The organism is Pseudomonas sp. ChxA (genome assembly GCF_030263855.1).
GTDB classification, from domain to species: domain Bacteria; phylum Pseudomonadota; class Gammaproteobacteria; order Pseudomonadales; family Pseudomonadaceae; genus Aquipseudomonas; species Aquipseudomonas fluorescens_CB.
Map to the genome: position 1 here is coordinate 343,520 of NZ_JARPMK010000001.1, position 230,686 is coordinate 574,205.

Consider the following 230,686-nt stretch of genomic DNA (forward strand, 5'->3'; position numbering starts at 1 on the left):
CACGCCACGGGCTGATCGACCTGGATATCGTCAGCAAGGGCGACCTGCATATCGACGACCACCACACGGTGGAAGACGTAGGCATCACCCTAGGCCAGGCATTTGCCAAGGCCATCGGCGACAAGAAAGGTATCCGTCGCTACGGCCACGCCTATGTCCCGCTGGACGAAGCGCTGTCGCGTGTGGTCATCGACTTCTCCGGCCGCCCAGGCCTGCAGATGCATGTGCCGTACACCCGCGCTACCGTGGGCGGCTTCGATGTCGACCTGTTCCAGGAGTTTTTCCAGGGCTTCGTCAACCACGCACTCGTCAGCCTGCACATCGACAACCTGCGCGGCACTAACACCCACCACCAGATCGAAACCGTGTTCAAGGCTTTCGGCCGCGCACTGCGCATGGCCGTAGAGCTGGATGACCGCATGGCCGGGCAAATGCCCTCGACCAAGGGCGTTCTGTAATGCAGACGGTCGCGGTTATCGATTACGGCATGGGTAACCTGCACTCGGTGGCCAAGGCACTCGAGCACGTGGGTGCCGGCAAGGTGCTGATCACCAGCGACGCCAATGTGATTCGCGAAGCCGACCGGGTGGTGTTCCCCGGCGTCGGCGCGATTCGCGATTGCATGGCCGAGATCCGCCGCCTGGGCTTTGACAGCCTGGTGCGCGAAGTCAGCCAGGACCGCCCGTTCCTCGGCATCTGCGTGGGCATGCAAGCCTTGCTCGACAGCAGTGAAGAGAACGGCGGCGTCGACTGCATTGGCCTGTTTCCTGGCCAGGTGAAGTTCTTTGGTAAAGACCTGCACGAAGACGGCGCGCACTTGAAGGTGCCGCACATGGGTTGGAACGAAGTCAGCCAGACAGTCGATCACCCGCTGTGGCACGACATTCCGGACCTGGCGCGTTTCTACTTTGTGCACAGCTACTACATCAATGCCGGTAACCCGCGCCAAGTGGTGGGTGGCGGGCATTATGGCGTCGATTTTGCCGCAGCGCTGGCCGACGGTTCGCGCTTTGCCGTGCAGTTCCACCCGGAGAAAAGCCATACCCATGGCCTGCAATTGCTGCAGAACTTCGCCGGGTGGGATGGTCGCTGGTAATGGCCAAGAAGCCGAAGCCGCCGATCTTGAACCTCACGCCCGAACAGGAGCGTGAGGCTACCGACAAGATCAAGCGTTTCATGGAGGACCGTTTCGAGCTTAAGTTGGGCTCGTTCGAGGTCGCCGAGATTCTTGAGTTGTTCACCACCGAAGTGGCGCCGCACTATTACAACAGGGCGATTTTCGACACGCAGACGCTCCTTAAAGAAAGGTTCGAAAGCATCGAAAGCGACCTGTGGTCGCTTGAGAAACCCTGATTTCCCAAGCATTGCTGAATATCGAATAAGGTTTGCCAGATGCTGATTATCCCCGCTATCGATCTCAAGGACGGCGCTTGTGTACGCCTGCGCCAAGGCCGCATGGAAGACTCCACCGTGTTCTCCGATGACCCGGTGAGCATGGCTGCCAAATGGGTAGAAGGGGGCTGCCGTCGTCTGCATCTGGTGGACTTGAACGGCGCCTTCGAAGGCCAGCCAGTCAATGGCGAAGTGGTTACCGCCATCGCCAAGCGCTACCCGAACCTGCCGATCCAGATCGGCGGCGGCATCCGCTCCCTGGAAACCATCGAGCACTACGTCAAGGCTGGCGTGAGCTACGTGATCATCGGCACCAAAGCCGTGAAAGACCCGGCCTTTGTCGCCGAAGCCTGCCGTGCGTTCCCCGGCAAGGTGATTGTCGGCCTGGACGCCAAAGACGGTTTCGTCGCCACCGATGGCTGGGCTGAAATCAGCACCGTGCAGGTCATCGACCTGGCCAAGCAGTTCGAAGCCGACGGCGTGTCCGCCATCGTTTATACCGACATCGCCAAAGACGGCATGATGCAGGGCTGCAACGTGCCGTTCACCGCAGCGCTGGCCGCCGCGACCAGGATCCCGGTGATCGCATCCGGTGGTATTCACAACCTGGGTGACATCAAGTCGCTGCTGGACGCCAAGGCGCCCGGCATCATCGGCGCCATTACTGGCCGCGCGATCTACGAAGGTACTTTGGACGTCGCCGAAGCCCAGGCTTACTGCGACGCCTACAACGGCTGAGGACTGACCATGGCGCTGGCCAAACGCATCATCCCTTGCCTGGACGTCGACAACGGTCGCGTGGTCAAGGGCGTCAAGTTCGAGAACATCCGCGATGCCGGCGACCCGGTGGAAATCGCCCGTCGTTACGATGAGCAAGGTGCCGACGAGATTACCTTTCTCGACATCACCGCCAGCGTCGACGGCCGCGACACCACATTGCATACCGTCGAGCGCATGGCCAGCCAGGTGTTTATCCCGCTGACCGTGGGCGGTGGCGTGCGCACCGTGCAAGACATCCGCAACCTGCTCAATGCCGGTGCGGACAAGGTCTCGATCAACACCGCTGCCGTGTTCAACCCGGAGTTCGTCGGCGAAGCCGCGCAGCACTTCGGCTCGCAATGCATCGTGGTCGCCATCGACGCCAAGAAAGTCTCCGGGCCGGGCGAAACCCCGCGCTGGGAGATCTTCACCCACGGCGGTCGCAAGCCCACCGGCCTGGACGCGGTGGAATGGGCGATGAAGATGGAAGGTTTGGGCGCCGGTGAGATCCTGCTGACCAGCATGGACCAGGACGGCATGAAAAACGGTTTCGACCTGGGCGTGACCCGCGCCATCAGCGATGCGCTGGGCATCCCGGTGATCGCCTCCGGCGGCGTTGGCAACCTGCAGCACCTGGCCGACGGCGTGATCGAAGGCCACGCCAGTGCAGTGCTGGCGGCGAGCATTTTCCACTTTGGCGAATACACCGTGCCTGAGGCTAAAGCCTATATGGCCGCGCGCGGTATCGTCGTTCGCTAAACGCTGCTGGACACCCTGGCAGGCGCGGGGCACTCTCTGCGCTTGCCATGGATTCCGGTAGCCTTCATGTTCAAGACTCTTCTGCTTGCCCTCGCCAGTACGTCCATTCTGTTGACGGGTTCGGCTCACGCCGAGGAACCGTCCGACGCCTCCCTGGTGTTGCTGACGGAAAACTTCCCGCCCTACAACATGGCGAAAAACGGCAAGAACTTCGCCAAGGAAGAAAACATCGAGGGCATCGCCGTCGATATCGTGCGCGAGACGTTCAAGCGTGCCGGCATTTCCTACAACCTGACTTTGCGTTTTCCTTGGGAGCGAATCTACAAACTCGCCCTGGAAAAGCCCGGTTACGGCGTCTTTGTGATGGCGCGCCTGCCGGACCGCGAAGCGCTGTTCAAATGGGTCGGCCCTATCGGCCCGGATGACTGGGTGATGCTGGCCAAGGCCGACAGCAAGATCGAGCTGACAGACCTTGAACACGCTCATCGTTACAAGATCGGCGCCTACAAGGGTGACGCCATTGCGCAGACCCTGGAAAAACAGGGCCTTAACCCCATCGTTGCGCTGCGTGACCAGGACAACGCGCAAAAACTGGTGGATGGGCAGATCGACCTGTGGGCCACCGGTGATCCGGCGGGCCGTTATCTGGCCCGCCAGGTTGGGGTGACCCAGCTGAAAACCGTGCTGCGCTTCAACAGCGCCCAGTTGTACCTGGCGCTGAACAAAGACGTGCCGGATGAGGTGGTGGCCAAGCTTCAGGCAGCACTCGACCAGTTACGGGGTGAGGGTGGTGTCGATCAGATCATGGCCCGTTACCTCTAGTTCGGGCTCTGTTCGAGGCGCTTCTACCGGTGGAGGCTGCTCCTGAGGTAGTGCGTCGGGCAGTACCTCGGCGTTTGGATAATCGCTCATGTAGACGTTGTCACCGTTGGTATAACTGGCGGTGCTTGAAACCTGGCTGCCGTCCTGTCGCAGCAGGCGGTATTCGCTTTGGACAAGGTACGCCGCAACGGCTTTTTGCGGCGGAACATAAGTGATGATTTCCAGCGAAGAAGGCTGGTTCCAGCCTTTCGCCGAGCGCTGCGTGTGTGTGAAGTCGCGATCCAGGTGCGCCGAAAAACTCAACTCGAAGAGGTGTTCGCCCACCGGCCACTCTTTGCCCAGGCCGATGCTGGTGTTGGCCGTCAGTGCCTTGGCAGTCCCTTCTACTTCACCTTTTGCAGCCGTCCACATGAATGGCTGACTGGTAGCTTCAGTGTTGTGCCCAAAACCGACGCACAGGTGGCGGTCCGTGCGTTCCAAGAGGTAGGTGGGCGATGCCTGAAACTGTTCCATCACAGCCATCTCCGGGTCTTTGACACAGAACCATGGCAGCTCGCACACCTGAGGCGTGTAGGCGGGTTCATCACTGCCCGGGTTTTCGTACCCGCTGAGCGCGGGCGGTGGCGGCAAGTCGTGCAGCTGCGCTGTCAATGTCAGACGCAGTGAATAGGCCTCAAGGTTTGGCCTGGCATAGCTGCCATTGCCGATAAAGGTGCCGGGGGCGAGGTATATTTCGCCGGCGGGTGCATCGGGAGGTGTCACCGACCAGAGGCTCAGGTCGTTGGCGGCGCCGCTGCCTTTATCGTCCCAGATCAGTTCGCCCGTTTGAGCGGCCATCACCAAGTCTTCTCGCACGCATCGCACGGCATGGCGTGAGGGTTTGTCGTAGTCCACGCCGTACACCAGCCCCATTGCCACATAGCCCTCTGGCGGCAGCGGGCGCCAGATGGACGCATTGCTCAGCGCTCCGGAGCCTTCATCCTGCCACACCAGTTGATAATCGACGGGCGCACGCAGGGCTGTGCCATCGACGTTGTTCACGTCGCTGACCACGGCGACAACGTTGCCGTGGTTGATATTGCGATAGTGGTTGACCGCAATATCACCCAAGGTAAAAAACGGTCTCAGGGCATCGGAGGCGGTGCTCGGCCGCCAGAGGCCGACGGCTTTATGCGCGCCCGACCCCTTGTCGTTCCACAGCGGCAGAAACTCGCTGGTAAAGCTGATGAGCAGGTCATTGAATTGCAGAGGCTTCATGGAGGGCTCTCCAGTTGATGGGAGCGTCAACTATCGAGCAGGGCAGTCGGTACCGAGCGGTAACTATCTACGCGCTGGAAGATACGTACCGTTTTTGCCGTGTGCCGCCATGGCCTGGTTGCTGCGCACACTGATCATCAACTTGATATCAATCCAGTCGATGCCCTGGGCCTTGAGCTTGGGCAACTCACGCTCCAGTACCGCCAGGGTTTGCGGGTAAGGGTGGCCGATCATCACCACCGAGCCCTGTTTGTGCGCCAGCTTGATCGCAGTTTGCAGTTGCGTGCCAATCGCCGCCTCGGTGCGTTCGTCATCCAGGAACACATCCCGCGACACATGCGCCAGCCCGATCTTCTGCGCCTCGGCGGCGGCGACGGTCTGCGCGCTGGTGCGGCTGTCGACAAAGAACTTGTTGCGCCGTTGCAGCTCGGCCATCAGCCACGCCATCGCCTCTGGCTGGGCGGTCATGCGGCTGCCCATATGGTTGTTGATGCCAGCGGTATAGGGCACGGCCTTGAAGGCGGCGTCCAGGCGTTTGCCGAGTTCTTCGATGGGCAGCTCGGGGTGCCAGGCGAACGGGCCGGTGGCCGGGTCCATGGGCATATGCAGGATCACGATCTTGCCGGCCTTGTGCGCCTCACGGGCGAATTCGGCGGCGTGGGGCGTGTCGGGCATGATCGCCGTAGTCACCGGCCCAGGCAGGGCCAGCACGCGACGGTCCCGAGGCAGGTTTTGCCCCAGGTCGTCGATGATCAGGGTCAGGTAGGCTTTTTGCGGCTCGCCGGCCGGCGTCGCGTGGGCGACGCCGGCCAGGCTGCACAGCAGAGCGATGATCAGGGCAAAACGCATATCAACGGCTGCGCGTAATGCTCAGGCCTTTAAGCAGGCTCAGCGCCTGAGCCAGTTGGTAGTCGTCGTCCTGCGGCATCGGCTTGGCTTTGGTGGCGCTGCCGGTCGGCTGGTCGGCGCCGCCGTTGCCATTGCCCAAGTGACCTTGCAGGTCGGCCTCTTTGTAGTACTCGCTGTCGACCTCGTTGGTGATCTTGGCCCTGCGTACCTCGATATCCGGCACGATGCCCTGGGCCTGGATCGAGCGACCGTTCGGCGTGTAGTACAGCGCTGTGGTGATCTTCAGGGCGCGGTCGTTGTTCAGCGGCAATACGGTTTGCACCGAGCCTTTGCCGAAGCTGGTGGTGCCCATCAGCACGCCGCGTTTCTGGTCTTGCAGGGCACCGGCGACAATTTCCGACGCCGAAGCGCTGCCGCCGTTGATCAGCACGGCCAGTGGCACGCCTTCGCTCAGGTCATGGCCGGTGGCCGAGAAGCGCAACTCGGAGTTGGCGATACGGCCCTTGGTGTAGACGATCAGGCCTTTGCTGATGAAGTGGTCGACCACTTCCACCGCCGACTGCAGCACGCCGCCTGGGTTGTTACGCAGGTCGAGCACGATGCCGTTGAGCTTCTTGCCGTTGTCTTTGCGCAGCTTGGCCAAGGCCTTGGCCACTTCGTCGCCGGTCTTGACCTGGAACTGGGTGATACGGATGTAACCGTAGCCCGACTCCAACAACTGGCTCTTCACGCTCTTGACCGTGATGGTCGCGCGGGCCAGGGTCACGTCAAACGGGTTGCCGCCGTCGCGCACCAGGGTCAGGGTGATTTTCTGGCCGAGCTTGCCGCGCATCTTGTCGACGGCTTCGGTAATGGTCTGGCCACGGGTCGGCTGGCCGTTGATCTTCACGATCAAGTCGCCGGCCTGAATGCCCGCCTTGGACGCAGGCGTGTCATCAATCGGCGAGACCACTTTGATCTGGCCATCTTCGGAGCCGACTTCGATGCCCAGGCCGCCGAACTCACCGCTGGTGCTCTCCTGCAGCTCGGCAAAATCCTCCGGCCCCAGGTAAGCGGAGTGCGGGTCGAGGTTGCTGAGCATGCCCTTGATGGCATTTTCCAGCAGGGTCTTGTCGTCTACGGGTTCGACATAGGCTGCCTTGATCCGGTCCATGACCTCGGCAAAGGTGCGCAGCTCGTCCAGCGGCAGCGGCGCCTTGGTGGTCGCAGCGGTGGCGGCGGGTGCAGCCTGGTCGGCAAAAGCCAGAGGCGCGCCGATCACCAGGGCGATCGTCAGGGCCAGCGAAGTGAGGCGGGACAAATGCAGCATGTCGAACGAACTCCTAATGTAGGTGCAGCCCTATCCTTGGGAACGGCACCATTGTGCAGGGTCGCTCGGGCGGCCCTGCTGACGAATAGCGAAGTACAGCGCCGGGGTGTCCTGGCCACCACTGTTACCGACAGTGGAGATGGATTCACCGGCTTTTACAACATCACCTGCCGACTTGAGTAATGTCTGATTGTGGCCGTAAAGGCTCAAATAGCCATTGCCATGGTCAAGAATCACCAACAAACCGGCGCCGCGCAGCCAATCGGCAAAGACCACACGGCCACCGTGAACAGCGTGGACCTGGCTGCCGGCAGCGGCGCTGATCATCACCCCATCCCACTTGGCGCGGGTGTCATCGCCACGGGTTTCACCAAAGCGTGCCAGTAGTCGACCATCAACTGGCCATGGAAGTTTGCCGCGGGCTGAAGCAAAAGGGCCGCCGAAGTTCTCGCCGGAGCTGGAAACCAGCGGCCCAGGCGCTGCACGCGCCGGTTTACGCGGCGCCGGCGCGTCCGTGGTGGCGGCCAGCTCGGCTTCACGCTGGCGCTTTTTTTCTGCTTCCTGCTGGGCGATCAGCGCTTTTTGCCGCGCTTCTTCGGCCTCACGTGCCTGGCGCGCCAGGGTTTCTTCGATGGTTTTGAGCACTTTGCCCAGGTCAGCCTGGTCTTGCTCACGGGCTTGCAGCTTGGCGTCGCGGGCCTTCACGTCATCGTTGAGCTTGGCCAGGGCTTGCTGGCGCTCTTTGCGCACCTTGTCCAACTGGTCGCGCTGGGTGTCGAGGGCGGTTTTCTGGTCCATCAGTTGCGACTGCTGGTCGGCGATTTCCTGCTCGACATTGGCCAGCTGGCGCAGGGTTTCATTAAAACCCTTTAATTGCGCCAGGCGCGCCTTGCTCAAGTAGTCGTAGTAAGTAAGGGTGCGCGCAAATTTCTCGGGGTTCTGCTGGTTGAGCAACAGCTTGAGGTATTCCTGGCGGCCGCTCTGGTAGGCGGCGCGGGCCTGAATCGCGATCAGGCGTTGCTGTTCAACGCGTGCGCTCTGGAGTTTTTTTTTCTCAGCGTCGAGTCGCTCCAGTTCCGACTCGCTCTTCTTTAATTCTTTTTGTAGCTCCTGGACTTGCTTCTCAAGCTTGCCCATCTCGGTTTCCGTGCCGCGCAGGTCTTTCTGCACCCCGGATTTTTCTTCCTGGAGCTTGCCGAGCAGTTTTTTCAGCTCGGTAATGTCCTGACGCGTAGCGTCCAACTGTTGTTGGGTTTGTGCGCGCTCATCGGCAAACGCCGGTTGGAGCAAGCAGACTAGAGCGAGGGTAATCAAGGCGCGAAGCATAGAGGCGGGCGACACCAGGGAAAGGGACGGCCTAGTATGCCCGCCAAGCGCCGCAAAAAAAACGCCCAATTCGGACTGGAGAGCAAGATATCTCACGGACGCCACATGCAGATGTGGGAGCTGGCTTGCCTGCGATAGCGGTGTGTCAGTGAACTGTGTAGTCGACTGGCAGAATGCTATCGCGGGCAAGCCCGCTCCCACACTGGTTTTGTGGTGAGGCTGGGATCAGACCAGAATCGAAGTACCGGTCATCTCTTTCGGCTTCTCCAGCCCCATCAGCTTCAGCATGGTCGGCGCCACGTCCGCCAGCACGCCGCCTTCACGCACTTTAAGGTCGCGTTTGCCGACGTAGATGAACGGCACCGGCTCTGTGGTGTGCGCGGTATGGGCCTGGCCGGTGGATTCGTCGGACATCTGCTCGCAGTTGCCGTGGTCGGCGGTGATCAGCGCTTCGCCGCCGACTTTTTCCAGGGCATCGACGATGCGACCGACGCACAGGTCCAGGCATTCCACGGCTTTAACGGCCGCTTCCAGGTTGCCGCTGTGGCCGACCATGTCACCGTTGGCGTAGTTGACCACGATCACGTCGTAACGCTGGTGTTCGATGGCATCGACGATTTTGTCAGTGACTTCCGGCGCGCTCATCTCTGGCTGCAGGTCGTAGGTAGCGACTTTTGGCGACGGGATCAGGATGCGTTCTTCACCCGGGAACGGCTCTTCGCGGCCACCGGAGAAGAAAAAGGTCACGTGGGCGTATTTTTCGGTTTCGGCAATGCGCAGCTGGGTCTTGCCGTTTTTCGCCAAATAGTCGCCCAGCACGTTTTCCAGACTGCCCGGCGCGAATGCCGAAGGGGCCGGGATGTTAGCGGCGTATTGGGTGAGCATTACGAACTCGGCTTTCGGCTGGCGCGCACGCTCGAAATCCTTGAAACCGGCGTCAACGAATACGTGGCTCAGTTCACGCGCACGGTCGGCGCGGAAGTTCATGAACACCAGGGCGTCGCCGTCTTCGACTTTGACCGGCTCGCCGATGGTGGTGGCTTTGACGAATTCGTCGCTCTCGCCACGTGCATAGGCGGCTTCCAGGCCTTGCTGGGCAGTGGCGGCGTGAAACTCGCCCTGGCCTTCCGCGATCAGGTTGTAGGCCTGGGCGACACGGTCCCAACGGTTGTCACGGTCCATGGCGAAGTAGCGGCCAACCAGGCTGGCGATACGGCCCTTGCCGAGGGCGGCGAAGGTGGCGTCGAGCAGTTCGATGGACGATTGCGCGCTTTTTGGCGGCGTATCACGGCCATCGAGGAAGGCGTGCAGGTAAATCTTGTCGGCACCGCGCTTGAAGGCCAGCTCAGCCATGGCGACCAGGTGATCCTGGTGGCTATGAACGCCGCCGTCGGACAGCAAGCCCATAAAGTGCACGGCCTTGCCGGCGGCTACAGCTTTATCTACCGCCGCGCAGATGGCTGGGTTCTCGAAGAACTCGCCGTCGCGGATCGATTTGGTCACACGGGTGAAGTCTTGGTATACCACTCGTCCGGCGCCGAGGTTCATGTGGCCGACTTCCGAGTTGCCCATCTGGCCGTCCGGCAAGCCTACGTCCATGCCGGAACCGGAGATCAGGCCGTTGGGCACGGTGGCGGTCAGGCGGTCGAGTACCGGCTTCTTGGCCGAGTACACGGCGTTGTCGTGGTGGCTTTCACTGTGTCCGAAGCCATCGAGAATTATCAGGACCAAAGGTTTAGGCGTAGTAGTCATAGATCCTCTCGCGGCGGTAATAAAGGAAGACAATTGAAAAGGGAGTCGCAGTTTAAAGCGAAGTTCCGACCACGTCACCGCTTTACGGGGGTTGGCCGCCCCTGACGGCTGTGTATACTTACCGCCATTTTAACGCCCTGGAACCTCCTTGATGGTTGATCACCTGATTGCATTTGCCACTGCCCACTACCTGCTCGCGGGTGCCTTCGTCATCCTGCTGGCGCTGCTGATCGCTCATGAAATGAGCCGCGGTGGCCGCAGCCTGAGCACGTCGGAGCTGACCGCACTGGTCAACAAGGATGAGGCCGTTGTCGTGGATATTCGCCCGGCCAAGGATTTTGCCGCCGGCCACATCGTTGGCGCCCTGAACATCCCGCAAGACAAGCTGATCGCGCGCTTGCCTGAGCTGGAAAAACACAAGGCCAAGACCATTATTCTGGTCGACGCCCAAGGCCAGCACGCCGGCACCCACGCCCGCGAGATGCTCAAAGCCGGTTTCACCGCCGCCAAACTGTCCGGCGGTATCGGCAGCTGGAAGGCCGATAACCTGCCGCTGGTGAAGTGATATGAGCCAGGTTGTCGTTTACTCCAGCGATTATTGCCCTTACTGCATGCGGGCCAAGGCCCTGCTTGAGAAGAAGGGCATTGCTTTCGAAGAGATCAAGGTCGACGGCAAACCCCAAGTGCGCGCCGAAATGACCAAGAAAGCGGGGCGCACGTCCGTGCCGCAGATCTGGATCGGCGACAAGCATGTCGGTGGGTGCGATGACCTGTTCGCTCTGGAGCGCGCCGGTAAACTCGATGCGCTGCTGCTCGTCTGACTCCTAAACCCTAAAAGACCCCAAGATCAAGAAGGATCTGCGATGACTGACCAACAGAACACCGAAGCAGCAGAAGCTCAAGGCCCACAGTTTTCGCTGCAGCGGATCTACGTGCGTGACCTGTCGTTCGAAGCGCCGAAAAGCCCGGCCATCTTCCGTCAGGAATGGACCCCAAGCGTTGCGCTGGACCTGAACACCCGTCAAAAGGCTTTGGAAGGCGACTTCCACGAAGTCGTGCTGACCTTGTCCGTGACTGTTAAGAACGGTGAAGAAGTAGCCTTCATCGCTGAAGTGCAACAGGCTGGTATCTTCCTGATCCAGGGCCTGGACGAAGCGTCCATGAGCCACACCCTGGGCGCGTTCTGCCCGAACATCCTGTTCCCGTATGCCCGTGAGACCCTGGACAGCCTGGTCACCCGTGGCTCGTTCCCTGCGCTGATGCTGGCGCCGGTGAACTTCGATGCCCTGTACGCGCAAGAGCTGCAGCGCATGCAACAGGAAGGTTCGTCGACTGTTCAATAAGTCGATGCGGTAAAAAAATGTGGGAGCTGGCTTGTGTGGGAGCTGGCTTGCCTGCGATAGCATCACCTCGGTTTATCTGAATGACCGAGGTGTCTGCATCGCAGGCAAGCCAGCTCCCACAGAGGCCTCCTCCCACATTTCGTTTATGCGTTACTTGAAGCCGAGCTGGCGCCAGCCTTCGTAAACCGCGACGGCCACAGTGTTGGACAAGTTCAAGCTGCGGCAACCCTCGCGCATCGGCAAACGCAGACGATGGCCATCGGGCAAAGCATCAAGCACCTCCGCCGGCAGGCCACGGCTTTCCGGGCCGAACAGGAAGGCGTCGCCTTCGGCAAAGCTGGCATCATGAAACGGTCGCGAGCCCTTCGTGGTGAACGCGAACAGCCGTGGGTGGCCCAGGCTTTCCAGGCAGCTTGCGAGGTCGGCATGGCGCTTGAGCGTGGCGTACTCGTGGTAGTCCAGCCCGGCGCGGCGCAGGCGTTTGTCGTCCATGTCAAAGCCCAGCGGCTCGATCAAATGCAGGTGGCAGCCACTGTTGGCGCACAGCCTGATAACGTTGCCGGTATTCGGCGGAATTTCTGGTTGAAAAAGGATGACGTGAAACATGCACGGCTCCGAAGGCAAAGATGCGCTGCATTCTACCCCTGAAGACGACCCAAGGCCGAAGCTATTGCCACGGGTGATGGGCTCTTTGGCGATTGTTGGGCTGATGGTGGGCCTGATGATCGGCCGCCTGACCACGCCCGACCCGGTTGAGTTGCAGCAGGTAGAAATAGCCGCGGACGGCATAGTGGTGTGGTTCAACAGCGAACCCAAGCTGCACGGCGAACACGTCGATGGCACCGTTGCTGTGCTGTTCGACGCGCAAGGCAAGGCTGCCAGCGGGCAACTCAAGGTCAATGAGAGGGACGTGAATTGGCGCATCCGCAAGACCGATGGCGGCTTGCTGCTGAACCTGGTGGCGGCTCGGGCGTTGCACGGGGAGTGGAAAGGCGAGAAGGCCGATGGCCGCTGGCGGCTGCAGATCCATCTGCGCGAAGAATAAAAGAGGGAATCCCCGGCCTGCCTGTACCAAGGTTCCCAAAACGGGCTGGGGCTATGGGCGCTGTGCCGCATAAGCCCCGGGTGTAAAGAAGGGAGTTCCCGGCCTGCCTGTACCAGGGCTCCCAAAACGGGGTGAAGCCTTGCAAGGCTTCGGTGTTAAAGAGGGAATCCCCGGCCTGCCTGTACCGAGGTTCCCGAAACGGGTGTGGGGCGCGACGCGATCCGCATCAAGCACCCCGGGTGTAAAGAGGGGATTCTCGGCCTGCCTGTACCAAGGTCCCCGAAACTGGGTGATGTAAGGGTTATTGCAGGGCGCGTGCCAGAAGTTGCAATGTGTGCCAAAAAATTACGCTAGAAAGCGCAAAGCCCCGGAATACGGGGCTTTGGTGTTTTTGGGATTTAATCTTTTCTTAATTCAGCGAGTGTTTCAGGCCGGCTGGATGTGCGCGATGCTAGTTCATGGTGCATTGAAGCGGTGCACTCCACCTGATCATTCCCACGCTCTGCGTGGGAATGCACCGTGTGACGCTCCGCGTCACCAGTGCACAGAACTGAATTTGCGGTGAGGCTCGGACGCGGAGCGTCCGGGGAGGCGTTCCCACGCAGAGCGTGGGAACGATCAGCAGTTAGGCTTCATCACCCTCATCATCATCCCCACCATCGACCTTCATCCCCAGCTCCTTGATCTTGCGCGTCAGGGTATTGCGGCCCCAACCCAGCAATACCGCAGCATCGCGGCGGCGGCCGGCGGTGTGCTTCAGGGCGGTTTCGATCATGATGCGCTCGAACGCCGGCACGGCGCTGTCCAGCAGGTTCGACTGGCCGCGTGCCAGGGCCTGGTCGGCCCATTGGCGCAGCGCCTGTTCCCAGTTGGTCACCGGGGCCGAATCCTGCGGCAGGCTCAACAGCTCCGGCGGCAGGTCGCTGATGTGTACTTCGCGCCCGGACGCCATCACCGTTATCCAGCGGCAGGTGTTCTCCAGCTGACGCACGTTGCCCGGCCACGGCAGGTTCTTGAGGTATTCCTCGGTCTCGCTTTTGAGCAGCTTCGGCTCCACCGCCAGTTCTTGCGCGGCGCGGCTGAGGAAGTGGCGGGCGAGGGTCGGGATGTCTTCGCGGCGATCCGACATCCGAGGGATGTGGATACGAATCACGTTCAGCCGGTGAAACAAGTCCTCACGGAATTTGCCCGCGTGCACCAGGGTTTCGAGGTTCTGGTGCGTCGCCGCAATGATGCGCACATCGACCTTTACCGGCGTGTGCCCGCCGACGCGGTAGAACTCACCATCTGCCAATACGCGCAGCAAGCGTGTCTGGGTATCGGCCGGCATATCGCCGATTTCATCCAGGAACAGCGTGCCGCCGTCCGCCTGTTCAAAGCGCCCGCGACGCAGGTTGGCCGCGCCGGTGAACGCGCCTTTTTCATGGCCGAACAGTTCGGACTCCATCAAGTCCTTCGGAATCGCCGCCATGTTCAGCGCGATAAACGGCGAAGCCGCCCGTGGGCTGTGACGGTGCAGCGCGTGGGCCACCAACTCTTTACCGGTGCCCGACTCGCCGTTAATCAACACGGTGATGTTGGAGTGGCTCAAGCGCCCGATGGCGCGAAACACTTCCTGCATCGCCGGTGCTTCACCGATGATTTCCGGGGTGCGGGTCAGGGCCGGCGGGGCTTCCTGGCTTTGTTGTTCCTGGGCGTGCTGGTTGGCGCGCTTGACCAGCGCCACCGCCTCGTCCACATCGAACGGCTTGGGCAGGTATTCAAAGGCACCGCCCTGGTAGGACGCGACAGCGCTGTCCAGGTCCGAGTGCGCGGTCATGATGATCACCGGCAAACGCGGGTGCTGCTCGCGGATGCGCGCCAGCAAGTCCAGGCCACTGGCGCCGGGCATGCGGATATCGGAGATGATCACGTCCGGCTGCTGGCGAGCCAGGCGGCTCATCACCCCGTCGGCGCTGTCGAAGCTCTGGGTGGTCATGCCTTCCTGTTGCAAGGCTTTCTCGAGGACCCAGCGGATAGAACGGTCGTCATCGACGATCCAGACAGTTTCACTACGGCTCATGTCGTGGGGGCTCCTTGTTCCAATGGCAGGAAGATCGAGAACGTGGTGTGGCCGGGATGGCTCTCACATTCGATCAGGCCCTGGTGCTGGCTGATGATGTTCTGGGTAATGGCCAGGCCCAGCCCGGTACCGTCCGGGCGGCCGCTGACCATGGGAAAGAAGATGGTTTCCTGCAGTTCCGCAGGAATGCCTGGGCCGTTGTCGATGATCTCGACTTTGGTGACCAGCCGATGGCGCACATGGCCGATGGTGAACTGGCGCAGAGCGCGGGTGCGCAGGCTGATGCGGCCCAGGCGCAGTTCGTTCTGGCTGCTGATGGCCTGCATGGCGTTGCGCACGATATTGAGTACCGCCTGGATCATCTGTTCGCGGTCGATCAATACGTCGGGAATGCTTGGGTCGTAGTCGCGCACCAGAGTGATGCAGCCTTGGCTTTCGGCCTCGACCAGCTGGCAAACGCGCTCCAGCACTTCGTGCACGTTGGTCATCGCCAGCGACGGCAACTTGTTGGAGCCGAGCATGCGGTCCACCAGGTTACGCAGGCGGTCGGCTTCCTCGATGATGACGTTGGTGTAGTCCTTGAGGTGTTCCTCCGGCAGCTCACGGGCCAGCAATTGCGCCGCGCCACGAATGCCGCCGAGCGGGTTTTTGATCTCGTGGGCCAGGCCGCGCACCAGCATTTTGCTGGTTTCCTGTTTGGACAGCTGCGCTTCTTCTTTGGTGATGCGCAGCAGACGGTCGCGCGGGTGTACTTCGAGCAGCAGCAGGGTCGCGCCGTTGCTCAGGATCGGGGTCACGGCGTAGTCGACGGTCAGGGTCTGGCCGGTGAGGGCGGTGAGCATCGCTTCGCGCTTGGTAAACGGGTGCGCCTGCTCCACGGCCTGGCGCAAGGAACTCAAGGCCTCGGCCGACTCGGTGAACAATTCGCTGATGAACTGCCCATGGCTGCGCTGGCCGCTGATGGCCAGGAGCATCTCCGCCGCCGGGTTCATGTACTCAAGACGCAAGTCGTCGTTGAGCAGGATGGTCGCGGTGGTCAGGTTGTCGAGTAACAAACGGTGCAGTGCATCGCTGATGGTCATCGGGACCTCTTTTGGAGCAAGGCGCGGGCTTGAGGCACACGCTGATACAAGGAAAATGCAAAAACCAAACCAAGGCTCCGAAAAGAAGCGTTAAACCCCTGAAATAAGGGTTTTAGGCGCGAAACTGTGGCGTTCTGCCAGCTGGCTCGGGAAGAATCGAACCAAAATGGGCTGGATGGGTGGGAAGTGTGCAGGCTGTCGCACCAATATAGTGCGGTTTTGGAAAGTCTGTTCAGGAAGTGAGGGCTGTCGAGAAACTGTCTGGAGGAACTGGGTCAATGTGGGAGCTGGCTTGCCTGCGATAGCAATGTTGAATGTGCCGCCGCTATCGCAGCGATGCGGCGTCCCGACAAGCCAGCTCCCACAGTTTTGATTGGGTTGGCAGGCTTTAACCTTTGTAGATGCACAGCTCGGCAGTGGCGCGGATCATTGCCAGTTGGCGCAGCGGATCATTCAGCGGCTCATGCACGGCGGCAGCCAGCCACTGCGGGCACTGCGGGTCGGTGCGCTGCGGGGTGAAGTCGGCCAGTTGCTGCAGCAGGGTTTTTTGCAGTTGGTCCAGCTGCGGCCGAATCTGCTTCACCAGATCCGGGCGCGGGTCGTCCGGGGCTTTGCCCTGGAACTGCCAGTCGGACAGGTGGGTGTATTGCACCAGCTTATTGGCCTCTATCTGCGCAGAAAAAAACTGCTCAGCGGCGGCGGGGTCGAGTTTGTAGCCGGGCGCCTGGGCCGCCACGCTGGCGATCACCTCTTGTTCGCGCTTTTTGTCCTCTACGGGCTTGTGGCTGTCCCATTTGCTCAGGGCTACCTGATCGGCAATCTCCAGGCGCTCGGCGATGCTGTTGAGCAAAGGCTCCAGAGTGGGCGGCGCTGCGCTGGCACTGACGCTGACAAATAACAGAGCGAACACAAGTCGATGTTTCAAAGCGGATCTCCTGTGGGAGCTGGCTTGCCTGCGATGCGGGCAACTCGGTACAGCAGGTATACCCAGCGGATGCCATCGCAGGCAAGCCAGCTCCCACATTTTTAATCGGGTTGCAGGCCTGCAGTGGCGTCAGCCAGAGGCTACCTTAACTTGCGTGCTTGCCTACAGGTGCGCCAGAATCCGCCGGCTTGTACGGCTGGCTTGTCGTCTTTAAGGTTGCTCGGTCGCTGCTCATCAGCGATCAGGTTTAGTAGCCTGAGGGTTAAGTTAAGTCGTACCACTCCGACCTTTATGGCGGCTGTGCGTAGGGCACCTTCGGGTGCGCCGGCTTTTGCTTAACTTCCCCGGTCTACTAACCTGCGCATAGCTGCCACCCTATCGTTTAGTAGCGAGTCGATGGCGGCCTCATTCGAGGAAGTTAAGACATGTTCAAAGCAACCCCAAATCCGCCTCCATCCGTCTTCACTATCGACCCCGACAGCGACGACGAATCCCTGCTGATCAACAGCGTCGAAGCCTTTACCTCGGTCAGCACCTTGTTGCTTGATTTGTCCGAGGCGCTGGAAGGCAAACATCGCGATACCGTCCTGGCGATTCACCAGCTCAGTGCCCTCGGCACCTTGATGGTGGGCAAACTGCTCGACCGCCACGCCCCGGCTCGCTAAACGCCAGGCAAAAAAAAGACCTCCCGAAGGAGGTCTTTTTCGTTACGCCGCGTTAAGCGGCGCTACCGGATCAGCAGCTGTAGTACAGCTCGTATTCCAGTGGGTGTACGAAGGTGCGTACTTTGATTTCTTCTTCGCTTTTCAGCTCGATGTAGGCATCGATGAAGTCGTCGCTGAATACGCCGCCTTTGGTCAGGAACGCACGGCCCTTGTCCAGCTCTTCCAGGGCTTCTTTCAGGCTGCCGCACACTTGTGGGATCTCTTTGGCCTCTTCAGGCGGCAGGTCGTACAAGTTTTTGTCGGCGGCGTCGCCTGGGTGGATCTTGTTCTGGATACCGTCCAGGCCAGCCATTACCAGCGCAGCGAAGGCCAGGTATGGGTTGGCTGCCGGGTCCGGGAAGCGAGCTTCGATACGGCGAGCGCGAGGGCTGGACACGTAAGGAATACGGATCGAAGCGGAACGGTTACGTGCCGAGTAGGCCAGCATTACCGGTGCTTCGAAACCTGGGACCAGACGCTTGTAGGAGTTGGTCGACGGGTTGGTGAAGCCGTTCAGGGCCTTACCGTGCTTGATGATACCGCCGATGAAGTACAGGGCAGTGTCGGACAGGCCGGCATAACCTTCGCCAGCGAAGGTGTTCTTGCCATCTTTGGCGATGGACAGGTGAACGTGCATACCCGAACCGTTATCGCCGTACAGTGGCTTAGGCATGAAGGTAGCGGTACGGCCGTAGGCATCAGCCACGTTGTGTACGCAGTACTTCAGGGTCTGAACTTCGTCAGCCTTGGCTACCAGGGTGTTGAACTTCACGCCGATTTCGTTCTGGCCGGCAGTCGCCACTTCGTGGTGGTGAACTTCGATGACCAGGCCCATTTCTTCCATGGCGTTGCACATGGAGGTACGGATTTCGTGGTCGTGGTCGAACGGCGGAACTGGGAAGTAACCACCTTTGACGCCTGGACGGTGGCCTTTGTTGCCGCCTTCGATGTCCTGGTCGGACATCCACGAACCTTGTTCGGAGAAGATTTTGAACATGGAGCCGGAGATGTCGGACTTGAACTTGACCGAATCAAAGATGAAGAATTCTGGCTCCGGGCCTACGAATACGGTGTCGCCGATACCGGTCGACTTCAGGTATTCCTCGGCACGCTTGGCGATCGCACGTGGGTCGCGGTCGTAGCCTTGCATGGTCGAAGGCTCGATCACGTCGCAGACGATGATCAGAGTTGGGTCTTCGGTGAACGGGTCGAGTACGGCAGTGCTGTCGTCCGGCATCAGGATCATGTCGGAAGCTTCGATGCCTTTCCAACCGGCAATGGAGGAACCGTCGAACATTTTGCCTTCTTCGAAGAAAGCATCATCCAGCGCGTCGCGAGCCGGCATGGTCACGTGGTGCTGAGTACCTTTAGTGTCCGTGAAGCGCAGATCAATCCATTTAACGTCATGATCTTTGATGAGTTGAACCGACTTCGACATGGTGTCCTCCGGGTGGCTTCGGGCTGGGGTAGTGGAGTTAGCCCTTAGAATGTGGGTGATGCCGGCGCGAATACTCGACCAAGGCAACCTGCCTCACAAGAGAGCAAATTGCATGCCAGTGCGCCAACATGGCCTTTTTGCTTCAAAATGGCCCCTATAACGGTGCAATCCGCTGAAGCGGAATAAATAACGCACTGCAATGTAGCGTTAATTTGCGCAAATGACCCGTTTTGGTGCGTTGCGCCTGTGATGCATATTAACTGGTTAAACCTTGAGCGATTTCCGCTATAATCCGCGCCCCCCTTTTTCAGCAGGCCCGGCGCGCGCTGTTTCCATGAAATTAATCGTAAAAGTCTTCCCCGAGATCACCATCAAAAGCCGACCGGTACGGACGCGTTTCATCCGTCAGTTGGCCAAGAACATCCGTGCCGTGCTCCGCGACCTGGACCCGGCTGTGGTGGTGAATGGCGTGTGGGACAACCTCGAGCTGGAAACCCGCATTACCGACGCCAAAGCCTTGAAGGACATGACCGAGCGCCTGAGCTGCATGCCGGGCATCGCGCATTTCCTGCAGGTGGATGAATACCCGTTGGGCGACTTCGACGACATCACCGAAAAGTGCAAACAGCACTACGGCGAGTCGCTGGAAGGCAAGATCTTTTCGGTGCGCTGCAAGCGTGCCGGCAAGCACACCTTCAGCTCCATGGATGTAGAGAAATACGTCGGCAGCAAGCTGCGTCGCGAGTGCGGCGCCGCCGGAATTTCCCTTAAAGCGCCGCAAATTGAAGTGCGCATGGAAATTCGCGACCAACGGTTGTTTGTGATCCACAGCCAGCACAACAGCATCGGCGGCTACCCGCTGGGCGCACTGGAACAGACCCTGGTACTCATGTCCGGCGGTTTCGATTCCACGGTGGCGGCCTACCAGATCATGCGCCGCGGCCTGATGAGCCACTTCTGCTTCTTTAACCTGGGCGGGCGTGCACACGAATTGGGCGTGATGGAAGTCGCGCACTTTATCTGGAAGAAGTACGGCAGCTCCCAACGCGTGCTATTTGTAAGCGTGCCGTTCGAGGAAGTGCTGGGCGAAATTCTCGGCAAAGTCGATAACAGTCATATGGGCGTGGTATTGAAGCGTATGATGTTGCGCGCTGCGTCCCGAATCGCCGATCAGTTGCAGATCGACGCGTTGGTGACCGGTGAAGCGATCTCCCAGGTGTCCAGCCAGACGCTGCCCAACCTGTCGCTGATTGATTGCGTCACCGAGAAGCTGGTCTTGCGCCCGCTGATCGCCAGCCATAAGCAGGACATCATTGACCTGGCAGAAGAAATCGGCACGGCCGACTTTGCCAAGCACATGCCTGAATATTGCGGGGTCATTTCGGTGAACCCCAAGACCCACGCCAAGCGCAACCGCGTGGAGTATGAAGAACAACAGTTTGATATGGCGATTCTTGAGCGTGCGCTTGAGAACGCCAAACTGGTCCCGATCGATCGTGTCATCGATGAATTGGGCCAGGATGTGCAAATCGAAGAAGTCAGCGAAGCCCTGGCCGGCCAGATCGTCGTCGACATCCGTCACCCGGATGCCGCCGAGGATGAGCCGCTGGAAATCGCTGGCATCGACGTGCAAGCGCTGCCGTTCTACGCATTGAACGCGCGTTTCAAGGAACTGGATAACAGCCGTCAGTACCTGCTGTATTGCGACAAAGGCGTGATGAGTCGCCTGCATGCCCACCATTTGCTCAGTGAGGGGTATGCCAATGTGCGCGTTTATCGACCGAGCTAAGAGCCCGGGGCTGTTTGCCTGTGGCCTGCGTCACCGGCCCCCCGACTCTGCCGTCAAGCTGTAACGGCAAGGCCTGACTCTACTGTTAATCGCTGCCACGACCTGTCAGCACACCGAATCCTCTGATCGAGATACACAAGTGATCGAAAATCTACGTAACATCGCCATCATTGCTCACGTTGACCATGGTAAAACCACCCTGGTAGACAAACTCCTGCGTCAATCCGGCACCCTGGAGCGCAACGAGCTCAACGACGAGCGCGTGATGGACTCCAACGACCAGGAAAAAGAGCGCGGTATTACCATCCTGGCTAAAAACACCGCTATCAACTGGAACGGCTACCACATCAACATCGTGGATACCCCGGGCCACGCCGACTTCGGCGGCGAAGTAGAACGCGTAATGTCGATGGTTGACTCCGTTCTGCTGCTGGTTGACGCTCAAGACGGCCCTATGCCGCAAACCCGTTTCGTGACCAAGAAGGCTTTCGAAGCCGGCCTGCGTCCGATCGTGTGCATCAACAAGGTTGACCGTCCAGGCGCGCGTCCGGACTGGGTTCTGGACCAGATTTTCGACCTGTTCGACAACCTGGGTGCTACCGAAGAACAGCTGGACTTCCAAGTCATCTACGCTTCGGCCCTGAACGGTATTGCCGGTCTGGAACACACCGCCATGGCGGAAGACATGACCCCGCTGTACCAGGCAATCGTTGACCACGTTCCACCACCGAAGGTTGACCGTGAAGGCCCGTTCCAGATGCAAATCTCGGCACTGGACTACAACAGCTTCCTGGGTGTTATCGGCGTTGGCCGTATCGCTCGTGGTAGCGTCAAGCCGAACACCCCGGTTGTCGCCATCGGCGCCGACGGCAAGAAGCGTAACGGCCGTATCCTGAAGCTGATGGGTCACCACGGTCTGCACCGTATCGACGTTGAAGAAGCTTTCGCTGGCGACATCGTTTGCGTGAGCGGTATGGACTCGCTGTTCATCTCCGACACCCTGTGCCAGCCGGACACCGTCGAGGCGATGAAGCCTCTGACCGTTGACGAGCCAACCGTTTCCATGACCTTCCAGGTAAACGACTCGCCTTTCTGCGGTAAAGAAGGCAAGTTCGTGACTTCCCGTAACATCAAGGAACGTCTGGACAAAGAGCTGCTGTACAACGTTGCTCTGCGCGTTGAAGAAGGCGACTCGGCTGACAAGTTCAAGGTTTCCGGCCGTGGTGAGCTGCACCTCTCGGTACTGATCGAAACCATGCGTCGCGAAGGCTTCGAAATGGGCGTTGGTCGTCCAGAAGTGATCATCCGTACTGTTGACGGCGTGAAGCAGGAACCGTTCGAAAACGTCACCATCGACACCCCTGAAGAATCCCAGGGCAAGGTCATGGAAGAGATGGGCCTGCGTAAGGGCGACCTGACCAACATGGTGCCGGATGGCAAAGGCCGTGTACGTCTGGAATACAACATCCCTGCTCGTGGTCTGATCGGTTTCCGTAACCAGTTCCTGACCCTGACCAACGGTGCTGGCATCCTGACCTCGATCTTCGATCGCTACGACACCATGAAGTCCGGCGACATGTCCGGCCGTCAGAACGGTGTTCTGGTATCGGTAGAAACCGGCAAGGCGCTGACCTACTCCCTGGAAACTCTGCAGGCGCGTGGCAAGCTGTTCGTTGAACACGGTCAAGAGATCTACAACGGTCAGATCGTTGGTCTGAACAGCCGTGACAACGACATGGGCGTTAACCCAACCAAAGGCAAGAAGCTCGACAACATGCGTGCTTCGGGCAAAGACGAAACCATCGCTCTGGTCCCACCTGTTCGCTTCACCCTGGAACAGGCCCTGGAATTCATCCAGGACGACGAGCTGTGCGAAGTTACGCCTAAGTCGATCCGCCTGCGTAAGAAGATCCTGGACGAAGGCGAGCGTACCCGCGCTGCCAAGAAAGCCAAGAACTGAGTTAACTCAGGCTGAATGAAAACGCCCCCGGTCGAAAGGCCGGGGGCGTTTTTTTATGCCTGCAGTTTTTGTGGTGACTGTGCCGGCCTCATCGCGGGCAAGCCCGGCTCCCACATTTTGGATCTGTGAATACATTCAAATGTGGGAGCTGGCTTGCCTGCGATGAGGCCCTTGAGGGCACTACAAAATCCGGATCAGAACTTGTCGAGGGTCCGGAACTTGGTCTCGCGCACCACTTCTTTGGGCTTATACGCGCAATACCCCGGCCGCGGCCCGATTTTCGGGTGGTTGCGGCAAGTATCCGGGCGCTTGTCATAAATAGTGCAGAAGCGCGTCTTACGATCCAGGTACAGGCAGTCGTTGTTGCTCATGCGCTGCAGGGTAAAAATTTCCGACTTGGAATTGAAGCGCTCGACGATGCCTTCCTTCTGCAAACGCTTGGCGATGTTCTTCGGCGGGTCGCCGCGCTCGAACTCATCGACGATGCCAATGCGGATAAGGTCCTTGATCTTCACCTCGACCGGCAGCGTGCAGCAGCTGGACACGCAGCCGCCGCACATGTGGGCGGAATATTTCTGCCAGGTCTCGAGACGGTCGAGTTCCGCGGCGGCGATCAGTTGAGGCTTCATCAGGGTTCCAAGGTGGGGCTGTATCCGGGCGCGCGATCATACCGGGATTGGTGGTTTTTTGAACAATATTTTGCAGATTTCATCTCCAACGGTGCAGGAGGAGAAAGCAGGCACGGCCCCTGCATCAATTTCCCTCAATGGTGAATGAGTTAAAAAACTGCCGAACCAGCACGTCTACCGTCTGTCAGACCGACTAGGCTCTAGCAACTCCTTCAATCTCGCCCGAGGTCGCACCGATGTCTCAGGAACCGCTTGCACGAGAAGCAGAGGTAGCCGCATTCCGCGATGCTGTCTTGACCAAACTCACCTACGCGGTGGGCAAGGACCCGGATCACGCCTTCGACCACGACTGGTTCGAAGCCATTGCCCTGGCCGCCCGCGACCAGATGGTCGACCACTGGATGAACCACACGCGGCGCATCTACCGCAAAGGCCAGAAGCGGGTGTATTACCTCTCGCTGGAATTCCTGATCGGCCGTTTGCTTTACGACAGCCTGAGCAACCTGGGCGTGTTGGAGATTGCCCGCGAAGCCCTGTCCGAACTGGGCGTGGACCTGGAGCGCATCCGCCTGCTGGAGCCCGACGCGGCGCTCGGCAACGGTGGCCTGGGCCGCCTGGCGGCGTGCTTTATGGAAAGCATGTCGACCTTGGGCATTGCCGGCCACGGTTATGGCATTCGCTATGAGCACGGTCTATTCCGTCAGGCAATCGTCGACGGCTGGCAGCAAGAGCAGACCGAGCGCTGGCTGGACTTCGGCAACCCGTGGGAATTCGAGCGCGCCGAAGTGATCTACCCGATCGGCTTTGGCGGCAGCGTCGAAACCCTGGCGGATGCCTCCGGCAAGATGATTCAGGTGTGGACGCCTAATGAAACAGTCCGCGCAGTAGCTTACGACACCCCAGTGGTCGGCTGGCGCGGTGCCAGTGTGAACACCCTGCGCCTGTGGCGCGCCCGCGCCGTGGAAGACCTGCACCTGGAGCGCTTCAACGCCGGTGACCACTTGGGCGCCGTCGCCGAAGTGGCCCGCGCCGAAAGCATCTCCCGAGTGCTTTACCCGGCCGACAGCACCGAAGCAGGGCAGGAACTGCGTCTGCGCCAGGAATACTTCTTCGTTTCGGCCTCGCTGCAAGACTTGCTGCGCCGCCACAAAAACATGCACGGCTCGGTACTGAGCCTGGGCGAACACGCCGCGATTCAGCTCAACGACACCCACCCGTCCATCGCCGTGGCCGAGTTGATGCGCCAACTGGTCGACCTGCACGACATCCCGTGGGAAGCCGCGTGGGATGTAACGGTTGAAACCCTTTCCTACACCAACCACACCTTGTTGCCCGAGGCATTGGAAACTTGGCCTGTCGGCTTGATGGAACGCATGCTGCCTCGGCACATGCAGATCATCTACCTGATCAACGCCCAGCACATTGATTCGCTGCGCGCCAAGGGCATCCACGACTTTGACGTGTTGCGTGCTGTGTCGCTGATCGAAGAAGACAACGGCCGCCGTGTGCGCATGGGTAACCTGGCGTTCCTTGGCTCCCATAGCGTTAACGGCGTTTCCGGGCTGCACACCCAGTTGATGCGCAGCACGGTGTTCTCCGAGATGCACAAGCTGTACCCGGAGCGCATCAACAACAAAACCAACGGCATTACCTTCCGCCGTTGGTTGTACCAGGCCAACCCCAAGCTCACCGAGATGCTGGTGGAAGCGCTGGGCCCGGACATTCTCGACACCATGGAAACGCGCCTGACGGAGTTGGAAACCTTCGCCGAGAAACAGGCATTCCGCAAAGCCTTCGCCGAGCAGCGCCTGCACAGCAAGCGCGCGCTGGCCGAGATCATCCACGAGCGCCTGGGCATTTCGGTGAACCCGGCGGCGATGTTCGACGTGCAGGTCAAGCGCATCCACGAATACAAACGCCAGTTGCTCAACCTGCTGCACACCGTGGCGCTGTACCAGGCCATTCGTGCCGAGCCGGGCACAGACTGGGTGCCGCGCGTGAAGATCTTTGCGGGCAAGGCGGCTGCGAGTTATCACCAGGCCAAGTTGATCATCAAATTGACCAACGACATCGCCCGCACCGTGAACAACGACCCGACCGTGCGCGGTTTGCTCAAGGTGGTGTTCCTGCCCAACTACAACGTCAGCCTGGCGGAAAGCATCATCCCGGCGGCGGACTTGTCGGAGCAGATTTCCACCGCCGGTTTTGAAGCTTCAGGCACCAGCAACATGAAATTCGGCCTCAACGGCGCACTGACCATCGGCACCATGGACGGCGCCAACGTGGAGATGCACGAGCGTGTGGGCGCCGAGCATATGTTCATCTTCGGTCTCAGCGCCCAGCAGGTGGAAGCGCGTAAGCACGCCGGTGAGTTCAACGCCGGGCCGGATATTGCCGCCTCCCATCGCCTTAACGATGTGCTGCAAGCGATCCGTGGCGGGGTGTTCTCGCCGGATGATCCGGGCCGTTATGTAGGCTTGATCGACGGGTTGATCGACTACGACCGCTTTCTGGTGTGCGCTGACTTTGACGCTTACTGGGACGCCCAGGCGCGGGTTGAAGCGCATTGGCACGATTCCAAGGCCTGGTGGCGCTCGGCGGTGCTCAATACGGCGCGCATGGGCTGGTTCAGCTCGGACCGCACCATCCGCGAATACGCCACCGAGATCTGGAAAGCCCTCGACTAAACACCGCAAGACCCCATGTGGGAGCGGGCTTGTTGTGGCGAGGGAGCTTGCTCCCGCTCGGTTGCGTAGCAGCCGCGGCTATTGCGGGCGCTGCGCACCCAAGCGGGAGCAAGCTCCCTCGCCACATAAAGCATCTCCAACATTAGCTTGGCGTCGATATACTAAGGCTCGGTTCGCTTAGGGATATCGACCATGCAATGGATCTTCATGCTGATTGGCCTGGTGCTCGGCTGGGCGCTCGATGAGTCGTTCTCCGACGCCGGCATCGGTGCATTGCTGGGCTTGGGCATTGGCCAGGCGATTTGCCTGGCCAGGCTGTCGGCCCAGGCGGACCAGCAAGCGCGTCAGTTGGAAACCACGCAGAAGGCGTTGATTGCCCTGGGCGATCGCCTGCGGCAATTGGAAGTGCCTACGCCGACCAGCAGCGCGACCGTCGAACCGCCCATCCCCGAACCCACACCTGTCACCAAGCCGCCCGAGCTGGTCTGGGAGCTGCCTGCCGAACTGGCACCTGTCGCCATGGTTGCCGAACCGAGCCAGCCGCTGCCGGATGATGTGTGGGTTGCCACACCGCGCCCTCAACAACCCGTCACCCCGCCTGGCCCCAACCTGATCGAGCGCGCCATCCGCGGCGCCCGCGATTGGCTGTTCGGCGGCAATACCGTGCTGCGCGTTGGCGTGGTGCTGTTGTTTCTGGGGCTGGCGTTTTTGCTGCGCTATGCCACCGAAGGCGTGGTGGTGCCGATCGAACTGCGTTACGCCGGGGTTGCTGGCGCCGCCATCGCCTTGCTGGGCCTGGGCTGGTGGCTGCGGCTGCGCAACAGCAATTACGGGCTGATGCTGCAAGGCACCGGGATTGCCGTGTTGTACCTGACGGTGTTCGCCGCGATGCGCCTGCACCCACTGATTGACCCAGGCGCCGCGTTTGCCTTGTTGGTGGTGATCACGGTGTTCTCGGCGATCCTGGCAATCACCCAGGACGCTCTGGGCCTTGCCTGCGCGGCGGCGTTGGGTGGTTTTGCTGCGCCTATCCTTGCTTCCACCGGCGCCGGTAACCATGTGGCGCTGTTCAGTTATTTCGCCCTGCTCAATGCCGGCATTCTCGCCATCGCCTGGTTCAAGGCCTGGCGCGTGCTCAACCTGATCGGGTTTTTCGGCACCTTCGGCATTGGTTTCGCTTGGGGCATGCGCGCTTACACGCCGGAATTGTTGTGGAGTACCGAGCCGTTCCTGATCCTGTTTTTCCTGATGTACCTGGCCATCGGCCTGCTGTATGCCCGGCGTAAATTGCAGGCGTTGGGCGACGCACCTCAAGAGCGTGACGCGCTGCTGCGCTGGTCGGCGGCCAAGGGCGATTATGTCGACGGCAGCCTGCTGTTCGGTCCGCCGCTGGTGGGCTTCGGTTTGCAGTTTGCGCTGGTGCAGCATATGGAGTTCGCCGCCGCGTTCAGTGCACTGGGCCTGGGCATTATCTATATGGTTCTGGCGCGACTGCTGCAGGGTGGACGCACTTTGCTACTGGCCGAAACATGCCTGGCGCTAGGGGTGATCTTTGCCAGCCTGGCGATTCCGTTGGGCCTTGATGCGCGCTGGACGGCGGCTGCGTGGGCGGTTGAGGGCGCGGGGATCTTCTGGTTGGGCATGCGCCAGCATAAAACCCTGGCGCGGGCGTTCGCCCTGTTGCTTCAGCTGGGATCGACGCTGATCTTCCTCAGCGAGCTGCGCAGTGGCACGGGCACCTTGTTGCAAGGGCTGCCACTGGGGGCGTTGTTGCTCGGCGTTGCGCTGCTGTTTACCTTTTACCAAGTGCATAAATCGCTGCCGGAGCACAGCCGAAATTGGGAGCGCCAAGGTGCGCCGTGGCTCGCCGCCCTTGGCCTGGCGTGTGCGTACCTGCTGCCGGCGTTGTTGCTATCGACACAGGGCAGCGTTATCAGTTGGGCGCTGGCTGGCCTTGCGACGGTTTGGGCGGGGCGATTGATCGAGTCCAAAGCGGTTGTGCGCTGCGGTGTTGCGGTGCAACTGCTTGCCGGCATGCTGTTTGTGCTCGACCCGGTGGCCAATGTGTGGACGCCATTGATCATGGCCGTCGCCGCCCTGACCAGCGCCTGGCGCTTGCCACGTGGGCACCTGTCGCATGTGCTGTTGGCCTGGGGCGTGGCCTGGTGGGCGCTGGCCCTGGCCGATGAAGTGTTGCGCTCGGCGCCTGTGGCCTTGCACGCCACGCTGTTGCTGTTGGCGGCTGCGTTGAGCGTAGCGCTCTGGACCGTGCTGGCGCTGCGGCTGCGATGGGCGGCGTTGGGCGCGGCGTGCACGTTGCTGATGCCGGTTGCCGGTCTCGTGTTGGCGGGCGCATGGAATGAGTACTACCACCCCGCGGCAAATTTTGCCGCGTTGGCCTGGGTCGCGGTATTTGTCGTACATGGCGTGTCGCTGCGACGCTTGGCGCAACTCGTCGAGCCGCGTCCCTTGAGCATCGCCCATGTGTTGGGTTGCTGGCTGTTGATCGGCGTGCTGGCGCTGGAGCTGCGTTACGGCCTGCTGTTGCTCTCGGATCACTACAACGCCTGGCGCTGGTTGGGCTGGTCGATCTTGCCAAGCCTGTATCTGGTGCTGGCGGCTTCACCGCGCAGTTGGCCGTGGCCGGTGTCGGCATACCCGCGTGAATACCGCGTGCTGGCGGCGCTGCCGTTGGCGGTATTGATGCTCGCATGGTTCTGGCTGGCCAATACGTTCAGCGACGGTACGGCCGAGCCGTTGCCATATATACCGCTGCTCAACCCGTTGGACCTGGGGCTGCTGTTCGCGCTGCTGGGTATTTACGTGTGGTCGCGCACTGTGGCGCCGCAAGCTGAGCGGCTTGCCCAAGGGGTCGTGGGTGTTTCGCTGTTTACCTTTTTTACCGCCTTGGTGATGCGCACCGCCCATCATTGGGGCGGTGTGCCATTTGACCTGGATACGTTGCTGGAATCGATGTTGGTGCAAGCCAGCCTGTCGATTGTCTGGACCCTTATCGCCCTAAGCCTGATGATCGGCGGCCACCTGAGCAATAGACGCGAAGTGTGGCTGATCGGCGCAGCGCTGATCGCCGTGGTGGTCGCCAAGTTGTTCTTTGTCGAACTGAGCAACCGTGGCGGTCTGGCGCGGATCGTGTCGTTTATCGGCGTGGGCGGGTTGTTGCTGGTGGTGGGCTATTTTGCGCCGCTGCCGCCCAAGCGCGCCGAACCTGTGACTGCAACCGAGGGAGCGTCTTCTTGATGGGCAAGCTGAGTCTGAGCGGGTTGGCGGTATGGCTGGTGTGTTCGGCGGTGTACGCGCAGGAAGGTCCGGCCGACTTCACCACGCACGCACCGCTGGCCGTGAGCGGCAATGGCCCCTGGTATCGCCTGGAGCTGCCGCTGAGCGTGCAATTGGCTGCGCGCCAGGCTGACCTGAGTGATGTGCGGGTATTTAATGCCGCCGGTGAACCACAGGCGTATGCGCTGTCGCGCCAGTCTGCGCAGCGCACCGAAAGCCGCGACGTAACGGATGTGAAGTGGTTCCCGCTGTACGCTTCCGACACCCGTGACAGCGTGCCGGATGTGGTGATGAAGGCCACCGCCGAAGGCACCTTGCTGCAAGTGCTGCCGCCCAAGACCGGCGCGCAAGTGTTGCGTGGCTGGGTGCTGGACGCCAGTTCGATCAAGGCGCCGTTGCAGCAGTTGAGCCTGGACTGGAGCCGCGAGCAGGACGGTTTCCAGCGTTTCAGCATTGAAGCCAGCGATGACTTGCAGCACTGGCAGGCATGGGGCGACGGGCAAGTTGCGCGGTTGTCGTTTGCCGACGAGCGTGTCGAGCAGCATGACGTGAGCTTGCCCGGGCAATCGGCGCGTTATCTGCGCCTGGTGTGGCAAGGGCAGGCGGCGCCGCAGTTGACGTCGGCCAAACTGATCAGCGCGACCCGCAGCAGCTTGCCGCTGCCGTTGGTGTGGTCGCAACCGCTGTCGGGCACGCGGCTCAAGGCCGGTGAATACAGCTGGCAGCTGCCAACAGGGCTGCATGTGGAGCGCTTGCGCGTCGAGCTCAAGCAGCCCAACACGCTGGCGCCCGTGACGTTGGCGGGGCGGCGCGAAGCCAATCAGGCCTGGCAGCCGTTGAGCAATGGTGTGTTGTATCGCCTGGCCCAGAATGGCCAGGACGTGGTGCAGGATGAGTTGCAATTGCCAGGCGTGGCCGTAGGCGAACTCAAGTTGCAAGTGGACGAGCGCGGCGGCGGCTTGGGCGTGGACGCGCCGGCATTGCGTTTTGCTGTGCGCGCCACCCAGTTGGTGTTCCTGGCGCGCGGTGAGCCGCCGTTTACCCTGGCGTTGGGCAACCCATCGATAAAGGCCGCGAACTTGCCGCTGTCGACGCTGATTCCCGACTACAGCGCCGAGCGTATCAAGACCTTGGGGCAGGCCACGGTCGCAGGTGAGGTGATGGTCAAATCGCCTGCGATTGCCGCTTCGCCCCAAGCGAGTACGCACTGGAAGAAGCTTGGCCTGTGGGCGGTGCTGCTGCTCGGTGTGGCAGCGCTGGGGGCGATGGCCTACAGTCTGTTGCGCAAGCCCCAGGTCAAACCGTGAACTCTATTGGGGTTAAATCCTCTGATTAGAGGAAATAACCCTCGACTCGCGTTAAACTGCGCGGGTTTTTAAGCCCCCCATTTTCCGGAGCCTTCCATGTCCCGCGTTACCCTGAGTCGCTATTTGATCGAGCAGACCCGCAGCAACAACACGCCTGCCGATCTGCGCTTCCTTATCGAAGTGGTGGCGCGTGCTTGCAAGGAAATCAGCCACGCCGTGTCCAAAGGCGCACTGGGTGGTGTTCTGGGCAGCATGGGCACTGAAAACGTCCAAGGTGAAGTGCAGAAGAAGCTCGACGTGATTTCCAACGAGATCCTGCTCGAAGCCAACGAATGGGGCGGCCACCTGGCCGGCATGGCGTCCGAAGAAATGGACAACGCCTACCAGATCCCGGGCAAATACCCGAAAGGCGCGTACCTGCTGGTGTTCGACCCACTGGACGGCTCGTCCAACATCGACATCAACGCACCGGTCGGCACCATCTTCTCGGTACTGCGCTGCCCGAACGAATACCTGAGCCAGAACGAAGCCTTGAACGAAAAGGCCTTCCTGCAGCCAGGCACCGAGCAGGTTGCTGCCGGCTACGCCATCTACGGCCCGCAGACCATGCTGGTGCTGACCCTGGGCGATGGCGTTAAAGGCTTCACCCTGGATCGCGAAATGGGCAGTTTCGTATTGACCCACGAAGACATCACCATTCCTGCTTCCACCCAGGAATTTGCGATCAACATGTCCAACCAGCGCCACTGGGAAGAGCCTGTGACCCGCTACGTGGGCGAGTTGATGGCCGGCGAAGAAGGCCCGTTGAAGAAGAACTTCAACATGCGCTGGGTTGCTGCGATGGTGGCTGACGTACACCGCATCCTGACCCGTGGTGGCCTGTTCATGTACCCACGTGACAGCCGCGAACCTTCCAAGCCGGGCAAGCTGCGCTTGATGTACGAAGCCAACCCGATGTCGTTCCTGGTTGAGCAAGCAGGCGGCGCGTCCACCGACGGCCACCAGCGCATCCTCGACATCCAGCCGGAAGGCCTGCACCAGCGTGTGGCAGTGTTCCTGGGCTCGAAGGAAGAAGTTGAGCGTGTGACGGCTTATCACAAGAAGTAAAAATTTGTGGTGATCAAAAAGCCCCGAAATGCTTACAGCGTTTCGGGGCTTTTTTGTTTACTGGATAAGGTTTTTCAGCAGCAGTGCCTGCAAGTTTTTTCGAGTGTCGGCGATGATGTGGACATAGATGGTTTGTTCACGGATTTCGTAGATGATCCGGTTCATGCCACTCACCACTTGGCGATACTGGCTCATAGTCAGCCGCTCGATTTCTTCCGGTATCGAGCCTGCATAAGGCTGAGTTTCGAGGCGGCGCATAGCTTGTTTCAGCGCTTCAAAGGTCGTTTGCCAGGTTGAAGCAGAGAATTGTCGAATGAGGTATGACTTGATGTCTTTAAGGTCCTTCTTTGCTGAGTGAAGAATCACAACCCTGAACGTCATTGAGCGTCGTCCTTGTCCAGCTCTGCGAATACGTCCTCCATATCCTCAAACCGACCTGATTCAATCTGACGATTACCCAGAGCCAAGAGCTTTAATAAGGCCATGGTTTCCGCCTGTTCTTCAAAGCTCTTTACGTCCATCACCACCAGCTTGGCCTCACCGTTTTGAGTGATAACCAGCGGTTCACGGCTCTCTGTGAGGGTTTTGACAATCTCGGCCGTATGGCTTTTCAGGTAGCTGATCGGTTTTATCTGGGATGAGAATTTCACGGGTAAGCCCTTGCTCGAAGTTGGACCGATATTAGTCTTTATTTGGTCTTGTCGTAGCGCTGGACTGATGAAAGGTTGAGGTTTTACGTTCGAAAAGGCGCTGAAAAGGACCGCTGCGCAGAAAAAAGAAATACCACCCCCCATCGGGAACCAGACACCCCTTTTCCCTTCTAAGCTTCTGGCAGATACCCCAGCTGCTTTGTCTCTCCAGGAGCTTTTCCATGTCTTTACGCCGTCTCGCCTTGCTGGCTTTTTGTGTGCTGTTAGCCGCGTGCAGTAAGGTCAATCAAGAAAATTACGCGAAGCTGTCGGCTGGCATGGCCAAGGCCGAGGTGGAGTCGCTGCTGGGTAAGCCGACCGATTGTTCCGGTGCGTTGGGTATGTCCAGCTGCACGTGGGGCGATAAAAACAGCTTTATCAGCGTGCAGTACGCCGGTGACAAAGTTCTGATGTTTTCCGGGCAAGGCCTGAAGTAAACCGGGGCGCGAGCCTGCGGGAGAAGAAGAATGATGCGTTTTGTTTTGTTCCTTTGCGCCAGTCTGTTTTTGGCGGGCTGCGCCAGCCATTCTGGCGATGATCTGCAACCCAAGACCGCGAGCAACGTCAACCTCAAGCGTTACCAGGGCACCTGGTATGAGTTGGCCCGATTGCCGATGTACTTCCAGCGTAACTGCGCGCAGTCCGAAGCCCGTTACACCCTGTTGCCGGATGGCGACATGTCGGTGTTTAACCGCTGCTTGACCACAGAGTGGAAGTGGGAAGAAGCCAAGGGCACGGCCACGCCGCAAGTGCCGGGCAAGACCGACAAGCTTTGGGTGGAATTCAATAACTGGTTCACCGCGCTGTTGCCGGGCGTTGCCAAGGGTGATTACTGGGTGCTGTACGTGAGTGATGACTACAAGACCGCCATCGTCGGTAGCCCGAGCCGGCGTTATATGTGGATCTTGTCGCGCACGCCGACGGTGAGTGCCGACACCCGCGAAGACCTGCTGAGCAGGGCGCGCCAGCAAGGGTATGACACCACGCGATTGATCTTCCGCACGTCGGACAAGCAGATGGCGAAGACTTCGCAGTAACCTGAGGTCACCCTCAACCCAATGTGGGGGCTGGCTTGAATGGGGAGCTGGCTTGTGTGGGAGCTGGCTTGCCTGCGATGCAGACACCTCGGTGTATCCGTTACACCCAGGTGATGCTATCGCAGGCAAGCCAGCTCCCACATTTGTTTTGCATTGTTTTTTAGCCGAGTAGATTCCTCAGAACGTGGGTGAACGCCCGGCTGCTTTCTTCTTCGCCGGCATGATGCCCATCGCGCACCACCCACTTGCCGTTGACCAGCACATCGCGCACTTGGCGATCACCTCCGGCGAACAGCCAGCGATTGAGAATGCCATCCTCGGTCGCCGTCGCCAGGTACGGGTCATTGCCATCCAGCACAATCCAATCTGCCCGCTTGCCAACTTCCAGCCGACCAATCGGCTGCCCCAACGCTTGGGCGCCGCCGTCGAGCGCGGCATCAAACAGGGTGCGGCCAACCATTGGCTGATCACTGCGATACAGACGGTTGCGCCGCTGGTCGCGCAGGCGCTGGCCATATTCGAGCCAACGCAATTCCTCCACCACGCTCAGTGACACATGGCTGTCGGAACCGATACCCATGCGCCCGCCTTGAGCGAGGAAATCCACCGCCGGGAAAATTCCGTCACCCAGGTTGGCTTCGGTGGTCAGGCACAAACCGGCGATTGCCCGGCTCTTGGCCATGCGCGTGACTTCATCGGCGTCAGCATGGGTGGCGTGTACCAGGCACCAACGCTCATCCACTTCAACATTGTCATACAGCCATTGCAGCGGGCGCTTGCCGCTCCAGGCCAGGCAGTCGTCGACTTCCTTTTGCTGCTCGGCGATGTGGATATGCACCGGGCATGCTTTATCGCTGGCGGCCAACACAGCGTTGATCTGTTCGGGTGTGACGGCACGCAACGAGTGGAAGCACAGGCCCAGTTGCTGCGCTGGCTGCGCGGCCAGAATGGGCTTCAGGCGCGCTTGCAGGTCCAGGTAATGCTCGGTGCTGTTGATAAAGCGCCGCTGGCCTTCATTCGGCGCCTGGCCACCAAAGCCTGAATGGGTGTAGAGCACCGGTAGCAGCGTCAGGCCGATACCGCTGCTGGCGGCCGCCTGGCTGATCTGCCGCGACAGCTCCGTGCGATCGGCATACGCCTGGCCGCTGACGTCGTGGTGCACGTAATGAAACTCGGCCACCGAGGTGTAACCGGCCTTGAGCATTTCTATATACAGCTGGCGGGCGATGACCTGCAGTTGTTCCGGGTTGATCTTGCCGACCATGCGGTACATCAGGTCGCGCCAGGTCCAGAAACTGTCATTCGGGTTGCCGGCCACTTCGGCCAAACCGGCCATCGCACGTTGGAACGCATGGGAATGCAGGTTGGGCATGCCCGCCAGAACCGGGCCTCTGAGCCGTTCGGCGTGGTCTGCGCTGGCATTGGGCTCAACGTGGGTCAGCACACCATCGGCGCTGACTTCAAAGCGTACATCGTTGGCCCATCCATTAGGCAGCAGCGCGCGTTCGGCAAAGAAAGCGGACATGATCAAGGCACCCCGGTCGTGTGTTTATTTGTATATACATATACAGACGTTTGCCTGCTCGGTAAACTCCGGCAATCTATGCATCTTTTCCCCCTGCAAGGATTCCCTGTGCCGACTCCGCCTGCCAAGTCTTCGCTGGCTGCCCACATGGACGAAAGTCCGGCGCCCTTGTATGCCCGCGTCAAACAGATGATCAGCCAGCAGATCCTCAACGGCAACTGGCCGCCGCATTACCGTGTGCCGTCGGAGAGTGAACTGGTCAACCAGCTTGGTTTCAGTCGCATGACCATCAACCGCGCCTTGCGTGAACTGACCGCCGAAGGTTTGCTGGTGCGCATGCAAGGCGTCGGTACCTTCGTTGCCGAGCCCAAGAGCCAGTCGGCGCTGTTTGAAGTACACAACATTGCCGATGAGATCGCCTCTCGCGGTCATCGGCATACCTGCCAGGTTATTCACTTGGGCGAAGAGGCCGCCGGCTCCGAGCGCGCCGTGGCCCTGGAAATGCGTGAAGGCGGGCGGGTGTTCCACTCGTTGATCGTGCATTTCGAAAACGACATACCTGTGCAAATCGAAGACCGCTTCGTCAACGCCCTGGTTGCGCCGGAATACTTGCAGCAGGATTTCACCCAGCAAACGCCGTACGCCTACCTCAACCAGGTCGCGCCACTGACCGAGGGCGAGCATGTGGTTGAAGCCATCCTCGCCGACGCCGCCGAGTGCAAGCTGTTGCAGATCGAGCCGAGCGAGCCGTGCCTGTTGATTCGCCGCCGCACCTGGTCCGGCCGCCAGCCGGTCACCGCCGCGCGTTTGATCCACCCCGGTTCCCGTCATAGCCTGGAAGGACGTTTCAGTAAATGAGTGCAGTGAAAGTCTGGCGCGCCAGCGATTACATTCGCATGCCGTGGAAAAACGGCGGTGGCAGCACCGAAGAAATTACCCGTGACGCAGGCACTGGTCTGGATGGCTTTGGCTGGCGCTTGTCGATTGCCGATATTGCCGAGTCAGGCGGGTTTTCTACCTTTGCCGGCTACCAGCGCGTGATCACCGTGATCAAAGGCGCGGGTATGGTGCTGACCGTAGACGGCGAGGAACAACGCGGGTTGTTACCGCTGCAGCCGTTCGCCTTCAAGGGTGACAGCCAAGTGTCCTGCCGCCTGATCACCGGGCCGATCCGCGATTTCAACCTGATTTATTCGCCTGAGCGTTACCACGCACGGTTGCAGTGGGTGGATGGCGTGCAGCGGTTTTTCAGCACGGCGCACACGGTGTTGGTGTTCAGCGTGGCGGATGAGGTGAAGGTGCTGGGTGAAAAGCTCGGCCATCACGATTGCCTGCAAATCGACGGTAACACTGGCTTGCTGGATATTTCCGTCACCGGCCGCAGCTGCATTATCGAACTGACCGCACGCGGTTAAAAAACTGTGGGAGCTGGCTTGCCTGCGATGGCGGTGAGTCAGTCAGCTCATCTGATGTTGACACACCGCTATCGCAGGCAAGCCAGCTCCCACATTTGCTTTTCATTGTTCATAAGAGCTGTTTCCAGCCGCGCACCAATTTGTTACCGAACGCCCCAGCTTGGCGCAATGCCAGGTGGTGAAGAACAATTCCCCCGTCCGCAAACTCCCTCTGTAAGAAATTTAACCAGGCCTGCAAGCCTTAATTTCCGAGGCTTTCACACGCCTCCCAAAAAAATCTCACCCGCTCCCTCACCAAGTTGGCCGCTTGATTGCATATGCTTGTACATACAAGTAAAGATGTGTGCGTAAGACTCTCCTTCGCACCATCAATGTTCGCGCACCATGCCGAGGAGTCCAGCTGTGACCGATTTTTCGAAAGCTAAGCCTACAAAATACCGTGACGTCGAAATCCGTGCCGCCCGCGGTAACAAGCTCACCGCCAAAAGCTGGCTGACTGAAGCACCGCTGCGCATGCTGATGAACAACCTCGACCCGCAAGTGGCCGAGAACCCGAAAGAATTGGTGGTGTACGGCGGTATCGGCCGTGCGGCGCGCAACTGGGAGTGCTACGACCAGATCGTTGAGAGCCTCACCAACCTGAATGACGACGAGACCCTGCTGGTGCAATCCGGCAAGCCGGTCGGCGTGTTCAAGACCCACAGCAACGCCCCGCGCGTGCTGATCGCCAACTCCAACCTGGTGCCGCACTGGGCCAGTTGGGAGCACTTCAACGAACTGGATGCCAAGGGCCTGGCCATGTACGGCCAGATGACCGCCGGCAGCTGGATCTACATCGGCAGCCAGGGCATCGTGCAGGGCACCTACGAAACCTTCGTCGAAGCCGGCCGCCAGCATTACAACAGCGACCTCACCGGCCGCTGGGTCCTCACCGCCGGCCTCGGCGGCATGGGCGGCGCTCAGCCGTTGGCTGCAACCCTGGCTGGCGCCTGCTCGCTGAACATTGAGTGCCAGCAGGTCAGCATCGATTTCCGCCTGGCCAGCCGCTATGTCGACGAGCAAGCTACCGACCTCGATGACGCCCTGGCCCGCATCGCCAAATACACCAAAGAAGGCAAGGCCATCTCCATCGCCTTGCTGGGCAACGCGGCCGAAATCCTGCCGGAACTGATCAAGCGCGGCGTGCGCCCGGACATGGTCACCGACCAGACCAGCGCCCACGACCCACTCAACGGCTACCTGCCGGCCGGCTGGACCTGGGACGAATACCGCGCCCGCGCCAAGACCGAACCGGCTGCCGTAATCAAGGCGGCCAAGCAGTCGATGGCCGTGCACGTCAAAGCCATGCTGGAATTCCAGCAACAAGGCATTCCAACCTTCGACTACGGTAACAACATCCGCCAGATGGCCCAGGAAGAAGGCGTGGAAAACGCGTTTGACTTCCCAGGCTTCGTGCCGGCCTACATCCGCCCACTGTTCTGCCGTGGCATCGGCCCGTTCCGCTGGGCTGCGCTGTCCGGCGACCCGCAAGACATCTACAAGACCGACGCCAAAGTCAAAGAGCTGATCCCGGACGACGCGCACCTGCACAACTGGCTGGACATGGCGCGCGAACGCATCAGCTTCCAGGGCCTGCCGGCACGTATCTGCTGGGTTGGCCTGGGCCAGCGCGCCAAGCTCGGCCTGGCGTTCAACGAAATGGTACGCAGCGGCGAGCTGTCGGCGCCGGTGGTGATCGGCCGTGACCATCTCGACTCCGGCTCGGTCGCAAGCCCCAACCGCGAAACCGAAGCCATGCAGGACGGCTCCGACGCCGTGTCCGACTGGCCACTGCTTAACGCCTTGCTTAACACCGCAAGCGGCGCGACCTGGGTTTCGCTGCACCACGGCGGCGGCGTGGGCATGGGCTTCTCTCAGCACTCGGGCATGGTGATCGTCTGCGACGGCACCGACGAAGCGGCTGAGCGCATTGCCCGCGTACTGCACAACGACCCCGCCACGGGTGTGATGCGTCACGCCGATGCCGGTTACCAGATCGCCATCGACTGCGCCAAGGAGCAGGGCCTGAACCTGCCGATGATCAAATAACTCAATGTGGGAGCGGGCTTGTGTGGGAGCTGGCTTGCCTGCGATGCGGGCGACTCGGTCTCTCAGCAGAACCGAGGGGATGCCATCGCAGGCAAGCCAGCTCCCACAGTAGAACCCGCAATCTGCACACCCAGAACAATCCATCAGAGGTTGAAAAACATGGCTGCAAATGACACCACCCCGTTGATCGAAAGGCGTTCGATCGACTACATCCCGGAAGCGGAAAGACACGGTCGTCTATTGAGCCAGTTCACCCTGTGGTTGGGTGCCAACCTGCAAATTACTGCAATTGTCACCGGGGCCTTGGCCGTGGTGCTGGGCGGTGATGTGTTCTGGTCGTTGATCGGTCTGTTGATCGGTCAACTGCTGGGCGGCGGCGTCATGGCGTTGCATGCTGCGCAAGGCCCGCAGCTGGGTTTGCCGCAAATGATCAGCAGTCGCTTGCAGTTTGGCGTGTACGGCGCGGTGATCCCGCTGGTGCTGGTGTGCCTGATGTACATCGGCTTCTCGGCCAGCGGCTCGCTGCTGGCAGGGCAAGCAGTGGCGCAGTTGCTGCACGTTGAGGATTGGGTGGGCATCGTGCTGTTCGCCGGGCTGATCATGGTATTCACCATTTTCGGCTACCGCGTGATCCACGGTATCGGTCGCGTCGCCAGCGTGCTTGGCGTGGTTGCATTCATTTACCTGTTCTACAAATTACTGGCCGGTAACGACGTCGGTGCCTTGCTGGGGAACAAGCATTTTTCCCTCAGCAGTTTCCTCCTGGCGATTTCGTTGTCGGCGTCCTGGCAGATCGCGTTCGGCCCGTATGTGGCGGACTATTCGCGCTACTTGCCACGTAGCACCGAAGCCAAGAAAACCTTCTGGGCCGTGGGCCTGGGTTCGGTGATCGGGGCACAGGCGTCGATGGTCTTCGGCGTGTTTGCAGCGGCCCTGGCCGGTGCGCAGTTCGCCCACCATGAAGTGTCGTTTATCGTCGGCCTGGGCGGCACCGGCATTGTCGCGGCGCTGCTGTACTTCAGCATCGCCTTCGGCAAAGTCACGGTGACCACGCTAAATGCTTACGGCAGCTTCATGTCCATCGCGACCATCATCAGCGGCTTTCGTGGCAGCCGGCACATCTCGAGTGCGGTGCGCTTGCTGTACATCTTCCTGATGGTGTCGATTGCCGCCGCGCTGGCGTTGCTGGGCAAGGACTCGTTCCTCAAGGACTTCTCTGCGTTCATCCTGTTTCTGCTGGCGTTCTTCACACCGTGGAGCGCGATCAACCTGGTGGATTTCTACTGCATCACCAAAGAGCGCTATGACATTCCCGCGCTGTCCAACCCCAATGGCCGCTACGGCCGCTGGAACTGGATGGGCATCAGCATCTATGTGTTCGGCGTGCTGATCCAGATGCCGTTTATCTCCACGCATTTCTACACCGGGCCCCTGGTCGCCAGCCTCGGCGACACCGATATCTCCTGGATCATCGGTTTGGTGGTGCCTGCCGCACTCTATTACTGGGCCGCGAAAAAGTGGCACAGCGCAATTCCCGAACACCTGATCCTGCCGGTAGAGCAGGGCGCTGCACCAACGACAAACGGGCTGGCTGCACAGGCCTGATGGGACGTGGACAGGGCAGGACGCCTACTGACTGCCGTAATCCATTTCAAGATTGGGAGCGTCACAACAATGAAGATGAATAAAACCCTGCTGGCCACCTTGTTATCTGCAGGCTTGCTGGCCTCTGCCGGCGCCGAGGCGGCGGGATGGTGCGAATCCGGCAAGCCGGTGAAGTTCGCCGGGCTGAACTGGGAAAGCGGCATGTTGCTCACCGACATCCTGCAAACCGTGCTGGAAAAAGGCTACGACTGTAAAACCGACAGCCTGCCGGGCAACTCCATCACCATGGAAAACGCCCTGAGCAGCAACGACATCCAGGTTTTCGCCGAAGAGTGGGTAGGCCGCAGCGAAGTCTGGAACAAGGCCGAGAAGGCCGGCAAAGTCGTTGGCGTTGGCGCGCCCGTTGTGGGTGCCGTCGAAGGCTGGTACGTGCCGCGTTATGTAATTGAGGGCGACGCCAAGCGCAAGTTGGAACCCAAGGCGCCGGACCTGAAAAACATTGCCGACCTGGCCAAATACGCCTCGGTGTTCAAGGACCAGGAAGAACCATCCAAAGGCCGCTTCTACAACTGCCCGGCCGGCTGGACCTGTGAGCTGGACAACAGCGAGATGCTCAAAAGCTACGGCCTGGAAAGCACCTACACCAACTTCCGCCCTGGCACCGGCCCGGCGCTGGATGCCGCTGTGCTGTCGAGCTACAAGCGTGGCGAGCCGATCCTGTTCTACTACTGGTCGCCAACTCCGCTGATGGGCCAGGTCGATCTGGTCAAGCTCGAAGAAAAACCCGGTGTGGATAAACGCGTGAGCATCAAGGTCGGCTTGTCCAAGACCTTCCACGAACAAGCGCCGGAACTCGTTGCGGTGCTGGAGAAGGTCAACCTGCCGATCGATCTGCTTAACCAGAACCTCGGTCGCATGGCCAAAGAGCGAATTGAGTCGCCAAAACTGGCGAAAATTTTCCTCAAGGAACATCCTGAAGTCTGGCACGCATGGGTGAGCGACGACGCAGCCAAGAAAATCGACGCGGCCTTGTAGGTCAAGCGTGTCCGGCTACCCTGAGGGGCTAGCCGGGCACACGGCCACAACCCACTGGATCGAGAGCACGATATGTTTCCTGAGAGTTTTACGTTTTCCATCGCCGACTGGGTCAACGGTTGGGTGGACTCACTGGTCACCAACTACGGTGATGTGTTCCGGCACATCTCCGACACGCTGTTATGGGCCATCGTCAACCTGGAAGGCTTGCTGCGCGCAGCGCCCTGGTGGCTGATGCTGGCCATTGTCGGCGGTATTGCCTGGCATGCCACCCGCAAGTTGGTGACCACGGCGGTGATCGTCGGTCTGCTGTTCCTGGTGGGCGCGGTTGGCCTGTGGGACAAGCTGATGCAAACCCTGGCACTGATGATGGTCGCCACGGTGATCTCGGTGCTGATCGGTATTCCATTGGGCATTTTGTCGGCGCGCAGCAATCGCTTGCGTTCGGTGCTGATGCCGCTGCTCGACATCATGCAAACCATGCCCAGCTTTGTGTACCTGATTCCGGTGCTGATGCTGTTTGGCCTGGGCAAGGTGCCGGCGATTTTCGCCACGGTGATCTACGCCGCGCCGCCGCTGATTCGCCTCACCGACTTGGGCATTCGCCAGGTCGACGGCGAAGTCATGGAAGCGATCAATGCCTTCGGTGCCAACCGCTGGCAGCAACTGTTTGGCGTGCAACTGCCGCTGGCGCTGCCGAGCATCATGGCGGGTATCAACCAGACCACCATGATGGCGTTGTCGATGGTGGTGATCGCCTCGATGATCGGTGCGCGTGGCTTGGGTGAAGACGTGCTAGTCGGCATCCAGACCCTCAACGTTGGGCGTGGCCTCGAAGCCGGGCTGGCGATTGTGATTCTTGCAGTGGTCATCGACCGCATTACCCAGGCCTATGGTCGTCCACGGCATGAGGCGAGCAAATGACTACTGTCAGCAAAATTGAAGTTAAAAACGTCTTCAAGATCTTCGGCAACCGCTCCAAGGAAGCCCTGGCGATGGTTGGCCAGGGCAAGACCAAGGACCAGGTGCTGGCCGAGACCGGTTGCGTGGTCGGCGTGAACGACCTCTCGCTGAGCATCGGCACCGGCGAGATCTTCGTGATCATGGGCCTGTCCGGTTCCGGCAAATCCACCTTGGTACGCCACTTCAACCGCCTGATCGACCCCACCAGCGGCGCGATCCTGGTGGACGGCGAAGACATTCTGCAACTGGACATGGAAGCCCTGCGTCAATTCCGTCGCCACAAGATCAGTATGGTGTTCCAGAGCTTCGGCCTGCTGCCTCACAAGAGCGTGCTCGACAACGTCGCCTACGGCCTCAAGGTGCGCGGCGAAACCAAGCAGGTGTGCGCCGAACGTGCGCTGCACTGGATCGAAACCGTGGGCCTCAAGGGCTACGAAAACAAATACCCGCACCAGCTTTCCGGCGGCATGCGCCAGCGTGTTGGCCTGGCCCGCGCTTTGGCGGCCGACACCGACATCATCTTGATGGACGAAGCCTTCAGCGCCCTCGACCCATTGATCCGCGCCGAGATGCAGGACCAGTTGCTGGACCTGCAAAAGACCCTGCACAAAACCATCGTGTTCATTACTCACGACCTCGACGAGGCGGTGCGCATTGGCAACCGCATTGCGATCCTCAAGGACGGCAAGCTGATCCAGGTCGGCACGCCGCGCGAGATTCTGCATTCGCCGGCGGATGAGTATGTGGACCGGTTTGTTCAGCGCCGGGCGGCGGTGGTCTGATCCGGATCTTGTGGTGAGCCGGCTGGCGCCATCGCAGGCAAGCCAGCTCCCACAGGGGAATGCATTTCAAAGGTGGGAGCTGGCTTGCCTGCGATAGGGCCAGTGAAGCTGCACAAGCATTGAAGAAGGTATGAAGATGTCCCAGGCAACAAAAATCATCATCGCCGACGCTCCACTGCGTTGGCAGGACGTGGTCGCCGTCGCCCGCCACGGCGCCGTGCTCGAACTCTCGGGCCACGCCTGGGCACGCATCGACAATGCCCAGGCCATCGTGCAGCGCATCGTCACCAGTGGCGAACGCGCCTATGGCGTGAACACCGGCCTGGGCGCGCTGTGCAATGTGTCGCTCAAGGGCGAACAACTCAGCCAGTTGTCGCGCAACACCCTGCTGAGCCACGCCTGTGGCGTCGGCCCGGTGCTGAGCGACGAGCAGACCCGCGCGATCATCTGCGCAGCCATCATTAACTACAGCCACGGCAAATCCGGCCTGCACCCGCAGGTGGTGCATTCGCTGCTGGCGTTGCTCAACCATGGCATCACGCCGCAGGTGCCGTCCCAGGGTTCGGTGGGTTACCTGACCCACATGGCCCACATCGGCGTGGCCTTGCTCGGCGTTGGCGAGGTGAGCTATCGCGGCCAGATCGTGACGGCGCACGCCGCATTAGAAGCCGAAGGTTTACAGCCTGTGGTGCTCGGCGCCAAAGACGGCCTGTGCCTGGTCAATGGCACGCCGTGCATGACCGGCCTGAGCTGCCTGGCCCTTGCCGATGCGCATCACCTGCTGCAATGGGCTGACGTGATCGGCGCCATGAGTTTTGAGGCCCAGCGTGGCCAAATCGATGCCTTTGACGAAGCCATCATCGCCCTCAAGCCACACCCAGGCATGCAGCAAGTCGGTATCAACCTGCGTGCCTTGCTCGATGGCAGTGAAGTGATCGCCAGCAGCAAAGGCATCCGCACCCAGGACGCGCTGAGCATCCGCTCGATCCCGCAGATTCACGGTGCGGCGCGTGATCAGGTGGAACACGCCACGCGCCAGATCGAGACCGAACTCAACAGCGCCACCGACAACCCGCTGGTGCTCGGCACGCCGGACAACTACCGCGTGGTGTCCCAGGCCAACCCGCATGGGCAGTCTGTGGCGCTCGCGGCCGACATGCTCGCCATCGCCATGGCCGAAATCGGCTCGGTGGCCGAGCGTCGCCTCGACCGCCTGATCAACCCGCATGTCAGTGGTTTGCCGGCGTTCCTGGTCAGCAACCCTGGGGTCAACTCCGGGATGATGATCGTGCAGTACGTCGCTGCCTCGCTGTGCGGGCAGAACCGCCAGCTGGCGCAACCAGCGGTGCTCGACAATTTCGTCACGTCGGGCTTGCAGGAAGACCATCTGAGCATGGGCACGAATGCCGCGCTCAAGCTGCATCAGCTGTTGGCCAACGTCACGCAGATCCTCGCCATTGAGTACCTGCTGGCGGCCCAGGCGTTCGAGTTTTTACAGGACCAGCGTTTCGGTGCGGGCACTGACAGTGCCTGGCGTCTGTTGCGTGAAAAAGTCCCACCTTACGAGCAAGACCGCTGGCTGGCGCCGGACATCGCGAGCGCCGCCGCGCTGCTCGAGGACACCGCTTTGCTGCACCACGTATTACCTAATTTGCACTAAGAATAATTCACAAGGAGCATGAATGTGACTGCGCTAAATTTGATTCCAGGCCAACTGAGCCTTGCCCAACTGCGGGCCATCTACCAGCAGCCGGTAACCCTCAGTCTGGATGACAGCGCCACGGCGCAGATCGAAGCCAGTGTGGCCTGCGTGGAGCAGATTCTCGCCGAGAACCGCACCGCCTACGGCATCAACACCGGTTTCGGCCTGCTGGCCTCGACCCGCATCGCCAGTGAAGACCTGGAAAACCTCCAGCGTTCGCTGGTGCTGTCCCACGCCGCCGGCGTCGGTGAGCCGATCAGCGATGCGCTGGTGCGGCTGGTCATGGTGCTCAAGGTCAACAGCCTGAGCCGTGGGTTCTCCGGGATTCGCCGCCAGGTGATCGACGCGCTGATCGCACTGATCAACGCCGAGGTGTACCCGCACATTCCGCTTAAAGGTTCGGTCGGTGCTTCCGGCGACTTGGCGCCATTGGCGCATATGTCACTGGTGCTGTTGGGCGAAGGCAAGGCGCGCTACAAGGGCGAATGGCTGGAAGCCACCGAAGCGCTGAAGGTTGCCGGCCTGACGCCGCTGACGCTGGCGGCCAAAGAAGGCCTGGCGTTGCTGAACGGCACCCAGGTGTCCACCGCTTATGCATTGCGCGGCCTGTTCGAAGGTGAAGACCTGTTCGCCGGTGCGCTGGCGTGCGGCGCCCTCACCGTCGAAGCGGTATTGGGCTCGCGCTCGCCGTTCGACGCACGTATCCATGCCGCCCGTGGCCAGCGTGGGCAGATCGACGCGGCTGCGGCCTATCGTGATCTGCTCGGCGAAAGCAGTCAGGTGTCCCAGTCGCACCAGAACTGCGACAAGGTGCAAGACCCGTATTCCCTGCGTTGCCAGCCGCAAGTCATGGGCGCCTGCCTGACCCAGTTCCGCCAGGCCGCCGACGTGCTGGTGGTAGAGGCCAATGCGGTGTCGGATAACCCGTTGGTGTTTGCTGCCGAGGGCGACGTGATTTCCGGCGGTAACTTCCACGCCGAGCCGGTGGCCATGGCTGCCGACAACATGGCGCTGGCTATCGCAGAGATCGGCTCGCTGAGCGAGCGTCGTATCTCGTTGATGATGGACAAGCACATGTCGCAACTGCCGCCGTTTTTGGTCGGCAATGGCGGGGTGAACTCCGGCTTCATGATCGCCCAGGTCACCGCTGCGGCGCTCGCCAGTGAGAACAAGGCGCTGGCGCATCCCCATAGCGTGGATAGCATCCCGACGTCGGCCAACCAGGAAGACCACGTGTCCATGGCCCCGGCTGCGGGCAAGCGCTTGTGGGAAATGGCTGAAAATACCCGTGGCGTACTCGCCGTTGAGTGGCTGGCGGCATGCCAGGGCCTGGACCTGCGCGACGGTTTGAAAACCTCGACCAAGCTGGAAAAAGCCCGTGGACTCCTGCGCGACAAAGTGGCGTTCTATGAAAAGGACCGCTTCTTCGCCCCGGACATCAACGCCGCCAGCGAACTGCTCGCCAGCCGCTGCCTGAATGAGCTGGTGCCGGCCAAACTTCTGCCGAGCCTCTAAGCGATCTAAAGGACGGCATGCTCTCTGTGGCGGGGAGCTTGCTCCCGCTCGAGTGCGAAGCGCTCGCAAGTTTTTGGGGCTGCTGCGCAGCCCAGCGCGAGCAAGCTCGCTCGCCACAAAAGCCCGTCATGCTCAGGCTTTGAATTTTCTCGGGATAAAAATAACTAGGGAAGAGAAATGCACCAGCAAGAAAAGGGTTTGAAACGCGGGCTAAGCGCCCGACATATTCGCTTCATGGCACTCGGTTCCGCGATCGGCACCGGGTTGTTCTATGGTTCCGCCTCCGCCATCCAAATGGCCGGCCCTGCTGTGCTGCTGGCCTACCTGATCGGCGGCGCCGCCGTGTTCATGGTGATGCGCGCCCTCGGTGAAATGGCCGTGCACAACCCGGTGTCCGGCTCCTTCGGCCAGTACGCCAGCACCTATCTGGGGCCTATGGCCGGGTTTGTGCTCGGCTGGACCTACGCGTTTGAAATGATCATCGTCTGCCTCGCCGACGTCACCGCTTTTGGTATCTACATGGGCTTCTGGTTTCCCGAGGTTGCACGTTGGGTCTGGGTGCTCGGCATCGTGTTTTTGATCGGCGGCCTGAACCTGTGCAACGTCAAAGTGTTTGGCGAGATGGAGTTCTGGCTGTCACTGCTCAAGGTCGGCGCCATCGTGGCGATGATCCTCGGCGGCTTCGGCATCATGCTGTTCGGCATTCATTCGGCTGGCGAAACTGAGGCCAGCGGCCTGAGCAACCTGTGGGCGCATGGGGGCTTCATGCCTAACGGCATCGGTGGCCTGATCGCCTCGTTCGCGGTGGTGATGTTTGCATTTGGCGGCATCGAAATCATCGGCATCACCGCCGGTGAAGCCAAAGACCCGCAGCGCGTGATCCCCAAGGCGATCAATGCGGTGCCGCTGCGCATCCTGCTGTTCTACGTGCTGACCCTGTTTGTGTTGATGGCCATCTATCCGTGGCCGCAGATCGGCAGCCAGGGCAGCCCGTTCGTGCAGATCTTCAGCAACCTGGGCATCGGCTCGGCGGCGACTATCCTCAATATCGTAGTGATCTCGGCCGCCGTTTCGGCCATCAACAGCGACATCTTCGGCGCCGGCCGCATGATGTACGGCCTGGCCCAGCAAGGGCAGGCGCCCAAGGGTTTTGCGCAGCTGTCCAAACACGGCGTGCCGTGGATGACCGTACTGGTGATGGGCGCGGCGTTGCTCGGCGGCGTGGTGCTCAACTACCTGATCCCGGAAAACGTGTTCCTGCTGATCGCCTCGATTGCCACCTTCGCCACCGTGTGGGTGTGGCTGATGATCCTGTTTACCCAGGTCGCCATGCGCCGCTCGATGACCAAGGAACAGGTGGCCGAGCTGAAATTCCCGGTGCCGTTCTGGCCCTATGCGCCAGCGGCGGCCATCGTGTTCATGTTGTTCGTGTTTGGTGTGCTGGGTTACTTCCCGGACACCCAGGCCGCTTTGCTGGTCGGCGCCGTGTGGATCGTACTGCTGGTGCTGGCTTACCTGCTGTGGGTCAAACCCGCCGCCGGGCAAGCAGCCAAGGTCCATTACGACCCGGCTTTGTCTCATCGATAACTTAGGGAGGCGTTGATGAAAACGCTTTGGCAACACTGCCACGTCGCAACCATGGCCCACGGCAAGTACTCGATCATCGAGGATGCCGCGATGGTCACCGCCGATTCGCTCATCGAGTGGATCGGCCCGCGCAGCGAAATACCGACGGCGGATTACGCCCAGGTGCAGGACCTGCAAGGCGCGTGGGTCACCCCCGGGCTGATCGACTGCCACACCCACACGGTGTTCGGTGGCAATCGCAGCGGCGAATTCGAGCAGCGCCTTGAAGGCGTGAGCTACGCCGAAATCGCCGCCAAGGGTGGCGGTATTGCCAGTACCGTGCGCGCTACCCGCGCCGCCACCGAAGATGAATTGTTTGCCAGCGCTGAAAAGCGCCTGCGCAGTTTGCTGCGTGACGGCGTGACCACGGTGGAGATCAAATCCGGCTACGGCCTGGACCTGGTCAACGAGCGCAAGATGCTGCGGGTTGCGCGGCGCCTTGGCCAAGCGTTGCCGGTGAGCGTGCGCGCCACGTGCCTGGCGGCCCACGCGCTGCCGCCGGAGTACAAGGACCGAGCTGACGACTACATCGAGCACATTTGCGCCGAGATGCTCCCGGCCCTGGCCGCCGAAGGGCTGGTGGATGCGGTGGACGCGTTCTGCGAATACCTGGCGTTTTCCACCGAGCAGGTGGAGCGTGTGTTCAAGGTCGCGCAGCAACTGGGCTTGCCGGTGAAGCTGCACGCCGAGCAGCTGTCTTCCTTGCACGGCTCCAGCCTGGCGGCGCGTTACCACGCGCTGTCGGCGGACCACCTGGAGTTCATGACCGAAGAAGACGCCATCGCCATGGCCGCGTCCGGCACTGTCGCGGTGTTGCTGCCGGGCGCGTTCTACTTCCTGCGTGAAACCCAGTTGCCGCCCATGGATGCGCTGCGCAAGCACGGCGTGAAAATCGCCATCGCCAGTGACCTCAACCCCGGCACCTCGCCGGCGCTGTCGGTGCGCCTGATGTTGAACATGGCTTGCACCCTGTTCCGCATGACCCCGGAAGAAGCCCTGGCCGGCGCCACGCAACATGCGGCCACTGCGCTGGGCATGGGCGATACCCATGGTTCGCTGGAAGTAGGCAAGGTCGCGGATTTTGTCGCCTGGCAGATTGATCGCCCTGCCGACCTGGCTTACTGGCTGGGCGGCGAACTGGATAAACGCGTCGTGCGCCATGGCGTCGACGTCACCGTCTGAGGAGTGTTGTTGTGGATAAGGTTCTGAACTTCAAACAAGGCCGTGTGCCGCTGTTGATCAGCATGCCCCATGCCGGTTTGCGCCTGACACCTGCGGTCGAAGCCGGGCTGATCCCCGAGGCGCAAAGCCTGCCGGACACCGACTGGCACATCCCCACGCTGTATGACTTCGCCGAGGCATTGGGCGCCAGCACCTTGTCGGCCGAGTACTCGCGATTTGTGATCGACCTGAACCGGCCGTCCGACGACAAACCGCTCTACGCCGGCGCGACCACCGGGCTGTACCCGGCGACCCTGTTCGACGGCGTGCCGTTGTTCCGTGAAGGGCAAGTGCCGTCCGAAGAAGAACGCGTGAGCTACCTGCAAAAGATCTGGGGGCCGTACCACCGCACCCTGCAAGAAGAACTTGCCCGGCTCAAGGCCGAGTTCGGCTATGCCTTGCTGTTTGATGCGCACTCGATCCGCTCGGTAATCCCGCACCTGTTCGAGGGCAAGCTGCCTGACTTCAACCTCGGCACCTTCAACGGCGCGGCGTGTGACCCGGAACTGGCCAGCCAGCTGGAAGGCATCTGCGCTCAGCATCCGCAGTTCACCCATGTGCTTAATGGGCGCTTCAAGGGCGGGCATATCACCCGCCACTACGGCGACCCGGCGCAGGATATTCATGCGGTGCAATTGGAATTGTGCCAGAGCACGTATATGGAAGAGGTTGAGCCGTTCCGGTATCGCACGGATCTGGCTGAGCCGACGCGGGTGGTATTGAAGCAGTTGCTGGAAGGCTTGTTGGCCTGGGGGCAGAGGCGTTACGGCTGATACCGCTATCGCAGGCAAGCCAGCTCCCACATGTTGATCTGTGAACACATTCAAATGTGGGAGCTGGCTTGCCTGCGATGGGGCCTTTCGGGTCGCCCCAGTGCAACTGCCGGTCGCCACAGTTCGTGTCAGCAAAGGTCCCGCTGGGTAAGGTTGTGGGTACGGCGCGCCAGACGCCACTCCCCACAATAAAGCTGCCGAGTGAGACCTCATCCATGAAAAGACTGTTGTTGATCCTCACCGGTGCCGCTCTGATCAGCGCCAACGCCATGGCCGCAGAACCTGCTTCCTGCAAAGCCGTCCGCATGGGCGTGGTCAGCTGGACCGACGTCATCGCCACCTCCGGCATGGCCGACGTACTGCTCAACGGCCTGGGCTACGACAGCAAGCAGACCAGCGCGGTGCAGCAGATCATCTTTGCCGGCATCCGCGACAAACGCCTGGATATCTTCCTCGGCTACTGGAAACCGGCGATGGACAACAACATCGCGCCGTTCCTGGTCGCCAAACAAGTCAAAGTCTTCGACACGCCCAGCCTCGCCGACGCCCAAGCCACCCTGGCCGTGCCGCAGTACGTGGCGGATGCCGGGCTGAAGACGTTTGCCGACATCGCCCGCTTCAAAGACAAGCTCGGCGGCAAGATCTACGGTATCGAGCCGGGCAGCGGTGCCAATACCGATATCCAGAAGATGATCGACACCAACCACTTTGGTCTCGGCGGCTTCAAGCTCGTCGCCTCCGGTGAAGCGGGCATGCTCGCGGCGGTGCAGCGCGCGGTCAATCGCAAGGAATTCGTGGTGTTCGTCGGCTGGACCCCGCACCCGATGAACATCAACATGAAAATGGCTTACCTCACCGGCAGTGAAGATGTATTCGGCCCGGACGAAGGTCGCGCCACGGTTTCCACCGTCACCGCACCGGACTTTGCCGAACGTTGCCCCAACGCCAACCGGCTGTTGGCAAACCTGACCTTCACCGCTGCCCAGGAAAGCCAGTTGATGGTGCCGATTATGGAGCGCCAGTCGCCGCAGGATGTGGCCAAGCAATGGTTGCGTGACCACCCAGAGGATTTGCAGCGCTGGTTGGCCGGGGTTACGGCGTTTGATGGCAGCGATGGCGTGGCAGCAGTGCAGGCCAGCCTAAACCCTTAAGCCAGGCCCGGTAGATCAAACAACGCAGAAGAACTGTGGGAGCTGGCTTGCCTGCGATGGCGGTGTGTCAGTAAATGAACAGGTGACTGACACACCGCTATCGCAGGCAAGCCAGCTTCCACCTTTATATCGCCATTGTCAGGGATATTGCGCATGTATCCGATTTCGCCGCAGCTTGCCGCCTTCATCGCCAAAACCGAATCCTTCACCAGTGACGACCCCTCGCTGGCAGGCTTACGCCACAACTACGACCGTATGTGCCAGGCCTTCACGCCACCCAAGCCTGAAGGGCTGCAAGTCTCGGACTTCGCCTTGGGCGGCGTAGGCGTGCGCAGTTACCTACCCACGGCACCAGCGCCGACGCAGGGCTGGCCCTGTCTCCTTTATATGCACGGCGGCGGCTGGGTGGTCGGCGGGTTGGGCTCCCACGACTTCATCTGCTTCGAACTGGCCAACGCGCTGCAAATACTGGTGATCGCCATCGATTACCGCCTGGCGCCTGAGCACCCGTTCCCGGCGGCCTACCACGACTGTCGCGCCGTATGGCAGGCAATCCAGGCCGGACAGGCGCCGCACGCTATCAACCGGCAACGTCTGGTGGTGATGGGCGACAGCGCGGGCGGCAATCTGGCGGCGGCGCTGTGCCTGGGCCTGCGTGACGATGGCCAGCCGCTGCCCGAGGCCCAGGTGCTGATTTACCCCGGCCTGGGTGGGCCGGCCGATTTGCCCTCGCGCCGTGACTGCATGGACGCGCCGTTGCTCAGTACTGCCGATACCGACTGCTACCTGGCGTTGTACCTGCAAGGTACGGGCGCGCCATCGGCCTATGCCATGCCTTTGCTGGCGGAATATTTCGGCGGTTTACCCAAGGCGTTGATCACCGTGGCCCAGTTCGACCCGTTACGCGATGACGGCATGCTCTACGCCGAGCGGCTGCAGGCGGCGGGCGTGCAGGCTGTGCTGTATCCCGGCAAAGGTCTGGTCCACGGTTGCTTGCGCGCGCGTGGCCAAGCCCCGGAGGTGGATCAGCTTTATAACTATCTGCTGCATTACCTCAGGAGCGAAGGGCTGACACAGGTCTAAGTATTCAAGGACATGCTCATTGCGCAATTCGGGTTTATGATGCCAGACGGCAAGAATAATAGACGTCCCCTCAGGGATGAACCCGACACCCTACGGAGCGCGCAATGCAGACTTGGTACCCGCAGATCAAACCCTACGCCCGGCACGATCTGGCAGTCGATGACACCCACACACTGTACGTCGATGAAAGTGGCTCCCCCGAAGGTTTGCCTGTCGTATTCATCCATGGTGGCCCCGGCTCCGGTTGCGACGCCCAGAGCCGCTGCTATTTCGACCCGAACCTGTACCGCATCGTGACCTTCGACCAGCGTGGCTGCGGGCGTTCCACGCCGCGCGCGAGTCTTGAAAACAACACCACCTGGGACTTGGTCGCCGACCTTGAGCGCATCCGCGAACACCTGGGCATCGACAAGTGGGTGCTGTTTGGTGGCTCCTGGGGCTCGACGCTGTCGCTGGCCTATGCGCAAAGCCACCCCGAGCGCGTGCATGGGCTGATCCTGCGCGGCATCTTCCTGGCCCGCCCGCAGGACATACACTGGTTCTACCAGGAGGGCGCCAGCCGCATGTTCCCGGATTACTGGCAGGACTACCTTGCCCCAATCCCGGCGGACGAGCGCCACGACATGGTCGCCGCCTACCACAAGCGCCTCACCGGCAACGACCAGATCGCCCAGATGCACGCGGCCAAGGCCTGGTCCGGCTGGGAAGGGCGCATGCTCGGCCTGTGCCCGAGCCCGCAGCATGTCGAGCGTTTCTCCGAGCCGCAGCGCGCTTTGTCGATTGCGCGTATCGAGTGCCACTACTTTACTAACGACTCCTTCCTGGAGCCCAACCAACTGATTCGCGATATGCACAAGATCGCCCATCTGCCTGGAGTAATCATCCATGGCCGCTACGATATGATCTGCCCGCTGGATAACGCCTGGGAGCTGCATCAGGCCTGGCCCAACAGCGAGCTGCAGGTGATTCGCGAGGCCGGCCATGCCGCGTCCGAGCCGGGCATCACCGATGCGTTGGTGCGCGCGACCGGCGAGATGGCACGGCGCCTGCTTGATCTGCCGCCAGAAGAAGCATGAAGGGCCTGTTGCAACGGGTGCGTGGCGCCCGAGTCGAGGTCGCGGGTGACGTGGTCGGGGCGATTGATCAGGGTTTGCTGGTGCTGGTCGCCGTCGAACCTTCAGATACGCCCGAGAGTGCCGACAAACTTTTGCACAAGCTGCTTAACTATCGGGTGTTCAGCGACGATGAGGGCAAGATGAACCTCTCGTTGAAGGATATCGGCGGCGGTTTGCTGCTGGTGTCGCAGTTCACCCTGGCGGCGGATACCAAAAGCGGGTTGCGGCCCAGCTTCTCCACAGCGGCCCCACCGGCTCTGGGAGCGGCGCTTTTTGAGCACTTGTTGTTACAAGCGCAACAATTGCATGGCAAGGTGGCGTCAGGGCGTTTTGGCGCTGATATGCAGGTCCATTTGGTCAATGATGGCCCTGTGACATTCCTCTTACAGACATGAATGTATTAAAAACGACTTTAATGCCTAAAAACGCAGGGTTTCACTGCAAATACTTCGTTATCCCTGATGCGTTGTATCGCGGGCTACTAGATAATCGCGCGCTATGGGGATCAGCGTAAATTGGTCCATTTTTGACTTAGGTAGAGACTTGTCCGACAAACCATTGGGGAATCATTTTGCCCCAGGGGAGTCGGAACAATGCTCGCCAACCTGGCATATAGATAGCTGGCCGTTGGTTTTTTGATCTGTTTTCGGCGAGGGTTGCTCGTGATTGTTAGTCCCTGTAATGCACCAAAATTGTCTGCTAAACGGTTACGAAACGCACTGGTAACGGGCTCTGCCCTGTTTTGCCTGTTCGGCGCGGGTCAACTGTGGGCATTCAGTCTGGATGATGTGTCGGCCAAGGCAAAAGAGCTGGCCGGGCAGAAATACGAAGCTCCGCGCAGCAATCTGCCGAACGAATTTCGCGAAATGAAATTCGCGGACTACCAGAAGATTCGTTTCCGCAACGAAAAAGCCGAGTGGGCCGATCAGAACACACCGTTCAAGCTGTCCTTCTATCACCAGGGCATGCACTTCGACACGCCGGTGAAAATCAACGAAGTGACCGCCGACAGCGTCCAGGAAATCAAGTACGACCCAAGTCGTTTCGATTTCGGCGACGTGAAATTTGATCCTAAAGCCACCGAACAACTGGGTTATGCCGGTTTCCGTGTGCTGTACCCGATCAACAAGGCTGACAAGCAAGACGAAATCATGACCATGCTCGGCGCCAGCTACTTCCGCGTCGTCGGCAAAGGCCAGTCCTACGGCCTGTCGGCCCGTGGCATGGCGATCGACACGGCATTGCCGTCTGGCGAAGAATTTCCGCGTTTCACCGAGTTCTGGATCGAGCGTCCAAAACCGGGCGAGAAACAGCTGGTGATCTTCGCCCTGCTGGACTCGCCACGCGCCACCGGCGCCTACCGCCTGACCCTGCGCCCTGGCACCGACACCATTGTCGACGTCAAGTCCCAGATGTTCCTGCGTGACAAGGTCAGCAAACTGGGGATCGCCCCGTTGACCAGCATGTACCTGTTCGGCGCGAACCAGCCGTCCAAGGTGCTCAACTACCGCCGTGAACTGCACGACTCCAGCGGCCTGTCGATCCATGCCGGCAACGGCGAGTGGATCTGGCGCCCACTGAACAACCCTAAACACCTGTCGGTCAGCAACTTCGCAGTCGAAAACCCGCGTGGTTTTGGCCTGCTGCAACGTGGCCGCGACTTCAGCCACTACGAAGACCTGGACGACAACTACGACAAGCGCCCAAGCGCCTGGATCGAGCCTGAAGGCGACTGGGGCAAGGGTTCGGTCGACTTGGTAGAGATTCCGACCGCCGACGAAACCAACGACAACATCGTTGCGTTCTGGAGCCCGGCCGAGTTGCCGAAAGTTGGCGAACCGCTGGATGTCAGCTACCGCCTGCACTGGACCATGGACGAGAAAGACCTGCACCCGGCCGACAGCGCCTGGGTCAAGCAGACCTTGCGTTCCACCGGTGATGTGAAGCAGTCCAACCTGATCCGCCAGCCTGACGGCAGCGTGGCCTACCTGGTGGACTTCGAAGGCCCGTCCCTGAAGAACCTGCCACCGGATGCGCCAGTGCGCAGCCAAGTGAGCGTGGGCGACAACGCTGAAATCGTTGAAAACAGCGTGCGCTACAACGAGCACACCAAAGGCTGGCGCCTGACCCTGCGCATGAAGATCAAGGACGCAGGCAAGCCTACCGAAATGCGTGCTGCGCTGGTCGAAGACATCGTGAAAGCTGAGCCTGAGAAGGTTTCGACCCAGGTGCTCAAGGCCGACAAGCTGCTGGCCAAGCAACACGAAAAACAGGCCAAGAAAGACGCCAAGGAAGCGAAAGACAAGGACGCCAAGCAGCCAGATGCTGCCCCTGCCAATCCGGAGCCGGAAAAGACCGAACACGTCCTGACCGAAACCTGGAGCTATCAGTTGCCTGCCGATGAGTAATTCTCAAGCCACGCCAGAGACTCTGTCCGAGTACCTGGCGCACCTCCCGATGACCGCAGAGCAGCGCGCCGAACTGGCGGGCTGCACCTCCTTCAGCGAGCTGCATGAACGCCTGTCGTCAAAGACTTTCGACGCACCCACCGAGGCTGCCCAAGCCTCGGTCGGCCGTCGGTTGACCCTCAATACCGCCGAGGAGCTGCAAGACGCCGAGATGCTGGCGCTTGACGCCAACGGTCGGGTTTGCCTGAAGGCCACGCCGCCGATCCGTCGGACCAAAGTGGTACCGGAGCCGTGGCGCACCAATATCCTGGTGCGCGGTTGGCGCCGGATGACCGGTCGCACCAACCCTCCGGCGCCGCCGAAGGACGAGCGTGTACTGCCGGCTGCGCGCTGGCGTACCGTGGGGTCGATCCGCCGTTACATCCTGTTGGTGCTGATGCTCGGCCAGACCATTGTTGCCGGCTGGTACATGAAAGGCATCATGCCGTACCAGGGCTGGTCGCTGGTCGACTTCGACGAAATCCGCAACCAGACCCTGCTGCAAACCGCTACCCAGGTGCTGCCTTACGCCCTCCAAACCAGCATCCTGATCATGTTCGGGATTCTGTTCTGCTGGGTCTCGGCTGGCTTCTGGACTGCGCTGATGGGCTTCCTGGAGCTGCTGACCGGCCACGATAAATACCGGATCTCCGGTAAAAGTGCCGGTGACGAGCCGATTCCAAAGGACGCCCGCACCGCGCTGGTGATGCCGATCTGCAACGAAGACGTGCCCCGGGTATTTGCCGGCCTGCGCGCTACCTTCGAATCGGTGGCCGCCACTGGCGACCTGGACCGTTTCGATTTCTTCGTGCTCAGCGACAGTAACGAAGCCGATATCTGCATCGCCGAACAGCAAGCCTGGCTTGATGTGTGCCGCGAAGCCGGTGGTTTCGGCAAGATCTTCTATCGCCGCCGTCGCCGCCGCGTAAAGCGCAAGAGCGGCAACCTCGACGACTTCTGCCGTCGTTGGGGCGGTGAATACAAGTACATGGTGGTACTCGACGCCGACAGCGTGATGAGCGGCGAATGCCTGACCAGCCTAGTGCGTTTGATGGAAGCCACGCCGGATGCCGGGATTATCCAGACCGCGCCGCGTGCGTCGGGCATGGACACCCTGTATGCGCGCATGCAGCAGTTCGCCACCCGTGTTTATGGCCCGCTGTTTACCGCTGGCCTGCACTTCTGGCAGCTGGGTGAATCCCACTACTGGGGTCACAACGCCATCATTCGTATGAAGCCGTTTATCGAGCACTGCGCCCTGGCGCCGTTGCCGGGTAAAGGCGCGTTTGCCGGTGCGATCCTCTCCCACGACTTCGTTGAAGCCGCGCTGATGCGCCGTGCCGGCTGGGGCGTGTGGATTGCCTACGACCTGCCGGGCAGCTACGAAGAACTGCCGCCGAACCTGCTGGATGAACTCAAGCGTGACCGTCGCTGGTGCCACGGCAACCTGATGAACTTCCGCCTGTTCCTGGTCAAAGGCATGCACCCGGTGCACCGTGCGGTGTTCCTGACCGGCGTGATGTCCTACCTGTCGGCGCCTTTATGGTTCTTCTTCCTGGTGCTGTCGACGGCGTTGCTGGCGGTGAACACCTTGATGGAACCGCAGTACTTCATGGCCCCGCGTCAGTTGTACCCGTTGTGGCCACAATGGCACCCGGACAAGGCGGTGGCGCTGTTCTCCACCACCATCGTGCTGTTGTTCCTGCCTAAATTGCTCAGCATCATCCTGATCTGGGCCAAGGGCGCGAAAGAGTTCGGTGGCAAGTTCAAGGTGACCCTGTCGATGCTGCTGGAGATGCTGTTCTCCATGCTGTTGGCGCCGGTGCGCATGATCTTCCACACCCGTTTCGTACTCGCCGCGTTCCTGGGCTGGGCTGCGACCTGGAACTCGCCGCAACGTGACGACGACTCCACGCCATGGAGCGAGGCGGTCAAACGCCACGGCCCGCAAACCCTGCTGGGCTTCCTGTGGGCGCTGCTGGTGGTGTGGTTGAACCCAAGCTTCCTGTGGTGGCTGATCCCGATCGTCGGCTCGCTGATGCTGTCGATTCCGGTGTCGGTGATCTCCAGCCGGGTCAAGTTGGGCCTCAAGTCTCGCGACGAGAGCCTGTTCCTGATCCCTGAGGAATACAACCCGCCGCAAGCCTTGCTGTCGACCGAGCAGTACACCCACGAAAACCGTTGGCACGCCCTCAATGATGGGTTTGTGCGCTCGGTGGTCGACCCGCAGCAAAACGCCCTGGCCTGCGCCCTGGCGACCTCGCGTCACCGTGAGGCGGAGCCGATCGAGCACTTGCGCCAGGAACGTGTGCGCCACGCGATGAAAGTCGGCCCGGCCGGCCTCAACAATGGCGAGCGCCTGGCGTTGCTCAGCGACCCGGTAGCCCTGGCTCGTCTGCATCAGCAGGTTTGGAGCGAAGGCCACGCCGAGTGGCTGGGCGCTTGGCGTGCCTCGGTCAAGGCTGATCCGCACGCGCCATTACTGCCGCTGCAACCGCTGTCGTCCCAGGCCCAACCGGCCTGATTCCGACGCCCCCGAGGGCTCGCCTCTGGGGCGCCGCAGGCGCTGGTCCTACAGCGTTTCGCGCCGCTTCTTTTTCTCGCTAACCCCTTGTTATTTCGAAACAAAAGACCTTTGTTCGAAGCGTATTGCCGTGCCTGTCGCTGGGGTAGCATCGCGCTCCAAATTGACTAGGTCGCAGGGGGATTCATGATCAAAAGGTATTGTTTGGCAGTGCTGACCGGCGTCGTCGCTGTGGTTTACGCCGGCTGGCTGAGCGCCGGTGCCCTCGATGATGCTGTTCGGCGGGGTTTGCTCAAAGTCGGCACCACGCCCAACTATGTGCCTTTCGAAATGAAGGACAAGCAGGGTCGTATCGTCGGTTTCGAGGTCGACTTGCTGCAGGCGATGAGCCGTGCCTTGGGCGTCGAGCTTGAACTGGTCGCGGTGCCTTATACCGAGTTGTTGCCGGGGCTGATGGCGAAGAAATTCGACCTGATCGGCAGCGGCATGACGGTGACGCAGGAGCGCAACCTCAAGCTGAACTTCAGCGACTCCTTTATCGTGGTCGGCCAGACCGTACTGCTGAACCCTAGGCTTGCCGGCAAGATTGCCAGCATCGAAGACCTGGACGAGGCGGGTTACCGGATCGCCGCGACTCAAGGCACCACCGGCGAAGCGGCTGCGCAGCGGTTTCTGGGCGCCGCGCGCCTGAGCAGTTTCGCCACGCCCGAAGAAGGCGTGCGCCAGGTGGTGGAGGGCAAGGCCGACGCCTTTGTGCATGACGCGCCCTACAACCTGATCGCGATGGCCAGGCCGGAAAACCACCAGCTACTTGCCCTTGAGCAACCGTTTACCTTTGAACCGCTGGCGTTTGGCCTGAAAAAAGGTGACTACGACAGCCTCAACTGGATCAACCACTTCCTCAATCAAATTGCCCAGGATGGCACCTACGATCAGTTGCACGACAAGTGGTTCAAGGGCACCGACTGGATGGCGGAGATCGACTGAACGTCATAACTGCTTACACATCAATCAATTGCCGACTCTTTGCGCTGTGTCGCACCATTGTGGGGCTTTTGCGACATACGCCGATAACATTTACCCGTGAAACCTTTGTGACGGGCAACGAGTGGGTTAGGATCGCACCCCGAATGGGTGCAGCCCTTTTGCGCGCCGGCGTTATAAGAATATTTCAGGGGACTTGATGATGAAAAAGTATCTTTCGATGCTGATGCTTGGCGTCACCGCGCTGGTCGCGGCCACTGCGGCGCATGCTGGCGCGATCGACGATGCGGTCAAGCGCGGCACGCTGAAAGTCGGCATGGACCCGACCTACATGCCGTTCGAAATGACCGACAAGCGCGGTGAAATCATCGGCTTTGAAGTCGACCTGCTCAAGGCCCTGGCCAAGTCCATGGGCGTCAAGCTGGAGTTGGTATCGACCGGCTATGACGGCATCATCCCGGCCTTTCTGACCGGCAAGTTCGACATGATCGGCAGCGGCATGACCCTGACCCAGGAGCGCAACCTGCGCCTGAACTTCAGCGAACCCTTCATCGTGGTCGGCCAGACCCTGCTGATTCGCAAAGACCTGGAAGGCACGATCAAGTCCTACAAAGACCTCAACGACGAGAAATACCGCCTGACCTCCAAGCTGGGCACCACCGGCGAGATGGTTGCCAAGAAGCTGATCTCCAAGGCCAAGTACCACGGCTATGACAACGAGCAGGAAGGCGTGCTGGACGTGGTCAATGGCAAGGCCGATGCCTTTGTGTATGACGCGCCGTACAACGTGGTCGCCGAGAAGAAAGTCGGCAACGGCAAGCTAGTGTTCCTGGAAGAACCCTTCACCTTCGAGCCACTGGCGTTTGGCCTGAAAAAAGGCGATTACGACAGCCTCAACTACATCAACAACTTCCTGCACCAGATCCGCAACGACGGCACCTACGATCGCATCCATGACAAGTGGTTCAAGAGCTCCGAGTGGCTCAAGGACATGGAATAAGGGCTTTTGTAGCGAGGGAGCTTCGGACGCAGAGCGCCCAGTGAGGCATTCCCACGCAGAGCGTGGGAATGATCTCAAAGGGCTTTTGTGGCGAGGGAGCTTGCTCCCGCTGGAGCGCGAAGCGCTCCCAACCCAGGCGCTGCGGTTTATCTGTCAGTGTCTGGTCGCCAGTAGTGGGGCTGCTTCGCAGCCCAGCGGGAGCAAGCTCCCTCGCCACAGAGGGGCTTGCCCCACTTTTTGGATTTGAGTAATGAAACAGAAAAAAGCCCAATGGCCCTGGCACCTGCTGACCGTGGTCGTGCTGGTTGGCCTGGCCGGCGCGTTGTACTACGCCACCTCGTTGATGTCCTACGAGTGGCGCTGGAACCGCGTGCCGCAGTACTTTGCCTACCAGGCCGAAACGTCCCAGCGCGCCGCCGATATCTCCACTGTCATTGAGCTGGTGCGCAACGGCGATGTCGCCGAAGTCACCCTGCGCAACGACGCAGGCGCCGAGCAAAAGCTGACCGTCGCCGACAACAGCCTGCAAGTGTCGCGTGGCGACGATGTGGCTGAAGGCGATGTTATTGGCGTAACCCGGCATTGGGCGCTAGGCCCGCTGATGTGGGGTTTGTGGACCACCTTGTGGTTGTCGGTGGTCTCCGGAATTCTGGGCTTGGCGATTGGCTTGGCAACCGGCTTATGCCGCCTGTCGAGCAACCCGACCTTGCGCGATCTGTCGACGATCTACGTCGAACTGGTACGCGGTACGCCGCTCTTGGTGCAGATCTTCATTTTTTACTTTTTCATCGGCACGGTACTCAACCTGTCCCGAGAGTTTGCCGGGATTGCCGCGTTGTCGCTGTTCACCGGCGCTTACGTGGCGGAAATCGTCCGCGCCGGCGTGCAGTCCATCACCCGTGGCCAGAACGAAGCCGCACGCTCCCTGGGGTTGAGCGCCAGCCAGTCGATGCGTCACGTGGTGTTGCCGCAAGCGTTCAAGCGCGTGCTGCCGCCGCTGGCCGGGCAATTTATCAGCCTGGTGAAAGACACTTCGCTGGTTTCGGTGATCGCGATTACCGAACTGCTCAAAAGCGGCCGTGAAGTGATCACCACCTCGTTCTCGCCCTTTGAAATCCTGTTCTGTGTGGCAGGCCTGTACCTGCTGATTAACCTGCCGCTGTCGAAAATGGCCAGCCGGCTTGAGCGGAGGCTCGCGCAAAGTGATTGAAGTCCGCGATCTGGTAAAAGTCTTCGACACCCGTGGCCAAGTGGTGCGCGCCGTGGACCACGTCACCACCCAAGTCGCCAAGGGTGAAGTGCTGGTGGTGATCGGCCCGTCGGGTTCGGGCAAGTCCACGTTCCTGCGCTGCCTTAACGGCCTGGAAGAATTCGACTCGGGCTCGGTGAGCATCGACGGCTTGCAACTGGCCGACCCCAAAACCGACGTGAATGCCTATCGCCGTGAAGTCGGCATGGTGTTCCAGCACTTCAATTTGTTCCCGCACATGACTGTGCTGGAAAACCTGTGCCTGGCGCAAAAAGTCGTGCGCAAGCGTGGCAAGCGAGAGCGTGAGGCCAAGGCTTTGGCGCTGCTGGAAAAGGTCGGTATTGCGCAGAAGGCCAACGAGTTTCCATCACGCTTGTCCGGCGGCCAGCAACAACGGGTAGCCATTGCCCGCGCGTTGGCCATGGAACCCAAGGTGATGCTGTTTGATGAGCCCACCTCGGCGCTGGACCCGGAAATGGTCGGCGAAGTGCTGGACGTGATGAAGACCCTGGCCCTGGAAGGCATGACCATGGTCTGCGTCACCCACGAGATGGGCTTTGCCCGTGAAGTGGCAGACCGGGTGCTGTTCTTCGACCACGGCAAATTGCTCGAAGATGCGGCCCCGGCCGAGTTCTTCGCAGCGCCGAAAGACCCGCGCGCCCAAGCCTTCCTGCGCCAAGTGCTGTAACGAACTTACACCGTGAATTTGCCCACCCAACTCTGCAGGTCTGTGCCCAGGCGCGCCAGTTCGATACTGGCCGCCGCCGTTTCCTGACTGGCGGCCGAGGTCTGTTCCGATACGTCCTTGACCTTGAGCACGCTGCGGTTGATCTCTTCGGCGACCGCCGTTTGCTCCTCGGCAGCGGCGGCAATCTGAGGGTTCATCTCCTGGATCACTGAGACGGTGCGGGTGATGTTGGCCAGGGCGTCGCCGGCACGGCGGGTCAACTGCACACTGTTCTCAGTGAGGCTGCGGCTGCTGTCCATGATGTCGGCGACTTTCTGTGTGCCCCGCTGCAGGCTCCCGATCAGTTCTTCAATTTCTTCAGCCGACTGCTGGGTGCGCTGCGCCAAGCTGCGTACCTCATCGGCCACCACCGCGAAGCCTCTACCGGCTTCACCGGCGCGGGCCGCTTCGATGGCGGCGTTGAGTGCCAGCAAGTTGGTTTGCTCCGACACCGATTTGATCACCTCCAGCACGCTGCCGATCTTCTGGCTTTCCTGCTGTAACCCTTGCATCGCCTGGCTTGAGTGAGCCATCTCTTGGGCCAAATGCTCGATATGAGCAATCGCCTCGGCCACTACCTGGTCTCCCGCGCTGGCCTGTTGATCGGCTTCGGTTGCGGCGCTTGAGGCTTGCTCCGCGTGGCGCGCAACTTCCTGTGAGGTGGCGAGCATTTCATTCATGGCGGTGGCCACCTGCTCGGTTTCCTGCTTCTGCCCTTCGACGCCGACACGCGACAGTTCGGTAACGGCAGACAATTGCTCGGCAGCAATGGCAATTTGTCGGGCGCTGTCACTGATGCCGCCAATCAAGCCGCGCAGGTTTATGGTCATTTGCCCGATGCTGCGCTGCAGTTGCCCCACTTCATCCCGGCGTGTGGTGTGGATGTCGTGGCTCAAGTCGCCTTCGGCGATTCGATTGGCGGCCAACAATGCCTGGCGTAACGGTGCAACTATTTGCACGGTGATCAACCACGCCGCCAGCATTCCCAGAATCAGCGCCGCAGCGGTGACATTGAGCAGCAGGGTGCGAGCCACGTCAGCTTCCTTGTCGCGTTTTGCGGTCTGGTCCTGGCTCAACAGGTCACTTTCCGTGAGCAATTGATCCAGCCATTGCTCAAGTTGGTTCTGGGTTGCCTCAACCGTGAGCTGGGCATCCTTGAGCCGTACCAACTGAGTGCGGTAGTCGAGCAAGGTGTTTTTCAGCGCGGTGCTGTCAACCGGCAGTGTCGCTACGGCCGCCTGTGTGCGGTCGAGGGCCTGGAGCGTGTCATCGACGTTTTTGGCGTAAACGTCCAGGGAGGCTGCAGCCCACGCCGGACTCTGAGCACGGTCCTCGGATTGCTCCATGGCGTAACGCAGTTGCTCTACGGCATCGAGGGCCTTTTCGTCGTCCTGATTGGGCAGGTCGCTGGACAGCTGCGCGAGTGCGTCTTTGGCCTGTACCGAGCCGAGATTAAGCTGTTCACGCGCGCTTTCGCGCAGCTTGATCAACCCTTCCAGGCCGCCCAGGGCGGTTTTGAACCGGGTGGTGAGGCGCCGGCTTTCCTGCACTTGTTGTTGATTGACGGGGTCGGTAAAGCGCGGCGATACCTCGACCAGCAAATGGTCGATTTTTTCAATGTTTACACCGACCTTTGCCAGGCTTGCCGCGTCGCTGAGGGTTCGATAAACAATACGGTCGGCGCGCAGTTCCTCGCCGACGACGGCCAGTTGCGAAAGGGTGGTCAACTTTTGGGAGCGATCAAGCGATGAGTTCAAGGCTTGCCAGCCGGTAGAAGCAATCGCGAGGCAGAGGCAAAGCACCAGGCCAAAGCCCAGGGCGAGTTTGAGTGCGATGCTGATATTGCCCAGCAGGCGGGTCAGTGGACGAATCATGGTAAACCTCCAACGAATCAAAAGGAGCGTTTCGACAGTCCGGCTGACACAGGTCAGGGGAATTGAAACGCTACTTTTATTCGGCGGCGGGTGTGTAATCCACGACCTGAAAAGCGTGTAGGAAATTTCATAAGTTGTGGGGGCGACGGCGCTGATGGCCGTCGCGAGGGGCTCACACCTTGAAGCGGCCCACCAGTGTTTGCAGGTAAATACCCAAACGCGCCAGCTCTGCGCTGGAAGCGGCGGTTTCTTCACTGGCCGAGGAGGTCTGCTCAGACACGTCGCGCACATTCAACACGCTGCGGTTGATCTCTTCGGCCACGGCGCTTTGTTGCTCGGCAGCGGTGGCGATCTGCGAGTTCATCGCCTGGATAGTCGAGACCGTACGCGTGATGTTGCTCAGTGCGTTGCCGGCACGGCGGGTCAGTTCGACGCTGCTGTCGGTGAGGCCACGGCTGTTGTCCATGATGGCCGCCACCTGCTGGGTGCCGTTTTGCAGGCCGACGATCAGCTCTTCGATCTCCTCGGTGGACTTTTGCGTGCGCTGCGCCAGGCTGCGCACCTCATCGGCCACCACCGCAAAGCCGCGACCGGCCTCGCCGGCCCGCGCTGCCTCAATCGCCGCGTTCAGCGCCAGCAGGTTGGTTTGTTGGGCCACCGACTTGATCACATCAAGCACGCTGCCGATCTTGTCGCTTTCACGCTTCAGGTCGCCCATGGCCACCGTGGAATTACCCACCTCAGTGGCCAGGCGCTCAATCTGCGCGATGGCTTCACCCACCACCTTGTCGCCTTCACGGGCCTGTTGGTCTGCCGCCACGGCAGCTTCGGAGGCCTCTTCGGCGTTGCGTGCCACTTCCTGCACGGTGGCAGCCATTTCGTTCATGGCGGTGGCCACCTGGTCGGTCTCGACCTTCTGGCTATTGACCCCGGCGCTGGTCTGTTCGGTCACGGCCGACAATTGCTCGGCCGCACTGGCGATCTGGGTGACGCCGTCGCTGATACCGCCGATCAACTCGCGCAGGCCGACGGTCATGCTTTGCATGGCGCGTTGCAGCTGGCCCAGCTCGTCCTGGCGGGCCGAGTCGAGGTTATGGCTCAGGTCGCCGGAGGCCACGCGCTCGGCGACTTTGAGGGTTTGGTTGAGCGGGATTACGATCTGGCGGGTGATGGCCCAGGCGGCGACCATGCCGAAGATCAGCGCCAGCACGGTGGCCAGCAACAACAGCTGTTTGGCCTGCGCGGCATCGGCATCGCGCACGGCGGTTTGGGAGATGGTAAGTTTTTCGCTGTGCCCCAGCAGGATATCGCCCTGGGCAGTCATGATTTTCAGCGCGGCCGCACTGGCCACCTGGGAGTCGCGGTACTGGCTGACGGCGGCGCGGTAGGCTTGCAGTGACACGCCAGCCTCTTGCAGGTTGGCCTGGTATTGCTCAGGCAGCTTGCCTTGCAGGTCGGTGATTTTCTTCAGCGCATTGTCGATGGCATCCAGTGCCGGTTGCTCGGCCTCCGTCTTGCCGCTGTAGGTGTAGCCGCGTACCTGGAAGCGCGATTGCTGGATCAACTTGCTCAGGTCGATCACGCTGTTGAACTGCGTGACGCTGTCGCCTTGCAGCAGGGTCGCTTCGATTTCGTTGATCTTGGCCACGGCGTTGTCGGCGGTGTCGCCGAGCTTGCTGCGTGCGCCCTCGCGCTTGAGGCCGGCCAGCACCATGGCGCCGAAGGCTTTTTTGTATTGGCCCAAAGCTTCCAGCTGTTGCTCGACCAAGGCTTTGTCGTCGGGTTGCTCGATCAGCGTTTCGGCGGTTTTGAGGCCATCGTCCAGTTGCTTCAGCAAACTGTTGACCGCGTCGGTGCCTTGTTCGCCGCGGCGCATTTCAAAGTCCAGGCGCGCCAGGCGCAGGTCTTTGGTCAGGCCGTTGAGGCTGGAGATAAAGCCCAGCTTGTCGCCGCGACTGATCACGTCGCCCAAGCCGGTCCAGCCGGTGAAGGTGGTCAACAGCGTCAGGATCAACACCAAGCCAAAGCCTATGCTCAGCTTGCGATTGACGCTCACATTCCCCAGTTTTTCGGCTAACCAACGATACATGCTGCGATCTCCTTTGGAACAAGGCTTGGACTTATTCAGAGGCTATCGGCAGCGTAGGAAATTTCTGTAGGCGCTCAGAACCAATGTGGGAGCTGGCTTGCCTGCGATGCAGGCACCTCGGTACATCAGGCATACCTAGGTGATGCAATCGCAGGCAAGCCAGCTCCCACATTTTTTCGGGGCGGGTCGGGGTTCAGAACAACCGAGCGAGCAGGGCGGTCACGGCGGTTTCTACGCGCAGGATGCGTGCACCCAGTTGCACCGGTTGCAAGCCGGCCTTGGCCAACAGCTCCACTTCGTAGGGGATCCAGCCGCCTTCGGGGCCGATGGCCAGGGTTACCGGTTCGTCCAGCCCACGCGGGCAGGCCGGGTAATCGCCGGGATGGCCGATCAGGCCTAGGGTGCCTGCGGTCATGGCCGGCAGGCGGTCCTCGACGAACGGCTTGAAGCGCTTTTCGATGATGATCTCGGGCAGCACCGTGTCCCGCGCCTGCTCCAGGCCAAGGATCAACTGCTCGCGCACCGCCTCCGGCTCCAGGAACGGGGTTTGCCAGAAGCTTTTTTCGACCCGGTAACTGTTGACCAGTACCACCTTCGGCACGCCCATCGCCGCCACGGTTTGCAGCACCCGGCGCAGCATCTTCGGACGCGGCAGGGCCAGCAGCAGGGTCAGCGGCAGTTTGGTCGGCGGCGGTTGGTCGAAGCTCACTTGCAGCTCGGCTTCACCGGTTTCCAGGCGCAGCAGTTGCGCATTGCCCATCAGCCCGCCAATACGGCCGACCCGCAGGTTGTCGCCCACCACCGCGCGGTGGACTTCCTGCATATGCACCAGGCGCCGATCACGCAGGATCACCCGATCGGCCGCGATAAAGTCGGCCTCTTCAAGCAACAGCAGGTTCACGGTTGCGTCGCTGGCGGCTGGTCGTCGTCGGCGGGTTGGTCATCCGGGTGATCGCCACGCTTGCTGATCAGGCTGCCAAACAGGATGCCAATCTCGAACAGCATCCACATCGGCACGGCCAGCAAGGTCTGCGAAAAGATGTCCGGCGGCGTGAGGATCATGCCGACCACGAAGCAGCCGATGATCACGTAAGGACGCACTTTCTTCAGGTATTTGACGTCGACCACGCCGATCCACACCAGCAGCACCACGGCCACCGGGATTTCGAAGGCCACGCCAAAGGCGAAGAACAGCGTCATCACGAAGTCGAGGTAGCTGGTGATGTCGGTCATCATTTCCACGCCGGCCGGGGTGGCGGCGGCGAAGAACTTGAAGATCAGCGGAAACACCAGGAAATACGCGAAGGCCATGCCGGTGTAGAACAGCAGGATGCTCGACACCAGCAACGGTACCGCGATGCGCTTCTCATGCTTGTACAGGCCCGGTGCAATAAAGCCCCAGATCTGGTGCAGGATCACCGGGATCGCCAGGAACAGCGAGACCATCATGGTCAGCTTCAGCGGCGTCAGGAACGGCGACGACACGTCGGTGGCGATCATCGTCGCGCCGGCCGGCAGGTACTGGCGCAATGGCGTGGAGACGAAGGTGTAGATTTGCTGGGTAAAGGCGAACAGCCCGGCAAAGATGATGAAGATGGCCGCTACGCAACGCAGCAGGCGGGTCCGCAGCTCGGTGAGGTGCGAGACCAGCGGCATATGCTGGTCGTTTTCCGGTTTATCAGCGCTCATGGGGCTCGCGGCGGCAATGTAGGGTCATGGGGAGCGGGCGACGCTACAGGCGTCGGCGCTGGCTCAGGCGGGGCGGGCGCTGTCGGTGTGGCAGCGGGCGGTACCGGGGTGTGTTCCACCACGGGCGCGACTTCGGCCACGGGCGGCGGTGCGATGCTGTGCTCAGCCGGTTTGCTCGGCTCATTCACCGGCGACAGGATCTTGCGCGCCTCTTGCTCCAACGACAGGATATGTTCGTTGTGCAGCTGACGGCGGATCTCGTCGGCGCCGATTTCCCGTTCAACTTCCTGTTTGATGGCGTTGAAACTGCGTTTCAGGCGCCCGATCCACAGGCCGGCCGTGCGTGCGGCACCGGGCAGGCGTTCCGGCCCGAGTACCAGCAAGGCCACGAGGCCGACGAGCAGCAGTTCAGAGAAGCTGATACCAAACATTAGTCAGTGCTCACGAGTCTTTGCGGGTCGGCTCTTGGACTTTCTCAGCCTGCACGTCGAAGGTGCGACGCTCGGTGATCGGCTGGGTGGCCTGCGGGTGAACTGGCTGGGCCGGCGGCACTGGGTTGGCCATCGGGTCGGCCGGCTTTTCATCGTCGTTCATGGCTTTACGAAAGCCCTTGATCGACTCGCCCACGTCGGTGCCCAGGTTCTTGAGTTTCTTGGTGCCGAACACCAGTACCACCACCACCAGAATAACGATCCAGTGTTTCCAGTCAAAAATGCCCATGCTGCAATTCCTCTGTAAAAGTTATTCAGGCGGACGGGCGCGAGGCCTTTTCGGCGTGCCCGGACAGGCCGAAGCGACGGTCCAGTTCATCCAGCACTGCCTGTGGATGCTGCCCCAGTTGGGCAAGCATGACCAGGCTATGGAACCACAAGTCTGCGGTCTCATAGATTACATCGCTGTAATCACCGCTGATTTGCGCATCCTTGGCGGCAATAATCGTCTCGACGGACTCTTCGCCAAGTTTTTCCAGAATCTTGTTCAAGCCCTTGTGGTACAGGCTTGCGACATAGGAGCTGTCGGCGTCCGCACCTTTGCGGTCTTCCAGCACCTGGGCCACTCGGTTCAGGGTATCGCTCATGTTCAGTGTCCTGCGGAGTAAATGGCGTGCGGGTCTTTGAGCACCGGCTCCACAACCTTCCACTCGCCGTTCTCGAACACGCGATAGAAGCAGCTGTGACGGCCGGTATGGCAGGCGATATCGCCGATTTGCTCGACCATCAGGATCACCACGTCGGCGTCACAGTCGATGCGCATCTCATGCAGGGTCTGCACGTGCCCGGACTCTTCGCCCTTGCGCCACAGTTTGCCACGCGAACGTGACCAGTAAATGGCGCGCTGCTCAGTGGCGGTGAGGCTCAAGGCCTCGCGGTTCATCCAGGCCATCATCAGCACGCGCCCGGTCTTGTAGTCCTGGGCAATGGCCGGCACCAGGCCGTCACTGTCCCACTTGATCTCGTCCAGCCAGTCTTTCATGTTCGGCTCCGGCAATTTGCGACAGTGTATAACCGGATCGGCTATCGGCGCACGATCAGATAAACACCCACGGCGACCATGATGCCAGCCGGCCAGTGGCCCAGTTGGTTCAACGGCCCGCCAATGGCGAGCATCACGCCGCCGACCAGGTGCGCGGCGCCCAGCAGGCGCAGGAACCAGTCGTCCTTGCGCTTCTGCCACGGCGGCGCCGGGTCTTTGGCGTGGGGCTGGGACATGCGCTCCAGCAGGTCGCGGGTCATGTTGGCCAGGTGCGGCAGTTGTTCGAACTGGCTGTGCAGGTTGCCCAGCAGGGTTTTCGGGCTGACGCGCTCGCGCATCCAGCGTTCCAGGAACGGCTGCGCGGTGTTCCACAGGTCCAGGTCCGGGTACAGCTGGCGGCCCAGGCCTTCGATGTTGAGCAAGGTTTTTTGCAGCAGCACCAGCTGTGGCTGCACTTCCATGTTGAAGCGCCGCGCGGTCTGGAACAGGCGCATCAGCACCTGGCCGAAGGAAATATCTTTTAACGGTTTTTCAAAGATCGGCTCGCAGACCGTGCGGATCGCCGCTTCGAATTCGTTGAGCTTGGTTTCTGCCGGTACCCAGCCCGAATCAATGTGCAACTGCGCCACGCGGCGGTAGTCACGCTTGAAAAAGGCGAACAGGTTACGCGCCAGGTAGTCCTGGTCTTCCGGGGTCAGGCTGCCGACGATGCCGCAGTCGATCGCAATGTATTGCGGGCTCCACGGGTTGACGGTGCTGACGAAAATGTTGCCCGGGTGCATGTCGGCGTGGAAGAAGCTGTCGCGGAACACTTGGGTGAAGAAGATCTCCACACCGCGCTCGGCAAGCATCTTCATGTCGGTGCGCTGGTCGGCCAGGGTCGCAAGGTCGGTGACCTGCACGCCGTAGATACGCTCCATCACCAGCACTTTGGGGCGGCACCAGTCCCAATACACTTGCGGCACATACAACAGCGGTGAACCTTCGAAGTTGCGCTTGAGCTGGCTGGCATTGGCCGCCTCGCGCAGCAGGTCGAGCTCGTCGTAGATGGTTTTTTCGTAGTCGGCGACCACATCCACCGGGTGCAGCAGGCGCGCATCGGCGCTGAAACGTTCGGCGGCACGGGCAAGGATAAACAGCCACGCCAGGTCCTGGCCGATGATCGGCTTGAGGCCGGGGCGAATCACCTTCACCACCACTTCTTCGCCGGTCTTCAATTGTGCAGCATGAACTTGCGCCACCGAGGCCGAGGCCAGTGGCTCGACGTCGAAACGGCTGAACACCTCGCTGATCTTCTTGCCCAGTTGTTCTTCGATCAGCTTCATCGACTGTTGCGAGTCGAAGGGCGGCACGCGATCCTGCAACAGCATCAGTTCGTCGGCGATGTCTTCGGGCAGCAAATCGCGACGCGTAGAGAGGATCTGCCCGAACTTGATAAAGATCGGCCCCAGGTCCTGCAACGCCAGGCGCAGGCGCGCGCCACGGCTCAGCTCCAGCGGTTTGCGCGGGAACCAGCGCCACGGCAGCACATAACGCACCGCCAGCAGGAACCACGGCAACGGCAGGGCGAACAGCAGGTCATCGAGGCGGTAGCGGATTACGACGCGCTGGATACGAAACAAACGGCGGACGGCGAGCAGCTTCATGCGTTATCGCTTGGATCAAGGGAACGGCTCAGGCGCTCGAAGCGTGCCTCAAGGCGTTCCAGGTCGATTTTGGCCTTGTCGAGTTCACGAAAGCGCGCTTGCGCCTCCCGTTCTCCGACCAGGGTGCGCGATTCTTCGCTCAGGTATTCGGCAAGGTTCTGGTTGAGGCTGGCGAACCCTTGCTGGTACCAGCGCGAGCGGCTGCGCAGGTGCCCGCTGATCAACTGGGTGGCCACCGGGCCGATCCAGCGTGACAGCTCGTATTCCCAATCCAGTTCCAGGTCTTGCAGCACGGCGGCCAGGTCCATCAGCACGGCGCTGTCGCCTTCCAGCTCCACTTCGGGGCTGTGCAGGATGGCGGTCTTGTTGCGGCTCAGCGCCAGGTGCAACAGGCTCGAGGCGGGTGCGCGCAGGGTGCAGTCGGCCTCTGCGGCCCAATCGCCGGCGAGCAGCAGGCCTTCATCGCTGGGCAGAATAAACAGCTGCAAGGCGGGGCTGGTGCAATCGACGGCAATGACTTTGCCGTTCAAGTGCGCAAGCCGCGCCAGGGCAGTGCTGTCCAGGCGCAGGACACGGTTGATGCCGTGTTCGACGCTGGCGAGGAGGCCTGCGAACAGCATCAGGGCTTGATGCCGCGGTGCAAGGCGACGATGCCTGAGGTCATGTTGTGGTAGGTCACGCGGTCGAAACCGGCTTCTACCATCATCGACTTCAGGGTTTCCTGGTCGGGGTGCATGCGGATCGATTCGGCCAGGTAGCGGTAGCTCTCGGCGTCATTGGTGATCAGCTTGCCCATCAGCGGCATGAAGGCGAACGAGTAGGTGTCGTAGACCTTGGACATCAGCGCGTTGGTCGGCTTGGAGAACTCCAGCACCAGCAGGCGGCCGCCCGGCTTGAGTACGCGCAGCATCGAGCGGATGGCGTCCTCTTTATGGGTCACGTTGCGCAGGCCGAAGGCGATGGTCACGCAGTCGAAATGGTTGTCCGGGAACGGCAGCTTTTCAGCGTCGGCCTGCACGAACTCGATATTGCCGGCCACGCCTTTATCCAGCAGGCGATCACGGCCGACCTTGAGCATTGAGCCGTTGATGTCCGCCAGCACAACCTGGCCGGTCGGGCCCACCAGCTTGGAGAACTTGGCCGCCAGGTCGCCGGTGCCGCCGGCAATGTCGAGCACGCGGTTGCCGGTGCGTACACCCGACAACTCGATGGTGAAGCGCTTCCACAGGCGGTGCATGCCGCCCGAGAGCACGTCGTTCATCAGGTCGTACTTGGCCGCAACGGAATGGAACACCTCAGCGACTTTTTCCGCTTTCTGGCTTTCCGGAACGTTCTTGAAGCCGAAGTGAGTGGTGGGTTCGGCATCGCTGCCTTTGCGCTGATCAGTCATATCGCTGTCACCAAAAGAGAATGCGGGACATGATAATCCCCACCGCCTGCTTTGTCTTGGCAAGGCTGAAGGTAAGATAGGTGTTCATCGAGACCTTTTGCCGCATGGCAGGTGTTCTGAGTCGTTATAAAGAGGAGTCATTGCAATGGCCCGTATTACCGTTGAGCGTGCACATTCCCTGGGTAAAGAAGGCGCGCGCGCGAAGGCCGAGAAGTTGGCGCACAAACTCAAGGAGCAATATGGCCTTGAGTCATCGTGGTCGGGCGATAGCCTGAACCTCAAGCGTTCTGGGGTTAAAGGCACGGTGTTAGTCGCCGATCAATCGCTGCGTATTGATGTGGAACTTGGTCTGTTGATGTCGGCCATGAGCGGCACGATCAAGTCCGAAATCGAGAAAGCCTTGGATAAGGCGTTGGCCTGATCGATGTGTTCTTAGGGTGCCGATTCTAATTTTCCAGCCTACTTTGTGCCCAAGCCCTCAACTCCTGCGGGCCGTTCCTCGACCCTAATCTGCGTGAGGTGCACCATGGCCAAAGTTATTGTGAAGAAAAAAATCGACCTTCAGTCCACTGCCCTGAGTGACGTTAAAAGCTACGCCCGCAAGATCTGGCTGGCAGGACTTGGCGCCTATGCCAAGGTCGGCAGCGAAGGCGGCGAGTACTTCAAAGAGCTGGTCAAGACCGGTCAACATGTTGAAAGTAAAGGCAAAAAAGTTGTGGTTGAACAACTTGATGCCGCCAACAGTCAGATTGACCAAGTAAAGAGTAATGTCTCAAGCGTCAAAGGTTTGGTTGAAGTTCAACTGGATAAAGTTGAAAAAGCTTTTGACACGCGTGTTGCAAGTGCCTTGAATCGGATCGGCATTGCGTCTAAACATGACGTTGAGACACTCTCTGCTAAGCTCGAAGAGCTGACGACATTGCTAGAACGTGTCGCGCGTAAACACTAAGGAGACATCGGGATGGCTGTTAAAAAGACTACTCAGAAAGAAGGCAGCTCGTGGATCGGGGAGGTTGAAAAATATTCCCGTAAGATCTGGCTTGCTGGTTTAGGCGTGTACTCGAAGGTTAGCAGTGACGGCGGCAAATACTTCGAGACATTGGTCAAGGACGGCGAAAAGGCCGAAAAGTTGACCAAGACCACGGTTGGTAAAAAAGTTGAAGCGGCCAAGGCCACTGCCGGCTCCGCCAAGTCGAGCATTTCTGACACTTGGGGCAAGTTGGAAGAAACCTTCGACAAGCGTCTCAACAGTGCCATTTCGCGACTGGGCGTGCCCAGCAAAGCGGAACTGAAGACGCTGCACAGCAAGGTCGATACCCTGACCAAGCAAATCGAAAAACTTACCGGCGCTAAAGTGGCTCCGGCTAAAACCGCCGCAGCTAAACCGGCTGCCAAGCCTGCGGCTAAAACTGCGGCGGCTAAACCGGCTGCAAAAACCGCAGCCAAGCCACTGGTTAAAGCGGCCGCCAAGCCAGCTGCCAAACCTGCGGCCAAGGCCCCGGCTAAAGCAGCTGCCAAACCGGCTGCCAAAACTGCAGCTGCCAAACCGGCCGCCAAGCCTGCCGCAAAACCCGTGGCCGCTAAAGCCGCTGCCAAGCCTGCGGCTAAACCGGCTGCCAAAGCGGCAGCAAAACCAGCGGCTAAACCAGCGGCTAAAACCGCAGCTGCCAAACCTGCTGCCAAGCCGGCCGCTGCCAAACCAGCAGCCAAGCCAGCCGCCGCTAAAGCTGCTGCCAAACCTGCTGCTGCCAAACCTGCTGCAGTAAAACCTGTGGCTGCCAAGCCTGCGGCAAAACCTGCCGCCGCGAAGAAGCCAGCAGTTGCCAAGAAGCCTGCAGCGCCCAAGCCTGCTGTTGCGGCCAAGCCTGCAACCCCAGCGCCAAGCGCTTCGACAGCCAATTCGGTGTCCGCACCGACCCATGCTGCTACTGCCCCGACTGCAACGCCGGTAACCCCGACGCCATCCAGTCAGTCCTGATTTTTTCAGGGCACAGAAAACGCCCGGCCTGTGAAGGTCGGGCGTTTTTTATGGGCGGTTCATAAACACCGCACTTCCAATGTGGGAGTGGGCTCTTTGTGGCGAGCAATCTTGCTTGCGCTGGGGTGCGAAGCGCCCCCAAAAAAAGCCCGCTCCCATATTTTTAATCCGGGTCATCCAGGTACTTGAGCGCAAACCGCTCAGTCGCCTGCCGCGCCGGCAACAACAGGTGCGGCGCGACCAGCATCATGATCTGGTACACCACCACCCGCACTTCGCCCTCACGGTCGAGAATCCGCTGGTAGTCCAGCGAAAACAGCAGGGTCATGGTGATCTGTTCCACCAATTGCCCCAATGCCTGGGTGTCACTGACCAACTGCCCTGCTGCCTTCAAGCGCGCAAGCAGCGAAGCCAGGGTGCGTTTGAGCGCCGTGAGCAAGTTGCGAATGCCCTTGGCCAGTTTTGGCAGGCGCCCGGCCAGGTTCGACAGGTCCTGGAACAGAAACCGATAATGGGCCATGCGCTCGATGATCAGGTGCAGGAACAGCCAGTAATCTTCGGGTTTGAGCTGCGCATCCGCCGGTGGGTCGAGCAGCGGCGCCAGTTCATTCTGGAAACGCTCGAACAACCCGAGCACCAAGGGCTCCTTGCCATGGAAGTGGTAGTAGAGGTTGCCGGGGCTGATCCCCATTTCATTCGCCACTTCCATGGTCGACACGTTCGGCTCGCCCTTGTGGTTGAACAACTGCAGGGCACATTCAAGGATACGGTCGCGGGTCTTCATCCAGTCTTCTTAATGTGATCGTTGAGCTCAGCGCACCCGCACGTAAGTGCCCGGCGCCGCTTCCATCGGTGGGTAATTCTGGTTGCCCAGGGCGGTGAGGGTTTCGCGTTGCACGCCCGAACGTTGCTGGATCCACGCCAGCCACTGCGGCCACCAGCTGCCCTCGACGTGACTGGCGTCGTAGTACCAGGCGCGCGGGTCGCTGCTCAGCTTGAGGTTCTCGACGTAGTTGGCCTTGGGGTTGCCCGGCGGGTTGAGGATGCTCTGGATATGCCCGCTGTTGGACAGCACGAAGCGCCGCTCGCCGCCCAGCAGTTGCGTGGAGCGGTACACCGCGTCCCAAGGCGTGATGTGGTCGTTGATGCCGGCCACGCTGAAGCTGTCCACCGTGACTTTTTGCAGGTCGATAGGCGTGCCGCACACCTCCAGGCCGCCCGGGTGGCTGAGTGGGTTGTGCTTGAAAAAGTCCAGGAGGTCGCCATGCAACGCGGCGGGCAGGCGCGTGTTGTCGTTGTTCCAGTAGAGGATGTCGAACGCCGGCGGTTCTTTGCCCAGCAAGTAGTTATTGATCCAGTAGTTCCAGATCAGGTCGTTGGGGCGCATCCAGGCGAAGACCTTGGCCATGTCGCGGCCGTCCAGCACGCCTTGTTGGTAGGAGCGGCGCTTGGCGGCTTCGAGGGTCTGTTCATCGGCAAACAAGGTGGCCGGGCTGTCGATCTGGCTGTCCAGCAGGCTCACCAGGTAGCTGGCGCTGGAGATGCGTCGCAGCTGGCGCTTGGCTTGCAGGTGGCCTTGCAGCGCGGCGATGGTCAGGCCACCGGCGCAGGCGCCCATCAGGTTGACCTCACGGGCTCCGGTAATCGCCCGGCACACATTCAGCGCTTCCTCCAGCGCCGCCACATAGGTGGACAAGCCCCATTCGCGGTGACGCACATCCGGGTTGCGCCAGCTGACCATAAAGGTCTGCAGGCCGTTTTTGAGGGCGTACTGCACAAAGCTGTTGGCGGGGCTGAGGTCGAAGATGTAGTACTTGTTGATTTGCGGCGGCACGATCAACAACGGCTTGGCGTACTGCTTTTCGCTCATGGGCTTGTATTGGATCAGCTCCAGCAGCTCATTGCGAAACACCACCGAACCTGCGGTGGTTGCCACCGTTTTGCCCACTTCAAAAGCGTGTTTGCTGACCTGGCTGGGCAGGCCATTGTTGTGCAACAAGTCGTTAAACAAATTGCTCACGCCGCGCACCACACTGTTGCCGCCGGAGTTGAGCAGCTCTTTGATGGCCAGCGGGTTGAGCAAGGTGTTGGACGGCGAGACGGCATCGTTGATCAGCGAGAAGGCGAAGTGTGCACGGGCGCGGTCATCGGCGCTCATCGAGCTGTCGTCGATCCAGTGACGTGTCTGCTTCTGCCAGCTCAGATAGGCTTGCAGGCTGCGCCGGTACAGTGGATTAAGCGCCCAGGTGGGGTCGGCGAAGCGGTTGTCAGCGGGGTTGGGGGCATGCACGGTTTCACCCAGCAGCACGCGACCGAGTTGGCCACCCAAAGCCAGGGCGTGCCGAGCGGTGTGCAGCGGGTTGCGCAAGCCATGGTTGGCGACACTGCGCAGGGTCGCCAGCAAATCCCGGCCCCGCAGGCCACTGATCGCATTTTGCGCGTTGATGAACGCGGCTGGGGTGGGCGCCGGGTTCGTCACGGGTCTTTCTCGCATGAGCCAACACTCCTTCGTCAAGCCATCAACAGGCACGCCAATTCAGAACCATAGTCGGTTCCTGGCAAGTTGCGCGGCGGCGTAGTCCTTACACCGCGGGTCGGGGGTGAATCACCGCGCGCAGGCGCTCCTCCTCAAGAAACTTCATGATGATCGGCGCCACGGCTTCGGCGCGGGTGATCAGGAACAAGTGGCCATCATCGATGATGTGCAACTGTGCGTTGGGAATGCGCCAGGCGAGCATGCGCATATTGATCAGCGGGATCAGCGGGTCGTCATCGCCCGCCAGCACCAGGGTCGGTTGGCGGATCTTGTGCAGCCAGTGAATGCTGGTCCAGCCAAGGCCGGCAAACAGCTGCCAGTAATAACCGAGCTTGCCCGCCGAGCGCACTTTGCTGGCGTGTTCGGCGGCCAGTTTGGAATCGCGACGGAACGAGCCGCCATAAATCATCGGTGCAATGCGCACCACGTGGGACGGTTGGATATAGCGCCTGGGGCTTGCCATCAGCCATAGCACCTTGGGCTTGCCCGGCACCATAAAGGCCCCGGCTGCTGTGGCCGCCAGGATCAGTTTTTTGCAGCGCTCGGGGTAGTCATAGGCAAACTGTTGCGCCAACGCGCCGCCCCAGGACACACCCACCGCATTCACCTGACCATAGTCCAGGTAATCGAGCATGCGTGCGGTGAGTTTGGCCAAGCCGGGAAAGCGATAGGGCATGCTGGGTGTGGAGGAGCCCCCTACACCTGGCACATCGAAGGCGATCACTTCCAGGTCCGGGTCCAGCGCCTGGACGAACGGAAACACCAGCTCCAGGTTGGCGCCGATGCCGTTGAAGATCAGCAGCGGCGTCAGGTGCGGCTTGCCCGGGCGTACCGCCGTACGGATGGTCTGGCCATCCAGGTCGATGGTACGGAAGATGAACGGTTGCGGCATGGGCTTACCCTGCGAAATGGCGCGATATTTCCCTGTCGGAACCCGATCAATGTGGGAGCGGGCTTGCTCGCGAAAGCAGTGTTTCAGTTGATGCATCCGGTGGCTGACACACCGCCTTCGCGAGCAAGCCCGCTCCCACAGTTGACCGCATTCCAGCTACAAAACAGTGTTTCGTTTATCGTTCGTGTACATAAGTACCCGGCGCCGCCTCAGCTGCGGCATAGGCTTTGTTACCCAGGCTTGTAGGGGCTTTCTTGAGTTTGCCAGCCCGCTCTGCCTGCCACGCCTGCCAGTGCAGCCACCAGGAGTCAGTATGCTTGGTGGCATTCTCCTGCCATTCCAGCGGTTTGCCCGCCAAACCATCGCTGGTCTGGTAACGCGCCTTGGGGTTGCCTGGCGGGTTGAGAATGCTCTGGATATGCCCACTGCTGGACAGCACAAATTCCACTTTGCCACCAAACAACTGCGCCGACTTGTAGCACGACTGCCACGGCGTGATGTGGTCGTTGGTGCCGGCCAGGGAATAGATATCGGCGGTCACCTGCTTGAGATCGATCGGCGTGCCGCACACTTCCAGGGCATTGGCGCGCACCAGCGGGTTGTTCTTGAACAGCTCAATCAAATCGCCATGGAAGGCGGCCGGCAAACGCGTGGTGTCGTTGTTCCAGAACAGGATGTCGAACACTGGCGGCTCGTTGCCGAGCAAGTAGTTATTGACCCAGTAGTTCCAGATCAAGTCGTTCGGGCGCATCCAGGCAAACACCTTGGCCATGTCGCGGCCTTCCAGCACGCCGGCCTGGTAGGAGTGGCGCTTGGCCGCCTCCAGGGTCTGTTCGTCGACGAACAGCGCCACCTGGGTGTCCAGCGTGGTGTCCAGCACGCTCACCAGCAGGGTCAGGGCGTTGACCTTCTTCTCGCCCAGCGCCGCGTAGTGGCCCAGCAGGGCGGTGCAGGTGATGCCACCGGAGCAGGCGCCGAGCATGTTGATGTCTTTGCTGCCGGTAATCGCCGTGACCACATCCACCGCTTCCTTGAGCGCCTCGATATAGGTCGACAGGCCCCACTCGCGCTGCGCCTTGGTCGGGTTGCGCCAGCTGACGATAAACGTCTGCTGGCCATTGCGCAGGCAGAAGCGCGCCAGGCTCTTCTCCGGGCACAGGTCGAATACATAGAATTTGTTGATCTGCGGCGGCACCACCAGCAGTGGGCGCTCGTGTACCTGCTCGGTGATGGGCTTGTACTGGATCAGTTCCAGCACATCGTTACGGAATACGACCGCGCCTTCGGTGGTGCCCAGGGTCTTGCCGACTTCAAAGGCCCCCATGTTGACCTGGCTGGGCATGCCGCCGTTGTGCACCATGTCTTTGGCTAAGTGGGACAAGCCATCAAGCAGGCTTTTGCCGCCGGTTTCAAAGAAGCGTTTTACCGCCGCCGGGTTGGCCGCACTGTTGGTGGGGGCCATGGCTTCGGTCATCAGGTTGATCACGAAGTGGCCGCGGCTGATGTCCTGTTCCGACAGGTTGCTGTCGCCGATCCAGTCGTGCAGTTCCTTGCGCCACGCCAGGTAGGTTTGCAGGTAGCGCTTGTAGAGCGGGTTCTGGCTCCACGCCGGGTCGTTGAAGCGACGATCATCGCCCTCGGGGGCCAGTGCGGACTTGCCGAACATCACGTTCTTCAATTCAACGCCAAAATGCGCGACGTGTTTGACGCTGTGCAACGGTTGCTTGATGGCTTGGGTCAGCACCATCTTCGCTGAGGCCAATAAATCCTTTTTGCGTAACGCGATGATCGGGTTCAGCCCCAGGGTGTTTTCCGAGGCCTGGCGTTTCAAGTCATCGTTATTCTTGTTACTCATCTACGACGCTCCATTGTCCGAAAGACGAGTACCGGCGATTGCTGCGCACCCAATTTCGATACACGACACCAGCCTGGTACTGCGACTCGGGTGACCGTTGATACCGCATCGTCAAATGCAGGGAACTTGCCAGTTCCATTGGTTACCCGAGTTTAATTTTTTTCGCAAGCGGGCCAATCGTTGACCACGTGACAGGGCATTCAAGCAGATGAAATTAGAAAATGCCCTCTAAAGAGCAAGACGCCTGAGTTAGAGCATCAGCCGCACGACCGATTCACTCGGGTCGCGGGTTTTGCCGGCGGCTTTGAGTTCAGCGAGGTAGTCGGCCCACAGGTCTTGCTGGCGCACAGCCAGCTGGTAGAGGTAGTCCCAGGTGAACAGACCGCTGTCATGGCCGTCGTCGAAGGTCAATTTCAGTGCGTACTGGCCGGCTGGTTCAATTTTGATCAGCCGCACGTTGAGCTTGCCGAACTGCAGGATGGGTTTACCGTGGCCCTGGACCTCGGCGGAAGGCGAGTGGGTGCGTAGCAGCTCGGCGGGGAGCTGGTAGACCTCGTCCGGCCCGTAGGTGAGGCCGAGGGTGTTGGAGGTTTTGTGCAGATTTACAGCGGTGGGGAATTTGGTCATGGCGCAAGTCGTCCAATATGGCTGCTATGTGTGGCGAGGGAGCTTGCTCCCGCTGGGCTGCGTAGCGGCCCCAAAATCTCGGGAGCGCTTCGCTCTCCAGCGGGAGCAAGCTCCCTCGCCACAAAAGGCCGCTGTCACAGATAGATGACTTACAGGATATAACGAGACAGGTCTTCGTTCTGCGCCAATTCGCCCAGGTGGCTATTCACGTACTCAGCGTCAATCTTGATCGTTTCGCCATTCTGCGAACCAGCCATGTCGCCAGCACTGAAGGACACTTCCTCCAGCAGACGCTCAAGTAGCGTGTGCAGGCGACGGGCGCCGATGTTTTCGGTCTTCTCGTTGACCTGCCAGGCAATCTCCGCCAGGCGCTTGATGCCGTCCGGCAGGAACTCGATGCCCAAGCCTTCGGTTTTCAGCAGCTCACGGTATTGCTCGGTGAGCGACGCATGCGGCTCGCTGAGGATACGTTCGAAGTCGCCAGGGGTCAGCGCCTTGAGTTCCACGCGAATCGGCAGGCGGCCTTGCAGCTCCGGCACCAGGTCGCTTGGCTTGCTCAGGTGGAACGCGCCAGAGGCGATAAACAGGATATGGTCGGTTTTGACCATGCCCAGCTTGGTGTTCACCGTGCAGCCTTCGATCAGCGGCAGCAGGTCGCGCTGTACGCCTTCGCGGGACACATCGACGCCGCCGGAATTGCCGCGCTTGGCCACCTTGTCAATCTCGTCGATAAACACGATACCGTGCTGCTCGACCGCTTCCAGGGCCTTGGCCTTGAGTTCTTCCTCATTCACCAGGCGCCCGGCTTCTTCGTCGCGCACCAGTTTCAGCGCGTCCTTCACCTTGAGCTTGCGGCTTTTCTTCTTGCCCTTGCCCATGTTGGCGAACAGGTTCTGCAACTGGCTGGTCATTTCTTCCATGCCAGGCGGTGCGGAGATGTCGACGCCGGACACTTCGGCCACCTCGATCTCGATTTCCTTGTCATCCAGCTGGCCTTCGCGCAGGCGCTTGCGGAACAGCTGGCGGGTGTTGGAATCCGAGCTTGGCGCGGCGTCTTCGTTGAAACCCATGCGTGCCGGTGGCAACAGGGCATCCAGGATGCGTTCTTCGGCGGCGTCTTCGGCGCGATGGCTGACCTTGGTCACTTCCTGTTCGCGGAGCATTTTCAGGGCGGCATCGGCCAGGTCACGGATGATCGACTCGACGTCACGGCCGACGTAGCCCACTTCGGTGAACTTGGTGGCTTCGACCTTGATGAACGGGGCGTTGGCCAGCTTGGCCAGGCGCCGGGCGATTTCGGTTTTACCCACGCCTGTCGGCCCGATCATCAGGATGTTCTTGGGCGTTACTTCAACGCGCAGTTCTTCGGGCAGTTGCATCCGGCGCCAGCGGTTACGCAGCGCAATGGCAACGGCGCGCTTGGCATCGTCCTGGCCGATGATATGGCGATTAAGTTCATGGACGATTTCGCGGGGAGTCATGGACATAGTGTTTGGCGGCCTCAAGCGGAATAAGCCTACGGCTTACTCGGCGAGGTCCTGCTCCTCAATGGTGAAGTTGTGGTTGGTGAACACGCAGATATCGCCGGCGATACCCAAGGCGGTCTCAACGATTTCGCGGGCCGACAGGTCGGTTTTCTTCAATAGGGCGCTGGCTGCCGCCTGGGCGTAGCCGCCGCCGGAACCCATGGCGATCAGGCCGTGCTCGGGTTCAACCACATCGCCGTTACCGGTGATGATCAAGGATGCGTCTTTGTTGGCGACCGCCAACATGGCTTCCAGGCGGCTGAGGGAGCGGTCGGTGCGCCATTCTTTGGCGAGTTCGACTGCGGCGCGAACCAGGTGGCCCTGGTGTTTTTCCAGCTGGCCTTCGAAGCGTTCGAAGAGGGTGAAGGCGTCGGCAGTGGCGCCAGCGAAACCGGCGAGAACCTGGCCGTGGTACAGGCGACGCACTTTTTTGGCGTTGCCTTTCATCACGGTGTTGCCCAGGGAAACCTGGCCGTCGCCGCCCATGACGACTTTGCCGTGGCGACGTACTGAAACGATGGTGGTCAAGGGGAGAGTCTCCACGCAGCGGGGCGAAAATGCCCTGATGGAATCTCATATGGGGGTGGCGGGGGCGATTTCAACCGTAGGACGTGTGTGCGGACGAGTGGTGTTTGCTGGTCGGGCACCTTCCAGAAAGCACCGTAAAACCAAGTGTGGGAGCTGGCTTGCCTGCGATAGCGGTGTGTCAGTCACTGAAAATATGGACTGTTTCATCGCTATCGCAGGCAAGCCAGCTCCCACATATTGATCAGCGTTGAGCCGGAATCAACGGCTCTGGCGTTGTTGTAACAACAGATTGCTAAAGCCTGCACCGGCCAATTGCTTCTGCGCCACTGTCAGTTGTTCACGGTTGCTGAACGGCCCCACCAGCACGCGATACCAGGTCGCATCCTTGACTGTGCCGGACTCAACCGTCACCGACTGGCCCAACAGAATGATCTGCGCACGTACACGATCCGCATCCGCCTGTTTCGGGAACGAGCCCGCTTGCAGGAAGAACTTGGTCACCGGCGCCGCCTTGGTGGCCGCCACCGGTGGCGCTGGCGGCGGGGTAATCCCGGCCAGCGCAGCCTGGGCACGTGCAGTGTCGATTTTCGCCGCTTCCGCTGGCGTTACCGGCGTGGTCGGCACTTGCGGCGTCGGCAGGGTTTTCTCCGGCACGGCGTCAGGTGGCACGATCACTTCCGATTCCGGCAACAGCGTGTAGAAGTCGTATTTCGGCTTCACGGGTGCGGTCGGGCTTGGCGCTGTTTTATTGGCTTCAGCGATTTTCGTGGCCTTCTGCTGTTCTTGCTTGACCCGTTTGACGTCATCGCCCTTGCCGGGCTCGAGCTTCATCAGGATCACCACAAACGCGCCGACCGCCAGGCCGATAGCCATCCACAGCCAGCCCGGGATTGGCTTCTTCGCCGGTGCCTGATAGCGGCTGGCGCCGCGCTTGGGTGCAGGTTTTTTCTTGGCAGCCAACTTACATACGCTCCAGGGTTTCCAGGCCTAACAGTTCCAGGCCTTGCTTGAGGGTCCGTCCAGCCAGTGCGGCGAGGCGCAGGCGACTTTGCTTTTGCGCTTCATCGTCGGCCGTAAGGATCGGGCAGTTCTCGTAGAAGCTGGAGAACAGGCCGGCAACTTCGTACAAATACGTGCAGAGGATATGCGGCGTGCCTTTTTCGCCGACGCTGTTGAGCACTTCGCCGAACTGCGCCAGCTTGGCCGCCAGGTCCTGTTCGTGCGGGGCATCCAGCACGATCTGGCCTTCAACCTGGCTGAAGTCCTTGCCCAGCTTGCGGAATACACCGGCCACACGGGTGTAGGCGTACAGCAGGTACGGCGCGGTGTTGCCTTCGAAGTTAAGCATCAGTTCGAAGTTGAAGCTGTAGTCGCTGGTGCGGTGCTTGGACAGGTCGGCGTACTTCACTGCGCCAATGCCCACCACGCGGGCGATGTTACGCAGGTCGGCCTCGGCCAGTTCCGGGTTCTTTTCCTTCACCAGGTTGTAGGCACGCTCCTGGGCTTCGTTGAGCAGGTCGATCAGCTTCACGGTGCCGCCGTCGCGGGTCTTGAACGGGCGGCCATCGGCGCCGTTCATGGTGCCAAAACCCATGTGTTCCATGTGCATCGGGTGGGTGACGAAGCCTGCGCGGCGCGCCACTTCGAACACCTGCTGGAAGTGCAGGGCCTGGCGCTGGTCGACAAAGTACAGCGCGCGGTCGGCTTTGAGCACGCCACTGCGGTAGCGCACGGCTGCCAGGTCAGTGGTGGCGTAGAGGTAGCCGCCATCGGCCTTGACGATGATCACCGGCAGCGGCTCGCCGTCGGCGGTCTTGAATTCTTCGAGGAACACGCACTGCGCGCCGTTGCTCTCAACCAACAAACCGGCAGCCTTGAGGTCGTTGACCACGTTGATCAGGTCGTCGTTGTAGGCGCTTTCGCCCATCACGTCGGCCATGGTCAGCTTCACGTTGAGCAGCTCGTAGATTTCCTGGCAGTGCGACAGTGAGATATCCCGGAAACGCGACCACAGTGCCAGGCATTCCGGGTCGCCGGCTTGCAGCTTGACCACCAGGCCACGGGCGCGATCGGCAAACTCTTCGGATTCGTCGAAGCGCTTTTTGGCGGCGCGGTAGAAGTTTTCCAGGTCGGCCAGCTCGTTGCTGGTGATCGGGTTTTCCTGCAAATAAGCCATCAGCATGCCGAACTGGGTGCCCCAGTCGCCCACGTGGTTCTGGCGGATCACAGTGTCGCCGAGGAACTCCAGCACCCGCGCCACGCCGTCACCGATGATGGTCGAGCGCAGGTGGCCCACGTGCATCTCTTTGGCCAGGTTGGGCGCCGACAGGTCAATCGCCACACGCTCCACGGGGCCGGCCTTGCGCACGCCAATGTTGGCGTCGGCCAGGGCCGCGTCCAGGCGCGAAGCCAGGGCCTGGGTGTTCTGGAAGAAGTTGATAAAGCCTGGGCCGGCGATTTCGGCCTTGGTCACACTCTCGTCGGCCGGCAGCGCGGCGATGATTTTCTCCGCCAGGTCGCGCGGTTTCATGCCCGCAGGCTTGGACAGCATCATCGCGATGTTGCTGGCGAAGTCGCCGTGGGTCTTGTCGCGGGTGTTTTCCACCTGGATCGCCGGCGACAGGCCTTCAGGCAACACACCTTCGTTGACGAGTTGGGTGAGGGCTTGTTGGATCAGCTGGCGAATGGTGTCTTTCATGGTGTTCTCTTTCGACCGCAAGCGGCGGCGCGCGATGCGCAGGTGGAAAAACTGGGCATTATCCGTGGCGAGGGCGGGCTTGCCAACCGTTCAGACAGGTTGGTAGACCTGCGGGCCTCATCGCGGGCAAGCCCGCTCCCACATTTTAATGGGTGAATACTTCTACATGTGTGGGTTGGCTTGCTATCAATACAGGTCCACTGGATCCACATCCAACGACCATCGCACTTGGCGGCCGCTGGGCATTTGCTCCAGAGCAAGCATCCAGCTACTTAACAGCCGGTGCAGCGGTGCACGCGACGTTGCCTGCAAGAGTAGCTGAGCGCGATAGCGCCCGGCGCGGCGCTCCATCGGTGCGGGCACCGGGCCGAGCAATTCGATGCCGGTCAGACCCAATTCGCCGAGCAAACGTTCGGCGGCGCTGCAGGCCTCGTCGAGAAAACTTTCGGCCTGCCCCGGCTTGTGCGCTTCGGCGCGCAACAGTGCCAGGTGTGCAAATGGCGGCAGGCCGGCGGAGCGGCGTTCGCTCAGGGCCTGTTCGGCGAAAGCGAAGTAGCCTTGTTCTGTCAGTTGAATCAGCAGCGGATGGTCGGCCAGGTGCGTCTGGATAATCACTTTACCCGGTTCTTCGGCCCGCCCGGCCCGGCCTGCCACCTGCACGATCAACTGCGCCATGCGTTCGCTGGCGCGGAAGTCACCGGAGAACAAACCCCCGTCGGCATCCAGGATCGACACCAGCGTTACCCGTGGGAAGTGGTGCCCTTTGGCGAGCATCTGCGTGCCGATCAAGATGCACGGTTGGCCTTTCTGGATGGTCGCGAACAGTTGGTTCATCGCATCTTTGCGTGAGGTGCTGTCGCGGTCGACGCGCAGCACCGGGTAATCCGGGAACAGAATGCCCAGGCGCTCTTCGGCGCGTTCGGTACCCGCACCCACGGGGCGTAAATCCACTTTGCCGCATTGTGGGCAATGGCGCGGTACGCGCTCCACATGGCCGCAGTGGTGGCAGCGCAGTTCGCCGTGGCGCTGGTGTACGGTCATGCGCGCGTCGCAGCGTTCGCACTCGGACATCCAGCCGCAGTCATGACACAACAGCGTCGGCGCAAAGCCTCGACGGTTGAGAAATACCAGGACTTGTTGGCCGGCGGCGAGGGTTTGGCCGATGGCTTGCTGCATCGGCCCGGAAATCCCGCTGTCCAGCGGGCGACTTTTTACATCCAGGCGCAGGAAGCGTGGTTGCTTGGCGCCGCCTGCGCGCTCATTGAGGCGCAGCAGGCCATAACGGCCGGTGTAGGCGTTGTGCAGGCTTTCCAGGGACGGTGTGGCCGAGCCCAGCACAATCGGGATGTCTTCCTGGCGTGCGCGCACCAGCGCCAGATCGCGGGCGTGGTAACGCAGGCCTTCCTGCTGTTTATAGGAGCCGTCGTGCTCCTCGTCGATGATGATCAGGCCGGGGTTTTTCATCGGCGTGAACAGTGCCGAGCGGGTGCCGATAATAATGTCGGCCTCGCCGTCGCGCGCTGCCAGCCAGGCTTCCAGGCGCTCGCGGTCGTTGACCGCCGAATGCACCAGCGCGATACGCGCGTTAAAACGTTGCTCGAAACGCGCCAGGGTTTGCGGGCCCAGGTTGATCTCAGGGATCAGCACCAGCGCTTGTTTGCCGGCCTGCAGGGTTTCGCGGATCAGTTGCAAATACACTTCGGTCTTGCCACTGCCGGTGACGCCGGCCAGCAGGAAGGCGTGGAAGCTGTCGAAACCGGCGCGAATGGCTTCGTAGGCGGCGCGTTGCTCGGGGTTCAGCGGCAGTTCCGGCTGAGCCAGCCAGTGGTCATGGCGCGGGTCCGGCGCGTGCTTGCGGATTTCCACCTGCACCAAGCCCTTTGCCAGCAGCAGGTCGAGGCTGTCTTTGCTTAGCATCAACTTGCTTAACAGCTGATGAGCCACGCCGTGGGGGTGTTGGGCCAGGGTTGCGAGGGCTTCACGCTGGCGCGGGGCGCGGGCGATGCGTGGGTCGTCCAGGCGTGCGCCGGGCACTATTGACCAAAAGCGTTCCTGGCGTGCTTCAGCCAGTTCGCCCTGGCGCAGCAGCACCGGCAGCGCCCAGCTCAGGGTATCGCCAAGGCTGTGCTGGTAATACTGCGCGGTCCACAGGCACAGCTTGAACAGCGCAGGCGGCAGCGGCGGCGTGGCGTCGAGGATGGCCAGGGCCGGTTTGAGTTTTTCGGCGGGGACTTCGCTGTGGTCGGCGACTTCGATCAGGATGCCGATCATCTCTCGACGGCCAAACGGCACTCGCACACGCATGCCTGGCTGCAACTGCGCCCGCAACACACCGGCCGGGGCTCGGTAGTCGAACAAGCGGCGCAGGGGCGAGGGCAGGGCTAGGCGCAAAATGGCGTCGGGCACGCGGGGGGTCTCATAGTAAAGGCAGGCGGTGGCGCAGGGGCGGGAGCCTAGCAGACCTGCGGTGGAGGTGTCCCGCGTTGTTCGGAATACGCCAGCTCAACTGTGGGAGCCGGGCTTGTAGTGGCAAGCCTGCTCGCCACAATAGAAGTCCGGCCTGGCAGGTGGACGCTGGTGTGTTGGGTTTTTTCTGATGAAAGGAGCTTTTATGTGGGTAAACCACGGGAGGCGCCGCTTGCGCGTTTAAAAAGGTCTGGTAGAATCCGCGGCCTAATTACGTGCGGTATTCGACAATAGTGTCGAGTGGCGGCACGCTAGCCCGAGGAAGTCACCATGAAAGCCGATATCCATCCAGCGTACGAAACCATCGAAGTAACCTGCAGCTGCGGCAACAAGTTCGAAACGCGTTCGAACCTGTGCAAGCCACTGGGTACTGACGTATGCAACGAGTGCCACCCGTTCTACACCGGTAAGCAGAAAACTCTGGACACCGGCGGCCGTGTACAGCGCTTCGCAGATCGCTTTGGTGCTTTCGGCAAGAAGCCTGCTGCTACTCCAGCAGAGTAAGGCTAAAAAGCCTTTTGGGCTTTTGCCAGCTGTTGAAAAAGGCGCCCCTTGTGGGCGCCTTTTTTGAACCTGCGATTTGACCGTGCTGCACTCAGAGCAATTTTAATAAAAAAATTGTAGACATTTTTTATGTCGATTGTGAACAGTTGAGCCCTTGTATCCCGTGGCTCTTGGCCAAAAGTCGTAGTGCGCGGCTCTTGACGGGAGTGACCGGCCAGTCTTGTGGGGACTTTCTCACACGCGTATCCTCGGCGGTCCGTCGACCAACAGTAAAAGCGGAATGCCGATATGTCTGATTTGAAAACTGCCGCTCTCGAATATCATGCCCATCCTCGTCCAGGAAAGCTGAGTGTAGAGCTCACCAAGGCCACTGCTACTGCCCGCGACCTGTCGCTGGCCTACAGCCCTGGCGTTGCTGAGCCCGTACGTGAAATCGCCCGCGACCCTGAACTGGCGTACAAGTACACCGGCAAAGGCAACCTGGTTGCAGTGATTTCCGATGGCACCGCGATTCTCGGCCTGGGCAACCTCGGCCCATTGGCTTCCAAGCCAGTCATGGAAGGTAAAGGCGTGCTGTTCAAGCGCTTTGCCGGCATTGACGTTTTCGACATCGAAGTCGACTCCGAAAGCCCACAAGCTTTCATCGACACCGTAAAGCGCATTTCCATCACCTTCGGTGGCATCAACCTGGAAGACATCAAGGCACCTGAGTGCTTCGAGATCGAAAAGGCCCTGATCGAACAGTGCGACATCCCGGTATTCCACGATGACCAGCACGGCACCGCAATCGTTACTGCGGCCGGCATGATCAACGCCCTGGAAATCGCCGGCAAAACCCTGGCTGACGCACAGATCGTCTGCCTGGGCGCTGGTGCTGCGGCCATCTCCTGCATGAAGTTGCTGGTGAGCATGGGCGCCAAGCTGGAAAACATCTTCATGGTCGATAGCAAAGGCGTTGTGCAGTCCGAGCGTACCGACCTGAACCAGTACAAGGCGATGTTTGCCCACGCTACCGACAAGCGCACCCTGGCTGACGCCCTCGACGGTGCCGACGTGTTCGTTGGCCTGTCCGGCCCGAACCTGCTGAGCGCCGAAGGCCTCAAGTCCATGGCGGCCAACCCGATCGTGTTCGCCTGCTCCAACCCGGACCCAGAGATCTCGCCTGAGCTGGCCCACGCCACTCGCAGCGACGTGATCATGGCTACCGGCCGTTCGGACTACCCGAACCAGGTCAACAACGTGTTGGGCTTCCCGTTCATCTTCCGTGGTGCCCTGGACGTTCGCGCCAAGCGCATCAACGAAGAGATGAAAGTGGCTGCCGCCAACGCCCTGCGTGAACTGGCCAAGCTGCCGGTGCCTCAGGACGTGTGCGATGCCTACGGTGGTGCCCCACTGGCATTCGGTCGTGAGTACATCATCCCGAAACCAATGGATAAGCGCCTGATCACCCTGATCTCCGACGCCGTGGCCAAGGCCGCGATCGAGACCGGTGTGGCCACCCTGCCGTATCCAAAACACTACCCGCTGCAAAGCGTGGATGATGTGTTCAACGGCTAAGCCGTTGTAGCGCACCAACAAAAAGCCCCGGCTCTTGCGAGTCGGGGCTTTTTTGTAGCTGGCTGAATGCGATCTTCCGGCGCCAGGTAAACCTGTGGGAGCCGGGCTTGCCCGCGATGGCGGTGTATCAGGGGGTGAATCAGTGGCTGATACACCGCCATCGCAGCATAGGTTACACAGCCGGTTAGCACGAAGTCTGTGGCAGGTGGGCTGTTGTGGCGAGCAGGCTTGTCGAATCGTCGCACCACCGGCGTTGGGCTGCGAAGCGGCCCCAGTAAAGGCACTGCAATTTTCCTGAAAGTACTCAGTGTCAGGGTTTGGGGCCGCTTCGCGGCCCAACGCAGGACAAGCCTGCTCGCCACAGGAGAAAGTGGCGGCCTTCAAAAGTTGTGTAGATGCCTATGGCCATCGCAGGCAAGCCAGCTCCCACAGTGGAGCTGGGTCGGCCATTGATCTCATCAGAACAAATCGATCGGCGCCGCCTCATCCGCCGGCAGCGGGCTGCCCGGTGCAACGCCATTGCCCAGTTCGTTGACCGACGGCGGTGTGTCTTCGCTCTTGAACAGCTCGAAGTACGCATTCGGCGTGCTGGGTGATGCCGCGCGGCCACTGACCGGGTCGATCCGCAGGCTGAGGATGCCTTCCGGCTCAGCCTGGGTATGCAGCGGCTTGTCTTTCAAGGCTGCGCCCATGTAACTCATCCAGATCGGCAGCGCGACGGTGCCGCCAAACTCGCGACGGCCCAGGCTTTCCGGTTGGTCGTAGCCGGTCCACACGGTAGTCACGTAGTCGGCGTTGTAGCCGGAGAACCAGGCGTCCTTGGAGTCGTTGGTAGTACCGGTCTTGCCGGCGATATCTGCGCGGCCCAAGGCCAGGGCGCGGCGGCCGGTGCCTTTCTTTATCACGTCTTCCAGGATGCTGTTGAGGATGTAGGTGGTACGGCCATCCACCACACGCTCGGCCACTGCTGGTGCCTGTGGCTCGGTGGGAGCGGCGGCATTGGTGGCCGGTGCTGCGCCTGGCGTCGGCTCAATGGTGATGCCGCCGTTGCTCGGCGCTGCGATACCGTCGGGGGCTGCCACACCGTTGACTACGTCACCCGGCACGCGTGGCGGGTTGGCGGTGAACAGTGTGTCGCCATTGCGGCTCTCGATCTTATCGATCAAGTACGGCGTGATCTTGTAGCCGCCGTTGGCAAAGGTGCTCCAGCCGGTAGCGATTTCCATCGGCGTGAGGGTCGCGGTGCCCAGCGCCAGCGACAGGTTTGGCGGCAGATCCGACTTGGCGAAGCCAAAGCGCGTCATGTAGTCGATGGTCTTGCCCACGCCCATCGCCTGCAGCAGGCGGATCGAGACCAGGTTGCGCGACTTGTACAACGCCTCGCGGATGCGGATTGGGCCGAGGAAGGTGTTGGTGTCGTTCTTCGGACGCCAGACCTTGTCCAGGTATTCATCGACAAACACGATCGGCGCGTCGTTGACCAGGCTTGCGGCGGTGTAGCCGTTGTCCAATGCGGCGCTGTAGACAAACGGTTTGAAGCTTGAGCCCGGCTGGCGCTTGGCTTGGGTGGCGCGGTTGTAGTTGCTCTGCTCGAAGGCAAAGCCGCCGACCAGGGCGCGGATCGCACCGTTTTGCGGGTCCAGGGACACCAGGGCGCCCTGGGCCACAGGCACTTGGCTGAATTTCAGGCTGTCGTCTTTCTGGCGTTGCACGCGGATCAAGTCACCCACCTGCGCCACGTCCGACGGCTGCTTGGGCAGCGGGCCCATGCTGTTGGTGTTCAGGAACGGGCGTGCCCACTTCATGCTGTCCCACGACACATGGCCTTCGCCGCTGCGGGTGAGCACTTGCACGCCATCCTTCTTCACCTGGGTGACGATGGCGGGTTCCAGGCCGCTGATCGGGCGCTGTTTACCCAGCTCGGTGGTCCACGCGCTCAGGGTCTTGCCTGGCAGGCGCGATTCGGGGCCACGGTAGCCATGGCGCTGGTCGTAGGTCACCAAGCCGTCACGGACTGAATTGTTGGCAATTTCCTGCAGGTTGCTCGGAATGGTCGTGGTCACGCGGAAGCCTTCGGTGTAGGCCTCGCTGCCATAACGGCCGACCATTTCGGCCCGCGCCATTTCAGCGATATACGGCGCATTCACTTCCGGCGTCGGCACGTGGTAGCTGGCATTCAGCGGCTCGGCCACGGCGCTCTCGTAAGCGGCCTGGTCGATTTTGCCCAACTTGTACATGCGGCCCAGGATCCAGTCGCGACGCTCCTTGCTGCGCGCCGGGTTGGCCAGCGGGTTGAAGCGCGACGGGGCCTTGGGCAGGCCGGCGATCATTGCCATCTGCGCCAGGCTGGCATCACGAATCGACTTGCCGTAGTACACCTGCGAAGCCGCCTCGATCCCGTAGGCGCGGTTGCCCAGGTAGATCTTGTTGACGTACAGCTCAAGGATCTCGTCCTTGGTCAGCTGACGTTCGATCTGCAGTGCCAACAGAATCTCGGTGGCCTTGCGCGAAAAGCTGCGTTCGCTGGTGAGGAAGAAGTTCTTCGCCACCTGCATGGTGATGGTGCTGCCGCCGGATTGAATGTGTCCGCTTTTTACCAACTGGGTGGCTGCGCGCACCAGGCTGCTCGGGTCGACGCCGTAGTGGTTGGCGAAATTATCGTCTTCAGCCGAAAGCAGGGCGTTGATGAAATTGGGCGGAATGTCGGCGAAACGGATCGGTGTGCGGCGCATTTCGCCGAACTCCGCGATCAGTTTTTCATCGCTGCTGTAGACCCGCAAAGGAATCTGCAACTGGATACTTCTGAGCGCCTCTACGGAAGGCAAACCCGGACTAAGGTAGAGGTAGGCCCCGCTGAGTACGAGCAGCAGCCCGCAGACGATCGCGACAATGGAGTACCCGAAAAACTTCAGCAGACGAATCAAGGCTTTTGGATTTCCAGAGAAAAGAATGAGTTACGCGTCGGGGCATGCATGGCAAACAATGGATCGACCCGAGCAGCAGGAAAAAGCGGGAAAAAACGCTGGGCATTAAAGCATTTTCGGCCTGGGGCGTCATTCGTGGCGGCCAAACAAGTCGACCGAATGCACGATTCCCAGCCGCAATCAGGCGGTATGACAGGCAAAGTTTTAGGGAGTTTTATGAGAAAGGGATTTTTCAGGCGCAAAGCCGACACCCTGCTGGGCGTCGACATCAATGACACCGGTATCAAGCTGGTTGAATTGGACCACACCGCCGGCGCCTACAGCGTCAAGGCATACGTCACGCAGGGGCTGCCCGCCAATGCGGTCGTCGATGGCACGCTGTTGGACCTTGAACGCGTGGGGCAGGCGCTGAACCAGGCTTTGTCTCGGTTGCACACGTCCGCCCGGCAGGCCGCAGTGGCAGTGTCGGGGCCGTCGGTCATCACACGGGTGATCGACCTGGAGGCGGGGCTCAGTGACGAAGAGATGGTCTGGATGATTCAGATGGAAGCCGACCAGTACATTCCTTACCCGCTGGATGACGTCGCCATCGACTTTCAGGTGCGCGGCCCTTCGCCCCAGGACTCGGCGCGGGTCGAGGTGGTGCTGGCTGCATGCCTCAAGGAACAGGTCGAGGCCCGCGCAGCGGTTTTGGCCCTGGCCGGGCTGGTTGCGCGGGTGGTGGACGTCGAAGGGTTTGCATTGGAGCGCGCTTGCCGTCAGGATTTCGCCAGCTTCATGCCGGGCCATCGAGTCGATGGCGCACAATGGGCCGTGGATGCCCACGGGATGGGAATTGCTTGTGGGCTGGCCCTGAGGAGTTTCGCTGGATGACACGAATCAATCTTTTGCCTTGGCGCCAGGCGCAGGCAGAGCGGCGGCGTAAATACTTCCTGGTGTTTCTGCTGGCGTTCGCCGCAGTGGCACTCGCAGCGGTGTGGCTGGCGGATCAGGTCATCGATCAGGCGATCGACCGGCAAGTGACGCGCAACAGCTACCTGAACAAAGACGTCGCCATTCAGGACTCGCGGCTCAAGACCATCGACGACTTGCAGGAGCAGAGCCAGCAATTGGCCGCACGCATGAAGGTGGTGCAGGACCTGCACGAATCCCGTTCGGCCAGCGCGCAGCTATTGGACCAACTCGCCCGAGCGGTGCCCGATGGCGTACACCTGCATGAGGTGGTTGCCAAAGGCAATACGGTCAGTGTCAGCGGCAGTGCCGAATCCAGCCAGGATATCGCCCAACTGATGCGCCGTCTGGAGGCTTCTGAAGGCGCGCATGCCACTCGATTGCAGCATGTACGTGCGCAGGGCCAAGGTGGCGGCAACGAATTCCAATTGATGGTGCGCCAAGGTGAATCCACCGAGGCCCAGCCTTGAGCCTGCCCAGGCTCGACTTTTCCACGCTCTCTCACAACGCTGCTAAATGGCCCTTGCCGGGCAAGGTTCTGCTCGGCTGCGCGCTGGCGGGGCTGGTGTGGGTGGTGGGCGAAGGATGGCTGCTGGCCCCGGCACGTGAGCAACTGAACGCGCTGCAAGCGCAGACGCTGGCCTTGCAAGAGCAACTTACGCAAAGGGCCGGCTTGGCAGCCGATCTTGAGGCGCGTGCCCATCAGGCCCGGCTGATGCAGGCGCAGGTTGCCGGGCTTTTACGGCAGTTGCCGAGCGAGTCGGACATGCCGGGCTTGCTCGAAGACATGGCGCGGCTGGCGGCGGCCAACGGCTTGGTGGTCGAAGGTGTCACGGTGTTGAGCGAACAGCCGCTGCCGTTCTACATCGAGGAGCCGGTACAGGTCGGTGTGTTTGGCGCCTACCACGACTTGGCGAGTTTCGTGAGTGCGCTGGGCGGTTTGCCGCGTATCGTCACTGTGCATGATGTGGTGCTTCGGTCGGATGGGGCGTTATTGCGCCTCGATTTGCTGGCCAAGACTTATCGTGGCATGGGCGCGCCTGGCCAGCCTGAACCGGTAGCCGAGCAGGGCGCGCGTTTTGTCTACGCCGCAGCAACCCTGCGTGATCCGTTCCAGCCGCCCACCGCGCAGATCGATTACAGGCCTGGCCGGCCTGCGCTTGCGCCGGACCGGGCACGCAAGCGGGGTATGTTGGAAAGCCTGGCTGTCGATCAGTTTGAAATGGTGGGCACACTTTCAATCAATACATTGTCGGCCGAAGCCGAGCCCCGTGGCCTGCAGACCTTCGCCCTGTTGCGCGCACCTTCTGGTGTGCACCGGCTGGCGGTCGGCGACTACCTGGGACCTAACCATGGCCGGGTCACGGCCATTCTTCCCAGCCACATCGAACTGGCCGAACTATTCCCGGATGAACAAGGCGTCCCCGATGAACAAGGCGCATGGCTTACGCGTTCGCGAACCCTGGTGTTAAACGTCAACTCATAACGGAATCAAACAATGAAAAGGACTTTCTCGTCCTTCGGTGTGGCGCTATGGATAGCGTTCACGGCACCGATGGCATTTGCTGTGCCCAATCGCGTCGATCTGATCCAGCTGCCGCCTCCCGGCAGCATGGTTGCGAGTGGCGCCTACAAAGGCGACAAGCTGACCCTCAACTTCCAGAACATCGATTTGCGCGCCGTCTTGCAGCAGATAGCGGATGTTGCCGGGCTTAATCTGGTGGCCAGTGACGAGGTGCAAGGCTCGATCACGTTGCGGCTCAAGGATGTGCCCTGGGACCAGGCACTGGATCTGGTGCTGCAAACCAAGGGCTTGGACAAGCGTGTGAAGGCCGGTGTTTTGCTGGTGGCACCCGCCGAAGAGTTGGCCGCTCGCGAGTTGCTGGCGCTGGAGTCACGCAAACAGATGGAGGAGCTGGCGCCCCTGCGTCGCGAGTTGCTGCAGGTCAATTACGCCAAGGCAGCGGACCTGGCCAAGCTGTTTCAGTCAGTGGCTGGGGTTGACGGCTTTACCGATGAGCGCGGCTCGGTGGCGGTGGATGATCGCACCAACAACATCATCGCCTACCAGACCCGCGAGCGAATTGACGAGCTGCGGCGGATCGTGACGCAGCTGGATGTGCCGGTACGCCAAGTCATGATCGAAGCGCGGATCGTCGAAGCCAATGTCGATTACGACAAAAGCCTGGGCGTGCGCTGGGGCGGGCGGCTCAATCGCGGAAACTGGGGCGCGGGCGGTATCGGCAAGCCGTTGGCCGAAGGTGCGGAGCCACCGGCGAATCCGCCCAGCTCGCCGTTTGTCGACATGGGCTCGCTGACCGGTACGGCTGGCCTGGGCATCGCTTTTATTACCGACAACCTGTTGCTGGACCTGGAGCTGACGGCCATGGAAAAAACCGGCAATGGCGAAATCGTCTCGCAGCCCAAGGTGGTCACGTCCGACAAGGAAACCGCGCGCATCCTCAAGGGCACCGAGATTCCCTACCAGGAATCCAGCTCGCGTGGCGCCACCTCGGTGTCGTTCAAGGAAGCCTCGCTGTCGCTGGAGGTAACCCCGCAAATCACCCCGGATGGCTGGGTGATCATGGCGGTCAAGGTCACCAAGGATGAGCCTGACTACCTGAACAAGCTCAACGATGTACCGCCGATCAAGAAAAACGAGGTCAACGCCAAGGTGCGGGTCAAGGATGGCGAGACCATCGTCATTGGCGGGGTTTTCTCCAATACCCAAAGCAAAGTGGTAGATAAAGTGCCATTTTTGGGCGATGTGCCGTATCTTGGCCGCCTTTTCCGGCGCGATGTGCTGGCGGAGAAAAAATCCGAGCTGCTGGTATTCCTGACTCCGCGTATTATGAATAACCAGGCGATTGCTGTGAGTCGTTGATTCTGTGCGAAATTTGATTCTTGTAGGACCGATGGGGGCTGGAAAAAGCACCATCGGCCGTTTGCTGGCCAAAGAGCTGCGCCTGCCGTTCAAAGATTCCGACAAGGAAATTGAATTGCGCACGGGTGCCAATATCCCATGGATCTTCGATAAGGAAGGCGAACTGGGCTTTCGCGACCGCGAGCAGGCGATGATTGCCGAGCTGTGTGGCTGCGATGGCGTGGTATTGGCTACCGGCGGCGGTGCAGTGATGCGCGATGAGAACCGCCGTGCGCTGCATGCCGGCGGTCGTGTGGTTTACTTGCATGCGTCGGTCGAGCAGCAGGTGGGGCGTACCGCGCGCGACCGCAACCGCCCATTGTTGCGCACGGCAGACCCGGCAAAAACCTTGCGGGACTTGCTTACGCTGCGCGATCCGCTGTATCGGGAAATCGCCGATCTGGTGGTCGAAACCGATGAGCGGCCGCCTCGAATGGTGGTTCTCGACATTCTTGAGCGTTTGCAGCAGTTGCCACCCCGTTAAAGCCAGGCCCGAAATGCGCTATTCTCGGCGGCGTGCTATCACCCTTCGGGGTATGGCGCAGAGCCATCAGGCGACGAAAATCCGAGCGTTGCCGATCGTACATATTTCTTCACGCGGGGACACATGCAGACACTTAAGGTCGATCTAGGCGAGCGCAGCTACCCAATCCATATTGGCGAAGGTTTGTTGGACCTGCCCGAGTTGCTCGCACCGCACATTGCCGGGCGGCAAGTGGCGATCATCTCCAATGAAACGGTCGCGCCGCTGTATCTTGAGCGTCTGAGCCGCAGCCTTGCGGCCTACTCGGTGATTTCGGTGATCCTGCCTGACGGCGAGGCTCACAAGAACTGGGAAACCCTGCAACTGATCTTTGATGGCCTGCTGACTGCACGGCATGACCGGCGTACCACGGTGGTGGCCTTGGGCGGCGGCGTGATCGGCGACATGGCCGGCTTTGCCGCAGCCTGCTACCAGCGCGGCGTGGACTTTATCCAGGTGCCGACCACCTTGTTGTCCCAGGTCGATTCGTCGGTGGGCGGCAAGACCGGCATCAACCACCCGCTGGGCAAGAACATGGTGGGTGCGTTCTACCAACCACAAGCCGTGCTGATCGACACCGCGACCCTCAACACCTTGCCGCCGCGCGAGCTGTCGGCCGGTCTGGCAGAGGTCATCAAGTACGGGCTGATTTGTGACGAGCCGTTCCTGACCTGGCTCGAAGAACACATGGACGCCCTGCGTGCCCTGGACCAGGTTGCACTCACCGAAGCGATTTCCCGCTCCTGCGCCGCCAAGGCGCTGGTGGTGAACGCCGACGAGCGAGAGTCCGGCGTGCGCGCCACCCTGAACCTGGGCCACACTTTCGGCCATGCGATCGAAACGCACATGGGCTATGGTGTGTGGTTGCATGGGGAAGCCGTAGCGGCTGGCACGGTAATGGCGCTGGAAATGTCGCAACGTCTGGGCTGGATCAGCGCCCAGGAGCGTGATCGCGGCATCCAGCTGTTCCAGCGCGCCGGCTTGCCGGTTATTCCGCCGCAAGAGATGACCGAGGCGGATTTCCTCGAACACATGGCAATCGACAAGAAAGTGATCGACGGTCGCCTGCGACTGGTGCTGCTGCGCCATATGGGCGAAGCGGTAGTGACCGACGATTATCCGAAAGAGATTTTACAGGCCACGCTGGGAGCGGATTACCGCGCCCTGGCCCAGCTTAAAGGTTAATAAGATCCCGATGACTAGTTTGCATGCCGACGAGGCGTTCCTCGGCCACTACCAGTTAAGCCACGACCCTTTTGCTCCACGGGTGCCTGGCTTCAAATTCTTCCCTGCCCAGCGCAAGCCGGTGCTCGGTCAGTTGCACCACCTGGCGCGCTACAGCCAACTGCTGCTGGTAGTGACCGGCCCGTTGGGCAGCGGCAAGACCCTGCTGCGCCAGGCGCTTGTTGCCAGCACCAACAAGCAATCGGTACAGAGCGTGGTGGTGTCGGCCCGTGGTGCCGGTGATGCGGCCGGCGTACTGCGCCAGGTTGCCCAGGCGCTGAACGTTGCCAATGCCGAGCCGAATGCGATCCTCAAGCAGGTTGTGCAGTTGGGCCTGACCGGCCAGGAAGTCTATCTGCTGGTGGACGACGCCGAGCAGCTTGACGAATCCGCCCTGGAAGCGCTGCTGGCGCTGGCGGCGGGCACACCGGAAGGGCGCCCGCACGTATTCCTGTTCGGTGAGTCTTCGTTGATTGCCGATCTGGAGCAGATCAGCGGCGAGCAGGAGCTGTTCCACGTCATCGAACTGCAGCCGTACGAAGAGGAAGAAACCCGCGAGTACCTGGCTCAACGCCTCGAAGGCGCCGGTGCCGGTATCGAACTTTTCACGGCAAATCAGATCTCTGATATTCACGAAAGCTCCGACGGCTGGCCTGGCACCATCAACCAGGTTGCCCGCGATGCCTTGATCGAAGCCATGATTGCCAGCCGCTCTGCGGTGAAGCGTCCAAAGATGGGGTTTACTATGCCTAAGAAGCACGTATTGGCGATTTCTGCCGTTGTCGTGGTCGCTGTCGCCGCTGCCTGGTTGATCCCAGGTCGCAGCAAGGCCCCCGCCACCGCCGGTGCGCCAACCGAACAGGCGCAGTTGCCACTGGGCAAACCCACGCCAAATGTCGAATTCGCCAACTCCGGCCAACCGACCAACCTGCCGATGGTCGGCCAGCCGGTCATGCGCGGCCCGCTCGCTGAAGCCGCCGGTGGTATCTCCGAAGGTGACGACGGTGTGCCGGTGGAAGGCTCCAGCGCCACGCCGCCAACCGTAACCACCACCGCACCGCCTGCCGGCGTTCCGGCTGGCCCGGCAGCCGCTCCAGTTGCCAAGCCGACGCCAGCGCCGACCGTTGCCACTGCCAAGCCTGTTCCGGTTGCCAAGCCTGTCGCGCCTGCGCCAGCGGCCAAGCCGGCACCTGCCGCCAAGCCGGCTGAAAAACCTGTCGCTGTTGCCAAGGCCGCTGCGCCTGCCGCCGTCGGCAGCAGCTGGTACACCAGCCAGCCAACGGGTAATTTCGTCGTGCAGATCCTGGGCACCAGCTCCGAAGCCAACGCCCAGGCGTTCGTGAAAGAGCAGGGCGGCCAGTACCGTTATTTCAAGAAAGTGCTCAACGGCAAGCCTCTCTTCGTGATCACTTACGGCAGCTTCCCAAGCCGTGCCGCAGCTGATTCTGCGATCAAAACCTTGCCAGCGAAGGTCCAGGCTGGTAAACCTTGGCCTCGCACTGTTGCCAGCGTTCAACAAGAACTCGCAACAACTCGCTGAAGATTCGGCGGCCTTACCCAGGCCGCCTCTCCCGGCACCTCAAAAAAATCCGCAAGTGCGTGCTGCCCCTCCAGGCCGCGCGCTTTGTGGTGTCTGCGTCACGTAGCTTTTGAGTCGTAGCGGTCAGAATTAAAAAAGTTTTGACTAGCACAGCATATCGCTTTAAACCTTTCATAAATGCGACATAGATTTGCGACATTTCGTCGCTAAATTTGTGAGCGTTCGTGTCGGTGTGTACAATGACCTCCCTTTTGCCCCCGCTAAGCCGGCGTACGTTCGGCGTGGAAGGTAACCGGTTGAATTGAAAAGAAATTTGCCTCGGTATAAGAGGCAGCCTGGTGAGAAAGTGTCTATGAAAGCAGGTCTGTACCAACCCGATGAATTCAAGGATAACTGCGGTTTCGGCCTGATAGCCCACATGCAGGGCGAGCCCAGTCATACCCTTTTGCAAACGGCCATCGAGGCCCTGACCTGCATGACCCACCGCGGTGGGATCAACGCCGACGGCAAGACCGGTGACGGTTGCGGCTTGCTGATTCAAAAGCCCGACCAGTTCCTGCGCGCTGTCGCAAAAGAGCAATTTGCGGTCGACCTGCCCAAGCAGTACGCCGTGGGCATGGTGTTTTTCAACCAGGACCCGGTGAAAGCCCAAGCTGCTCGCGAGAACATGAACCGCGAAATCGTCGCCGCCGGCCTGCAACTGGTTGGCTGGCGCAAAGTGCCGATCGACACCAGCGTGCTCGGCCGCCTGGCCCTGGAGCGCCTGCCGCAGATCGAGCAAGTGTTCATCGCAGGCGATGGCCTCAGCGATCAGGACATGGCGATCAAGCTGTTCACCTCGCGTCGTCGTTCGTCGGTCTCCAACGCCGCGGACACCGACCACTACATCTGCAGCTTTTCGCACAAGACCATCATTTATAAAGGCCTGATGATGCCGGCGGACTTGACCGCCTTTTATCCGGACCTGAGCGATGAGCGCCTGCAAACCGCGATCTGCGTGTTCCACCAGCGCTTTTCCACCAACACCCTGCCGAAATGGCCGCTGGCTCAGCCATTCCGCTTCCTCGCCCACAACGGCGAGATCAACACCATCACCGGCAACCGCAACTGGGCCGTGGCCCGTCGCACCAAGTTCGCCAACGATTTGATGGACCTCGAAGAACTCGGCCCGCTGGTTAACCGCGTGGGTTCCGACTCCTCCAGCATGGACAACATGCTCGAACTGATGGTCACCGGCGGCATCGACCTGTTCCGTGGCGTGCGCATGATCATTCCGCCTGCGTGGCAGAACGTCGAGACCATGGACCCGGACCTGCGTGCATTCTACGAGTACAACTCGATGCACATGGAGCCGTGGGACGGTCCGGCTGGCGTGGTCATGACCGACGGCCGCTATGCGGTGTGCCTGCTCGACCGTAACGGTCTGCGCCCGGCGCGCTGGGTCACCACCACCAACGGCTTCATCACCCTGGCGTCGGAAATCGGCGTGTGGGACTACAAGCCTGAAGACGTGATCGCCAAAGGCCGTGTAGGCCCAGGCCAGATCCTGGCCGTGGACACCGAAACCGGGCAGATCCTCGACACCGACGCCATCGACAACCGCTTGAAGTCGCGTCATCCGTACAAGCAATGGCTGCGCAAGAACGCCCTGCGCATCCAGGCGACCATGGAAGACAACGACCACGGTTCGGCTTTCTATGACGTCGATCAACTCAAGCAGTACATGAAGATGTACCAGGTCACGTTCGAAGAGCGCGACCAAGTGCTGCGTCCGCTTGGCGAGCAAGGCTATGAGGCGGTCGGCTCCATGGGCGATGACACGCCAATGGCGGTGCTGTCCCAGCGCGTGCGTACGCCGTACGACTATTTCCGCCAGCAGTTCGCGCAGGTCACCAACCCGCCGATCGACCCGCTGCGCGAAGCCATCGTGATGTCGTTGGAAGTGTGCCTCGGTGCCGAGCGCAACATCTTCCAGGAATCGCCTGAGCACGCCTCCCGCGTGATCCTCAGCTCGCCGGTCATTTCCCCGGCCAAATGGCGCTCGTTGATGACCCTGGAGCGTCCAGGTTTCGACCGCCAGATCATCGACCTGAACTACGACGAGAGCCTCGGCCTTGAAGCCGCTGTGCGTAACGTCGCCGACCAGGCCGAAGAAGCCGTGCGCGCCGGTCGTACCCAGATCGTGCTGACCGACCGCCACATCGCGCCAGGCAAGCTGCCGATCCACGCCTCCTTGGCCACCGGCGCGGTGCATCACCGCCTGACCGAAAAAGGCCTGCGTTGCGACTCCAACATCCTCGTGGAAACGGCTACTGCCCGCGACCCGCATCACTTCGCAGTGTTGATCGGCTTCGGCGCCTCGGCGGTTTACCCGTTCCTGGCCTACGAAGTGCTGGGTGATTTGATCCGTACCGGTGAAGTGCTGGGCGACCTCTATGAGGTGTTCAAGAACTACCGTAAGGGCATCACCAAGGGCTTGCTGAAGATCCTGTCGAAGATGGGCATCTCCACCGTCACGTCTTACCGTGGTGCACAGCTATTCGAAGCCATCGGCCTGTCCGAAGAGGTTTGCGAACTGAGCTTCCGTGGCGTGCCAAGCCGTATCAAGGGCGCACGTTTCGTCGACATCGAGGCCGAACAGAAAGCCCTGGCAGCCGAAGCCTGGAGCGCGCGCAAGCCGATCCAGCAAGGCGGCCTGCTGAAGTTCGTACACGGTGGCGAATACCACGCCTACAACCCGGACGTGGTCAACACCCTGCAAGCCGCTGTGCAGCAGGGCGACTACGCCAAGTTCAAGGAATACACCGCGCTGGTGGATAACCGCCCGGTGTCGATGATCCGCGATTTGTTCAAGGTGAAGATCCTGGACACGCCGCTGGCCATCAGCGAAATCGAACCGCTGGAATCGATCCTCAAGCGCTTCGACTCCGCCGGTATCTCTTTGGGCGCCTTGTCGCCCGAGGCCCACGAAGCCCTGGCCGAAGCCATGAACCGCCTGGGTGCGCGTTCCAACTCCGGCGAAGGCGGCGAAGACCCGGCGCGCTACGGCACCATCAAGAGCTCGAAAATCAAGCAAGTGGCGACTGGTCGTTTCGGTGTAACGCCGGAATACCTGGTTAACGCCGAAGTGCTGCAGATCAAAGTCGCCCAGGGCGCCAAGCCCGGTGAAGGCGGCCAGCTGCCAGGCGGCAAGGTCAACGGTTTGATCGCCAAGCTGCGTTACGCAGTGCCCGGCGTCACCCTGATTTCGCCGCCGCCGCACCACGACATCTATTCGATTGAAGACTTGTCGCAGCTGATTTTCGACTTGAAACAAGTCAACCCGCAGGCGCTGGTCTCGGTGAAGCTCGTGGCAGAAGCCGGCGTAGGCACCATTGCCGCCGGTGTGGCCAAGGCCTATGCCGACCTGATCACCATTTCCGGCTATGACGGCGGCACCGGCGCTTCGCCGCTGACCTCGATCAAGTACGCTGGCGCACCCTGGGAACTCGGCCTGGCTGAAACCCACCAGACTCTGCGCGGCAACGACCTGCGCGGTAAGGTGCGGGTGCAGACCGATGGCGGCCTGAAAACCGGCCTCGACGTGATCAAGGCTGCGATTCTCGGCGCCGAAAGCTTCGGCTTCGGCACCGCGCCCATGATCGCCCTGGGCTGCAAATACCTGCGCATCTGCCACCTGAACAACTGCGCCACCGGCGTCGCCACTCAGAACGAGAAGCTGCGCAAGGATCACTACATCGGCACCGTCGACATGGTGGTGAATTTCTTCACCTACGTCGCCGAAGAGACCCGTGAGTGGCTGGCCAAGCTGGGCGTGCGTTCGCTGGAAGAGCTGATCGGTCGTACCGACTTGCTCGACATCCTCGAAGGCCAGACCGCCAAGCAACAGCACCTGGACCTGACGCCGCTGCTGGGCAGCGATCACATCCCGGCAGACAAGCCACAATTCTGCCAGGTGGACCGCAACCCGCCGTTCGACAAAGGCCTGCTGGCCGAGAAGATGGTCGAAATGGCCAGTTCCTCGATCAACGACGCCAGCGGTGGCGACTTTGCCCTGGATATCTGCAACTGCGACCGTTCGATCGGCGCACGCATCTCCGGCGAAATCGCGCGCAAGCACGGCAACCAAGGCATGGCGAAAGCGCCAATCACCTTCCGCTTCAACGGCACTGCCGGCCAGAGCTTTGGTGTGTGGAACGCCGGCGGCCTGCACATGTACCTCGAAGGCGACGCCAACGACTACGTGGGCAAGGGCATGACCGGCGGCAAGCTGGTGATCGTTCCGCCTAAAGGCAGCATCTACAAGACCCAGGACAGTGCCATCATCGGCAACACCTGCTTGTACGGTGCCACCGGTGGCAAGCTGTTTGCCGCAGGTACTGCCGGTGAGCGTTTTGCCGTGCGTAACTCCGGTGCCCACACCGTGGTGGAAGGCACTGGCGATCACTGCTGCGAGTACATGACCGGTGGCTTTGTCGCGGTACTGGGCAAGACCGGTTACAACTTCGGTTCGGGCATGACCGGCGGTTTCGCCTACGTGCTCGACCAGGACAACACCTTCGTCGACAAGGTCAACCACGAGTTGGTCGAGATCCAGCGGATCAGCGGCGAAGCCATGGAGTCCTATCGCAACCACTTGCAGCATGTGCTGGACGAATATGTCGAGGAAACCAACAGCGAATGGGGTCGTAACCTCGCTGAAAACCTCGATGACTACCTGCGTCGTTTCTGGCTGGTCAAGCCCAAGGCTGCCAACCTGAAATCGTTGCTTTCCAGCATCCGTGCCAACCCGCAGTGATATGCGCCTGAAGAGTTTGATGAGGTTTTAACATGGCTGAACGTCTGAATAACGACTTCCAGTTCATCGATGTCGGGCGCAAAGATCCGAAGAAGAAACTGTTGCGTCAACGCAAGAAAGAGTTCGTGGAAATCTACGAGCCCTTCAAACCCCAGCACTCGGCCGACCAGGCCCACCGCTGCCTGGGTTGCGGTAACCCGTATTGCGAATGGAAGTGCCCGGTGCACAACTTCATTCCCAACTGGCTCAAGCTGGTGGCCGAGGGCAACATCCTCGCCGCCGCCGAGCTGTCGCACCAGACCAACACCCTGCCGGAAGTCTGCGGCAGGGTTTGTCCCCAGGACCGTCTGTGCGAGGGTGCCTGCACCCTTAACGATGGTTTTGGCGCGGTGACCATCGGTTCGGTGGAGAAGTACATCACCGACACCGCGTTTGCTATGGGCTGGCGCCCGGACATGTCCAAGGTCAAGCCGACCGGCAAACGCGTTGCGATCATCGGTGCAGGCCCGGCGGGCCTGGGCTGCGCCGACGTACTGGTGCGTGGTGGCGTGACCCCGGTGGTGTTCGACAAGAACCCGGAAATCGGTGGCCTGCTGACCTTCGGTATTCCCGAGTTCAAGCTGGAAAAAACCGTACTGAGCCATCGTCGTGAAGTCTTCACCGGCATGGGTATCGAGTTCCGTCTCAATACCGAAATCGGCAAAGACATCACCATGGAGCAACTGCTCGCCGAATACGATGCCGTGTTCATGGGCATGGGCACCTACACCTACATGAAGGGCGGCTTTGCCGGTGAGGACCTGCCGGGCGTGTATGACGCGCTCGACTTCCTGATCGCCAACGTCAACCGCAACCTGGGCTTTGAAAAGTCGCCGGAAGATTTCGTCGACATGAAAGGCAAGAAGGTCGTGGTACTGGGCGGTGGTGACACCGCGATGGACTGCAACCGCACCTCGATCCGCCAGGGTGCCAAGTCGGTGACCTGTGCTTATCGCCGTGACGAAGCCAACATGCCCGGTTCGCGCAAAGAGGTGAAGAACGCCAAGGAAGAAGGCGTGAAATTCCTCTACAACCGCCAGCCGATCGCCATCGTTGGTGAAGACCGTGTTGAAGGTGTGAAGGTGGTCGAGACCCGTCTCGGCGAGCCGGACGCCCGTGGCCGTCGCAGCCCTGAGCCGATCCCGGGTTCCGAAGAAATCATCCCGGCTGATGCCGTGGTGATCGCCTTCGGTTTCCGCCCAAGCCCGGCACCTTGGTTCGAGCAGTTCGAAATCCAGACCGACAGCCAGGGCCGCGTCGTCGCCCCGGAACAAGGCCAATACAAGCACCAGACCAGCAACCCGAAAATCTTCGCCGGTGGCGACATGGTGCGCGGCTCTGACCTGGTAGTTACCGCGATCTTCGAAGGCCGCAACGCCGCCGAAGGCATCCTGGATTACCTGCAGGTCTGAGGCCAATCCCGGGTTGAAACGGGATCAAAATGTGGGAGCTGGCTTGCCTGCGATAGCGATAATGAATTCACCACCGCCATCGCAGGCAAGCCAGCTCCCACACAAACCCCATTCCACAGTGGGGTTTGCGACGCCAGTCATTGCGACAAATTGACCCGATAGACAAAAGGCACGGCTCACTCCGTGCCTTTTGCGTCGCGCTCTGAGAAAATGCCCGCACTTTTTTTGCGGATGCCGACATGACTGCCCTCAAGAACGACCGTTTCCTTCGTGCCCTGCTCAAGCAACCCGTAGACGTCACGCCCGTGTGGATGATGCGTCAAGCCGGTCGCTACCTGCCGGAATACCGCGCCAGTCGCGCCAATGCCGGCGACTTCATGAGCCTGTGCATGAACCCGGAGTTCGCCTGCGAAGTCACCATGCAGCCGCTGGACCGCTACCCACAACTGGACGCGGCCATCCTCTTCTCCGACATCCTCACCATCCCTGACGCCATGGGCCAAGGCCTGTATTTCGAAACCGGCGAAGGCCCGCGTTTCAAGAAAGTCGTCAGCACCCTGGCCGACATCGAAGCCCTGCCGATCCCGGATCCGCACAAAGACCTCGGCTACGTGATGGACGCTGTGAGCACCATCCGCCGCGAGCTTAACGGCCGCGTGCCGCTGATCGGCTTCTCCGGCAGCCCGTGGACCCTCGCCACTTACATGGTCGAAGGTGGCTCGTCGAAAGACTTCCGCAAGACCAAGGCCATGCTCTACGACAACCCGCAAGCCATGCACCTGTTGCTGGACAAGCTGGCGCAGTCGGTCACCAGCTACCTCAACGGCCAGATCATGGCCGGCGCGCAAGCAGTGCAGATCTTCGACACCTGGGGCGGCAACCTGTCGTCGGCGGCGTACCAGGAGTTCTCCCTGGCCTACATGCGCAAAATCGTCAGCGGCCTGATCCGCGAACACGAAGGTCGCAAAGTGCCGGTGATCATGTTCACCAAAGGCGGCGGCCTGTGGCTGGAAAGCATTGCTGATGCGGGCGCCGATGCACTGGGCCTGGACTGGACCTGCGACCTCGGCGAAGCCCGCCGTCGCGTCGGCAACCAGGTGGCGCTGCAAGGCAACATGGACCCAACCGTGCTCTACGCCAAACCGGAAGCGATCCGTACCGAAGTCGGCCGCATCCTGGCCAGCTATGGCAAGGGCAGCGGGCACGTGTTCAACCTCGGCCATGGCATCACCCCGGAAGTGAACCCCGAGCACGCTGGCGCGTTCTTGCGCGCAGTGCATGAGCTGTCGGCGCAATACCACGAATAAAACGCAAACCAAATGTGGGAGCGGGCTTGTCGAATCGTCGCACCGCTGCGATAGCAGTGCTATCGCAGGCAAGCCAGCTCCCACATTAAAAGCATGACTGCGTCAGGCTTTTACGTGCCCGAGCGGCGGCAACTTCGCCAGCTTCAGCGCCACCAGCAGCGCACCCATCAGCAACGCCACGATAAACCCGCCAATCCCGTTCCACCCGGCAAAGTGCCAGAAGAACCCGCCCGCCGTCCCCGCGATACTCGACCCCACGTAGTAACAGAACAGGTACAGCGACGACGCCTGCCCTTTGGCCTTCACTGCGCGCCGCCCAATCCAGCTGCTGGCCACCGAATGCGCGCCGAAGAAGCCGAAGGTGAAGATCAGCATGCCCGGCACCACCAGCCACAGCGGCGTGAACAGGGTCAGCAGCATCCCTGACAACATCAAAACGATGGTGCCCCACAGCACGCGGCGGCGGCCGAGGCGATCGGCCAGGGAGCCGATTTTCGCCGAGCTGTAGATGCCCGACAGGTACACCAGCGACAACAGGCCGACCACCGCCTGGCTCAGCTCGTAGGGTGAGGCCAACAGGCGATAGCCGATGTAGTTGAACATCGTCACGAACGCGCCCATCAACAGGAAGGCTTCGAGGAACAACCACGGCAGGCCCGCGTCCTTGAAGTGCATGACAAAACCGTCCACCAGGTTGCGCGGCTTGAGGCTGCTGGCGCGGAAGTTGCGCGATTCGGGGAGGATTTTCCAGAACACCGTGGCGGCGATCAGCGCCAGGGCGCCGATGATCAGCATTGCGGTGTGCCAACTGACAAAATCGATCAACACGCCAATGATCAGGCGCCCGCTCATGCCGCCAATCGCGTTACCGCCGATGTACAGGCCCATGGCCAGGCCGATGTGCTGGGGGTGAATCTCTTCGCTCAGGTACGTCATCGCCACGGCGGCCAAGCCGCTTAACGACAGGCCCACCAGCGCACGCATCAGCAGAATGCCTTCCCAGGTCGGCATCAAGCCGCTGGCGATGGTCGCCAGCGCGGCACAGAACAATGCAGCAACCATCACCGGCTTGCGCCCCAAACGGTCGGAAATCGGCCCGGTGATCAGCAGGCCCAGCGCCAGCATCGCCGTAGCGACGGAGAGGATCAGGCTGCTTTGCGCCGCATTGATGGAAAACTCGTGGGACAGCGCCGGCATCATCGGCTGCACGCAGTACAGCAGGGCAAAGGTCGCAAACCCGCCGGAGAACAGCGCCAGCACTGTGCGCATGAACATCGGCGTGCCTTTTTCGATGTACTCGTCATTGAGCTGAGCGACCACCTCATCCAAAGCGGTGGGCGGGACTTCTTGAGCGAATGGCGCGACAGCAGATTTCACGGGGACCTCGGGGAGGAAAAGCCTGCCAGGACTGGCAATACGGAAAAGAATATAGCTGCCTAATGATTCTTTCCAATATATTGTTCGACCTGTTTAAGAGCTTTTACGACCTAATGAGGCTTGCATGGAATTGCGTCACTTGCGGTACTTCATTGCCGTCGCCGAAGAGCTGCATTTTGGCCGCGCCGCGCAGGTGCTGGGCATCTCGCAACCGCCGTTGAGCCAGCAGATCCAGGCGCTGGAACAGGAAGTCGGCGCACGCTTGTTTGAGCGTACCAATCGTCGGGTTGAGCTGAGCGAGGCCGGCCGGTTGTTCCTGCAAGAGGCACGCTTGGTGCTGGCGCAGGTGGATAAAGCCGCCGACGTGGCCCGCCGCGCGCAATTGGGGGAGCTGGGCGAATTGAAGATCGGCTTCACCTCGTCGGCGCCATTCAACTCCAGCATTCCACAGGCGATCTTTGCGTTTCGTAAAGCCTTCCCGGCGGTGCACCTGAATTTGCAGGAAATGAGCAGCACCGAGGTGGCCGAGTCGCTGGTGGATGAGTCGATTCAGGTGGGCTTGATGCGCCCGCTGCCGTTGCCGGATTCTCTGAGCGTAATCGAGTTGATGCGCGAGCCTTTGGTTGCGGTATTGAATGCTGGCCATCCGTTGGTGGAAGGCAGCGAGCGCGGCCTGCACCTGGCGCAACTGGCCGAGGAGCCGTTTGTATTTTTCCCGCGCACCTACGGCAGCGGCCTCTACGCTCAACTGCTCAACCTGGCCCGCGATGCCGGCTTCAGCCCGCACTTCGCCCAGGAAGCCGGGGAGGCGATGACCATCATCGGCCTGGTGGCGGCGGGGCTGGGGGTGTCGGTGCTGCCGGCGTCTTACCAGCGCATCCGCATTGATGGCGTGGTCTATCGCACCTTGCTCGATCGGGAGGCCGTGACGGCGGTGTGGCTGGTACAACGCAAGGGCGCGCAAACGCCAATGGCCAAGGCCTTTGTGGAGCTGCTGACGCGCCAGGCAGTGGTGTAGGCAGCCTCACATATCAGGTAACGCAACCGGCTTAGTTATTCGCGAGAAAGTTGCGCAGAATCGCTCTTTTCAAAGCGAGTGAAATGGATGGCACTTCTTTACCAGCCCAAGGAGGGCAGCGTGTTGATTTGTGATTTTCGAGGCTATGAGGTTCCGGAGATCATCAAGATTCGACCCGTCATTGTGATACGCAAGCATCGCACCAATAAATTATTGGTTACCGTAGTGCCCCTGAGCACGACCGCACCTCAAACCCTGCTGGAGCACCACCTGCAGCTCGACAGCCATCTTCAAGGTGCACATCCCGTTTGCTGGGCGAAGTGCGACATAGTGGCGACCGTAAGCCTGGGACGACTGGATAGAATCAAAAGCAAGGACCGTCATGGCAAACGAACTTACAAAATCGCGGAGCTCACCAGTGACCAGTTTTTAGCGATAAAAGTGGCGGTGCGCAGTGCGCTGGGGTTGCGCTGGAGAGAATGAAGAACAGGCGGCGCTTTGCCACCGATTGCAGGCGACCTGTTTTCAGGCATACTGGCCGGGTTCCCGAAAGGGGCTTGTGAGACTCTGAGGATCCTGGGTAACCAGCCATCGCAGAGCCGGGCAGGAAGCGGCGATGACAAGCCAACCTGTTTGTGAAGAGGGCGCCGAAAGGCGCCCTTTGTCGTTTCTGCAGAACGCAAAGCCTCAGTTCTGTTTCAAAGCATCCACGCCATTCATACCCGCACTCTGCAAGCCCGCCATGATGTCGCGATCCAGCATGCTCACCCAGCGGTTGTAGTTGCGATGGATCTTGCCGTCCTTGTAGCCCAGGTCGCGGCTGTCACGGTAAGTGATGGCGTAGCTGGTGCGGGTATAACGGATATCGATTTCGGCGTGGAATTGGTTACGCACAGTGATTTCGGCCTGCACCAGTTGCGGGCTCAGGCGTTGCACGGTCCACTCGCGTTTTTGCAAGGCCGCGACGATCACCTGTTTGATTTTCTCTTCGCTGAGCTGGGCCGTGGCGGGCAAATCGTGCTGGGTGTTGAGCACGGGTTTGTTGGTGCAACCGGCGGTGGTCAGCAGAGCCAGAGTGATCAGCGTGGCGCGTAGCAAGGAAGACATTCCGTTTTCTCCAATCAATTAAAAATCAGCACCAGCGGCGAAAGATCAACGAAGTGTTGACGCCGCCAAAGGCAAAGTTGTTGTTCATCACGTAGTCGTTGTGCATTTCGCGAAACCCACCTTGCAGGTAATCCAGCTCGCCGCATTGCGGGTCGACGGCGTCCAGGTTGAAGGTGTGCACATACTGGTCGCGGTTCATCATTTCGATGCTGAACCACGATTCCAACGCGCCGCACGCGCCCAAGGTGTGGCCCAGGAAGCTCTTCTGCGAACTGATCGGCATGCGGCTGCCGAACAGGCTGCTGGTGGCCAGCGTCTCGGCGATGTCGCCTTGGTCGGTGGCGGTGCCATGGTCGTTGACGTAGCCGATGGCGGATGGCTCAAGCCCGGCATCTTCCAGCGCCAGCTCCATGGCACGGCGCATGGTTTTCTGCTCCGGGCGCGTGGTGTGCTGGCCGTCGGCGTTGCTGCCGAAGCCCACCAGTTCGGCGTGGATATGCGCACCGCGCGCCAGGGCGTGTTCCAGTTCTTCGAGTACCAACATGCCGCCGCCTTCGCCGATCACCAGGCCGTCGCGGCCGCTGTCGTAAGGGCGTGGGCTGGTCTGTGGCGCATCGTTTTTAAGGCTGGTGGCGTACAGCGCGTCGAACACCATGGCTTCGGTGGGGCACAGCTCTTCGGCGCCGCCGGCAAGCATCAACGGCAAGCGGCCGAACTTGATCGCCTCGTAGGCGTAGCCGATGCCCTGGCTGCCGCTGGTGCAGGCGCTGGAGGTTGGGATCAGCCGCCCGGTGAGGCCAAAGAAGATGCTGATATTTGCCGCCGTGGTGTGCGGCATCATGCGCACATAGGAGTTGGCATTCAGCCCCTCGGCCACCGAGTTCAGCAGCATATTGCCGAATGCCTTGATCTCATCGGTGCTGCCGGTGGACGAACCACAGGCCACGCCCATGCGCCCGTCCTTGATGGATTCGTCTCCCAGCAAGCCGGCATCCTGCAACGCTTGCTCCGCCGCCCACACCGCCAGGCGTGAGACGCGGCCCATGCTGCGCAGTTGCTTGCGCGTCCAGTGCGCAGGCACGACGAAATCATCGATAGGCCCGGCCAGGCGCGTGTTCAATTCGGTAAAACGGTCCCACTCATCCATGCGCCGAATACCGCTGCGGTTGGCGCGAAAGTTGGCGGCGATGGTGTCCCAATCGCTGCCCAGGGAGGTCATGCCGGCCATGCCGGTGACGACGACGCGTTTCATCAGCACAAGCCCCCATTCACGGCCAGCACTTGGCGCGTGATATAGCCGGCTTCGGCCGACATCAGGAAGTTCACCGCACCGGCGACTTCTTCCGGGGTGCCCATGCGTTGCGCCGGGATCATCTTCATCAGCTCTTCAACCGGCACGTTTTCATCCAGCATCGCCGTGTCGATCAACCCGGGTGCCACGCAGTTGACGGTGATCTTGCGCTTGCCCAGTTCAATCGCCAGCGCCTTGGCTGCGCCGATCAAACCGGCTTTGGAGGCGCTGTAGTTGACCTGGCCACGGTTGCCGATCAAACCGGAAACCGAGGTGATACAGACGATACGGCCAGCCGCGCGACGACGAATCATCGGCATCATCACCGGGTGCAGCACGTTGTAGAAACCATCCAGATTGGTGCGCATTACCACATCCCAATCGTCTTCCGACAACGCCGGGAACGCACCGTCACGGGTCAGGCCGGCGTTGAGCACCACGCCGTAATAGGCGCCATGCTGCTCCACGTCGGCCTCAAGGATTTGCTTGCAGCTGGCGCGATCCGCCACATCAAATTGCAGCACCCGTGCCTTGCGACCCACTGCCTCGATCTCGACTTTTACCGCGTCCGCTTCAGCGCGGCCAATGCGGCAATGCAGCACGATGTCATGCCCGGCCTGGGCCAGGCGCAGGGCAATGGCGCGGCCGATGCCACGGCTGGAGCCGGTGACCAGTACGGATTCAGTCATGGCGTTGCGTCCTTCGGTTCTTCTAAATAGTTGGCCGCCTGGGGCGGTCGAAATACGTTCAAGCGTGCGCTGGCCTGGATACCGTCGCCGGTGAGGTGGCATTCGAACACACCCATGCCGTTGTCGTCTTCCAGCGAGCGCAGGCCGTGGATGCGCAGCTCGGCACCGGCCGGGAAGTGCTCCACGTTGCATTCAAATTTGCGCGTGCCGAGCAGGAAACCCAGTTCCACTGCCTCGCCGTTCTGGCGCGCGCGGCAACCGGCATAGGCGGCGACGCTTTGCGCCATCAGCTCAATGCCGACCCAGGCTGGCAGGCTGCCGTCCGGCCGGTTGAGCAGGCCTCCGGGCTTGACGGTGGCGCGGGTGTGAACCTGCTCTTCATCGAACGACAGCACCTGGTCGATCAGGATCATGTCACCCGCATGGGGCAGCAGCTCGGCGAGTGGCCAATCGATCATGGGGCCTCCGCGATTATCAGGCTGACGTTATTGCCGCCGAAAGCAAACGAGTTGCTCATCAGGCAGCGTTTTTTCAAGGTGTCGCCGGTCTGTGCCCACTGCAGCGCGGGCAGCGCCGGATCGGCTTGGCCGTCCCACACATGCGGCGGCACACGGTCATGCATCAGGCTCAACCAGCAGAACGCCGCTTCCAGCGCGCCTGCGGCACCGAGGGTGTGGCCGCTCATGGGCTTGGTCGACGAACACGCTACGCCTTGAGGAAACAGGCTGGCGACGGCCAGGCTTTCCATGGCGTCGTTGTGCTGCGTGGCGGTGCCGTGCAGGTTCAGGTAACCGATGTGTTCCGGTTCAAGTTTGGCACTGGTCAGCGCCTTGCGCATCGCCAGCAACGCACCTTTGCCGGTGGGCTCGGGCGCGGAGATATGGTGCGCATCGCAACTGGCGCCGCTGCCGAGCAAGGCAATCGGCGCAGGCGTTTTAGTCATCAGAAACAGCACTGCCGCTTCGCCGATATTGATGCCGTTGCGGTGCACCGAAAACGGATTGCAACGCTCGCTGGCGACCGCTTCCAGCGAGGTAAAGCCGTTCAGCGTCAGCTTGCACAAACTGTCGACGCCGCCGCAGACCACCGCATCACATACACCCAGGTCGAGCAGGCGCTGGGCGCTCATCAACGCACGGGCGCTGGAAGTGCAAGCAGTAGAAATCACATAGGCCGGGCCGCTGACGTGCAACCAATCGGCGAGAAAATTTGCTGGTGCGCTGAGTTCCTGTTGCTGGTAGTCATAGTCGCCTGGGAACTGTTGCTCACGCAGGTAATGCGCGATGCCGCGACTGGCTTCATCGATGCCCGAAGTGCTGGTGCCCAGCACAATGCCAACCCGCGAAGCGCCGTAGGTGTGGATCGCCTGGCGCAGCTCGCTTTCGATCTGCAAGGCCGCTTCCAGCAGCAACTGGTTATTACGGCTGCGTTGCGGGTATAGCTCGGCCGGGATTGCCACCAGCTCGCTGCGCACACCGCCCACCGGCAGCACGCGCTCTGGCACCCAACCGCTTTCGGCGCGCATACCGGAACAATCGCCGGCAAACAGGCTGCGGCTGACTTCAGCCTGGCCGCGGCCCAGGGCGCAGATCACGCCCAGGGCATTCAGGTAAGCCGTCATCGCGTCGCCCCCAGTGGGGTAATGCGGTAGCTCAACGGCTGGCCCGCCATGTTCACGCTGAACACCTCGGAGGACTGATAGACGATCTGCCAATGCCCCGGCAGCGTGCGCGTCAGGTCCATCGCCTGGGCACGCGGGTACAGTGTGGGCACGTCATCGGCCGAGGTCAGCGCAAACAACAGCGCCGCAAACAGCTCACGCGCCTGCGGATTGGGTGGCAGCAAGCCGTCGGCCTGCCACTGGCCATTGATCAGCTTTTGCCGGGCCTGGGGAATGCCCAGCGGGTCCATCATCGACCAGCGAATGGCCGCGCCTTCGCGCTGGATTACCAGCAGCCAATCCTGGGTTTGGCCGTCGGCGCGGCGCTGCACGTGCAGTTGCATTGGCAGGGCCAGGGCCGGGGTTTTTTCGGGCAGCGGCGGCTGGCTGACGCAGGCGCTCAGCAGCAACAGGCAACCCATCAGCAGCATGCGGATCATGTTTCGGCGCTCGCTAAAGGTTTACGCGCCACGCAGTTGACCAGAGTTTCTTCGCGCTGGCCAACCGGTGGTGGGCTGCGCAGGCCCCAGCGTTCCAGCAGGCCGAAATCGCTGGAGCGGCTCCACCACAAATACGGGTACGAAACGTTCTGCGGGCCGAACTCAAAACCCTGCTCGCGCAACATCTCCAGGTATTCTTCAGCGCTCTTCTGCACATGCATCGGGTGGCGGAACAGCCAGCGAATCACCCAAGTGTCGATGTAGGCTTCGGTGGACTCGGCAAACAGCAGATAGCCGCCCGGTTTGAGCACGCGATAGAACTCTTTTAAGGCGCGATGCTGTTCAACCAGATGGTGGAAGGTCTGGTGGCAGAACAGGATATCGACGCTTGCGTCCGGCACCTGCAGCGTGGCGCAGTCGCTGCCGATCAGCTCAATGGCCAAGCCTTGGCGCTTGGCTTCCGCCTGGCTCAGCTCAAGGCTGTGCGGGTCGGCATCCAGGCCGATCAAGCGCTGTGGCGCGAACACCTGCTGCAAATACTGGAACGACTTGCCCTGGCCGCAACCGGCGTCCAGCAGCACCGGCGCCACCGGCAGCGGGTCGGTGAACAAGCTGCGCAGGTCGTTGATCGCCACGCGCAAGACGTGGTGCTGCCAGGTGTGGCTGCGCAGGAACCAGAAGCCGAACCGGGTTTCTTCGACGTAGTTTTTACTCAGGTATTGGCTACTCATACTGGCTCATCCGCGCAAATTTCCGACAGCATCCGCAGGCGCCGCTTGGGCTCGCTGACAAACGGGTTGCGCTCATCCCAGGCGTAACCGGCGAGGATCGAGCTGATCATCCGGCGAATCTCGGGTGAGCTGCCTGGGTGAAAAATCACGTCCTGGAAGGTGCCTGCATACCAGCCTTCGACATAGCAACGGAAGGTGTCGACCCCACGTTTCAGCGGCTCGGCAAACTCGGTTTGCCAGTCGACGGTTTCGCCCTTGAGTTGGCGACTGAGCAAACCCGCCGCCATGCTCGCCGAGCGCATGGCGATGGTCACGCCCGAAGAGAACACCGGGTCGAGGAATTCCGCCGCATTGCCCAGTAGCGCAAAACCCGGACCATGCAGGGTTTTGACGTTGGCCGAATAGCCGGCGAGGGTGCGCGCAGGCGTATCCCACACGGCGTGTTGAAGCACACCGGCGAGGCTTGGCGTCTCAGCGATAAAGCCGCGCAGGCAAGCATCGAGATCGCTGTCGCGGCCCTCAAAGTGTTCTTTCGCAGCGACCACGCCTACCGAGCAGCGGCCATTACTGAACGGGATGGTCCAGAACCAGATATCGCGCTGGGTCGGGTGAGTGGTGACGAGGATTTTGCTGCGATCAAAACCTGGGTGTGTGATGTGATCTTCAACGTGGGTAAACACCGCCTGGCGCACCGGGAAATTCGACGGCGCTTCCAGGTCCAGCAGGCGCGACAACACACGGCCGTAGCCGCTGGCATCGAGCACGAATTTGGCCTTGAGGTGATACTCGCTGCCATTCTCGCGACGCACGTGCAGGTAGCGGCTTTCGCCGGCGAAATCCACGCCGACGATGCTTTCGCCGTAGCGAATCTCTACGCCTTGCAGTGCTGCCTGATCAGCCAGCAACTTGTCGAACTCGCCGCGTTGCACCTGGAAGGTGGTGGGCTTGCCGTTGCTGAAGGTGTCACCGAAATCAAACGCACTGTAGCGCTCGCCCCAGGCGAACGCCGCGCCGGTTTTTACCTGGAAACCCGCGGCCTGTACGGCGTCGAGCATGCCGGCTTCTTCGATAAAGTCGATGCAGTGCGACAGCAGGCTTTCGCCAATCGAGAAACGCGGGAAATGCTCGCGCTCGATAATCAATACATCATGCCCGTTGCGCTTTAACAGCGTGGCGGCGATAGCGCCGGATGGCCCGGCACCGATCACCACCACCTGGCGACGTTCCATTTCAACTGTGGGCACGAGGGCTCCTTGCCACTTTGGCGATTAACTCATTCATAAGGCGTGCTTCTGATGCCCGGCCCAAGGCGCCAGCATAAAGCTGAACGCCAGGCCAAGGCTGACCGACAGGCCGAAATTACTCACGGCGGGTGTACTCGAGACTGCCAACAGGCCAAACGACAACCAGGTCGTCAGCGCCGCCAGCAGCGTACCTAAAAGACTCACGGCCGCGCCGCCGATCTGCTCGCGCATCAAGATCGCATAGTCGACGCTGATGGCGGTGACCAACAGCAGGCCGAACAGGCTGAACAGGGTCAGCGGCTGGCCCAGCCAACCGAGGCTGGCGAGGCTGCACAAGGCGGCGAGCAACGGCAGGGCGACAATACGCAACGCGCCGCCAAAACCGAATGGCAAAATCAGCAACAGCACGATCAGCACACACGACATCAACTTCAATTCAGCCGCGCTGATCTGCGTGTCGGCAAACACTCGGTTCAAATCGCCCAGACGGTCGACCAGTTGCACGCCCGGTAAATCCATGGCCTGCACGCGCAACAGCGCCGGGTTGTTCAGGCCTTGCAGGCTGACCATCGCCGCTACGCCGCCGTCCACTGGCCCCAGCCACAAGGTGCGCCAAGGCTCAGCCAATGGGCCAACCAGCGCGGCGTCGATGTCTTCGGTGGGCAGCGCTTGCAGTTGCGTGACTTCGGCTTGCAGTGCGCTGGCCGGCACGCCCAGGTCCAGCAATGGCTGCCAGTGCTGCGCGAGGTTGTTCAGCGCAGCACGCAGTTGTTGCTGCTCAGCCGGCAGGCTCACAAGCTGGTTGAGCGCCAGGTAGCCTTGCAGCTTGCCCATGTTCACCAACTGATCCAGGCGTTCGCCCAAGGCGGCCTGGCGTTCCAGCAACTGCTGCTGGTTGTCGGCGCGCACCAGGAAAAACTGGCTGGTGGGCTGAAACCCGGTGATACGCGCCACGGCCTGTGCTTCTTGCAGCAATTGCGGCGGGGCGCCGATCCATTGGCGGATATCGTTTTTACTGTTCAAGTGCCACAGGCCGCCCGCGCAAAACAGCAGCAACAGCGCCAGCAGCACCGGGCTGGGCACGCGCTTGAGCAACGCGGCGCGCAATAGCCACAGGCATTCGGCAACCCGCAGCGGCCACTGAGCCGGGCGCAGTTCGACGCCCTTTAGCAGCGCCGGTAGCAGGCACACCGCCGACAGGTAAGCACCGACTAAACCGGCGGCGGAGAACACCGCGATTTGCGTCAGCGCCGGGAACGGCGTCCAGGCCAGCGCCAGGTAGCCAATGCAACTGGTCGCCAGGCTCAGGCTCAGCCCCGGCAAGGTCAGGCGCAAGGCCGGCCAGCTGCGCCACGGTTGCAAGCTCCAGCTTTTGGACAGGTAGTGCAGCGGGTAATCCACCGCCACGCCGATCAGGCTGGAGCCCAGCACCAGGGTCATCACATGCATATGGCCGAACAGCGCCACACAGGCCACCGCGCCAAACAGCATGCCCACCAGCACTGGCACAAACGCCAGCAACACGCGCCAGCGCCGGAACGCCAGCAACAGCAACAACAGGATGCCCAACGTGGCGCCGCCGCCCACCCAGGTGATTTCCCGCGTGGCCTGTTGCTGCCCGTTGGCGGCGTAAAGCAGGCCGCTGGCGGCGAGCAGTTGCGCGCCTTGCTCGCTGGCCTGTTCGCGACTGGCCTGGAGCAGATCCGCCACTTGCAGCGGCAGTTTCATGTCAAAGGCATTGCCGGTAGTGCGCGCACGCATCAGCACCCAACTTTTGCCGTCGGCATCGGCAATCAATGCGCCGCTGCCGATATCCAGCTGCACCGAACCGTGCTGCGGCTGGCTGTTCTGGATGCGCCCCGTGAGGCCCAGCCAGTCGTCCTGGCTCGGCACCAGGCTGAACCCGGTAAAAGGGTCGAACAGTGCTTGCACGCGCTGCTGAATGAACGCGTCGGGCTGTTCGATCAATTGCTCGCGGTCCTTGGCCGAGAGCATTGCCAGCCGACCGCGCAGCAATTGTTCACGCAGGGCGGCCAAGTCGGCTTGCAGGTTCCACTGCACTTTTTCAAACAGCCCGCTGGCTTGCCAGCGATCACCCAGCTGCTGGGCGACGTCCACGGCTTTTTGCCGGTCGGCATGCCCCACCAGCACCAGCATTTCGCGGTTCAGTGGCTCCTGCATGCGCTGTTCGGCCTTGAGTTCCAGTGCATCCGGCGTGCTGCCCGGCACCAGTTCCATCAGGTTGGCCGACAACGGCGCGCCATGGCGCCATTGCCAGCCGGCCAGGGCCAATACCGCCACCAGCAGGATCAGGAACAGGCGCGGCAGCCAGCGCTCACTGGGCAAAGTCGTGTTGCTCCGATTCGCTCAACGGTTGGCCGGCCGTGCTGTCCTGCATGCGCAGCACGGTGCTGTCGCCCTGGGTTTCGAGCAGTTCGATTTTTTGCACCAGCTCGCCGCCGTCGATATTGATCTGGGTGAATACCTGCTTGAGCAGCAGCGAGCGTGGCACCAGCGTCAGCTTCCACTGCTGGGCTTCGCCTTGCAGCTGCAAGTCGAAATCGCGCTGCAAGCCACTGCTGTCGCCCTGGAGTACGGCGAGGAACAGGCGATTCTGCTCGGCGGCGGCGCTCTTGTTCGGCAGCAATTGCCAGCCATTGGCGTCACGCCGAGCGATGCCTTGGGCGCTGATGCGGTAGTCTTGTTGCAGCGGGGTTTTCAGCAGCCACAACAGGCCGTGGTCTTTGGCGAGTACGAACGTGCCTTTGCTGACCAAGGGCTGGGGCAGGGCGCGCAGGTGTTTTTCCTGGATGAAATTGCCGTGGATTACGGAAGGTTTGGCCAGTTGGTCGCTGAGTTGTTGCAGGTCGAAGGCGTGGGCACTGAAACTCAGTAGCAACCCGATCAATGTGGGAGCGGCGGTGCGACGATTCGACTTGCCCGCGATGAACCTGAGGGCGCTGCGCAGTATCAGGCGAAGCGCGTTATCGTTGACGATCATCGCGAGCAAGTCGAATCGTCGCACCGCCGCTCCCACATTAGATCTCATTTCAGGGCTCTCTCTACGGCGTCGGTGAATACTTTTGGCGAGGCCAGCTGCATCTCGCGGCTGGCGATTTCTACCGCCACTTGCACGGTGCTGGCGCGGGTCAGACGCTCGCCGCTGGCCAGGTCGGTGATCAGGTAGTTCACCTTCAAACGGTTCTCCCACTCCACCAAACTGGCGCGCACATTGATGGTCTGGCCGAACATCGCCCCGCGTACGTAGCGCAGCTGCATGTCGATCACCGGCCAGGCGTAGCCGGATTCGAGCATCGCCGTGTAGTTGTGGCCGAGCTTGTCCAGCAACGCGCAGCGCGCCACTTCCAGGTACTTCACGTAATGCCCGTGCCACACCACGTTCATGGTGTCGACATCAAAAAACGGCACGAGGATTTGCGTGTCGCAATGCAACACGCCCTGGCTACGCATGCAGCCTCCAGTGTTGCTCGGCGATACGTTTGAGGCACAGGCGCAGTTCGCCTTCCAGGGCGCGGTCTTCGATCACCGGCGGGAAGTCCTTGGCCAGCGCTTCATGCATGGCCGCCAAGGCCGGTGGCAGTGGGCGCGCGTCTTCAGCCTGAGCGCGCAGCCACACGCCTTGGTTGGCGGCGAGCAAGGTGGCGGCGGCAACCTGTTCGGTCAGCTCCAGCACGCGGATTGCGTCGCGGGCGGCGATGGTGCCCATGCTCACCTTGTCCTGGTTGTGGCACTCGGTGGAGCGCGAGAACACGCTGGCCGGCATGGTGTTTTTCAGCGCTTCGGCGGTCCAGGCGCTGGTACCGATCTGCACGGCCTTGAAGCCGTGGTTGATCATCGCGCGGTCAGCTGGCGCGCCGGACAGGTTGCTCGGCAGGCCATGGTTGTAACGCACGTCCACCAGCAGCGCGAGCTGGCGGTCGAGCAGGTCGGCGACGTTGGCCACCAGGGTTTTGAGGCTGTCCATGGCAAAGGCGATATGCCCGCCGTAGAAGTGCCCGCCGTGCAGCACGCGTTCTGCTTCGGCGTCGATGATCGGGTTGTCATTGGCGCTGTTCAGCTCGATCTCGATGAACGAGCGCAGCCAGTTCAAGCTGTCGGCCAGCACACCCAACACATGCGGTGCGCAGCGCAGCGAGTAGCGATCCTGCAAGCGGTGCAGCGGTGCAGTCGGCGCATCAATCGCCAAGTCCTTGCGCAGCCAGGCGGCCACTTGCATTTGCCCTGGGTGCGGCTTGGCGGCGAACAGGCGCTCGTCGAAGTGTTCCGGGTTGCCTTGCAGCGCCACCACGTTCAACGCGGTGATGCGCGTGGCCAGTTGCAGCAGGTAGTCGGCGCGGGCGAAAGCCAGGCAGGCGAGGCCGGTCATCACGGCGGTGCCGTTCATCAAGGCCAGGGCTTCCTTGGGGCGCAGTACCAGCGGCTCCCAGCCCAGTTCGCGATGCACGTCGGCAGCCTGGCGGCGTTCGCCACGGAACAGCACTTCGCGTTCACCGGACAGGGTCGCGGCCACGTAGGACAGCGGCGTCAGATCACCGCTGGCGCCCACCGAACCTTCTTCCGGGATCAGCGGCAGCACGTCGTGTTCCAGGAACGCATGCAGGCGCTCCAGCAACTCCACACGCACACCGGACACGCCATGGCACAGCGACTGCAAGCGTGCGGCGAGCACGGCGCGGGTGGCCTGTGCGTCGAGCAACTTGCCCAGGCCGCAACCGTGGAAGGTGTAGAGGTGACGCGGCAACGCCTCGACGTGCTGCAACGGCACTGCCACCACGCAGGAGTCGCCGTAGCCGGTGGTCACGCCGTAGATCACGCCTTCCTTGTCCAGCAGCGAGTCGAGGAACTGCGCGCCCTTGGCGATGCGTTGGCGATAGGCAGCGTCATCCTGCAAGTGCGTGGGCGCCTGGCGGTTGGCCAGGGCCAGCACGTCTTCGATTTGCAGGTGGCGTTCGCCAAAAATTACCGGCTCAAGATGCGGGGTCATCGGTCTTCCAGAAAGGGTAAAAGTTGAACCATTGTTGGGGCGCCTCCAGGCAAAACTCGCCCAGGCGTGCGGCGTAGCGGGCGGTCCACTGGGCGATGACGTGCTCGCGGGTGCTGCGCTTCCATTCGATCAATGCGGCGAACGGCTCAATGGTCAGGCGGTAGCGGCCGTTGTGCTTGAGGCACATCAGCAGGTTGACCGGGCATTTAAGCAAGCCGGCCAGCAGCCACGGGCCTTGGGGGAACGCGGCGGCATGCCCGAGAAAATCCACCCGCACCTTGCGCCCGCCGTGCAGGGGCACGCGGTCACCGGCAATCGCCAGCCACTCGCCCTCGTCCAGGCGCTGGCTGAGCAGCAGCATGGTCGCCGGGTCCAGCTCGCTGACCTGAATCAGGCGCAAATGCGTGGCCCCGGCTTCGCCCAGCAGGCGGTTGAATTGTTCGGCGTGTTTGGTGTGTACCAACACGTTCATGGTGACTTGTTCGCCAATCTCTGCGAGTGCGCGGCACACTTCCAGGTTGCCCAAGTGCGCGCCCACCAGCATCTGGCCGCGTTCGCCACGTAACTGCCCGCGTAACTGCGCCGGGTCGTGGATTTCGATCTGTTCGATGCGCAGCTTGCCGTTCCACACGTCGAGCTTGTCGAGCAAGGAGTCGGCGAAGGCCATGAACTGCGCGAACACGCTTTTATGGCCGGGCCGCAACGCATCGCGCCCGCTCCAGTCGGCCAGGCGCTGCTGGTATTCCCAGGCGCTTTGGCGCGCCGTGCGCCCGAACAGGAAAAAGTACAAAACAATGCCGTACAGCACCGGGCTCAGCAGGCGACGCCCCAGCACTTTGGCGGCGAACGCGGTGAGTTTCATCAGCCAGAAGCTGCCGCGCTCTTCGCGGTCGGCCCAGTGTTTGGTGCTGTCGCTCATGCCTGCCACCGTCGCCATAAAATCATTGGCGCGCGCACCAACATGCCGAAGAACAGCCGGGTGTGCATGGCGCTGATGCGCACGTTGTCGCGGAACAGGCGAAAGTGTGACACGCCGTCGGTGGGGTAATGCACCTGAGTTGGCAGCCAGCGCATCGGCTGGTTGCGCCAGGCCAGGCGCACCAGAATGTCGGAGTCGAAATCCATGCGCGTGCCGATATAAGCCGAGTCCATCAACGCCAGGGTAGGCGCCAATGGGTACACGCGAAAACCGCACATAGAGTCGCGAATTTGCAGCGACAGGGTGTTGATCCACACCCACACGTGGGTCAGGTAGCGCGCGTACAAGCGGCCTTTGGGCACGCTGTCGTCGTATTCTGGGTAGCCGCAGATCACCGCGTTTGGGTGCGTGCGCGAGGCGTCGAGGAAACTGTCGACTTCGCGCAGGTCATGCTGGCCGTCGGCGTCGACTTGCAGCGCGTGGGTGTAGCCCAGGCGCGCGGCTTCGCGAAAGCCGGCCATCACGGCGCCGCCTTTGCCTTGGTTGTTTGGCAGGGTCAGCAAGGTGACGTTATTCAGCGTTGCCAGTTGCGCCAATACCGCCGCGCACGCCGGGCTGCTGCCATCATCCACCAGCAGGCACGGCAGGCCGCTGTTCAACAGGCTGTTCACCACGGCGGCTACGGCGGTTTCGTGGTTGTAGACCGGGATAAGGGCGCAGGGGTTATGCATGCTGAACATTCCCAGAATTACCACCACCCTTGTGGCGAGGGAGCGTGCTCCCGCTGGGCTGCGAAGCAGCCCCAATCCAGTCGACTGAGAACATCCTGGTACATTGCGGTGCCTGGGTTGGGAGTGCTTCGCACTCCAGCGGGAGCAAGCTCCCTCGCCACAAGAGCCTATTCACTTGGGGCCTCCAGCACGATCCGGCCGCTGGAGCAGGCTGCGGCGTCGTTGCGGTAGGCGAAGTACAGCTTGCCGCGTTCCGGGTCGAAGCGCAGGTGCAGTTCCACCTGGTCGCCAGGGCGTACCAGTTGCTGGAACTTGAGCACTTCCATCCCGGCAAAGGTCGCGGGTAAATCCAGCAGTTGCTGGCCGAGGTTGAAGGCCCATTCCACCTGCACCACGCCCGGCAGCACCGGCGTGACCGGGAAGTGGCCGCTGAAGTAGGCCAGGTCCGGCGGGATACTCAGTTGCAGGGTCCACTCACCGTTGGCTTCGACTTGCTCCAGCACCTGCGGCGCCTTTGGCCGTGGTGCCAGCAGCAATGCCTCTACGTCAGCCTGGGGCAGTTTGCCCTGGCTGTTCAGCGGCAATTGGCGCAGCAAGCGCCAGCGTCGTGGCAGGGCCAGGGCTTCGCAATGTTGGCTCAAATGTTCGCGCAGGGTTTGGGTGACGGTGCGGCGTCCCTGGTTGCGCAGCGCATGCAGGCCATCGGCGCTCAGCACCACCAGCGCGCCGAGTGAGGCGCGGTTTTCCTGCACCACGCCCAGGCGGGTTTCAGCAACCCAGGCGTGGGTCAGCAGTGCCTGTTCGAGCATGGGCAGGGAGATGCGTTTTTCTTCCAGTTTGACGATGCGATCCAGGCGCCCGAGCAGTTCGAAGCGGCCATCGGAATGAATGCGGGCCGCGTCGGCGGTCTGTTCAATATGCCCGGCTGGCAGGTACGGCGAGGCAATGCGCAGGGCGCCGTCGGTATCCTGGCTCAGCACAACGTCGGCAAATGGCTGCCACGGCTGTGCGCCCTGACGCCAGGCGATGCCGCCGGTTTCCGAGCTGCCGAGGATTTCCGTCGGCCATTGCCGCAAGCGGTCGTACAGGCTGCCGGCGGCTTCCACCGGCAGCGCGCCGCCGGATGAGAACACTCGCGACACTTGGCTCAGTGCGGGCCAGTCGAGGTTGTCGCCCATGCGCTTGAGCAGCGCAGGGCTGGCGACCCAGGCAAATTGCGCATGCTCGCGGCTGGCGCGCTGCATGTCTTCAGGGAAGGCCAGTTGCCTGCGCACAAAGGTGCGACCGGCGCACAGCGGCCACAACACCCGAAACAGCAAGCCGTAGATGTGCTGGGTGGCCACGCTGCCGATGATGCAGGCGTCTTTGAGGTCGGCGCCCCACAGCGCTTCCAGCGCCGCCACTTCGTTGGCCAGTTGGCGCAGGGTCTTGTCGATACGCTTGGGCTCGCCGCTGGAGCCGGAGGTGCACAGGCTCAATTGGCAGGCGTCGAGGTCGAGCGCGGCAGGGCTCAACGGCGCTTGGTACAGCGCGTCCAGATCGGCGGCCTCAACCAGCCAGGCGTCTACGCTGTCGTCCCAGCGTTGGCGGGTCTGCGGTTGCAGGTCGGCAGGCAGCAGCACGCTGACCCCGGCACGCCAAGCGCCCAGCAGGGCAATGGCCAGCACGCCTGCGTCTTCCAGGTGTACCGCCAAGCGCTGGATGCCGCGCGCCTGCAGGCCCGCCGCAAGGCTCAGAGCCTGCTCACACAGTTGGGCGTGATTCATCGCAGGTTCGGTGGTGACCGAACGTTGTTCTAGCGGCTCAAGCAGCAAGTGCTCAAGTTTCAACCCATTCATACGCGGCCTCGAACCCTTTGTCGTACCAGCCATTCCACGGCAAACAGCAGCCCCATCAGCCCGTAGGCGATGAGGCCGTTGTACAACGTCCACCAGCTCAACGGCGCCCACAGCGTGAGGGCGGCGGCGAGCAAGCCATTACACAGAAAAAACACGCTCCACACCACGGTGACCTGGCGCGTGTACACAATTGCTTTGGGCGGCAGCTGCGGGTCGGTCATGCGTGCAAGACGCTCGACCATCGGCGGCCCGTATTTGAGGCTCAAGCCGAACAGCGCCAGCATGAACGCGCTGACCAGGCTTGGGTACCAGCGCAGCCACTGCGGGTTGTCGAACCAGGCCAGCAGCAGGCAGAACACGATCACCACCACGGCCATCCAGCGGCTGCCGGGGCGCCGTGCGCCGGTCAGCGCACGCAACAACCACAAGCTGCCCAGCAGCAAACCGAATTGCCACGGCGCGAAGTGTTCGGTGCCGTAATACACCGCAAAAGGGTACAGCAGCCCCGCCAGCAACGGGCCAAGGCCGATCAGCCGGCTCATGCGGCAGGCTGGACCAGACGGTACACCGCCTCAACCACGTCGTTGACGGTGCGCACCGCCTTGAATTCTTCGGCGGCGATCTTCTTGCCGGTCTTGCGCTTGATATGGTCGATCAGGTCCACAGCGTCGATGCTGTCGATTTCAAGGTCCTGGTACAGGTTGGCGTCGAGGGTGACGCGCTCCGGCGGCAGTTCAAACAGCTCCACCAAGGCATCGCGCAGGGTGTTGAAAATATCGTCACGAGTTTGCATGGTCCGGTCTCAAGCTGCCTTTTTGGCCGTGACGAATGCCGCAAGGCTGGCCACGTTGGTGAAGTGATTGCGCGTGTCTTTGGCGTCGGCATCGATCTTGATGCCGTACTTTTTCTGGATCGCCAGGCCCAACTCCAGGGCGTCCACCGAATCCAGGCCCAGGCCTTCGCCGAACAGGGTCTGGTCGCTGCCGATGTCGTCGGGGCTGATGTCTTCCAGGCCCAGGGCCTCGATGATCAGCACCTTTATGTCGTGCTCAAGGCGGTGTTGGTCGCTCATCTTCGGCGAGCTCCTTAATGAAATAGTGATGCAGGTAATCGTTGAGCTTGCGTGAAGCCTGGGGTGCGGGCCCCAGTGTGGCAAACGCCTGTGGGTCTATATCGGCACCTACGCGCAAACTGAAGTGAAAACGGCGTTTTGGAATGCGATACCAGGGTTCGGCCTTGGTCAGGGTGGTGGGGCTGACCTTGATCACCACCGGGGTGATGATTGTCGCACCGCGCAGTGCAATGGCGGCGCCACCGCGATGAAAGGCCGGTGGTGCGCCGGGCGTGGTGCGCGTGCCCTCGGGAAAAATGATCAGCGTCTGGCCTTCGCGCAGCGCATCGGCCGCCGCATCGAGCATATCGGCACTGCCGTCATTGCTGATGTAACCGGCGTCGCGCACCGGCCCACGGGTGAACGGGTTCTGGAACAGGCTCTGCTTGACCACGCAGTTGGTCTGGCGCATTAGGCCGATCAAAAACACCACGTCGATCAGCGACGGGTGGTTGGCGACGATCATCTGGCCTGGGCGGCCGAGTTTTTCTGCGCCTTCAACGCTGTAGGTCAGCACACCGGCGCGTTGCATCAGGCGAATAAACAGCCAGAACAGCTTGCTGATGGTGTGGCGGGCGCGGCGCTGGTGTTTGGCCGCGCTGCCTGGCAGGCAACTGAGCAGCGGGAACACCAGCAAACGCAGGCACAGCCCGCCGACGCCGAAGCAGAAGAAGCTCGCGGCGGTCGCGAACAGGCGCCAGTAATAGGCGTCCCGTGGCTTGTCGGTCAGGGCTTGCGTTGCCAGTTCCATACACGGTTCTTCCAGGCATGTTGGCAGGTGGCCTGCTCGGTAAGCAGGGTGCGCAGCAGGTTCAGGGCGTGGGGCCACTGGGTTTGAGTGAGTTGGACAGCGCCGCTGTTTAGTTCCAGTCGCCACTCGTCGCCCGGGGTCAGCAACATGCCGAGGGCGTAGGGGAAGGGCACATCCTGGATCCAGTCGGCGTAGGCCGCAGGCGGCTGCTCTTCGGTGATCACCAGCAAAACCGCCGGGGCGCCTTCGTTGAGCAGCGCAGCCGCTTCGAGCATGCCGTGTTCCAGGCCGTCGCCGGCGGCGGCGAGGGCGGTCATTTCGCAGGTCTCATTGCGCAGGATCGACCACAGGCCAATCACCGCGTTATGCACCGACAGGCTGAACTGGGTGGGCGACAGCGGTTCGTCGTTGGCCAGGTCGCTGAGGATGTCGAGGGTGCGCGGGGTTTCGCCGTGCCGGGAAATAAACACCAGCGGCAGGTCTTGCCGACCTTCGGCCAACGGCCAGCCCACGCTGAACGCCATGCGCGCCAGCCGGCTCAGGCGGCGGCGCTGCATGGCGGGCAGGAAGGACACATCGGGCGACACATCGCTGGCCGGTAATACTACCGGAGCCTGGCACCAGGCACGCCAGTCGTGCGCAGTCTCCAGGCCCGGAGCCCAGGCGCGCCATTGGTCGATATTGAAAGTGATCACTGAGAAGTTATCCCGCCCCTGCGGGCTTCCATGTGCAGCCGTTGGCCCCGAATACCGGGACAGGGGACCATGGCCGAATGGCGCGCATTATCCCGGTGCCGTGGGGTTCTAGCAAACTTTGGTAAAGAATTGTTCATGAGTGAATACAATTTGCCCGCAAAGATTTACAGATTGTCCTTTACCTCTGCCGTGTGTGGATTGTAGGACGCTTCCTTTTGTGCGGCGGGTGATGCGCCAGTGCATGGATGAACGAGGTAGCTAACAGGCGCTTTTGCCCTCTACACTCGGACATTCATTGATACACGGAGGTTTTTTCCATGCGGCGTGTGGTGTTCAATCAAAAAGGCGGCGTTGGCAAGTCCAGCATTGCCTGCAACCTGGCGGCGGTGAGCGCCAGTGAAGGCTATCGGACCCTGTTGGTGGACCTCGATGCACAGGCCAACTCAACCCAGTACCTCACAGGGCTGACCGGTGACGATATTCCGATGGGCATTGCCGACTTCTTCAAGCAAACCCTGTCTTCCGGGCCGTTTTCGAAGAAAAACCAGGTGGATATCTACGAAACGCCGTTCGATAACCTGCATGTGATCACCGCGACCGCTGAGCTTGCGGATCTGCAGCCCAAGCTTGAGGCCAAGCACAAGATCAACAAACTGCGAAAGCTGCTGGATGAGTTGAGCGAAGATTACGACCGGATTTACCTGGATACGCCGCCGGCTTTGAATTTTTATGCGGTTTCGGCGTTGATTGCCGCCGATCGCGTACTAATCCCGTTCGATTGCGACAGCTTCTCGCGCCAGGCGCTGTATGGTCTGTTGCGTGAAATCGAAGAGTTAAAGGAAGACCACAACGAAGGCCTCGAAGTGGAAGGCATCGTGGTCAACCAGTTCCAGGCCCGTGCGAGCCTGCCGCAGCAGATGCTCGATGAGTTGATTGCCGAAGGTTTGCCGGTACTGCCGGTATACCTGGCCAGCTCGGTGCGCATGCGCGAGTCGCACCAGGAGAGCAAGCCGCTGATCCACCTGGACCCACGGCACAAGCTGACGTTGCAGTTTGTGGAGCTGCATAACCTGCTGGAAAATGCCTGAGCCCAATAGCAACACAAATCCCCTGTGAACTCATGTGGGAGCTGGCTTGCCTGCGATGGCATCACCTCGGTCTATCAGTCAGACCGAGGTGATGCCATCGCAGGCAAGCCAGCTCCCACATTTGTTTTTATGTTTCAGCAGGGGGGATTTGGATTGTTCCTACGGAGGCTGTAGGAAGGGTCTGGCAAATGGGGTTGTGGGTTGTATCGTTGCCTACAGCTAAGCCAGAATCGCCCGGCTTGTGCGTCTGGATGGGCGTCTCTAAGGTTGGCCGGTCGCTGAATGTTCAGTGATCGGGTTTAGTAGCCCGAGTGTGATAGCCGAAAACGTACAAGTGTCATCTATCGGACTTTCTGGTCTGAGCATGATGGTGGCTGTGCGTAGGGCATCTTCGGGTGCGCCGGTCTTCGGCTTTCCACCGGTCTACTAACCTGCGTACAGCTGCCACCCTTCCGTTTAGTAGCGGTGTGATGGCGGCCCAATTCAGGAAAGTTTGATTATGCCAAACGCTACTAACGTATTCTGCGTATCACCCAACCTCCCTACCGAAACCCTCGTACTCAACAGCTACGAAACCTTCTCTTCCGTCCGTACGCTGTTACTCAACCTGTCCAACGACCTCACCGGCGAGCACCGCGACGTGGCCCTGGCCATCCATCAATTGAGCGAACTCGGCGTACAACTCGTAGGCCAGATGATGGAGCGCGAAGCCCCCATAGCCCGAGCTTAAAACGCGGTCAATGTGGGAGCTGGCTTGCCTGCGATGCAGGCAACTCGGTCTATCAGTTGGACCCGAGGTGAGGCCATCGCAGGCAAGCCAGCTCCCACACTTGACCCCGTTGCTTGAGGGGCTGGTTTACACCCCTTGGCTACGCAACCAACTCATCAACTGCGGCAACGGAAACGCGCCACTCTGGCGCGCCACTTCACGGCCGTTCTTGAACAGAATCAAACTCGGAATCGAGCGAATCCCCAGCTGCGCCGACAGCTGCTGATTAGCCTCGCTATCAAGCTTGGCCAACCGGCATTTACCCTCCAACTGCCCAGCCGCCTGCTCAAACACCGGCGCAAACGATTTGCACGGCCCGCACCACTCAGCCCACACATCCACCAGCAACGGCAGGTCGCCCTTGATCTGGCTGGCGTAGTCGCCTTGTTTCAGCTCGAAAGGCTTGTTCAGCAACACAGGCTGCTTGCAGCGCCCGCATTTAGGCGCATCACCCAGGCGTTCGCCGGGGATGCGGTTGAGGCCGTTGCAATGCGGGCAGGGGATTACAAGAGGTTCGGACATGGTGGGCTCCTTAGGTACGGCCAATAGACTGTATTTGGAGCCAGGTCCGGGGTTTATCAAGATGCGCAGCAAGTGACTCATCCGCTCACAGTTTGCCCGTGTCGATGAGAGGCTCAGTATCTAGGCTGTTCGAGCGTGTTCTGTTTTGCGCCATCTGTCTGTTTGCGGCTATCGCAAATTGCGATAGTCGGGAAACGGGTTTAACCTTCATAGCAAGATGCGATAAGGATGTTGCATGCGAGTGATCAGTGAGAAAAGGATTTGGGAAGCAAAGGAAAAGTGGCCGCGTTCAGCAAGTGCTTTAGATGAGTGGTATCGCCGGATAAAGCGCAACAGCCCGGCTGACTTCGCGTCTATGAAAGGCATTTTTCCCGCAACGGATAAAGTTGGGCAGCTCCATGTGTTCGACATTGGGGGAAACAAGCTGAGGCTAATCGCTTTCGTGCGGTACCAAAAGCAACGAATTTACATCAAGTATCTGTTAGATCACTGCGACTATGAACGGGACAACTGGAAGGAGAAAATCAGATGAGCGCACTCATTCGGCTCGCTGCTGAACATTGGCAATTTGTTTCACCTTTGCTGCGCAAGCCTAAAAACGAGGCGGATTATGACGTGCTGGTAACTGCTCTCGACGAACTGCTGGATCTGATCGGGGAGGACGAGTCAAATCCGCTGATGAGCCTGGTGGATATTCTCAGTGATTGGATTGAAGCCTACGATCATGAGCACCGACCAATGCCCGTTGCCAGTGGTGCCGACGTGCTGCGCGCAATGATGCGCGAGCACGGTTTGAACCAGAGTGACCTGCCAGGTGTAGGCACACAGTCGGTTGTTTCGGAAATTCTGAGCGGCAAGCGCCAGCTCAACCTGCGGCAAATTCGTTGGTTGGCCGAACGTTTTGGCGTAACGGTCGAAACCTTCATTTAGTGCCGCTCTGATCGTTCCCACGCTCCGCGTGGTAATGCATCCCGTGACGCTCTGCGTCACCCGTGCGCAGGGCGAAAGGCGGGACGCGGAGCGTCCCAGGTGGCACTCCCACGCAGAGCGTGGGAGCGATCATCTTACGACGAGCAACTAATCTCCAAATGCTTGCCCCAATCCGGCGGCCGCTGCGCGTATTGCTCCATCCCGGCCTGTTCCTCAAACGGCTTGCTCAGCACCTCATGCAGCCGCCGCACTTCGCTGTAGTCGCCTGACTCGGCAGCAGCGATGGCGTTTTGCGCCAGATAGTTGCGCAGGATGTACAGCGGGTTAACCGCGTGCATGCGTTCACGGCGTTGCTCTTCGCTGTAATCGCCATCCCGTGCGACGCGCGCTTTGTACTGCTCGGCCCATGCATCGAAGCCGGCCAGGTCGACAAAGTCATCGCGCAAGCGCGCCACGGCCAGTGCCGCCGACTCATCACCCAGGCGCCGGAAGAACAGCGTGTAGTCCACGCCGCTGTTCTGCATCAGTTTCAGCAAGCGTTCCACCAGTGGCTGGTCATCGTCTTCGGCGGTGGTGAGCCCCAGGCGGCGGCGCATCAGGTCCAGGTAGTGCGCCTGATACAGCGGCAGGTACAGGCCAAGGGCTTCTTTTAGGGCATCCACACTGATAAATGGCGTCAGCGCCTGTGCCAGCGCGCTGAGGTTCCACTGCCCGATCGGCACCTGATTGCTGAAGGAGTAGCGCCCTTCATGGTCCGAATGGTTGCAGATGAAGTGCGCGTCAAAATCATCCAGAAACGCAAACGGCCCGAAGTCGAAGGTGATGCCGAGGATCGACATGTTGTCGGTGTTCATCACCCCGTGGCAGAAGCCATAGGCCTGCCATTTGGCGATCATTTCGGCATTGCGCTCGACGATCTCGCGGAACATTGCCAGGTACGGTTCAGGCTGCTCGCGGCATTCGGGGTAATGCAGGTTTAGCACGTGTTCGGCCAGTTCAGCCTGTTGCTCGGGCTTTTTGGTGTAGTAGAAATACTCGAAATGCCCAAAGCGGATATGGCTGTGAGCCAGGCGCAGCACCATGGCGCCACGCTCCTGTTTCTCACGCCACACCGGCGTGTCGGAGCCGATCACGCACAAGGCGCGGCTGCTGGGAATGCCCAAGGCGTACAGGGCTTCGGAAGCGAGAAACTCACGAATCGAAGAGCGCAACACCGCACGCCCATCGCCCATGCGTGAGTACGGCGTCATCCCGGCGCCCTTGAGGTGCAGGTCCCAATGCTCGCCAGCCTGGTTGTACACCTCACCCAGCAACAACCCGCGGCCATCGCCCAGTTGTGGGGTATAGCCGCCGAACTGGTGCCCGGAATAGACCATCGCCCGCGGTTCCGCTTCGGCCCACAGTTTATGACCGCCAAACAGCTCGGCAAATACCGGTGTTTCGGCCACGGCCGGGTCGAGGTCGAGCAGGGCCATGGCGGCATCGCTCGCCACCACCAGGCGCGGCGCGTCGAGGGGCTCCGGCAGAACGTGGGTTGAGAACGCGTCGCCCAGGCGTGCGAAGCGGTTGTCGAAGGTCAGTTCGTCGAGGGCTTTCACCGGCCATCTCCAGCAGAATGTCCGAGCATTCTGCTGGGGATAGGGCGTTTAGTCGAGTTTGCTCGGCGGCGGTTCTTGCACGCCGCCGTCGTTGGCGGGTTTGGTCGGTGCGTCGACTTCCACCAGTTTGTATTCCTGGCCGTGGAGGTTCTTGAGGTAGACCTCCATCTGGCGGAACGAGATGTTGATGTGGTGGTTCTTGAACTCACGGTTGATAAAGCGGTTCACCTCGTCGATCACCGGGTTGCGGTCACCGAGGTCGCGCACGTGCATGCGCAGTTCGTGGTCGAGGGTGCTTTCGCCGAAGTTGAGGAAGTACACATGCGGTTCCGGCTCTTTCAGCACGCGCGGGTTTTCGCGCGCGGCCTTGAGCAGCAATTCCTTCACCAGATCCAGGTCGGAGCCGTAGTCCACGCCCAGCTTCAGCGTCACGCGGGTGATGGTGTCGGTCAGCGACCAGTTGATCAGTTGCCCGGTGATAAACGTTTTGTTCGGGACAATGATGTCCTTGCGGTCGAAGTCGGTGATCGTCGTGGCGCGGATGCGGATCTTGCTCACCGTGCCCGACAGGTTGCCGATGGTGATGGTGTCGCCGATGCGCACCGGGCGCTCGAACAGGATCATGATGCCGGAGATAAAGTTGGCGAAGATCTCCTGCATACCAAAGCCCAAGCCCACCGACAGCGCCGCCACCAGCCATTGCAACTTGTCCCAGCTCACGCCGAGTGTGGACAAGGTGGAGACGAAACCGACGCCGGCGATCACATAGGACAGCAAGGTGGTGGTGGCATAGGCGCTGCCTTGGGCCAGGTCCAGCTTGGACAGCACCAGTACTTCGAGCAAGCCGGGCAGGTTGCGCGCCAGGGCGAAGGTGATGCCGACGATGATCGAGGCGCCGAGCAAGTCGCCGATGCTGATCGGCACCATGCTGATATTGGCGCCGGTGCCGCTGGTGTATTCGTAGAGGGTCACGTTGTCCAGGTAGGAGAACACGGTGATCAGGTCTTTCCACACCCAGTACAGCGCCGCGATAAAGCCGCCGAGCAAGGCCAGGCGGATCAGGCGCATGGACTGTTCGTTGACCTGCTCGATGTCCAGGGTCGGTTCTTCGATCACCGCTTCGCCATCGCCGGCTTCCTTGGCGGCCTGGCGTTTGGCCAGGGCGCGGGCATAGGCCAGGCGCCGTGCGGCAACCCCGAGGCCGCGTACAAAAGTGGCCTCGATCACCAGCCAGAACATCAGCAGGTACAGGGTGTTGATCAGCCGGTCGCTGAGTTTGAGCGCGGTGTAGTAGTAGCCAAAGCACACGGCGATAAACAGCGCGACGGGCAGGGCGGTAAACACCAGGCCCACGGCTTTACGGAACAGTGAGGCTTTTTCGTGGGTCGGGCTGTGCAGCAGCAGGCGGCCCAGCAGCCAGGCCATCAGCGCGTAGCAGGTCAGCACCACGCCGATGCCCAGCACGTCGTCGGCGAGCGCGGCCGGCTGGTGTTCGGCGATGGCCACCACGGCGACCAGGGCCAGCACCACCAACCCGAGCTTGCGGATCCAGCCCTGGAGGAATTCGACCTGGGGTTTTTCCCAGCGGAAATGCAGTTCGGCCACGCCGCCCGGCGCGAGAATCCGGTAGGCGGTGTAGAACACCAGCCACGCTTGGGCAATCAGCAGCAGCGCCGCGCCCAGGTTGGCGTTCTGCCCACGGGCGTCGATTTGCAGCGCGTAGCCACACAGTGCCAGGCCCAGGGATACGGGCATCGCCAGCAGGATATTGATCAGAATTGCCTGCGGCGTGTGCCACTGGCTGTCGCGCTTGAAGTGGCCGATGTCCAGGTGAACCTTGTTAAGGCGCTGGTACAAGGCCTTGCGCCGCCACAGCAGTGCGCCAATCAACAGCAGCAATGGCAAAAACAGCAACGGACGCTGGGTCAGGCCGTCATACAGTTCACTGACGCTGGAAGCCCAAGGCAGGGTGGTGACTTGTTTGCTCAGGTGCGCCGGTACGGTTTCCAGCCACTCAGTGTCCAGCGGCTTGTTGCTGGGGATCCAGAACATCTGCTCGTCCAGCGTCGCCCGCAGGTTGGTGGCGGTGCTGAGCAGTTGCTTCTGGTTCAATTGCAGGGTGATGGATTCGTTCAGCAGCGCGCTCAGCTCACGGCTCAGGCGCTCGAGTAAGTCACTGCGGGTGATCGCCAGCTCCAGCAGCGTCCGGCGCAACTGTGGTGTAACGTCATCCGGCGGCTGGTCGGCGAGCAATTTATCCACATAGGTGCTGGGCGGGTTGATCAGCTCGCGCTGCTGGTTAACCTCGAACTGATACAGGCGAATGTTGGCGATGTCGTCCGCCAGGTTGCGGTCGACCGTGAGTTGCGGCAACGCCTGCTTCTGTTTGTAGAGGATTTTGGACAGCAGCAGGCTGCCTTTGAGCACGTTGATCTGCTCGTCCAGAGCCGAGTCGCTTTGGGTGACGGTGTCCAGTTGTTGCTTGGTCTGCAGGTTTTTCTGGGTCAGGTCGTTGAGGCGGTCAGTGCTTTTAAGCAAATAGTCGGAGAGCTTCAGGTTTGCCGCGCTTTCCGTGGCCAGCAGGCTGCTGCCGCCGGCCTTCTGTGCTTCGATGGATTGTTGGGTAACGGTCTGCTGGGACTGGGCCAGGCGTTTCTGGTTGATCAGGGTTTGCAGGTCCTGAATCTCTTGCTCCAGGCGCGAGGTTTTTTCCATCGCCAGGTCATGCTGGCTGTTGCCCAGGTCTTGCAGTTGGCTGTTGCCTGCCAGTTCCTGACGACGCAGCGGGATCAGGGCATTGAGGGCCGCGAGTTCGGCGTTCAGTTGGTTGCGTTGGTCGCCGCTGAGGCTCTTGCCGTTGTCTTTGCCGGTTTTGAGAATCGAGTTGATCTGCTGGATGCGCGTCTGGCTGCTGCTGATTTCAGTCTGGGCGCGCTCAGGACGGGTCTGGGCAGCGATGCTCAGGCTGTTGGCGTCGGCCAGTTCTTTTTGCAGGTCGCCTTGTTGGGTGGTGCGCTGCACCAGCAATTGCTCAAGTTGCGATACCGGCAGCGTGGCGTAACGCTGGGCCACGGGAATAACTTTAGTGGCCTTGAGCCGCACCAATTCACGCTGGTTGTCGGTGGTCTGGCGCGGAGCGTCTGCCAGCTGGCGCTTGAGGTCGGCCAGGCGCTGCTCGTAATCCTGCTTGTTGCCCAGGTAGGTCAAGGTCTGCTGCAGGATAGTCTGCAGCGCCTTCATGTCGGCGTCGGGCAGCTTGCGGTCGGGCAGCTTGTCCAGACTTTGCCGGATGGCATCGGTGCTGGGCGGGTCGGCGGCGTAAACGTTGCCCACACAGAGGGTCAGGCCCAGCAGGGCAGTGGCTAAAAAGGTGCGCAGTAGGGTCATGGATACCGGTCGAGCAAGCTAAAGAGGCTGATGGCGTGGCGCCGTAGCCTCGCAGTTTAGAGGAAGAGTCCAGGGCCTGGACGACTTCCTTCGGGGAATTTGACGCCGACTTTTCCGATCTTGTTCCCGTCCATGACCGCGGCGGTCCAGATTGTGTTGTTCCACTCCACCTGGTCGCCGACGATGGGCGCGCCGCCGACCTTCTGGGTGATGAAGCTGCTGAGCGGCATATCCGGGTCGATGCCGTCGAGCTTGAGCCCGTACAGGGCCGAGACCGCGCCCAGCTGGGCGTCGCCTTCGAGCACGAAGTCGCCGAAGAAACGCAGGTCGAGGCCGCGTTGCGGCGCCTGGCTGAACAGTTTGCCGAGGGCCGGCAAGTTGTGTTCGTGGCCGATCACGCAGAGTAAATCGTCGACTTCCAGCACCGTACTACCCGACGGATGGAGCAGTTGCTGGCCACGGAACAGCGCGGCGATGCGTGTGCCTTCGGGCATTTTCAGCTCGCGCAGGGCGGCGCCGATGCACCATTTCTCCGCGCCCAGGCGGTAGACGAACAGCTCCCACTCGCTGGTGACATGTACTTCCAGGGCCGCGCGGGAGATGGGCGCCGGGTCCGGCGGCACGGTGACCTTCAGCAGCTTGGCCACCCACGGCAGGCTGGTGCCCTGCACCAGCAGCGACACCAGCACGATAAAGAACGCCAGGTTGAAGTACAGCTGCGCGTGCGGCAGGCCGGCCATCAACGGGAACACCGCCAGGATGATCGGCACCGCGCCGCGCAGGCCGACCCAGGCGATAAAGGCTTTTTCGCGACCGTGGAAGGCCTTGAACGGCAGCAGGCCGACCATCACCGACAGCGGCCGCGCAAACAGGATCATCCACAGGGCCAGGCCTAGCGCCGGCAAGGCGATGGGCAGCAAGTCATGGGGAGTGACCAGCAGGCCCAGCACCAGGAACATGCCGATCTGTGCCAGCCACGCCATGCCGTCGAGCATATGCAAAATGCCATGACGGCTGCGCACCGGGCGGTTACCGATCACCAGGCCGCACAGGTACACGGCGAGGAAGCCGCTGCCGTGCAGGGCGTTGGTCAGGGCGAACACCACCAGGCCGCCGGCGATCACCAGGATCGGGTACAGGCCGGTGGCCAGGTTGATGCGGTTGACCATTTGCAGCATCAGCCAGCCGCCGCCCAGGCCGACGATGCCGCCGATGCCGAATTCGCGGATCAGGTGAGTCAACAGGCTCCAGTGTAGGCCAGTCTGGCCGCTGGCGAGCATGTCGATCAGGGTGACGGTGAGGAATACCGCCATCGGGTCGTTGCTGCCGGATTCGATTTCCAGGCTGGCGGTGACCCGCTCGTTCAGGCCCTTGCCGCCGAGCAGCGAGAACACAGCTGCCGCGTCCGTGGAGCCGACAATCGCGCCGATCAACAAACCTTGGATGATATTGAGGTCAAACAGCCAGGCTGCCGCCATGCCGGTGAGGCCGGTGGTAATCAATACCCCCACCGTGGCCAGCGACAACGCCGGCCAGAGTGCCACGCGAAAACTCGCCACCCGTGTGCGCAAACCGCCGTCGAGCAAGATCACGGCCAACGCGAGGTTGCCCACCAGGTACGCGGTTGGGTAGTTATCGAAGATGATGCCGCCGCCATCGACGCCGGCGACCATGCCCACGGCCAGGATGATCACCAGAATCGGGATGCCTAAGCGCGAGGAAAGAGAACTCACCAGAATGCTCGCACCCACCAGCAACGCGCCGATCAAGAACAGGCTGTTGATGGTCGTCGCATTCAAAGGCAGTACTCCAGAACTGGGAAGACAGGGCGCAAACTGACCATGCAGTCTGCGTGCCAGCGATTCTAACCTGTTGAATTGCTGTGCTGTCAAAAAGCTTTTGTGGGCGCCGCTGATCAAATGTGGGAGCTGGCTTGCCTGCGATAGCCATAAGTATCGACACAGCCGGTTAACACGAAGTCTGTGGCAGGTGGGCTGTTGTGGCGAGCAGGCTAGTCCTGCGTTGGGCTGCGAAGCGGCCCCAGTAAAGGCACTGCAATTTTCCTGAAAGAACTCAGCGTCTGGGTTTGGGGCTGCTTCGCAGCCCAACGCAGGCGGTGCGACGATTCGACAAGCCTGCTCGCCACAGAAGAAATTGGCTGCCTTCAAAAGTTGTGTAGATACCCATGCTGCGATAGCGGTGTATCAGTCACTGGGGTTATTGACTGTTAGATGGCTATCGCAGGCAAGCCAGCTCCCACAAGGGATTGCTGGTGTCAGTTACAGCCTGAAGCGTCCCACCATCCCATTCAGGTCCACCGCCAAGCGCGACAGTTCACTGCTCGCGGCACTGGTCTGGCTGGCGCCCGTCGCCGACTGCACCGACAAATCACGAATGTTCACCAGGTTACGGTCCACTTCCCGCGCCACTTGCGCCTGCTCTTCGGCCGCGCTGGCGATTACCAGGTTGCGTTCGTTGATTTCCACAATCGCGGTGTTGATAGTGTCCAGCGACATCCCCGCGCCCTTGGCGATGTTCAACGTCGACTCCGCGCGCTCGGTGCTGTTGCGCATAGAGTCCACTGCGTGCTCGGTGCCGGTCTGAATGCTGCCGATCATCCGCTCGATTTCGCTGGTCGACTGCTGGGTGCGATGGGCCAGCGCGCGCACTTCATCGGCCACCACGGCAAACCCGCGACCGGCTTCACCGGCGCGTGCCGCTTCAATCGCGGCGTTCAGCGCCAGCAGGTTGGTCTGGTCGGCCAGGCCGCGAATCACATCGAGCACTTTGCCGATATCGCGGGACTCGTTGGCCAGGTCGCCAATCAAGGTGGCCGTGGCTTGCACGTCGCCGCTCATGCGCTCAATGGCGCTGACGGTTTCCTGCACCAGGTCACGGCCGTCGCCAGCAGAGGTGGTGGCGGCGCGCGAGGCTTCGGAAGTGCTCACCGCATTGCGTGCCACCTCTTCGACGGCGCTGGTCATCTCGTTGACGGCGGTGGCAGCTTGTTCGATTTCGTTGTTTTGCTGGGTCAGGCCACGCGCGCTTTCGTCGGTGACGGCGTTCAGCTCTTCGGCGGCCGAGGCGAGCTGGGTAGCGGAGCCGGCGATGCGTTGCAGTGTGTCGCGCAGCTTGTCCTGCATCTTGGCCATGGCGGCCAGCAGGCGGCCGGCTTCGTCGTTGCCTTCTACCTTGATCGGGCGGGTGAGGTTGCCTTCGGCGACTTCTTCGGCAGCTTCCAGAGCCTGGGCGATTGGCAAGGTGATGCTGCGGGTCAGCAGCCAGGCGAACAGCAAGGTCAGCGCCGTGGCAATGATCAGCAGGCCCACTACCAAGTCAAACGCCATGTCGTATTGGTCTTTGGCTTGCTGATTGGTGGCGTTGGCCATCTTGTTGTTGATGTCCAGCAGGCGTGTCAGCACTGTGTTGACTTGCTCGGAGTTGCTCAGCAATTCGGTGTTGAGCAAGTTGCGCAGGTCGTCGATCTGGTTGGCGCGAGACAAACTCTTCATGCGCTCTTCGATCTGATGGTACTGGCCGAGCAAGCGCACATATTCGTCGTAGGCGGCGCGTTCCTCGCTGCTGTCGATGAGTTTTTCGTAGATGCCCTGGGCGCTGCGGATTTGTTGGTTGCGCAGCTCAAAGGCTTCCAGGGTTTTTTGCTGCACATCTGGCTCGCGGTTGGTCAGCAAGCGATACGACAACACGCGCAGGCGCAGGGTCAACTGGGTGAACTCGTCGAGGGCGCGAATGCTCGGTACGCTGGACAGCGTGATGTCTTCGGTGGCTGCGCGAATCTTGCTCATCTGGTTCAGGGCGAACACACCAAGAAACAACATCAGTGCGCCAATAAACGCAAAGCCAAGAAAGGCCCTCGGAGCGATATTCATATTACGAAGAGACATGCGGGAATCCTGGGGAGAAGCGCGATCCGTGCGGCCATGAGACGAGGTGTGCATTGCGTATCGGCCATGCGACTAAAGTCTTAAGGGGGCGCGCGCTTTTGTCGCATCTGACGAGGGGTTGGACGGATTCAGGAACCAGATCGGGTAAATGCAGTCACTAAGGCTCGAAAGTGCGGCCCGGCCCTTAAAAATCGGGCTGCCTGCCGGGGATAACCCTGGCATCCGAGGTGAATTTTCTTTATCGTCACCGCCCTTTGAAAATGCCCGAGAAATCAAAATGTTAGAAGCATCCCTCAGCCAGCTTGAACAGCTTGTCACTGACCTCGTACAACAGAACCAAGACCTGCTCGGCAGCAATGAATCCCTGAAGGCGGAACTGGCCCGCGCCAAGGACGAAAACGACAGCCTGCAACTTAACCTGATGGAACAGGAAGAAAAACACGGCGCTACCGCCGCGCGTATCCAGGCGCTGGTTGAGCGTGTGAGCGCAGGGCCTGTCGGCGCATGAATGAAGGGATAAAGGTCGTTTCGATTCTCGGAGAGGATTACTCGATCAAGGCACCGCAAGGGGAAGATCAAACCCTGATGCACGCCGTGACCATGCTCAAGGCTTCCCTGGCCACCACCAAGAAAAAGTACCCGACCCTGATCGGTGACAAATTATTGGTACTGGCCGCGTTGAACCTGTGCGCCGAGCAGATCGACATGCAAAAGCACCACCAGCAGGAACTCGACCGTTACCAAGAGCAAGTCAGCGCCACGGTCGAAGTGATTTCCAAGGCGATCGGAACGCCTTAGAACCACGCATCCTGCATGCCCAGGCACGTATCATCGCGTGCCTCCAGAATCGCCAGTTCATGATGGCAGCTCGGTACTTCCCAGGTCAGGAAGTACCGGGCAGCCTGGAGCTTGCCTTTATAAAAGGCCACATCGGCCGCATTACCCTTGGCCAAGCCTTCCTCGGCGCGAATCGCTTGTTCCAGCCAGCGCCAGCCAATCACCGTGTGCCCAAACACCTTCAAGTACAGCGCCGAGTTCGCCAGGCTGCTGTTGACCTTGCCGTGGGCGAGATCCGTCAGCAGGCCAATCGTCACGCTTTGCAGGCGGTTGACCAACTGCTCGAGCGGTTCGCGCATCGCCGTCAGTGACGGGTATTGCTGAGCCCGAGCGCCAGTTTCGGCGATCAGGCGGATCAATTGCTTCAAGCCCGCGCCGCCGTTTTGCGCAAGTTTGCGCCCGAGCAAATCCAGGGACTGAATGCCGTGGGTGCCTTCGTGGATCGGGTTCAGGCGGTTGTCGCGGTAGTACTGCTCCACCGGGTATTCGCGGGTGTAGCCGTGGCCGCCGAGGATCTGGATCGCCAGTTCGTTGGCCTTGAGGCAGAACTCCGATGGCCAGGACTTGACGATGGGCGTGAGCAGGTCGAGCAACTCGTGGGCATGTTTGCGCTCGGCTTCGGTTGCCAGCGTGGTGGTGTCGTCAAACAACCGAGCCGCGTACAGGCCGAGGTCGAAGGCGCCTTCCACATAGGCTTTCTGGGTCAGCAGCATGCGCTTGATATCGGCGTGCTGGATGATCGAAACCGGCGCAGTGGTGGGGTCTTTGCTGTCAGGCAGGCGACCTTGCGGGCGTTCGCGGGCATATTCCAGGGAATAGAGGTAGCCGGCGTAACCCAGCATCACCGCACCCATGCCCACGCCGATGCGCGCCTCGTTCATCATCTGAAACATGCAGCTCAAGCCCTGATGCGGTTTGCCCACCAGATAGCCGACACAGTTGCCGTTATCGCCGAAGTTAAGCGCCGTGGACGTAGTGCCACGCCAGCCCATCTTGTGGAACAGCCCGGCCAGCAGCACGTCATTGCGTGCGCCCAGGCTGCCATCCTCGTTGACCAGGAATTTGGGCACGATAAACAACGAAATGCCCTTCACCCCAGGCGGCGCATCCGGCAGCTTGGCCAGCACCATGTGCACGATGTTTTCCGACAGGGGGTGGTCGCCGCCGGAGATGAAGATCTTGTTGCCCTTGAGCCGATACGTACCGTCAGACGCAGGCTCTGCGCGGGTACGAATATCCGACAACGACGAGCCTGCATGCGGCTCGGTAAGCGCCATGGTGCCGAAGAAGCGACCTTCGATCATGGGTTGCAGGAAGCGCTGTTTTTGCGCCTCGGTGCCGAAGCTTTCGATCAGGTTGGCGGCGCCCATGGTCAGGAATGGGTAGGACGTTGAAGCGGCGTTAGCCGACTGAAAGTGCGCGAAACAGGCTTGGGAGAGCAGGGTAGGCAACTGCATGCCACCGGCTTCGAAACTGCGCGCAGCGTTGAGAAAGCCCGCTTCCAGAAAAGCGTCCACGGCGGGTTTGACTTCCGGGATCAGGATCGCCTGGCCATCTTCATAGCGCGGTTCGTTTTCGTCATTTTTGCGGTTGTGCGGCGCGAAATACTTCTCGGCAATGCTGCGCGCCGTGCTGATGGCGGCGTCGAAGGTTTCACGGTTGTGCTCGGCAAACCGCTCGCGCTGGGTCAGGCCCTCGGCATCGAGGACTTCGTACAGCTCGAAAGCCAGATTGCGGGAACTGAGCAGCGTCTCGGACATGGCGGCTTACCTTTGAAGGGAATGGCCTGAGTCTAAGTGCGCGAATAGAGGCTGGATAGCAAGATTGATTTGCGTGATGGAGAGGCAGAACGCGGGCGAAAGGTTGGATGCGGTCAATGTGGGAGCTGGCTTGCCTGCGATGAGGCCGTGCCAGCTGACATCTAAGTCACTGGCCCACCGCTATCGCAGGCAAGCCAGCTCCCACATGCGTTAACCGATAGTCATCAGGCTCGCATTACCACCGGCCGCAGCCGTGTTAACGCTCAATGCGCGCTCGATCACCAGGCGCTCCAGCGCAATCGCCGTCTCACCTTGCGACAAACCATGCACCCCAACAATCGCGCCACCGCGCTGCGCCACTTGCTGGCACACCGCACGCAGTTGGTCGGAATCGCCGTGATGCACGACCGCGTCGAACACCACCTCGTCCTTGGTCCAGTCAGCCACACGCTTGATCTTCGCCTGAACTTCCCTCGGCAGGCGTGGGAACAAGGCTTTGGTCAGGTCAGTTTCCGGCCATACCGCCGAACCGCCGACAGCCAATACCGCCGCCAGTTGCGTCAGCAGGTCGCCTTCCACTTCCGCCAGGCACAACACGTGCTCGCGGGGCAGGATGGCGTAGCTGTTGCGCTCGCCGGTCGGGCCGGCCAGTTGGCGGGTGATACCGCTTTGCGATTGTGCGGCGAACTGGCTGCACAGGGCGCTCAGGTCGCTGAACGAGTTGCTGTCGGCCCAGGTTTTCAGGGTGGTCAGCGGTTGGCTCATAGCGTCGCGCAGGCGCACGTCCGGTGCAGCCAGCTTGTCGCCGCGTACGAAGGATTGCTCGATGGCATCCGTAGGGCGCGTCGACAGCAGGCGGTACAGGTACAGCGGGCCGCCAGCTTTCGGGCCAGTACCCGACAAACCTTCGCCGCCGAACGGCTGCACGCCGACCACGGCACCGACAATGTTGCGGTTCACGTAAACGTTACCGGCATGCACGTTGTCGATCACTTTGGCGATGGTCTCGTCGATGCGAGTGTGCACGCCCAGGGTCAAACCGTAGCCGGACGCATTGATCTGCGCGATGAGCTGGTCGATCTCTTTGCGCTTGTAGCGCACCACGTGCAGTACTGGGCCGAAGATCTCGCGTTGCAGCTCGTCGAAGCTTTCCAGCTCGATCAGGGTTGGCATCACGAAGGTGCCGCGCTTGATCTCTTCGCCGTCGGCGATTGCCACCTGGTACACGTTGCGGCCTTTGTCGCGCATGGCCTGGATGTGTTTCTCGATGCCAGCCTTGGCTTCGGCGTCGATAACCGGGCCGATATCCACCGACAAGCGCTCCGGGTTGCCCAGGCGGCATTCAGCCATGGCGCCCTTGAGCATTTCGATCACACGATCGGCCGAATCTTCCTGCAGGCACAGTACGCGCAGGGCCGAGCAACGCTGGCCGGCGCTGTCGAAGGCCGAGGAAACGACGTCGATCACCACTTGTTCGGTGAGCGCCGAAGAGTCGACGATCATCGCGTTCTGGCCACCGGTTTCGGCGATCAGCGGAATCGGGCGGCCCTGGGCATCCAGGCGACCGGCGACATTGCGTTGCAGCAGGCGCGCCACCTCGGTGGAACCGGTGAACATCACGCCTTTGACGCGATCATCACCGACCAGGCGGGCACCGACGGTTTCGCCCTGGCCTGGCAGCAATTGCAGCACGCCTTCCGGGATACCCGCTTCGAGCAAGATACGCACGGCTTGTGCCGCCACCAATGGGGTTTGTTCGGCCGGTTTGGCCAGTACCGGGTTACCGGCAGCCAGTGCGGCAGCCACTTGGCCGCTGAAGATTGCCAGCGGGAAGTTCCACGGGCTGATGCATACCACTGGGCCCAATGGGCGGTGGGCATCGTTGGTGAAATCGTTGCGCGCCTGTACCGCGTAGTAGCGCAGGAAGTCTACGGCTTCACGCACTTCGGCGATGGCGTTGGCGAAGGTCTTGCCGGCTTCACGGGCCAACAGGCCCATCAGCGGCTGAATCTCGCCTTCCATCAAGTCGGCAGCGCGTTCCAGGATGGCGGCGCGTTCGGCAGGCGGGGTGGCCTGCCAGATCGGGCCGGCGTTGATGGCGCACTGGATCGCGTTGTCGACGTCTTGGACCGTGGCTTCCTGTACGTGGCCCACTACGTCACGCAGGTCGGACGGGTTCAGCACCGGTGCAGCGGCTTCATTACTGGACGCGCAGCCCAGCATCGGCGTGGCTTTCCAATCGTTATGCGCACTGGCCAGCAGTGCGCAAGACAGCGACGCCAAGCGATGTTCGTTGGCCAGGTCGATACCGGCCGAGTTGGCGCGGTCGCTGCCATACAGGTCACGTGGCAGCGGGATACGCGGGTGCGGCAGGCCGAAGCCGCCTTCCAGCGTGGCCATCTGCTCGATGTTGGCCACTGGGTCGGCCACCAGCTCCTGAATCGAAATGGTGTGGTCGGCAATGCGGTTGACAAATGAGGTGTTGGCGCCGTTTTCCAGCAGGCGACGTACCAGATAAGCCAGCAGTGTTTCGTGGGTGCCGACCGGTGCGTACACGCGGCACGGACGGTTCAGCTTGCCCTCGGAAACCTTGCCTACAACCTGCTCGTACAGTGGTTCGCCCATGCCGTGCAGGCACTGGAACTCGTACTGGCCAGGGTAATAGTTCTGACCGGCGATATGGTAAATGGCCGACAGCGTGTGGGCGTTGTGCGTGGCGAACTGCGGGTAGATGGCTTCTGGCACCGACAGCAGTTTGCGTGCGCAGGCGATGTAGGAAACGTCGGTGTACACCTTGCGGGTGTACACCGGGTAGCCTTCCAGGCCTTCGACCTGGGCGCGCTTGATTTCGCTGTCCCAGTACGCGCCTTTTACCAGGCGGATCATCAGGCGATGGCGGCTGCGGCGTGCCAGGTCGATCACGTAGTCGATCACATACGGGCAACGTTTCTGGTAGGCCTGGATGACGAAACCGATGCCGTTCCAGCCGGTCAGTTGCGGCTCGAAGCACAGGCGCTCGAGCAGATCCAGCGACAGCTCGAGGCGGTCGGCTTCTTCGGCGTCGATGTTCAGGCCGATGTCGTAGTGCTTGGCCAGCAAGGTCAGCGACAGCAGGCGCGGGTACAGCTCGTCCATCACGCGCTCGTACTGCGCACGGCTGTAACGCGGGTGCAGTGCCGAGAGCTTGATGGAGATGCCCGGGCCTTCATAAATCCCACGGCCGTGGGAGGCTTTGCCGATGGAGTGAATAGCTTGTTCGTACGAGGCCAGGTACTTCTGGGCGTCGTGTTCGGTCAGCGCGGCTTCACCGAGCATGTCGTAGGAATAGCGGAAACCCTTGGCTTCGAACTTGCTCGCGTTGGCCAGGGCTTCGGCAATGGTTTCGCCGGTGACGAACTGCTCGCCCATCAGGCGCATGGCCATGTCGACGCCCTTGCGGATCATCGGCTCGCCGCTCTTGCCGATGATGCGGCTCAGGGACGAGGTCAGGCCCGCTTCGTTATGGGTGGCGACCAGTTTGCCGGTCAGCAGCAAGCCCCAGGTGGCGGCGTTAACGAACAGCGACGGGCTGTTGCCCAGGTGCGGCTGCCAGTTGCCGGTGCTGATCTTGTCGCGGATCAGCGCGTCGCGGGTGCCCTTGTCCGGGATACGCAGCAGCGCTTCGGCCAGGCACATCAGCGCTACGCCTTCCTGGGACGACAGGGAGAATTCTTGCAGCAGGCCTTGAACGATACCGGCACGGCCGCCAGCGCTCTTCTGATTGCGCAGTTTTTCGGCAATCGAGGCGGCCAGCTTGTTGGTGGCTTCGGCCATTGGCTGCGGCAGACGCGCCTGCTCGATCAGCATCGGCACCACTTCCGGCTCCGGGCGGCGGTAAGCGGCGGTGATCGAGGCGCGCAATACCGATTGCGGCAGGATGCTTTCGGCAAACTCCAGGAAGCACTGGTGGGCGTGGTCCGGTTGCACTTCGCCAGCGTCTTCAGCGTCCTTGCTGCCCGAGCCATTAAGCTCGGTCAGGGTTGCACCACCCTCGAGTTTCTCCAGGTAATTGAAAATCGCCTGCTTGATCAGCCAGTGCGGCGTGCGATCAATGGAGGTCGCGGCTGCCTTGAGGCGTTCGCGGGTCGGGTCGTCGAGTTTGACCCCAAGGGTGGTCGTTGCCATCTTTTTATCCTCATGGGTGCCACTACCGAGTGGCATCTGCTGGCGGCAAGATTAGCTTTGCGCATGCCGAGGTGCAACCGGGTGCAACCCAAATTGTTCAGGAATTTTTCGATCGTGATCGGGAAAAATTTCGGCCCTCGACGGAATCCGCTGCCTCTTGGTGCATTTGCTTCTGAGATCGGCTGTTCTTGCTCCGAAAAGGAGCAAAAAACCGGTATTTCCGCGAAAACACTTCGAGGTGCAACTTATTCTCAAGAAACTGGTTGCACCTTATTTACTTTGTTGAATAGCATTCGCGCCCAAGGTGCAACCACTCGCAAGGGTTGGTTCATCGGCTGGCGGCTTTCCTGGGGAAACGTCAGTCATAAATGCGCGGCTCGCCGTTTCGTCTACCCGTTACCAATGGGTGGCCGTCTGCCAGACCGCTGCTACATAAAAACAAAGCCAGGGCGTCACTCCTATGAGCGTTAGCAATCCAACCCTGATCACGTTTGTGATCTACATCGCAGCAATGGTGCTGATCGGCTTCATGGCCTATCGCTCCACCAACAACCTTTCTGATTACATCCTCGGCGGTCGCAGCCTCGGTAGCGTGGTCACGGCCTTGTCGGCCGGTGCCTCGGACATGAGCGGCTGGTTGCTGATGGGCTTGCCGGGCGCGATCTACATGTCCGGCCTGTCGGAAAGCTGGATTGCCATCGGCCTGATCGTCGGTGCCTACCTCAACTGGCTGTTCGTGGCCGGTCGCCTGCGGGTGCAGACCGAACACAACGGCGACGCCCTGACGCTGCCGGATTACTTCTCCAGCCGTTTCGAAGATAAAAGCGGCCTGCTGCGGATCATTTCTGCGGTGGTGATCCTGGTGTTCTTCACCATCTACTGCGCTTCCGGCATCGTGGCAGGCGCCCGTCTGTTTGAAAGCACCTTCGGCATGTCCTACGAGACGGCGCTGTGGGCCGGTGCTGCGGCGACCATTGCCTACACCTTTGTTGGCGGCTTCCTGGCGGTCAGCTGGACCGACACCGTACAAGCTACGCTGATGATCTTTGCGCTGATCCTCACGCCGATCATCGTGCTGCTGGCCACCGGTGGTGTCGACACCACGTTCCTGGCGATCGAAGCCAAGAACCCTGACAACTTCAACATGCTCAAAAACACCAGTTTCATCGGCATCATCTCGCTGATGGGCTGGGGCCTGGGTTACTTCGGCCAGCCGCACATCCTCGCGCGTTTCATGGCGGCGGATTCGGTGAAGTCGATTGCCAAGGCGCGTCGCATCTCCATGACCTGGATGATCCTGTGCCTCGCTGGCACCGTGGCGGTGGGCTTCTTCGGTATCGCTTACTTTTCGGCGCACCCGGAAGTGGCCGGCCCGGTTAACGAGAACCACGAGCGTGTGTTCATCGAGCTGGCCAAGCTGCTGTTCAACCCATGGATTGCGGGCGTGCTGCTGTCGGCCATCCTGGCGGCGGTGATGAGCACCCTGAGCTGCCAACTGTTGGTGTGCTCCAGCGCGCTGACCGAAGACTTCTACAAAACCTTCCTGCGCAAAAATGCTTCCCAGGTTGAGTTGGTGTGGGTGGGTCGCGCGATGGTGCTGTTGGTCGCCCTGATCGCCATCGCCATGGCCGCCAACCCGGACAACCGTGTACTGGGCCTGGTGAGCTACGCCTGGGCCGGCTTCGGCGCTGCGTTCGGCCCTGTGGTGCTGATCTCGGTGATCTGGAAAGACATGACGCGTAACGGCGCACTGGCCGGTATCCTGGTCGGCGCGATCACCGTGATCGTGTGGAAGCACTTCAACCTGCTGGGCCTGTACGAAATTATCCCAGGCTTTATCTTCGCCAGCCTGGCGATCTATTTCGTGAGCAAGATGGGCGCACCGACGGCGGGTATGGTCGAGCGTTTTGATGCAGCGGAAAAAGACTACAACCTCAACAAGTAACTCGGTGGGCGTTAAGCGCCAATTGCGTTAGAAAAAAGGCCCGCATCCTAAGGATGGCGGGCCTTTTTTTATCGCTCCCACGCTCCGCGTGGGAATGCCACCCCGGACGCTCCGCGTCCCGCTGTCAGTTCAGCCAGCCTCCGGCTGATTTAGAAAAATCAGCACGCCCAGGATCGCCATGTAGAACTTGAATGCCGCTTCCTGGCCATTCCACTGATGGGACTGCCACATCAGAAACCACTCACCGCCCACCACCATAAAACCAAAGAACCACACCACAAAGCCAAGGGCCAGGCCTGCCGTTGCGCCTGCCTTGGCGCGGTTGAATTCGGCGCCGCCCGCGTGCCGCGCACGCCACAGCGACAGCGCGCCACGCGCCAGCAGCACTGCGGTGAGCGCTTCGCCAAGGATGATCAGCGCGTAGGCCGCGTGCCACAGCCATGGCGTAGTGATCGCCCGATACATGGCGGCGTTGTTCGGGAAGGTGGTGTCCATGCTCAACACATGTTGGACGAAGGCGAAATTGGAGCCGTAGTCGGTGATGTTGTTGAACGCGACCATGGTGGCGAAGGCAGCCAGGGCCAGGGTCAGGATGATTTTTACGTAGCGGGTGGTCATGCTTTTACCCGTGAGCCGGTGAGGAGGAGCTATAACGCTAGCACGGCCTTGGTGTGCCTTCGACGCCAGAAACATGAAGAATCGGGCACCCAGGATGTAGGAGCTTACTGATTTGCCTGTGGTGCGCTCTGGTGGGTGAAAAGCTGGTGCAGAATCCTTCGCCCAGCCCTCGCAGAGAGACACCGGATGTTCGCTCTTGCCAATCAAAGTGCCTTTAACCTGACCCTCGATGGGCAGCCCAGTGAGCTCAAGGTTCGTGGGTTCACGGGCGATGAATTTATCAGCCTGCCGTTTCGTTTTGACCTTGAGTTGGTGAGCGAACAACCCGACCTGGACCTCGATAGCTTCCTGCACCGTCAGGCGTTCCTGGGGTTCGATTCGCAAGGGCACGGCATTCATGGCCAGGTATGCCGGGTGGCGCAAGGCGACTCAGGCAAGCGCCTGACCCGTTACCAGATCACCTTGGTGCCGCAGTTGGCTTACCTGGAACACAGCACGCACCAACGCATATTTCAGAAAAAAACCGTGCCACAGATCATTGCGCGGGTGCTGGAGGCTCAAGGGATCCAGGCTGATGCCTTTGCGTTTCAGCTGAGCGGGCAATACCCCGAGCGTGAGTACTGTGTTCAGTTCGGCGAAACCGATCTGGCGTTCATTCAGCGTTTGTGCGTCGAGTCGGGCATTCACTATCACTTTCAGCACAGCCCCGAGCGCCACCTGTTGATGTTTGGCGACGACCAAAGCGTCTTTACCCAGCCTGCTCAAACCACCTCGTATTCAGCCGGTTCGGCACTGGTTGCCGGCACCCCAGCGATCAAGCGCTTCATCCTGCGGTTGGAGACTCGCACCACCGGTGTGAGCGTGCGTGATTACGACTTCAAAAAGCCCAGCCTGGTCTTGGAAAGCGCGGCGTCCAGCGGGCAACAGCCTGTGCTGAATGAGCAGTACTACCCAGGGCACTTCACTGATCGAGCCCATGGCAAATACTTGGCGCAACGGCTGCTTGAGCGTCATCGCAGTGACTTTCGCCAAGCCAGCGGTAATAGCGATCAGCCGGCCTTGTCCACAGGGCAGTTCCTGAAGATGACCGAGCACCCTCGCCAGGAATGGAATAATTTGTGGCTGGTAACTCAGTTGCATCATTGTGGGCAGCAGCCTCAGGTCCTTGAGGAGTCTGCGCCTGACACCTACGACGATGGCGTCTCCCCCGGCTATCACAATGAGTTTGTCGTAACACCTTGGGACGTGCCGTTTCGAACCCCGCTGATTGTGCCTCGACCGCATATCTCGGGCTACCAGAACGCAATGGTCACCGGGCCTGCCGGCACTGAAATCCATTGCGACGAATATGGACGGGTCAAAGTGCAGATGGCCTGGGACCGCGACGGCGAACGCAACGAGCACTCCAGTTGCTGGCTGCGGGTTGCCAGTGGCTGGGCGCATGACCGTTATGGTGCGGTGCTGATCCCGCGGGTCGGCATGGAGGTGTTGGTGGGCTTCGTCAACGGCGACGTGGATATGCCGCTGGTGATGGGCTGCCTGCCCAACGCGGCAAACCTGCTGCCGCTGGATCTACCGGCGGACCAGACCCGCAGCGTGTTTCGCAGCCAAAGCACTCCGGGCGGTGGCGGTTACAACGAACTGCGCATCGATGACCGCAAGGGCGCCGAGGAGATTTACCTGCGCGCCCAGCGCGATTGGACCCAGCACGTATTGCATGACCAGCACCTACAGGTGGATAACCAGCGTCGGCTCAAGGTGGGTGGCGAGTCGCACCATGAGCTGTTGGGTGAAGAACAGCGCATTACACACGGCAATCGCCTCGCGGAGCTCAAGCAGGATGATCATCTGGTAGTCGGTGGCTCGCAGCAGGTGCGAGCCGGGCGGACGATCCAGATCGGTGCCGGGCAAAGCGTGGTCATTGATGCGGGCGCCAGCGTGACGATCCAGGCGGGAGGGCAGTCGATCACGCTGTCGGCCGCCGGGATTTTCAGCAGTGTGCCGATCCAGGTTGGCGGTGCGCCTGCTGCCGTGCCGATGCCACTGATGCCGGGTATTACCGAGCAGTTGTCAGCGGTTATCCCGGCACCTCTCAGCCGCGTACAGGTTGCGAGCCTTAAGCGCAGTGCGCCGTTTTGCGAAGAGTGTGAGCGTTGCAAGAACGGCCAATGTGATCTCCCCGGGCACCCTAAACCTTAGAAGGAATTTACCCCCGATGCCTCAGCCCATGGTTCCCAGCGCCTGGCTTGCACAGTGGCCGCTACAGCCCGAAGAGCGCCTCTACACAGTGCTGGGCAGCGCCAGCGAAGCCAAGCCCCTTAATGCATGGCAAACCCTTGCACCGGGGAAGTTGCCGCATTCGATATGGGCCGGTACGGTTTACGCCGATTGGGTCGACGTCATGCCTTATGTGGGCATTGTTGAGCCGGGCAGTGCCTTCCTGGATTGGGTCGCCAGCGCCGAGGCAACGGACTGGGGTTGGCTCGCGGTCTCGTCCAGCCCGCTGGAGACGGTGGTTGCGCACCTGCGAGGCTTGACCAAAGTACTGTTGCCGGATGAGCAAGCGGTGTTTTTACGCTTTTGGGATGGCGCTCAATGGCTGCCCATTGTGCAGAAGCTGGGTGATGAGGCCGGACGCGTGTTGCCGGTGTTTCAGCGCTACCTGATCAACGGCCAGCCGCTGGCCGTTAACACCGGCCCGGCAACTGCTGCCAAGGCCAGCCCATGGTGGCAAGTGCCAGCGTCGCTGCTTGCGCACTTGGCAGAGCGATCGCCGCAGGTGCTTATCGGTAACCTGCTGCAATGGCTCGAAGAACAGCGCCCGGACCTCTACACCGCGTTCAGGCCTGCGACCTTGCGGCACAAGGTCGCCTACTTTTCGCGCAGTCCAGGCGTCAGCCCTCAAGCGCTGGCGGATTATCTGGCTTCAGAGTTGAGTTGAAGCCAGGGCCTGCTGCAAGTCCTCGATCAGGTCTTCAATCGCCTCGATGCCGACCGACAGGCGAATCATCTCCGGCTTCACGCCGGCCTTTGCCTGTTCCTGCTCGTTCATTTGCCGGTGAGTGGTGGACGCGGGGTGACAGGCCAGGGATTTGGCATCGCCAATATTTACCAATCGCTTGAAGATTTGCAGGGCATCGTAGAAGCGCACGCCCGCGTCATAGCCGCCCTTCAAGCCGAATGAGAGGATCGCCGAGGGTTTGCCCTGCATGTATTTCTGCGCCAGTGCGTGGTGCGGGTGGTCCGGCAGCCCGGCGTAGCTGACCCATTCCACCTCGGCGTGGCCCTGCAGGTATTGCGCAACCTTCAGCGCGTTGTCGGTATGGCGCTCCATGCGTAAGGCCAGGGTTTCCAGACCTTGCAGCAACAGGAATGCATTCATCGGCGCCAGCGCCGCACCGGTGTTGCGCAACGGCACGGTGCGGGCGCGGGCGATAAAGGCGGCCGGGCCGAACTTTTCCGTGTAGACCACGCCGTGATAGGCCGGCTCCGGTTGGTTGAGGCCGGGGAATTTTTCTGGGTATTGGGTCCAGGGGAAGGTGCCGCTGTCGACGATCACGCCGCCCAGGGAGTTGCCATGGCCACCCACGTACTTGGTGACCGAATGCACCACGATGTCGGCGCCGAACTGAATCGGCTTGCACAGGATCGGCGTAGCCACGGTGTTATCCACCATCAGCGGTACGCCGCGCGCATGGGCGACATCGGCCAGGGCTTGAATGTCGATAATATTGCCCGCCGGGTTGCCGATGCTTTCGCAGTAGACCAGCTTGGTGTTGTCGTCGATCAACTCCGCGATGGCTTGGGCAGAGTCGTCGCGGGCGAAGCGCACGTCGACGCCAAAGCTTGGCAATAGGTGGGCGAAGAGGGTGTAGGTGCCGCCGTAAAGCTGCGGCGTGGTGACGATATTGTCGCCCGCTCGGGTCAGGGTCTGGATCGCATAGTGAATCGCCGCGCTACCGGCCGACACGGCCAGGGCGGCGATACCGCCCTCAAGGGCAGCAATGCGCTGCTCCAGTACATCGTTGGTGGGGTTCATGATGCGCGTGTAGATGTTGCCGGGCACGTCCAGGTTGAACAGGTCGGCGCCGTGCTGGGCGTTATCGAACTCGAAGGCGACGTTCTGGTAGATCGGCACGGCGACGGCCTTGGTGGTCGGGTCCGACTTGAAGCCGTGGTGCAATGCAATGGTGGCGTCTTTCATGATGCGGGTTGACCTCCTTGGATTCCAGAATTGCCCCCAAGGCAATGTGGGAGCTGGCTTGCCTGCGATAGCATCACCGCGGTGTACGGGTAATACCGCGGCGATGCCATCGCAGGCAAGCCAGCTCCCACAGCAGCCATAGACTGTTTTCGGTGGTGCGCCTGCCTTTGCGACATAAGCGCCGCCCGACACGCAGCCCTGCACCTTTGCTTCCGTAGAAGGTAAACTTCGCCCCCTGCGCAGGAGCAACCATGAATTATCGTCACGCCTTTCACGCCGGCAACCACGCCGATGTCTTCAAACACCTGACCTTGACCCGCCTCATCGCCCTGATGTCGCGCAAGGAACAGCCGTTCGCCTACCTCGACACCCACGCCGGGATTGGCCTGTACGACTTGCAGGGCGACCAGGCCAACCGCACCGGCGAATACCTGGAAGGCATTGCGCGCCTGTGGGGCGAGAGCGACCTGCCGCCACTCACCGCCGACTACATGCGTGTGCTGCACGAGATGAACCCGGACGGCCAGTTGCGCTACTACCCAGGTTCGCCGGAGCTGGCGCGCCGCCTCACGCGGCCGCAGGACCGTGTATTGCTCAATGAGAAGCACCCGGAAGACGGCGTACTGCTCAAGGACAACATGAAGGGCGATCGCCGGGTCAAAGTGCACTTGGGCGAAGGCTGGCATGTGCCACGTGCCTTGCTGCCGGTGCCGGAAAAACGCGCGTTGATGCTGATCGATCCGCCGTTTGAACAACTCGATGAAATGCAGCGCTGCGCGGCGTCCCTCAAGGAAGCGGTCAGCCGCATGCGCCAGACAGTCGCGGCGATCTGGTACCCGGTGAAAGACCAGCGCATGCTGCGGCGTTTCTACCAGGACCTGGCCGGCACCGGCGCGCCGAAGTTGCTGCGTGTGGAATTGCTGGTGCATCCGCTGGATACGCCCAACACCCTGACCGGCTCGGGCCTGGCGATTGCCAACCCGCCGTGGGGTCTGGAGGAGGAGTTGCGTGAGCTGCTGCCGTGGCTGTCCAAGAAACTTGGCCAGACCCAGGGTGGGTGGCAGATGGATTGGCTCATCGCTGAGTAATGAGTCTCCCGTAAGAATGCTATCGCGGGCAAGCCCGCTCCCACATTTGGAATGCATTCCAAGGTGGGAGCGGGCTTGCCCGCGATGCTTTTGGCGTCAGATCGGGCAGGTCACGCCGGTACCGCCGATCCCGCAATAGCCTTGCGGGTTCTTCGCCAGGTACTGCTGGTGGTACGCCTCGGCGAAATACACCGTCGGAGCTTCTTCGATTTCCGTGGTGATCACACCCAGGCCCGCCTTGGTCAATTCAGCCTGATAGGCATCGGCGCTGGCCTTGGCCGCTTCCAGATGCTCAGGTTTCACCGCGTAGATCACCGAGCGGTATTGGGTGCCGATGTCGTTGCCCTGGCGCATGCCCTGGGTCGGGTTGTGCAATTCCCAGAACATTTTCAGCAGTTCTTCATAGCTGATCTTGTCCTGGTCAAACACGACCAGTACCACTTCGCTGTGGCCGGTGAGGCCCGAGCAGACTTCTTCGTAGGTCGGGTTCGGCGTGTAGCCGCCGGCGTAACCGACCACGGTGCTGACGATGCCTTCGCGCTGCCAGAACCGCCGTTCGGCACCCCAGAAGCAACCGAGGCCGAAGATCGCGAACTCTACGTTGTCGACAAAGGGGCCGAGCAGCGGGTTGCCGTTGACGAAGTGAGTCTCCGGCAGGTTCATCGGCGTTTCACGGCCAGGCAAAGCTTGTTCTTGAGTCGGCAGCACGTTTTTGTTCACCAGAATTTCCGAGCGCAAGGCCATGATCAGTCCTCTCAGTCAGATTGAGTTATGTAATAAGACAGACCGCCAGTGTGCCCGAGTGTTACAGCGCTGTCAGGCGATTGGCCCGCGCGGATAGCGTTTAAGCTTTTCCAACAGCTCTGCGCCGGGGATCGGCCGGTCGAACAGGTAGCCCTGGCCCACATCGCAGCGATGGCGGCGCAGGAACGCCAACTGTTCGGCCGTCTCGATGCCCTCGGCCACCACCTTGAGCTTGAGGTTGTGGGCCATGGCGATGACCGCCGAGGTGATTTCCATGTCGTCCTGGTTGTCCGGGATTTCGTGGATAAAGCTGCGATCGATTTTGATGATGTCGATTGGGAATTTTTTCAGGTAGCTCAGCGACGAGTAACCGGTGCCGAAGTCGTCCATGGCCAGGGTCAGGCCAAAGCTCTTCAACTGGTCCAGTTGCAGGCGCGTGTCTTCGGTAGCTTCCAGCAGCAGGCCTTCGGTCAGCTCCAGCTCCAGCAGGTTGGCCGGCAGTTGTTCTTCCTTGAGGATGGTGGCGATCGACGCCACCAGGTCCGGGTCGGAGAACTGCTTGGGCGACAGGTTGATCGCCACCTGCAAATTACCCATGCCGCCTGCGCTCAGCTGCTTGCTCATGCGGCAAGCCTGGCGCGCGATCCATTTGCCGATGGGGATGATCAGCCCGGTTTCTTCAGCCACGCTGATGAACTGGTCAGGGCGGATCATGCCCTTTTCCGGGTGGTTCCAGCGCAGCAGTGCTTCCATGCCCAGCAAGCGGCCGCTGCGCAGGCACAGCTTGGGCTGGTAGAACACGTCCAGCTCGTTTTGAGTCAGGGCGCGGCGCAGGTTGTTTTCCACGAACAGCTTGTAACTGGCTTCGGCATTCAACGCCTCGGTGAAGACCTGCACCTGATGTTTGCCGTTGGCCTTGGCCTTGTGCAGCGCCAAGCCGGCGTTACGCATCAGCGTCTGCGGGTCGCGGCCGTGCAGCGGCGCGCAGGCCAGGCCCACGGAGCCGGTGACGCTGATCAACTGGTTGTCGACAAACATCGGCTTATCGAGGGTGGTCAGCAACTGGCTGGCCACCTGTTGGCCGGTCTCAAGGTCGGTGTCGTCCAGCAACACCGCAAATTCGTTACTGGCAAAACGCGCCAGGCTGCCGCCAGCACTCAGGCTGTTGCGCAGGCGCCGGGCCAGGCTGATCAGCAGTTTGTCACCGGTCTGGTGGCCGAGGCTGTCGTTGATGCGCTTGAAGTTGTCGATGTCCACCAGCAGCAGGCTGATAGGGCTGTCGCTGTCGCGAGCGAAGCGTTCATCAAGGTTGCGGATAAACGCCGGGCGGTTGCCCAGGTTGGTCAGGTTGTCAGTGTAGGCCAGGCGCTCGATACGCTGTTGCGCGAGCTTGGTCTGGGTGATGTCTTCGTAGATGCCGATGTAGTGGGTCAACTCACGGTTGTCGCCATACACCTTGGAGATCGACAGCTGGCCCCAATAGGGTTCCAGGTTTTTGCGCCGGCTCTTGAACTCGCCTTGCCAGCTGTTGCTCTTGGCCAGGCTCGACGGCGCGTCGAACAGCAGTTCGCTGAGGTTTTCCAGGGCCGGCAGCTGCGCCAGGCGATGGCCGTGGACTTCTTCGGCGCTGTACTGGGTGATGGCGGTAAAGCTTGGGTTGACGTACTCCACCACGCCGTCGCAATTGACCAGCAGAAAGGCGTTGGCGCTTTGCTCAACTGCGCGTTGGAACAGGTGCAGGGCGCTGGTGGCGGTGCGGCGGTTGTGGTTGTTGATCACTTGCGCGAACTGGTCCGCCAGCTCACCGGCAAAGGCAATCTCATCCGACTGCCAGGCACGCGAGCTGCCACTTTGTTCCAGGCACAACACACCGACTACCTGGCCATCTACGCGGATGCTGGCGTCGAGCATGGCGTGGACGTCCTTGGCGCGCAGGCTCTCGGCCATTTCCCGAGTGCGCGGGTCGCGCATCGCGTGGGTGGCGTCGATGGCGCGGCTAGAATGCAGGGCTTCCAGGTAATCCGGGAAGCCGCTGGCGTCAATCGCTTCGGGCAAGCGGTGCTGCTGGTCGTCGCGGTGGTAGGCCGAGATCGGCACCAGGCGCTGGCCTTCGAGGTTCCAGATGCTGGCGCAGTCGATCTGGTAGATATCGCAGGCACTGCGGGTGATCAACTCGGCGGCTTCTTGCAGCGAATTCGGCGTGGTGTAGCGCTGGCGCGCCAGCAGCAGGATCAGCTCCTGTTGGGCGCGTACCCGTTCAAGGTGTTGCAGCTGTTCCTGCTGGGCACGCTGGTTGAGTTCCAGGGCGATCTGCAGGCGGCTGTTCTGGTTTTCCAGGTCGGCGGTCGGCGCGGCGGCGGGGATTTCGCTGAACAGGCCGTCGACCACCATCAGGTAGCCGCGCAACAAGTGGCGATTGTGTTGTTTATACGCCTCGCCCATTTCCAGCAGGCTCAGAGGCCCATCGTTGGTGTGCAGGGTGTAGCGCACCAGGTAATGCGGGCTATTGGCCAGTTGCTGCTGGATGGTGTCGTGCAGTTGATAGCGCGCCTGGGGTTCCATCAGGCTGGCGTAAGGGGTGCCGATCAAGGCACACAGTTCCACCGCCGGCAGGCCGAATTGACGCTCGCAATTAGGGTCCAGGTACAGCAGCGCCCAGCTTGCCTCATTAAGCCGCTCGAAACGCAGCATACCGAGGCGCGAAGGCACCGGTAATTGCGTCACTACCTCGGCCGCCATACGGGCGACATCGGGTTGGCTTTTCATGGGGGAAACTCGCTTGGGAAGATGCGCACGGCGCCGGGCTCACGCCCTCTTTACTGTCACCTGCGGCAAGGTTGCATCATGCAGCACGCACTGACAAGAGAGGATGAAGGCTAAGTGCTATATGTGTGTTATCGGCCGCGAAGGGGATTTCTGCAATCGGGGTGATGGAAGGCTCACTGATGTAGATACAGGGCTGGCATGTGTGGCGAGCAAGCTTGCTTGCGCTGGGGTGCGAAGCTCCCCCAAAAATGCCTGCGACTGCTACGCAGCCGAGCGGGAGCAGCTCCCTTGCCACAAAAAAAAAGCCCCGCCAAGTGGCGGGGTTGAGGTACGAGCGTGGCGCTCGGAAATCGGTGCTGCCAAGCCTTCCCTGTGAAGGGAAGGCCTGTTGAGGCTTACAGCAAGATAGTGCGGATGTCGTTGAGCAGTTGGCTCAGACGCTGCGTGAAGCGGGCAGCAGCAGCGCCGTTGATCACACGGTGATCGTAGGACAACGACAGCGGCAGCATCAGCTTCGGCTGGAACGCTTTACCGTCCCACACAGGCTGGATAGTGGCCTTGGACACACCCAGGATCGCCACTTCCGGCGCGTTGACGATTGGCGTGAAGCCAGTGCCGCCAATGTGACCGAGGCTGGAGATGGTGAAGCAAGCGCCTTGCATGTCGTCGGCGGTGAGCTTCTTGTCACGGGCTTTGGCAGCCAGTGCAGCAGCTTCAGCGGCGAGTTGCAGCAGGCTCTTCTGATCAACGTTCTTGATCACAGGAACCAGCAGGCCGTCCGGGGTATCCACCGCGAAACCTACGTTCACATACTTCTTGCGGATGATCGCCTTGCCGCTTGGTGCCAGCGAACTGTTGAAGTCCGGCAACTCCTTGAGCAGGTGTGCGCACGCCTTGAGCAGCAGTGGCAACACGGTCAGTTTCACGCCGGCTTTTTCGGCCACGGCTTTCTGCGCAACGCGGAAAGCTTCCAGGTCGGTGATATCGGCCTGGTCGAACTGAGTCACGTGCGGGATGTTCAGCCAGCTGCGGTGCAGGCTCGACGCGCCGATTTGCATCAGGCGGGTCATCGGCACTTCTTCGGTCTCGCCGAAGCGGCTGAAGTCCACGACCGGGATCGGTGGAATGCCCGAGCCGCCAGTCGCAGCGCCGGCAGCCGGAGCTTCCTTGGCCTTCTGCATCATGGCTTTGACGTATACCTGCACGTCTTCTTTGAGCACACGACCGTGTGGGCCGGTGGCCGACACAGCGTTGAGCTCAACACCGAACTCACGGGCCAGCTGACGCACGGCAGGGCCGGCGTGAACCTTGGCACCGCTTGGCGCAGGTGCGGCAGCCGCCGGAGCCGGTGCGGCCTCGGCTTTTGCAGCCGGTGCGGCGGGTGCAGCAGCCGCAGCAGCCGCCGGAGCAGCTTCAGCCTTGGCAGCCGGAGCAGCAGCCGGTGCTGGCGCAGCAGCAGGTGCAGCGCCTTGTACTTTGAGCTTGAGGATGAAGTCACCAGTGCCGACTTCGTCTTCCAGCTTGACCGCAATGCTTTCCACCACGCCGGCAGCCGGCGAAGGGATTTCCATGGAGGCCTTGTCGGACTCCAGGGTGATCAGCGACTGGTCGGCTTCGACGGTGTCGCCGACCTTGACCAGCAGCTCGATGATCTTGGCCTTGCCCGACGAGCCGATGTCCGGAACATGAATGTCCTGAACAGTGGCGGCGGCAGGTGCGGCAGCCGGAGCTGGAGCAGCCTCGGCAGCAGCAGGTTTTTCAGCAGCGGGTGCGGGTGCAGCAGCGGCAGCCGGGGCTGGCGCAGGGGCCGCATCAGCGGCACCTTCGATTTCCAGTTCCAGCAGTTCGTCGCCTTCTTTCAGGCGGTCGCCCAGCTTCACTTTCAGGCTCTTGACCACGCCGGCCTTGGGAGCAGGGATTTCCATGCTCGCCTTGTCCGACTCCAGGGTCAGGATGCTCTGGTCGGCTTCGACGGTGTCGCCGACCTTCACAAACAGCTCGATTACTTCACCTTCACCGCTGCCGATGTCAGGTACGCGAATGAGTTCGCTCACAAAAAATCTCCTCAGCAGTCCAGTGGGTTGCGTTTTTCCGGGTTGATCCCGAACTTGACGATAGCGTCAGCCACCACCTTAGGTTCGATCTCACCACGGTCAGCCAAGGCTTCCAGGGCTGCCAACACCACGAAGTGACGGTCAACTTCGAAGAAGTGACGCAGCTTTTTGCGGCTGTCACTGCGGCCGAAACCGTCGGTGCCCAGGACTTTGAATTCCTTGGACGGGACCCACTGGCGAATCTGTTCAGCAAACAGCTTCATGTAGTCGGTAGAGGCAATGACTGGACCTTTACGGCCGGCCAGGCACTCTTCGACGTAGCTCAGCGCAGGCTTCTGACCTGGGTGCAGGCGATTGTTGCGCTCGACTGCCAGGCCGTCGCGACGCAGTTCGTTGAAGCTGGTAACGCTCCACACGTCAGCGCCGACGTTGAACTCTTCACGCAGGATCTTCGCCGCTTCACGCACTTCACGCAGGATGGTGCCGGAGCCCATCAGCTGCACGTGGTGCGCTGCTTCTTTGGTGTCTTCTTCGAGCAGGTACATGCCCTTGATGATTCCTTCCTCAACACCGGCCGGCATGGCAGGTTGCTGGTAGGACTCGTTCATCACGGTGATGTAGTAGAAAACGTCCTGCTGCTGTTCGGTCATCTTCTTCATGCCGTCCTGGATGATCACCGCCAGCTCATAGCCGTAGGTTGGATCAAAGGTGCGGCAGTTCGGGATGGTGGCAGCCAGGATGTGGCTGTGACCGTCTTCGTGTTGCAGGCCTTCGCCGTTCAGCGTGGTCCGGCCGGCAGTACCGCCGATCAGGAAGCCACGGGTACGGCTGTCGCCTGCTGCCCACGCCAGGTCGCCGATACGCTGGAAGCCGAACATCGAGTAGAAGATGTAGAACGGCAGCATCGGCTGGTTGTGGCTGGAGTACGAAGTACCGGCAGCGATGAAGGAGCTCATGGCGCCCGCTTCGTTGATGCCTTCTTCGAGGATCTGGCCCTTCTTGTCTTCCTTGTAGAACATCACCTGGTCTTTATCGACTGGCTCGTAGAGCTGACCGACGGAGGAGTAGATGCCCAACTGACGGAACATGCCTTCCATACCGAAGGTACGGGCTTCGTCCGGGATGATCGGGACGATACGCGAACCGATTTCCTTGTCCTTGACCAGTTGCGCCAGGATGCGCACGAAAGCCATGGTGGTGGAGATTTCACGGTCGCCCGAGCCGTCCAGGATAGCCTTGAGGGTATCGAGTGGCGGAGTCGGGATGTCGAAAGACTTGGCGCGGCGCTGTGGCACGAAACCGCCCAGTGCAGTACGACGCTCGCTGAGGTAGCGGGCTTCGGCGCTGTTTGGCTCCGGCTTGAAGAACGGCAGGTTTTCCAGCTCTTCATCCTTGACCGGGATGTCGAAGCGATCGCGGAACAGCTTCAGGCTTTCAACATCAACTTTCTTGGTGTTGTGCGCGGTGTTCTTCGCTTCGCCGGCACCGGTGCCATAACCTTTGATGGTCTTGGCCAGGATGACAGTTGGTTGTTCTTTGTGGTTGACCGCTTCGTGGTACGCCGCGTAGACCTTGTACGGGTCGTGGCCGCCACGGTTGAGTTTCCAGATCTCGTCGTCGGACAGGTCTGCAACCATCGCCTTGAGTTCTGGCGAGTTGAAGAAGTGTTCACGTACGAACGCGCCGTCTTTGGCTTTGTAGTTCTGGTACTCGCCGTCGATGACTTCGTCCATGCGACGTTGCAGGATACCGTCGACGTCTTTGGCCAGCAGTGGGTCCCAGAAACGGCCCCAGATAACTTTGGTCACGTTCCACTGAGCACCGCGGAACACGCCTTCGAGTTCCTGGATGATCTTGCCGTTGCCGCGAACCGGGCCGTCGAGGCGCTGCAGGTTGCAGTTGATGACGAAGATCAGGTTGTCGAGCTTCTCGCGGCCGGCCAGGGAGATGGCGCCCAGGGATTCCGGCTCGTCACACTCGCCGTCGCCCAGGAAGCACCAGACTTTCTGCTTGCCTTCAGGGATGAAGCCACGCGCTTCCAGGTACTTCATGAAGCGTGCCTGGTAGATCGCCTGGATCGGGCCAAGGCCCATGGATACCGTCGGGAACTGCCAGAAATCAGGCATCAGCCAAGGGTGCGGGTACGACGACAGGCCGTTACCGTCCACTTCCTGGCGGAAGTTGTTCATATGTTCTTCGGTGATGCGGCCTTCCATGAACGCACGGGCGTATACGCCTGGCGAGGTGTGGCCCTGGAAGTAGATCAGGTCGCCGCCGTGTTCGTCGGTCGGGGCCTGGAAGAAGTAGTTGAAGCCGATGTCATACAGGGTTGCGCTGGAGGCGAAGCTGGAGATGTGACCGCCCAGGTCAGAATCTTTCAAGTTCGTGCGCATTACCATCGCCATGGCGTTCCAACGTACCAGCGAGCGAATGCGGCGTTCCATGAACAGGTCGCCAGGCATGCGTGCTTCGTGGGTAACGGGGATGGTGTTGCGGTATGGCGTGGTGATGGCGTAAGGCAATTGCGAGCCGCTGCGGGTCGCGAGTTCGCCCATACGGGTCATCAAATAGTGAGCACGGTCTTCGCCTTCTTTGTCGAGAACCGATTCCAGGGCGTCCAGCCATTCCTGGGTTTCGACGGGATCGAGGTCTTGCATGGCTTGCTCCAGGGCGGAAAGGCTACCAGAATCGGTTGCCTGAAGTTTGCGACTGGCCTTGTGGGCAGACGACATAAATTCTTGGATGGCCGAAGGTTGCTTCGGCGTCCTGTAGTTTTACTACAAATCGTCGGCCATTTCAGCCTTTCGAATGTATATACGAGTAGTAAAACTACACAAGACTGAGCGTATGGCTCGGTCTGGCTGGTGAGCATAATCGTTATTGTTGATCATTTGCGAACAAGAAAAGGTGAAAGTTTGATGTTGGCTGCCAAGATGAAATTAATTTCAGCTATTTCTAACCTTTGTTCGACAGTCCTTCACCAAGCGTGGTTCTTGCCTTCACAACAACACACCTTTTGCGCGCCGATCAAGGATAGACCATGAGCCTTCCAACGCTGGCCGAACTGCCGGCCATTCTCTTGCCTTTTGCCCAGCGGGCCGAGCAGTCATTTCGTGACGCAGTGGCCGCGCTGGACGCCGATCATGGACTTTCTGCGTGGACGCCGCAACGGTGGGCCGACTTTGCCCGCGTGTGCGCCGCCAGTGATTTCGTTATTGAACAGAGCCTTCGTGACCCTTTGATGTTGCTTGAGCTGGTGGCCTGGGGCGAGCTGGACCGCGGCTTTGCGCCCGGTGAGCTGTGCAGCCAGATCGCCGGTGCCGTGCAACAGGCCGAAACAGAAGATGAGCTGGGCCGGGTGCTGCGCCGCCAGCGCACGCGCCAGCAAGTGCGCATTATCTGGCGCGACCTGACCCGACAGGCGGACCTGGTGCAAACCTGTCGCGACCTCTCCGACATGGCCGACGCCAGCATCGACCAGGCTTACCAATGGCTGTACCAGCGCCACTGCGTGCAGTTCGGCACGCCCACCGGCCGGCGCAGCGGCGAAGCCCAGCACATGGTCATCCTCGGCATGGGCAAGCTCGGCGCGGTGGAGTTGAACCTGTCGTCGGACATCGACCTGATCTTCGCCTACCCCGAAGGCGGCGAAACGGTGGGCGTGAAGCGCGCGCTGGACAACCAGGAGTTTTTCATTCGCCTTGGTCAAAAACTGATCAAGGCGCTCGACCCGATGACGGTCGATGGTTTTGTCTTCCGTGTCGACATGCGCCTGCGGCCCTATGGCTCAGCCGGTGCGCTGGTGCTCAGCTTCAATGCGCTGGAACAGTACTACCAGGATCAAGGCCGCGACTGGGAACGCTACGCGATGATCAAGGCGCGTGTGGTGGCCGGCGACCAGGTGGCCGGTGCGCAACTGCTGGATATGCTGCGCCCGTTCGTTTACCGGCGTTACCTGGATTTTTCCGCGATTGAAGCGCTGCGCACCATGAAGCAGCTGATCCAGCAGGAAGTGCGGCGCAAGGGCATGGCCGAGAATATCAAGCTGGGCTCGGGCGGCATCCGCGAAGTGGAGTTTATCGCCCAGGCGTTCCAGTTGATCCACGGTGGCCGCGACCTGAGCCTGCAACAGCGGCCGTTGCTCATGGTGCTCGGCACGCTTGAAGGCCAGGGCTACTTGCCGCCTGCGGTGATCGCCGAACTGCGCAATGGCTATGAATTCCTGCGTTATACCGAGCATGCGATTCAGGCGATTGCCGACCGTCAGACGCAAATGTTGCCGGACAGCCCGGAAGACCAGGCGCGCATCGCCTTTATGCTGGGCTTTGCCGACTGGGCCGCGTTCCATGAGCGCCTGATGTATTGGCGTGGCCGGGTGGACTGGCACTTCCGCCAGGTGATTGCTGATCCTGACGAAGAAGAAGGTGAAGAAAGCGAGCTGGTGGTGGGCGGGGAGTGGTTGCCATTGTGGGAGGAGTCCCAGGACGAAGACGCCGCCTGTCGACAACTGGCCGAGGGTGGTTTTACCGACGCGCCCAAAGCCCTAAAAGCCCTGGCTGGCCTGCGTGGCAGCCCGCAGTTGCGCGCCATGCAGCGCCTTGGCCGCGAGCGGCTCGACGCCTTTATCCCGCGCCTGCTGGCCCAGGCCGTCGAGCACGCCAACCCGGATCTGGTGCTCGAACGCGTGCTGCCGTTGGTGGAGGCCGTGGCGCGACGCTCTGCTTACCTGGTGCTGCTGACCGAAAACCCAGACGCCCTGCGCCGCTTGTTGACGCTATGCGCTGCCAGCCCGTGGATTGCCGAGCAAATCACGCGTTTCCCACTGCTGCTCGACGAGTTGCTCAACGAAGGCCGCCTGTTCAAGCCGCCTTTGGCGCCGGAGCTCGCCGCTGAGCTGCGTGAGCGCCTCACACGCATCCCCGAAGATGACCTTGAGCAACAGATGGAGGCCTTGCGTCACTTTAAGCTGGCCCACCGCCTGCGTGTAGCTGCCTCGGAAATCGCCGGCAGCCTGCCCTTGATGAAAGTCAGCGACTATTTGACCTGGCTCGCCGAAGCCATCCTTGAACAAGTGCTGGCCCTGGCCTGGCGCCAGACCGTCGCTCGTCACGGCTCGCCGCAGCGCGTGGACGGCAGCCTGTGCGACCCAGGGTTCATCATTGTGGGTTATGGCAAGGTCGGCGGCATCGAACTGGGACACGGTTCCGACCTTGACCTGGTGTTCATCCACGACGGCGACCCGCAGGCCGAGACCGACGGCGCCAAACCCATCGATGGCGCGCAGTTCTTCACGCGCCTGGGCCAGCGCATCATTCACTTGCTCACCACCCAGACCAACTCCGGGCAGTTGTATGAAGTGGATATGCGCCTGCGACCTTCCGGTGCCTCCGGGTTGTTGGTCAGCTCGCTTGGGGCGTTTGAGCGCTATCAGGAAAATGAAGCCTGGACCTGGGAACATCAAGCCCTGATCCGCGCGCGGGTGTTGGTGGGCAGCCAGGATGTGGGCCACGCGTTTGAACACGTCCGGGCTAAAGTACTGGGGCGTGAACGTGACTTGGCGAAGCTGCGCCAGGAGGTCAGCGAGATGCGCGCCAAGATGCGCGACAACCTGGGCACCAAGGCGACGGCTGCCGGCACGGGTGCGAATGCCTTCGAGCCGACGACCGTGTTCGACCTCAAGCAAGACGCCGGAGGTATCGTCGATATTGAATTTATGGTGCAATACGCGGCTTTGGCGTGGTCTGCGCAACATCCATCGTTGCTGCGCTATACCGACAATATCCGCATTCTGGAAGGCTTGGAGCAGGTCGGGCTGATGCCCGCCGCCGATGCCCATCTGCTGCGTGAGGTGTATAAGGCCTACCGTTCCGCCGCGCACCGCCAGGCCTTGCAAAACGAGGCCGGCACGGTAGCCGGGGATCAGTTCGCCGACGAGCGGCGCCAGGTGAAGCGCATCTGGAATGAACTGGGGTTAAGCTGATTAATTAAGTGGCTCCAATTTAATGTGGAAATCGGCTTTATGTGGGAGCCGGGCTTGCCCGCGATGCAGGCGCCTCGGTATTTCAGCCATACCGAAGCGATGCCATCGCAGGCAAGCCAGCTCCCACAAAAAGCGCGATCTACAATCATTGTCGATGCGGGGAGGCATAAGCCTCCCCGCATCGTTTGTGGAAACTACATGAATATTCTGATCGTTGGGCCTAGTTGGGTCGGTGACATGGTGATGGCGCAGACACTGTTCCAGTGCCTCAAACAACGCCATCCCGACTGCCAAATCGACGTGCTCGCCCCTGAGTGGAGCCGGCCGATCCTTGAGCGCATGCCCGAGGTGCGCGCGGCCTTGAGCTTCCCGCTCGGCCATGGCGCCCTCGAATTGGCGACGCGCCGGCGCATCGGCAAATCCATGGTCGGCCAGTACGACCAGGCGATTTTGCTGCCCAACTCGCTCAAGTCAGCGCTGGTGCCGTACTTTGCCGGCATCCCTAAACGTACCGGCTGGCGCGGCGAGTTTCGCTACGTGTTGCTCAATGACGTACGCACCCTCGACAAGGCGCGCTACCCGCTGATGATCGAGCGTTTCATGGCGCTGGCCTATGAGCCGGGTGCCGAGTTGCCCACGCCGTACCCGCGCCCCAGCCTGCGGATCGATCCGGTGAGCCGTGACGCGGCGCTGGCCAAGTTCGGCCTGGCGCTTGACCGTCCAGTGCTGGCGCTGTGCCCCGGCGCCGAGTTTGGCGAGTCCAAGCGCTGGCCGTCGGAGCATTACGCCAAAGTCGCCGAGATGAAGATTCGCGAAGGCTGGCAGGTGTGGCTGTTTGGTTCGAAGAAGGACCACCCGGTGGGCGAAGACATTCGCCAGCGCCTGATCCCCGGCCTGCGTGAAGAAGCGGTGAACCTCAGCGGCGACACGTCGCTGGCCGAGGCTATCGATTTACTCTCCTGCGCCGACTCAGTGGTATCCAACGACTCCGGCCTGATGCACGTGGCCGCCGCGCTGAACCGCCCATTGGTGGCGGTATATGGCTCGACGTCGCCCGGTTTTACCCCGCCTTTGGCCGACAAGGTTGAAGTGGTGCGCCTGGGTCTCGATTGCAGCCCGTGCTTTGAGCGCACCTGCCGGTTTGGCCATTACAACTGCATGCGTCAGTTGCTGCCGCAGCCGGTGAACGAAGCCTTGCAGCGGTTGCACGGTTCTGTGGTTGAGGTTCACTAGTTTGCGCGTATTGGTAGTCAAGACCTCATCCCTGGGCGATGTGATCCACGCGTTGCCGGCACTGACCGACGCGGCGCGGGCGATCCCTGGCATCCGCTTTGACTGGGTGGTGGAAGAAGGCTTTGCCGAGATTCCCACCTGGCACCCGGCCGTGGACAAAGTGATCCCGGTGGCGATTCGTCGCTGGCGCAAAAACATATGGCAAACCATCAAGAGCGGTGAATGGCGGCGCTTCAAGCAGAGCGTGCAGTCGACCAAATACGATTTGGTGATCGATGCCCAAGGGCTGTTCAAAAGCGCCTGGCTGACGCGTTATGTACGCGCACCGGTGGCTGGCTTTGATAAAGATTCTGCCCGTGAGCCAATGGCTGCGCGTTTCTACTCGCGCCGCCTGGCCGTGGCCCGTGGGCAGCATGCGGTAGAACGCTTGCGCCAGCTGTTCGCCGTAGCGCTGGGTTATGACTTGCCCAAAGGCCTGGGCGACTACGGCCTCAGCGTCGACAAGTTGCTCGGCCTGCCGCCGAAAAAACCCTTCGTACTGCTGCTGCACGGCACCACCTGGGACACCAAGCACTGGCCCGAAGCCTACTGGCGTGAGTTGGCCGAGCGCATGGGCCGCTTGGGCGTGGACGTGAAATTGCCATGGGGCAATGCCGCCGAAAAAGCCCGCGCCGAGCGTTTGGCCCAAGGCCTGCAAAATGCCGAAGTGCTGCCCAAGCTCAACCTGGCCGGCGTCGCCCGTGTGCTGGCCGGTGCCCGCGCCTGTGTGGCGGTGGACACGGGCCTGGGGCATTTGGCCGCCGCGTTGGACGTGCCGACCATCTCCCTGTTCGGTCCCACCAACCCGGGCCTCACCGGCGCCTATGGCAAGGGCCAGATTCACTTGGCCAGCGACTTCCCGTGCGCGCCGTGCCTGCAAAAAACCTGTACCTATCAACCGACGGCCGACGACCTGCGTCGGTTCGACATCAAGCGCGAGTCGCCCCTGTGCTTCACGCGCTTGAACCCTGAGCGTGTGGCAAGCCGACTGAGCACGTTGTTATTGGCTGAGGAGCTGCACTGATGCAACTGGCTTTTGTTTTGTATAAATATTTCCCCTTCGGTGGCCTGCAGCGCGACTTCATGCGCATCGCCCTGGAGTGCCAGCAGCGCGGCCATACGATTCGGGTCTACACGCTGATCTGGGAAGGCGACATTCCACCCGGCTTTGAAGTGCTGGTGGCGCCGGTCAAGGCGTTCTTCAACCATCGGCGCAACGAAAAGCTGTTGGCCTGGATGGAAGCCGACCTGGCCAAGCGCCCGGTGGACCGCTTGATCGGCTTTAACAAAATGCCCGGCCTGGACGTGTACTACGCCGCCGACGGCTGCTTTGAAGACAAGGCGCAAAACCTGCGTCACTCGCTGTACAAAAGCTTTGGCCGTTACAAGCACTTTGCCGAGTACGAACGTGCGGTGTTCGCCAAAGACGCCAAGACCGAAGTGTTGATGATTTCCGAAGTGCAGCAGCCGCTGTTCATCAAGCATTACGACACGCCGCTGGAGCGCTTCCACCTGCTGCCGCCGGGCATTGCCCAGGACCGTCGCGCGCCGCCGAATGCGGCTGAAATTCGCGCAGGTTTCCGCAAGGAGTTCAACCTGCGCGACGACGAGTTGCTGCTGGTGCAAATCGGTTCCGGCTTCAAGACCAAGGGCGTCGACCGCAGCCTCAAGGCCGTGGCCGCGCTACCGGCCGAGCTTAAAAAACGCACGCGCCTGTTTGTAATCGGCCAGGACGACCCCAAAGTATTCCAATTGCAGAGCGCCACATTGGGGCTGGGCGATAACGTGCAGTTCCTCAAGGGCCGCAGCGATATCCCGCGTTTCCTGCTGGGCGCCGACCTGTTGATTCACCCGGCGTACAACGAAAATACCGGTACCGTGTTGCTCGAAGCCCTGGTGGCCGGGTTGCCGGTGCTGGTCTCGGCGGTGTGTGGGTATGCCCACTACATTGCCGAAGCCGACAGCGGGTTGGTGCTGGATGAGCCGTTTGAACAAGCGCAGCTCAACCAGTACCTCACGCACATGCTTACCGACACTGCACAGCGCGCGGCCTGGGGCCGCAATGGGTTGGCCTTCGCCGAGACGGCCGACCTCTACAGCATGCCGCAGCACGCGGCAGATGTGATTCTGGCGGAGCCGAAACGATGAAGTTGATTCTTGCCGAACCGTTCAAGACGTTATGGGCTGGGCGTGATGCCTTCGCCGAAGTCGAGAAACTGCAAGGCCAGGTATTTCGTGAACTGGCGGCGCGTCGCACCTTGCGTACCGAGGTGGAGGGCCGTCCGTATTTCGTGAAAATCCACCGTGGCATCGGTTGGGGCGAGATCTTCAAGAACCTGATCACCGCCAAGTTGCCGGTGCTCGGTGCCGGCCTGGAGTGGTCGGCCATCCACCGTTTGCAGGAACTCGGCGTGCCGACCATGACCGGCGTGGCCTTCGGTGAAAAAGGCAGCAACCCGGCGGACCAGCATTCGTTCATCATCACCGAAGAACTGGCCCCGACCATCAGCCTGGAAGACCTGACCGTAAACTGGGTGGCCGAGCCGCCGGCGCCGGCATTGCGCCATGCGCTCACTGCCGAACTGGCGCGCATGGTCGGCGACATGCACCGTGGCGGCGTCAATCACCGTGACTGCTACCTGTGCCACTTCCTGCTGGACACTGCCCAGCCGATCGATGCGCGCACCATCAAGCTCTCGGTGATCGACCTGCACCGTGCCCAATTGCGTGCCCATCTGCCGCTGCGCTGGCGCGACAAGGACTTGTCCGCGCTGTACTACTCGGCGCTGGACATCGGCCTGACTCAGCGCGACAAATTGCGTTTCCTAAAAGGCTACTTCCGCCAGCCGCTGCGCCAGATCCTGGCCGAGCAGTCGGCGTCCCTGAGCCTGTTGCAGCGCAAGGCCGACAAGCTGTATGCGCGCAAGCAACGCTTGGGGGATGCGATCTGATGGCGGGTTGGAACCTGGAACCTGCTTACGCCGCTTTGGCGGATGATTTTGGCAGCCTGGAGGCGGTGTTTGCCTTGCAGGGTGAGCGGCTGACGCGCGACCCCTTGTCGGAAGTGATTCGGGTGGAGCGTGGCGGGGTCAATTACTACGTCAAACGCTACGTCGGTGCCGGCAAGGGCCTGCGCCGTTACCTGGGCAAACCTCGGGTAAAATCCGAATGGCAGAACCTCAAGCGCTTCGCCAAGTGGGGGATTCCTACCGCCGATGTGGTGGCCTGGGGCCTGGAGCGCAAGGGTCTGGCCTATGCGCGTGGGGCGATGATTACCCGCGAGCTGCCCAAGACCGAAGACCTGTCGGTGCTGGCCGATCGTAACGATCCGTGCTTGAAAGACCCTCAGTGGGTCAACGTGATCAGCCGCCAGCTCGCCGAATACACGCGCACGATGCACGAGCACCGTTTTACCCATAACGACTTGAAGTGGCGCAACCTGCTGGTTGACGATAACCGCACGCTGTACCTGATCGATTGCCCCAACGGCGATTTCTGGCGCGGTTTCTGGCTCAAGTACCGTATTACCAAGGACCTGGCCTGCCTGGATAAAGTCGCCAAGTATCACTTGTCGGCCACCCAGCGCCTGCGCTTCTACATGCAATACCGCCAACGCACGCACCTGACGGCTTCGGACAAACAACGAATCCGCCACGTAGTGAAGTTTTTCGAGGGGCGCGAATGACTGATTTCCTGGCGGCCGATGATCGCGCATTGCTTGCGCGCCACGGCCTGGCTGACTTCGATGCCCTGTGGGCCAGGCAACTGGACGCGGTGGATGAACCCAATACCAGCGACGGCGGCTGGAGCAGCGTGTTTCGCCTGGAGCTTGAAGGCCAGGGTTACTACCTCAAGCGCCAGAGCAACTACCTGACGCGCACGCTGAGCAAGCCGTTTGGCGAGCCGACGTTTGCCCGCGAGTTCCGCAATATCAGCCGCTACCAGAAGCTGGGCATTCCGGCGTTGCAGGCGGCGTTTTTCGGTGAGCGCAAGGTTGAAGGCGAGCGCCGCGCGATGTTGCTGACCCGGGCCCTGGATGGCTGGAATGACTTGGATTCATTGCTCGAGCAATGGCCGCAACTGAGTGACGCCCAGCACCGTGCGATCCTGTTGGCCTGTGGTCAGCTGGCGCGCCACCTGCACAGCGTGGGTCAGGTGCATGGCTGTTTTTACCCCAAGCATATTTTTCTGCAACCGCTCGGAGAGGGTTATGCCGCGCAGTTGATCGACCTGGAGAAAACCCGCCCGCTGTTGTTCGGCCGGCGTGATCGGGTCAAGGATCTGGAGCCATTGCTGCGCCGTGCGCCGCAGTGGTCGGATGCGCAAGTGCGGCAACTGCTGGCGGCGTATCTGGATCAGCCTGAAGACAGCGCGCTGGTGGGCACCTGGTTCGAGCGCCTGACGGCCCGGCGCAGCCATAAGGAGAAGCGCTGATGCGCTTGTCCGAACTGAAAAAAGCCGGCCGCACGCCTGAGCTGCCGCTGACCCTCGAGTTGGCCGACGCCGCTGGCACAGGCCAGCTGCAACTGCTCAACCTGTTGCGCGTGTTGCCGGGCGAGCGCTACGTGGGCGCCGCCGTCTGGCGCGGCCGCCCGGTGTTGGCCAAATTGCTGGTGGGCAGCAAGGCCGCGCGGCTTTTTCAGCGCGAACTCAGCGGCGTGCGCCTGCTGGCCGAACAAGGCCTGACCACGCCACAGTTGCTGGCCGATGGTTTGCAGGAAGGCGAGGGCGGCTGGCTGCTGTTTGACTTTATCGAAGGCGCCGAAAGCCTTGCCGATGCCTGGCAGGCGGTCGAAGGTTTGCCCCCATTGGCGGATGAACAAACCGCTGTGCTCGCCGAGGCGTTGGGCGCGATTGCGCAGATGCACGCCAAAGGCTTGTGGCAGGAAGACCTGCACTTGGACAACCTGCTGCGCCAGGACGGTAAGCTGTACCTGATCGACGGCGCCGGGATTCGTGTTGAGGAGGCGGGCAAGCCGCTGTCGCGTAACCGAGTGCTGGAAAACCTTGGCGTGTTCTTCGCCCAGTTGCCGAAAAACCTCGAGCCGTTCACCGAAGAATTGCTGGTGTACTACCTGCTGAGCAACGGCGAACATGCCTTGCCCCTGCAATCCCTGGAAAAACAGATACGCAAGGTCAGCGCCTGGCGCTTGAAAGACTTTTTGAACAAGGTCGGCCGTGAATGCACGCTGTTCAGCGTGGTGCGTGGCGCCTTTGCCTTGCGTGCGATTCGTCGTGAGGAAGAGGCGGCGATGCTGCCGGTGTTGGAGCAGGCCGACGCGCTGCTCGACCAAGGCCATTTGTATAAAACCGGTGGTGCGGCCACGGTTGCCAAGGTCGAAGCGGGCGGTCGGCCGCTGGTGATCAAGCGCTATAACATCAAGGGGTTTGCCCATTGGCTCAAGCGCTTCTGGCGCCCCAGCCGGGCCTGGCATTCGTGGCGCGAGGGCAACCGCCTGGCGTTCCTCGGCATCGCCACGCCCAAGCCGCTGGCCGTACTGGAAAAGCGCTTTTTGTGGCTGCGCAGCCGGGCTTACCTGGTGACTGAATACCTGCCGGGGCCGGACATCATCGAGCGGTTCGCGCCGTATGTTGAGCAGGGCGATGCGCCCGAGAATGAACTGCTGGCCCTGGACCACTTGTTCGCCGAGCTGATTCGCGAGCGCATCAGCCATGGTGATTTCAAGGGCCATAACCTGTTCTGGGCCGAGGATCGCTGGGCGTTGATCGACCTGGACGCGATGTGTCAGCACGGCTCGGCCGCAAGCTTCGCGCCGGCGTTCGCCAAGGACCGCGCGCGGTTTATGCGTAACTGGCCTGAGAGCAGTGCGCTGTACCAACTGATCGATGCGCGTTTGCCCAAACAGATTTAACCCAAAGTCTGTGGCCGGTTGGCTGTTGTGGCGAGCAGGCTTGCCCTGCGTTGGGCTGCGCAGCGGCCCCAGTAAAGGCACTGCGATTTCTCCTGAAAACACTCAGTGCCTGGTTTTAGGGCTGCTGCGCAGCCCAACGCAGGGCAAGCCTGCTCGCCACAGGGGATATGAGCACCTTCAAAAGTAGAGTGGCGATACTCAGAACTGGTATTCAGCCCCGGCCCCCGCATACCAGGACCTTCCCGGCGCCGCTTCGTAGTAGCGGAAGTTGCCGTCCCCAACAATCACCGAACCGACATACTGGCGATCCAGTAAGTTATCCAGGCGCACCGTCTGGTGAAAGGTCCAGTGCTCCACCTTCTGTTCGAAGCGTGCCCGCCAGTTGAACACGCTGTAGCCCGGTGCGGCGCGTTGCTGGTTGCTGTCTTCGACGTAGACCTTGCTGCGGTACAGGCCTTCAAGGGCGGTGCTGACCCAGTCGCGGGGCTTCCAGTTCAGCTCGGCGAAGAGCGTGGTTTGCGGTACGCCGGGCAGGTAGTTGCCTTTGTCCACAGGCTTGCCGCCGCCCATGAAATCGCTGTCATAGGTGGCTTGCAGGCGGGTATAGGCGACGTTGGTGCTCCATTGTTCCGAGAGCTGGCTTTCGATGCCCAGTTCGAAGCCTCGACGCAAGGTGCGGCCGGCGTTCTGGTAGGTAGTGCGGCCGTCCTTGGATGACAGCACCACCAGTTCGTCGTCAGTGGTGATTTGAAACAGGGCCGCGTTGACCCGCGTGTCCTGGCCTATCTTTGCCTTCAAGCCGACTTCAAATTGTTTGCTGACTGACGGCTTCAAGGCGAAGTTGAAGCCATTTGAAGTGGTCGAATACGCCGACTCGGCCTGGGTCGGGGTTTCGAAGCCTTTGCCCGCGCTCACATAGCCATGCAGGTCCGGCGTGAAGGCGTACATCACGCTGACCGAAGGGGTGTTCTTCTGGTAGGTCTTGCTGCCGCTGTCGTTACCGTCACTGGTGAAGTGGTCGTCCACCTCCATCTTCATGCTGCTGTGGCGCAGGCCGGCCTGCAGCGTCCAGTCACCCAGCAGCCAGTTGGCTTGCACGAACGGGTCGAGGCTGGTGGCGGTGTCGATTTCGTCGCGACCCAGAGCGCCTTTGACGCCGTGCACGCCATCCAGGGTGTTGGAATACCCTTGGCGGTCATCCTGGCTGCGGTCGTAGTCGAGGCCGGTGATCAGGGTCAGGTCGCCTGGGGCGCTGGTGATAGGTTGCAGCCAGTGGACCGAGCCGCCGTAGAATTTGCGGTCGAAGTCCACCACCCCGCCGCGCTTGTCAGAGGGCGTGCCGCCCGGAATCGACAGGTACTGAATCACGCTCCTGCGCCCGGTGTACGCATTCACCTGCAGCGTCGCATCGCCGATGTAGCGCTCGTAATTCAGGCCCAACTGCTGATGATCGATGCTTTTGCGCGTGTTGTACTGCAATGCCGCCGGCGCGACCGAGCGCGGATCGGCTTTGTAGGCTTCCCAGGTTTGCCCCAGCGGATCCTGCGTGCCGTTCTGCTCCAGGCTGCTATAGATCAGCGCCAACTTGCTGTCGTCATCCGGCTGCACGTTGAGCTTGGCAAAGGTCTGGTCACGCCTTGCGCTGCTGTGGTCGCGATAGCCATCGGTGTCCATGCGCGAGGCGTCGAGCACAAAACCTGCGCCGTTTGCCGCGCCTTCGGCGGTAAGGTGGTTTTTGCTCATGCCATCGCTGCCCACCAGGGTTTCAGCGCCAACGCGCGGTGGGCCTTCGCCGTCGCGGGAAAACATCTGGATCACGCCGCCGGCGTTGCTGCCATACAAGGTGGCGGCCGGGCCGCGCAGCACTTCAATGCGCTCGGCGGTGTCGAGGTTGAAGGTGGCCGCCTGGCCTTGGCCATCCGGGGTGCTGGCCGGGATGCCGTCGGCGATCAACTTGAGGCCGCGCACGCCAAACGCCGAGCGCGCACCGAAGCCGCGCGAGGAAATCTGCAGGTCCTGAGCATAGTTCTGGCGGTTTTGTACCACCAGGCCAGGTACGCGAGACAGGGCTTCGGAGGCGTTGATGCCGAGCTGGCCGTCACTGATTTGCGCATGACTGATGCTGTCGACTGAATAGGGCAAGTCGAATGTCGGGCTGGCGCTGCGGGAGCCGGTGACCACGCTGGGGTCGAGGACCAGTGGGGCGTCATCGGCCAGGGCGGCATTGCTCAGGGCGAGCAGGCCGGGCAGCAACAAGGTCATGCGGGTGAAGGTTTTCATGGTCAGCCGGGATCTGTGGCGCATAGAAGGTAAGCGCGCAAAAGGGTGCGAGTTTAGTGAAATGCTGAGGTTTTACCATTTCGGATTTTTCGTACGTGGTTTGGCGACGTGCTTGGGTGGGGAATCCGATAGCGCGGTGATAGCGTGGCTCATCGTTTGCGAGGGCAGGGCTATGGCAGTAAAAATCACGGCTGCGCTGGGCATTGCCGTACTGATATTGAACGGTTGTGGAACCGTTAACAGCGTTGTCCGCAAGGACGGCGATACCGCCCGTGAACTCAGGCTGATAAAAACGTATTGCCAATCCATACCCCGCGTCTACAGCGGTGTGGCCTTTGACTTTTGTGCGCTGCACGCGGCGCCGGACCCCACTGGGGTACTGATACCCGTGGTGCTGCTAGACTTTGCGGTTTCCGGCGTAGCTGATACTGTGATTTTGCCCTATACGATTTATCGGCAAGCGGCCGATGGCAATATCAGTATCTATTGGCGCCCCGGCAGCTAGTGAACGGGGGTTGGTATACGAGGGTCGGCCGTGGCCGCGTTTCGCCGTTCAAGACAAAAGGAGCAGTCTGTGAATCGTGGTTATAAAGCCCTGCTGGTGCTAACGCTCGTGTCGATTACCGGCTGCGGAACGATCAATACCGTATTCCGCCCGGACGCCGTGGCCAGCAAGAGCCTCAAGGATTCGCGCAGCCACTGTGGCAGTGTGCCGCGTATCTACAGCGGTCTGATGTACGGGTTTTGTTATTTGAACAGCGAGCCCAAACCCGAAAAGAGTGTAGAGGACCCAACCTTTGGGCAGCGCGAAAGCAGTATCTTCCCCATCATTGCCATCGAGGCGCTCGCCTCGGGCTTGGCGGACACGCTGGTGTTGCCTTACACCGTCTACCGCCAAAGCCAAGACGGCAGCATCGAGATCTACCAGTAAACCGCTTGCCGGTTGCCGCTAACAGCTTCCCACTGCTTTTAAGTTATAATCCCGCCCTTTAGCTGTTTCTCGCTCAGGCGGGAGGCACACTTTTTTCAGGCGCAACCCGCCTGCATGCAGACTAAAAGAGGCTAGACCCCAGTGGCATTGACGATTCTTGGCCTGTCCGGCGCCCTTAGCCATGATCCTTCCGCAGCCCTGTATATCGACGGCAAGCTGATCGCGGCCGCCGAAGAAGAGCGCTTCGTACGCGACAAACATGCAAAGAACCGCATGCCCTACGAATCGGCGAAGTTCTGCCTGGAACAAGCCGGCATCAAGCCTTCCGACGTTGACGTGGTGGCGATTCCGTTCGCCCCGATCAGCCTGTTCGGCGAGGCGCGCTGGCACTACGCCAAGCGTTACTGGTACGCCCCGGACCGCGCCCTCGACGCGATCCTGATGGGCAACCGTCGCTACAAGCGCTACCGCAACAAGATCGTCTGGTGCCTGGAGCAACTGGGTTTTGATCCGAAGAAAATCAAGATCGAACCGGTTGAACACCACCTGGCCCACGCCTCCAGCGCTTACCACTGCTCGGGTTTCCAGGAAAAAACCGCGATCCTGGGCATCGACGGCAAAGGTGAGTACGCCACCACGTTCTTCGGCTACGGCGAAAACGGCAAGATCCACAAGATCAAGGAATTCTACGATCCGGACTCCCTGGGCGGCCTGTACGGCGCTATCACCGAGTTCCTCGGTTTCGAGATGCTCGACGGCGAGTTCAAGGTCATGGGCATGGCGCCGTATGGCGACGCCAGCAAATACGATTTCTCGCGCCTGGCTTCGTTTGAAAACGGCGAGTTGGTGATCAACACCGACTACGCCAACGTCATCGGCCTGCGTCGTTATAAAGAGAAGGGCAAGGGTTTCTACTTCTCGCCAAAACTGATCGAGTGGCTGGGTCCCAAGCGCGAAGGCGACATCGCCGACGAGCCGTACATCCACTACGCGGCCAGCATGCAGGCGCTGTTCGAGAAGCTGGCCTTGCAGATGATCGACCACTACCTGGGCGACATCCTCAAAGACACCGGCAAGCTGGCGTTCGCCGGTGGTTGCGCGCTGAACGTCAAGCTGAACCAGAAGATCATTGCCCGCGATGACGTTAAAGAGCTGTTCGTGCAGCCGGCGTCCGGCGATGCCGGCACCGCGGTTGGCGCGGCGGCCTATGTGTCCCACGCCCGTGGTGTGCCGGTGGAGAAGATGGAACACGTCTATCTCGGCCCGTCCTACAGCAATGAAGACGTAATTGCCGCGTGCGCCAAGCACGAAAGCAAGCCGGTGTGGCGCAAGATCGAAAACATGCCCAAGCGCATCGCCAAGATCATGGTCGACGGCAACCCGGTGGCCTGGTTCCAGGGCCGCATGGAGTTCGGCCCGCGTGCGTTGGGCGGTCGTTCGATCATCGGTTGCCCAAGCGCTACCGGCGTGGCCGACCGCATCAACCACCAGATCAAGTTCCGCGAGCGCTGGAGGCCTTTCTGCCCGTCGATGCTCGACACCGTGGCCCCACAGATGATCAAGGTCGATCACCCGGCGCCATTCATGACCTTCACCTTTGAAGTGTCCGAAGAGTGGAAAACCCGGGTACCGGAAGTGGTCCATGAAGATGGCACCTCCCGCGCCCAGGTGCTCAAGCGCGAATACAACCCGCGTTACTACGACATGATGAAAGAGCTGGAAGTATTGACCGGCAACGGCGTGTCGCTGAACACCTCGCTCAACCGCCGTGGCGAAGCGATGATCTGCTCGCCAACCGATGCGCTGAACATGTTCTTCGGCTCCGACCTGCAGTACCTGATCATGGAAGACATCCTGGTCGTCAAAGACGGCGTGGACCCTTATGACTCGGTCGGCTGAACGCCACGTCCTGCAGTTCTGTCACGGCTATGACGGGCCGTTCCTGGACTGCGCGCGGCAGTACGCCAGCCTGTTCGCAGGCACAGGCTACAAGGTGACCACGGTGTTCCTCACCGGGGTCGCCGACCCCGATGTCGCCGCCGGTTGCGCCTCTGATGAAGTGCTGTTCATGGAGTTCAGCTCCAAGGCCATTCGTGGTCTCAAGCTGGGCGCCATCCGTGAACTGCGCAAAATCGCCGCGTCGCGCAACTTCAGCTTGTGCATTGCCCACCGCTTCAAGCCGATCTACATCGCCTTGCTCGGTACGCGCCTGCCAGTGATCGGCGTGCATCACGCCTTTGGTGATTATCAGCGCCGCAGCCGCAAGCTGTTTGCCTCGATTTTCAGCAAGCGCCTGAGCCTGCTCGGTGTCTCTGACGCGGTGCGCGACGATATGCGCCGCTGCCTGCCGGCCTGGCCGTCGGCACGTATCCAGACCCTGTATAACCGCATCGATGTCCAGGCCATGCAAGCGTTGCAGGTGCCGGCCGATGAGGCGCGCGATGCCTTGGGGCTGTCGCCGGATGAGTGGGTGGTCGGCAACGTCGGCCGCCTGCACCCGGACAAGGACCAAGCCACCTTGCTCAAAGGCTTTGCCTTGGCCTTGCCGCATTTACCGGCGCAGAGCCGGTTGGCGATCCTCGGCACCGGCCGCCTGGAGAAAGACCTCAAGTCGCTGGCGCGCGAACTGGGCATTGCCGAGCACGTACTGTTCCTCGGCCAGGTGCCGGATGCGCGCCGGTATTTCCGTGCGTTCGACGTCTTTGCCCTGAGTTCCGACCATGAGCCGTTCGGCATGGTGCTGCTGGAGGCCATGGCCGCCGGCGTGCCGCTGCTCGCCACGTCGTGTGGCGGCGCGCGGGAAGTGGTTGAAGGCGTGGGCATCCTGTTTCCGTTTGGCGATGCCGAACACTTGGGGCAGGGCCTTCGGCACTTGGCTGCGATGGATCGTCAGCAGCACCAGCAGTGCGCCGAGATGATGCTTGAGCGCCTGCACCAGCGGTTTTCGGATCAGGCCGTGCGCGAGACTTTCTGGCAGTTGCCTGCTGTCACCGAACTGACCGCGAGGGCTTGATGCTCAATCGATTCCAAGGCTTTCGCGAGCGCGGTTGGTCGGTCGTTGACGCGCCGACCTACAGCGACGCCTGGCAGCGTTTTGGCGGCAGTGTCGCCACCCATCCGCAGGTGGTCGAGCGTCTGGCCGGGCTGGCCGAAATTCCAGTGCGCTATCTGGCCTGGGAGCAGGGCGGCGAGCTTAAAGCGTGCATTGCGACCTGGGGCCGCGACCTGGCGTTGTCCAAGGATGTGCTCAAGCGCAACGGCAAAAAAGGCTTGTTCGACCTCGGCAACGCCGAGTTGATCCTGCCTGCCGCCGTCGATGCCCAGGCGCCGTTGCGCCATCGCGCGCGTTATCTGTCGGGCCTGAATGAGGGCCGTTTTACCGGTATCAAGCTTCAGGCCGAACAACTGGCCATGGCGCGTACCCCCGAAGAATTGTCGAAAAAGTTTCGCTATAACCAGCGCCGCGAATTGCGCCTGCTGGAAGAGGCGGGCGGCGTAGTGCGGCCGGTACAGGACTTCACCAGTGCCGAGCTGGCGGCGATCTACTGCGACCTGTTCCAGCGCCGCTGGGGCTTTGCCGCCACCGGTGCCGCGCACATGGCGCAAGTGATCGAGCTGTTGCGTGAGTGGCTGATCGGTCCGGTGATTTTTCTTAACGATGCGCCGATTGCTGTGCAATTGGTGTATCGCGTTGAAGCGCCGCAGTGGATCAGCGTCGAATACATCAATGGCGGCGTAGACCCCGAAACCCGTGCCTTCAGCCCCGGCAGCGTGCTGAGCTTCCTCAATACGCAACGTGCCTGGGAACAGGCGCGGGAAGTCGGCAAACCCTTGCGCTTTTCGTTCGGCCGCGCGGACCGCGAATACAAGGACCGTTGGTGCAACCCCGTGCCGGTGTTTACGGTATGAGTGCCTCGACAAGTCGCAAGCAGGCGCTGCTCAAGCGCCACCGCCGCAATAAGCGCATCGGGCTGCTGGTCAGCCTGCTGGTACTGATTGCAGTGGGTGTACTGGTGGCCTGGTGGTTGCCGCTGCTGTTGGCGGTGCTGGCCTGGGTGGCCCATGAAGCCTGGTTTGCCGACCATCTGTTTTACTCGCCCAAGGACGACTACCAGTATCAATTTGCCGCCGATACCGAACAGCCCAAGGTAACTTTGGAAGCGGGCCGGCTGGTGCTGGACCAGGCGCTGGAGCTGGCGGGTGATGAGACGTTGATCCTCGCGCTACGGCTTAAGAGCAACCTGTTGGGGCGTTTTATCGACCCGTATGTCGCATTGCCGGGCGACGACCGCCAAGTGTTCGAACGCGGCGTCAACGGCCTGCGTTACCTCAACCTTTCCGGTCAGGCGCAAGCCTTGCTGGCGGGGCAGTTGCTGTTGCGTGGCCGGTTTTGCCGGGTACAGGGTGAGCCTGTGCTGTCGGTGTTCCGCCAGCCGGATGTGCGTCAGCAGCGGGTGATGGTGATTGCACCGCATGCCGACGATGCCGAACTGGCCGCCTTTGGCCTGTACAGCCAGGCGGCACAGCCCTGGATCGTGACGCTGACCGCCGGTGAGATCGAAGCCGAGCACTATCAGCACATGGGCCTGGGCAAGCCAGAAGCGGCACGCCTCAAGGGCCGGCTGCGTGCCTGGGACAGTATTGCGGTGCCGCGCTGGGCTGGCGTGCCGCAGGAGCATTGCGTTCAGCTCGGGTATTTTTGCCTGCAGTTGGCGGCGATGAAGTCCGAGCCTGCGCGTGCCATTGCGTCGCGGGAAGCCGAGTTGAGCGATATCCGCCTGTTTCGCCAATTCAACCCGTTCCCGCTGCCCGCCGATGCCGATGGCCAGCCGACCTGGAACAACCTGCTGGCGGACCTGCGTGCCGTGCTGTTGATGGCGCGTCCTGAGGTCATTGTGCTGCCGCATCCGGTGATCGATCCGCACCCTGACCATATCTGCGCTCAGCAAGCCGTATTGGAAGCCTTGCAGGGCCTGGAATGGCAGCCGACCACCTTGCTCGGCTACGCCAACCACCTGCATGACAACGACCGCTGGCCGATGGGGGATTCGGGCAATAGTGTCGCTTTGCCGCCATGCTTCGATTCTACTTACATTTTGCAACCATATTGTCTGCCGGTATCGGAGGAGCGGCAGTGTGAAAAGGCCATGTCGCTGGGCATGATGCATGACTTGCAGCCGCGGATGCCGTTCAAGCGCCGGGTGCGGCGGGTCATACAGCGTCTGCTGGCGGGCAGGGCCGTCTCGCCGTGGGGTGAGAACGAGTTTTTCCGCAAGGCCATTCGGCGCCATGAACTCTTTTGGTTCATCAAGCACAAGTAACGTTAAGCAACGTGGTGGCGCGCAGCGCGCCCCAGTACAAAATGACAGTGAGTCCCCCTTGAGCAATCCGTGCCCCCGCATCCTTTTTATTATTCCTTACTTTGGCCGTTGGCCATTCTGGATGCCATTTTTTCTCGAAAGCTGCCGCCACAACGCCGACATCGACTGGTTGCTGTTCAGCGACTGCCCGATGCCAGCGAATGTGCCGGACAATGTCCGCATCGAAAGCATTACCTTTGGCGATTACTGCGCGCTGGTCTCCCAGCGGCTGTACATCAATTTTGCACCCCAGGCGCCGTACAAGCTGTGTGACATCAAGCCGGCGCTGGGGCATATCCATGCTGACCGCCTCAGCGGTTACGATTTCTGGGCGTTTGGCGATCTGGACCTGATCTACGGCAACCTGCGCGAGTATTTCACCGCCCAGCGTTTGGCCAGCTATGACTTGTTTTCAACCCATGAGCGGCGAGTCGCCGGGCATTTGTGCCTGATGCGTAACACCCCCAGGAAGCGGCATGCGTTCATGCAGATCAAGGATTGGGAGGCGCGTTTTACCGATCAGGCGCATCATGCGCTGGATGAAGGCGCATTCAGCAGGATTTTCCTGTGGCGCAAGAATTTCCCCAAGCCACTCTTCGAGTTGGTCGGCAAGTTCAACCCATGGCGTCGGCGCAGTGAGTTCACCGAGGCGTTCAGTACGCCCGGTGGTGTGATCAAATGGCACGACGGCAGTGATCGCTTCCCGCACCAATGGTTCTGGAACAAGGGTCGGCTGACCAATGACAGGGATGGTGAGCGGGAATTTCCGTATTTCCATTTTGTCTGTTGGAAGCGCAATCAGTGGCCGTTGCTACCCGAGCCTGACGCCGAGTACGTCGAGACGCTGGCGGCTGAAACAACCTGGGTGGTTGATGCCACAGGTTTCCATCGAGGAGAGTTATGAGTCGGCGTTTCAAGGTCCTGCAACTGCAGCCTGACTACAATGTTAAATCCCATGACTTCGCCGACCTGGCCGAGCAGATCGTCAAGGCATTGCCTGCCGAGCGCTACGAGGTCACCGCCGCGTTCCTGCGTGGCAAGCCCGCGCCTGGGGAGCCGGTCAGCCGAGCTGCCAAGTCGGTCTACTTCGAGTTTTCCGACAAGTCGCTCAAAGGCTTGCGGCTGCGCGCCATGTGGCAACTGTATAAGTTCTGCCGCCGCGAACAGTTCGACGTGGTGGTGTGCAATCGCTTCAAGCCGGTCAACATGATGTTGCAGCTCAACCGTTGGTTGAAGATCCCGTTGTGCATCGGCATCTCCCACGGTTTTGGCGAGTATGACCGTCTCTACCGCCGCAAGCAGGCGCAGCGCTGGATCGACGCGCACTGGCGCTTTGTTGGCGTGTCGCCGGCGGTCAAGCAGTACCTGCTCGATTGCCAGTGCGGGTTTACCGACGAGAATACCTACGCCATTACCAACGCCATCGACATCGAGCAGGCCGAAGGCTTGCAGCATTCACGCACTCACGCGCGCGAGTTGCTGGGCATCGACCCTGCGGTGCGCTTGATCGGCGCCTTGGGCCGGCTGGTGCCGGTCAAAGGCCACACCTATTTGTTGCAGGCGTTTGCGGCGCTGAAAGATAAGTACCCAACCGCGCAGTTGGCCATCATTGGCGCCGGGCGCGAAGAGGCCAATCTGGCTGCGCAAATCCAGAGCCTTGGCCTGGATGGGCGCGTGCACCTGTTAGGCTTCAAGGAAAACGCGCTGCAATACGTGCGTGCCTTTGACATTTGGGCAATGCCTTCGCTTGCAGAAGGCCTGGGCCTGGCGCTGCTGGAAGGCATGAGCGGCCGCTTGCCGGTGATTGCCTCCAGCGTACCGGCCATGCTGCCGTTGATCGAAGGCGCCGGTGGCCTGGCGGTGGAGCCGGCCAACGTGCCCCAACTGACCCAGGCGCTGGACACTTACCTGGCGCTGCCTGACGAGGCACTCGCACAAAAAGGCGAGCAGGCCTACCAGTACCTTCAGGCGCAACACGACATTGAGGTATTCCGCCAGGAATACCTGGAGCTGATTGATTCAGGCTTGGCTCAAGCACGCGGGAAGAATGTATGAACCAGAGTCAGCCCTTGGTCACGGTGATCATTGCGTCGTATAACCATGCTCCCTACATTGAGGAAAGTATCCTCAGTGTGTTGAACCAGACCTATCCCAACATCGAGCTGCTGGTGGTGGACGATGGCTCGACTGACGACAGTGTCGAGCGCATCCGCCGTCTGCAGGAGCATCACCGGTTCGACTTTCGTGTGCAGCAGAACCAGGGGCTGACCAACACCCTCAATGGCGCGATTGCCCGGTCCCAGGGGCCGCTGATCGTGCCGTTCGGTTCGGACGATATCATGATGCCCGAGCGCATCGCGACCCAGGTGGCCTATATGGATGGCAAGCCTGAGGTGGGGATCTGTGCAGGCAATATCGAGCTGATCGACTCCCAGGGCGAGTTGTTCCCGGAGAAGCGCCAGCGCCGCGACGTGCCGTTTCGACGCCTGGATTTCGACGATATGTTCCTGGAGCGCAAGCCTTACCCGCCGGCGCCTACGCTGATGATCCGGCGTGAAGCGCTGGAAAAGGTCGGCGGGTTTGACCCGCAGATTCGTCTGGAAGATTTGCTGATCGAACTGAAGATTACCCACGCCGGGTACTTCATCGACGGCTTGAACGTGGTGATGGCGCGCTACCGCAAGCACGCGACCAATTCGTACAAGAATCATCGATTCATGATCGATAACATCCTGCGCACCTACGCGTTGTTCAGTGATCACCCGCTGTATGACGAGGTGCGTTACAAGTTCCTCAGCTCCATGTTCCTCAAGACCTCCAACCGCAACCGTGCATTGGCGCGAGAGTTGTTGGCGCAGATCCCGTTTCGGGCCTGGAACAAGAAGACATGGCGCGGCTTGGGTCGCCTGTATTTTTCCCCGCTGGAAAAAGACTGATACCAAGATCAGAGCAGCACACCTGCACCGTGTGTGCCGCGATCTAGATGTGGGAGCTGGCTTGCCTGCGATTGCATCAACTCGGTGTGCCTGATACACCGAGGTGTCTGCATCGCAGCGATGCGGCGACCCGACAAGCCCGCTCCCACACTTAAACCGTGTTGCATCAGGTAGATAGGCTTTTGCTTTGCACTTGATCTGGCTTTTGATTCAACCACTCAGGTCGGCTTTCAGGCCGCCGGGCGAGCGAGTGTCAGTACCTGCTCGCGGATTTTTTGCGTGGCGTGCGGCGAAGCCACCGAGGCATAGCCCTTGGCCAATTGCTCGAAGTGCGCTTCGAACAACCAATTGCGATCCTGCGAATAGCGTTGCATATGCTTGAGGTTGCGCTGGCGCAGCGTGTTGCGCAGCGCTGACGGATAGACGCGCATATCCGCCACGTCGATCAGGCCGAACTCGCCGTCTTCCAGCAGCAACACATTGCCCAGGTGCAGGGAGCGGAAGTAGACGCCGCGTTCGTGCAGTTGGGCCATAAACCGCCCAAACCGTTCGATCAGCGATTCGCGCAGGCTGCTGTCCAGGCTTTGCAAGGCCTGACGCAAGGTCAGCCCCGGCAGTGGCTGGTAACGCACGGCCGTGCTGCCGTCGCGCAGGCTGTACAGGTCAAGGATCGGCGGCGACGCAATGCCCAGCGCCTGCAGGTGTTCGCTGTTGTTGGCGAAACGCTCTGAATACGGATTGAACGTGCCCGAGGTGTACCAGCGGCGCGCCCTGAACAGCTTGAGGAAGCTGCCATTGCCCAGGCGCAGGACTTTAGGCCCCAGGCCGTCCTCCTCGACAATATGCGCGCCTTCGCACAGGGCTTTGAAAGCCTGTGGCGTGGGCGTGCTCACCGCCAGGCGCAGCAGGCTATGGCGCCGCTTGGCGATGCTCAGGCCGGCGATCAGTGCGAGGGGAATCCACAGCAGGAACCAGTGCTCCTTGGGTCGCGACAGGATGCCACCGCCTTCGGTCAGGCCCGCGCCGATGCCGTAGGCCAGCAGCGAAGATGTCAGGATAAACAGCGGCTGTGCGCGCTCTTTGAAGCCGGTGTACAACCCCCGGCCGAGCATGAAAATCCACGGGATAAAGCCGATGATGCCGACGTAATAAAGCACGCCCAAGGCAAAACTGTGGGGTTCGCGAAGAGGCTCGAAATCGTAGTTGGCAGGCTTCACGTACAGTTCGGAGTCGTAGCTGTGGCCGATCCATGGATGGTCCGCGATGCGGTCCAGGATAATGCGCCAGATTTCAAAGCGGAATGAGCTGCCGCGCTCGGTGATCAGTTGCGGGTAAAACAGCAACAGCGCGGCGGCGGCGAGCACCAGGGCGGCAACCATCAGCGCCGAGCGCCGGTTGCGACTCAGCAGGCCCATCCAGATTACGGCCAGAACCAGGGCGACCAAGGGGGTTCTGGAGCCTGTGGCCAAAATTGCCAGGGTCATGATCATCAGGGCGGGCACGCTAAGCCACAGCACGCGCAGGCGTTTGGTGGTGACACACAGGTACAGCCAATACACGCAAAAGAAGCCGAACAGGTGGGAGCTGAGCAGTGGGTTGTCCAGGGCGCCCAAGCCGCCAATCATGCGCATGCTCGGCTCGAAGCCTTTGGCGAACGCCACCAGATTTAACAGCGTCACCACCAGCGCGATCACTGCGGCGCTGAAGAAGATCGGCTTGAACAGGTCATTGCGGTAATGCAGCAGCAGCCCGCAGCCGGCAAACAACATGAACGTCTGCAACGGGATCTTGAACAGGTTGGAGTCGCCGGTGGGTTCCGGGCTCCACAGCACCGTGATCATGGCCCAGGCGCAAAACGCTGTGAAGGCAAGTACCAGCGGCTCGCGCAGTAACGCTTTGAGTTCCCGTGGGCGCAAGCACAGCAGGAGCAAGGCTGGCAGGGCGAAGAAAATGTAGAAGCCGCGGTGCATGACATTGCGATTGTTGACGAAGAACAGCGAACTCAGAAGCAACAACAAGCCAATGGGCAAAATCCAGAGAACCAGGAAGTCGAAAACGCGATTTGTGCCGTAGGTAAGGCGCTTGGAGTGCATACAGTAAAGCCATTCCAGAATAGAGAAAGCCGACCATGTTAAGGCAGTGGCTATATAATGTCGCCCGTTGGATCCAGCCGGGCCGCGGGTCACGCTGGGTGCAAGTACAACAGAGAAGCTGTGCTAAAGTCAGCCTCCTTTTTTAAAACGCCGCGTGATATGACCGACTCCAGTCCGAGCGCAAGCCCTTCGAGCTTGAAAATATACTTCCGCCTGCTCATGTACGTTAAGCCCTACGCCGGCTTGTTCGCGTTGAGTATTGTCGGATTTCTGATTTTCGCGTCGACCCAGCCCATGCTGGGGTACATCCTCAAGTACTTCGTCGACGGCCTATCCAATCCTGATGCGGTGCTTTTCCCCAGCGTACCGTTCCTGCGTGACATGAAATTGCTGCAAGCCGTGCCGTTGCTGATCATTTTGATTGCTGCCTGGCAGGGCCTGGGTTCATTCCTGGGCAACTACTTGCTGGCCAAGGTTTCCCTGGGCCTGGTCCACGACCTGCGCGTGCAGTTGTTCAACAACCTGCTGACGCTGCCCAACCGCTATTTCGACAACCACAACTCCGGGCACCTGATTTCGCGCATCACCTTTAACGTGACCATGGTTACGGGGGCGGCCACCGATGCCATCAAGGTGGTGATCCGTGAAGGCATGACGGTGATCTTCCTGTTCGCCTCGTTGCTGTTCATGAACTGGCGCCTGACGCTGGTAATGATCGCCATCCTGCCGTTGATTGCAGTGATGGTCAGCACGGCCAGCAAGAAATTCCGCAAGCAGAGCAAGAAGATCCAGGTGGCCATGGGCGATGTGACCCACGTGGCTTCGGAAACCATCCAGGGCTATCGCGTGGTGCGCAGCTTCGGCGGCGAAGTCTACGAAGAGAAGCGCTTCTTCAAGGCCAGCCAGGGCAACACTGACAAGCAACTGCGCATGACCCGCACCGGGGCCATCTACACCCCGTTGCTGCAGTTGGTGATCTACACCGCCATGGCGGTGCTGATGTTCCTGGTGCTCTACCTTCGCGGTGACGCGTCGGCCGGTGACATGGTGGCTTACATCACGTTGGCCGGGCTGTTGCCCAAGCCGATCCGCCAACTGTCGGAAGTCAGCTCGACCATCCAGAAAGGCGTGGCCGGTGCAGAAAGCATTTTCGAACAGTTGGACGAGGAACAGGAAGTCGACCGCGGCACCGTCGAGCGCGATAAGGTCAGCGGTCGTCTGGAAGTGCGCAACCTGAACTTCACCTACCCAGGCACCGAGCGCCATGTGCTCAAGGACATCACCTTTACCGCCGAGCCAGGGCAGATGATCGCCCTGGTGGGCCGTTCCGGCAGCGGCAAGTCCACACTGGCCAGCCTGATCCCGCGTTTCTACCACCACGAAAGCGGCGAAATCCTGCTCGACGGCGTAGAGATCGAGGACTACAAGCTGCTCAACCTGCGCAAGCACATTGCCCAGGTGACCCAGCATGTCACGCTGTTCAGCGACACCGTGACCAACAACATCGCCTACGGCGACCTGGCCGGCGCGCCACGGGCCGACGTTGAAGCGGCGGCGGCAGATGCCTACGCCAAGGACTTCATCGACCAGTTGCCCAAAGGCTTCGATACCCAGGTGGGTGAAAACGGCGTGCTGCTGTCCGGCGGTCAACGCCAGCGCCTGGCCATTGCCCGAGCGCTGCTGAAGAACGCGCCGCTGCTGATTCTGGATGAGGCCACTTCGGCCCTCGACACCGAGTCCGAGCGGCACATTCAAGCGGCCCTGGACAAGGTCATGCAGGGCCGCACGACCCTGGTGATCGCGCACCGCCTGTCCACCATCGAGAAGGCCGACCTGATCCTGGTAATGGACGACGGCCGGATCGTCGAGCGCGGCAGCCACGCCGAGCTACTGGCCCAGAACGGCTACTACGCTCGCCTGCATGCCATGGGCCTGGATGCCCCGGTGCCGGCCGATATCACCTAAACCTTGTGGGAGCGGGCTCTTGTGGCGAGGGAGCTTGCTCCCGCTGGGCGACGTAGTCGCCCCAGAACAACACTGTGTTTTTCAATTAAGACGCGGTGCCGCCTTCGGGAGCGCTTCGCACTCCAGCGGGAGCAAGCTCCCTCGCCACAACGGCGCAGCCTCAGTTCCCCGGGATCTTCTGTGCACACCCTCCACAAGCCTTCCATAACCCTGTGCTAATATCGCGCCCCTGTTCATTTTGTATGTGGGTTGCTCCATGAAGTTGTCCATGCCGCGATTCGATCAAGCCCCTGTCTTGGTGGTCGGCGATGTCATGCTCGACCGTTACTGGCATGGCGGTACCTCACGGATTTCCCCTGAGGCGCCGGTACCGGTAGTCAAGGTCGAGCAAATCGAAGACCGCCCGGGTGGCGCTGCCAACGTTGCCCTCAATATTGCCGCCCTCGGCGCCCCGGCCTCCCTGGTGGGTGTGACCGGCGACGACGAGGCCGCCGACAGCCTGGCCAACAGCCTGCGCGGTGCCGGCGTGCGCGCGCTGTTCCAGCGCATTGCCCATCAGCCGACCATCGTCAAGCTGCGGGTCATGAGCCGTCACCAGCAATTGCTGCGTATCGATTTCGAAGAACCCTTCGCCACCGACGCCCTGGCCCTCAGCGGCCAGGTTGACGCGCTGCTCGAAGGCATCAAGGTGCTGGTATTGTCCGATTACGGCAAAGGCGCCTTGAAGAACCACCAGATGCTGATCCAGGCCGCCAAGGCCCGCGGTATTCCGGTACTGGCCGATCCCAAGGGCAAGGACTTCTCGATTTATCGGGGCGCCAGCCTGATCACGCCAAACCTCAGCGAGTTTGAAGCCATTGTCGGCGGTTGCGCCGATGAGCATGAGCTGGTGACCAAAGGCGCGGCGCTGATGGCCGACCTCGACCTGGGCGCCTTGCTGGTCACCCGTGGCGAGCACGGCATGACCCTGCTGCGCCCGGATCACCCGGCGATGCACCTGCCGGCGCGTGCCCGTGAAGTGTTCGACGTCACCGGTGCCGGTGATACGGTCATCTCCACCCTGGCCGCCTCGATTGCGGCCGGTGAAGAGCTGCCCCACGCCGTGGCCCTGGCCAACCTGGCAGCGGGTATTGTGGTTGGCAAGCTGGGTACCGCGGCTATCAGCGCACCTGAGTTGCGCCGGGCGATCCAGCGCTCCGAAGGCTCGGAGCGTGGCGTGCTGGGCATCGAGCAATTGCTGCTGGCCATCGACGACGCCCGTGCCCACAAAGAAAGCATCGTGTTCACCAACGGCTGCTTCGACATCCTGCATGCCGGTCATGTGACTTACCTGGAACAGGCGCGCGCTCAAGGCGACCGCCTGATCGTGGCGGTCAACGACGACGCTTCGGTAAGCCGTTTGAAAGGCCCGGGCCGTCCGATCAACAGTGTCGATCGCCGCATGGCCGTATTGGCCGGTCTTGGCGCGGTGGACTGGGTGATCAGCTTCTCTGAAGGCACCCCGGAAAACCTGCTGGCCCAAGTCAAGCCAGACGTGCTGGTCAAGGGCGGCGACTACTCCGTCGATCAAGTCGTAGGCGCCGATATCGTCAGCGCTTACGGTGGTACGGTCAAAGTGCTGGGGTTGGTTGAAAACAGCTCGACCACGGCCATTGTCGAGAAGATCCGCAACAATGAGTAATGCTGAAAAGTGGGTGTTGATCACCGGAGGTGCCGGTTTTATCGGCTCGCACCTGGTCGATGCGCTACTCGCCAAGGGCTATGCCGTGCGGGTGCTGGATGACTTGTCCACCGGCAAACGCAGTAACCTGCCGCTGGATAACCCGCGCGTAGCGCTGATTGAAGGCGATGTCGCCAATGCCGAGTTGGTGGCGCAAGCTGCCGTCGGCGCGATGGCCGTGGTGCACTTGGCCGCAGTGGCTTCGGTGCAGGCCTCGGTGGATGATCCGGTGAGCACACACCAGAGCAACTTTGTCGGCACCCTGAATGTCTGCGAAGCCATGCGCAAGGCCGGTGTGAAGCGCGTGGTGTTTGCTTCCAGCGCTGCGGTGTATGGCAACAACGGCGAGGGTGCTTCGATTGACGAAGACACCACCAAGGCGCCGCTGACGCCTTACGCGTCGGACAAGTTGGCGGGTGAGCACTATTTCGATTTCTATCGCCGCCAGCACGGCCTGGAACCGGTGATTTTCCGTTTCTTCAATATCTTCGGGCCACGCCAGGATCCGTCATCGCCGTATTCCGGCGTGATCAGTATCTTCAGTGAACGTGTGCAGCAAGGTGTGCCGATCAGCGTGTTTGGCGACGGCGAGCAAACCCGGGATTTCATGTACGTGGAAGACCTGGTGGATGTGCTGGTCCAGGCCATCGAAGCGCCCGAAGCGCCACTGGGCGCGATCAACGTGGGATGGAACCGTACGACCACGCTCAAGCAGGTATTGCAGGCGTTGGAAGAAGTGGTGGGGCAGTTGCCGGTGATTACTTACGGGCCTGCGCGCTCGGGTGATATCCGCCATTCGCGGGCGAATAACCAGCGCTTGTTGGCGAGCTTTACGCTGCCTGAGCCTACGCCGCTGAAGATCGGCCTGGAGCGCTTGCTTAACGGCTGACCTCGGTCACCTGTGGGAGCCAGCTCCCACACAAGCCAGCTCCCACATTGGATTTGTGTCAGCCTTTGGCCTTTTTCTTCGGCACGATCTTGCGCAGCACCCGTTGCGCCAATCGCTTCAACTTCGACTCCTTCTCAGGCTCGGCGAGCCCTTGCTGACGCAGCCAATCCTTCCAGCGAATGCGCTCATCGCGCACCAGCCAGCCTTCCTGCTGGGCGAAGCTTTCTGCCAGGTACAAGCCGCGTGTGCTGGCCGGGTATAGCTGGTCTTTCTTCACGGTATACAGCTCGGCCAGCGGCTGGCCGTCCTTCAACGGCATCAGGTACAGGTCGGGGCGCTGACGGTCCAGGCGGGCCACCAACTGGTCGCCTTCGAGGCGCTCATCCACATGGAACAGGCTCAAGGACTTGGCTTCCTTGGGGACTTCCAGGCGCAAGTCATAAATCAATTGCAGCGACGCAGTCGGCAGATGCACATACGCGCGTGGGCGCTCGATCAGTTGCATGGTGGCGCAGCGCACCGGGCGCGCGGCGCCGGACAGCGGGCTCAGGCGAAACGGCAGGGCTTCACGGTAATGCAGGGCGGCGGAGTAGGGTGCGGGCAGCCAGGTGTCATTGAAGCGCCCGCCCAGCCAGCCTTCGGGCGTTTCCAGCAGGCATTCTTCAGCAATTTCCTGGATGGCGGTGTGCAGCGGCAGGTTCAGTTCGTGGGCGGGTACGTAGCCGGAGATCAGCTTGAGCACCACATCGCCACGGTCCTGGCGGCGCTGGCGCACCAGTACCCAGTAATCCTTGTTCTGCCAATGCAGGGTCAGGCGCACCGACACGCCGAGGTTGGCCAGTTCCAGGGCGAAGCGTTCAGGGTTGGCCACTTCCACCGGCTTGCGCCGTTGCAGGGTCTGGGCGAAGTTGAGCGGCATGCCCACGCTCTGGTAGCTCAGGCCTTCGGGGGGGGCTTCGACGTGCAGCGGCAGTGTCTTGAAGTTGCTGGGGTTTTTTCTAATCAGCGTTCGCGGCATGTCGGCTCCTTCTTGCGACGGGGTCGGCCGCGTGGGCGGCATCAGAGTTGACGAATGACCTGGGCAGCGGTCGCCACGTTGTGGGCCAGGTGCAGCGGGTTAATGGTCCCGACAATAGCACTGGCGACGCCCGTTTGCGCAAACAACAGCATGAAACTGGCATGAATTGGATCCATTCCTGGCTCAAGACACACGTGGCCGCTGGCCAGGGCCTTTTTCACCAGGATGCCTTTGCCGTGGGCGGCGGCGTAATCGATCACGGCTTTCTCGGCCTGTTCATTCAGATTGTAGGTGACCATCGCGCAATCACCTTGTTCCAGAGCCTTCACGCCACCTTCGACGGTTTTGCCGGAGAAGCCGAAACCACGGATCTTGCCCTCTTTTTTCAGCTGCGCCAGGGTCTCGTACACCTCGCAATCATTGAGGATATGCAGGTCATTGCCGTCGGAGTGCACCAGCACCAGATCGATGAAATCCGTTTCAAGTCGTTTCAAGCTGCGATCGATGGACATGCGCGTATGCGCGGCGCTGAAATCGTGATGGGACACGCCGTCGGCAAACTCTTCGCCGACCTTGCTGACAATCACCCAGTCGTTGCGCTGGCCGCGTAACAGCGGCCCCAGGCGTTCTTCGCTACGCCCGTAAGCCGGTGCAGTGTCGATCAGGTTGATGCCCAACTGCTGGGCTTGGCGCAGTAACATCCGCGCCTCGTCGTCATTGGGGATCTGAAAACCGTTGGGGTATTTCACCCCTTGATCACGGCCCAGCTTGACGGTGCCCAGGCCCAGTGGCGAAACCAGCAGGCCGGTGCTGCCCAGCGGGCGATGCAGGTCGTGCAGGGTTGGCAGGCTCATGGCAACAGTTGCTCCCAGGCAGGTTGGCCGAGGGCCGGTTTTGGAAATTCAGGCAGCGCGTCGCTGGCGTTTGGGCGGATGCCGTCGCGTTCCATGGCGTTGAGCACGCGATCGGCGAAGTCCGGCGCCAGCGCCAGTTTGGTCGGCCAGCCCACCAGCAGGCGGCCTTGCTCGGCGAGGAAGGCATTGTCGGGACGGCTCAGGCCTGATTGCAGCGGCTCGGCACGCTCGACACGCAGGGTGGCCCATTGGGTCTGACTCATGTCGATCCAGGGCAGTAGCTGCGCCAGCTCTTTTTGCGCAGTGGCGATCTGTTCTTGTGGTGTGCGCGCCACGCCATCCGCCTCGGCGATATCACCACCCATGTACCACACCCAATTGCCATCGGCAGCCGGGTGAGTGGTGATGGTGAGGCGCGGCTTGGTACCGCCGCCCAGGCAGTGCGCATACAGCGGCTTGAGGCCCGGGCCTTTGGCGATGATCATATGCAATGGGCGGGTTTGCATGGCAGGTTGGCTCAGGCCCAAGGCCTTCAGCAAGTCAGCGGTGCCGCCACCGGCACTCAGCACGATGCGCTGGGCGCGGATCTCGCGGCCATCGATCTTCAGGCCCACCAAGGTATCGCCTTCAAGCAGCGGTTCGATGTGCTGCCCGGCGAGCAAGCCGTCGCCGGCCAGTTGCGCCAGGCGTTCGATCAGGCTGGGCACATCGATGACCAGTTCGGCCAAGCGATAGACCTTGCCCTTGAAGCGGCGGTCTTGCAGGGCTGGCGGCAATTCGTCGCCCTTGACCTGATCGACGCGGCCACGCACGGCTTTACTGGCGAAGAAGCTGGTGAGGTTGCCGGCGATCGTGCCGGGCGACCACAGGTAGTGGGCTTCGGAGAGCAAGCGCACGCCGGTCAGGTCCAACTCGCCGTTACCCGCCAGGGCTTCGCGCCAGCGGCGCGGCATGTCGGCAATGGCTTCGGAGGCGCCGGTGAGGGCGCCGTGCAGGGCGTATTTCGCGCCGCCGTGAATGATCCCCTGGGATTTCACGCTTTGTCCGCCGCCCAAGGTGGCGCTTTCCACCACCACCGTGGAATACCCCTGGCGGCGCAGGCGTGCGTTGAGCCAGAGGCCGGCAACCCCGGCGCCGACAATCAGAACGTCGGTGGAAATAACGGATGGCATCGGCGACCTCAGTGTTCAAGACAAGAGGCGCAGTATACAGGCTGTTGCGTGGCGGTCAGTGCCCGGCAGTTTTCGAGAACAGCTGGATCACCACCACGCCCAGCACAATCAGGCCCATGCCCAACATTGCCGGTACATCGAGCTTCTGCCCGTAGATAAACAAGGCGGCGATACTGACCATCACAATGCCCAACCCGGCCCAGACCGCGTAGGCAATGCCCACCGGCACCGTGCGCACCACCAGCGTGAGCATCCAGAACGCCACGCCATACCCCACAATCATCAGCAGCAGCGGGATGGGTGTGCTCAAACCTTTGACGGCTTTCATGGAAACGGTCGCGATCACTTCCGAGCAAATGGCGATGGCCAGGTAAACGTAGGCAACATTCATGGGGAAATCCTCGGTGTGATACGTGCTTGATTAGGTCCGCATTTTAACCCTTCGCGAGATGAGATAAAGTCATTACCTATCCGATTTTAAGATGGGTTGAGCCATGAGTGTGCAATGGAACCTGGAACAGATGCGCCTGTTTGTCAGCGTCGCCGAGCAGCGCTCGTTTTCGGCGGTGGCGCGTGGGCAGCGTAAGGCGCAATCAGCAGTGAGCAACGGGATTGCCCTGTTGGAAGCGGACCTTGGGCTTAGCCTGTTCGAGCGCAGCAGTGGTCGCCAGCCACGCCTGACTGAAGCCGGCAGTGTGTTGCTGGAAGAAGCGCGTGAGGTGCTGCGCCAATGTGAACGGCTCAATGGAAGGGCGTTGTCACTGACCCGTGGCGAGGAAGCCTGCCTGCGCCTGGCCCAGGACGAAGCCATGCTGTTTCAGCCGGTGCTCGACAGCCTTGAAGCGCTGGCCCAGCAATACCCGTTGCTGGAAGTGCAATTGTCCAGCGCCGCGCAAGGCGATGTGGCGCGCAAGCTGGTGGAGCGCAAGGCCGACCTGGGTTTGCTGTTCTATCACGACCAAATCCCCGAAGCGCTTGAGCGGCGCGTGGTCGGCAGTGTGGAAATGGTCACGGTGTGCGGCGTGAATCATCCGCTGGCCCAGGACAAATACGTGACCTGCCAACGCCTGGCGCAGTTTCGGCAACTGCTGATGTCGACCCAGACCAGCGTCTACCCCGGCAGCGAAGCGGCCAGCCCGCTGGTGTGGCGTGCCGACAGCTTCTACGTATTGGCCGAATGGCTGATGAGCGGCCTGGGCTGGGCCTGGCTGCCGCGGCACATCGTGCAGTACCCGACCTATCAACAGCAGATGGTCGAGTTGGAGAGCGAATGGACGCCGCCGGCGCTGGTGGTGGAGTTGGTCTGGCGCCGCGATGAGCATCTCGGCCCGGCCGCCCGCTTCCTGACCGAGCGATTTGCCGAGTGCTTGCAGGCGATCGACTGAAAAAGCCGATAAACTCCGCCGCCATGAATAGAACTCTCTACAGCTGTCTGTTTTACCTGGCGCTGCCGTTGGTGGCTTTACGTCTTTGGCTGCGTGCGCGCAAGGCGCCGGCGTATGCAAAACGTATCGGCGAGCGGTTTTCCTATGGCATGCCGGTGATGCAGCCGGGCGGGATCTGGGTACATGCGGTGTCGGTGGGCGAAAGCATTGCCGCCGCGCCGATGATTCGCGGGTTGATGGAGCGTCACCCGACGCTGCCGATCACCGTCACCTGCATGACGCCCACCGGCTCGGAGCGTATCCAGGCGCTGTTCGCCCATGAGCCGCGCATTCAGCATTGTTACTTGCCTTATGACTTGCCTTGCGCTGCCAAGCGTTTTCTTGATCGCGTGCAGCCCAAGCTGGCCGTGATCATGGAAACCGAGCTGTGGCCCAACCACATCCACGCCTGCGCCCAGCGCGGTATTCCGGTAGCGCTGGCCAATGCGCGGCTGTCGGCGCGCTCGGCCAAAGGTTACGCGCGCTTCGCCAAGCTGACCGCGCCGATGCTGGCCGAGATGAGCCTGTTTGCGGTGCAGACAAAAACCGAAGCCCAGCGTTTTTTGAGCCTGGGCGCACGGCCACAAACCGTTGAAGTCACCGGCTCGATCAAGTTCGACCTGACCATCGATCCGCAACTGCCGGTGCGTGCCGCGGCCTTGCGCGAGCAATGGGGCGCCACCGAGCGCCCGGTGTGGATCGCCGCCAGCACCCACGAAGGCGAAGATGAAGTGGTGCTCGCTGCCCATCGCCAACTGCTCGAAAGCTATCCCAACGCGCTACTGATTCTGGTGCCGCGTCATCAGGAGCGCTTCGGGCCGATGTTCGAGCGGTGCGAGCAACAAGGCTTTGCCACGGTGCGCCGCTCCAGCGCTGAGCCGGTGACGGCGCAGACTTCAGTGCTGCTCGGTGACACCATGGGCGAGCTGCTATTCCTTTACGCCCTGGCCGACAGCGCCTTCGTCGGCGGCAGCCTGGTGCCTACCGGCGGCCACAACCCGCTGGAACCGGCGGCGCTGGCCAAGCCTGTGATCATGGGGCCGCACCTGTTCAACTTCCTCGAAATCAGCGCGATGATGCGTGAAGCCGGGGCGTTGCGTGAGGTGGAGGATGCGCAAGGCTTGGCAGAAGCTGTGCGGCAGTTGTTCGAACTGCCGCAGGATGCGCGCAAGATGGCAGAGGCGGGATTGAAGGTGATGCAGGCCAACCAGGGCGCGCTGAAACGCTTGCTGGATGGTTTGGATAACTTGCTCAATCACTGACTGACACTGAGCCAAAATGTGGGAGCTGGCTTGCCTGCGATGGCGGGCTTTTGGTGGTGTACATATCCGTTGCTGCGGTAACGGCTTCTATTGGTTCCGCTCTTACAGCGGGTCACTTTTGGCAAACGCCCCAAAAGTAACCAAAAGGTCTTCGCCCCAACACTCGGTGCCTCGCTATGGCTCGGCATGCCCGCAATCCGCCAGTGATTTGGGGGGCCGCCGCGATGGGCCATCCTTGGCCCAGCGCGGCTAAACCGGCATCCCTGCCGGTTTACCCCCCAAATCACTGTCAGATTCCGGCCATCGTGTTTGACGGGGCGATTTCAGATCAAGATCAAGATCAAAAGCGCAGATCAAAAGACCGCTGACTTCGTCATCGAAAAGGATGTAAGGGCCAGAGCAACAGCAACAGCAACAGCAACAGCACAGCCATACTCGGTCTAATGTGGGAGCTCCTACATTGGTTTGTGGTGTGTTTAGTAGCCCGGGCGGGCTTTTAGCTGCTCGGCGGCGGCCTTGGCCAGATCCGGCGGCAGGAAATCCTTGTCCGGGTTGTAGTCAGCCTTGAGGTAACGCGTCAGGTCCTGCAGGTCCCCTGGGCTGAGCGTGCCGGCAGCCTGCTTCAAGCGCAGGTTGTCGAGGATGTAGTCGTAGCGGCTGTTGTTGTAGTTGCGCACCGACGAGTACAGCTGGCGCTGTGAGTCCAGCACATCGACGATATTGCGCGTACCCACCTGATAACCGATTTCCGTGGCTTCCACCGCGCTCTGGTTGGAGATGATCGACTGGCGGCGTGCTTGTACCTGTTCCACATCGGTGTTCACCGCGCGGTGCAGGTTGCGGGTGTTTTCCACCACCTGGCGGCGCAGGCCTTCGCGCTGTTGCTCGGTCTGGTCTAGGCGTGAATAGGATTCGCGCACTTGCGAGCTGGTGAGGCCGCCGCTGTAGATCGGGATATTCAGGCGCAGGCCGATGGTGCGCTGGGACACGTCACCGCCGTACGGCACGGGCAACTGGTTCGGGTTGCTGAAACCCAGTGCGTCGTTGTCGCCTTTCTCGTATTGCGCCACGGCGTCGAGCGTTGGCAAGTGGCCGGCCTTGCGCTGGCGCAGGGTTTCTTCGGCAGCGGTCACGGCGTAGTTGCTGGCCAACAAGTTCAGGTTCTGACGGCCGGCGGTTTCGACCCAGGCCTTGGCGTCATTCGGCGCCGGTGGCAGCACCGGCAGCGTGTGCACGATGCCCTGGATCGCGTTGTACTGACGGTTGGTCAGGGTGATCAGCGCTTCAAAAGCGTCGTCCACCTGGCGTTGGGCGACGATGCGGTTGGCGCGGGCGGTGTCGTAGCTGGCCTGGGATTGCAGCACGTCGGTCTTGTCCGACAGGCCTACATCAAAGCGTTCGTTGGACTGGTCGAGCTGGCGTTTGAAGGCGTTTTCTTCGGCCTTGGTCGAGGCCAGGTTGTCTTGGGCGCGCAGCACGGCGAAGTAGTTTTCGGCGCTTTGCAGGATCAGGTTCTGTTCGGTCGCCGAGAGTTGCAGCGAAGCTTGTTCGTTGACGGCTTCGGCGGCTTGCAGCTGGAACCAGCGATCAGCGCGGAACAGCGGCTGGCTCAAGGTTGCACGCCAGGAATGCGCGTCACGGTTGACGGTGGCGGCCGGTTGGTCGATCTGGGTGCGCACGTTATTGCTGTCGGCGCCGGCCGACAGGTTCGGCAGCAAACCGGCGCGGGCCTGGGGCACCACTTCTTTTTGTGCGCCGTATTGCGCACGGGCGGCGGCCAGGTCGGCGTTGTTGTTCACCGCTTCCTGGTAGACGCTGACCAAGTCGGTTTTGGCGGACAAGGGCGCTTCAGCTGCCCAGACCATTCCATTGGTCGCACAAGACACGGCAAGAGCCAGTGAGAGTTTGCGCAGCATGAGGCGATCCCTAGTGTGAATATTACGGCTGTAATTAAGCGCCCAAGGCTAAGGCTGGCCATTCCTGGCGTCAAGCATTGTGACGACGCCCGAGTGTAGTGGCGCTGACACGGCGCAACAATCCCGCAATCACGCCATTCATCACGCTGAATACACCGCTATTGGCAATTTGCCCACGCCATGGTCTAGACTGGCCGCGTTCTTGTCGGGGTGCCTTGTTGGAAGGCTGAGATCGGTAAATACCGGATCCCGTTGAACCTGATCAGGTTAACGCCTGCGTAGGGAACAAGATTTCTCGTCACCCGGCGAGTCCTCTTGTGCTTCGTCCGGGATGTTGTTCGACAATCGAACAGCCCTCGTGCCTTGCACAGCACTGGTTTCAGTGCGTCCATCCGTCACAGGTTCGCTCCGACAAAAATCCACCGCCTGGATAAGTTGGAGAGCCCGTGATGAGTACAAGACCAAAAAACAACACCGTGCATTTGAGTGAGTCGGCCAAGGTCGACACAGGCTCCGTGCAGCCGTTTACCCGCTCGCAGAAAATTTATGTGCAGGGTTCGCGTCCCGATATCCGCGTGCCTATGCGCGAAATCAGCCTGGACGTGACACCCACCGAGTTCGGCGGTGAAATCAACGCCCCCGTGGTGGTCTACGACACCTCCGGCCCTTATACCGACCCGAACGTCATCATCGACGTGCGCAAAGGCCTGGCCGATGTGCGCTCGCCGTGGATCGAAGAGCGTGGCGATACTGAGCGCCTCACCTGCCTGAGTTCAAGCTACGGCCAGGAGCGTTTGGATAACCCCGACCTTGCCTACCTGCGTTTTGCTCACCTGCAAAACCCACGCAAAGCCAAGGCCGGCGCCAACGTGAGCCAGATGCACTACGCGCGCAAAGGCATCATCACGCCGGAGATGGAATACGTCGCCATCCGCGAAAACATGAAGCTCGAAGAGGCGCGTGCGAGCGGCTTGCTCAAGCAGCAGCACCCCGGCCACAGTTTTGGCGCGAGCATCCCGAAAATCATCACGCCTGAATTTGTCCGTGAAGAAATCGCCCGTGGCCGCGCGATCATTCCGGCCAACATCAACCACACCGAATTGGAACCGATGATCATCGGCCGTAACTTCTTGGTGAAGATCAACGGCAACATCGGCAACAGCGCCCTGGGTTCGTCCATCGAAGAAGAAGTGGCGAAGATGACCTGGGGCATTCGCTGGGGCTCGGACAACATCATGGATTTGTCCACCGGCAAGCACATCCACGAAACCCGCGAGTGGATCATCCGCAACTCGCCGGTGCCGATCGGCACCGTGCCGATCTACCAGGCCCTGGAAAAAGTCGACGGCATGGCTGAGGAGCTGACCTGGGAGCTGTTTCGCGACACCTTGATCGAGCAGGCCGAGCAGGGCGTGGATTACTTCACGATTCATGCCGGTGTCTTGCTGCGTTATGTGCCGCTGACCGCCAACCGCGTGACCGGCATCGTCAGCCGTGGCGGCGCGATCATGGCCAAGTGGTGCCTGGCTCATCACAAGGAAAACTTCGCCTACACGCATTTCGAAGAAATCTGCGAAATCATGAAGGCCTATGACGTCAGCTTCTCCCTCGGCGACGGCCTGCGCCCAGGCTCGGTGGCCGATGCCAACGACGCGGCGCAATTCGGCGAGCTGGAAACCCTTGGCGAACTGACCAAGATCGCCTGGAAGCACGACGTGCAAACCATGATCGAAGGCCCTGGCCACGTGCCGATGCAGTTGATCAAGGAGAACATGGACAAGCAGCTTGAATGCTGCGACGAGGCGCCGTTCTACACCCTCGGCCCGCTGACCACCGACATTGCGCCGGGCTACGACCACATCACTTCGGGTATTGGTGCGGCGATGATCGGCTGGTTCGGTTGCGCCATGCTCTGCTACGTCACGCCCAAGGAACACTTGGGCTTGCCGAACAAGGATGACGTGAAGACCGGGATCATCACCTACAAGATCGCCGCGCATGCCGCCGACCTCGCCAAAGGCCATCCGGGTGCGCAGATTCGCGACAACGCCTTGAGCAAGGCGCGTTTCGAGTTCCGCTGGGAAGACCAGTTCAACCTCGGCCTGGACCCGGATACCGCGCGTGCTTTCCACGATGAAACCTTGCCGAAGGAATCGGCCAAGGTCGCGCATTTCTGCTCGATGTGCGGGCCGAAGTTCTGCTCGATGAAAGTCACTCACGAAGTACGCGAGTACGCCGCCAACCAGCGCATTGAAGCGGTGGACGTGGACGTGGCCAAGGGCTTGGCCGAGCAGGCGGAGCGGTTCAAGCAGGAAGGCAGTCAGCTGTACAAGAAGGTCTGATCCGCAATTGGATGTGCCTGTACGGGCCTCATCGCGGGCAAGCCCGGCTCCCACATTTGAAATGCGTTCAAATGTGGGAGCCGGGCTTGCCCGCGATAGCGATCTCTCAAACAACACCTGTCCCTCAGAGATAACACCCTTGAGCATTCAACCGAGTACTTACTCCCCTGAAATCGCGGTCCCCGCCGACAAACGCGTGTTCGGCGCCCGCGACCTGTTCTCCTTGTGGTTCTCCCTCGGCATCGGTCTGATGGTCCTGCAAACCGGCGCCTTGCTCGCGCCGGGCCTGGGCTTGTCCGGCTCGTTGCTGGCGATTTTCCTCGGCACGCTGGTCGGTGTGTTGTTGCTGGCCGCCGTCGGTGTGATCGGCAGCGACACCGGCCTGTCCGCCATGGCCGCGCTCAAGCTCAGCCTCGGCGCCAAAGGCGCGAGCCTGCCGGCACTGCTGAACCTGTTGCAATTGGTCGGCTGGGGCTCGTTCGAAATCATCGTGATGCGCGACGCGGCCAGCCTGCTGGGTACGCGCGCGTTCAGCGAGGGCAGCCTGTTGGCCAGCCCATTGCTGTGGACCCTGTTTTTCGGCGGTTTGGCCACTTTGCTGGCGGTCAGTGGACCGCTGACATTCGTGCGCCAGATCCTGCGTAAGTGGGGCATCTGGTTGCTGCTCGCCGCTTGCCTGTGGCTGACCTGGAACCTGTTCGCCAAGGCCGACCTCACGGCTTTGTGGGCCAAACCCGGTGACGGCTCGATGCCATTTGCGGTGGGTTTTGATATTGCCATCGCCATGCCGCTGTCGTGGCTGCCACTGATCGCCGATTACTCACGTTTCGGCCAGCGCGCCAAAAGCGTGTTCGGCGGCACTGCACTGGGCTTCTTTATCGGTAACTTCTGGCTGATGAGCCTGGGCGTGGCCTACACCCTGGCGTTTGCGCCCAGCGGTGAGGTGAATGCGCTGTTGCTGGCGCTGGCCGGTGCAGGCCTTGGCATTCCGCTGCTGTTGATTCTGTTGGACGAGTCGGAAAACGCCTTTGCCGATATTCACTCGGCGGCGGTGTCCAGTGGGATTCTGTTGCGCTTGAAGGTCGAGCACCTGGCCTTGGCCATCGGTGTGATTTGCACCTTGATCGCCTGCCTGGCGCCGTTGGCGCAGTATCAGAACTTCCTGCTGCTGATCGGCTCGGTATTTGCGCCGCTGTTCGGCGTGGTGCTGGTGGATCACTTTATCCTGCGCCGCCGTGGCCAGGGCACGGTTGCCAACCTGCATTGGCCGGCGCTGGTGGCCTGGCTGGGTGGCATCGCCACCTATCACGTGCTGGCCAACCTGTACCCGGATATTGGTGCAACCCTGCCGGCACTGGTGCTGGCAGGGCTTTTACAGCTGATCCTTGGGCGTGCGGTCAGTGGCGCGCAGGCATCAGCTCAGGCTTGAGCACGCCGGTGAGGCGCGCATAGGGGATGGTCATTTCGATCAGCCCCAATGCGTAAGGGGCGATGGTGGTCACGTTGTACTTGAGCACCACGCCGGCGCTGGTCAGGGCCACGTTCGGGGTTTTCTGGAACGGCCAGCTCTTCACGAACTCTGGATCGCGGTCCATCTGCGAATTGATCAGCCAGCTGTTGTGGGCGACTTTCGCGGTGTTCCAGAACGCCTGTTCCTGGCCCGGCAGCAGCATGTCGGCCAGGCTCAGCTCTTTGTGCTGCAGGCGTGAATAGTTGATGAAACCACGGCCAGGCTCGCCATGGGCAGCGCCGGTATCCAGGTAGCTGGATACTTCAATGATCACCAGTCCGTCATGCTGCTCACGTACCTTGGCCTGCAAGTACATGCTGTTGCGGTCGGGCGACTCGCGCAGGAATTTGTCGCGGTAGGCATTCAAGGTCGGCGGCACGCCGGCGCCGGGTGTGGTGCGAGTCATTTGCAGCAGGCGTTGCTCAACGATGGCGTCCAGCTGCGGCTCGCTGGGGAAGTGCACGGTGTCGATATTCACCAGTGGGCAATCCGGGCTGTTGCAGCCGGATTTGATCTGTTCGGAGGCGTCCGGCTTGGTGTCCAGGGGCTTGAGGTAGCTGGGCTGGAACAGGCTCTGGCAAGCACCCAGAGTCAAGGCAATACAGGCCACGGAGGCGATTTTTAAAAGCGACATGTGCGTCCTTCGGAAATCGATGGAAAGCGAAAAAGAGTAGCGCTTCGACTGCGAACAAAGCCGTCAGTTCGCCACTAAGCTGATTAGAGTGAGTTTGACGTCCGCCGTCTATCCCGGCAACTGGAAAGGGGCTGCATCAAAGGCCATGGGCGCGTTAGGATGGCGCGAATTGCACCTGCGTAACGAGGAACGACATGACGGACATTGCCAAATCGACGCCGAACACCATCGAGATTGTTCAGCGTGACAATGCCTACAAGGGCTTCTACAGGCTTGATCGCGTGCAACTGCGCCACGAGAAATTCGATGGCGGCATGAGCCGGGTGATCAATCGTGAAGTCTTCGTGCGTCATGACGCGGTGTGCGTGCTGCCCTACGATCCACAGCGCGATGAAGTGGTGTTGATCGAGCAATTCCGTATCGGCGCCATGGGCCGCACCGACAACCCGTGGCTGGTGGAAATGGTCGCCGGGCTGATTGACAAGGATGAACAACCGGAGGAGGTTGCACACCGCGAAGCCGAGGAGGAAGCTGGCCTTACGTTCTCAGCGCTGTGGCCGATCACCAAGTATTTCCCGTCGCCCGGTGGCAGTACCGAATTCGTGCACTTGTACCTCGGCCGTTGCGACAGCTCAGGCGCAGGTGGCGTCCATGGATTGGAAGAAGAAGCAGAAGATATCCGCGTCACCCCCTGGGCCTTTGAAGATGCCCTGCAAGCGGTGCGTGACGGCAAAATTTCCAACGCAGCCAGCATTATCGCCCTGCAATGGCTTGCGCTTAATCGCGCGGAAGTGAGGGGGTTATGGCAGTAAAGGCACGGGAACGATACCGAGTTGACCTGATCGGGCTGCAAGCCGCCTGCGAGGCCAACTATGCGCGGCTGATGCGCCTGCTCCCCGACATGCGTCACGCCCCCGAGGCGCGGCGTATTGCCGTGACCCATGGCGACCAGATGCTGGGCGTGCTGACCCTTGAGGTCATCGTCAACTGCCCGTACACCACCACCCTGCGTGTGCGTCAGGAGCACAGCCTGCCCTGGCTGCCGGTGCCGCAGCTGGAGGTACAGGTGTATCACGATGCACGCATGGCCGAAGTGATCAGCGCCGAACATGCACGACGCTTTCGCAGCATCTATCCTTATCCAAATGTGTTCATGCACCAGCCCGATGAGAAAGCACAGCTCAATGTGTTCCTCGGCGAGTGGTTGAGTCACTGCCTGGCCCTGGGCCATGAGTTCGAAGTCGTGCGCTAGATGTGAACTGCGTCTTTCCTCTTTGTGTGCTGCCCCAGCATAATCGCGCTACCTATCCATTCCTGTGATTGCCTTGGGAGAGCGCCTTGCCGAGCGTATCCACCGTGAACCCTGATGCGCCGGCGCTGCTGGTGCAATTGTCCGACAGCCACTTGTTTGCCGAGGCCGACGGTGCGCTGCTGGGTATGAACACCCGCGACAGCTTGCAGCGGGTGATTGGTTTGGTGCGCGAGCAACAGCCGCAGATCGATTTGGTGCTGGCCACGGGAGACTTGTCCCAGGACGGCACGTTTGAGTCTTACCAGCAATTTCGCGACCTGACCCGGCAGATCGACGCGCCGGCGCGCTGGATTCCCGGCAACCACGACGAACCGCAGGTCATGGCCCAGGCCGCCGAGCACAGCGACTTGCTCGAGCCGGTGGTCGATATCGGCCATTGGCGCGTCACTTTGCTCGATTCGGCGGTTCCGGGTTCAGTGCCCGGTTACTTGCAGGATTCGCAATTGCAATTGCTCGCCCAAGCCCTGAGCGAGGCGCCTAACCGTCATCATCTGGTGTGTTTTCACCATCACCCGGTCTCCATCGGCTGTGCGTGGATGGAGCCCATCGGCCTGCGCAACCCTGAAGCCCTGTTTGCCGTACTCGACCGTTTCCCACAGGTAAAGGCGGTGCTGTGGGGCCATGTGCATCAGGAAATCGACCGTGAGCGCAACGGCGTGCGCCTGCTGGCGTCGCCGTCCACCTGTATCCAGTTCGCGCCGGGCAGCGAGGACTTCAAGGTCAGCGAGCAGGCGCCCGGGTATCGCTGGCTGCGATTGCATGCCGACGGACGGTTGGAGACTGGCGTGGAGCGGGTAAAGGATTTTGCCTTCACCGTCGACTACGGCAGCAACGGCTACTAAAAGCTGCAAACGCTGATCAAAATGTGGGAGCTGGCTTGCCTGCGATAGCGGTATGCCAGTTAATCAATAGCTAGCGGACCCGCCGCCATCGCAGGCAAGCCAGCTCCCACATTCAGTCCGCTTCTGCCTGTATTCCCTGTAAACTGCGCCTCTTTGGCTGATGCACGGAGAGCCCGGCATGTCCGCTTCGATTCTATATATCCACGGTTTCAACAGCGCGCCTGCGTCCAACAAGGCCACCCAGTTGAGCACCGTGATGGACAGCCTCGGTTTGAGCGACCGATTGCGTGTGCCGGCCCTGCATCACCATCCGCGTCAGGCGATTCCTCAATTGGAAGAGGCCATTGCAGAACTGGGGCGGCCGCTGCTGGTGGGAAGCTCACTCGGCGGCTACTATGCAACCCATCTTGCCGAACGCCATGGCCTCAAGGCGCTGCTGGTAAACCCGGCGGTCAGCCCGCATCGGATGTTTGACGGTTACCTGGGCACCCAGAAGAACCTCTACACCGATGAAACCTGGGAGCTGACCCACGACCACGTCACGGCCCTGGCCGAACTGGAAGTGCCGGCGCCCCAGGACGCCGTGCGTTATCAGGTGTGGTTGCAGACCGGGGACGAAACCCTGGATTATCGCCTCGCCCAGCAGTATTACCGGGCCTGTGCCTTGCGCATCCAGGCCGGTGGCGACCATGGTTACCAAGGGTTCGCCCAGCAATTACCGGCCATGTTGAGTTTTGCCGGCATTGGCGCAGATCAGTATCAATCCTTCGACTTTGCAGCACTGTAAAGTCCAAGGTCACTTTTTAATCGAACGACTCACGACGAGACCCCATGGCCACTCCCAGCGCTAGCTCTTATAACGCCGACGCCATCGAAGTCCTCTCGGGCCTCGACCCGGTGCGCAAACGCCCCGGCATGTACACCGACACCAGTCGGCCGAACCACCTTGCTCAGGAAGTCATCGACAACAGCGTCGATGAAGCCTTGGCCGGGCACGCCAAGTCGGTGCAGGTCATCCTCCATGCCGACCATTCCCTGGAAGTGTCCGACGATGGTCGCGGCATGCCGGTGGACATTCACCCGGAAGAGGGTGTGTCGGGCGTCGAGCTGATCCTCACCAAGCTGCACGCCGGTGGCAAGTTCTCCAACAAGAACTACCAGTTCTCCGGTGGCTTGCACGGTGTGGGTATTTCCGTGGTCAACGCCCTGTCGAACCACGTGCGGGTCAAGGTCAAGCGCGACGGCAACGAGTACCAGATGACCTTCGCCGATGGCTACAAAGCCACCGACCTGGAAGTGATCGGCACCGTTGGCAAGCGCAACACCGGCACCAGCGTGTACTTCGCGCCGGACCCGAAATACTTCGATTCGCCAAAATTCTCCATCAGCCGCCTCAAGCACGTACTCAAGGCCAAGGCCGTGTTGTGCCCGGGCCTGTTGGTCAGCTTTGAAGATAAAGGCACCGGCGAAAAGGTCGAGTGGCACTACGAAGATGGCCTGCGCTCCTACCTGGAAGACTCGGTCAGCGACTTCGAGCGCCTGCCCAATGAGCCGTTCTGCGGCAGCCTGGCGGGTAATAAAGAAGCCGTCGATTGGGCGCTGCTGTGGTTGCCCGAAGGTGGCGACAGCGTGCAGGAAAGCTACGTCAACCTGATTCCCACGGCCCAGGGCGGCACCCACGTCAACGGTTTGCGTCAGGGTTTGCTGGACGCCATGCGCGAGTTCTGCGAATACCGCAGCCTGTTGCCGCGCGGCGTGAAGCTGGCGCCGGAAGACGTGTGGGAGCGCATCGCGTTCGTGCTGTCGATGAAAATGCAGGAGCCGCAGTTCTCCGGCCAGACCAAAGAGCGTTTGTCGTCCCGCGAGGCGGCGGCGTTTGTCTCCGGTGTGGTCAAGGATGCGTTCAGCCTGTGGCTCAACGAGCACCCGGAACTGGGCCTGGCCCTGGCTGAACTGGCGATCAACAACGCCGGCCGCCGTTTAAAGGCCAGCAAGAAAGTCGAGCGCAAGCGCATCACCCAAGGCCCGGCTCTTCCAGGCAAACTGGCCGATTGCGCCGGGCAAGACCCGATGCGCTCCGAGCTGTTCCTGGTCGAAGGTGACTCCGCCGGTGGTTCCGCCAAGCAAGCGCGGGACAAAGAGTTCCAGGCGATCCTGCCGTTGCGCGGCAAGATCCTCAACACCTGGGAAGTCGACGGCAGCGAAGTGCTGGCCAGCCAGGAAGTACACAACATTGCCGTGGCTATTGGTGTCGACCCAGGTTCGGCGGACATCGCCCAGCTGCGCTACGGCAAGATCTGCATCCTCGCCGACGCCGACTCCGACGGCCTGCACATCGCCACGTTGCTCTGTGCGCTGTTTGTGCAGCACTTCCGCCCGTTGGTGGATGCCGGCCACGTCTACGTCGCCATGCCACCGCTGTACCGTATCGACTTGGGCAAAGAGATTTTCTACGCCCTGGACGAAGCCGAACGCGATGGCATCCTCGACCGACTGGTAGCCGAGAAAAAACGCGGCAAGCCACAGGTCACGCGATTCAAAGGCCTGGGTGAAATGAACCCGCCGCAGCTGCGCGAAACCACCATGGACCCGAATACTCGGCGCCTGGTGCAGTTGACCCTGGAAGACTTCGCCGGTACGTCGGAAATGATGGACATGCTGTTGGCGAAGAAGCGTGCGCCGGACCGCAAAGCCTGGCTGGAGTCCAAAGGCAACCTGGCCGAGGTGCTGGGCTGATGCGCACAGGTTTCGCCCTGGCGATCCTGATGTTGAGCGGGTTGGCGGCCTCCCAAGGAGTGGCTGCGCCCGTGGCTGAGCTTAAATTGGTCTCCGAACACCCGGTGGACGGCATGCGCGGTGGCAACCTGTCGGGCCTGGCGCTGTGTGGCCAGGACCTGTGGACGGTTTCGGATCGCGATGACGACCAGATCTACCGCCTCGATATCAGCGCGCCGACCTGGAAGGCCGAAACCGTAAAGATCGAGGTGCCACCGGTGCCCGAGTCCGGCCTGCCTTGGGGGCTGCGCTCGCGCACCAAGGCTGCATCGTTCATTCGTGGCGGCGACCTGGATTTTGAAGGCATCACCTGTGATGCCGCCGGCAACCGCTACATTGTCAGCGAAGCCCATGCAGCGGTGTTGCAGGTGCCGGTGAGCGGCACGCCTGAATGGTTGAAGATTGCTCCGGGTATGGTCCGCGAAGCCCGGGCCAGCGGGATGTTGCTGCACTTCAATGCCTTGTTCGAAGGCTTGGCGATCAACCCGCAAGGCAATCAGATCTGGCTGGCCGCAGAGCGTGAGCGCCGTGGCTTGATCTCGATCAAACGTGGCCAGAGCGTGTGGGACTGTGACGGCCCCTGTGTGTTGCTGAGCGAAGCTGGCCAGGAAGTGCAGCCGGCGCAGTTTACTAATGCCAAGGCAGTGTCCAAGGACTTTGCCGACCTGGCGCTGTTTAACGGCAAGCTGTTTACCCTGGAACGCAATGCGTTCCAGATTTGCCGGCGCGATGCGGTCACGGCCAAAGTCGAGCTGTGCTGGTCGTTTGCCGACGAAACCCTGGCACCGAATCGGCGTTATGCCCAGCCTTATGGCTTGGCCGAAGCCCTGGTGGTGGATACCGAAGGGGCGTGGTTGGGTATCGACAATAATTTTGGCCCGCGCGCCGACGGTGAAAAACGCCCGGTGGTCTATCGTTTTGCCGCGCCGGCCGGTGGCTGGGGCGCCCAACCATGACGGCAGCGCCGCCCGGCAAACGTGCCGGACGTGTACTGATGTTCGTGGCATGGGGCGCCGGGCTGTTTTTGGCCACGCGTTTTTTTGGGCAGTGGGAAGCGCGTCAGGAAAACCCCAATGCCGTGGTGACCTCGGAGCAGCACGAGGGTTACATCGAAGTGAAATTGCTGGGCAACGGCCAAGGGCATTTTGTCGCCAGCGGCCAGATCAACGGATCGCCGGTGGAGTTTATGCTCGACACCGGCGCGACCGATGTGGCGGTGCCGGCCGAATTGGCCGACCGCCTCGGGCTCAAACGTGGCCTGCCCGTGACCTTGAGCACTGCCAATGGGCGTAGCCAGGGCTACCGCACCAGCCTTGATCGCCTGAAACTGGGCGATATCGTCCTGCAGGACGTGCGCGCGCTGGTAGCACCAGGCCTGGGCGGCGAGCAGGTGCTGTTGGGCATGAGTGCACTGAAACAACTTGAATTTACCCAGCGCAGCGGCACCATGCTGCTGCGCCAGACCAAACAATGATGAGGCCCGCATGAGTGACATCCTCGCAGACAGCTTAGATGGCGTAGAACGCCGATCGCTGGCTGACTTCACCGAAAATGCCTACCTCAACTACTCCATGTACGTGATCATGGACCGTGCCTTGCCGCATATCGGCGACGGCCTTAAGCCCGTGCAGCGGCGCATTATCTACGCCATGAGTGAGTTGGGCCTGGACGCAGACTCCAAGCACAAGAAATCGGCGCGTACCGTCGGTGACGTGCTCGGTAAGTTCCACCCGCACGGCGACTCGGCCTGCTACGAAGCCATGGTGCTGATGGCCCAGCCGTTCAGCTACCGCTACACCTTGGTGGATGGCCAGGGTAACTGGGGTGCGCCGGATGATCCCAAGTCCTTCGCCGCCATGCGTTACACCGAGGCGCGCCTGTCGCGTTACTCGGAGGTGCTGCTCAGCGAGTTGGGCCAGGGCACTGCGAACTGGGGGCCGAATTTCGACGGCACCCTGGACGAACCGCTGGTGTTGCCGGCGCGTTTGCCGAATATCCTGCTCAATGGCACCACCGGCATCGCGGTCGGCATGGCCACCGACGTACCGCCGCACAACCTGCGCGAAGTCGCGACTGCCTGCGTGCGTTTGCTCGATGAGCCAAAAGCTACGGTGGAGCAACTCTGCGAGCATATTCAAGGCCCGGATTACCCGACCGAAGCGGAAATCATCACGCCGCGTGCTGACCTGCTGAAGATGTACGAGACCGGCAAGGGCTCGGTGCGCATGCGCGCGGTTTATCACATTGAAGACGGCGACATTATTGTCACCGCGCTGCCGCACCAGGTGTCCGGTGCCAAGGTGCTGGAGCAGATCGCCGCGCTGATGCAGGCCAAACCGTCGAAATTGCCGCAAGTGGCTGACCTGCGTGACGAGTCCGACCACGAAAACCCATGCCGCATCGTGATCATCCCGACCAACAGCCGGGTCGACCACGAAGTGCTGATGCAGCATCTGTTCGCCAGTACTGACCTTGAGTCCAGCTACCGGGTCAACGTCAACATCATCGGCCTGGACGGCAAGCCGCAGCTGAAAAACCTGCGCAACCTGCTGGTGGAGTGGCTGGAGTTCCGCGTACAGACCGTGCGCCGTCGCCTGCAATTTCGTCTCGACAAGGTTGAGCGCCGCCTGCACCTGTTGGACGGTTTGTTGATCGCTTACCTCAACCTGGATGAAGTGATCCACATCATCCGTACCGCCGAGCACCCGAAAGCCGAGCTGATCGCGCGTTTCGAGCTGAGCGAGATCCAGGCCGACTACATCCTCGACACCCGCTTGCGTCAGTTGGCGCGGCTCGAAGAGATGAAGTTGCGTGACGAGCAAGACGCGCTGCTCAAGGAGCAAGCCAAGCTGCAAGCCCTGTTGGGCAGCGAAACCAAGCTCAAGAAGCTGGTGCGCAGCGAGCTGATCAAAGACGCCGAAACCTATGGCGATGATCGCCGCTCGCCAATCGTCGAGCGCGCAGAAGCGAAAGCCCTGACAGAAACCGAGTTGTTGCCTAACGAGAAAATTACCGTCGTTCTGTCGGAAAAGGGTTGGGTTCGTTCCGCCAAAGGGCATGATATTGACGCCACCGGCCTCTCGTACAAGGCTGGCGATGGTTTCAAGACCGCTGCGGCCGGGCGTTCCAACCAGTTTGCGGTGTTTATCGACTCCACCGGGCGCAGCTATTCGGTGCCGGCGCACACCTTGCCATCGGCACGTGGCCAAGGCGAACCGCTGACCGGGCGTCTCACACCGCCACCAGGGGCGAATTTCGAGTGCGTGCTGCTGCCCGATGACGATTCGCTGTACGTGATCGCCTCCGACGCGGGTTACGGTTTTGTGGTCAAGGGTGAAGACCTGCAGGCCAAGAACAAGGCGGGCAAAGCGTTGTTGAGCTTGCCGAACAACGCCAAGGTGATCCTGCCGCGCACCGTGGAAGACCGCGAGAGCAACTGGCTGGCGTCGGTGACCACCGAAGGGCGTTTGCTGGTGTTCAAGATCAGCGATTTGCCACAGTTAGGTAAAGGCAAGGGCAACAAGATTATCGGGATTCCCGGGGAGCGCGTGGCCAGTCGCGAAGAGTACGTGACCGACATCGCCGTGATCCCGGAAGGCTCTACCCTGGTGCTCCAGGCCGGCAAGCGCACGCTGTCTCTGCGCCCCGACGACCTTGAACACTACAAGGGTGAGCGTGGCCGACGGGGTAATAAACTGCCGCGTGGCTTCCAGCGCGTGGATGCTTTACTGGTGGAAACGCCTGTTTAAGGCGGATTAGAGGGCTCGATCTACGATTTAACGCGTAGATCGACGCTTTCGCGCTGGAGTCAGGGCGCATATTCACGGATGATATGGCCTTTCCAGCGCCGGCGTGGCCGAGCGTGTTTAGGTTATTTTTAGTATTACATTGTGGTTCGCCTTGTGGCAGCCACCTGGATGGGATGATGACTGCTCCACGCCTTCCTTTATTTTTGATGCTCGCTGGCCTTTTGGGGCTGGCGGGTTGCAGCACACACCAACCGGTGTCGCTGTACCAGCTGGACAGCGGAAGTCCGGCTCAGCCTGCGCAAACCGCAGGCATGGCCGTTTTACTTGGCCCGGTCGTCGTTGCTGATTACCTGCAACGCGAAACCCTGCTTCAACGTCAGAACGACGGCAGCCTGCAAGGTTCCACCGATGGTCGTTGGGCGGGCAGTTTGTCGTCCGATATCAACCAACTGATGTTGCGTCAGGTGGCTGGCCATCTCGACAGTCAGCGTGTGGTGCTTGCGCCTGCGCCGACGGGTTTCACCCCGGATGTGCAGGTATTGCTGACCATCACGCGGCTCGACTCGGGTACTACGCAGCCGGCGGTTCTTGACGCCCAATGGCGCTTGATCGACCGCCGTGGCCAGGTGCGCGATAACCGCATCGTGCATCTGCAGGAAGAACATACCGGCACCACCGCGTCCCAGGTCCAGGCCCAGGGCGTGTTGTTGCAGCATCTGGCGCAGCAGTTGTCGGTGGCGCTCAAGCCATTGGCCAACCAGCCGCCAGTGGCTGAAGCGCCGCGTAAGCAGGCTCCGGCTCAAGCCAAACCGGCCGCTCCGGAAAAACCGAAGATGCCGATGGCTACGCCGATTCGCACCGATATGGAAGTGTTCAGGTTCTGACCTGAATCGCGCCTAAACAAAAGGCCCGCTTACTCAGCGGGCCTTTTTGTTGTCTACGATTTGAGCTTTGTTGACGATCCAATGTCGGAGCGGGCTTGCTGTGGCGAGGGAGCTTGCTCCCGTTGACTGCGCAGCAGTCTCCTGCTTTTTGGGGGGCGCTTCGCACCCCAGCGCAAGCAAGCTTGCTCGCCACAGCAAGCCCGCTCCCACAGGGGCCCTAGAAAGCCATCAGGGCTTGGTACGGGTCTCATGCATGCGCGCCAGCTGCCGCTCCAGCATCGACGGGTACGGCTCCATCAGCCGCTCCACACAGCTTGCACCTTCAGGGCTGGCGATCGGGCGGATACGCGCGCGCTGGCGGATCAGCGCATCTTCACTGATCTTGCGCTCCACCAGCAGCAGGTTGCGGCTGTGTTGGGACAAGGCCAGGGCGTCCTGGGCGATCTCGGTAAGCAGCAGGTCGATCTGGCTCATGCCGAACAGATCGTCACCGACGGTCAGGCCAAGTTGCAGCTGCAACGTAATGCCGCTGTCGGCCACTTCAATCTGCAAGGCATGGCCGAGGGCGCGCAGCAGCTCGCCACAGCAAATCGCATTGGTCAGGTAGTCTTCGCCGCTGTCTTCGCTGTGGAACAGCATCAATGTGCTGCCATCGTTCAGGGTGTGCAGTTCGCTCTGGTAGAGCGAGGCCGCCTGGTCGAGGCAATCGCGGTAGCGCTCCAGCAATTCGGTGAGGCGCGCACGGGGCAGGCGACGCAGTTGGTCCTGGGCACCCAGTTGCACAGCCAGTACGGCGCTGTGCTGCGGCTCGGCATTTTTTACCGGCGCAGGTTGCGGGGCTACCACCGGCGCGGCGGCTGAGGTGTCGCGCAGGTCGGCGAACGGGTCTTCATCGTCCAGTTCGTCTTCTTCGGCCTTGATCACCTGGCGCGGCGCAGGCTTGAGGGCAGCCACCGGCGCACTTTCGTCAAAGCCTGGGTCACGCAGGTTGCGCACTTCAAACTCGGGCTCGTCGTCGTAGTCGGTGTCGTCGTAATCTGGCTCCGGTTCAACCTCAGGCACCACCGGCTCCGGGGCGAAGCTGGCGTGAAGCTGGCGGGCGAGGTCGCCGATTTCATCCTGGCGGTCGGTGGCCGGGGTGTGTTCGTCGATATCGCGCAGCCAGATGCGCAGTTGCATCAGTGGCGTAGAGATATGCCGACCCAGGCGCAAGCTCAGGGCCAGGGCCAAGGCCAGCAGGATCGCGCTGAGGATGCCCATGCTTTGCAGGCTGATGGTCATCGGCTGCTGGAATTGCTGCATGTCGAGGCTGATGCGCAGTTGTCCGGCCTTCACATCCTGAAACGTAATATTGCTCGAATACAGGCCTTCGGCTTCACCCAGCAGGCCGTTTTTCGGGCGCTGCCCGGCTTCGGCCATGATCCGGTTGTCCACGCTGTAGATGGCGGCGTGCGCCACCAGCGGGTTCTTGGTCAGGTTGTTGAGCAGCACGTTGAGGCTGAGGATGTCGTTGGACACCAGCAACTCAGTCGCCGAGGTGGCCGTCTGAGTCGTCAGGCTCGCGCCCAGGGCGTCAGCTTGCTCGTGCATGGCCTGCTTGAACTGCAAACCCATCACGCAGGCGTAGATCACCAAGGCCAGAGCGACCAGGATCACGTTATGGCTGGCGATGCGTAATGCGATCGGTACACGGCGGTGGCGCAGTGCCCGGAAGATCAGCAGGAAGAAGTTATCGGTTTTTACTGGCGTGGGCCGGTTCACTTGCGCTCGGCTCTTGGTCCGTGAAGTTGACGCGCAGTATAGCGACAGGCCTAGAACCGGCAAAGCGCTCGCTGTGCCCGATGGTCACTGAAAGTGGGTAGAATGCGGTTTTTTTCCAGCCTGGGGGTGCGCTTTGCGCGAAATTGTCCTGATAAACATCACCGGCGAAGATCGCCCGGGCCTCACCGCGGCCATTACCGGTGTTCTGGCCCAGGGTGGTGTGAACATTCTCGACATCGGCCAGGCGGTGATCCACGACACGCTGTCGTTCGGCATCCTGGTGGAAATCCCCAGCACCGAGCAGGCCTCATCGGTGCTTAAAGACATCCTGTTTACGGCGTATAAGCTCGATCAGCAGGTGCGTTTCACGCCGGTTTCCGAAGCCGATTACCAGCATTGGGTGGACGGTCAGGGCAAAAAACGCCACATCGTGACGCTGCTGACCCGCAAAGTAACCGCCGAACAATTGCAGCGCGTCAGCTCGATCACCGCTCAATATGGTTTGAATATCGACCATATCGACCGTTTGTCGGGTCGTATGCCGTTGGACACGCCGGCAGACAAAGGCAAGGGCTGCATCGAGTTCTCCGTTCGCGGCGAACCGGCCGACCCGCAAGCCCTGCGTGCTGAATTCCTCAGCGTGGCCCAGGAACTGAATGTCGACATCGCCTTCCAGGAAGATTCGCTGTTCCGCCGTAACCGCCGCCTGGCGGTGTTCGACATGGACTCCACGCTGATCGAAGCCGAAGTCATCGACGAGTTGGCCAAGGCTGCCGGTGTGGGTGAGCAGGTGTCCGAAATCACCGAGCGCGCCATGGCCGGTGAGCTGGATTTTCGCGCCAGCTTCAAGGAGCGCCTGGCGCTGCTCAAGGGCTTGGACGTAAGCGTGCTGGATTCGATTGGCGCTTCGCTGCGCCTCACCGAAGGCGCCGAAACCCTGTTTGCCGAACTCAAGCGCCTGGGCTACAAAACCGCAATTCTGTCCGGTGGCTTCACCTACTTCGCCAAGCAATTGCAGGCCAAGTTGGGCATCGACTATGTGTTTGCCAACGAACTGGAAGTGGTGGATGGCAAGGTGACTGGCGTGGCGGTAGAGCCGATTGTCGACGCACAGCGCAAGGCGGACTTGCTGAAGGAATTGGCCCACAAGGAAGGTTTGCGTCTGGAGCAGACCATTGCGGTCGGCGACGGCGCCAATGACTTGCCGATGCTGGCGATTGCCGGGTTGGGTGTGGCGTTCCGTGCCAAGCCGCTGGTCAAGCAATCGGCCAAGCAGGCGATTTCGACGCTGGGGCTGGATGGTGTGTTGTATCTGCTGGGCTTTCGCGATCGCGACGGGCAGCTGTAACCCGATCTAACTGCAAGATTGCAGTAACTGTGGGAGCCGGGCTTGCCCGCGATAGCGGTAGTTCAGTCATTGAAGTATTGACTGATACGCCGCTATCGCGGGCAAGCCCGGCTCCCACATTTGATTTGCATCAGCTTCAAATCAGGCTTTCGGCAGTGCGATACCCTGGCCCATCTGCACCGGCGTACCCGCCACCAGCTCTTGTGCCCACTTCACCTGATCCGGCCCGAACAGCACGATGGCGGTCGAACCCAGCTTGAAGCGGCCCAGTTCAGCACCTTTCTCCAAGTGAATCGGCGCGCGTGCGGCTTCGTCGTAGCGGAAGGTTTTCAGCTCACGCTTCGGCGGCGTCACCAGCCCGGCCCATACGGTTTCAATCGACGCCACAATCATCGCGCCCACCAACACCACAGCCATCGGGCCGCGTTCGGTGTCGAACAGGCAAACAACACGCTCGTTGCGCGCAAACAGTTCCGGCACGTTTTCGGCAGTGGTCTGGTTGACCGAGAAAATCCGGCCCGGCACATAGACCATCTCGCGCAGCGTGCCGGCCAAAGGCATGTGTACGCGGTGGTAGTCCTTCGGTGACAGGTAGATGGTGGCGAAATCACCGCCCATGAACGGTGCCGCCAGCGCTGCGTCGCCACCCAGCAATTCCAGCACGCTGAAGCTGTGGCCTTTGGCCTGGAACACACGACCGTGCTCAATCGGGCCAAGCTGGCTGACCGCGCCGTCGGCTGGGCTCAGCACCGCGCCTGGAGTTTCATCCAATGGGCGGGCGCCGTCTTTCAGGGCGCGGGTGAAGAAGGCATTGAAGTGCTCGTAGGCGGTGAGGTCTTCGACCAGCGCCTGGGACATGTCCACTTGGTAGCGCTTGGCGAACCACGCCGTGAAGGCATTTTTGAACCAGCGCACGCGGCACTCGGCAATGCAGCCGGCCAGGCGCGACAGCAAGTGGTGCGGCAGCAAGTACTGGCTGAGGATAAACAACTGCTTTTTCATAACTGTCCTTAAACCTTAAATCTCGACGGGGGTGTCGGGGTGGTTGCCCCATTCGCCCCAGGAACCGGCATAACCTTTGACTCGCGGATAACCGAGCGCCTTGGCCACCAGGTAGGTGAAGCCAGAGCGGTGGTGAGTCTGGCAGTGGGTGATGATTTCTTTGTCGCGGGTCAGCCCGAGGTCTTCGAGGATCTGCGGCATGTCGCGGCGGATACGCAGGTTGCGCGCCTTGTCCATGCCGGCAGTCCATTCGAAGTTGACGGCGCCGGGGATGTGCCCGCCCTTGGCGGCGAGCACTTTCTCGCCGGAATACTCCAGCGGGCCGCGTGCGTCCCAGATGCCCAGGTCGGCGGCGCCGAGTCGGCTTTGCAGGTACTCGCGGGTGGCGGTGGGGCCGTCGTGGAGCGTGAGACTGACCGGGCCGCCAACCGGGGCGGGCACTTGCGTGGACACTGGGTGCTGATCATCCAGCCAGGCCAGCAGGCCGCCGTCCAGGTAGTGGTATTTCTGGTGGCCGATCACGTCGAGCATCCAGATAAACCGCCCGGCCCAGCCGCCGCCTTCGTCGTCATAGACGACGTAAGTGGCGTCCGGGGTGTGGCCCAGTTCGCCGAACAGCTTTTCCAGATCGGCCTTGTGCGGCAACAGGCCGGGTGCCGGTGGCTGGCCCAGTTGGGTGCGCTTGGGGTCAACGAAATGCGCGCCGGGGATATGCCCTTCGGCGTAGCGGGCGGCACTGGTGAGGTCCACCAGAATCAAGTGTTCGGCATCCAGGCGACCAAGCAGGTCGCTGGATTCGATCACCAGCGGCAAGCCAGAGAAGTCAGGCATGTGAGGTCTCCTGGGCACAAATGTTGGCGATAAAGGACGGCGATTGTAGCGCAAGCATCAGGCGCTGCGGTTGGTAAAGCTGTGCAGCGCTTTCTCGATGCATTGAGCGGTTTTGCCGAAGGCCTGCACGGTGGTTTCCGAGAACGGCCCGCCGCCCTGGTCGGCGACCATCAGCATCACCACGCGGCCATTGCAGCTCAGAGAGCGTAGCAACAGGTGTTCACCGGTAAACCAGCGGCGCAGGATCGGCGGCAGCAACGCGGAAAATTGCGCGTGATTTTCCGGCGTGAGGCGCACCTGGGCGGACTTTTCCAGCAGGCGCTGCAGCAGCGTGCTGTTGACGACGTCCAGGCTCAGGTTGGCAGCGTCCTTTGGCAAGCCATCGGCCTGATGCACACGCAAGGTGCTCAGGGCGCGGTCGGCCATAAAGAGCAACACCCGCTGCATGCCACTGGCGACCAAGGCTTCCCTGGCGCAGGTGGTCAAGTGCATGGCGTTGGCAAAGCGGCTCGGCTCGACCAGCAATTCGGTGCAGCGCTTGCGCCATACGGCCAATGCTTCGGCCGTGGGCGGCGGTGCGGGCAGCAGGCCGCGATGGACTTTTTGCACATGCCACGGCCAGATCAGCGACAGCGCGGGATGCCAGAGGTCCGGCATCAAGGTGGTGCGCGCGCTGGTGACCGCTTGTTGGTGAACCTGCTGCTGCACATCACACAACGGCGCTTGCAGGTACAGCGCGGTGAGGTATTGCCAGCGCTCGGTGTGCGGGCAGGTCCAGGATTCCTGGGCCGACATCGCCAGGCCGTTGGCCAGCAGCACGGTATTGGCGGGCTGGTTCAGCCAGCGCCGAAGGTTGGGTTCGGCATCGAGCAATTGCTGCTGGCGTAACGCGTCATCTTCGCGGGCGATGTGCAGCGCCTTGACCAGCAAGCGCTGTTCGGTCAGCAGCAGGTTGTAGCCTTGAGATACCCATATCGGCAGGTGCCAGGCTTCGGTCAAGCCCAGGCACAGGTCGAGCAAGCGTACACCGAACAGTTCCTGCTCGACCTTGCGCGCCGACTGGCCTTTGTGGATGACCCGCAGTTCCCATTCTTCCAAAAGCTTGGGGTAGGCCACGGCCAGCGGCCACAGTGGCGACAGAAACAGCAGGCTGCCCCAATGGATGTCTTGCCACAGCCGTGCCAGGCGGCTGGCGAACAAACCGTTGGCTTGCTGTGAGGCGTGCTGGCTCACCAGCAGCAATTGGCGCAAGGCCACCGGGATGTCTTTTTCCGGCACCGCGGGCAGGCGCGCGAGCAATTCTTCGGCGCGTTTAAGGCCCAGGCGGTTCAGCGCCACTTCGAGGTTTTCTGCCGGCCCCGAGAGGCTGCCGTGCGCCTGGCTGTTGGCTTCGCGCATCACGCTGAGCACCAGCGCCGGGCTGTTTTGCATCAGTTCGGCAATATCTCGCAATGAACTACGGCTATCGCGGATGGCCTTGCACACGCGTTCGTGGCTAGCCTGAGGAACAGGCAGCAGCACATCATCCAGGCGCTTGATCCAAGCGGCGAGGGTGGTGGGTTTTGTCGTTGGAACTGTCGTTTCGTTTGCCATGATTGGGGCGCGATCATCACTTGCGTTCTACACGCCCGGAACGGGCCGAATTGGCTTTTCGCCTTAACGGGCTATAGTCTGGCGCAGTTTTGCCGATAAGTAGAACAAGAGTTTTCTGCAGCACCCATTATGTCCATGAACCCGACGGCGCAAGTACCAATCTCCTATGGCTAAAATTATCGGCATCATCGTCGTCATCGCAAGTGTGCTCGGTGGGTACGTCCTGTCCCACGGTAAAATTGCCGCGCTGATCCAGCCCTTCGAAGTGCTCATCATCGGCGGCGCCGCGTTTGGTGCTTTCCTGCAGGCCAACCCCGGCTACATGACCATGCACGTGATCAAGAAGTCGCTGGGCATGTTCAGCTCGCGCTTCTCGCATACCTTTTATCTCGAGGTGCTGGGGCTGATCTACGAGATCCTCAACAAGAGCCGCCGCGAAGGCATGATGGCCATCGAAGGCGACATCGAAGACGCCGCCGCCAGCCCGATTTTCGCCAAGTACCCGGCCGTGCTCAAAGATGAGCGCATGACCGCATACATCTGTGACTACCTGCGCATCATGTCCTCCGGCAACATGGCCCCGCACGAGCTCGAAGGCCTGTTCGACATGGAGCTGTTCAGCCTCAAAGAAGAGCTGGAACACCCTTCCCACGCCGTGACCGGCATCGCCGACGGCATGCCCGGTTTTGGTATCGTCGCGGCGGTACTCGGTATTGTGGTGACCATGGCATCCCTGGGTGAAGGCGACCAGAAGGCTATTGGTATGCACGTGGGCGCGGCCCTCGTCGGCACCTTCTTCGGTATCCTCGCGGCCTACGGTTTCTTCGGCCCATTGGCCACGTCCCTGGCTCACGATGCCAAGGAAGAAGTGAATTTGTACGAAGCGATCAAGGCCTGCCTGGTGGCCTCGGCGTCCGGCATGCCGCCATCGTTGGCGGTGGAGTTCGGGCGCAAGGTGCTGTACCCGAAACATCGCCCAAGTTTTGCCGAGCTGGAACAAGCGGTTCGCGGTCGCTAAGTCATGGAAAACAACCAGCCGATAATCATCAAGCGCGTCAAGCGCTTCGCTGCAGGGCACCATGGCGGCGCCTGGAAAATCGCCTTCGCCGACTTTGCCACGGCGATGATGGCGTTCTTCCTGGTGCTGTGGCTGATGTCGACCGCAACGCCCGAGCAGAAGATCGCCATCGCCGGTTACTTCAAAGACCCGATTGGTTTTTCGGAAAGCGGCACGCCCTTCGTGATCGACCTGGGCGGCTCGCCGCAACTGGCACCTGAGCGCACCATCAACCCCGAAGTCAAAACCGAGTCGCCGCAGGAAAACATCCCGATCGAGCGCGACACCGTTGAGAGCATGGCCGAGCAGGTCGAGAAAGAGCGCCTGGAGTTGCTGTTGCAGGAACTGCAGACCAAGGTCGAAGAAAACCCGCAACTGCTGAAGTTCAAGGATCAGATTTCCTTCGAGATTACCCCCGAAGGCTTGCGCATCCAGATCACCGACGCGGCCAACCGGCCGATGTTCGACTCCGGCAGTGCGCGCTTGAAGCCGTACTTCGAAGATATCCTGCTGGCCATGGCCGACACCATCAAGGCGGTGCCGAACAAGATCAGCATCAGCGGCCACACCGACGCCAAGCCCTATGCGGGCCAGGGTGACTTCGGCAACTGGGAGCTTTCGGCCAACCGCGCCAACGCCGCCCGCCGTGCGCTGGTGGCGGGCAGCTATCCCGACCCGCAAGTGGCGCGCGTAGTGGGGTTTGCGTCCTCGCAGTTGTTTGACCCTAAAGACCCGTTCAACCCGATCAACCGCCGTATTGATATCGTGGTGCTGACTAAAAAAGCCCAGCGTGCCATTGAAGGTGATCAGCCACCACCTGCGGCACCGACCCAGGGCGAAGGCGCACCGGGTGAAGTGCCAGCCGATCCGAATGCCATTCCGCCAGGGCAGGAGCCGTTGCCGGCCCATGAGCTGCGGCAGAAGCTGAACCTGTTTGATGACGGCGGGGTGAAAGACCCGACGGCGCCTGCGCCGGCGCCGGGTTCGTAAGCGGTCTTTGTTGGTTGTAAATGAAAACGCCCCGACTATGTCGGGGCGTTTTCATTTGTGTTCAGAGAGGAAGGTAGGCTTTGACGCCGCTGATGACACCTCGCATGTCCTCCACGCACAGGCGCGGCACGAAGTACTCCCGGCCCTTGGAGCGAGTCTTTCTGTGCAGTTTGTCGAGACGCTCGAAGCTGACGGTGTAAATCATGTCGCACTTCACCCATAGTTCTTTATATCCGTCGGATTGAAGTGGGTTGGTGCGCAGCAAGTGATGCCAGTCGTACTGAATATCGGGAGCGGTAGAAGATATGGGCACTACGGTACACAGCTTGCGGTTGTGAGTAGCAGTGGGCGATATCACCACGACCTTGCGGATCTTCAGCATTTCCGGCGCCACAAAGCCTCGGGTGAAGTCGCAGAGCAGCACATCGCCTTGTTTGGGGTGATAGTAGAGAGCCAAATGTTAATGCCCCACAAAAAGCAAAGCCGCCCGAAGGCGGCTTCATTCGACGCGCAGTGGAGCTTGCTTCGCCCCTTCTGCGCCGCTGGATCAACCCCGAAAAGGATCCAGACTCCTGCCAGCTTTCGCTGGTGACGGAGCAATTATGCGCATCGAGAAATCCGAATACAAGCTGGCTTGTGCGTATGAGCCACCCAGTTGGTCCGGATTCTTGATGCCTGCTCCTATTAAATCAATGGACTAGGGGCTTCAGTACACTGGTTTATGTGTATCAAGAAGTGGATCGTTAGTAGCTGCTCTCCGGCAAGCTCGCAATAATCGACCGATAGCTGTTCATTCGCTGCTGCTGCACACGCCCATCTTCCAGGGCCTTGAGCAACGCACAACCCGGCTCGCGGTCGTGTTTGCAGTCGCGGAAGCGGCAGGTACCGATCAGGTCGTTGAACTCGATGAAGCCCGCTTCCACATCGCTGCGGCTGACGTGGCCGAGGCCGAATTCACGGATGCCTGGGGAGTCGATCAACTCACCGCCGCCGGGGAAGTGGAACAACCGCGCGGTGGTGGTGGTGTGGGTGCCCTGGCCGGACAGTTCCGACAGTGGGCCGACACGGGTGTCGACTTCCGGCAGCAGGCTGTTGACCAGCGATGACTTGCCCACGCCCGACTGGCCGACGAACACGCTGATGCGCCCGTCCAACTGCTGTTGCAGCTGTTCCATGCCATTGCCGTGATGCGCCGACACTTCCAGCACCGGGTAACCCAGCGTGCGGTAGACCGCCAGCAACGCGTTGAGCGCCGGAGCGTTCTGTTCGTCGATCAGGTCGAATTTGTTCAGCAGCAGCAGCGGGCGAATGCCGGCGTGCTCGGCTGCGACCAGGTAGCGGTCGATCAAATTGGCATGCGGCTCGGGCAGCGGTGCGAACACGATCACGATCATGTCGACGTTGGCCGCCACCGGCTTGAGCTGGCCACGACTGTCGGGGCGGCGCAGTTCGGTGGTGCGCGGCAATTGGGCGACGATCACGCCGATGCCCTGGTTGCCCGCACGCCACACGACCTTGTCGCCGGTGACCAGCGCAGGCAGGTTGGCGCGCAGGTGGCAGCGCGACACCGAGCCTGCGAGTTCGCCTTCGAGTGCCTCGACTTCGACCTGCACACCAAAGTGCGCGATCACCAGGCCCGTTTGTTCAGGCCCTAGGTCGCCGCCCTCGAGCGCTTCCACGGCGGAGGATTCACGTTTGGCGGCGCGAGCGGCGCGTTCACCTTGAATCTTTTCGATGCGCCAGTTTTGGCGGCGATTGAGCTGGCGTTTGGCCATTGGTGTTCCGTGTCGATAATGCAAAGGTTGGGTAAAACGGTCGCGAGTCTAGCACGCCCCCGCCTGCTAAACTGCGCAGCTAAGCCAAGGGCCAAGAGAATCAAGCCATGCAAAACCCACAGAACCTGATTTGGATCGATCTGGAAATGACCGGTCTGAACCCCGACACCGACGTCATCATCGAGATGGCGACGATTGTTACTGACAGCAACCTCAATACCTTGGCCGAAGGTCCGGTGATCGCCATCCATCACAGCGACGCCGTACTGGCCACCATGGACGAGTGGAACACCCGCACCCACGGCAACTCGGGCCTGACCCAGCGCGTGCGCGACAGCCGTATCAGCATGGCTGAAGCCGAAGCTGAAACCATCGCTTTCCTGGAAAAGTGGGTGCCCAAGGGCAAGTCGCCGATCTGTGGCAACAGCATCTGCCAGGATCGTCGCTTCCTTTATACGCACATGAAGGGGCTGGAAAGCTACTTCCACTACCGCAACCTGGATGTGTCCACCTTGAAAGAGCTGGCGGCTCGCTGGGCGCCGGAGGTTAAGGACAGCTTCCATAAAGGCAGCACGCATTTGGCGCTGGATGATATTCGCGAGTCGATCGCCGAGTTGCAGCATTACCGCAAGCATTTCATCAAGGCTTGAATTTGGTGTGCCTGCTCTGGCCCATTGCAGCATTGGTGTCTACGCAGACGGTTGAAACAAAGTCTGTGGTAAGTGGGCTGTTGTGGCGAGCCAGCTCGCCACAGGGAAATCTGGATGCCTTCAAGTTGTGTAGATACCAGGCCCCATCGCAGGCAAGCCAGCTCCCACACTTTGACTTGTGAACACATTCAAATGTGGGAGCTGGCTTGCCTGCGATGCTGTCGACACGGTCTTTCGCCTACTGCCCCCTTTTGGTGCCATCACCCAATGATTAGAATGCGCGCCTATTCGCAAGGATCGCCATCATGCTGTTGATGCTCTACCTCATCGCCATCACCGCCGAAGCCATGACCGGCGCGCTTTCCGCTGGGCGCCGAGGCATGGACTGGTTTGGCGTGGTGCTGATCGCCTGCGTCACCGCGCTGGGCGGTGGTTCGGTGCGCGATGTGCTGTTGGGGCATTACCCGCTGACCTGGGTCAAACACCCGGAATACCTGGTGCTGACCTCTATCGCGGCATTGGTGACGATCTTTATTGCGCCGCTGATGCGCCGTCTGCGCTCGTTGTTCCTGGCGCTGGACGCCTTGGGGTTGGTGGCGTTTACCCTGATCGGCTGCATGACCGCCCTGGAAATGGGCCATGGCATGCTGGTGGCTTCGGTCAGCGGCGTGATCACGGGCGTATTCGGCGGCATCCTGCGGGATATCTTCTGTAACGACATTCCGTTGATCTTTCGGCGTGAGCTGTACGCCAGCGTGTCGTTCCTCGCCGCCTGGTTCTACATGCTGTGCCTGTATCTGCAACTGCCCAGCGAACAGGCAATTCTGCTGACTTTGTTCAGTGGCTTTCTGCTACGCCTGCTGGCGATCCGTTTTCACTGGGAAATGCCCAAGTTCGTCTACAACGACGACGTGCACTAGCGCGCAGCGTGCTGGTTGAGCGCCCATTCCACATGTTCACGCACCAACTCGGAAGGATAATCGCGGCGTGCTTTCAAGGCTTCGAGCACCGGGATGCTCGACGGTGCGTTGCCCAGGCCCACTGCCAGGTTGCGCAGCCAGCGCTCATAACCGGCGCGGCGTAGGGGCGAGCCTTCGGTACTGCTGAGGAATTTATCCTCGTCCCACATAAACAATTCGGCCAGTTCTGCGTTATCCAGATTGTGCCGTGGCTTGAAATCGCTCTCGGCCGTGGATCGGGCGAAACGATTCCACGGGCAAACGATCTGACAGTCATCGCAGCCGAACACCCGATTGCCGATCAGTGGGCGCAGGTCCTCGGGGATCGCACTCTTGAGTTCGATGGTCAGGTAGGAAATGCAGCGCCGCGCGTCGAGCACATAAGGGCCGACGAAGGCATTGGTGGGGCAGATATCCAGGCACGCGGTGCAGCGGCCGCAATGCTCGGTGGCGTGGGGCGCGTCCACCGGCAAGGGCAAATCGACAAACAGCTCGCTGAGGAAGAAGTAACTGCCGGCCTTGCGATTGAGTACCAGGGTGTTTTTGCCGATCCAGCCGAGGCCAGCTTTTTCGGCAATGGCTTTTTCCAGCACGGGTGCGCTGTCGACAAAGGCGCGAAAGCCAAACGGGCCGATCTGTGCTTGGATACGGTCGGCCAGCTGTTGCACGCGCTTGCGGATCAGCTTGTGGTAATCGCGGCCCAGGGCGTAGCGGGAGATGTAGGCTTTTTCTGGCTTGGCCAGCAACTGCGCCATTTGCGTGTCGCCTGGCAGATAATCCATGCGCAGCGAGACCACGCGCAGGGTGCCCGGCACCAGTTCTTCGGGGTGCGAGCGTTTGCTGCCATGGGCGCCCATGTATTCCATCTCGCCGTGGTAGCCCGCGTCGAGCCAGCGTTGCAGGTGCTGCTCATGCTCGGCCAGGTCCAGGCCGCTGATGCCGACTTGTTGAAAGCCCAACTCGCGGCCCCAGTCTTTGATCGATTGGGCGAGGGCGGGCAGATCTGAAGTAATTGCGGGCATGAGACACGGGAAACCACAGGTTAGATGCGTATAATTCTGCCAGACATCGGAGCTTGAAGACGCATGCCGCAGACAAAACACACAATTACCGACGTACAGCCGCTATTGCACGGCCATTTGCCGCAACTGGCTGCACGTTCCCCGGACGCCCATAAAGGCCAGTTCGGTCACCTGTTGATCATCGGCGGCGACCATGGCTTTGGCGGTGCTGCGTTGCTCAGCGCCGAAAGCGCCTTGCGCAGTGGCGCGGGCATGGTTTCGTTGGCGACTCGCCCGGAACACGTGCCGGCTGCACTCGCTCGCTTGCCGGAGGTGATGACCGTCGGCGTGAGTTCGGCCAATCAGTTGATGGGGCTGCTGGAGAAAATCTCGGTGATCGTTATCGGGCCTGGCCTGGGCGCAGCGTCCTGGGGCAAAAGCCTGTTGTCGGTTGCCGCCAACGCCCAGCAGCCGCAAATCTGGGATGCCGACGCCTTGAACCAGTTGGCCGCAGGCGGTGTAAGCCTGCCGGCCAACAGCGTAATCACGCCGCATCCCGGCGAGGCGGCGCGGTTGATGGGCATCACGACAGCCGAGGTTCAGGCCGATCGCCTTAACGTGGCGCGCGCTTTAAGCCAGAAATTCAATGCAGTGGCTATCCTCAAAGGTGCTGGCAGTTTGATTGCCTGCCCGGACGGCCGTGTTTCGCGCTGTGACCAAGGCCACCCGGCGATGGCTACGGCCGGTTTGGGTGATGTGCTGAGCGGCTTGGTGGGGGCATTGCTGGCCCAAGGCATGCCCGCCTATGAGGCAAGTTGCCTGGCCGTGTGGTTGCACGCCACGGCGGGGGATCGCCAAGGTACTTACGGTCGCGGCCTGGCCGCCAGCGACCTGATACCCGCCATTCGTCAATTGCTGGAGGAGCAGTCGCCGTGTCTGAAGTAAGCCTTTTTCTGGCTGATGAAGACGCCATGGTTGCGTTGGGTCAGCGTATTGCCCAGGTTACGGCCGGCGCAGGACTGATTTTCCTTGAAGGCGACCTGGGCGCGGGTAAAACCACGCTGTCGCGGGGGATAATTCGTGGGCTGGGCCACACGGGCGCGGTAAAAAGCCCGACGTTCACCTTGGTCGAACCCTACGAAATCGGTGCAGTTCGCGCCTTCCACTTCGACCTGTATCGGCTGGTCGACCCCGAAGAACTGGAGTACATGGGCATCCGTGATTACTTCGATGAAGACGCACTGTGCCTGATCGAGTGGCCAGATAAAGGCACAGGCTTTTTGCCAAAGCCGGACCTGACCATTACCATTACGCCGCATGAGCATGGACGTCAGCTGAAGTTGTTGCCCCAGAGTACGCGCGGCCAGTCTTGGTGCGCGGCCCTGGCATTGGAATTCAAATAAAATTGGTGGGGTTAGGTATGCGCTTTCGCGCGATGGTTGCTGTCGTAGGGGTGTTGCTTGCGGCAATGACTTTCAATGCTCTGGCTGCTTCACAGGTGAAAAGTGTTCGCCTGTGGCGAGCGCCGGATAACACGCGACTGGTGTTTGACCTGTCTGGCCCGGTCCAGCACAGCGTCTTTACCCTGACGGCGCCCGATCGCCTGGTGATCGACATCAATGGCGCCACCCTTGGCGCGCCGCTGAAAGTCTCCACCGCCAATACCCCGATCACCGCGATGCGCTCGGCCCAGCGCACGCCGACGGACCTGCGTGTGGTCATCGACCTGAAAAAGGCCGTGACCCCGAAAAGCTTCGTACTGGCGCCTAACGCCCAATACGGCAACCGGCTGGTGGTCGACCTGTTCGACAACCCCGCGGACGCCAACCCGCCGCCAGCGCCGCCGCCGAGTGTTGCGACGGTGCCGGCCGTGCCGGTCAACCCGTCGCAGCCGCAGGTCAAGTTGCCGCCACCACCACCAGCGCCTGCGGGCAAGCGCGACATTATTGTGGTGATCGACGCCGGCCACGGCGGGGAAGACCCGGGCGCCTCCGGTTCGCGCGGCCAGCATGAAAAAGACGTGGTGCTGGCCATTGCCCGTGAACTGCAGCGCCAAGTCAATGGCATGAAAGGCTATCGCGCCGAGCTGACCCGTACCGGTGATTACTTCATCCCGCTGCGTGGCCGTACCGAAATCGCCCGCAAGAAGGGCGCCGACCTGTTTGTATCGATCCACGCTGACGCTGCGCCATCGACAGCGGCCTTCGGTGCCTCGGTGTTTGCCTTGTCGGATCGTGGCGCGACGTCCGAGACTGCACGCTGGCTGGCCGACAGTGAAAACCGTTCCGACTTGATCGGTGGTGCGGGCAACGTGTCCCTCGACGACAAAGACAAAATGCTCGCCGGTGTGCTGCTCGACCTGTCGATGACCGCTTCGCTGACCTCCAGCTTGAACGTCGGCCAAAAAGTCCTCAGCAACATTGGCCGCGTCACGTCCCTGCACAAACAACGCGTTGAGCAGGCCGGGTTCATGGTGTTGAAGTCGCCGGATATCCCGTCGATCCTGGTAGAAACCGGGTTTATCTCCAACTCCAACGAAGCCTCGAAGCTGGCCAGCGCCAGCCACCAGCAGGCGCTGGCGCGTTCGATAAGCTCGGGTATTCGCCAGTTCTTCCAGCAGAACCCGCCGCCGGGCACTTACATTGCCTGGCTGCGTGATTCCGGCAAAATCGCCCAAGGCCCGCGTGACCATCGTGTGCAGCCCGGCGACACCCTGGCCATGCTGGCCGTGCGTTTCCAGGTATCGGCCGCGACCTTGCGCAGCGCCAACAACCTGAAGACCGATGAATTGAAAGTCGGCCAGGTGTTGACCATCCCTGGCACTGAATTGGCGGCGCAGTAATGAGCGAATCGGTTTTGAATAGCGGTTCACGCATCGAGCTGCTCAGCCCGCGCCTCGCCAACCAGATTGCCGCGGGTGAGGTGGTTGAGCGCCCGGCGTCGGTGATCAAGGAGTTGCTGGAAAACAGCATCGACTCCGGTGCCAAGCGCATTGATGTCGATGTGGAGCAGGGCGGCGTCAAGCTGCTGCGGGTCCGCGACGACGGCAGCGGGATCTCCTCGGATGACCTGCCGCTGGCTCTGGCGCGTCACGCCACCAGCAAGATTCGCGACCTCGAAGACCTTGAGCGGGTAATGAGCCTGGGTTTTCGCGGTGAGGCATTGGCGTCCATCAGCTCCGTAGCGCGCCTGACCCTGACATCGCGCACCCGCAGCGCCGAGCAAGCCTGGCAGGTGGAAACCGAAGGCCGTGACATGGCGCCTCGTGTGCAGCCGGCCGCGCACCCGGTGGGCACTTCGGTTGAAGTTCGCGACCTGTTTTTCAACACGCCCGCGCGACGCAAATTCCTCAAGGCCGAAAAAACCGAATTCGATCACCTGCAAGAAGTCATCAAGCGTCTGGCCTTGGCGCGCTTTGATGTGGCGTTCCATTTACGCCACAACGGCAAAACCATCCTCAGCCTGCACGAAGCCCATGACGATGCTGCGCGTGCTCGGCGTGTCTCGGCGATCTGCGGCGCAGGGTTCCTGGAGCAGGCGCTGCCGATTGAGATTGAGCGCAATGGCTTGCGGCTGTGGGGCTGGGTGGGCTTGCCGACCTTCTCCCGCAGCCAGGCGGACTTGCAGTATTTCTTTGTGAATGGCCGCGCGGTGCGCGACAAGCTGGTGGCCCACGCGGTGCGCCAGGCGTATCGCGATGTGTTGTTTAACGGACGGCATCCGACATTTGTACTGTTCTTTGAGGTTGACCCGTCGGTGGTCGACGTCAATGTGCACCCGACCAAGCACGAAGTGCGTTTCCGTGACGGGCGCATGGTGCATGACTTCCTCTATGGCACGCTGCACCGCGCCTTGGGCGATGTGCGCCCGGATGATCAATTGTCTGCGCCGATTGTAACGGCGTTGGTAAGGCCCAGCGGTCCGGACGCCGGCGAATTCGGCCCTCAGGGTGAAATGAGCCTGGCCGCCAACCTGCTGCAATCGCCGCAGCCCCAGCCTTCCTACACCGCGCCGGGTTCCGGTGCGGGTGCGGGTTATCAGTACCAATACACGCCTCGCCCGCAGTCGACTGTGCCGGTAGCCGAGGCCCAGGCGGCCTATCGCGAATTTTTTGCACCACTGCCGGGGGCCGAAGCCGGCGCTGTGGCGTTGCCCGAGGGTGGCGGTGATATTCCGCCTTTGGGTTATGCGCTGGCGCAGCTCAAGGGCATTTATATTCTCTCTGAAAACGCTCACGGCCTGGTGCTGGTGGACATGCATGCCGCCCACGAACGGATCATGTACGAGCGCTTGAAGATCGCCATGGCCAGTGAAGGTCTTAGCGGCCAACCGTTGTTGGTGCCGGAATCCCTGGCGGTGAGCCAGCGTGAAGCCGATTGCGCCGAAGAACACCACAGCGTGTTCCAGAAGCTTGGCTTCGAACTGCAACGCCTGGGTCCGGAAACCTTGGCTATTCGCCAGATTCCTGCCTTGCTCAAGCAAGCCGAAGCCAACCGCTTGGTGGCCGACGTGCTCGCCGACCTGATGGAATACGGCACCAGTGACCGCATCCAGGCGCATATCAACGAACTGCTCGGTACCATGGCCTGCCACGGTGCAATTCGCGCCAATCGCCGCCTGGCCTTGCCGGAAATGAACGGCTTGCTGCGCGACATGGAAAACACCGAGCGCAGCGGGCAATGCAACCATGGCCGACCGACCTGGACCCAAATGGGCCTGGACGACTTGGACAAACTGTTCTTGCGCGGCCGTTGATGAGTGCCTTGCCCCCCGCCATCTTCCTGATGGGCCCGACGGCCGCCGGCAAGACCGACCTGGCCATCGAGCTGACCAAAGTGCTGCCCTGCGAGCTGATCAGCGTCGACTCTGCCCTGGTTTACCGGGACATGGACATCGGCACCGCCAAGCCATCAAA

The 230,686-nt window shown here is 61.0% G+C and carries 196 protein-coding genes, 3 pseudogenes and 1 riboswitch (2 of these 200 cut by a window edge); of the genes and pseudogenes, 112 read left to right on the forward strand and 87 right to left on the reverse strand.

All coding sequences use genetic code 11. The annotated features are described in order from the left end of the window. From hisB to P5706_RS01460, 6 genes are all read left to right on the forward strand, one after another. Positions 1-458: the 3' portion of an imidazoleglycerol-phosphate dehydratase HisB gene (hisB, locus tag P5706_RS01435; protein ID WP_017138645.1), read on the forward strand. 136 nt of this gene lie to the left of the window's left edge; the window shows 458 of its 594 coding nt (coding positions 137-594); its start codon lies off the left edge, out of view; it ends in the stop codon at positions 456-458. Next, entirely contained in the window at positions 458-1,096 is a 639-nt protein-coding gene (gene hisH, locus P5706_RS01440; protein ID WP_200433733.1) for an imidazole glycerol phosphate synthase subunit HisH, read from the forward strand. Before hisB ends, hisH begins: the two co-directional genes overlap by 1 nt. Continuing rightward, complete coding sequence (locus P5706_RS01445; RefSeq protein WP_005783916.1) at positions 1,096-1,353, forward strand: DUF2164 domain-containing protein; 258 nt, start codon at positions 1,096-1,098, stop codon at positions 1,351-1,353. The genes hisH and P5706_RS01445 overlap by 1 nt, the downstream gene beginning before the upstream one ends. Before the next feature lie 39 nt (positions 1,354-1,392). Then, positions 1,393-2,130, forward strand: a complete 738-nt coding sequence (gene hisA / locus P5706_RS01450; protein ID WP_008435688.1) for a 1-(5-phosphoribosyl)-5-[(5-phosphoribosylamino)methylideneamino]imidazole-4-carboxamide isomerase — start codon at positions 1,393-1,395, stop codon at positions 2,128-2,130. Between the two features lie 9 nt (positions 2,131-2,139). Next, complete coding sequence (hisF, locus tag P5706_RS01455; RefSeq protein WP_003171107.1) at positions 2,140-2,910, forward strand: imidazole glycerol phosphate synthase subunit HisF; 771 nt, start codon at positions 2,140-2,142, stop codon at positions 2,908-2,910. 66 nt (positions 2,911-2,976) lie between these two features. After that, the gene (locus P5706_RS01460; protein WP_200433732.1) at positions 2,977-3,732 is read left to right on the forward strand and encodes a substrate-binding periplasmic protein; all 756 of its coding nucleotides are present in this window, start codon (positions 2,977-2,979) and stop codon (positions 3,730-3,732) included. Here P5706_RS01460 and P5706_RS01465 read toward each other — a convergent pair. From P5706_RS01465 to gpmI, 5 genes are all read right to left on the reverse strand, one after another. Beyond that, entirely contained in the window at positions 3,685-4,989 is a 1,305-nt protein-coding gene (locus P5706_RS01465) for a Vps62-related protein (protein WP_285678391.1), read from the reverse strand. The two genes, P5706_RS01460 and P5706_RS01465, sit on opposite strands and share 48 nt — an antisense overlap. A gap of 63 nt (positions 4,990-5,052) precedes the next feature. Continuing rightward, complete coding sequence (locus P5706_RS01470) at positions 5,053-5,838, reverse strand: divergent polysaccharide deacetylase family protein (protein ID WP_200433730.1); 786 nt, start codon at positions 5,836-5,838, stop codon at positions 5,053-5,055. Between the two features lies 1 nt (position 5,839). Continuing rightward, positions 5,840-7,147 carry a S41 family peptidase gene (locus tag P5706_RS01475; RefSeq protein ID WP_285678392.1) on the reverse strand — a complete coding sequence of 436 codons (1,308 nt, stop codon included), beginning with the start codon at positions 7,145-7,147 and terminating at the stop codon, positions 5,840-5,842. 30 nt (positions 7,148-7,177) lie between these two features. After that, positions 7,178-8,473 (reverse strand): murein hydrolase activator EnvC family protein, encoded by a 1,296-nt coding sequence (locus P5706_RS01480; protein WP_138817255.1) that lies wholly within the window; start codon positions 8,471-8,473, stop codon positions 7,178-7,180. 225 nt (positions 8,474-8,698) lie between these two features. Next, entirely contained in the window at positions 8,699-10,225 is a 1,527-nt protein-coding gene (gene gpmI, locus P5706_RS01485) for a 2,3-bisphosphoglycerate-independent phosphoglycerate mutase (protein ID WP_285678393.1), read from the reverse strand. 151 nt (positions 10,226-10,376) lie between these two features. On the opposite strand from gpmI, the gene P5706_RS01490 reads away from it, so the two are divergent. From P5706_RS01490 to secB, 3 genes are read left to right on the forward strand one after another with little or no spacing between them, the layout of a single operon-like run. After that, positions 10,377-10,790 carry a rhodanese-like domain-containing protein gene (locus P5706_RS01490; protein ID WP_017138635.1) on the forward strand — a complete coding sequence of 138 codons (414 nt, stop codon included), beginning with the start codon at positions 10,377-10,379 and terminating at the stop codon, positions 10,788-10,790. 1 nt (position 10,791) lies between these two features. Beyond that, positions 10,792-11,046: a glutaredoxin 3 gene (grxC, locus tag P5706_RS01495; protein ID WP_285678394.1), complete on the forward strand. Its 255-nt coding sequence runs from the start codon at positions 10,792-10,794 to the stop codon at positions 11,044-11,046. Between the two features lie 42 nt (positions 11,047-11,088). After that, positions 11,089-11,568 carry a protein-export chaperone SecB gene (gene secB, locus P5706_RS01500; RefSeq protein WP_012721755.1) on the forward strand — a complete coding sequence of 160 codons (480 nt, stop codon included), beginning with the start codon at positions 11,089-11,091 and terminating at the stop codon, positions 11,566-11,568. Between the two features lie 150 nt (positions 11,569-11,718). Here the strand turns inward: secB and P5706_RS01505 are convergent, their stop codons facing one another. Continuing rightward, positions 11,719-12,174, reverse strand: coding sequence for a tRNA (cytidine(34)-2'-O)-methyltransferase (locus P5706_RS01505; RefSeq protein WP_003171120.1), 456 nt, complete (start codon positions 12,172-12,174; stop codon positions 11,719-11,721). Between P5706_RS01505 and P5706_RS01510 the strand changes: the two genes are divergently transcribed. Beyond that, entirely contained in the window at positions 12,173-12,613 is a 441-nt protein-coding gene (locus P5706_RS01510) for a hypothetical protein (RefSeq protein WP_285678395.1), read from the forward strand. The genes P5706_RS01505 and P5706_RS01510 overlap by 2 nt on opposite strands. A 625-nt stretch (positions 12,614-13,238) precedes the next feature. Here P5706_RS01510 and ntrC read toward each other — a convergent pair. From ntrC to P5706_RS01525, 3 genes are all read right to left on the reverse strand, one after another. Next, positions 13,239-14,675, reverse strand: a complete 1,437-nt coding sequence (gene ntrC, locus P5706_RS01515; RefSeq protein WP_017138632.1) for a nitrogen regulation protein NR(I) — start codon at positions 14,673-14,675, stop codon at positions 13,239-13,241. Next, positions 14,672-15,757: a nitrogen regulation protein NR(II) gene (gene glnL, locus P5706_RS01520; RefSeq protein ID WP_017138631.1), complete on the reverse strand. Its 1,086-nt coding sequence runs from the start codon at positions 15,755-15,757 to the stop codon at positions 14,672-14,674. The genes ntrC and glnL overlap by 4 nt, the downstream gene beginning before the upstream one ends. 388 nt (positions 15,758-16,145) lie before the next feature. After that, positions 16,146-16,781: a chorismate mutase gene (locus P5706_RS01525; protein WP_502945428.1), complete on the reverse strand. Its 636-nt coding sequence runs from the start codon at positions 16,779-16,781 to the stop codon at positions 16,146-16,148. A 326-nt stretch (positions 16,782-17,107) separates the two neighbouring features. Here P5706_RS01525 and P5706_RS01530 point away from each other — a divergent pair, with 326 nt between their 5' ends. Continuing rightward, positions 17,108-17,347, forward strand: a complete 240-nt coding sequence (locus P5706_RS01530) for a DUF6124 family protein (protein WP_200433724.1) — start codon at positions 17,108-17,110, stop codon at positions 17,345-17,347. A 70-nt stretch (positions 17,348-17,417) separates the two neighbouring features. Here the strand turns inward: P5706_RS01530 and glnA are convergent, their stop codons facing one another. Continuing rightward, positions 17,418-18,824: a glutamate--ammonia ligase gene (gene glnA, locus P5706_RS01535; RefSeq protein ID WP_110622433.1), complete on the reverse strand. Its 1,407-nt coding sequence runs from the start codon at positions 18,822-18,824 to the stop codon at positions 17,418-17,420. A gap of 334 nt (positions 18,825-19,158) precedes the next feature. Between glnA and thiI the strand changes: the two genes are divergently transcribed. Both thiI and typA read left to right on the forward strand, forming a co-directional pair. Continuing rightward, on the forward strand, positions 19,159-20,613 hold the full coding sequence (gene thiI / locus P5706_RS01540) for a tRNA uracil 4-sulfurtransferase ThiI (RefSeq protein ID WP_065930794.1): 1,455 nt from the start codon (positions 19,159-19,161) through the stop codon (positions 20,611-20,613). A gap of 139 nt (positions 20,614-20,752) precedes the next feature. After that, positions 20,753-22,573, forward strand: coding sequence for a translational GTPase TypA (gene typA, locus P5706_RS01545; protein ID WP_053140412.1), 1,821 nt, complete (start codon positions 20,753-20,755; stop codon positions 22,571-22,573). A gap of 194 nt (positions 22,574-22,767) precedes the next feature. On the opposite strand, the gene P5706_RS01550 is transcribed toward typA, so the two are convergent. Then, the gene (locus tag P5706_RS01550; RefSeq protein ID WP_016972268.1) at positions 22,768-23,202 is read right to left on the reverse strand and encodes a YkgJ family cysteine cluster protein; all 435 of its coding nucleotides are present in this window, start codon (positions 23,200-23,202) and stop codon (positions 22,768-22,770) included. A gap of 236 nt (positions 23,203-23,438) precedes the next feature. Here P5706_RS01550 and P5706_RS01555 point away from each other — a divergent pair, with 236 nt between their 5' ends. From P5706_RS01555 to P5706_RS01570, 4 genes are all read left to right on the forward strand, one after another. Then, positions 23,439-25,889, forward strand: a complete 2,451-nt coding sequence (locus tag P5706_RS01555) for a glycogen/starch/alpha-glucan phosphorylase (protein WP_200433722.1) — start codon at positions 23,439-23,441, stop codon at positions 25,887-25,889. Between the two features lie 192 nt (positions 25,890-26,081). Then, positions 26,082-29,147: a DUF2339 domain-containing protein gene (locus P5706_RS01560; RefSeq protein WP_285678397.1), complete on the forward strand. Its 3,066-nt coding sequence runs from the start codon at positions 26,082-26,084 to the stop codon at positions 29,145-29,147. After that, positions 29,147-30,493 carry a DUF3999 domain-containing protein gene (locus P5706_RS01565; RefSeq protein ID WP_285678398.1) on the forward strand — a complete coding sequence of 449 codons (1,347 nt, stop codon included), beginning with the start codon at positions 29,147-29,149 and terminating at the stop codon, positions 30,491-30,493. Before P5706_RS01560 ends, P5706_RS01565 begins: the two co-directional genes overlap by 1 nt. A gap of 96 nt (positions 30,494-30,589) precedes the next feature. After that, entirely contained in the window at positions 30,590-31,600 is a 1,011-nt protein-coding gene (locus P5706_RS01570; protein WP_003237460.1) for a class 1 fructose-bisphosphatase, read from the forward strand. A 57-nt stretch (positions 31,601-31,657) separates the two neighbouring features. Here P5706_RS01570 and P5706_RS01575 read toward each other — a convergent pair whose 3' ends face one another. Then, positions 31,658-31,981 carry a type II toxin-antitoxin system RelE/ParE family toxin gene (locus tag P5706_RS01575; RefSeq protein ID WP_285678399.1) on the reverse strand — a complete coding sequence of 108 codons (324 nt, stop codon included), beginning with the start codon at positions 31,979-31,981 and terminating at the stop codon, positions 31,658-31,660. After that, complete coding sequence (locus P5706_RS01580) at positions 31,978-32,250, reverse strand: type II toxin-antitoxin system Phd/YefM family antitoxin (protein WP_200433718.1); 273 nt, start codon at positions 32,248-32,250, stop codon at positions 31,978-31,980. The genes P5706_RS01575 and P5706_RS01580 overlap by 4 nt, the downstream gene beginning before the upstream one ends. 221 nt (positions 32,251-32,471) lie before the next feature. Here P5706_RS01580 and P5706_RS01585 point away from each other — a divergent pair, with 221 nt between their 5' ends. Both P5706_RS01585 and P5706_RS01590 read left to right on the forward strand, forming a co-directional pair. Continuing rightward, entirely contained in the window at positions 32,472-32,726 is a 255-nt protein-coding gene (locus P5706_RS01585) for a hypothetical protein (protein ID WP_017849914.1), read from the forward strand. 30 nt (positions 32,727-32,756) lie between these two features. Continuing rightward, positions 32,757-33,326 carry a lipocalin family protein gene (locus P5706_RS01590; protein ID WP_017138620.1) on the forward strand — a complete coding sequence of 190 codons (570 nt, stop codon included), beginning with the start codon at positions 32,757-32,759 and terminating at the stop codon, positions 33,324-33,326. Between the two features lie 160 nt (positions 33,327-33,486). Here P5706_RS01590 and P5706_RS01595 read toward each other — a convergent pair whose 3' ends face one another. Further along, positions 33,487-34,851 carry a formimidoylglutamate deiminase gene (locus P5706_RS01595; RefSeq protein ID WP_285678401.1) on the reverse strand — a complete coding sequence of 455 codons (1,365 nt, stop codon included), beginning with the start codon at positions 34,849-34,851 and terminating at the stop codon, positions 33,487-33,489. A gap of 147 nt (positions 34,852-34,998) precedes the next feature. Here P5706_RS01595 and hutC point away from each other — a divergent pair, with 147 nt between their 5' ends. The 22 genes and pseudogenes from hutC to P5706_RS01705 all read left to right on the forward strand — a co-directional run bounded on the left by hutC (position 34,999) and on the right by P5706_RS01705 (position 61,817). Beyond that, positions 34,999-35,709 (forward strand): histidine utilization transcriptional repressor HutC, encoded by a 711-nt coding sequence (gene hutC / locus P5706_RS01600; RefSeq protein WP_244657883.1) that lies wholly within the window; start codon positions 34,999-35,001, stop codon positions 35,707-35,709. Then, complete coding sequence (locus P5706_RS01605) at positions 35,706-36,266, forward strand: HutD/Ves family protein (protein WP_285678402.1); 561 nt, start codon at positions 35,706-35,708, stop codon at positions 36,264-36,266. Before hutC ends, P5706_RS01605 begins: the two co-directional genes overlap by 4 nt. Positions 36,267-36,650: 384 nt before the next feature. Next, positions 36,651-38,354: a urocanate hydratase gene (gene hutU, locus P5706_RS01610; RefSeq protein ID WP_285678403.1), complete on the forward strand. Its 1,704-nt coding sequence runs from the start codon at positions 36,651-36,653 to the stop codon at positions 38,352-38,354. A gap of 159 nt (positions 38,355-38,513) precedes the next feature. Then, a complete protein-coding gene (locus tag P5706_RS01615) occupies positions 38,514-39,959 on the forward strand; it encodes a purine-cytosine permease family protein (protein ID WP_285678404.1) in 1,446 nt (481 codons plus the stop codon). A 69-nt stretch (positions 39,960-40,028) separates the two neighbouring features. Continuing rightward, positions 40,029-40,994, forward strand: a complete 966-nt coding sequence (locus P5706_RS01620) for an ABC transporter substrate-binding protein (protein WP_285678405.1) — start codon at positions 40,029-40,031, stop codon at positions 40,992-40,994. Positions 40,995-41,066: 72 nt separating this feature from the next. Further along, on the forward strand, positions 41,067-41,918 hold the full coding sequence (locus tag P5706_RS01625; protein ID WP_138817237.1) for an ABC transporter permease: 852 nt from the start codon (positions 41,067-41,069) through the stop codon (positions 41,916-41,918). Then, positions 41,915-42,739 carry a quaternary amine ABC transporter ATP-binding protein gene (locus tag P5706_RS01630; RefSeq protein WP_200431682.1) on the forward strand — a complete coding sequence of 275 codons (825 nt, stop codon included), beginning with the start codon at positions 41,915-41,917 and terminating at the stop codon, positions 42,737-42,739. The genes P5706_RS01625 and P5706_RS01630 overlap by 4 nt, the downstream gene beginning before the upstream one ends. A gap of 136 nt (positions 42,740-42,875) precedes the next feature. Continuing rightward, positions 42,876-44,399, forward strand: a complete 1,524-nt coding sequence (gene hutH / locus P5706_RS01635; protein ID WP_285678406.1) for a histidine ammonia-lyase — start codon at positions 42,876-42,878, stop codon at positions 44,397-44,399. An 18-nt stretch (positions 44,400-44,417) separates the two neighbouring features. Next, entirely contained in the window at positions 44,418-45,956 is a 1,539-nt protein-coding gene (hutH, locus tag P5706_RS01640) for a histidine ammonia-lyase (protein ID WP_122257243.1), read from the forward strand. A 177-nt stretch (positions 45,957-46,133) separates the two neighbouring features. After that, positions 46,134-47,543, forward strand: a complete 1,410-nt coding sequence (locus P5706_RS01645) for an L-histidine transporter HutT (protein ID WP_200431684.1) — start codon at positions 46,134-46,136, stop codon at positions 47,541-47,543. A 15-nt stretch (positions 47,544-47,558) separates the two neighbouring features. Further along, a complete protein-coding gene (gene hutI / locus P5706_RS01650; protein ID WP_200431685.1) occupies positions 47,559-48,764 on the forward strand; it encodes an imidazolonepropionase in 1,206 nt (401 codons plus the stop codon). 11 nt (positions 48,765-48,775) lie between these two features. Then, positions 48,776-49,576, forward strand: coding sequence for an N-formylglutamate deformylase (gene hutG / locus P5706_RS01655; RefSeq protein ID WP_285678407.1), 801 nt, complete (start codon positions 48,776-48,778; stop codon positions 49,574-49,576). Positions 49,577-49,791: 215 nt separating this feature from the next. After that, positions 49,792-50,727 (forward strand): choline ABC transporter substrate-binding protein, encoded by a 936-nt coding sequence (locus tag P5706_RS01660; protein ID WP_285678408.1) that lies wholly within the window; start codon positions 49,792-49,794, stop codon positions 50,725-50,727. A gap of 153 nt (positions 50,728-50,880) precedes the next feature. Further along, complete coding sequence (locus P5706_RS01665) at positions 50,881-51,810, forward strand: alpha/beta hydrolase (protein WP_285678409.1); 930 nt, start codon at positions 50,881-50,883, stop codon at positions 51,808-51,810. A 104-nt stretch (positions 51,811-51,914) separates the two neighbouring features. Continuing rightward, positions 51,915-52,886, forward strand: coding sequence for a prolyl aminopeptidase (gene pip / locus P5706_RS01670; protein WP_200431689.1), 972 nt, complete (start codon positions 51,915-51,917; stop codon positions 52,884-52,886). After that, positions 52,883-53,320: a D-aminoacyl-tRNA deacylase gene (dtd, locus tag P5706_RS01675; RefSeq protein WP_064450278.1), complete on the forward strand. Its 438-nt coding sequence runs from the start codon at positions 52,883-52,885 to the stop codon at positions 53,318-53,320. Before pip ends, dtd begins: the two co-directional genes overlap by 4 nt. Before the next feature lie 324 nt (positions 53,321-53,644). Next, a complete protein-coding gene (locus P5706_RS01680) occupies positions 53,645-55,333 on the forward strand; it encodes a glucan biosynthesis protein G (protein ID WP_200431765.1) in 1,689 nt (562 codons plus the stop codon). Further along, positions 55,326-57,901 (forward strand): annotated as a pseudogene (gene mdoH, locus P5706_RS01685) (glucans biosynthesis glucosyltransferase MdoH); the annotation flags it as partial. The gene P5706_RS01680 and the pseudogene mdoH, both read left to right, overlap by 8 nt. A gap of 181 nt (positions 57,902-58,082) precedes the next feature. Beyond that, a complete protein-coding gene (locus tag P5706_RS01690) occupies positions 58,083-58,883 on the forward strand; it encodes a transporter substrate-binding domain-containing protein (protein WP_285678410.1) in 801 nt (266 codons plus the stop codon). 199 nt (positions 58,884-59,082) lie between these two features. Next, positions 59,083-59,880 (forward strand): transporter substrate-binding domain-containing protein, encoded by a 798-nt coding sequence (locus P5706_RS01695; RefSeq protein WP_200431692.1) that lies wholly within the window; start codon positions 59,083-59,085, stop codon positions 59,878-59,880. A 250-nt stretch (positions 59,881-60,130) separates the two neighbouring features. Continuing rightward, entirely contained in the window at positions 60,131-61,090 is a 960-nt protein-coding gene (locus P5706_RS01700) for an amino acid ABC transporter permease (protein ID WP_138817222.1), read from the forward strand. After that, positions 61,083-61,817, forward strand: a complete 735-nt coding sequence (locus tag P5706_RS01705) for an amino acid ABC transporter ATP-binding protein (protein WP_200431693.1) — start codon at positions 61,083-61,085, stop codon at positions 61,815-61,817. The genes P5706_RS01700 and P5706_RS01705 overlap by 8 nt, the downstream gene beginning before the upstream one ends. A 5-nt stretch (positions 61,818-61,822) precedes the next feature. On the opposite strand, the gene P5706_RS01710 is transcribed toward P5706_RS01705, so the two are convergent. The 12 genes and pseudogenes from P5706_RS01710 to ubiE form a co-directional block, all read right to left on the reverse strand. After that, entirely contained in the window at positions 61,823-63,730 is a 1,908-nt protein-coding gene (locus P5706_RS01710; protein WP_285678411.1) for a methyl-accepting chemotaxis protein, read from the reverse strand. A 172-nt stretch (positions 63,731-63,902) separates the two neighbouring features. Next, positions 63,903-64,775, reverse strand: a complete 873-nt coding sequence (locus tag P5706_RS37095) for a methyl-accepting chemotaxis protein (protein WP_425540629.1) — start codon at positions 64,773-64,775, stop codon at positions 63,903-63,905. After that, positions 64,761-65,819, reverse strand: a pseudogene (locus P5706_RS37100) (methyl-accepting chemotaxis protein); the annotation flags it as partial. The gene P5706_RS37095 and the pseudogene P5706_RS37100, both read right to left, overlap by 15 nt. Positions 65,820-66,012: 193 nt before the next feature. Next, positions 66,013-66,720: a 16S rRNA (uracil(1498)-N(3))-methyltransferase gene (locus P5706_RS01720; RefSeq protein ID WP_285678413.1), complete on the reverse strand. Its 708-nt coding sequence runs from the start codon at positions 66,718-66,720 to the stop codon at positions 66,013-66,015. Next, the gene (tatC, locus tag P5706_RS01725; protein ID WP_056860635.1) at positions 66,717-67,508 is read right to left on the reverse strand and encodes a twin-arginine translocase subunit TatC; all 792 of its coding nucleotides are present in this window, start codon (positions 67,506-67,508) and stop codon (positions 66,717-66,719) included. Before tatC ends, P5706_RS01720 begins: the two co-directional genes overlap by 4 nt. Continuing rightward, positions 67,505-67,939, reverse strand: a complete 435-nt coding sequence (gene tatB / locus P5706_RS01730) for a Sec-independent protein translocase protein TatB (RefSeq protein ID WP_285678414.1) — start codon at positions 67,937-67,939, stop codon at positions 67,505-67,507. The genes tatC and tatB overlap by 4 nt, the downstream gene beginning before the upstream one ends. A 10-nt stretch (positions 67,940-67,949) precedes the next feature. Then, complete coding sequence (locus P5706_RS01735; RefSeq protein ID WP_056860633.1) at positions 67,950-68,228, reverse strand: twin-arginine translocase TatA/TatE family subunit; 279 nt, start codon at positions 68,226-68,228, stop codon at positions 67,950-67,952. A gap of 25 nt (positions 68,229-68,253) precedes the next feature. Further along, a complete protein-coding gene (locus P5706_RS01740; RefSeq protein ID WP_003187881.1) occupies positions 68,254-68,586 on the reverse strand; it encodes a phosphoribosyl-ATP diphosphatase in 333 nt (110 codons plus the stop codon). 2 nt (positions 68,587-68,588) lie between these two features. Next, a complete protein-coding gene (gene hisI, locus P5706_RS01745) occupies positions 68,589-68,981 on the reverse strand; it encodes a phosphoribosyl-AMP cyclohydrolase (protein WP_058423690.1) in 393 nt (130 codons plus the stop codon). A 41-nt stretch (positions 68,982-69,022) separates the two neighbouring features. Further along, entirely contained in the window at positions 69,023-70,627 is a 1,605-nt protein-coding gene (gene ubiB / locus P5706_RS01750) for a ubiquinone biosynthesis regulatory protein kinase UbiB (RefSeq protein WP_285678415.1), read from the reverse strand. Then, the gene (locus P5706_RS01755) at positions 70,624-71,247 is read right to left on the reverse strand and encodes a ubiquinone biosynthesis accessory factor UbiJ (protein WP_058422364.1); all 624 of its coding nucleotides are present in this window, start codon (positions 71,245-71,247) and stop codon (positions 70,624-70,626) included. The genes ubiB and P5706_RS01755 overlap by 4 nt, the downstream gene beginning before the upstream one ends. Continuing rightward, positions 71,247-72,017 (reverse strand): bifunctional demethylmenaquinone methyltransferase/2-methoxy-6-polyprenyl-1,4-benzoquinol methylase UbiE, encoded by a 771-nt coding sequence (gene ubiE / locus P5706_RS01760; RefSeq protein ID WP_003171186.1) that lies wholly within the window; start codon positions 72,015-72,017, stop codon positions 71,247-71,249. The genes P5706_RS01755 and ubiE overlap by 1 nt, the downstream gene beginning before the upstream one ends. Positions 72,018-72,162: 145 nt before the next feature. Here ubiE and P5706_RS01765 point away from each other — a divergent pair, with 145 nt between their 5' ends. From P5706_RS01765 to P5706_RS01775, 3 genes are all read left to right on the forward strand, one after another. Next, on the forward strand, positions 72,163-72,438 hold the full coding sequence (locus P5706_RS01765; protein WP_200431699.1) for a polyhydroxyalkanoic acid system family protein: 276 nt from the start codon (positions 72,163-72,165) through the stop codon (positions 72,436-72,438). A 105-nt stretch (positions 72,439-72,543) separates the two neighbouring features. After that, complete coding sequence (locus P5706_RS01770) at positions 72,544-72,966, forward strand: phasin family protein (RefSeq protein ID WP_285678416.1); 423 nt, start codon at positions 72,544-72,546, stop codon at positions 72,964-72,966. Positions 72,967-72,978: 12 nt separating this feature from the next. Continuing rightward, positions 72,979-73,995: a phasin family protein gene (locus P5706_RS01775; RefSeq protein ID WP_285678417.1), complete on the forward strand. Its 1,017-nt coding sequence runs from the start codon at positions 72,979-72,981 to the stop codon at positions 73,993-73,995. A gap of 163 nt (positions 73,996-74,158) precedes the next feature. Here P5706_RS01775 and P5706_RS01780 read toward each other — a convergent pair whose 3' ends face one another. The 10 genes from P5706_RS01780 to P5706_RS01825 all read right to left on the reverse strand — a co-directional run bounded on the left by P5706_RS01780 (position 74,159) and on the right by P5706_RS01825 (position 87,063). After that, positions 74,159-74,779 (reverse strand): TetR/AcrR family transcriptional regulator, encoded by a 621-nt coding sequence (locus tag P5706_RS01780; protein WP_200431701.1) that lies wholly within the window; start codon positions 74,777-74,779, stop codon positions 74,159-74,161. Between the two features lie 27 nt (positions 74,780-74,806). Beyond that, a complete protein-coding gene (gene phaC, locus P5706_RS01785; protein ID WP_285678418.1) occupies positions 74,807-76,489 on the reverse strand; it encodes a class II poly(R)-hydroxyalkanoic acid synthase in 1,683 nt (560 codons plus the stop codon). A gap of 88 nt (positions 76,490-76,577) precedes the next feature. Next, positions 76,578-77,423, reverse strand: coding sequence for a poly(3-hydroxyalkanoate) depolymerase (gene phaZ / locus P5706_RS01790; RefSeq protein WP_200431703.1), 846 nt, complete (start codon positions 77,421-77,423; stop codon positions 76,578-76,580). 175 nt (positions 77,424-77,598) lie between these two features. Continuing rightward, entirely contained in the window at positions 77,599-79,278 is a 1,680-nt protein-coding gene (gene phaC, locus P5706_RS01795) for a class II poly(R)-hydroxyalkanoic acid synthase (RefSeq protein WP_200431704.1), read from the reverse strand. Positions 79,279-79,527: 249 nt separating this feature from the next. Next, positions 79,528-79,905, reverse strand: coding sequence for a gamma-butyrobetaine hydroxylase family protein (locus tag P5706_RS01800; RefSeq protein ID WP_200431705.1), 378 nt, complete (start codon positions 79,903-79,905; stop codon positions 79,528-79,530). 149 nt (positions 79,906-80,054) lie between these two features. After that, positions 80,055-81,392 (reverse strand): ATP-dependent protease ATPase subunit HslU, encoded by a 1,338-nt coding sequence (gene hslU, locus P5706_RS01805; RefSeq protein ID WP_200431706.1) that lies wholly within the window; start codon positions 81,390-81,392, stop codon positions 80,055-80,057. Positions 81,393-81,428: 36 nt separating this feature from the next. After that, a complete protein-coding gene (hslV, locus tag P5706_RS01810; RefSeq protein WP_010563201.1) occupies positions 81,429-81,959 on the reverse strand; it encodes an ATP-dependent protease subunit HslV in 531 nt (176 codons plus the stop codon). Between the two features lie 258 nt (positions 81,960-82,217). After that, a complete protein-coding gene (locus P5706_RS01815) occupies positions 82,218-82,919 on the reverse strand; it encodes an SPOR domain-containing protein (RefSeq protein WP_138817208.1) in 702 nt (233 codons plus the stop codon). Between the two features lies 1 nt (position 82,920). After that, complete coding sequence (gene argS / locus P5706_RS01820) at positions 82,921-84,657, reverse strand: arginine--tRNA ligase (RefSeq protein WP_285678419.1); 1,737 nt, start codon at positions 84,655-84,657, stop codon at positions 82,921-82,923. A 186-nt stretch (positions 84,658-84,843) separates the two neighbouring features. Beyond that, the gene (locus tag P5706_RS01825; RefSeq protein WP_200431708.1) at positions 84,844-87,063 is read right to left on the reverse strand and encodes a primosomal protein N'; all 2,220 of its coding nucleotides are present in this window, start codon (positions 87,061-87,063) and stop codon (positions 84,844-84,846) included. A 330-nt stretch (positions 87,064-87,393) separates the two neighbouring features. Here P5706_RS01825 and rpmE point away from each other — a divergent pair, with 330 nt between their 5' ends. Together rpmE and P5706_RS01835 are read left to right on the forward strand one after the other, a co-directional pair. Further along, positions 87,394-87,627: a 50S ribosomal protein L31 gene (rpmE, locus tag P5706_RS01830; RefSeq protein WP_005784030.1), complete on the forward strand. Its 234-nt coding sequence runs from the start codon at positions 87,394-87,396 to the stop codon at positions 87,625-87,627. Between the two features lie 288 nt (positions 87,628-87,915). Continuing rightward, positions 87,916-89,184: a malic enzyme-like NAD(P)-binding protein gene (locus tag P5706_RS01835; protein ID WP_159953780.1), complete on the forward strand. Its 1,269-nt coding sequence runs from the start codon at positions 87,916-87,918 to the stop codon at positions 89,182-89,184. Between the two features lie 458 nt (positions 89,185-89,642). On the opposite strand, the gene P5706_RS01840 is transcribed toward P5706_RS01835, so the two are convergent. Then, positions 89,643-92,105: a penicillin-binding protein 1A gene (locus P5706_RS01840; protein WP_425540575.1), complete on the reverse strand. Its 2,463-nt coding sequence runs from the start codon at positions 92,103-92,105 to the stop codon at positions 89,643-89,645. Between the two features lie 219 nt (positions 92,106-92,324). On the opposite strand from P5706_RS01840, the gene pilM reads away from it, so the two are divergent. The 10 genes from pilM to hemE all read left to right on the forward strand — a co-directional run bounded on the left by pilM (position 92,325) and on the right by hemE (position 106,825). Beyond that, positions 92,325-92,981, forward strand: a complete 657-nt coding sequence (gene pilM / locus P5706_RS01845) for a type IV pilus biogenesis protein PilM (RefSeq protein ID WP_200431710.1) — start codon at positions 92,325-92,327, stop codon at positions 92,979-92,981. Beyond that, entirely contained in the window at positions 92,978-93,529 is a 552-nt protein-coding gene (locus P5706_RS01850; protein WP_200431711.1) for a PilN domain-containing protein, read from the forward strand. Before pilM ends, P5706_RS01850 begins: the two co-directional genes overlap by 4 nt. Next, entirely contained in the window at positions 93,526-94,545 is a 1,020-nt protein-coding gene (locus tag P5706_RS01855) for a pilus assembly protein PilP (protein WP_285678420.1), read from the forward strand. The genes P5706_RS01850 and P5706_RS01855 overlap by 4 nt, the downstream gene beginning before the upstream one ends. 69 nt (positions 94,546-94,614) lie before the next feature. After that, entirely contained in the window at positions 94,615-95,943 is a 1,329-nt protein-coding gene (locus tag P5706_RS01860) for a type IV pilus secretin PilQ (RefSeq protein WP_200431766.1), read from the forward strand. 4 nt (positions 95,944-95,947) lie between these two features. Then, the gene (gene aroK / locus P5706_RS01865; RefSeq protein ID WP_017138567.1) at positions 95,948-96,466 is read left to right on the forward strand and encodes a shikimate kinase AroK; all 519 of its coding nucleotides are present in this window, start codon (positions 95,948-95,950) and stop codon (positions 96,464-96,466) included. Between the two features lie 123 nt (positions 96,467-96,589). After that, positions 96,590-97,690: a 3-dehydroquinate synthase gene (aroB, locus tag P5706_RS01870; protein WP_138817200.1), complete on the forward strand. Its 1,101-nt coding sequence runs from the start codon at positions 96,590-96,592 to the stop codon at positions 97,688-97,690. 10 nt (positions 97,691-97,700) lie between these two features. Beyond that, the gene (locus P5706_RS01875; RefSeq protein WP_285678421.1) at positions 97,701-99,269 is read left to right on the forward strand and encodes an AAA family ATPase; all 1,569 of its coding nucleotides are present in this window, start codon (positions 97,701-97,703) and stop codon (positions 99,267-99,269) included. 352 nt (positions 99,270-99,621) lie between these two features. After that, the gene (gltB, locus tag P5706_RS01880) at positions 99,622-104,067 is read left to right on the forward strand and encodes a glutamate synthase large subunit (protein WP_285678422.1); all 4,446 of its coding nucleotides are present in this window, start codon (positions 99,622-99,624) and stop codon (positions 104,065-104,067) included. 32 nt (positions 104,068-104,099) lie between these two features. Further along, the gene (locus P5706_RS01885) at positions 104,100-105,518 is read left to right on the forward strand and encodes a glutamate synthase small subunit GltD family protein (protein WP_003187920.1); all 1,419 of its coding nucleotides are present in this window, start codon (positions 104,100-104,102) and stop codon (positions 105,516-105,518) included. Positions 105,519-105,757: 239 nt separating this feature from the next. Beyond that, positions 105,758-106,825 (forward strand): uroporphyrinogen decarboxylase, encoded by a 1,068-nt coding sequence (gene hemE / locus P5706_RS01890; RefSeq protein ID WP_034117349.1) that lies wholly within the window; start codon positions 105,758-105,760, stop codon positions 106,823-106,825. Between the two features lie 102 nt (positions 106,826-106,927). Here the strand turns inward: hemE and P5706_RS01895 are convergent, their stop codons facing one another. Then, a complete protein-coding gene (locus P5706_RS01895) occupies positions 106,928-108,154 on the reverse strand; it encodes an MFS transporter (protein ID WP_207160945.1) in 1,227 nt (408 codons plus the stop codon). Positions 108,155-108,326: 172 nt separating this feature from the next. On the opposite strand from P5706_RS01895, the gene P5706_RS01900 reads away from it, so the two are divergent. Continuing rightward, positions 108,327-109,220: a LysR family transcriptional regulator gene (locus tag P5706_RS01900; protein ID WP_285678423.1), complete on the forward strand. Its 894-nt coding sequence runs from the start codon at positions 108,327-108,329 to the stop codon at positions 109,218-109,220. An 87-nt stretch (positions 109,221-109,307) separates the two neighbouring features. Next, entirely contained in the window at positions 109,308-109,703 is a 396-nt protein-coding gene (locus tag P5706_RS01905; RefSeq protein ID WP_138817195.1) for a type II toxin-antitoxin system PemK/MazF family toxin, read from the forward strand. Positions 109,704-109,907: 204 nt separating this feature from the next. Here P5706_RS01905 and P5706_RS01910 read toward each other — a convergent pair whose 3' ends face one another. From P5706_RS01910 to P5706_RS02005, 20 genes are all read right to left on the reverse strand, one after another. Continuing rightward, complete coding sequence (locus tag P5706_RS01910) at positions 109,908-110,327, reverse strand: hypothetical protein (RefSeq protein ID WP_200431717.1); 420 nt, start codon at positions 110,325-110,327, stop codon at positions 109,908-109,910. 25 nt (positions 110,328-110,352) lie between these two features. Continuing rightward, positions 110,353-111,579 carry a beta-ketoacyl-ACP synthase gene (locus P5706_RS01915; RefSeq protein ID WP_285678424.1) on the reverse strand — a complete coding sequence of 409 codons (1,227 nt, stop codon included), beginning with the start codon at positions 111,577-111,579 and terminating at the stop codon, positions 110,353-110,355. Then, positions 111,579-112,307: a 3-oxoacyl-ACP reductase FabG gene (fabG, locus tag P5706_RS01920; protein WP_285678425.1), complete on the reverse strand. Its 729-nt coding sequence runs from the start codon at positions 112,305-112,307 to the stop codon at positions 111,579-111,581. The genes P5706_RS01915 and fabG overlap by 1 nt, the downstream gene beginning before the upstream one ends. Further along, positions 112,304-112,765: a hotdog family protein gene (locus tag P5706_RS01925; protein WP_285678426.1), complete on the reverse strand. Its 462-nt coding sequence runs from the start codon at positions 112,763-112,765 to the stop codon at positions 112,304-112,306. The genes fabG and P5706_RS01925 overlap by 4 nt, the downstream gene beginning before the upstream one ends. Further along, entirely contained in the window at positions 112,762-113,928 is a 1,167-nt protein-coding gene (locus P5706_RS01930; RefSeq protein WP_285678427.1) for a beta-ketoacyl-[acyl-carrier-protein] synthase family protein, read from the reverse strand. The genes P5706_RS01925 and P5706_RS01930 overlap by 4 nt, the downstream gene beginning before the upstream one ends. Beyond that, on the reverse strand, positions 113,925-114,407 hold the full coding sequence (locus tag P5706_RS01935) for a hypothetical protein (protein WP_285678428.1): 483 nt from the start codon (positions 114,405-114,407) through the stop codon (positions 113,925-113,927). The genes P5706_RS01930 and P5706_RS01935 overlap by 4 nt, the downstream gene beginning before the upstream one ends. Further along, a complete protein-coding gene (locus P5706_RS01940) occupies positions 114,404-115,138 on the reverse strand; it encodes a class I SAM-dependent methyltransferase (RefSeq protein WP_065930745.1) in 735 nt (244 codons plus the stop codon). The genes P5706_RS01935 and P5706_RS01940 overlap by 4 nt, the downstream gene beginning before the upstream one ends. Then, positions 115,135-116,382, reverse strand: coding sequence for an NAD(P)/FAD-dependent oxidoreductase (locus P5706_RS01945; protein WP_285678429.1), 1,248 nt, complete (start codon positions 116,380-116,382; stop codon positions 115,135-115,137). The genes P5706_RS01940 and P5706_RS01945 overlap by 4 nt, the downstream gene beginning before the upstream one ends. Before the next feature lie 33 nt (positions 116,383-116,415). Beyond that, entirely contained in the window at positions 116,416-118,728 is a 2,313-nt protein-coding gene (locus tag P5706_RS01950; protein WP_285678430.1) for an MMPL family transporter, read from the reverse strand. After that, positions 118,718-119,383, reverse strand: coding sequence for a LolA family protein (locus tag P5706_RS01955; RefSeq protein ID WP_285682636.1), 666 nt, complete (start codon positions 119,381-119,383; stop codon positions 118,718-118,720). Before P5706_RS01955 ends, P5706_RS01950 begins: the two co-directional genes overlap by 11 nt. 44 nt (positions 119,384-119,427) lie before the next feature. Then, on the reverse strand, positions 119,428-119,853 hold the full coding sequence (locus P5706_RS01960; RefSeq protein ID WP_285678431.1) for an acyl-CoA thioesterase: 426 nt from the start codon (positions 119,851-119,853) through the stop codon (positions 119,428-119,430). After that, the gene (locus P5706_RS01965) at positions 119,846-121,387 is read right to left on the reverse strand and encodes an HAL/PAL/TAL family ammonia-lyase (protein WP_285678432.1); all 1,542 of its coding nucleotides are present in this window, start codon (positions 121,385-121,387) and stop codon (positions 119,846-119,848) included. The genes P5706_RS01960 and P5706_RS01965 overlap by 8 nt, the downstream gene beginning before the upstream one ends. Next, positions 121,371-122,306 carry a lysophospholipid acyltransferase family protein gene (locus P5706_RS01970; protein WP_285678433.1) on the reverse strand — a complete coding sequence of 312 codons (936 nt, stop codon included), beginning with the start codon at positions 122,304-122,306 and terminating at the stop codon, positions 121,371-121,373. The genes P5706_RS01965 and P5706_RS01970 overlap by 17 nt, the downstream gene beginning before the upstream one ends. Beyond that, complete coding sequence (locus P5706_RS01975; RefSeq protein ID WP_285678434.1) at positions 122,303-123,037, reverse strand: glycosyltransferase family 2 protein; 735 nt, start codon at positions 123,035-123,037, stop codon at positions 122,303-122,305. The genes P5706_RS01970 and P5706_RS01975 overlap by 4 nt, the downstream gene beginning before the upstream one ends. A gap of 167 nt (positions 123,038-123,204) precedes the next feature. Next, positions 123,205-124,875 (reverse strand): ApeI family dehydratase, encoded by a 1,671-nt coding sequence (locus P5706_RS01980; protein WP_285678435.1) that lies wholly within the window; start codon positions 124,873-124,875, stop codon positions 123,205-123,207. Further along, the gene (locus P5706_RS01985) at positions 124,872-125,417 is read right to left on the reverse strand and encodes a COG4648 family protein (protein ID WP_285678436.1); all 546 of its coding nucleotides are present in this window, start codon (positions 125,415-125,417) and stop codon (positions 124,872-124,874) included. The genes P5706_RS01980 and P5706_RS01985 overlap by 4 nt, the downstream gene beginning before the upstream one ends. Beyond that, positions 125,414-125,668 (reverse strand): acyl carrier protein, encoded by a 255-nt coding sequence (locus P5706_RS01990; protein WP_138817182.1) that lies wholly within the window; start codon positions 125,666-125,668, stop codon positions 125,414-125,416. Before P5706_RS01990 ends, P5706_RS01985 begins: the two co-directional genes overlap by 4 nt. 9 nt (positions 125,669-125,677) lie before the next feature. After that, positions 125,678-125,947 (reverse strand): phosphopantetheine-binding protein, encoded by a 270-nt coding sequence (locus P5706_RS01995; protein WP_138817181.1) that lies wholly within the window; start codon positions 125,945-125,947, stop codon positions 125,678-125,680. Further along, positions 125,925-126,737, reverse strand: coding sequence for a lysophospholipid acyltransferase family protein (locus P5706_RS02000; RefSeq protein WP_138817180.1), 813 nt, complete (start codon positions 126,735-126,737; stop codon positions 125,925-125,927). Before P5706_RS02000 ends, P5706_RS01995 begins: the two co-directional genes overlap by 23 nt. Further along, entirely contained in the window at positions 126,713-127,432 is a 720-nt protein-coding gene (locus P5706_RS02005) for a beta-ketoacyl synthase chain length factor (protein WP_285678439.1), read from the reverse strand. Before P5706_RS02005 ends, P5706_RS02000 begins: the two co-directional genes overlap by 25 nt. A gap of 317 nt (positions 127,433-127,749) precedes the next feature. Here P5706_RS02005 and P5706_RS02010 point away from each other — a divergent pair, with 317 nt between their 5' ends. Both P5706_RS02010 and P5706_RS02015 read left to right on the forward strand, forming a co-directional pair. Further along, positions 127,750-128,520, forward strand: coding sequence for a ParA family protein (locus P5706_RS02010; protein ID WP_017138539.1), 771 nt, complete (start codon positions 127,750-127,752; stop codon positions 128,518-128,520). Between the two features lie 499 nt (positions 128,521-129,019). Continuing rightward, positions 129,020-129,250, forward strand: coding sequence for a DUF6124 family protein (locus P5706_RS02015; protein ID WP_285678440.1), 231 nt, complete (start codon positions 129,020-129,022; stop codon positions 129,248-129,250). Positions 129,251-129,376: 126 nt separating this feature from the next. Here the strand turns inward: P5706_RS02015 and trxC are convergent, their stop codons facing one another. Next, complete coding sequence (trxC, locus tag P5706_RS02020; RefSeq protein WP_017138537.1) at positions 129,377-129,811, reverse strand: thioredoxin TrxC; 435 nt, start codon at positions 129,809-129,811, stop codon at positions 129,377-129,379. Positions 129,812-130,046: 235 nt separating this feature from the next. Between trxC and P5706_RS02025 the strand changes: the two genes are divergently transcribed. Further along, positions 130,047-130,343, forward strand: a complete 297-nt coding sequence (locus P5706_RS02025; RefSeq protein ID WP_285678441.1) for a type II toxin-antitoxin system HigB family toxin — start codon at positions 130,047-130,049, stop codon at positions 130,341-130,343. Then, positions 130,340-130,741: a helix-turn-helix domain-containing protein gene (locus P5706_RS02030; RefSeq protein WP_058422390.1), complete on the forward strand. Its 402-nt coding sequence runs from the start codon at positions 130,340-130,342 to the stop codon at positions 130,739-130,741. The genes P5706_RS02025 and P5706_RS02030 overlap by 4 nt, the downstream gene beginning before the upstream one ends. A 134-nt stretch (positions 130,742-130,875) precedes the next feature. Here the strand turns inward: P5706_RS02030 and selO are convergent, their stop codons facing one another. From selO to P5706_RS37110, 5 genes and pseudogenes are all read right to left on the reverse strand, one after another. Continuing rightward, positions 130,876-132,339 carry a protein adenylyltransferase SelO gene (gene selO, locus P5706_RS02035; protein WP_285678442.1) on the reverse strand — a complete coding sequence of 488 codons (1,464 nt, stop codon included), beginning with the start codon at positions 132,337-132,339 and terminating at the stop codon, positions 130,876-130,878. 48 nt (positions 132,340-132,387) lie between these two features. Beyond that, complete coding sequence (gene mscK, locus P5706_RS02040) at positions 132,388-135,726, reverse strand: mechanosensitive channel MscK (protein ID WP_285678443.1); 3,339 nt, start codon at positions 135,724-135,726, stop codon at positions 132,388-132,390. Positions 135,727-135,782: 56 nt separating this feature from the next. Further along, complete coding sequence (locus P5706_RS02045) at positions 135,783-137,525, reverse strand: potassium/proton antiporter (RefSeq protein WP_285678444.1); 1,743 nt, start codon at positions 137,523-137,525, stop codon at positions 135,783-135,785. A gap of 480 nt (positions 137,526-138,005) precedes the next feature. Beyond that, entirely contained in the window at positions 138,006-138,878 is an 873-nt protein-coding gene (locus P5706_RS37105) for a methyl-accepting chemotaxis protein (RefSeq protein WP_438869101.1), read from the reverse strand. 30 nt (positions 138,879-138,908) lie between these two features. Beyond that, positions 138,909-139,685: pseudogene (locus P5706_RS37110) on the reverse strand (MCP four helix bundle domain-containing protein); the annotation flags it as partial. A gap of 223 nt (positions 139,686-139,908) precedes the next feature. Between P5706_RS37110 and P5706_RS02055 the strand changes: the two are divergent. Together P5706_RS02055 and P5706_RS02060 are read left to right on the forward strand one after the other, a co-directional pair. Further along, positions 139,909-140,139, forward strand: coding sequence for a hypothetical protein (locus P5706_RS02055; RefSeq protein ID WP_138817172.1), 231 nt, complete (start codon positions 139,909-139,911; stop codon positions 140,137-140,139). Further along, positions 140,136-140,429, forward strand: a complete 294-nt coding sequence (locus P5706_RS02060; protein WP_017138531.1) for a cell division protein ZapA — start codon at positions 140,136-140,138, stop codon at positions 140,427-140,429. Before P5706_RS02055 ends, P5706_RS02060 begins: the two co-directional genes overlap by 4 nt. On the opposite strand, the gene P5706_RS02065 is transcribed toward P5706_RS02060, so the two are convergent. After that, a complete protein-coding gene (locus P5706_RS02065) occupies positions 140,426-142,228 on the reverse strand; it encodes an acyl-CoA dehydrogenase (RefSeq protein WP_285678446.1) in 1,803 nt (600 codons plus the stop codon). The genes P5706_RS02060 and P5706_RS02065 overlap by 4 nt on opposite strands. Before the next feature lie 210 nt (positions 142,229-142,438). Next, complete coding sequence (putA, locus tag P5706_RS02070) at positions 142,439-146,392, reverse strand: trifunctional transcriptional regulator/proline dehydrogenase/L-glutamate gamma-semialdehyde dehydrogenase (RefSeq protein ID WP_285678447.1); 3,954 nt, start codon at positions 146,390-146,392, stop codon at positions 142,439-142,441. 81 nt (positions 146,393-146,473) lie between these two features. Between putA and P5706_RS02075 the strand changes: the two genes are divergently transcribed. After that, a complete protein-coding gene (locus tag P5706_RS02075; protein ID WP_200431770.1) occupies positions 146,474-146,863 on the forward strand; it encodes a hypothetical protein in 390 nt (129 codons plus the stop codon). Continuing rightward, complete coding sequence (putP, locus tag P5706_RS02080) at positions 146,853-148,337, forward strand: sodium/proline symporter PutP (protein ID WP_285678448.1); 1,485 nt, start codon at positions 146,853-146,855, stop codon at positions 148,335-148,337. The genes P5706_RS02075 and putP overlap by 11 nt, the downstream gene beginning before the upstream one ends. Positions 148,338-148,466: 129 nt before the next feature. On the opposite strand, the gene P5706_RS02085 is transcribed toward putP, so the two are convergent. Next, the gene (locus P5706_RS02085) at positions 148,467-148,955 is read right to left on the reverse strand and encodes a DUF2165 family protein (RefSeq protein ID WP_285678449.1); all 489 of its coding nucleotides are present in this window, start codon (positions 148,953-148,955) and stop codon (positions 148,467-148,469) included. Between the two features lie 186 nt (positions 148,956-149,141). Here P5706_RS02085 and P5706_RS02090 point away from each other — a divergent pair, with 186 nt between their 5' ends. Both P5706_RS02090 and P5706_RS02095 read left to right on the forward strand, forming a co-directional pair. Continuing rightward, on the forward strand, positions 149,142-151,154 hold the full coding sequence (locus P5706_RS02090) for a type VI secretion system Vgr family protein (protein ID WP_285678450.1): 2,013 nt from the start codon (positions 149,142-149,144) through the stop codon (positions 151,152-151,154). Between the two features lie 16 nt (positions 151,155-151,170). After that, positions 151,171-151,896, forward strand: coding sequence for a DUF4123 domain-containing protein (locus P5706_RS02095; protein ID WP_285678451.1), 726 nt, complete (start codon positions 151,171-151,173; stop codon positions 151,894-151,896). On the opposite strand, the gene P5706_RS02100 is transcribed toward P5706_RS02095, so the two are convergent. After that, a complete protein-coding gene (locus tag P5706_RS02100; protein WP_285678452.1) occupies positions 151,882-153,159 on the reverse strand; it encodes an O-acetylhomoserine aminocarboxypropyltransferase/cysteine synthase family protein in 1,278 nt (425 codons plus the stop codon). The two genes, P5706_RS02095 and P5706_RS02100, sit on opposite strands and share 15 nt — an antisense overlap. A 251-nt stretch (positions 153,160-153,410) precedes the next feature. Between P5706_RS02100 and P5706_RS02105 the strand changes: the two genes are divergently transcribed. Beyond that, positions 153,411-154,247, forward strand: coding sequence for a 23S rRNA (adenine(2030)-N(6))-methyltransferase RlmJ (locus P5706_RS02105; protein WP_017138523.1), 837 nt, complete (start codon positions 153,411-153,413; stop codon positions 154,245-154,247). Between the two features lie 96 nt (positions 154,248-154,343). On the opposite strand, the gene msrA is transcribed toward P5706_RS02105, so the two are convergent. From msrA to aceE, 4 genes are all read right to left on the reverse strand, one after another. After that, positions 154,344-154,991 carry a peptide-methionine (S)-S-oxide reductase MsrA gene (gene msrA, locus P5706_RS02110; RefSeq protein ID WP_200431740.1) on the reverse strand — a complete coding sequence of 216 codons (648 nt, stop codon included), beginning with the start codon at positions 154,989-154,991 and terminating at the stop codon, positions 154,344-154,346. Positions 154,992-155,063: 72 nt separating this feature from the next. Next, positions 155,064-157,757, reverse strand: coding sequence for a putative bifunctional diguanylate cyclase/phosphodiesterase (locus P5706_RS02115; RefSeq protein ID WP_200431741.1), 2,694 nt, complete (start codon positions 157,755-157,757; stop codon positions 155,064-155,066). Positions 157,758-158,152: 395 nt separating this feature from the next. Beyond that, positions 158,153-159,811, reverse strand: coding sequence for a dihydrolipoyllysine-residue acetyltransferase (aceF, locus tag P5706_RS02120; protein WP_285678453.1), 1,659 nt, complete (start codon positions 159,809-159,811; stop codon positions 158,153-158,155). Positions 159,812-159,822: 11 nt separating this feature from the next. Continuing rightward, complete coding sequence (gene aceE, locus P5706_RS02125) at positions 159,823-162,468, reverse strand: pyruvate dehydrogenase (acetyl-transferring), homodimeric type (protein WP_200431743.1); 2,646 nt, start codon at positions 162,466-162,468, stop codon at positions 159,823-159,825. Positions 162,469-162,851: 383 nt separating this feature from the next. Here aceE and glnE point away from each other — a divergent pair, with 383 nt between their 5' ends. The 8 genes from glnE (at position 162,852) to P5706_RS02165 (ending at position 172,936) form a co-directional block, all read left to right on the forward strand. Continuing rightward, a complete protein-coding gene (gene glnE / locus P5706_RS02130) occupies positions 162,852-165,791 on the forward strand; it encodes a bifunctional [glutamate--ammonia ligase]-adenylyl-L-tyrosine phosphorylase/[glutamate--ammonia-ligase] adenylyltransferase (protein ID WP_285678454.1) in 2,940 nt (979 codons plus the stop codon). Between the two features lie 198 nt (positions 165,792-165,989). Beyond that, positions 165,990-167,024, forward strand: coding sequence for a lipopolysaccharide heptosyltransferase II (waaF, locus tag P5706_RS02135; protein ID WP_285678455.1), 1,035 nt, complete (start codon positions 165,990-165,992; stop codon positions 167,022-167,024). A gap of 1 nt (position 167,025) precedes the next feature. After that, entirely contained in the window at positions 167,026-168,087 is a 1,062-nt protein-coding gene (gene waaC / locus P5706_RS02140) for a lipopolysaccharide heptosyltransferase I (RefSeq protein WP_285678456.1), read from the forward strand. Continuing rightward, positions 168,087-169,211: a glycosyltransferase family 4 protein gene (locus tag P5706_RS02145; protein WP_285678457.1), complete on the forward strand. Its 1,125-nt coding sequence runs from the start codon at positions 168,087-168,089 to the stop codon at positions 169,209-169,211. Before waaC ends, P5706_RS02145 begins: the two co-directional genes overlap by 1 nt. Next, positions 169,208-170,014: a lipopolysaccharide core heptose(I) kinase RfaP gene (gene rfaP, locus P5706_RS02150; protein ID WP_200431748.1), complete on the forward strand. Its 807-nt coding sequence runs from the start codon at positions 169,208-169,210 to the stop codon at positions 170,012-170,014. Before P5706_RS02145 ends, rfaP begins: the two co-directional genes overlap by 4 nt. Then, the gene (locus tag P5706_RS02155) at positions 170,014-170,748 is read left to right on the forward strand and encodes a lipopolysaccharide kinase InaA family protein (protein ID WP_138817155.1); all 735 of its coding nucleotides are present in this window, start codon (positions 170,014-170,016) and stop codon (positions 170,746-170,748) included. Before rfaP ends, P5706_RS02155 begins: the two co-directional genes overlap by 1 nt. Next, positions 170,745-171,497, forward strand: coding sequence for a lipopolysaccharide kinase InaA family protein (locus P5706_RS02160; protein WP_200431750.1), 753 nt, complete (start codon positions 170,745-170,747; stop codon positions 171,495-171,497). Before P5706_RS02155 ends, P5706_RS02160 begins: the two co-directional genes overlap by 4 nt. Then, positions 171,497-172,936: a lipopolysaccharide kinase InaA family protein gene (locus P5706_RS02165; protein ID WP_285678458.1), complete on the forward strand. Its 1,440-nt coding sequence runs from the start codon at positions 171,497-171,499 to the stop codon at positions 172,934-172,936. Before P5706_RS02160 ends, P5706_RS02165 begins: the two co-directional genes overlap by 1 nt. 198 nt (positions 172,937-173,134) lie before the next feature. On the opposite strand, the gene P5706_RS02170 is transcribed toward P5706_RS02165, so the two are convergent. Beyond that, positions 173,135-175,216 carry a TonB-dependent receptor family protein gene (locus P5706_RS02170; protein WP_285678459.1) on the reverse strand — a complete coding sequence of 694 codons (2,082 nt, stop codon included), beginning with the start codon at positions 175,214-175,216 and terminating at the stop codon, positions 173,135-173,137. A 172-nt stretch (positions 175,217-175,388) separates the two neighbouring features. On the opposite strand from P5706_RS02170, the gene P5706_RS02175 reads away from it, so the two are divergent. The 9 genes from P5706_RS02175 (at position 175,389) to P5706_RS02215 (ending at position 184,443) form a co-directional block, all read left to right on the forward strand. Then, positions 175,389-175,721, forward strand: coding sequence for a YceK/YidQ family lipoprotein (locus P5706_RS02175; protein ID WP_285682638.1), 333 nt, complete (start codon positions 175,389-175,391; stop codon positions 175,719-175,721). 69 nt (positions 175,722-175,790) lie between these two features. Continuing rightward, positions 175,791-176,147, forward strand: coding sequence for a YceK/YidQ family lipoprotein (locus P5706_RS02180; RefSeq protein WP_200431753.1), 357 nt, complete (start codon positions 175,791-175,793; stop codon positions 176,145-176,147). 141 nt (positions 176,148-176,288) lie between these two features. Beyond that, positions 176,289-178,046: a carbamoyltransferase family protein gene (locus P5706_RS02185; RefSeq protein ID WP_017138507.1), complete on the forward strand. Its 1,758-nt coding sequence runs from the start codon at positions 176,289-176,291 to the stop codon at positions 178,044-178,046. Beyond that, entirely contained in the window at positions 178,030-179,160 is a 1,131-nt protein-coding gene (locus tag P5706_RS02190; RefSeq protein ID WP_285678460.1) for a glycosyltransferase, read from the forward strand. The genes P5706_RS02185 and P5706_RS02190 overlap by 17 nt, the downstream gene beginning before the upstream one ends. Beyond that, entirely contained in the window at positions 179,160-180,056 is an 897-nt protein-coding gene (locus P5706_RS02195; RefSeq protein ID WP_285678461.1) for an antimicrobial resistance protein Mig-14, read from the forward strand. Before P5706_RS02190 ends, P5706_RS02195 begins: the two co-directional genes overlap by 1 nt. Further along, a complete protein-coding gene (locus tag P5706_RS02200; RefSeq protein WP_285678462.1) occupies positions 180,053-181,468 on the forward strand; it encodes a PIG-L family deacetylase in 1,416 nt (471 codons plus the stop codon). Before P5706_RS02195 ends, P5706_RS02200 begins: the two co-directional genes overlap by 4 nt. A gap of 58 nt (positions 181,469-181,526) precedes the next feature. Beyond that, on the forward strand, positions 181,527-182,411 hold the full coding sequence (locus tag P5706_RS02205) for a DUF6625 family protein (RefSeq protein WP_285678463.1): 885 nt from the start codon (positions 181,527-181,529) through the stop codon (positions 182,409-182,411). Beyond that, positions 182,408-183,562: a glycosyltransferase family 4 protein gene (locus P5706_RS02210; protein WP_200431757.1), complete on the forward strand. Its 1,155-nt coding sequence runs from the start codon at positions 182,408-182,410 to the stop codon at positions 183,560-183,562. The genes P5706_RS02205 and P5706_RS02210 overlap by 4 nt, the downstream gene beginning before the upstream one ends. After that, positions 183,559-184,443, forward strand: a complete 885-nt coding sequence (locus P5706_RS02215) for a glycosyltransferase (protein WP_200431758.1) — start codon at positions 183,559-183,561, stop codon at positions 184,441-184,443. The genes P5706_RS02210 and P5706_RS02215 overlap by 4 nt, the downstream gene beginning before the upstream one ends. A gap of 230 nt (positions 184,444-184,673) precedes the next feature. On the opposite strand, the gene P5706_RS02220 is transcribed toward P5706_RS02215, so the two are convergent. After that, positions 184,674-186,536: a bifunctional O-antigen ligase/aminoglycoside phosphotransferase family protein gene (locus P5706_RS02220; protein ID WP_285678464.1), complete on the reverse strand. Its 1,863-nt coding sequence runs from the start codon at positions 186,534-186,536 to the stop codon at positions 184,674-184,676. A gap of 159 nt (positions 186,537-186,695) precedes the next feature. Here P5706_RS02220 and msbA point away from each other — a divergent pair, with 159 nt between their 5' ends. The 3 genes from msbA to pgnE all read left to right on the forward strand — a co-directional run bounded on the left by msbA (position 186,696) and on the right by pgnE (position 191,110). Next, on the forward strand, positions 186,696-188,501 hold the full coding sequence (gene msbA / locus P5706_RS02225) for a lipid A export permease/ATP-binding protein MsbA (RefSeq protein WP_200431760.1): 1,806 nt from the start codon (positions 186,696-186,698) through the stop codon (positions 188,499-188,501). A gap of 256 nt (positions 188,502-188,757) precedes the next feature. Then, entirely contained in the window at positions 188,758-190,182 is a 1,425-nt protein-coding gene (gene hldE, locus P5706_RS02230; protein WP_017138498.1) for a bifunctional D-glycero-beta-D-manno-heptose-7-phosphate kinase/D-glycero-beta-D-manno-heptose 1-phosphate adenylyltransferase HldE, read from the forward strand. Continuing rightward, entirely contained in the window at positions 190,175-191,110 is a 936-nt protein-coding gene (gene pgnE / locus P5706_RS02235) for a UDP-N-acetylglucosamine epimerase PgnE (RefSeq protein WP_285678465.1), read from the forward strand. Before hldE ends, pgnE begins: the two co-directional genes overlap by 8 nt. Positions 191,111-191,168: 58 nt before the next feature. On the opposite strand, the gene P5706_RS02240 is transcribed toward pgnE, so the two are convergent. From P5706_RS02240 to P5706_RS02255, 4 genes are read right to left on the reverse strand one after another with little or no spacing between them, the layout of a single operon-like run. Continuing rightward, a complete protein-coding gene (locus tag P5706_RS02240) occupies positions 191,169-192,128 on the reverse strand; it encodes a metal ABC transporter ATPase (protein ID WP_285678466.1) in 960 nt (319 codons plus the stop codon). Positions 192,129-192,169: 41 nt separating this feature from the next. Continuing rightward, complete coding sequence (locus P5706_RS02245) at positions 192,170-192,982, reverse strand: aldo/keto reductase (protein ID WP_285678467.1); 813 nt, start codon at positions 192,980-192,982, stop codon at positions 192,170-192,172. Further along, positions 192,979-194,154 carry an NAD(P)/FAD-dependent oxidoreductase gene (locus P5706_RS02250; protein ID WP_285678468.1) on the reverse strand — a complete coding sequence of 392 codons (1,176 nt, stop codon included), beginning with the start codon at positions 194,152-194,154 and terminating at the stop codon, positions 192,979-192,981. Before P5706_RS02250 ends, P5706_RS02245 begins: the two co-directional genes overlap by 4 nt. Before the next feature lie 55 nt (positions 194,155-194,209). Then, a complete protein-coding gene (locus tag P5706_RS02255; RefSeq protein WP_017138493.1) occupies positions 194,210-194,545 on the reverse strand; it encodes a DMT family transporter in 336 nt (111 codons plus the stop codon). 103 nt (positions 194,546-194,648) lie between these two features. Between P5706_RS02255 and P5706_RS02260 the strand changes: the two genes are divergently transcribed. Both P5706_RS02260 and waaA read left to right on the forward strand, forming a co-directional pair. Further along, positions 194,649-195,539 (forward strand): LysR family transcriptional regulator, encoded by an 891-nt coding sequence (locus tag P5706_RS02260; RefSeq protein WP_285678469.1) that lies wholly within the window; start codon positions 194,649-194,651, stop codon positions 195,537-195,539. A 23-nt stretch (positions 195,540-195,562) separates the two neighbouring features. Beyond that, positions 195,563-196,840 carry a lipid IV(A) 3-deoxy-D-manno-octulosonic acid transferase gene (waaA, locus tag P5706_RS02265; RefSeq protein ID WP_285678470.1) on the forward strand — a complete coding sequence of 426 codons (1,278 nt, stop codon included), beginning with the start codon at positions 195,563-195,565 and terminating at the stop codon, positions 196,838-196,840. 476 nt (positions 196,841-197,316) lie between these two features. Here waaA and P5706_RS02270 read toward each other — a convergent pair whose 3' ends face one another. Next, positions 197,317-198,756 (reverse strand): TolC family outer membrane protein, encoded by a 1,440-nt coding sequence (locus P5706_RS02270; protein WP_285678472.1) that lies wholly within the window; start codon positions 198,754-198,756, stop codon positions 197,317-197,319. A 196-nt stretch (positions 198,757-198,952) separates the two neighbouring features. Beyond that, a riboswitch (TPP riboswitch) is annotated at positions 198,953-199,058 on the forward strand. A gap of 147 nt (positions 199,059-199,205) precedes the next feature. Between P5706_RS02270 and thiC the strand changes: the two genes are divergently transcribed. Both thiC and cytX read left to right on the forward strand, forming a co-directional pair. After that, positions 199,206-201,098 (forward strand): phosphomethylpyrimidine synthase ThiC, encoded by a 1,893-nt coding sequence (thiC, locus tag P5706_RS02275; protein WP_058422422.1) that lies wholly within the window; start codon positions 199,206-199,208, stop codon positions 201,096-201,098. Between the two features lie 139 nt (positions 201,099-201,237). After that, positions 201,238-202,527 (forward strand): putative hydroxymethylpyrimidine transporter CytX, encoded by a 1,290-nt coding sequence (gene cytX, locus P5706_RS02280; protein WP_202940709.1) that lies wholly within the window; start codon positions 201,238-201,240, stop codon positions 202,525-202,527. Here the strand turns inward: cytX and P5706_RS02285 are convergent. After that, the gene (locus tag P5706_RS02285; protein WP_285678473.1) at positions 202,496-203,242 is read right to left on the reverse strand and encodes an RsiV family protein; all 747 of its coding nucleotides are present in this window, start codon (positions 203,240-203,242) and stop codon (positions 202,496-202,498) included. The genes cytX and P5706_RS02285 overlap by 32 nt on opposite strands. 194 nt (positions 203,243-203,436) lie before the next feature. Here P5706_RS02285 and P5706_RS02290 point away from each other — a divergent pair, with 194 nt between their 5' ends. The 9 genes from P5706_RS02290 (at position 203,437) to P5706_RS02330 (ending at position 212,804) form a co-directional block, all read left to right on the forward strand. Beyond that, positions 203,437-204,054, forward strand: coding sequence for an NUDIX domain-containing protein (locus P5706_RS02290; protein ID WP_138817128.1), 618 nt, complete (start codon positions 203,437-203,439; stop codon positions 204,052-204,054). Then, positions 204,045-204,494 (forward strand): DUF1249 domain-containing protein, encoded by a 450-nt coding sequence (locus tag P5706_RS02295; RefSeq protein WP_017138485.1) that lies wholly within the window; start codon positions 204,045-204,047, stop codon positions 204,492-204,494. The genes P5706_RS02290 and P5706_RS02295 overlap by 10 nt, the downstream gene beginning before the upstream one ends. Positions 204,495-204,580: 86 nt before the next feature. Then, positions 204,581-205,396 (forward strand): 3',5'-cyclic-AMP phosphodiesterase, encoded by an 816-nt coding sequence (cpdA, locus tag P5706_RS02300; protein ID WP_285678474.1) that lies wholly within the window; start codon positions 204,581-204,583, stop codon positions 205,394-205,396. A gap of 178 nt (positions 205,397-205,574) precedes the next feature. After that, a complete protein-coding gene (locus tag P5706_RS02305; protein ID WP_200432035.1) occupies positions 205,575-206,183 on the forward strand; it encodes a YqiA/YcfP family alpha/beta fold hydrolase in 609 nt (202 codons plus the stop codon). Positions 206,184-206,227: 44 nt separating this feature from the next. Continuing rightward, positions 206,228-208,132: a DNA topoisomerase IV subunit B gene (gene parE, locus P5706_RS02310; protein WP_138817126.1), complete on the forward strand. Its 1,905-nt coding sequence runs from the start codon at positions 206,228-206,230 to the stop codon at positions 208,130-208,132. Next, on the forward strand, positions 208,132-209,127 hold the full coding sequence (locus tag P5706_RS02315) for an esterase-like activity of phytase family protein (RefSeq protein WP_200432034.1): 996 nt from the start codon (positions 208,132-208,134) through the stop codon (positions 209,125-209,127). Before parE ends, P5706_RS02315 begins: the two co-directional genes overlap by 1 nt. Then, entirely contained in the window at positions 209,124-209,645 is a 522-nt protein-coding gene (locus tag P5706_RS02320; RefSeq protein ID WP_017138480.1) for a retropepsin-like aspartic protease family protein, read from the forward strand. Before P5706_RS02315 ends, P5706_RS02320 begins: the two co-directional genes overlap by 4 nt. 10 nt (positions 209,646-209,655) lie before the next feature. Beyond that, positions 209,656-211,920, forward strand: a complete 2,265-nt coding sequence (gene parC / locus P5706_RS02325) for a DNA topoisomerase IV subunit A (RefSeq protein WP_017138479.1) — start codon at positions 209,656-209,658, stop codon at positions 211,918-211,920. A 176-nt stretch (positions 211,921-212,096) separates the two neighbouring features. Then, complete coding sequence (locus P5706_RS02330) at positions 212,097-212,804, forward strand: PqiC family protein (protein WP_285678475.1); 708 nt, start codon at positions 212,097-212,099, stop codon at positions 212,802-212,804. A gap of 228 nt (positions 212,805-213,032) precedes the next feature. Here P5706_RS02330 and P5706_RS02335 read toward each other — a convergent pair whose 3' ends face one another. Next, positions 213,033-214,565 (reverse strand): AhpA/YtjB family protein, encoded by a 1,533-nt coding sequence (locus tag P5706_RS02335; RefSeq protein WP_200432032.1) that lies wholly within the window; start codon positions 214,563-214,565, stop codon positions 213,033-213,035. Positions 214,566-214,698: 133 nt separating this feature from the next. On the opposite strand from P5706_RS02335, the gene serB reads away from it, so the two are divergent. Beyond that, positions 214,699-215,913: a phosphoserine phosphatase SerB gene (gene serB, locus P5706_RS02340; RefSeq protein ID WP_200432031.1), complete on the forward strand. Its 1,215-nt coding sequence runs from the start codon at positions 214,699-214,701 to the stop codon at positions 215,911-215,913. A gap of 141 nt (positions 215,914-216,054) precedes the next feature. Here the strand turns inward: serB and asd are convergent, their stop codons facing one another. The 3 genes from asd to P5706_RS02355 are packed head-to-tail and all read right to left on the reverse strand — an operon-like array spanning position 216,055 to position 219,339. Beyond that, positions 216,055-216,915: an archaetidylserine decarboxylase gene (gene asd / locus P5706_RS02345; protein ID WP_200432030.1), complete on the reverse strand. Its 861-nt coding sequence runs from the start codon at positions 216,913-216,915 to the stop codon at positions 216,055-216,057. A gap of 15 nt (positions 216,916-216,930) precedes the next feature. Continuing rightward, entirely contained in the window at positions 216,931-217,746 is an 816-nt protein-coding gene (gene rhdA / locus P5706_RS02350; protein WP_200432029.1) for a thiosulfate sulfurtransferase, read from the reverse strand. Positions 217,747-217,803: 57 nt separating this feature from the next. Beyond that, on the reverse strand, positions 217,804-219,339 hold the full coding sequence (locus tag P5706_RS02355; RefSeq protein ID WP_285678476.1) for an HDOD domain-containing protein: 1,536 nt from the start codon (positions 219,337-219,339) through the stop codon (positions 217,804-217,806). 166 nt (positions 219,340-219,505) lie between these two features. Here P5706_RS02355 and motA point away from each other — a divergent pair, with 166 nt between their 5' ends. Further along, entirely contained in the window at positions 219,506-220,357 is an 852-nt protein-coding gene (gene motA, locus P5706_RS02360; RefSeq protein ID WP_003217532.1) for a flagellar motor stator protein MotA, read from the forward strand. A gap of 3 nt (positions 220,358-220,360) precedes the next feature. Beyond that, a complete protein-coding gene (motB, locus tag P5706_RS02365; RefSeq protein WP_200432027.1) occupies positions 220,361-221,386 on the forward strand; it encodes a flagellar motor protein MotB in 1,026 nt (341 codons plus the stop codon). Positions 221,387-221,447: 61 nt separating this feature from the next. Here the strand turns inward: motB and P5706_RS02370 are convergent, their stop codons facing one another. Continuing rightward, positions 221,448-221,843 carry a type II toxin-antitoxin system PemK/MazF family toxin gene (locus P5706_RS02370; protein WP_285678477.1) on the reverse strand — a complete coding sequence of 132 codons (396 nt, stop codon included), beginning with the start codon at positions 221,841-221,843 and terminating at the stop codon, positions 221,448-221,450. A gap of 286 nt (positions 221,844-222,129) precedes the next feature. Continuing rightward, on the reverse strand, positions 222,130-223,161 hold the full coding sequence (gene rsgA, locus P5706_RS02375; protein WP_003171340.1) for a small ribosomal subunit biogenesis GTPase RsgA: 1,032 nt from the start codon (positions 223,159-223,161) through the stop codon (positions 222,130-222,132). 107 nt (positions 223,162-223,268) lie between these two features. Between rsgA and orn the strand changes: the two genes are divergently transcribed. After that, entirely contained in the window at positions 223,269-223,811 is a 543-nt protein-coding gene (gene orn / locus P5706_RS02380) for an oligoribonuclease (RefSeq protein WP_003171343.1), read from the forward strand. A 302-nt stretch (positions 223,812-224,113) separates the two neighbouring features. Further along, complete coding sequence (locus P5706_RS02385) at positions 224,114-224,731, forward strand: trimeric intracellular cation channel family protein (protein WP_169986743.1); 618 nt, start codon at positions 224,114-224,116, stop codon at positions 224,729-224,731. Here P5706_RS02385 and queG read toward each other — a convergent pair. Continuing rightward, positions 224,728-225,792, reverse strand: coding sequence for a tRNA epoxyqueuosine(34) reductase QueG (gene queG / locus P5706_RS02390; protein ID WP_285678478.1), 1,065 nt, complete (start codon positions 225,790-225,792; stop codon positions 224,728-224,730). The two genes, P5706_RS02385 and queG, sit on opposite strands and share 4 nt — an antisense overlap. Before the next feature lie 63 nt (positions 225,793-225,855). On the opposite strand from queG, the gene P5706_RS02395 reads away from it, so the two are divergent. The 5 genes in view from P5706_RS02395 to miaA are tightly spaced (at most 17 nt apart) and all read left to right on the forward strand, a layout consistent with a single transcriptional unit that may run on beyond the window. Continuing rightward, entirely contained in the window at positions 225,856-226,716 is an 861-nt protein-coding gene (locus P5706_RS02395; protein WP_285678479.1) for an NAD(P)H-hydrate dehydratase, read from the forward strand. Next, the gene (gene tsaE, locus P5706_RS02400) at positions 226,704-227,174 is read left to right on the forward strand and encodes a tRNA (adenosine(37)-N6)-threonylcarbamoyltransferase complex ATPase subunit type 1 TsaE (RefSeq protein WP_200432023.1); all 471 of its coding nucleotides are present in this window, start codon (positions 226,704-226,706) and stop codon (positions 227,172-227,174) included. The genes P5706_RS02395 and tsaE overlap by 13 nt, the downstream gene beginning before the upstream one ends. 17 nt (positions 227,175-227,191) lie before the next feature. Then, positions 227,192-228,613: an N-acetylmuramoyl-L-alanine amidase gene (locus P5706_RS02405; protein WP_200432022.1), complete on the forward strand. Its 1,422-nt coding sequence runs from the start codon at positions 227,192-227,194 to the stop codon at positions 228,611-228,613. Further along, complete coding sequence (gene mutL / locus P5706_RS02410) at positions 228,613-230,526, forward strand: DNA mismatch repair endonuclease MutL (RefSeq protein WP_502945429.1); 1,914 nt, start codon at positions 228,613-228,615, stop codon at positions 230,524-230,526. The genes P5706_RS02405 and mutL overlap by 1 nt, the downstream gene beginning before the upstream one ends. Further along, a protein-coding gene (gene miaA, locus P5706_RS02415) for a tRNA (adenosine(37)-N6)-dimethylallyltransferase MiaA (RefSeq protein ID WP_200432021.1) crosses the window boundary here: on the forward strand, positions 230,526-230,686 show its 5' end (the start). 811 nt of this gene lie beyond the right edge of the window; the window shows 161 of its 972 coding nt (coding positions 1-161); its start codon is at positions 230,526-230,528; the stop codon falls past the right edge of the window. The genes mutL and miaA overlap by 1 nt, the downstream gene beginning before the upstream one ends.

Excerpts from the sequence above, each read along its gene's own strand:
- phaC (WP_285678418.1), bottom strand. The coding sequence starts at position 76,489 with ATGCGAGAAAGACCCGTGACGAACCCGGCGCCCACCCCAGCCGCGTTC.
- P5706_RS01695 (WP_200431692.1), top strand. The coding sequence starts at position 59,083 with ATGAAAAAGTATCTTTCGATGCTGATGCTTGGCGTCACCGCGCTGGTC.
- thiC (WP_058422422.1), top strand. The coding sequence starts at position 199,206 with ATGAGTACAAGACCAAAAAACAACACCGTGCATTTGAGTGAGTCGGCC.
- rfaP (WP_200431748.1), top strand. The coding sequence starts at position 169,208 with ATGAAGTTGATTCTTGCCGAACCGTTCAAGACGTTATGGGCTGGGCGT.
- P5706_RS01995 (WP_138817181.1), bottom strand. The coding sequence starts at position 125,947 with ATGAGCGACCAACACCGCCTTGAGCACGACATAAAGGTGCTGATCATC.
- P5706_RS02395 (WP_285678479.1), top strand. The coding sequence starts at position 225,856 with ATGCCGCAGACAAAACACACAATTACCGACGTACAGCCGCTATTGCAC.
- P5706_RS02165 (WP_285678458.1), top strand. The coding sequence starts at position 171,497 with ATGCGCTTGTCCGAACTGAAAAAAGCCGGCCGCACGCCTGAGCTGCCG.
- P5706_RS01615 (WP_285678404.1), top strand. The coding sequence starts at position 38,514 with ATGGCTGCAAATGACACCACCCCGTTGATCGAAAGGCGTTCGATCGAC.
- P5706_RS01480 (WP_138817255.1), bottom strand. The coding sequence starts at position 8,473 with ATGCTTCGCGCCTTGATTACCCTCGCTCTAGTCTGCTTGCTCCAACCG.
- P5706_RS01905 (WP_138817195.1), top strand. The coding sequence starts at position 109,308 with ATGGCACTTCTTTACCAGCCCAAGGAGGGCAGCGTGTTGATTTGTGAT.
- grxC (WP_285678394.1), top strand. The coding sequence starts at position 10,792 with ATGAGCCAGGTTGTCGTTTACTCCAGCGATTATTGCCCTTACTGCATG.
- P5706_RS02095 (WP_285678451.1), top strand. The coding sequence starts at position 151,171 with ATGCCTCAGCCCATGGTTCCCAGCGCCTGGCTTGCACAGTGGCCGCTA.
- P5706_RS02060 (WP_017138531.1), top strand. The coding sequence starts at position 140,136 with ATGAATGAAGGGATAAAGGTCGTTTCGATTCTCGGAGAGGATTACTCG.
- gltB (WP_285678422.1), top strand. The coding sequence starts at position 99,622 with ATGAAAGCAGGTCTGTACCAACCCGATGAATTCAAGGATAACTGCGGT.
- aroB (WP_138817200.1), top strand. The coding sequence starts at position 96,590 with ATGCAGACACTTAAGGTCGATCTAGGCGAGCGCAGCTACCCAATCCAT.
- parC (WP_017138479.1), top strand. The coding sequence starts at position 209,656 with ATGAGTGACATCCTCGCAGACAGCTTAGATGGCGTAGAACGCCGATCG.
- P5706_RS02155 (WP_138817155.1), top strand. The coding sequence starts at position 170,014 with ATGGCGGGTTGGAACCTGGAACCTGCTTACGCCGCTTTGGCGGATGAT.
- P5706_RS01625 (WP_138817237.1), top strand. The coding sequence starts at position 41,067 with ATGTTTCCTGAGAGTTTTACGTTTTCCATCGCCGACTGGGTCAACGGT.
- P5706_RS01565 (WP_285678398.1), top strand. The coding sequence starts at position 29,147 with ATGGGCAAGCTGAGTCTGAGCGGGTTGGCGGTATGGCTGGTGTGTTCG.
- aceE (WP_200431743.1), bottom strand. The coding sequence starts at position 162,468 with ATGCAAGACCTCGATCCCGTCGAAACCCAGGAATGGCTGGACGCCCTG.
- P5706_RS01975 (WP_285678434.1), bottom strand. The coding sequence starts at position 123,037 with ATGCATAACCCCTGCGCCCTTATCCCGGTCTACAACCACGAAACCGCC.
- P5706_RS01735 (WP_056860633.1), bottom strand. The coding sequence starts at position 68,228 with ATGGGCATTTTTGACTGGAAACACTGGATCGTTATTCTGGTGGTGGTG.
- P5706_RS01780 (WP_200431701.1), bottom strand. The coding sequence starts at position 74,779 with ATGAAGACCCGCGACCGTATCCTTGAATGTGCCCTGCAGTTGTTCAAC.
- P5706_RS01835 (WP_159953780.1), top strand. The coding sequence starts at position 87,916 with ATGTCTGATTTGAAAACTGCCGCTCTCGAATATCATGCCCATCCTCGT.
- P5706_RS01510 (WP_285678395.1), top strand. The coding sequence starts at position 12,173 with ATGCACGGCTCCGAAGGCAAAGATGCGCTGCATTCTACCCCTGAAGAC.
- P5706_RS01930 (WP_285678427.1), bottom strand. The coding sequence starts at position 113,928 with ATGACGGCTTACCTGAATGCCCTGGGCGTGATCTGCGCCCTGGGCCGC.
- msrA (WP_200431740.1), bottom strand. The coding sequence starts at position 154,991 with ATGGCCTTGCGCTCGGAAATTCTGGTGAACAAAAACGTGCTGCCGACT.
- ubiB (WP_285678415.1), bottom strand. The coding sequence starts at position 70,627 with ATGAAGCTGCTCGCCGTCCGCCGTTTGTTTCGTATCCAGCGCGTCGTA.
- P5706_RS02190 (WP_285678460.1), top strand. The coding sequence starts at position 178,030 with ATGACTCGGTCGGCTGAACGCCACGTCCTGCAGTTCTGTCACGGCTAT.
- hisH (WP_200433733.1), top strand. The coding sequence starts at position 458 with ATGCAGACGGTCGCGGTTATCGATTACGGCATGGGTAACCTGCACTCG.
- parE (WP_138817126.1), top strand. The coding sequence starts at position 206,228 with ATGGCCACTCCCAGCGCTAGCTCTTATAACGCCGACGCCATCGAAGTC.
- P5706_RS02255 (WP_017138493.1), bottom strand. The coding sequence starts at position 194,545 with ATGAATGTTGCCTACGTTTACCTGGCCATCGCCATTTGCTCGGAAGTG.
- hutI (WP_200431685.1), top strand. The coding sequence starts at position 47,559 with ATGAAAACGCTTTGGCAACACTGCCACGTCGCAACCATGGCCCACGGC.
- P5706_RS01990 (WP_138817182.1), bottom strand. The coding sequence starts at position 125,668 with ATGCAAACTCGTGACGATATTTTCAACACCCTGCGCGATGCCTTGGTG.
- P5706_RS01985 (WP_285678436.1), bottom strand. The coding sequence starts at position 125,417 with ATGAGCCGGCTGATCGGCCTTGGCCCGTTGCTGGCGGGGCTGCTGTAC.
- P5706_RS01970 (WP_285678433.1), bottom strand. The coding sequence starts at position 122,306 with ATGAGCGACAGCACCAAACACTGGGCCGACCGCGAAGAGCGCGGCAGC.
- P5706_RS01630 (WP_200431682.1), top strand. The coding sequence starts at position 41,915 with ATGACTACTGTCAGCAAAATTGAAGTTAAAAACGTCTTCAAGATCTTC.
- P5706_RS01965 (WP_285678432.1), bottom strand. The coding sequence starts at position 121,387 with ATGACCCCGCATCTTGAGCCGGTAATTTTTGGCGAACGCCACCTGCAA.
- P5706_RS02250 (WP_285678468.1), bottom strand. The coding sequence starts at position 194,154 with ATGCCATCCGTTATTTCCACCGACGTTCTGATTGTCGGCGCCGGGGTT.
- P5706_RS01460 (WP_200433732.1), top strand. The coding sequence starts at position 2,977 with ATGTTCAAGACTCTTCTGCTTGCCCTCGCCAGTACGTCCATTCTGTTG.
- mutL (WP_502945429.1), top strand. The coding sequence starts at position 228,613 with ATGAGCGAATCGGTTTTGAATAGCGGTTCACGCATCGAGCTGCTCAGC.
- glnE (WP_285678454.1), top strand. The coding sequence starts at position 162,852 with ATGAGCCTTCCAACGCTGGCCGAACTGCCGGCCATTCTCTTGCCTTTT.
- motB (WP_200432027.1), top strand. The coding sequence starts at position 220,361 with ATGGAAAACAACCAGCCGATAATCATCAAGCGCGTCAAGCGCTTCGCT.
- ubiE (WP_003171186.1), bottom strand. The coding sequence starts at position 72,017 with ATGACTGATCAGCGCAAAGGCAGCGATGCCGAACCCACCACTCACTTC.
- pip (WP_200431689.1), top strand. The coding sequence starts at position 51,915 with ATGCAGACTTGGTACCCGCAGATCAAACCCTACGCCCGGCACGATCTG.
- P5706_RS02285 (WP_285678473.1), bottom strand. The coding sequence starts at position 203,242 with ATGTCGCTTTTAAAAATCGCCTCCGTGGCCTGTATTGCCTTGACTCTG.
- P5706_RS02240 (WP_285678466.1), bottom strand. The coding sequence starts at position 192,128 with ATGCCGCGAACGCTGATTAGAAAAAACCCCAGCAACTTCAAGACACTG.
- P5706_RS02315 (WP_200432034.1), top strand. The coding sequence starts at position 208,132 with ATGCGCACAGGTTTCGCCCTGGCGATCCTGATGTTGAGCGGGTTGGCG.
- P5706_RS01935 (WP_285678428.1), bottom strand. The coding sequence starts at position 114,407 with ATGATCCGCATGCTGCTGATGGGTTGCCTGTTGCTGCTGAGCGCCTGC.
- hldE (WP_017138498.1), top strand. The coding sequence starts at position 188,758 with ATGAAGTTGTCCATGCCGCGATTCGATCAAGCCCCTGTCTTGGTGGTC.
- hutC (WP_244657883.1), top strand. The coding sequence starts at position 34,999 with ATGGACGAAAGTCCGGCGCCCTTGTATGCCCGCGTCAAACAGATGATC.
- P5706_RS02025 (WP_285678441.1), top strand. The coding sequence starts at position 130,047 with ATGCGAGTGATCAGTGAGAAAAGGATTTGGGAAGCAAAGGAAAAGTGG.
- P5706_RS02210 (WP_200431757.1), top strand. The coding sequence starts at position 182,408 with ATGAGTCGGCGTTTCAAGGTCCTGCAACTGCAGCCTGACTACAATGTT.
- P5706_RS02305 (WP_200432035.1), top strand. The coding sequence starts at position 205,575 with ATGTCCGCTTCGATTCTATATATCCACGGTTTCAACAGCGCGCCTGCG.
- P5706_RS02215 (WP_200431758.1), top strand. The coding sequence starts at position 183,559 with ATGAACCAGAGTCAGCCCTTGGTCACGGTGATCATTGCGTCGTATAAC.
- P5706_RS37105 (WP_438869101.1), bottom strand. The coding sequence starts at position 138,878 with ATGGCCAAGATGCAGGACAAGCTGCGCGACACACTGCAACGCATCGCC.
- P5706_RS01885 (WP_003187920.1), top strand. The coding sequence starts at position 104,100 with ATGGCTGAACGTCTGAATAACGACTTCCAGTTCATCGATGTCGGGCGC.
- dtd (WP_064450278.1), top strand. The coding sequence starts at position 52,883 with ATGAAGGGCCTGTTGCAACGGGTGCGTGGCGCCCGAGTCGAGGTCGCG.
- P5706_RS01960 (WP_285678431.1), bottom strand. The coding sequence starts at position 119,853 with ATGCGTAGCCAGGGCGTGTTGCATTGCGACACGCAAATCCTCGTGCCG.
- hisI (WP_058423690.1), bottom strand. The coding sequence starts at position 68,981 with ATGAAAGACTGGCTGGACGAGATCAAGTGGGACAGTGACGGCCTGGTG.
- P5706_RS01915 (WP_285678424.1), bottom strand. The coding sequence starts at position 111,579 with ATGAAACGCGTCGTCGTCACCGGCATGGCCGGCATGACCTCCCTGGGC.
- P5706_RS01570 (WP_003237460.1), top strand. The coding sequence starts at position 30,590 with ATGTCCCGCGTTACCCTGAGTCGCTATTTGATCGAGCAGACCCGCAGC.
- P5706_RS02330 (WP_285678475.1), top strand. The coding sequence starts at position 212,097 with ATGACTGCTCCACGCCTTCCTTTATTTTTGATGCTCGCTGGCCTTTTG.
- P5706_RS02270 (WP_285678472.1), bottom strand. The coding sequence starts at position 198,756 with ATGCTGCGCAAACTCTCACTGGCTCTTGCCGTGTCTTGTGCGACCAAT.
- P5706_RS01530 (WP_200433724.1), top strand. The coding sequence starts at position 17,108 with ATGTTCAAAGCAACCCCAAATCCGCCTCCATCCGTCTTCACTATCGAC.
- P5706_RS02295 (WP_017138485.1), top strand. The coding sequence starts at position 204,045 with ATGGCAGTAAAGGCACGGGAACGATACCGAGTTGACCTGATCGGGCTG.
- hutH (WP_122257243.1), top strand. The coding sequence starts at position 44,418 with ATGAATGTGACTGCGCTAAATTTGATTCCAGGCCAACTGAGCCTTGCC.
- P5706_RS02245 (WP_285678467.1), bottom strand. The coding sequence starts at position 192,982 with ATGAGCCTGCCAACCCTGCACGACCTGCATCGCCCGCTGGGCAGCACC.
- P5706_RS01645 (WP_200431684.1), top strand. The coding sequence starts at position 46,134 with ATGCACCAGCAAGAAAAGGGTTTGAAACGCGGGCTAAGCGCCCGACAT.
- P5706_RS01575 (WP_285678399.1), bottom strand. The coding sequence starts at position 31,981 with ATGACGTTCAGGGTTGTGATTCTTCACTCAGCAAAGAAGGACCTTAAA.
- gpmI (WP_285678393.1), bottom strand. The coding sequence starts at position 10,225 with ATGACTACTACGCCTAAACCTTTGGTCCTGATAATTCTCGATGGCTTC.
- P5706_RS02195 (WP_285678461.1), top strand. The coding sequence starts at position 179,160 with ATGCTCAATCGATTCCAAGGCTTTCGCGAGCGCGGTTGGTCGGTCGTT.
- P5706_RS01585 (WP_017849914.1), top strand. The coding sequence starts at position 32,472 with ATGTCTTTACGCCGTCTCGCCTTGCTGGCTTTTTGTGTGCTGTTAGCC.
- P5706_RS02290 (WP_138817128.1), top strand. The coding sequence starts at position 203,437 with ATGACGGACATTGCCAAATCGACGCCGAACACCATCGAGATTGTTCAG.
- motA (WP_003217532.1), top strand. The coding sequence starts at position 219,506 with ATGGCTAAAATTATCGGCATCATCGTCGTCATCGCAAGTGTGCTCGGT.
- hisF (WP_003171107.1), top strand. The coding sequence starts at position 2,140 with ATGGCGCTGGCCAAACGCATCATCCCTTGCCTGGACGTCGACAACGGT.
- P5706_RS01660 (WP_285678408.1), top strand. The coding sequence starts at position 49,792 with ATGAAAAGACTGTTGTTGATCCTCACCGGTGCCGCTCTGATCAGCGCC.
- P5706_RS01620 (WP_285678405.1), top strand. The coding sequence starts at position 40,029 with ATGAAGATGAATAAAACCCTGCTGGCCACCTTGTTATCTGCAGGCTTG.
- P5706_RS01940 (WP_065930745.1), bottom strand. The coding sequence starts at position 115,138 with ATGAGTAGCCAATACCTGAGTAAAAACTACGTCGAAGAAACCCGGTTC.
- P5706_RS01770 (WP_285678416.1), top strand. The coding sequence starts at position 72,544 with ATGGCCAAAGTTATTGTGAAGAAAAAAATCGACCTTCAGTCCACTGCC.
- phaZ (WP_200431703.1), bottom strand. The coding sequence starts at position 77,423 with ATGCCGCAACCGTTCATCTTCCGTACCATCGACCTGGATGGCCAGACC.
- rpmE (WP_005784030.1), top strand. The coding sequence starts at position 87,394 with ATGAAAGCCGATATCCATCCAGCGTACGAAACCATCGAAGTAACCTGC.
- P5706_RS37095 (WP_425540629.1), bottom strand. The coding sequence starts at position 64,775 with ATGCAAAGCATGACCGTCGGCCTGCGCGAGTTGATCGGCGGTATCAGC.
- P5706_RS01765 (WP_200431699.1), top strand. The coding sequence starts at position 72,163 with ATGGCCCGTATTACCGTTGAGCGTGCACATTCCCTGGGTAAAGAAGGC.
- asd (WP_200432030.1), bottom strand. The coding sequence starts at position 216,915 with ATGAAAAAGCAGTTGTTTATCCTCAGCCAGTACTTGCTGCCGCACCAC.
- P5706_RS01665 (WP_285678409.1), top strand. The coding sequence starts at position 50,881 with ATGTATCCGATTTCGCCGCAGCTTGCCGCCTTCATCGCCAAAACCGAA.
- P5706_RS01925 (WP_285678426.1), bottom strand. The coding sequence starts at position 112,765 with ATGATCGATTGGCCACTCGCCGAGCTGCTGCCCCATGCGGGTGACATG.
- P5706_RS01560 (WP_285678397.1), top strand. The coding sequence starts at position 26,082 with ATGCAATGGATCTTCATGCTGATTGGCCTGGTGCTCGGCTGGGCGCTC.
- P5706_RS02065 (WP_285678446.1), bottom strand. The coding sequence starts at position 142,228 with ATGTCCGAGACGCTGCTCAGTTCCCGCAATCTGGCTTTCGAGCTGTAC.
- rsgA (WP_003171340.1), bottom strand. The coding sequence starts at position 223,161 with ATGGCCAAACGCCAGCTCAATCGCCGCCAAAACTGGCGCATCGAAAAG.
- P5706_RS02170 (WP_285678459.1), bottom strand. The coding sequence starts at position 175,216 with ATGAAAACCTTCACCCGCATGACCTTGTTGCTGCCCGGCCTGCTCGCC.
- P5706_RS01910 (WP_200431717.1), bottom strand. The coding sequence starts at position 110,327 with ATGTCTTCCTTGCTACGCGCCACGCTGATCACTCTGGCTCTGCTGACC.
- P5706_RS01755 (WP_058422364.1), bottom strand. The coding sequence starts at position 71,247 with ATGCTGTTCGCAGGCCTCCTCGCCAGCGTCGAACACGGCATCAACCGT.
- P5706_RS02100 (WP_285678452.1), bottom strand. The coding sequence starts at position 153,159 with ATGAAAGACGCCACCATTGCATTGCACCACGGCTTCAAGTCGGACCCG.
- P5706_RS01550 (WP_016972268.1), bottom strand. The coding sequence starts at position 23,202 with ATGAAGCCTCAACTGATCGCCGCCGCGGAACTCGACCGTCTCGAGACC.
- waaF (WP_285678455.1), top strand. The coding sequence starts at position 165,990 with ATGAATATTCTGATCGTTGGGCCTAGTTGGGTCGGTGACATGGTGATG.
- queG (WP_285678478.1), bottom strand. The coding sequence starts at position 225,792 with ATGCCCGCAATTACTTCAGATCTGCCCGCCCTCGCCCAATCGATCAAA.
- fabG (WP_285678425.1), bottom strand. The coding sequence starts at position 112,307 with ATGACTGAATCCGTACTGGTCACCGGCTCCAGCCGTGGCATCGGCCGC.
- P5706_RS01505 (WP_003171120.1), bottom strand. The coding sequence starts at position 12,174 with ATGTTTCACGTCATCCTTTTTCAACCAGAAATTCCGCCGAATACCGGC.
- hemE (WP_034117349.1), top strand. The coding sequence starts at position 105,758 with ATGACTGCCCTCAAGAACGACCGTTTCCTTCGTGCCCTGCTCAAGCAA.
- P5706_RS01475 (WP_285678392.1), bottom strand. The coding sequence starts at position 7,147 with ATGCTGCATTTGTCCCGCCTCACTTCGCTGGCCCTGACGATCGCCCTG.
- rhdA (WP_200432029.1), bottom strand. The coding sequence starts at position 217,746 with ATGCCTGACTTCTCTGGCTTGCCGCTGGTGATCGAATCCAGCGACCTG.
- P5706_RS01740 (WP_003187881.1), bottom strand. The coding sequence starts at position 68,586 with ATGAGCGATACCCTGAACCGAGTGGCCCAGGTGCTGGAAGACCGCAAA.
- thiI (WP_065930794.1), top strand. The coding sequence starts at position 19,159 with ATGAAATTAATCGTAAAAGTCTTCCCCGAGATCACCATCAAAAGCCGA.
- P5706_RS02000 (WP_138817180.1), bottom strand. The coding sequence starts at position 126,737 with ATGGAACTGGCAACGCAAGCCCTGACCGACAAGCCACGGGACGCCTAT.
- waaA (WP_285678470.1), top strand. The coding sequence starts at position 195,563 with ATGAATAGAACTCTCTACAGCTGTCTGTTTTACCTGGCGCTGCCGTTG.
- P5706_RS02115 (WP_200431741.1), bottom strand. The coding sequence starts at position 157,757 with ATGAAAAGCCAACCCGATGTCGCCCGTATGGCGGCCGAGGTAGTGACG.
- P5706_RS01980 (WP_285678435.1), bottom strand. The coding sequence starts at position 124,875 with ATGAATGGGTTGAAACTTGAGCACTTGCTGCTTGAGCCGCTAGAACAA.
- P5706_RS02405 (WP_200432022.1), top strand. The coding sequence starts at position 227,192 with ATGCGCTTTCGCGCGATGGTTGCTGTCGTAGGGGTGTTGCTTGCGGCA.
- secB (WP_012721755.1), top strand. The coding sequence starts at position 11,089 with ATGACTGACCAACAGAACACCGAAGCAGCAGAAGCTCAAGGCCCACAG.
- P5706_RS01900 (WP_285678423.1), top strand. The coding sequence starts at position 108,327 with ATGGAATTGCGTCACTTGCGGTACTTCATTGCCGTCGCCGAAGAGCTG.
- glnL (WP_017138631.1), bottom strand. The coding sequence starts at position 15,757 with ATGACCATCAGCGATGCACTGCACCGTTTGTTACTCGACAACCTGACC.
- P5706_RS02030 (WP_058422390.1), top strand. The coding sequence starts at position 130,340 with ATGAGCGCACTCATTCGGCTCGCTGCTGAACATTGGCAATTTGTTTCA.
- P5706_RS02055 (WP_138817172.1), top strand. The coding sequence starts at position 139,909 with ATGTTAGAAGCATCCCTCAGCCAGCTTGAACAGCTTGTCACTGACCTC.
- P5706_RS01590 (WP_017138620.1), top strand. The coding sequence starts at position 32,757 with ATGATGCGTTTTGTTTTGTTCCTTTGCGCCAGTCTGTTTTTGGCGGGC.
- msbA (WP_200431760.1), top strand. The coding sequence starts at position 186,696 with ATGACCGACTCCAGTCCGAGCGCAAGCCCTTCGAGCTTGAAAATATAC.
- tatC (WP_056860635.1), bottom strand. The coding sequence starts at position 67,508 with ATGAGCGCTGATAAACCGGAAAACGACCAGCATATGCCGCTGGTCTCG.
- P5706_RS01800 (WP_200431705.1), bottom strand. The coding sequence starts at position 79,905 with ATGACCAAATTCCCCACCGCTGTAAATCTGCACAAAACCTCCAACACC.
- tatB (WP_285678414.1), bottom strand. The coding sequence starts at position 67,939 with ATGTTTGGTATCAGCTTCTCTGAACTGCTGCTCGTCGGCCTCGTGGCC.
- pgnE (WP_285678465.1), top strand. The coding sequence starts at position 190,175 with ATGAGTAATGCTGAAAAGTGGGTGTTGATCACCGGAGGTGCCGGTTTT.
- P5706_RS02015 (WP_285678440.1), top strand. The coding sequence starts at position 129,020 with ATGCCAAACGCTACTAACGTATTCTGCGTATCACCCAACCTCCCTACC.
- P5706_RS01525 (WP_502945428.1), bottom strand. The coding sequence starts at position 16,781 with ATGTGGGAGCTGGCTTGCCTGCGATGGCATCCGCTGGGTATACCTGCT.
- hutH (WP_285678406.1), top strand. The coding sequence starts at position 42,876 with ATGTCCCAGGCAACAAAAATCATCATCGCCGACGCTCCACTGCGTTGG.
- P5706_RS02200 (WP_285678462.1), top strand. The coding sequence starts at position 180,053 with ATGAGTGCCTCGACAAGTCGCAAGCAGGCGCTGCTCAAGCGCCACCGC.
- P5706_RS02090 (WP_285678450.1), top strand. The coding sequence starts at position 149,142 with ATGTTCGCTCTTGCCAATCAAAGTGCCTTTAACCTGACCCTCGATGGG.
- P5706_RS01875 (WP_285678421.1), top strand. The coding sequence starts at position 97,701 with ATGACTAGTTTGCATGCCGACGAGGCGTTCCTCGGCCACTACCAGTTA.
- P5706_RS01710 (WP_285678411.1), bottom strand. The coding sequence starts at position 63,730 with ATGATTCGTCCACTGACCCGCCTGCTGGGCAATATCAGCATCGCACTC.
- hutU (WP_285678403.1), top strand. The coding sequence starts at position 36,651 with ATGCCGAGGAGTCCAGCTGTGACCGATTTTTCGAAAGCTAAGCCTACA.
- P5706_RS02010 (WP_017138539.1), top strand. The coding sequence starts at position 127,750 with ATGCGGCGTGTGGTGTTCAATCAAAAAGGCGGCGTTGGCAAGTCCAGC.
- P5706_RS02085 (WP_285678449.1), bottom strand. The coding sequence starts at position 148,955 with ATGACCACCCGCTACGTAAAAATCATCCTGACCCTGGCCCTGGCTGCC.
- P5706_RS01955 (WP_285682636.1), bottom strand. The coding sequence starts at position 119,383 with ATGATCGTCAACGATAACGCGCTTCGCCTGATACTGCGCAGCGCCCTC.
- P5706_RS02220 (WP_285678464.1), bottom strand. The coding sequence starts at position 186,536 with ATGCACTCCAAGCGCCTTACCTACGGCACAAATCGCGTTTTCGACTTC.
- P5706_RS02260 (WP_285678469.1), top strand. The coding sequence starts at position 194,649 with ATGAGTGTGCAATGGAACCTGGAACAGATGCGCCTGTTTGTCAGCGTC.
- P5706_RS01445 (WP_005783916.1), top strand. The coding sequence starts at position 1,096 with ATGGCCAAGAAGCCGAAGCCGCCGATCTTGAACCTCACGCCCGAACAG.
- P5706_RS01490 (WP_017138635.1), top strand. The coding sequence starts at position 10,377 with ATGGTTGATCACCTGATTGCATTTGCCACTGCCCACTACCTGCTCGCG.
- P5706_RS02175 (WP_285682638.1), top strand. The coding sequence starts at position 175,389 with ATGGCAGTAAAAATCACGGCTGCGCTGGGCATTGCCGTACTGATATTG.
- ntrC (WP_017138632.1), bottom strand. The coding sequence starts at position 14,675 with ATGAGCCGTAGTGAAACTGTCTGGATCGTCGATGACGACCGTTCTATC.
- hisA (WP_008435688.1), top strand. The coding sequence starts at position 1,393 with ATGCTGATTATCCCCGCTATCGATCTCAAGGACGGCGCTTGTGTACGC.
- P5706_RS02355 (WP_285678476.1), bottom strand. The coding sequence starts at position 219,339 with ATGGCAAACGAAACGACAGTTCCAACGACAAAACCCACCACCCTCGCC.
- P5706_RS01860 (WP_200431766.1), top strand. The coding sequence starts at position 94,615 with ATGGCATTTGCTGTGCCCAATCGCGTCGATCTGATCCAGCTGCCGCCT.
- putA (WP_285678447.1), bottom strand. The coding sequence starts at position 146,392 with ATGGCAACGACCACCCTTGGGGTCAAACTCGACGACCCGACCCGCGAA.
- argS (WP_285678419.1), bottom strand. The coding sequence starts at position 84,657 with ATGAAAGACACCATTCGCCAGCTGATCCAACAAGCCCTCACCCAACTC.
- P5706_RS01850 (WP_200431711.1), top strand. The coding sequence starts at position 92,978 with ATGACACGAATCAATCTTTTGCCTTGGCGCCAGGCGCAGGCAGAGCGG.
- P5706_RS01555 (WP_200433722.1), top strand. The coding sequence starts at position 23,439 with ATGTCTCAGGAACCGCTTGCACGAGAAGCAGAGGTAGCCGCATTCCGC.
- P5706_RS01700 (WP_138817222.1), top strand. The coding sequence starts at position 60,131 with ATGAAACAGAAAAAAGCCCAATGGCCCTGGCACCTGCTGACCGTGGTC.
- P5706_RS01465 (WP_285678391.1), bottom strand. The coding sequence starts at position 4,989 with ATGAAGCCTCTGCAATTCAATGACCTGCTCATCAGCTTTACCAGCGAG.
- P5706_RS01775 (WP_285678417.1), top strand. The coding sequence starts at position 72,979 with ATGGCTGTTAAAAAGACTACTCAGAAAGAAGGCAGCTCGTGGATCGGG.
- P5706_RS02160 (WP_200431750.1), top strand. The coding sequence starts at position 170,745 with ATGACTGATTTCCTGGCGGCCGATGATCGCGCATTGCTTGCGCGCCAC.
- P5706_RS01605 (WP_285678402.1), top strand. The coding sequence starts at position 35,706 with ATGAGTGCAGTGAAAGTCTGGCGCGCCAGCGATTACATTCGCATGCCG.
- P5706_RS01595 (WP_285678401.1), bottom strand. The coding sequence starts at position 34,851 with ATGTCCGCTTTCTTTGCCGAACGCGCGCTGCTGCCTAATGGATGGGCC.
- P5706_RS02145 (WP_285678457.1), top strand. The coding sequence starts at position 168,087 with ATGCAACTGGCTTTTGTTTTGTATAAATATTTCCCCTTCGGTGGCCTG.
- P5706_RS02320 (WP_017138480.1), top strand. The coding sequence starts at position 209,124 with ATGACGGCAGCGCCGCCCGGCAAACGTGCCGGACGTGTACTGATGTTC.
- mscK (WP_285678443.1), bottom strand. The coding sequence starts at position 135,726 with ATGACCCTACTGCGCACCTTTTTAGCCACTGCCCTGCTGGGCCTGACC.
- phaC (WP_200431704.1), bottom strand. The coding sequence starts at position 79,278 with ATGAGTAACAAGAATAACGATGACTTGAAACGCCAGGCCTCGGAAAAC.
- P5706_RS01470 (WP_200433730.1), bottom strand. The coding sequence starts at position 5,838 with ATGCGTTTTGCCCTGATCATCGCTCTGCTGTGCAGCCTGGCCGGCGTC.
- trxC (WP_017138537.1), bottom strand. The coding sequence starts at position 129,811 with ATGTCCGAACCTCTTGTAATCCCCTGCCCGCATTGCAACGGCCTCAAC.
- putP (WP_285678448.1), top strand. The coding sequence starts at position 146,853 with ATGAGCGTTAGCAATCCAACCCTGATCACGTTTGTGATCTACATCGCA.
- P5706_RS02105 (WP_017138523.1), top strand. The coding sequence starts at position 153,411 with ATGAATTATCGTCACGCCTTTCACGCCGGCAACCACGCCGATGTCTTC.
- P5706_RS01690 (WP_285678410.1), top strand. The coding sequence starts at position 58,083 with ATGATCAAAAGGTATTGTTTGGCAGTGCTGACCGGCGTCGTCGCTGTG.
- orn (WP_003171343.1), top strand. The coding sequence starts at position 223,269 with ATGCAAAACCCACAGAACCTGATTTGGATCGATCTGGAAATGACCGGT.
- pilM (WP_200431710.1), top strand. The coding sequence starts at position 92,325 with ATGAGAAAGGGATTTTTCAGGCGCAAAGCCGACACCCTGCTGGGCGTC.
- glnA (WP_110622433.1), bottom strand. The coding sequence starts at position 18,824 with ATGTCGAAGTCGGTTCAACTCATCAAAGATCATGACGTTAAATGGATT.
- hslU (WP_200431706.1), bottom strand. The coding sequence starts at position 81,392 with ATGTCCATGACTCCCCGCGAAATCGTCCATGAACTTAATCGCCATATC.